187 protein-coding genes, 4 tRNA genes, 2 rRNA genes, 5 pseudogenes and 1 riboswitch (2 of these 199 cut by a window edge) are annotated in these 230,686 nt (G+C 62.4%); of the genes and pseudogenes, 87 read left to right on the top strand and 111 right to left on the bottom strand.

Features of this window, described 5'->3' with window-relative positions; translation table 11 throughout:
• The 6 genes from J4E63_RS23800 to J4E63_RS23775 all read right to left on the bottom strand — a co-directional run.
• A 23S ribosomal RNA gene (locus tag J4E63_RS23800) occupies positions 1–685 on the bottom strand; it reaches 2,207 nt to the left of the window's first position.
• A gap of 245 nt (positions 686–930) precedes the next feature.
• Positions 931–1,006: transfer RNA gene (locus J4E63_RS23795), tRNA-Ala, on the bottom strand.
• 30 nt (positions 1,007–1,036) lie between these two features.
• A tRNA-Ile gene (locus J4E63_RS23790) sits at positions 1,037–1,113 on the bottom strand.
• 81 nt (positions 1,114–1,194) lie between these two features.
• Positions 1,195–2,731: ribosomal RNA gene (locus J4E63_RS23785) — 16S ribosomal RNA — on the bottom strand.
• The 16S and 23S rRNA genes sit together here with 2 tRNA genes alongside, the layout of an rRNA operon.
• Positions 2,732–3,366: 635 nt before the next feature.
• A complete protein-coding gene (locus J4E63_RS23780) occupies positions 3,367–4,860 on the bottom strand; it encodes a CoA-acylating methylmalonate-semialdehyde dehydrogenase (RefSeq protein ID WP_103311250.1) in 1,494 nt (497 codons plus the stop codon).
• A gap of 72 nt (positions 4,861–4,932) precedes the next feature.
• On the bottom strand, positions 4,933–6,282 hold the full coding sequence (locus tag J4E63_RS23775; RefSeq protein WP_060739305.1) for an aspartate aminotransferase family protein: 1,350 nt from the start codon (positions 6,280–6,282) through the stop codon (positions 4,933–4,935).
• A gap of 123 nt (positions 6,283–6,405) precedes the next feature.
• Here J4E63_RS23775 and J4E63_RS23770 point away from each other — a divergent pair, with 123 nt between their 5' ends.
• The 6 genes from J4E63_RS23770 to J4E63_RS23745 all read left to right on the top strand — a co-directional run bounded on the left by J4E63_RS23770 (position 6,406) and on the right by J4E63_RS23745 (position 12,901).
• On the top strand, positions 6,406–7,326 hold the full coding sequence (locus J4E63_RS23770; protein WP_072410356.1) for a LysR family transcriptional regulator: 921 nt from the start codon (positions 6,406–6,408) through the stop codon (positions 7,324–7,326).
• A 202-nt stretch (positions 7,327–7,528) separates the two neighbouring features.
• On the top strand, positions 7,529–8,179 hold the full coding sequence (locus J4E63_RS23765; RefSeq protein ID WP_207283527.1) for a TetR/AcrR family transcriptional regulator: 651 nt from the start codon (positions 7,529–7,531) through the stop codon (positions 8,177–8,179).
• Positions 8,180–8,186: 7 nt separating this feature from the next.
• The gene (locus J4E63_RS23760) at positions 8,187–8,768 is read left to right on the top strand and encodes a YigZ family protein (protein WP_060739308.1); all 582 of its coding nucleotides are present in this window, start codon (positions 8,187–8,189) and stop codon (positions 8,766–8,768) included.
• A 535-nt stretch (positions 8,769–9,303) separates the two neighbouring features.
• Entirely contained in the window at positions 9,304–10,857 is a 1,554-nt protein-coding gene (locus tag J4E63_RS23755; RefSeq protein ID WP_207283526.1) for an ABC transporter ATP-binding protein, read from the top strand.
• An 11-nt stretch (positions 10,858–10,868) separates the two neighbouring features.
• Positions 10,869–11,975, top strand: a complete 1,107-nt coding sequence (locus J4E63_RS23750; protein WP_103311284.1) for an ABC transporter permease — start codon at positions 10,869–10,871, stop codon at positions 11,973–11,975.
• Complete coding sequence (locus tag J4E63_RS23745; RefSeq protein ID WP_060739311.1) at positions 11,975–12,901, top strand: ABC transporter permease; 927 nt, start codon at positions 11,975–11,977, stop codon at positions 12,899–12,901. Before J4E63_RS23750 ends, J4E63_RS23745 begins: the two co-directional genes overlap by 1 nt.
• 77 nt (positions 12,902–12,978) lie before the next feature.
• Here J4E63_RS23745 and J4E63_RS23740 read toward each other — a convergent pair whose 3' ends face one another.
• On the bottom strand, positions 12,979–13,407 hold the full coding sequence (locus J4E63_RS23740) for a hypothetical protein (RefSeq protein ID WP_207283800.1): 429 nt from the start codon (positions 13,405–13,407) through the stop codon (positions 12,979–12,981).
• Between the two features lie 80 nt (positions 13,408–13,487).
• On the opposite strand from J4E63_RS23740, the gene J4E63_RS23735 reads away from it, so the two are divergent.
• The 3 genes from J4E63_RS23735 (at position 13,488) to J4E63_RS23725 (ending at position 16,155) form a co-directional block, all read left to right on the top strand.
• Complete coding sequence (locus tag J4E63_RS23735) at positions 13,488–13,838, top strand: MerR family transcriptional regulator (RefSeq protein WP_053118143.1); 351 nt, start codon at positions 13,488–13,490, stop codon at positions 13,836–13,838.
• Positions 13,839–13,863: 25 nt separating this feature from the next.
• A complete protein-coding gene (locus J4E63_RS23730; protein ID WP_207283525.1) occupies positions 13,864–14,550 on the top strand; it encodes an SDR family oxidoreductase in 687 nt (228 codons plus the stop codon).
• Positions 14,551–14,796: 246 nt separating this feature from the next.
• The gene (locus J4E63_RS23725; protein WP_192263696.1) at positions 14,797–16,155 is read left to right on the top strand and encodes an 8-oxoguanine deaminase; all 1,359 of its coding nucleotides are present in this window, start codon (positions 14,797–14,799) and stop codon (positions 16,153–16,155) included.
• Between the two features lie 124 nt (positions 16,156–16,279).
• On the opposite strand, the gene J4E63_RS23720 is transcribed toward J4E63_RS23725, so the two are convergent.
• A complete protein-coding gene (locus tag J4E63_RS23720; protein WP_207283524.1) occupies positions 16,280–17,371 on the bottom strand; it encodes a calcium:proton antiporter in 1,092 nt (363 codons plus the stop codon).
• A gap of 292 nt (positions 17,372–17,663) precedes the next feature.
• Between J4E63_RS23720 and J4E63_RS23715 the strand changes: the two genes are divergently transcribed.
• The 3 genes from J4E63_RS23715 to J4E63_RS23705 all read left to right on the top strand — a co-directional run bounded on the left by J4E63_RS23715 (position 17,664) and on the right by J4E63_RS23705 (position 20,897).
• The gene (locus J4E63_RS23715) at positions 17,664–18,746 is read left to right on the top strand and encodes a BMP family ABC transporter substrate-binding protein (RefSeq protein WP_207283523.1); all 1,083 of its coding nucleotides are present in this window, start codon (positions 17,664–17,666) and stop codon (positions 18,744–18,746) included.
• A 147-nt stretch (positions 18,747–18,893) separates the two neighbouring features.
• Entirely contained in the window at positions 18,894–19,859 is a 966-nt protein-coding gene (locus tag J4E63_RS23710; protein ID WP_092331148.1) for a 2-oxoglutarate and iron-dependent oxygenase domain-containing protein, read from the top strand.
• Between the two features lie 84 nt (positions 19,860–19,943).
• Entirely contained in the window at positions 19,944–20,897 is a 954-nt protein-coding gene (locus tag J4E63_RS23705) for an adenosine deaminase (RefSeq protein WP_060739317.1), read from the top strand.
• A 255-nt stretch (positions 20,898–21,152) separates the two neighbouring features.
• Here J4E63_RS23705 and J4E63_RS23700 read toward each other — a convergent pair whose 3' ends face one another.
• From J4E63_RS23700 to J4E63_RS23690, 3 genes are all read right to left on the bottom strand, one after another.
• Complete coding sequence (locus J4E63_RS23700; RefSeq protein WP_207283522.1) at positions 21,153–22,535, bottom strand: MFS transporter; 1,383 nt, start codon at positions 22,533–22,535, stop codon at positions 21,153–21,155.
• 116 nt (positions 22,536–22,651) lie between these two features.
• On the bottom strand, positions 22,652–23,386 hold the full coding sequence (locus J4E63_RS23695; protein WP_207283521.1) for a helix-turn-helix transcriptional regulator: 735 nt from the start codon (positions 23,384–23,386) through the stop codon (positions 22,652–22,654).
• Between the two features lie 141 nt (positions 23,387–23,527).
• The gene (locus tag J4E63_RS23690) at positions 23,528–24,457 is read right to left on the bottom strand and encodes a LysR family transcriptional regulator (protein WP_192263689.1); all 930 of its coding nucleotides are present in this window, start codon (positions 24,455–24,457) and stop codon (positions 23,528–23,530) included.
• Between the two features lie 114 nt (positions 24,458–24,571).
• Here J4E63_RS23690 and J4E63_RS23685 point away from each other — a divergent pair, with 114 nt between their 5' ends.
• Together J4E63_RS23685 and J4E63_RS23680 are read left to right on the top strand one after the other, a co-directional pair.
• Complete coding sequence (locus J4E63_RS23685; RefSeq protein WP_207283520.1) at positions 24,572–25,585, top strand: zinc-binding alcohol dehydrogenase family protein; 1,014 nt, start codon at positions 24,572–24,574, stop codon at positions 25,583–25,585.
• A gap of 237 nt (positions 25,586–25,822) precedes the next feature.
• Positions 25,823–25,993: a hypothetical protein gene (locus J4E63_RS23680; protein ID WP_207283519.1), complete on the top strand. Its 171-nt coding sequence runs from the start codon at positions 25,823–25,825 to the stop codon at positions 25,991–25,993.
• A 1-nt stretch (position 25,994) separates the two neighbouring features.
• Here J4E63_RS23680 and J4E63_RS23675 read toward each other — a convergent pair whose 3' ends face one another.
• Positions 25,995–27,197, bottom strand: a complete 1,203-nt coding sequence (locus J4E63_RS23675; RefSeq protein WP_207283518.1) for a multidrug effflux MFS transporter — start codon at positions 27,195–27,197, stop codon at positions 25,995–25,997.
• Between the two features lie 95 nt (positions 27,198–27,292).
• Positions 27,293–27,490 (bottom strand): heavy-metal-associated domain-containing protein, encoded by a 198-nt coding sequence (locus tag J4E63_RS23670; protein WP_207283517.1) that lies wholly within the window; start codon positions 27,488–27,490, stop codon positions 27,293–27,295.
• A gap of 148 nt (positions 27,491–27,638) precedes the next feature.
• Between J4E63_RS23670 and J4E63_RS23665 the strand changes: the two genes are divergently transcribed.
• The 3 genes from J4E63_RS23665 to cueR all read left to right on the top strand — a co-directional run bounded on the left by J4E63_RS23665 (position 27,639) and on the right by cueR (position 31,007).
• On the top strand, positions 27,639–28,022 hold the full coding sequence (locus tag J4E63_RS23665) for a hypothetical protein (protein WP_207283516.1): 384 nt from the start codon (positions 27,639–27,641) through the stop codon (positions 28,020–28,022).
• A 193-nt stretch (positions 28,023–28,215) separates the two neighbouring features.
• A complete protein-coding gene (locus J4E63_RS23660; RefSeq protein ID WP_207283515.1) occupies positions 28,216–30,606 on the top strand; it encodes a heavy metal translocating P-type ATPase in 2,391 nt (796 codons plus the stop codon).
• Positions 30,606–31,007, top strand: coding sequence for a Cu(I)-responsive transcriptional regulator (cueR, locus tag J4E63_RS23655; RefSeq protein WP_207283514.1), 402 nt, complete (start codon positions 30,606–30,608; stop codon positions 31,005–31,007). The genes J4E63_RS23660 and cueR overlap by 1 nt, the downstream gene beginning before the upstream one ends.
• A gap of 618 nt (positions 31,008–31,625) precedes the next feature.
• On the opposite strand, the gene J4E63_RS23650 is transcribed toward cueR, so the two are convergent.
• A complete protein-coding gene (locus tag J4E63_RS23650; protein ID WP_072410317.1) occupies positions 31,626–32,519 on the bottom strand; it encodes a PA4780 family RIO1-like protein kinase in 894 nt (297 codons plus the stop codon).
• 240 nt (positions 32,520–32,759) lie between these two features.
• A complete protein-coding gene (locus J4E63_RS23645; protein WP_060739327.1) occupies positions 32,760–33,551 on the bottom strand; it encodes a helix-turn-helix transcriptional regulator in 792 nt (263 codons plus the stop codon).
• Between the two features lie 79 nt (positions 33,552–33,630).
• Here J4E63_RS23645 and J4E63_RS23640 point away from each other — a divergent pair, with 79 nt between their 5' ends.
• Positions 33,631–34,659, top strand: coding sequence for a bile acid:sodium symporter family protein (locus tag J4E63_RS23640; protein WP_207283513.1), 1,029 nt, complete (start codon positions 33,631–33,633; stop codon positions 34,657–34,659).
• Here the strand turns inward: J4E63_RS23640 and J4E63_RS23635 are convergent.
• Entirely contained in the window at positions 34,646–35,923 is a 1,278-nt protein-coding gene (locus J4E63_RS23635) for an acetyl-CoA C-acetyltransferase (protein ID WP_207283512.1), read from the bottom strand. The genes J4E63_RS23640 and J4E63_RS23635 overlap by 14 nt on opposite strands.
• A gap of 256 nt (positions 35,924–36,179) precedes the next feature.
• Here J4E63_RS23635 and J4E63_RS23630 point away from each other — a divergent pair, with 256 nt between their 5' ends.
• Together J4E63_RS23630 and J4E63_RS23625 are read left to right on the top strand one after the other, a co-directional pair.
• On the top strand, positions 36,180–37,532 hold the full coding sequence (locus J4E63_RS23630; RefSeq protein WP_207283511.1) for a 3-oxoacyl-ACP reductase: 1,353 nt from the start codon (positions 36,180–36,182) through the stop codon (positions 37,530–37,532).
• A gap of 2 nt (positions 37,533–37,534) precedes the next feature.
• Positions 37,535–38,389, top strand: a complete 855-nt coding sequence (locus J4E63_RS23625) for a MaoC/PaaZ C-terminal domain-containing protein (RefSeq protein ID WP_207283510.1) — start codon at positions 37,535–37,537, stop codon at positions 38,387–38,389.
• A 227-nt stretch (positions 38,390–38,616) separates the two neighbouring features.
• Here J4E63_RS23625 and J4E63_RS23620 read toward each other — a convergent pair whose 3' ends face one another.
• From J4E63_RS23620 to J4E63_RS23605, 4 genes are read right to left on the bottom strand one after another with little or no spacing between them, the layout of a single operon-like run.
• On the bottom strand, positions 38,617–39,174 hold the full coding sequence (locus J4E63_RS23620; protein ID WP_103310747.1) for a DUF4136 domain-containing protein: 558 nt from the start codon (positions 39,172–39,174) through the stop codon (positions 38,617–38,619).
• Positions 39,175–39,194: 20 nt separating this feature from the next.
• Positions 39,195–39,812, bottom strand: coding sequence for a DUF4136 domain-containing protein (locus tag J4E63_RS23615; RefSeq protein ID WP_060739335.1), 618 nt, complete (start codon positions 39,810–39,812; stop codon positions 39,195–39,197).
• Positions 39,813–39,837: 25 nt separating this feature from the next.
• Positions 39,838–40,587, bottom strand: a complete 750-nt coding sequence (locus J4E63_RS23610) for a methyltransferase (protein WP_060739336.1) — start codon at positions 40,585–40,587, stop codon at positions 39,838–39,840.
• Entirely contained in the window at positions 40,584–40,889 is a 306-nt protein-coding gene (locus J4E63_RS23605; protein WP_060739337.1) for a MazG-like family protein, read from the bottom strand. The genes J4E63_RS23610 and J4E63_RS23605 overlap by 4 nt, the downstream gene beginning before the upstream one ends.
• Before the next feature lie 164 nt (positions 40,890–41,053).
• Here J4E63_RS23605 and J4E63_RS23600 point away from each other — a divergent pair, with 164 nt between their 5' ends.
• Both J4E63_RS23600 and J4E63_RS23595 read left to right on the top strand, forming a co-directional pair.
• Positions 41,054–41,347, top strand: coding sequence for a hypothetical protein (locus tag J4E63_RS23600; protein ID WP_003197447.1), 294 nt, complete (start codon positions 41,054–41,056; stop codon positions 41,345–41,347).
• Positions 41,348–41,623: 276 nt separating this feature from the next.
• Positions 41,624–42,973, top strand: coding sequence for an MATE family efflux transporter (locus J4E63_RS23595; protein WP_207283509.1), 1,350 nt, complete (start codon positions 41,624–41,626; stop codon positions 42,971–42,973).
• Positions 42,974–42,976: 3 nt separating this feature from the next.
• Here J4E63_RS23595 and J4E63_RS23590 read toward each other — a convergent pair whose 3' ends face one another.
• From J4E63_RS23590 to J4E63_RS23565, 6 genes are all read right to left on the bottom strand, one after another.
• On the bottom strand, positions 42,977–43,771 hold the full coding sequence (locus J4E63_RS23590; protein WP_207283508.1) for a DUF4123 domain-containing protein: 795 nt from the start codon (positions 43,769–43,771) through the stop codon (positions 42,977–42,979).
• A complete protein-coding gene (locus J4E63_RS23585; protein WP_207283507.1) occupies positions 43,768–45,075 on the bottom strand; it encodes a type VI secretion system Vgr family protein in 1,308 nt (435 codons plus the stop codon). Before J4E63_RS23585 ends, J4E63_RS23590 begins: the two co-directional genes overlap by 4 nt.
• Before the next feature lie 254 nt (positions 45,076–45,329).
• On the bottom strand, positions 45,330–47,243 hold the full coding sequence (speA, locus tag J4E63_RS23580; protein ID WP_060739342.1) for an arginine decarboxylase: 1,914 nt from the start codon (positions 47,241–47,243) through the stop codon (positions 45,330–45,332).
• 211 nt (positions 47,244–47,454) lie between these two features.
• The gene (locus tag J4E63_RS23575) at positions 47,455–47,826 is read right to left on the bottom strand and encodes a translation initiation factor Sui1 (protein WP_003197435.1); all 372 of its coding nucleotides are present in this window, start codon (positions 47,824–47,826) and stop codon (positions 47,455–47,457) included.
• A 169-nt stretch (positions 47,827–47,995) separates the two neighbouring features.
• Positions 47,996–48,553 carry an NUDIX hydrolase gene (locus tag J4E63_RS23570; RefSeq protein ID WP_207283506.1) on the bottom strand — a complete coding sequence of 186 codons (558 nt, stop codon included), beginning with the start codon at positions 48,551–48,553 and terminating at the stop codon, positions 47,996–47,998.
• A gap of 3 nt (positions 48,554–48,556) precedes the next feature.
• Positions 48,557–49,624, bottom strand: coding sequence for a DUF2333 family protein (locus J4E63_RS23565; protein ID WP_060739344.1), 1,068 nt, complete (start codon positions 49,622–49,624; stop codon positions 48,557–48,559).
• Positions 49,625–49,908: 284 nt separating this feature from the next.
• Here J4E63_RS23565 and gcbA point away from each other — a divergent pair, with 284 nt between their 5' ends.
• From gcbA to accC, 5 genes are all read left to right on the top strand, one after another.
• Complete coding sequence (gene gcbA, locus J4E63_RS23560; RefSeq protein ID WP_207283505.1) at positions 49,909–51,579, top strand: diguanylate cyclase GcbA; 1,671 nt, start codon at positions 49,909–49,911, stop codon at positions 51,577–51,579.
• Between the two features lie 52 nt (positions 51,580–51,631).
• Positions 51,632–53,578 (top strand): methyl-accepting chemotaxis protein, encoded by a 1,947-nt coding sequence (locus tag J4E63_RS23555; protein WP_207283504.1) that lies wholly within the window; start codon positions 51,632–51,634, stop codon positions 53,576–53,578.
• A gap of 985 nt (positions 53,579–54,563) precedes the next feature.
• Positions 54,564–55,019, top strand: coding sequence for a type II 3-dehydroquinate dehydratase (gene aroQ / locus J4E63_RS23550; protein ID WP_072410269.1), 456 nt, complete (start codon positions 54,564–54,566; stop codon positions 55,017–55,019).
• A 24-nt stretch (positions 55,020–55,043) separates the two neighbouring features.
• Complete coding sequence (gene accB, locus J4E63_RS23545) at positions 55,044–55,508, top strand: acetyl-CoA carboxylase biotin carboxyl carrier protein (protein WP_053118072.1); 465 nt, start codon at positions 55,044–55,046, stop codon at positions 55,506–55,508.
• 17 nt (positions 55,509–55,525) lie between these two features.
• Positions 55,526–56,881, top strand: coding sequence for an acetyl-CoA carboxylase biotin carboxylase subunit (accC, locus tag J4E63_RS23540; RefSeq protein WP_092204787.1), 1,356 nt, complete (start codon positions 55,526–55,528; stop codon positions 56,879–56,881).
• Positions 56,882–56,961: 80 nt separating this feature from the next.
• Here the strand turns inward: accC and J4E63_RS23535 are convergent, their stop codons facing one another.
• On the bottom strand, positions 56,962–60,933 hold the full coding sequence (locus J4E63_RS23535) for a dermonecrotic toxin domain-containing protein (RefSeq protein WP_207283503.1): 3,972 nt from the start codon (positions 60,931–60,933) through the stop codon (positions 56,962–56,964).
• A 195-nt stretch (positions 60,934–61,128) separates the two neighbouring features.
• On the opposite strand from J4E63_RS23535, the gene prmA reads away from it, so the two are divergent.
• From prmA to J4E63_RS23500, 7 genes are all read left to right on the top strand, one after another.
• Positions 61,129–62,007, top strand: a complete 879-nt coding sequence (gene prmA / locus J4E63_RS23530) for a 50S ribosomal protein L11 methyltransferase (RefSeq protein ID WP_013692161.1) — start codon at positions 61,129–61,131, stop codon at positions 62,005–62,007.
• Between the two features lie 30 nt (positions 62,008–62,037).
• Positions 62,038–63,276: a DUF3426 domain-containing protein gene (locus J4E63_RS23525; RefSeq protein WP_207283502.1), complete on the top strand. Its 1,239-nt coding sequence runs from the start codon at positions 62,038–62,040 to the stop codon at positions 63,274–63,276.
• 185 nt (positions 63,277–63,461) lie between these two features.
• Entirely contained in the window at positions 63,462–64,469 is a 1,008-nt protein-coding gene (gene dusB / locus J4E63_RS23520) for a tRNA dihydrouridine synthase DusB (protein ID WP_207283501.1), read from the top strand.
• A complete protein-coding gene (fis, locus tag J4E63_RS23515) occupies positions 64,466–64,786 on the top strand; it encodes a DNA-binding transcriptional regulator Fis (protein ID WP_007921650.1) in 321 nt (106 codons plus the stop codon). The genes dusB and fis overlap by 4 nt, the downstream gene beginning before the upstream one ends.
• Positions 64,787–64,869: 83 nt before the next feature.
• A complete protein-coding gene (gene purH, locus J4E63_RS23510) occupies positions 64,870–66,477 on the top strand; it encodes a bifunctional phosphoribosylaminoimidazolecarboxamide formyltransferase/IMP cyclohydrolase (protein ID WP_060739352.1) in 1,608 nt (535 codons plus the stop codon).
• Between the two features lie 154 nt (positions 66,478–66,631).
• Positions 66,632–67,927: a phosphoribosylamine--glycine ligase gene (gene purD, locus J4E63_RS23505; protein WP_092204790.1), complete on the top strand. Its 1,296-nt coding sequence runs from the start codon at positions 66,632–66,634 to the stop codon at positions 67,925–67,927.
• 99 nt (positions 67,928–68,026) lie between these two features.
• Positions 68,027–70,801, top strand: coding sequence for a hybrid sensor histidine kinase/response regulator (locus tag J4E63_RS23500; protein WP_207283500.1), 2,775 nt, complete (start codon positions 68,027–68,029; stop codon positions 70,799–70,801).
• A 38-nt stretch (positions 70,802–70,839) separates the two neighbouring features.
• Here the strand turns inward: J4E63_RS23500 and J4E63_RS23495 are convergent, their stop codons facing one another.
• The 3 genes from J4E63_RS23495 to J4E63_RS23485 all read right to left on the bottom strand — a co-directional run bounded on the left by J4E63_RS23495 (position 70,840) and on the right by J4E63_RS23485 (position 73,115).
• Positions 70,840–71,520 (bottom strand): hypothetical protein, encoded by a 681-nt coding sequence (locus J4E63_RS23495; RefSeq protein ID WP_225613672.1) that lies wholly within the window; start codon positions 71,518–71,520, stop codon positions 70,840–70,842.
• A complete protein-coding gene (locus J4E63_RS23490) occupies positions 71,517–72,242 on the bottom strand; it encodes a hypothetical protein (RefSeq protein WP_207283499.1) in 726 nt (241 codons plus the stop codon). The genes J4E63_RS23495 and J4E63_RS23490 overlap by 4 nt, the downstream gene beginning before the upstream one ends.
• Before the next feature lie 63 nt (positions 72,243–72,305).
• Positions 72,306–73,115: a hypothetical protein gene (locus J4E63_RS23485; protein ID WP_207283498.1), complete on the bottom strand. Its 810-nt coding sequence runs from the start codon at positions 73,113–73,115 to the stop codon at positions 72,306–72,308.
• A 226-nt stretch (positions 73,116–73,341) separates the two neighbouring features.
• On the opposite strand from J4E63_RS23485, the gene J4E63_RS23480 reads away from it, so the two are divergent.
• Positions 73,342–73,938, top strand: coding sequence for a MarC family protein (locus J4E63_RS23480; RefSeq protein WP_060739358.1), 597 nt, complete (start codon positions 73,342–73,344; stop codon positions 73,936–73,938).
• A 12-nt stretch (positions 73,939–73,950) separates the two neighbouring features.
• On the opposite strand, the gene J4E63_RS23475 is transcribed toward J4E63_RS23480, so the two are convergent.
• The 5 genes from J4E63_RS23475 to cobG form a co-directional block, all read right to left on the bottom strand.
• Entirely contained in the window at positions 73,951–81,006 is a 7,056-nt protein-coding gene (locus J4E63_RS23475; protein WP_207283497.1) for a TcdA/TcdB pore-forming domain-containing protein, read from the bottom strand.
• A gap of 385 nt (positions 81,007–81,391) precedes the next feature.
• Positions 81,392–83,089, bottom strand: coding sequence for a precorrin-3B C(17)-methyltransferase (cobJ, locus tag J4E63_RS23470; protein WP_207283496.1), 1,698 nt, complete (start codon positions 83,087–83,089; stop codon positions 81,392–81,394).
• On the bottom strand, positions 83,089–83,820 hold the full coding sequence (locus J4E63_RS23465; RefSeq protein ID WP_060739361.1) for a precorrin-2 C(20)-methyltransferase: 732 nt from the start codon (positions 83,818–83,820) through the stop codon (positions 83,089–83,091). The genes cobJ and J4E63_RS23465 overlap by 1 nt, the downstream gene beginning before the upstream one ends.
• Positions 83,820–84,446 (bottom strand): precorrin-8X methylmutase, encoded by a 627-nt coding sequence (locus J4E63_RS23460; RefSeq protein ID WP_060739362.1) that lies wholly within the window; start codon positions 84,444–84,446, stop codon positions 83,820–83,822. Before J4E63_RS23460 ends, J4E63_RS23465 begins: the two co-directional genes overlap by 1 nt.
• On the bottom strand, positions 84,439–85,758 hold the full coding sequence (cobG, locus tag J4E63_RS23455) for a precorrin-3B synthase (RefSeq protein WP_207283495.1): 1,320 nt from the start codon (positions 85,756–85,758) through the stop codon (positions 84,439–84,441). The genes J4E63_RS23460 and cobG overlap by 8 nt, the downstream gene beginning before the upstream one ends.
• 369 nt (positions 85,759–86,127) lie before the next feature.
• Between cobG and cbiE the strand changes: the two genes are divergently transcribed.
• The 22 genes and pseudogenes from cbiE (at position 86,128) to ureC (ending at position 106,667) form a co-directional block, all read left to right on the top strand.
• The gene (cbiE, locus tag J4E63_RS23450) at positions 86,128–87,339 is read left to right on the top strand and encodes a precorrin-6y C5,15-methyltransferase (decarboxylating) subunit CbiE (protein WP_207283494.1); all 1,212 of its coding nucleotides are present in this window, start codon (positions 86,128–86,130) and stop codon (positions 87,337–87,339) included.
• On the top strand, positions 87,332–88,429 hold the full coding sequence (locus J4E63_RS23445; RefSeq protein ID WP_207283493.1) for a cobalt-precorrin-5B (C(1))-methyltransferase: 1,098 nt from the start codon (positions 87,332–87,334) through the stop codon (positions 88,427–88,429). Before cbiE ends, J4E63_RS23445 begins: the two co-directional genes overlap by 8 nt.
• On the top strand, positions 88,426–89,148 hold the full coding sequence (locus J4E63_RS23440; protein WP_207283492.1) for a cobalt-precorrin-6A reductase: 723 nt from the start codon (positions 88,426–88,428) through the stop codon (positions 89,146–89,148). The genes J4E63_RS23445 and J4E63_RS23440 overlap by 4 nt, the downstream gene beginning before the upstream one ends.
• A gap of 381 nt (positions 89,149–89,529) precedes the next feature.
• The gene (locus J4E63_RS23435; RefSeq protein WP_207283491.1) at positions 89,530–89,892 is read left to right on the top strand and encodes a DUF6124 family protein; all 363 of its coding nucleotides are present in this window, start codon (positions 89,530–89,532) and stop codon (positions 89,890–89,892) included.
• Between the two features lie 77 nt (positions 89,893–89,969).
• Positions 89,970–90,125: pseudogene (locus J4E63_RS30975) on the top strand (transcriptional regulator); the annotation flags it as partial.
• A 193-nt stretch (positions 90,126–90,318) separates the two neighbouring features.
• Positions 90,319–90,513 (top strand): annotated as a pseudogene (locus J4E63_RS23430) (DNA-binding protein); the annotation flags it as partial.
• Between the two features lie 367 nt (positions 90,514–90,880).
• A complete protein-coding gene (locus J4E63_RS23425; protein WP_207283489.1) occupies positions 90,881–91,279 on the top strand; it encodes a DUF2946 domain-containing protein in 399 nt (132 codons plus the stop codon).
• Positions 91,280–91,325: 46 nt separating this feature from the next.
• Positions 91,326–91,805: a copper chaperone PCu(A)C gene (locus tag J4E63_RS23420; RefSeq protein WP_060739370.1), complete on the top strand. Its 480-nt coding sequence runs from the start codon at positions 91,326–91,328 to the stop codon at positions 91,803–91,805.
• A gap of 39 nt (positions 91,806–91,844) precedes the next feature.
• Positions 91,845–92,267, top strand: a complete 423-nt coding sequence (locus tag J4E63_RS23415) for a DUF2946 domain-containing protein (protein ID WP_207283488.1) — start codon at positions 91,845–91,847, stop codon at positions 92,265–92,267.
• An 81-nt stretch (positions 92,268–92,348) separates the two neighbouring features.
• Positions 92,349–94,475 (top strand): TonB-dependent copper receptor, encoded by a 2,127-nt coding sequence (locus J4E63_RS23410; protein ID WP_207283487.1) that lies wholly within the window; start codon positions 92,349–92,351, stop codon positions 94,473–94,475.
• A gap of 190 nt (positions 94,476–94,665) precedes the next feature.
• The gene (locus J4E63_RS23405) at positions 94,666–96,045 is read left to right on the top strand and encodes a PepSY domain-containing protein (protein ID WP_207283486.1); all 1,380 of its coding nucleotides are present in this window, start codon (positions 94,666–94,668) and stop codon (positions 96,043–96,045) included.
• 374 nt (positions 96,046–96,419) lie between these two features.
• Positions 96,420–97,685: an urea ABC transporter substrate-binding protein gene (gene urtA / locus J4E63_RS23400; RefSeq protein WP_025211599.1), complete on the top strand. Its 1,266-nt coding sequence runs from the start codon at positions 96,420–96,422 to the stop codon at positions 97,683–97,685.
• Positions 97,686–97,843: 158 nt separating this feature from the next.
• On the top strand, positions 97,844–99,346 hold the full coding sequence (gene urtB, locus J4E63_RS23395; RefSeq protein ID WP_192263611.1) for an urea ABC transporter permease subunit UrtB: 1,503 nt from the start codon (positions 97,844–97,846) through the stop codon (positions 99,344–99,346).
• Entirely contained in the window at positions 99,346–100,422 is a 1,077-nt protein-coding gene (gene urtC, locus J4E63_RS23390) for an urea ABC transporter permease subunit UrtC (protein ID WP_092204810.1), read from the top strand. Before urtB ends, urtC begins: the two co-directional genes overlap by 1 nt.
• Positions 100,422–101,282, top strand: coding sequence for an urea ABC transporter ATP-binding protein UrtD (gene urtD / locus J4E63_RS23385; RefSeq protein ID WP_092204811.1), 861 nt, complete (start codon positions 100,422–100,424; stop codon positions 101,280–101,282). Before urtC ends, urtD begins: the two co-directional genes overlap by 1 nt.
• A 123-nt stretch (positions 101,283–101,405) precedes the next feature.
• Positions 101,406–102,104, top strand: a complete 699-nt coding sequence (gene urtE / locus J4E63_RS23380; RefSeq protein ID WP_060739377.1) for an urea ABC transporter ATP-binding subunit UrtE — start codon at positions 101,406–101,408, stop codon at positions 102,102–102,104.
• A 30-nt stretch (positions 102,105–102,134) separates the two neighbouring features.
• Positions 102,135–102,986 (top strand): urease accessory protein UreD, encoded by an 852-nt coding sequence (locus tag J4E63_RS23375; protein WP_207283485.1) that lies wholly within the window; start codon positions 102,135–102,137, stop codon positions 102,984–102,986.
• A 150-nt stretch (positions 102,987–103,136) separates the two neighbouring features.
• Positions 103,137–103,439 carry an urease subunit gamma gene (ureA, locus tag J4E63_RS23370; RefSeq protein ID WP_003197350.1) on the top strand — a complete coding sequence of 101 codons (303 nt, stop codon included), beginning with the start codon at positions 103,137–103,139 and terminating at the stop codon, positions 103,437–103,439.
• A 9-nt stretch (positions 103,440–103,448) separates the two neighbouring features.
• Positions 103,449–103,982, top strand: coding sequence for a GNAT family N-acetyltransferase (locus J4E63_RS23365; protein WP_207283484.1), 534 nt, complete (start codon positions 103,449–103,451; stop codon positions 103,980–103,982).
• Positions 103,983–103,989: 7 nt separating this feature from the next.
• The gene (locus tag J4E63_RS23360) at positions 103,990–104,523 is read left to right on the top strand and encodes an N-acetyltransferase (RefSeq protein WP_060739380.1); all 534 of its coding nucleotides are present in this window, start codon (positions 103,990–103,992) and stop codon (positions 104,521–104,523) included.
• Entirely contained in the window at positions 104,520–104,825 is a 306-nt protein-coding gene (locus J4E63_RS23355; protein WP_014336352.1) for an urease subunit beta, read from the top strand. The genes J4E63_RS23360 and J4E63_RS23355 overlap by 4 nt, the downstream gene beginning before the upstream one ends.
• 141 nt (positions 104,826–104,966) lie before the next feature.
• The gene (gene ureC, locus J4E63_RS23350; RefSeq protein ID WP_092443963.1) at positions 104,967–106,667 is read left to right on the top strand and encodes an urease subunit alpha; all 1,701 of its coding nucleotides are present in this window, start codon (positions 104,967–104,969) and stop codon (positions 106,665–106,667) included.
• 69 nt (positions 106,668–106,736) lie between these two features.
• On the opposite strand, the gene J4E63_RS23345 is transcribed toward ureC, so the two are convergent.
• From J4E63_RS23345 to J4E63_RS23335, 3 genes are all read right to left on the bottom strand, one after another.
• Positions 106,737–111,761, bottom strand: a complete 5,025-nt coding sequence (locus J4E63_RS23345; RefSeq protein WP_207283483.1) for an NEL-type E3 ubiquitin ligase domain-containing protein — start codon at positions 111,759–111,761, stop codon at positions 106,737–106,739.
• Positions 111,762–111,873: 112 nt separating this feature from the next.
• Entirely contained in the window at positions 111,874–112,173 is a 300-nt protein-coding gene (locus J4E63_RS23340; RefSeq protein ID WP_072410198.1) for a chaperone modulator CbpM, read from the bottom strand.
• Between the two features lie 90 nt (positions 112,174–112,263).
• Positions 112,264–113,205: a DnaJ C-terminal domain-containing protein gene (locus tag J4E63_RS23335; RefSeq protein WP_092204818.1), complete on the bottom strand. Its 942-nt coding sequence runs from the start codon at positions 113,203–113,205 to the stop codon at positions 112,264–112,266.
• 294 nt (positions 113,206–113,499) lie between these two features.
• Between J4E63_RS23335 and J4E63_RS23330 the strand changes: the two genes are divergently transcribed.
• Positions 113,500–114,774, top strand: a complete 1,275-nt coding sequence (locus J4E63_RS23330; RefSeq protein WP_192263600.1) for an Hsp70 family protein — start codon at positions 113,500–113,502, stop codon at positions 114,772–114,774.
• A gap of 116 nt (positions 114,775–114,890) precedes the next feature.
• Here J4E63_RS23330 and J4E63_RS23325 read toward each other — a convergent pair whose 3' ends face one another.
• The 4 genes and pseudogenes from J4E63_RS23325 to J4E63_RS30970 form a co-directional block, all read right to left on the bottom strand.
• On the bottom strand, positions 114,891–115,904 hold the full coding sequence (locus J4E63_RS23325; protein ID WP_003197331.1) for an AI-2E family transporter: 1,014 nt from the start codon (positions 115,902–115,904) through the stop codon (positions 114,891–114,893).
• Between the two features lie 231 nt (positions 115,905–116,135).
• The gene (locus J4E63_RS23320) at positions 116,136–116,417 is read right to left on the bottom strand and encodes a PsiF family protein (RefSeq protein WP_192263598.1); all 282 of its coding nucleotides are present in this window, start codon (positions 116,415–116,417) and stop codon (positions 116,136–116,138) included.
• A 199-nt stretch (positions 116,418–116,616) separates the two neighbouring features.
• Positions 116,617–117,507 carry a triacylglycerol lipase gene (locus J4E63_RS23315; RefSeq protein WP_207283482.1) on the bottom strand — a complete coding sequence of 297 codons (891 nt, stop codon included), beginning with the start codon at positions 117,505–117,507 and terminating at the stop codon, positions 116,617–116,619.
• Between the two features lie 120 nt (positions 117,508–117,627).
• Positions 117,628–117,744: pseudogene (locus tag J4E63_RS30970) on the bottom strand (FMN-dependent NADH-azoreductase); the annotation flags it as partial.
• 120 nt (positions 117,745–117,864) lie between these two features.
• Between J4E63_RS30970 and J4E63_RS23310 the strand changes: the two are divergent.
• A pseudogene (locus tag J4E63_RS23310) lies at positions 117,865–118,394 on the top strand (bacterioferritin).
• Positions 118,395–118,524: 130 nt separating this feature from the next.
• Here the strand turns inward: J4E63_RS23310 and J4E63_RS23305 are convergent.
• Complete coding sequence (locus tag J4E63_RS23305) at positions 118,525–120,600, bottom strand: AsmA family protein (protein ID WP_207283481.1); 2,076 nt, start codon at positions 120,598–120,600, stop codon at positions 118,525–118,527.
• A 377-nt stretch (positions 120,601–120,977) separates the two neighbouring features.
• Here J4E63_RS23305 and J4E63_RS23300 point away from each other — a divergent pair, with 377 nt between their 5' ends.
• The 7 genes from J4E63_RS23300 (at position 120,978) to J4E63_RS23270 (ending at position 126,324) form a co-directional block, all read left to right on the top strand.
• Positions 120,978–121,487, top strand: coding sequence for a hypothetical protein (locus J4E63_RS23300; RefSeq protein ID WP_207283480.1), 510 nt, complete (start codon positions 120,978–120,980; stop codon positions 121,485–121,487).
• Between the two features lie 157 nt (positions 121,488–121,644).
• Positions 121,645–122,277 (top strand): TetR family transcriptional regulator, encoded by a 633-nt coding sequence (locus J4E63_RS23295; protein ID WP_060739390.1) that lies wholly within the window; start codon positions 121,645–121,647, stop codon positions 122,275–122,277.
• A gap of 274 nt (positions 122,278–122,551) precedes the next feature.
• The gene (gene ureE / locus J4E63_RS23290; RefSeq protein ID WP_060739391.1) at positions 122,552–123,052 is read left to right on the top strand and encodes an urease accessory protein UreE; all 501 of its coding nucleotides are present in this window, start codon (positions 122,552–122,554) and stop codon (positions 123,050–123,052) included.
• Positions 123,049–123,723, top strand: a complete 675-nt coding sequence (locus J4E63_RS23285) for an urease accessory protein UreF (protein WP_207283479.1) — start codon at positions 123,049–123,051, stop codon at positions 123,721–123,723. Before ureE ends, J4E63_RS23285 begins: the two co-directional genes overlap by 4 nt.
• A gap of 9 nt (positions 123,724–123,732) precedes the next feature.
• Positions 123,733–124,347, top strand: a complete 615-nt coding sequence (ureG, locus tag J4E63_RS23280) for an urease accessory protein UreG (protein WP_060739393.1) — start codon at positions 123,733–123,735, stop codon at positions 124,345–124,347.
• A 30-nt stretch (positions 124,348–124,377) separates the two neighbouring features.
• Entirely contained in the window at positions 124,378–124,950 is a 573-nt protein-coding gene (locus tag J4E63_RS23275; protein ID WP_207283478.1) for a HupE/UreJ family protein, read from the top strand.
• Positions 124,951–125,190: 240 nt separating this feature from the next.
• On the top strand, positions 125,191–126,324 hold the full coding sequence (locus J4E63_RS23270) for an AGE family epimerase/isomerase (protein WP_207283477.1): 1,134 nt from the start codon (positions 125,191–125,193) through the stop codon (positions 126,322–126,324).
• Positions 126,325–126,436: 112 nt separating this feature from the next.
• On the opposite strand, the gene J4E63_RS23265 is transcribed toward J4E63_RS23270, so the two are convergent.
• The 8 genes from J4E63_RS23265 to J4E63_RS23230 all read right to left on the bottom strand — a co-directional run bounded on the left by J4E63_RS23265 (position 126,437) and on the right by J4E63_RS23230 (position 136,497).
• A complete protein-coding gene (locus tag J4E63_RS23265) occupies positions 126,437–127,201 on the bottom strand; it encodes an SDR family oxidoreductase (RefSeq protein ID WP_072340183.1) in 765 nt (254 codons plus the stop codon).
• An 850-nt stretch (positions 127,202–128,051) separates the two neighbouring features.
• A complete protein-coding gene (locus J4E63_RS23260) occupies positions 128,052–128,768 on the bottom strand; it encodes an ABC transporter ATP-binding protein (protein ID WP_018606262.1) in 717 nt (238 codons plus the stop codon).
• Positions 128,765–129,637: an ABC transporter ATP-binding protein gene (locus J4E63_RS23255; RefSeq protein ID WP_207283476.1), complete on the bottom strand. Its 873-nt coding sequence runs from the start codon at positions 129,635–129,637 to the stop codon at positions 128,765–128,767. The genes J4E63_RS23260 and J4E63_RS23255 overlap by 4 nt, the downstream gene beginning before the upstream one ends.
• Positions 129,634–130,917 carry a high-affinity branched-chain amino acid ABC transporter permease LivM gene (livM, locus tag J4E63_RS23250; RefSeq protein WP_092175883.1) on the bottom strand — a complete coding sequence of 428 codons (1,284 nt, stop codon included), beginning with the start codon at positions 130,915–130,917 and terminating at the stop codon, positions 129,634–129,636. The genes J4E63_RS23255 and livM overlap by 4 nt, the downstream gene beginning before the upstream one ends.
• 3 nt (positions 130,918–130,920) lie before the next feature.
• A complete protein-coding gene (locus J4E63_RS23245) occupies positions 130,921–131,835 on the bottom strand; it encodes an ABC transporter permease subunit (protein ID WP_123530813.1) in 915 nt (304 codons plus the stop codon).
• A gap of 223 nt (positions 131,836–132,058) precedes the next feature.
• Positions 132,059–133,192 carry a branched-chain amino acid ABC transporter substrate-binding protein gene (locus tag J4E63_RS23240; RefSeq protein WP_207283475.1) on the bottom strand — a complete coding sequence of 378 codons (1,134 nt, stop codon included), beginning with the start codon at positions 133,190–133,192 and terminating at the stop codon, positions 132,059–132,061.
• Positions 133,193–133,562: 370 nt separating this feature from the next.
• Positions 133,563–134,846 (bottom strand): FAD-binding oxidoreductase, encoded by a 1,284-nt coding sequence (locus J4E63_RS23235; RefSeq protein WP_207283474.1) that lies wholly within the window; start codon positions 134,844–134,846, stop codon positions 133,563–133,565.
• 160 nt (positions 134,847–135,006) lie between these two features.
• Positions 135,007–136,497: an aldehyde dehydrogenase family protein gene (locus tag J4E63_RS23230; protein WP_092205328.1), complete on the bottom strand. Its 1,491-nt coding sequence runs from the start codon at positions 136,495–136,497 to the stop codon at positions 135,007–135,009.
• Between the two features lie 181 nt (positions 136,498–136,678).
• Between J4E63_RS23230 and J4E63_RS23225 the strand changes: the two genes are divergently transcribed.
• From J4E63_RS23225 to nadE, 3 genes are all read left to right on the top strand, one after another.
• Positions 136,679–137,587, top strand: a complete 909-nt coding sequence (locus J4E63_RS23225) for a LysR family transcriptional regulator (RefSeq protein ID WP_207283473.1) — start codon at positions 136,679–136,681, stop codon at positions 137,585–137,587.
• A 248-nt stretch (positions 137,588–137,835) separates the two neighbouring features.
• Complete coding sequence (gene pncB / locus J4E63_RS23220) at positions 137,836–139,041, top strand: nicotinate phosphoribosyltransferase (protein ID WP_060739403.1); 1,206 nt, start codon at positions 137,836–137,838, stop codon at positions 139,039–139,041.
• A gap of 23 nt (positions 139,042–139,064) precedes the next feature.
• Entirely contained in the window at positions 139,065–139,892 is an 828-nt protein-coding gene (gene nadE / locus J4E63_RS23215; protein ID WP_207283472.1) for an ammonia-dependent NAD(+) synthetase, read from the top strand.
• Between the two features lie 182 nt (positions 139,893–140,074).
• Here the strand turns inward: nadE and azu are convergent, their stop codons facing one another.
• Entirely contained in the window at positions 140,075–140,521 is a 447-nt protein-coding gene (gene azu / locus J4E63_RS23210) for an azurin (RefSeq protein WP_060739405.1), read from the bottom strand.
• Positions 140,522–140,862: 341 nt separating this feature from the next.
• Between azu and J4E63_RS23205 the strand changes: the two genes are divergently transcribed.
• Positions 140,863–141,450, top strand: a complete 588-nt coding sequence (locus J4E63_RS23205; RefSeq protein ID WP_207283471.1) for a TIGR00730 family Rossman fold protein — start codon at positions 140,863–140,865, stop codon at positions 141,448–141,450.
• A 68-nt stretch (positions 141,451–141,518) separates the two neighbouring features.
• Entirely contained in the window at positions 141,519–141,707 is a 189-nt protein-coding gene (locus J4E63_RS23200) for a hypothetical protein (protein ID WP_060739407.1), read from the top strand.
• Between the two features lie 73 nt (positions 141,708–141,780).
• Here J4E63_RS23200 and J4E63_RS23195 read toward each other — a convergent pair whose 3' ends face one another.
• The 14 genes from J4E63_RS23195 to rnr all read right to left on the bottom strand — a co-directional run bounded on the left by J4E63_RS23195 (position 141,781) and on the right by rnr (position 160,911).
• Entirely contained in the window at positions 141,781–142,158 is a 378-nt protein-coding gene (locus tag J4E63_RS23195; RefSeq protein WP_192261973.1) for an NUDIX domain-containing protein, read from the bottom strand.
• Between the two features lie 127 nt (positions 142,159–142,285).
• Positions 142,286–143,176 (bottom strand): transglutaminase family protein, encoded by an 891-nt coding sequence (locus J4E63_RS23190; RefSeq protein ID WP_207283470.1) that lies wholly within the window; start codon positions 143,174–143,176, stop codon positions 142,286–142,288.
• Complete coding sequence (locus J4E63_RS23185) at positions 143,176–145,662, bottom strand: circularly permuted type 2 ATP-grasp protein (protein WP_207283469.1); 2,487 nt, start codon at positions 145,660–145,662, stop codon at positions 143,176–143,178. Before J4E63_RS23185 ends, J4E63_RS23190 begins: the two co-directional genes overlap by 1 nt.
• Positions 145,663–145,870: 208 nt before the next feature.
• On the bottom strand, positions 145,871–149,164 hold the full coding sequence (locus tag J4E63_RS23180) for a DUF2126 domain-containing protein (protein WP_207283468.1): 3,294 nt from the start codon (positions 149,162–149,164) through the stop codon (positions 145,871–145,873).
• Positions 149,165–149,329: 165 nt separating this feature from the next.
• A complete protein-coding gene (locus tag J4E63_RS23175; RefSeq protein WP_103308792.1) occupies positions 149,330–149,791 on the bottom strand; it encodes a hypothetical protein in 462 nt (153 codons plus the stop codon).
• Positions 149,788–150,714: a hypothetical protein gene (locus J4E63_RS23170; protein ID WP_060739413.1), complete on the bottom strand. Its 927-nt coding sequence runs from the start codon at positions 150,712–150,714 to the stop codon at positions 149,788–149,790. The genes J4E63_RS23175 and J4E63_RS23170 overlap by 4 nt, the downstream gene beginning before the upstream one ends.
• A 313-nt stretch (positions 150,715–151,027) precedes the next feature.
• Positions 151,028–153,328 carry a YgiQ family radical SAM protein gene (locus J4E63_RS23165; RefSeq protein WP_207283467.1) on the bottom strand — a complete coding sequence of 767 codons (2,301 nt, stop codon included), beginning with the start codon at positions 153,326–153,328 and terminating at the stop codon, positions 151,028–151,030.
• 291 nt (positions 153,329–153,619) lie between these two features.
• On the bottom strand, positions 153,620–155,017 hold the full coding sequence (dnaB, locus tag J4E63_RS23160) for a replicative DNA helicase (protein ID WP_027911801.1): 1,398 nt from the start codon (positions 155,015–155,017) through the stop codon (positions 153,620–153,622).
• Positions 155,018–155,134: 117 nt separating this feature from the next.
• Positions 155,135–155,581: a 50S ribosomal protein L9 gene (gene rplI / locus J4E63_RS23155; RefSeq protein WP_003186385.1), complete on the bottom strand. Its 447-nt coding sequence runs from the start codon at positions 155,579–155,581 to the stop codon at positions 155,135–155,137.
• An 18-nt stretch (positions 155,582–155,599) separates the two neighbouring features.
• The gene (locus J4E63_RS23150; RefSeq protein WP_192261969.1) at positions 155,600–156,490 is read right to left on the bottom strand and encodes a hypothetical protein; all 891 of its coding nucleotides are present in this window, start codon (positions 156,488–156,490) and stop codon (positions 155,600–155,602) included.
• A gap of 36 nt (positions 156,491–156,526) precedes the next feature.
• Positions 156,527–156,757, bottom strand: coding sequence for a 30S ribosomal protein S18 (gene rpsR, locus J4E63_RS23145; protein ID WP_002551829.1), 231 nt, complete (start codon positions 156,755–156,757; stop codon positions 156,527–156,529).
• 28 nt (positions 156,758–156,785) lie between these two features.
• The gene (gene rpsF, locus J4E63_RS23140) at positions 156,786–157,214 is read right to left on the bottom strand and encodes a 30S ribosomal protein S6 (RefSeq protein WP_003186395.1); all 429 of its coding nucleotides are present in this window, start codon (positions 157,212–157,214) and stop codon (positions 156,786–156,788) included.
• A 305-nt stretch (positions 157,215–157,519) separates the two neighbouring features.
• Positions 157,520–158,278: a 23S rRNA (guanosine(2251)-2'-O)-methyltransferase RlmB gene (rlmB, locus tag J4E63_RS23135; protein WP_060739416.1), complete on the bottom strand. Its 759-nt coding sequence runs from the start codon at positions 158,276–158,278 to the stop codon at positions 157,520–157,522.
• Complete coding sequence (gene rnr / locus J4E63_RS23130) at positions 158,275–160,911, bottom strand: ribonuclease R (RefSeq protein ID WP_207283466.1); 2,637 nt, start codon at positions 160,909–160,911, stop codon at positions 158,275–158,277. The genes rlmB and rnr overlap by 4 nt, the downstream gene beginning before the upstream one ends.
• A 227-nt stretch (positions 160,912–161,138) precedes the next feature.
• On the opposite strand from rnr, the gene J4E63_RS23125 reads away from it, so the two are divergent.
• Both J4E63_RS23125 and J4E63_RS23120 read left to right on the top strand, forming a co-directional pair.
• Positions 161,139–161,225, top strand: a tRNA-Leu gene (locus J4E63_RS23125).
• Positions 161,226–161,401: 176 nt separating this feature from the next.
• Positions 161,402–161,488, top strand: a tRNA-Leu gene (locus J4E63_RS23120).
• A gap of 196 nt (positions 161,489–161,684) precedes the next feature.
• Here the strand turns inward: J4E63_RS23120 and J4E63_RS31385 are convergent.
• The 13 genes and pseudogenes from J4E63_RS31385 to J4E63_RS23060 all read right to left on the bottom strand — a co-directional run bounded on the left by J4E63_RS31385 (position 161,685) and on the right by J4E63_RS23060 (position 176,680).
• Entirely contained in the window at positions 161,685–162,389 is a 705-nt protein-coding gene (locus J4E63_RS31385; RefSeq protein ID WP_371919216.1) for a methyl-accepting chemotaxis protein, read from the bottom strand.
• A gap of 201 nt (positions 162,390–162,590) precedes the next feature.
• Positions 162,591–162,644 (bottom strand): annotated as a pseudogene (locus tag J4E63_RS31380) (hypothetical protein); the annotation flags it as partial.
• Between the two features lie 1,125 nt (positions 162,645–163,769).
• Entirely contained in the window at positions 163,770–165,062 is a 1,293-nt protein-coding gene (locus tag J4E63_RS23110) for an adenylosuccinate synthase (protein ID WP_039592540.1), read from the bottom strand.
• Between the two features lie 54 nt (positions 165,063–165,116).
• Positions 165,117–166,304 carry an ATP phosphoribosyltransferase regulatory subunit gene (locus J4E63_RS23105; RefSeq protein ID WP_207283464.1) on the bottom strand — a complete coding sequence of 396 codons (1,188 nt, stop codon included), beginning with the start codon at positions 166,302–166,304 and terminating at the stop codon, positions 165,117–165,119.
• Between the two features lie 313 nt (positions 166,305–166,617).
• Positions 166,618–167,487, bottom strand: coding sequence for a protease modulator HflC (hflC, locus tag J4E63_RS23100; RefSeq protein WP_192261967.1), 870 nt, complete (start codon positions 167,485–167,487; stop codon positions 166,618–166,620).
• Positions 167,487–168,659: an FtsH protease activity modulator HflK gene (gene hflK / locus J4E63_RS23095; RefSeq protein ID WP_060739421.1), complete on the bottom strand. Its 1,173-nt coding sequence runs from the start codon at positions 168,657–168,659 to the stop codon at positions 167,487–167,489. Before hflK ends, hflC begins: the two co-directional genes overlap by 1 nt.
• Before the next feature lie 85 nt (positions 168,660–168,744).
• Entirely contained in the window at positions 168,745–170,046 is a 1,302-nt protein-coding gene (hflX, locus tag J4E63_RS23090) for a ribosome rescue GTPase HflX (RefSeq protein ID WP_060739422.1), read from the bottom strand.
• Positions 170,047–170,058: 12 nt separating this feature from the next.
• Positions 170,059–170,319, bottom strand: a complete 261-nt coding sequence (gene hfq / locus J4E63_RS23085; RefSeq protein WP_003186419.1) for an RNA chaperone Hfq — start codon at positions 170,317–170,319, stop codon at positions 170,059–170,061.
• 91 nt (positions 170,320–170,410) lie between these two features.
• Positions 170,411–171,382 (bottom strand): tRNA (adenosine(37)-N6)-dimethylallyltransferase MiaA, encoded by a 972-nt coding sequence (gene miaA, locus J4E63_RS23080; protein ID WP_060739423.1) that lies wholly within the window; start codon positions 171,380–171,382, stop codon positions 170,411–170,413.
• Complete coding sequence (mutL, locus tag J4E63_RS23075; RefSeq protein WP_207283463.1) at positions 171,382–173,295, bottom strand: DNA mismatch repair endonuclease MutL; 1,914 nt, start codon at positions 173,293–173,295, stop codon at positions 171,382–171,384. The genes miaA and mutL overlap by 1 nt, the downstream gene beginning before the upstream one ends.
• Positions 173,292–174,722, bottom strand: a complete 1,431-nt coding sequence (locus J4E63_RS23070) for an N-acetylmuramoyl-L-alanine amidase (RefSeq protein ID WP_060739425.1) — start codon at positions 174,720–174,722, stop codon at positions 173,292–173,294. Before J4E63_RS23070 ends, mutL begins: the two co-directional genes overlap by 4 nt.
• Before the next feature lie 3 nt (positions 174,723–174,725).
• Positions 174,726–175,193 (bottom strand): tRNA (adenosine(37)-N6)-threonylcarbamoyltransferase complex ATPase subunit type 1 TsaE, encoded by a 468-nt coding sequence (gene tsaE / locus J4E63_RS23065; protein ID WP_003197219.1) that lies wholly within the window; start codon positions 175,191–175,193, stop codon positions 174,726–174,728.
• Entirely contained in the window at positions 175,181–176,680 is a 1,500-nt protein-coding gene (locus J4E63_RS23060) for an NAD(P)H-hydrate dehydratase (RefSeq protein ID WP_207283462.1), read from the bottom strand. The genes tsaE and J4E63_RS23060 overlap by 13 nt, the downstream gene beginning before the upstream one ends.
• A gap of 63 nt (positions 176,681–176,743) precedes the next feature.
• Here J4E63_RS23060 and queG point away from each other — a divergent pair, with 63 nt between their 5' ends.
• Positions 176,744–177,823 (top strand): tRNA epoxyqueuosine(34) reductase QueG, encoded by a 1,080-nt coding sequence (gene queG, locus J4E63_RS23055; protein ID WP_060739427.1) that lies wholly within the window; start codon positions 176,744–176,746, stop codon positions 177,821–177,823.
• Here queG and J4E63_RS23050 read toward each other — a convergent pair.
• Together J4E63_RS23050 and orn are read right to left on the bottom strand one after the other, a co-directional pair.
• A complete protein-coding gene (locus tag J4E63_RS23050; protein WP_170866829.1) occupies positions 177,805–178,419 on the bottom strand; it encodes a trimeric intracellular cation channel family protein in 615 nt (204 codons plus the stop codon). The genes queG and J4E63_RS23050 overlap by 19 nt on opposite strands.
• A gap of 261 nt (positions 178,420–178,680) precedes the next feature.
• Complete coding sequence (gene orn, locus J4E63_RS23045) at positions 178,681–179,223, bottom strand: oligoribonuclease (protein ID WP_060739428.1); 543 nt, start codon at positions 179,221–179,223, stop codon at positions 178,681–178,683.
• Positions 179,224–179,332: 109 nt separating this feature from the next.
• Between orn and rsgA the strand changes: the two genes are divergently transcribed.
• A complete protein-coding gene (gene rsgA, locus J4E63_RS23040) occupies positions 179,333–180,364 on the top strand; it encodes a small ribosomal subunit biogenesis GTPase RsgA (protein WP_072407102.1) in 1,032 nt (343 codons plus the stop codon).
• A 183-nt stretch (positions 180,365–180,547) separates the two neighbouring features.
• Here the strand turns inward: rsgA and motB are convergent, their stop codons facing one another.
• Together motB and motA are read right to left on the bottom strand one after the other, a co-directional pair.
• On the bottom strand, positions 180,548–181,594 hold the full coding sequence (gene motB / locus J4E63_RS23035; protein ID WP_103308786.1) for a flagellar motor protein MotB: 1,047 nt from the start codon (positions 181,592–181,594) through the stop codon (positions 180,548–180,550).
• Between the two features lie 3 nt (positions 181,595–181,597).
• Entirely contained in the window at positions 181,598–182,449 is an 852-nt protein-coding gene (motA, locus tag J4E63_RS23030) for a flagellar motor stator protein MotA (protein ID WP_192261961.1), read from the bottom strand.
• A gap of 166 nt (positions 182,450–182,615) precedes the next feature.
• Here motA and J4E63_RS23025 point away from each other — a divergent pair, with 166 nt between their 5' ends.
• From J4E63_RS23025 to J4E63_RS23010, 4 genes are all read left to right on the top strand, one after another.
• A complete protein-coding gene (locus J4E63_RS23025) occupies positions 182,616–184,154 on the top strand; it encodes an HDOD domain-containing protein (protein ID WP_207283461.1) in 1,539 nt (512 codons plus the stop codon).
• Positions 184,155–184,196: 42 nt separating this feature from the next.
• Positions 184,197–185,012, top strand: coding sequence for a rhodanese-like domain-containing protein (locus tag J4E63_RS23020; protein ID WP_192261959.1), 816 nt, complete (start codon positions 184,197–184,199; stop codon positions 185,010–185,012).
• A gap of 19 nt (positions 185,013–185,031) precedes the next feature.
• Positions 185,032–185,892, top strand: a complete 861-nt coding sequence (asd, locus tag J4E63_RS23015; protein ID WP_092205347.1) for an archaetidylserine decarboxylase — start codon at positions 185,032–185,034, stop codon at positions 185,890–185,892.
• A 193-nt stretch (positions 185,893–186,085) separates the two neighbouring features.
• A complete protein-coding gene (locus tag J4E63_RS23010; protein WP_207283460.1) occupies positions 186,086–187,843 on the top strand; it encodes a molecular chaperone in 1,758 nt (585 codons plus the stop codon).
• A 168-nt stretch (positions 187,844–188,011) separates the two neighbouring features.
• Here the strand turns inward: J4E63_RS23010 and serB are convergent, their stop codons facing one another.
• Complete coding sequence (gene serB / locus J4E63_RS23005) at positions 188,012–189,226, bottom strand: phosphoserine phosphatase SerB (protein ID WP_092476996.1); 1,215 nt, start codon at positions 189,224–189,226, stop codon at positions 188,012–188,014.
• Positions 189,227–189,359: 133 nt separating this feature from the next.
• Here serB and J4E63_RS23000 point away from each other — a divergent pair, with 133 nt between their 5' ends.
• Positions 189,360–190,877, top strand: a complete 1,518-nt coding sequence (locus J4E63_RS23000) for an AhpA/YtjB family protein (RefSeq protein WP_207283459.1) — start codon at positions 189,360–189,362, stop codon at positions 190,875–190,877.
• Positions 190,878–191,218: 341 nt separating this feature from the next.
• On the opposite strand, the gene J4E63_RS22995 is transcribed toward J4E63_RS23000, so the two are convergent.
• The 10 genes from J4E63_RS22995 to J4E63_RS22950 all read right to left on the bottom strand — a co-directional run bounded on the left by J4E63_RS22995 (position 191,219) and on the right by J4E63_RS22950 (position 202,533).
• The gene (locus J4E63_RS22995; RefSeq protein ID WP_072407117.1) at positions 191,219–191,923 is read right to left on the bottom strand and encodes a membrane integrity-associated transporter subunit PqiC; all 705 of its coding nucleotides are present in this window, start codon (positions 191,921–191,923) and stop codon (positions 191,219–191,221) included.
• A 179-nt stretch (positions 191,924–192,102) separates the two neighbouring features.
• Entirely contained in the window at positions 192,103–194,367 is a 2,265-nt protein-coding gene (parC, locus tag J4E63_RS22990; protein WP_060739439.1) for a DNA topoisomerase IV subunit A, read from the bottom strand.
• Positions 194,368–194,377: 10 nt separating this feature from the next.
• Positions 194,378–194,899 carry a TIGR02281 family clan AA aspartic protease gene (locus J4E63_RS22985; protein ID WP_207283458.1) on the bottom strand — a complete coding sequence of 174 codons (522 nt, stop codon included), beginning with the start codon at positions 194,897–194,899 and terminating at the stop codon, positions 194,378–194,380.
• Positions 194,896–195,882 carry an esterase-like activity of phytase family protein gene (locus J4E63_RS22980; RefSeq protein WP_207283457.1) on the bottom strand — a complete coding sequence of 329 codons (987 nt, stop codon included), beginning with the start codon at positions 195,880–195,882 and terminating at the stop codon, positions 194,896–194,898. Before J4E63_RS22980 ends, J4E63_RS22985 begins: the two co-directional genes overlap by 4 nt.
• Positions 195,882–197,786, bottom strand: coding sequence for a DNA topoisomerase IV subunit B (parE, locus tag J4E63_RS22975; protein WP_122567328.1), 1,905 nt, complete (start codon positions 197,784–197,786; stop codon positions 195,882–195,884). Before parE ends, J4E63_RS22980 begins: the two co-directional genes overlap by 1 nt.
• Before the next feature lie 41 nt (positions 197,787–197,827).
• A complete protein-coding gene (locus J4E63_RS22970) occupies positions 197,828–198,436 on the bottom strand; it encodes a YqiA/YcfP family alpha/beta fold hydrolase (RefSeq protein ID WP_207283456.1) in 609 nt (202 codons plus the stop codon).
• 733 nt (positions 198,437–199,169) lie between these two features.
• Positions 199,170–199,499, bottom strand: a complete 330-nt coding sequence (locus J4E63_RS22965; RefSeq protein ID WP_207283455.1) for a DUF6124 family protein — start codon at positions 199,497–199,499, stop codon at positions 199,170–199,172.
• 1,058 nt (positions 199,500–200,557) lie between these two features.
• Positions 200,558–201,373 carry a 3',5'-cyclic-AMP phosphodiesterase gene (gene cpdA, locus J4E63_RS22960; protein WP_207283454.1) on the bottom strand — a complete coding sequence of 272 codons (816 nt, stop codon included), beginning with the start codon at positions 201,371–201,373 and terminating at the stop codon, positions 200,558–200,560.
• 99 nt (positions 201,374–201,472) lie between these two features.
• Positions 201,473–201,925: a DUF1249 domain-containing protein gene (locus J4E63_RS22955; protein ID WP_092205313.1), complete on the bottom strand. Its 453-nt coding sequence runs from the start codon at positions 201,923–201,925 to the stop codon at positions 201,473–201,475.
• On the bottom strand, positions 201,916–202,533 hold the full coding sequence (locus J4E63_RS22950) for an NUDIX domain-containing protein (protein WP_060739445.1): 618 nt from the start codon (positions 202,531–202,533) through the stop codon (positions 201,916–201,918). The genes J4E63_RS22955 and J4E63_RS22950 overlap by 10 nt, the downstream gene beginning before the upstream one ends.
• Positions 202,534–202,747: 214 nt before the next feature.
• On the opposite strand from J4E63_RS22950, the gene J4E63_RS22945 reads away from it, so the two are divergent.
• Positions 202,748–203,491, top strand: a complete 744-nt coding sequence (locus J4E63_RS22945; protein ID WP_207283453.1) for a DUF3298 domain-containing protein — start codon at positions 202,748–202,750, stop codon at positions 203,489–203,491.
• Here the strand turns inward: J4E63_RS22945 and cytX are convergent.
• Together cytX and thiC are read right to left on the bottom strand one after the other, a co-directional pair.
• Positions 203,460–204,752 carry a putative hydroxymethylpyrimidine transporter CytX gene (gene cytX / locus J4E63_RS22940; protein ID WP_207283452.1) on the bottom strand — a complete coding sequence of 431 codons (1,293 nt, stop codon included), beginning with the start codon at positions 204,750–204,752 and terminating at the stop codon, positions 203,460–203,462. The two genes, J4E63_RS22945 and cytX, sit on opposite strands and share 32 nt — an antisense overlap.
• 171 nt (positions 204,753–204,923) lie before the next feature.
• Positions 204,924–206,813 carry a phosphomethylpyrimidine synthase ThiC gene (thiC, locus tag J4E63_RS22935; protein WP_092175996.1) on the bottom strand — a complete coding sequence of 630 codons (1,890 nt, stop codon included), beginning with the start codon at positions 206,811–206,813 and terminating at the stop codon, positions 204,924–204,926.
• A 175-nt stretch (positions 206,814–206,988) separates the two neighbouring features.
• Positions 206,989–207,094, bottom strand: a riboswitch (TPP riboswitch).
• Positions 207,095–207,248: 154 nt separating this feature from the next.
• Between thiC and J4E63_RS22930 the strand changes: the two genes are divergently transcribed.
• Positions 207,249–208,688 (top strand): TolC family outer membrane protein, encoded by a 1,440-nt coding sequence (locus J4E63_RS22930; protein WP_060739449.1) that lies wholly within the window; start codon positions 207,249–207,251, stop codon positions 208,686–208,688.
• Positions 208,689–208,871: 183 nt separating this feature from the next.
• On the opposite strand, the gene waaA is transcribed toward J4E63_RS22930, so the two are convergent.
• Both waaA and J4E63_RS22920 read right to left on the bottom strand, forming a co-directional pair.
• On the bottom strand, positions 208,872–210,146 hold the full coding sequence (gene waaA / locus J4E63_RS22925) for a lipid IV(A) 3-deoxy-D-manno-octulosonic acid transferase (RefSeq protein WP_207283451.1): 1,275 nt from the start codon (positions 210,144–210,146) through the stop codon (positions 208,872–208,874).
• 22 nt (positions 210,147–210,168) lie between these two features.
• The gene (locus tag J4E63_RS22920) at positions 210,169–211,059 is read right to left on the bottom strand and encodes a LysR family transcriptional regulator (RefSeq protein WP_207283450.1); all 891 of its coding nucleotides are present in this window, start codon (positions 211,057–211,059) and stop codon (positions 210,169–210,171) included.
• A gap of 103 nt (positions 211,060–211,162) precedes the next feature.
• Here J4E63_RS22920 and J4E63_RS22915 point away from each other — a divergent pair, with 103 nt between their 5' ends.
• The 4 genes from J4E63_RS22915 to J4E63_RS22900 all read left to right on the top strand — a co-directional run bounded on the left by J4E63_RS22915 (position 211,163) and on the right by J4E63_RS22900 (position 214,695).
• Positions 211,163–211,495, top strand: coding sequence for a multidrug efflux SMR transporter (locus tag J4E63_RS22915; RefSeq protein ID WP_003197153.1), 333 nt, complete (start codon positions 211,163–211,165; stop codon positions 211,493–211,495).
• A gap of 215 nt (positions 211,496–211,710) precedes the next feature.
• Positions 211,711–212,886: an FAD-binding oxidoreductase gene (locus J4E63_RS22910; protein WP_207283449.1), complete on the top strand. Its 1,176-nt coding sequence runs from the start codon at positions 211,711–211,713 to the stop codon at positions 212,884–212,886.
• On the top strand, positions 212,883–213,695 hold the full coding sequence (locus J4E63_RS22905) for an aldo/keto reductase (RefSeq protein WP_207283448.1): 813 nt from the start codon (positions 212,883–212,885) through the stop codon (positions 213,693–213,695). The genes J4E63_RS22910 and J4E63_RS22905 overlap by 4 nt, the downstream gene beginning before the upstream one ends.
• A gap of 34 nt (positions 213,696–213,729) precedes the next feature.
• The gene (locus tag J4E63_RS22900; protein ID WP_060739454.1) at positions 213,730–214,695 is read left to right on the top strand and encodes a hypothetical protein; all 966 of its coding nucleotides are present in this window, start codon (positions 213,730–213,732) and stop codon (positions 214,693–214,695) included.
• A 147-nt stretch (positions 214,696–214,842) separates the two neighbouring features.
• Here the strand turns inward: J4E63_RS22900 and hldE are convergent, their stop codons facing one another.
• The 5 genes from hldE to J4E63_RS22875 all read right to left on the bottom strand — a co-directional run bounded on the left by hldE (position 214,843) and on the right by J4E63_RS22875 (position 220,988).
• Positions 214,843–216,264 carry a bifunctional D-glycero-beta-D-manno-heptose-7-phosphate kinase/D-glycero-beta-D-manno-heptose 1-phosphate adenylyltransferase HldE gene (hldE, locus tag J4E63_RS22895; protein WP_072407151.1) on the bottom strand — a complete coding sequence of 474 codons (1,422 nt, stop codon included), beginning with the start codon at positions 216,262–216,264 and terminating at the stop codon, positions 214,843–214,845.
• Positions 216,265–216,363: 99 nt separating this feature from the next.
• Positions 216,364–216,972, bottom strand: a complete 609-nt coding sequence (gene cysC / locus J4E63_RS22890) for an adenylyl-sulfate kinase (RefSeq protein ID WP_207283447.1) — start codon at positions 216,970–216,972, stop codon at positions 216,364–216,366.
• Positions 216,965–217,669, bottom strand: a complete 705-nt coding sequence (locus tag J4E63_RS22885) for a sulfotransferase family 2 domain-containing protein (protein WP_207283446.1) — start codon at positions 217,667–217,669, stop codon at positions 216,965–216,967. The genes cysC and J4E63_RS22885 overlap by 8 nt, the downstream gene beginning before the upstream one ends.
• A gap of 325 nt (positions 217,670–217,994) precedes the next feature.
• Complete coding sequence (msbA, locus tag J4E63_RS22880; RefSeq protein WP_092205298.1) at positions 217,995–219,800, bottom strand: lipid A export permease/ATP-binding protein MsbA; 1,806 nt, start codon at positions 219,798–219,800, stop codon at positions 217,995–217,997.
• 15 nt (positions 219,801–219,815) lie between these two features.
• Positions 219,816–220,988 (bottom strand): O-antigen ligase, encoded by a 1,173-nt coding sequence (locus tag J4E63_RS22875; protein ID WP_207283445.1) that lies wholly within the window; start codon positions 220,986–220,988, stop codon positions 219,816–219,818.
• Positions 220,989–221,095: 107 nt separating this feature from the next.
• On the opposite strand from J4E63_RS22875, the gene J4E63_RS22870 reads away from it, so the two are divergent.
• Complete coding sequence (locus J4E63_RS22870) at positions 221,096–221,701, top strand: toluene tolerance protein (RefSeq protein ID WP_092205296.1); 606 nt, start codon at positions 221,096–221,098, stop codon at positions 221,699–221,701.
• Here the strand turns inward: J4E63_RS22870 and J4E63_RS22865 are convergent.
• The 8 genes from J4E63_RS22865 to J4E63_RS22830 all read right to left on the bottom strand — a co-directional run.
• The gene (locus J4E63_RS22865; protein WP_207283444.1) at positions 221,687–222,790 is read right to left on the bottom strand and encodes a glycosyltransferase; all 1,104 of its coding nucleotides are present in this window, start codon (positions 222,788–222,790) and stop codon (positions 221,687–221,689) included. The two genes, J4E63_RS22870 and J4E63_RS22865, sit on opposite strands and share 15 nt — an antisense overlap.
• A 48-nt stretch (positions 222,791–222,838) precedes the next feature.
• Positions 222,839–223,603 carry a glycosyltransferase family 2 protein gene (locus J4E63_RS22860; RefSeq protein WP_207283443.1) on the bottom strand — a complete coding sequence of 255 codons (765 nt, stop codon included), beginning with the start codon at positions 223,601–223,603 and terminating at the stop codon, positions 222,839–222,841.
• 55 nt (positions 223,604–223,658) lie between these two features.
• Complete coding sequence (locus tag J4E63_RS22855; protein WP_192261938.1) at positions 223,659–224,615, bottom strand: glycosyltransferase; 957 nt, start codon at positions 224,613–224,615, stop codon at positions 223,659–223,661.
• A gap of 84 nt (positions 224,616–224,699) precedes the next feature.
• Positions 224,700–226,100, bottom strand: a complete 1,401-nt coding sequence (locus J4E63_RS22850) for a PIG-L deacetylase family protein (protein ID WP_207283442.1) — start codon at positions 226,098–226,100, stop codon at positions 224,700–224,702.
• Between the two features lie 8 nt (positions 226,101–226,108).
• The gene (locus J4E63_RS22845; RefSeq protein ID WP_207283441.1) at positions 226,109–227,005 is read right to left on the bottom strand and encodes an antimicrobial resistance protein Mig-14; all 897 of its coding nucleotides are present in this window, start codon (positions 227,003–227,005) and stop codon (positions 226,109–226,111) included.
• Complete coding sequence (locus J4E63_RS22840; protein WP_207283440.1) at positions 227,005–228,135, bottom strand: glycosyltransferase; 1,131 nt, start codon at positions 228,133–228,135, stop codon at positions 227,005–227,007. Before J4E63_RS22840 ends, J4E63_RS22845 begins: the two co-directional genes overlap by 1 nt.
• Positions 228,119–229,876: a carbamoyltransferase gene (locus tag J4E63_RS22835; RefSeq protein WP_003197115.1), complete on the bottom strand. Its 1,758-nt coding sequence runs from the start codon at positions 229,874–229,876 to the stop codon at positions 228,119–228,121. The genes J4E63_RS22840 and J4E63_RS22835 overlap by 17 nt, the downstream gene beginning before the upstream one ends.
• A 319-nt stretch (positions 229,877–230,195) precedes the next feature.
• Positions 230,196–230,686 carry the end of a lipopolysaccharide kinase InaA family protein gene (locus tag J4E63_RS22830; protein WP_207283439.1) on the bottom strand. The gene runs 961 nt beyond the window's last position, so only the last 491 of its 1,452 coding nucleotides appear in the window; its start codon lies beyond the right edge, outside the window; it ends in the stop codon at positions 230,196–230,198.

The raw sequence follows: 230,686 nt of genomic DNA, 5'->3' as shown, positions 1-230,686 counted from the left end.
ATGGATAGATCGCCCGGTTTCGGGTCTATTCCCAGCGACTAGACGCCCTATTAAGACTCGCTTTCGCTACGCCTCCCCTATTCGGTTAAGCTCGCCACTGAAAATAAGTCGCTGACCCATTATACAAAAGGTACGCAGTCACCCAACAAAGTGGGCTCCCACTGCTTGTACGCATACGGTTTCAGGATCTATTTCACTCCCCTCTCCGGGGTTCTTTTCGCCTTTCCCTCACGGTACTAGTTCACTATCGGTCAGTCAGTAGTATTTAGCCTTGGAGGATGGTCCCCCCATATTCAGACAAAGTTTCTCGTGCTCCGTCCTACTCGATTTCACTTCTAAGATCCTTTCGCGTACAGGGCTATCACCCACTATGGCCGCACTTTCCAGAGCGTTCCGCTAAAATCAAAGAAGCTTAAGGGCTAGTCCCCGTTCGCTCGCCACTACTAAGGGAATCTCGGTTGATTTCTTTTCCTCAGGGTACTTAGATGTTTCAGTTCCCCTGGTTCGCTTCTTGCACCTATGTATTCAGTACAAGATAACCATCTTATGATGGCTGGGTTCCCCCATTCAGACATCTCCGGATCACAGTCTGTTTGCCGACTCCCCGAAGCTTTTCGCAGGCTACCACGTCTTTCATCGCCTCTGACTGCCAAGGCATCCACCGTATGCGCTTCTTCACTTGACCATATAACCCCAAGCAATCTGGTTATACTGTGAAGACGACATTCGCCGAAAATTCGATCTTGCTCTACGAGCAACTCACAAATTTTACCTTAGCCTGATCCGTTACCAGTGAAAGTAACGTCCAGTCTATCTTTCTATCACATACCCAAATTTTTAAAGAACGAACTAGTCAAAGACTAGAAATCAACATTCACCATCGAACCGATGGAATGCTCATTTCTAAGCTTTATACAATCGAAGCAGTAGTGGTGGAGCCAAGCGGGATCGAACCGCTGACCTCCTGCGTGCAAGGCAGGCGCTCTCCCAGCTGAGCTATGGCCCCGTATTTCTACAGGCGTTTCCCACACAAAATTGGTGGGTCTGGGCAGATTCGAACTGCCGACCTCACCCTTATCAGGGGTGCGCTCTAACCAACTGAGCTACAGACCCAATTTCGGGCTGCTTCTTTCGTCTTCTTCAATGAATCAAGCAATTCGTGTGGGAGCTCATGAAGCAGCTGCGGTCGTCGATTAAGGAGGTGATCCAGCCGCAGGTTCCCCTACGGCTACCTTGTTACGACTTCACCCCAGTCATGAATCACACCGTGGTAACCGTCCCCCCGAAGGTTAGACTAGCTACTTCTGGTGCAACCCACTCCCATGGTGTGACGGGCGGTGTGTACAAGGCCCGGGAACGTATTCACCGCGACATTCTGATTCGCGATTACTAGCGATTCCGACTTCACGCAGTCGAGTTGCAGACTGCGATCCGGACTACGATCGGTTTTGTGGGATTAGCTCCACCTCGCGGCTTGGCAACCCTCTGTACCGACCATTGTAGCACGTGTGTAGCCCAGGCCGTAAGGGCCATGATGACTTGACGTCATCCCCACCTTCCTCCGGTTTGTCACCGGCAGTCTCCTTAGAGTGCCCACCATAACGTGCTGGTAACTAAGGACAAGGGTTGCGCTCGTTACGGGACTTAACCCAACATCTCACGACACGAGCTGACGACAGCCATGCAGCACCTGTCTCAATGTTCCCGAAGGCACCAATCCATCTCTGGAAAGTTCATTGGATGTCAAGGCCTGGTAAGGTTCTTCGCGTTGCTTCGAATTAAACCACATGCTCCACCGCTTGTGCGGGCCCCCGTCAATTCATTTGAGTTTTAACCTTGCGGCCGTACTCCCCAGGCGGTCAACTTAATGCGTTAGCTGCGCCACTAAGAGCTCAAGGCTCCCAACGGCTAGTTGACATCGTTTACGGCGTGGACTACCAGGGTATCTAATCCTGTTTGCTCCCCACGCTTTCGCACCTCAGTGTCAGTATCAGTCCAGGTGGTCGCCTTCGCCACTGGTGTTCCTTCCTATATCTACGCATTTCACCGCTACACAGGAAATTCCACCACCCTCTACCATACTCTAGCTCGACAGTTTTGAATGCAGTTCCCAGGTTGAGCCCGGGGATTTCACATCCAACTTAACGAACCACCTACGCGCGCTTTACGCCCAGTAATTCCGATTAACGCTTGCACCCTCTGTATTACCGCGGCTGCTGGCACAGAGTTAGCCGGTGCTTATTCTGTCGGTAACGTCAAAACACTAACGTATTAGGTTAATGCCCTTCCTCCCAACTTAAAGTGCTTTACAATCCGAAGACCTTCTTCACACACGCGGCATGGCTGGATCAGGCTTTCGCCCATTGTCCAATATTCCCCACTGCTGCCTCCCGTAGGAGTCTGGACCGTGTCTCAGTTCCAGTGTGACTGATCATCCTCTCAGACCAGTTACGGATCGTCGCCTTGGTGAGCCATTACCTCACCAACTAGCTAATCCGACCTAGGCTCATCTGATAGCGCAAGGCCCGAAGGTCCCCTGCTTTCTCCCGTAGGACGTATGCGGTATTAGCGTCCGTTTCCGAGCGTTATCCCCCACTACCAGGCAGATTCCTAGGCATTACTCACCCGTCCGCCGCTCTCAAGAGGTGCAAGCACCTCTCTACCGCTCGACTTGCATGTGTTAGGCCTGCCGCCAGCGTTCAATCTGAGCCATGATCAAACTCTTCAGTTCAAACATCTTTGGGTTTTGAGAAAACCCTAAACTTGGCTCAGCAATCGTTGGTTACATCTTTGATTTCTCGCGGAGTAACTTGTGATGCTGATAATCTGTTGACTAGCAGTCTGACTCCACAAGCACCCACACGAATTGCTTGATTCAGTTGTTAAAGAGCGGTTGGCTGAGTCTTTCGTCTCAACCGAGGCGCGCATTCTACAGCGCCCCGTGCATCTGTCAAGCGGTTATTTTCAGAAGTTTTCAAAGTTTCGCTTCCGAAACATCAACAACTTCAACCACTTGCGCTTCCGATCTCTCGTTAGCGGGAGGCGAATTCTACAGCGTTACTCGCTGCTGTCAACACCTCTTTTTCACCGCTTTCGACCGAGAAGATCGAACCGCTGATAGAGCCAAACAACACCGCTCTACCTGCTCCTTCCGGACTTCGATGAACTGAAGCCCCGCACCTTCGAAACCTACTTAACTCGTTGAATCTCAAGGAGTTTTACGTTTCGACTGCGCCGGAAGTGGGGCGAATTATAGACGTCCAGAATTTGCCGTCAACACCTATTTTCACAATTCTGTCACATCAGTCAAAAAGCCCCGGAAATACAGAGGCCGGCGCCAAGGGCGCCGGCCTCTTCACTGACTGACTACAAGCTGGGGAACGCGAACTGTGAAGCCTCATGGCTAGCACGCTGCGGCCAGCGCTGGGTAATCGCCTTGCGACGGGTATAGAAACGTACGCCGTCCGGGCCATAGGCGTGCAGGTCGCCGAACAGCGAACGCTTCCAACCGCCAAAGCTGTGATAGGCCACAGGCACGGGCAATGGAACGTTGACCCCCACCATGCCGACTTCGATCTCGTCGCAGAACAACCGCGCCGCCTCGCCATCGCGGGTGAAGATGCAGGTACCGTTGCCATACTCGTGATCATTGATCAGTTGCATCGCCTCTTCCAGGCTGTTGACCCGGACGATGCACAGCACCGGCCCAAAGATCTCTTCCTTATAGATGCGCATCTCGGGGGTCACACGATCGAACAGGCAGCCACCGAGGAAGAAGCCCTCCTCATGCCCAGCCACACTCAAGCCGCGACCATCGACAATCAGTGAGGCACCCGCCGTCACACCTTCTTCTATATAGCCACTGACCTTGTCCCGGTGCTGACCGGTCACCAACGGCCCCATGTCCAGCCCGCAAGACGTGCCGGCGCCGATCTTCAGCGCCTTGATCTGCGGCACCAGCTTGGACACCAGTGCATCCGCCACCTGGTCGCCGACACACACTGCCACCGAAATCGCCATGCAACGCTCGCCGCACGAACCGTACGCCGCGCCCATCAGCGCGCTGACGGCATTGTCCAGGTCGGCATCCGGCATCAGCACCGCATGGTTCTTCGCCCCACCCAGTGCCTGGACGCGCTTGCCACGTCGAGTGCCCTCGGCATAGATGTATTCGGCAATCGGCGTCGAACCGACAAAACTCAGCGCCTTCACTTCCGGCGCTTCGATCAGCGCATCCACCGCGGCCTTGTCGCCATGGACCACGCTCAAGACGCCTTTGGGCAAACCGGCTTCCAACAGCAACTGGGCGATCAGCAACGTCGAACTCGGGTCGCGCTCGGACGGTTTGAGAATGAAGCAGTTACCGCAGACGATCGCCAGCGGATACATCCACAGCGGAACCATCGCCGGGAAGTTGAACGGTGTGATGCCCGCCACCACGCCCAAGGGTTGAAAGTCTGACCAGGCGTCGATGTTCGGTCCTACGTTACGGCTGTATTCGCCTTTCAGGATTTCAGGTGCTGCACAGGCAAACTCGACGTTCTCGATGCCGCGCTTGAGTTCACCGGCCGCGTCTTCCAAGGTCTTGCCGTGTTCTTCGCTGATCAACTGGGCGATACGCGCCTCGTTTTGCTCCAGCAATTGCTTGAAACGGAACATGACCTGCGCACGCTTGGCCGCCGGCGTATTGCGCCAGGCCGGGAAAGCCGCCTTGGCGGCGTCGATAGCCTGCTGGATGGTCGCGCGATCAGCCAACGGCACCTTATGGATGGCCTGGCCAGTGGACGGGTTGAACACATCGGCGGTGCGAGCACTGTCGCTCAGCAGTTCGCCATTGATCAAATGCGGGATGAGGCTCATGGGGGACTCCGGAATTATCCACAGGCGCCCGTGACCGGACGCCCGTTATCGAAAGCTATAGAGAAGGACGCATCAGTCGAGCTTGTTCAGCACTTCACCGACCGCGTCGAACAGGCGATCCAGGTCCTGCGGCTTGCTGTTGAACGTAGGCCCGAATTGCAGGGTGTCGCCGCCGAAGCGCACATAGAACCCGGCTTTCCACAACGCCATGCCAGCCTCGAACGGACGCACGATGGCATCGCCATCGCGCCCGGCGATCTGGATCGCGCCGGCCAGGCCATAGTTGCGAATGTCGATGACGTTCTTCGCGCCCTTCAAACCGTGCAATGCATTCTCGAAATGCGGGGCGATCTCGGCCACGCTCTGCACCAGGTTTTCCTTTTGCAGCAGGTCCAGCGCCGCCAGACCAGCCGCGCAAGCCACCGGATGCGCCGAGTAGGTGTAGCCGTGGGGGAATTCCACCGCGTACTCAGGCGTCGGCTGGTTCATGAACGTCTGGTAGATCTCGCTGCTGGCAATCACCGCGCCCATGGGGATCGCGCCATTGGTGACTTGCTTGGCGATGCACATCAGGTCCGGGGTCACGCCAAAGCTGTCGGCACCGAACATCGAACCGGTGCGACCGAAACCGGTGATCACTTCGTCGAACACCAAGAGAATGCTGTGCTGGTCGCAGATTTCCCGCAGGCGCTTGAGGTACCCCTCAGGCGGCACCAGCACCCCGGCCGACCCCGCCATCGGTTCGACGAACACTGCGGCAATGTTGGATGCATCGTGCAGTTCGATCAGCTTCAGCAGTTCATCGGCCAAGGCGATGCCGCCTTCTTTCGGCATGCCACGGGAATAGGCGTTGCTGGCCAGCAAGGTGTGGGGCAGGTGATCGACATCCATCATCGCCTGGCCGAACAACTTGCGGTTGCCGCTGACACCGCCGAGGCTAGTGCCGGCGATGTTCACCCCGTGATAGCCACGGGCACGGCCGATCATCTTGGTCTTGGTCGCCTGACCCTTGAGACGCCAGTAGGCGCGGACCATCTTCACCGCGGTATCGGCGCACTCGGAGCCGGAATCGGTGAAGAACACGTGATTGAGATTGCCCGGGGTCAGGCTGGTGATTTTCTCCGCCAACTGGAACGACAGCGGATGACCGTACTGGAACCCCGGCGAGTAATCGAGGGTGCCCAGTTGCTTGGCGACCGCTTCCTGGATTTCCTTGCGGGTGTGCCCGGCGCCGCATGTCCACAGCCCCGACAGCGAGTCGTACACCTTGCGCCCCTTGTCATCCACCAACCAACTGCCTTCGGCGGCGACGATCAGGCGCGGATCGCGCTGGAAATTACGGTTGGCGGTGTAAGGCATCCAGTGGGCATCGAGCTTGAGCTGGCTGGCCAGGGAACCGGCAGCGTGTTCGGGCATGTTCATCGACAAAAACCTCGCAGGTCATAAGCGACAGGGAATCGAAAGCGTTCTTGCAGCTAAGTTGCCACGGCGATAAAGTCGATGAAATGCAACTTTTGTAACCTTCAGTCGGCGGATCACTAAACTATGAGCGCGCGTCGTCCCGATCCACTGGCCCAGGTCAGCGACTTTGATATTCGCCTGCTGCGCATTTTTCGCAGCGTCGTGGAATGTGGTGGGTTTTCCGCCGCGGAAACCGTGCTGGGCATCGGCCGCTCGGCCATCAGCCAGCAGATGAGCGACCTCGAACAGCGCCTCGGTTTGCGTCTGTGCCAACGCGGGCGCGCGGGGTTTTCCCTGACCGAGGAAGGCCGCGAGGTGTATCAGTCGGCGTTGCAGCTATTGAGCGCACTGGAAAGTTTTCGCACTGAGGTCAACGGCCTGCACCAGCACTTGCGCGGTGAGTTGACCATCGGCCTGACCGACAATCTGGTCACCCTGCCCCACATGCGCATCACCCACGCCCTGGCGCAATTGAAAGAGCGCGGGCCCGACGTGCAGATCCAGATTCGCATGATCGCCCCCAACGAAGTCGAGCAAGGCGTGCTCGACGGGCGCTTGCATGTCGGCGTGGTCCCCCAGGCCAGTGCCCTGTCCGGGCTGGAATATCAACCGCTGTACAGTGAGCGGTCGCTGCTGTACTGCGCGGTCGGGCATCCGCTGTTTTATGTCGATGACCAACAGCTTGAAGACGCTCGCCTCAATAGCCAGGACGCCATCGCACCGACCTTCCGCCTGCCAGCCGAGATCCAGGCCCACTACCAGGCGCTCAATTGCACCGCGAGTGCATCGGACCGTGAAGGCATGGCGTTCCTGATTCTCACCGGACGCTACATCGGTTACCTGCCTGATCACTACGCCAACCTCTGGGTCCAGCAAGGTCGGTTGCGGGCCTTGAAACCCGCGGCACGGTTCTATGACCTGAGCCTGGCGTCGGTGACGCGCAAGGGTCGCCGGCCTCATCTGGTGCTGGAGAGTTTCCTCGAGAGCCTGGCGGCAACCCGCTGATATCCTCAGCCCCCCCGTGGGAGCGAGCTTGCTCGCGATAGCGATAGATCATTCACATTACCGCTGACTGACCAACCGCTATCGCGAGCAAGCTCGCTCCCACAGATGTTTAGCCGGGTTTTAGTGTGATGGCACTTGTCGGATTGATGCCGGTGCGCTATCAACGCATTTGCTTGCCCACAGACCCAGCCCGGAAACGCCCATGACCTTTGAAGTCCCAGCCCACAGTGGCAAGCCCACCAGTCGCATTCGTCAAAAGAATGAAGAGACGATCCTCAAGGCTGCCGAAGATGAATTCGCTCGCCACGGGTACAAAGGCACCAGCATGAATGCCATCGCCCTCAAGGCTGGGCTGCCCAAGGCGAACCTGCATTATTACTTCACCAATAAACTCGGCTTGTACGTGGCGGTACTGAGCAACATCATCGAATTGTGGGACAGCACCTTCAATACCCTCACCGCCGAGGATGATCCGGCCGAAGCCTTGACCCGCTATATCCGCGCCAAAATGGAGTTCTCTCGTCGCCAGCCCCAGGCATCGCGGTTGTTTGCCATGGAAGTGATCAGCGGTGGCGAATGCCTGACCGAGTATTTCAACCAGGATTATCGCGCCTGGTTCAATGGTCGTGCGGCCGTGTTCCAGGCCTGGATCGACGCCGGCAAGATGGACCCGATCGATCCGGTGCACCTTATTTTCCTGTTGTGGGGCAGCACCCAGCATTACGCCGACTTCGCCACCCAGATCTGTCGCGTGACCGGTCGCAGCAAGTTGACCAAGCAAGACATGATCGACGCGGGTGACAACCTGATCCGCATCATTCTCAAGGGCTGCGGCCTGACACCCACTCTTTAAGATCGCCATGCCCTTTACCCTTGCCGGTTTTTGCGAGTACCGCGAAGAAATTCGCAAAAGCCGCTTCATCACCTTCGCCGCGCCCATCACAAGCCCCGCCGATGCCCAAGCGTTCATCGAACAGCACAGCGACCTGGATGCCACGCACAATTGCTGGGCCTGGAAACTCGGCGACCAATACCGCAGCAACGACGATGGCGAACCAGGTGGCACCGCCGGGCGGCCGATCCTGGCCGCGATCGAAGCCCAGGCCTGCGATCAAGTCGTGGTGCTGGTGATTCGCTGGTACGGCGGGATTCAACTGGGCACGGGTGGGCTCGCCCGGGCATACGGCGGCGGTGCGAACAAATGCCTGCAAAACGCCGAAAAAATCGAACTGATCAGCCGTGTGCCGCTGCACTGTAGCTGCGGGTTCGCCGAACTGCCCCTGGTGAAACTGCGCGTCGCCGAGTGCGGCGGGCTGGTGAATGAAGAACGCTTCACCGCCAATGGCGTAGACCTGCAATTGGCCGTGGGTGAAGCTCACATCGAAACCTTGCAAGCGCAACTGGCCGGCCTGAGCCGTGGCCGGATCCTGTTGGAGCGTTGAGTTCGCAGGCTTGCGACCTTTCAGAGCATCGCGCAATCGTTCAACTTGCCCACATCCACTGTGCACCCGACTGTGGATAACCTGAGCACATTTCTCTGTAACCCTTCTGTCATGCGGGTTTCAGAGGGTTGCTCATTTTTCGTCCAAAGTCCTGCCCAATCGACAAATCCGTCTGCAAAACAAATGCTTGCAGGGGTTTATCACCTTTAGAAGAAAGCCTCGCAGTGCTTATGCCCGACTGGCCAGATTGCACACAATAACTGTGGAGCAACCTGTGGATAACCCGTTCATGGCTCCTCCCGCCCCAAGAAGATCAGGGCTCGCGGTCGCTTGTTCAATTTTTAACCACCCATTTCAGGGCAAACCGATGCCTGCATAAAACGTGCGCGCTCCAACCCGGTGCAGAATTTTCCTGTTGCAGGTATCCAGGCCATACGCAGAGGGCCTTGGCGGCGGGGCCAAGGTATTTTCCTGACCTTATGGCCAGGAAATTGCTTTATCCACAGGCATTCCTGTCCATCGGCACGAGCCTGTCATGTCCAACCCCGACTCCATCGCGCGCCTGCAACTGCGCAAGATCAGCAAACGCTACCCCGGTTGCCTGGCCAACGACGCCATCGACCTGAGCATCCAGCCCGGCGAAATCCACGCCCTGCTCGGCGAAAACGGTGCGGGCAAAAGCACCCTGATGAAGATTATCTACGGCGTCACCCCTGCCGATTCGGGTGAAGTGATCTGGCAAGGCCAACGCGTCAACCTGCGTAATCCGGCCCAGGCTCGCAGCCTGGGCATCGGCATGGTGTTCCAGCATTTCTCGCTGTTCGAAACCCTCACCGTTGCGCAGAACATTGCCCTGGCAATGGGCGCTACGGCCGGTTCGCCAGCACAGCTGGAACCCCGGATTCGCGAAGTGTCCCGACGCTACGGCATGGCGCTGGAACCGCAGCGGCTGGTTCACAGCCTGTCGATTGGCGAGCGCCAGCGGGTAGAGATCATTCGCTGCCTGATGCAGGACATTCGTTTGTTGATTCTTGATGAGCCGACCTCGGTGCTCACGCCCGTGGAAGCCGAAGAGCTGTTCGTGACCCTGCGCCGCCTGGCGAGCGAGGGCTGCAGCATTTTGTTTATCAGCCACAAGCTCGGAGAGGTGCGAGCCTTGTGCCACAGCGCCACGGTACTGCGGGGCGGGCGCGTTTCGGGGCATTGCACCCCGGCGCACTGCTCGGACCGGGAGCTGGCACAACTGATGGTCGGCGAAGCGGCCGGACTGATCACGGACTACCCCAAGGTCAGCGCAGACAAAGCCTTCCTGCAAATCGACAAGCTGTCCTGGCACAACCCGGACCCGTTCGGCTGCTCGCTGAGGGATATTGATCTTGAAGTCTGCAGCGGCGAAATCGTCGGCATCGCCGGGGTGGCGGGCAACGGCCAGGATGAATGGCTGGCGTTGCTCAGCGGAGAAACGCAGCTTCCCCGCCAGCAAGGCGAAACGATCCGATTCGCCGGTCAACCCGTCGCGCACCTGCGCCCCGATGCCCGTCGTCGACTCGGCCTGGCATTTGTCCCCGCCGAACGCCTGGGCCACGGCGCCGTGCCGCAATTGAGCCTGGCGGATAACGCCTTGCTCAGCGCTTTCCAACAGGGCCTGGTCAGTCATGGGCTGATTCGACGCCGTCAGGTCGAACACCTGGCCGAGGAAATCATCCGTCGCTTTGGCGTGAAGACACCTGACACCCGAACCCCGGCACGCAGTCTTTCGGGGGGCAACTTGCAGAAATTCATTCTTGGCCGGGAAATCCTCCAACAGCCAAAACTGCTGGTGGCCGCGCACCCGACCTGGGGCGTGGACGTCGGGGCGGCGGCGACCATCCATCGCGCCCTGATCGCCCTGCGCGATGCGGGCGCGGCCATTCTGGTGATCTCCGAAGACCTCGACGAACTGTTCCAGATCAGCGACCGCCTCGGCGCCTTGTGCGGCGGGCGCCTGTCAGCCTTGCGCCCCACGGGCGAGACCCGGCTCAGCGACGTCGGCGGCTGGATGGCCGGCCAGTTCGACGCCCCTCAATCCCCTGCCCCCGCGCCGGTATAACGGAGTTCCACATGCTGCTTTCTCTCGAACCCCGCGGCCAGCAATCGCGCCTGATGCTCTGGTGCTCGCCGCTACTGGCCGCCGTGTTGACCCTGGGCTGCGGCTCGCTGCTGTTCATCACCCTGGGGCATGACCCGTTGCAAACGCTGTACACCCTGTTGATCGCCCCGATCAGCGACCTGTACGGCGTGTCCGAGTGGCTGGTCAAGACCTTGCCGATCCTGCTCTGCGCCCTCGGTCTGGCAGTGGCCTATCAGGCGCGGATCTGGAACATCGGCGCCGAAGGCCAACTGCTGCTGGGCGCCCTGGCCGGCAGTGCCTTGGCGGTGAACATCATCGGCGTGCAAAGCCGCTGGGCATTGGTGCTGATCCTACTGACCGGCACCCTGGCAGGGGCGGCTTGGGCCGGACTCACGGCGTGGCTGCGCACGCGTTTCAATGCCAACGAAATCCTGACCAGCATCATGCTCAATTACATCGCCCTGAACCTGCTGCTGTTTTGCGTTCACGGGCCGTTGAAAGACCCGGCGGGTTTCAACTTCCCCGAGTCGGCGATGTTCGGCGAGGCCAGTCGCCTGCCATTGCTGCTGGAGGATGGCCGGGTCCATGCCGGGCTGTATTTCGCCCTGCTGGCGTTGGTGGCGGTGTGGGTCTTGCTGCAGAAAAGCTTCGTCGGTTTTCAGATCAAGGTACTGGGCCTCGACGCCCGCGCCGCCGGTTTCGCCGGCTTTCGCCAGAAGCCGCTGGTGTGGCTGGCGCTGTTGATCAGCGGTGCGCTGGCCGGGCTGGCCGGCGTCTGCGAAGTGACCGGGCCGATCGGCCAACTGGTGCCGCAGGTGTCGCCGGGCTACGGCTATGCGGCGATTACCGTGGCATTCCTGGGACGGCTCAATCCCATCGGCATTCTGTTTGCCAGCCTGTTGATGGCGCTGCTGTACATCGGCGGCGAGAGCGCGCAGATGTCGTTGAACCTGCCCCAGGCGATCACTCAGTTGTTCCAGGGGATGATGCTGTTTTTCCTGTTGGCCTGCGACGTGCTGATCCTCTACCGGCCACGCCTGAACCTGCGCTGGACCCGGCGCGCCCGAACCACTGCGGTACAGGCAGGAGCCCTGTGATGGATATCGACCTGTTGAGCAATATTTTCTACGCCATGGTCCGCTGCGGCACACCCCTGCTGCTGGTGGCCCTGGGTGAATTGGTCTGCGAAAAAAGCGGCGTCCTCAACCTGGGCCAGGAAGGCATGATGCTGTTCGGCGCGGTGATCGGTTTTATCGTCGCGTTCAACAGCGGCAACCTCTGGCTCGGCGTGCTGCTGGCGATGGCCGCCGGGATGCTGTTGTCGGCATTGTTCGCGCTGGTGGCACTGGTGTTCAACGCCAATCAGGTGGCCACCGGGCTGGCGCTGACGATTTTCGGGGTGGGCCTGTCGAGCTTTGTCGGCGCGGCCTGGGTCGGCAAACCGCTGGCGGGATTCGAGCCGCTGGCCATTCCCTACCTGAGTGACATCCCGCTGATCGGGCGGATGCTGTTTGCCCAGGATCTCCTGGTTTACCTGTCCTTCGCACTGTTTGCGCTGGTAGCGTGGGTGCTCATGAAAAGCCGCACCGGATTGATCATCCAGGCCGTCGGCGAGAACCCCGATGCCGCCAGCGCCATGGGCCTGCCGGTGTTGCGGGTGCGGACCCTGGCGGTATTGTTTGGCGGCGCCATGGCCGGGTTGGCCGGCGCCTATCTGTCGTTGGCCTACACGCCGATGTGGGCCGAGAACATGAGCGCCGGCCGTGGCTGGATCGCCCTGGCCCTGGTGGTATTCGCCAGTTGGCGAGTGTGGCGCCTGCTGTTGGGTGCCTACCTGTTCGGTCTCGCCAGCATCCTGCACCTGGTGGCCCAGGGCTTGGGGCTGGCGATTCCATCGAGTCTGCTGGCGATGCTGCCCTACGCCGCGACCATCGTGGTGCTGGTGCTGCTGTCCCGGGATGCCGTGCGCACCCGGCTGTATGCGCCGGTGTCACTGGGGCAGCCTTGGCAGGCGGGGCATTGAGATAGACCGCGGCGCACCTATCGCGAGCAAGCTCGCTCCCACACTAGACCAGGTGAACACTGAGTTCAGTGTTTGACTCAGGCCCCCTGTGGGAGCGAACTTGCTCGCGATGAGGCCCGAACAGGCAACACCTGAACCACGCCCCACACCACCTCCAAAAACAGGAAAACCCACAACACCGCACTGGCCCCATGAAGCAGCGCATACAGCAGCCAGGCCGCAAACAGAAACCGCCCCACCGCGTCATACCGTCCGTACAGCGGTTGCGGATCACGAATGCGCAGCACCGCCCACACGCAGACAATCGAGCCCAGCAAATTCACCATCAGCATATGTGCCGGCGCAAACGGCGGCAATTCTCCTGGCAGGTCAAATAGCTGAGTCAGGCTCATCAACACACCATGCAACGCCGCAAAGCTCCACGGCGTGGCCAGCACGGCCGACACGATAAGGTCGTACCAGGCGCTGCCGCGCACCACCTGGCGATATTGCATCGAACTCCACATACACGTTGCTCCAGATAATTGGGGAGCGAAAAGGCTAAAGCCTGGGGTATGCTCCAAGGTCAAGCCCTCCGGAGTTGTCCATGCGTATCGGTGAATTAGCCCAAGCCTGCGCCGTCAGTCGAGACACGTTGCGCTTCTATGAACAGCGGGGCCTGATCGCGGCAACGCGCAGTGCCAATGGCTATCGCGACTACCCCGCCGACGTGGTCCAACTGGTGCTCTATATCAAGACCGCCCAGCGCCTGGGCTTTACCCTGGGCGAGATCGGCGCCAGCGTCGCTGCCCTGTGGAACGCCCCCGACCCCGACTGCGCGGTAACGCAATTGCTGCAAGATAAACTGAACCTGATCGAAACCCGCATGACCGAACTCGACGCGTTGCGTCACGAGCTGAAACAACGGCTCGGGCAACGTTGTCCATTAAACCCGTGACCTTTTTCTTTCCAGGATGCCCCTCATGACTTCGGCAAGAAACGCATTGATCATCGGCGCCTCCCGGGGCCTGGGCCTCGGTCTGGTGAAGACGCTGCTCAGCGATGGCTGGAACGTGACCGCCACCGTGCGCAACCCGCAGAACGCAGAAGCTTTGAAGGCGCTGGGCCCGGTGCGCATTGAAAAACTCGACATGGACGACCAGCAAGCCGTCATCGCCCTGAGCCAGCAGCTCAAGGGCGAGACCTTCGACCTGCTGTTCGTCAACGCCGGCGTCAAAGGCCCGGACAACCAGAACCCAGGCGGCGCGACGCTGGCGGAAGTCGGCCAGTTGTTCTTCACCAACGCCGTGGCGCCGATCAACCTGGCCCAGCGCTTCGTCGGCCAGATCCGCGACGGCAGCGGCGTGCTGGCGTTCATGAGTTCGGTGCTGGGCAGCGTGACCATGCCCGACGCGCCGGAACTGGCGCTGTACAAGGCCAGCAAGGCGGCGCTTAATTCCATGACCAACAGCTTCGTCAGCCAACTGGGCGAGCAGACATTGACCGTGTTGTCGCTGCACCCGGGCTGGGTCAAGACGGACATGGGCGGTGAAGGTGCGGACATCGATGTCGAGACCAGCACCCGCGGGCTGATCGACCAGGTGAATGCCTTCGCCGGCAAGGGTGGGCATCACTTCGTCAACTACAAGGGCGAAACGATTCCCTGGTAACCCCATCTTTCCTCTGTGGGAGCGAGCTTGCTCGCGATGACGGCCTCACATCCAACATGGATGTCGACTGATCTACCGCTATCGCGAGCAAGCTCGCTCCCACAGGGTTCTCGGCCTGACACTGGATCTGCGCCCGGCAACCTGAGTAAACTCCACCCTCGCCCACCCAACGGGCGCCCCTGGATCAGCAGACAGGGCATCACTGAGCTGGCTAACCTGAACCCACTTTCAGAGGAGCCGGCCATCATGCCTGCGACCCGTACCTGGTTAAAAAATCCCCTCGCCATTTTCACCGCCAACGACCTCGATGCCCGTGGCGGTCTCGTCCTGCAGGACGGTGTGATCGTCGAACTGCTGAGCGCCGGCCAACAACCCGCCCAGCCCTGCGACCACATTTTCGACGCGCGCGAGCATGTGATCCTGCCGGGGTTGATCAACACCCATCATCACTTCTACCAGACCCTGACCCGCGCCTGGGCGCCAGTGGTGAACCAGCCGTTGTTCCCGTGGCTGAAGACTCTCTATCCGGTGTGGGCGCGGCTGACCCCGGAAAAACTCGCCCTGGCGAGCAAAGTGGCCTTGGCCGAGTTGCTGCTGTCGGGCTGCACCACGGCGGCCGACCACCATTACCTGTTTCCCCAAGGCCTGGAACAGGCCATCGACGTGCAAGTGCAAAGTGTCCGTGAGCTGGGCATGCGCGCGATGCTGACCCGCGGTTCCATGAGCCTGGGCGAGGCCGACGGAGGCTTGCCGCCGCAGCAGACCGTGCAGCAGGGCGAGGTGATTCTCGCCGACAGCCAGCGCTTGATCGCCGAGTACCACGAGCGCGGTGACGGCGCCCGGATCCAGATTGCCCTGGCGCCCTGCTCACCGTTTTCGGTCACGCCCGAGATCATGCAAGCCAGCGCCGAGCTGGCGGAGCGACTCGACGTACGCCTGCACACGCACCTGGCCGAGACCCTCGATGAAGAGGACTTTTGCCTGCAACGCTTCGGCCTGCGCACCGTGGATTACCTGGACAGCGTCGGCTGGCTCGGCCCCCGTACCTGGCTGGCCCACGGCATTCATTTCAACCCGGATGAAATCGCTCGTCTCGGCGCCGCCGGCACCGGCATTTGCCATTGCCCCAGTTCCAACATGCGCCTGGCCTCGGGCATCTGCCCGACCCTGGAGCTCACCGCCGCCGGCGCTCCCGTGGGCCTGGGGGTAGACGGCTCGGCGTCCAACGATGCCTCGAACATGATCCTCGAAACCCGCCAGGCGCTGTACATCCAGCGCCTGCGCTATGGCGCTCAAGCGATCACGCCGGAACGCGTACTGGGCTGGGCGACCCGGGGCTCGGCGCAACTGCTCGGGCGCAGCGATATCGGCGAGCTGGCCGTGGGCAAGCAGGCCGACCTGGCGCTGTTCAAGCTCGATGAGCTGCGTTTCTCCGGCAGCCACGACCCGATCTCGGCCCTACTGCTGTGCGGTGCAGACCGGGCGGATCGGGTGATGATCGGTGGGCAATGGCGAGTGATCGACGGGCAGGTCGAGGGGTTGGACTTGAAGGGGCTGATTGCCGATCACAGCCAGGCGGCGCGGGAATTGATCGCCGGCGCCTGATCCAACCCAAATCCCCTGTGGGAGCGAGCCTGCTCGCGATAGCGCCAGATCAGTCAACATTGATGTTGAATGGCTGGCCGCCATCGCGAGCAAGCTCGCTCCCACAATGGATGCTGTATTGGGCCTAGAGGCCCAGCAGCGACAACATGATAAACGTCGCAAACAACACAAAGTGGGTCATGCCTTCGATGGCATTGGTTTCACCATCATTGAGGTTGATCGCGCTAACGATCAGGGTGATGAAGATCATCACCGTCTGCACCGGGGTCATGGCCATCTGGAAGGGCTGGCCGGTGTAGAGGGCCATGGCCTCCATCACCGGTACGGTGAGGATCACGGTGGACAGCGACGCTCCCAACGCGATGTTCACCACCGACTGCATGCGGTTCGCCAAGGCCGCGCGCAGGGCGGTGAGGATTTCCGGTGCGGCGGAGATCGCGGCCACCAGGATCGCCGTGACCACCGGCGGCGCACCCGAGCCTTCCAACCCCAGGTCGATGGCCTTGGACATGACTTCGGCCAGGGCGCCGATCACCACCACGCCAAACACCAGGGCACCGATGGAAAACGTCAGGCTGATGGGTTCCGGCTCGTTTTCCACTGGCTCTGTCTTGCGGCGTTTTTCCGGGTAGCTGTAGCTGAAGAAATAACTGTGGGGCCCGACCTGCATGCGCAGGAACAGGGTGTACAGCACGATCATCGCGCCGATGGTGAAGGCCGAATAGGTTTTCCAGCTCGCTTGGGGAATGAACTCCGGCACCACCATCGACACGCCCATGGCCGTGAGAATCATCACGCTGTAGGTGCGCGCCGAATCGTCGTTGTAGACCTGCTCGCCATGCTTGATCCCGCCCATCAGCGCCGCCAGCCCGAGGATGCCGTTGATGTCGAGCATCACCGCCGAGTAGATCGTGTCCCGCACCAACGTCGACGACGCTTCGTTGCTCATCATGATCGCCAGGATCACCACTTCCACCAGCACCGCCGACAAGGTCAGGATCATCGTGCCGTAGGGATCACCGACCTTTTCCGCCAACAGCTCGGCGTGATGGGCCACGCGCATGGAGGCGGCGACGATGAAACCGATCAGGACCAGGCCGCCGATCAACGCCACCCCTTGCCCGCTGCCCAGCAACCAGTGCTCTAGCGGATAGGCCATACAGGCGGCGACCAGCGCCAGCAACAGCAGTTTTTCTTGCTTGATCAGCGTGAGCATCGCGGGCCTGTCACTGTGAGCGGGGTCATGAGTTACTGACTGTAGGGGGCGGCGAACGTTTCGTTCGGTGTGATGCACCAGGGGGTGGCGAGTGGCTGGCCGGTGCACCTTTATCGATCTGGAGGGCCTCATCGCGAGCAAGCTCGCTCCCACAGGTTGTGCATTGCCTTTGTGGGAGCGAGCTTGCTCGCGATGGCTGCCCCGAAAAGATCGCAGATTTTGTTGTCTTGTTGGTCAGCATTTTGCATTGGTGCTGTACAGCCAACCTCACAACAAAATGGAGTTCGAGTTCATGCACAAACGCCCCTTGAAGAAGTTGCTTTGCGCCGTCGTCGCAGCCGTCGGCCTGGGCGCCGGCCTGAGCGCCAGTGCCGCCGACCCGCTGAAGGTCGGCTTCGTCTACATCGGCCCGATCGGCGACCACGGCTGGACCTATCAGCACGAACAAGGGCGCAAGGAGCTGGCGGCGAAATTCGGTGAGCGGATCACCACCAACTACGTGGAAAACGTACCGGAGGGAGCCGACGCCGAGCGGGTGATCCGCAACATGGCCAAGGACAAATACGACCTGATCTTCACCACCTCCTTCGGCTACATGAACCCGACGCTGAAAGTCGCCAAGCAGTTCCCCAAGGTGATCTTCGAACACGCCACCGGCTACAAGCAGGACAAGAACCTGGGCACGTACCTGGCCCGCACCTACGAAGGCCGCTACGTCGGCGGTTTCCTCGCGGCCAAGATGACCAAGACCAAGAAGATCGGCTACGTCGCCTCCTTCCCGATCCCGGAAGTCATCCGCGACATCAACGCCATCCAACTGGCCCTGAACAAATACAACCCCGGTACCGAGATCAAGGTGGTGTGGGTCAACTCCTGGTTCGACCCGGGCAAGGAAGCCGACGCCGCCAACGCGCTGATCGACCAGGGCGTGGACGTGGTGTTCCAGCACACCGACAGCCCAGCGCCGATCCAGGCCGCCGAACGACGCGGCGTCTATGCGGTGGGCTACGCTTCGGACATGGCCCACTTCGGTCCCAAGGCGGTGCTGACCTCCATCGTCAACGACTGGGGCCCGCATTACATCCAGGCGACCCAGAGCGTGCTCGACCACAACTGGAAATCCCAGGATTACTGGGGCGGCCTGAAGGAAGGCACGGTAAAACTGCCGATCAGCGACCTGGTGCCGGCAGCGGTCAAGGGCGAAGCCGAACAGATCATCGCCGACATCGAGAGCGGCGCTTTCCATCCATTCACCGGGCCGATCAAGGACCAGGCCGGCGTCGAGAAAATCCCCGCGGGCGCGAGCGCCACCAATGCGGAACTGGCGTCGATGAATTACTACGTCGAAGGCATGAAGGCCGAGATTCCCAAATAGTCCCCAAACCCAACCCAAAAACCTATTGTGGGAGCGAGCTTGCTCGCGATTGCGTACCGACATTCAATATCTGTATTGGCTGGCCCACCGCGATCGCGAGCAAGCTCGCTCCCACATGGGGCTCCTATTTCAAGTCAGGACAGTCACATGAACAGCCTGCCCATCATCGACATCAGCCCGCTCTACGGCGATGAACCCGACGCCTGGCAAGCCGTCGCCGGGCAAATCGACCGCGCCTGCCGCCAGTGGGGCTTTTTCTACATCAAGGGCCACCCCATCAGCCCGGCGCGCATCGCCGAGGTGCTGGGCAATGCTCAGCGCTTCTTCGCCCTGCCCGTCGAAGAAAAGCTCAAGATCGACATCACCCAGACCCGTCACCATCGCGGCTACGGCGCCGTCGCCACGGAACAACTGGACCCGACCAAGCCCAGCGACCTGAAGGAAACCTTCGACATGGGCCTGCATTTGCCGGCCGATCACCCCGAGGTGCTGGCGGAAAAACCCCTGCGCGGCCCCAACCGACACCCCGACCTGAGCGGTTGGGCAACCTTGATGGAGCAGCATTACCGTGACATGCAGGCGCTTGCGCAAACCCTGCTGCGGGCAATGACCCTGGCCCTGGGCATCGAACGGGACTTTTTCGATACGCGCTTCAACGAGCCGGTGAGCGTGCTGCGCCTGATCCATTACCCACCCCGCGATGCCGCCAGTTGCGCCGAACAGCAAGGTGCCGGCGCGCACACCGATTACGGTTGCATCACCCTGCTCTACCAGGACGCCGCCGGCGGCCTGCAAGTGCGCAACGTCAACGGCCAGTGGATCGACGCGCCGCCTATCGACGGTACCTTCGTGGTCAACCTCGGCGACATGATGGCGCGCTGGAGCAACGACCGTTACCTGTCCACGCCGCATCGGGTGATCAGCCCGCTGGGAGTGGACCGTTATTCGATGCCATTCTTTGCCGAGCCGCACCCCGACACGCTGATCCAATGCCTGCCCGGTTGCCAGGATGACGCCCACCCGCCAAAGTACCCGACCACCACCTGCGCCGAATTCCTGCTCTCGCGCTTCGCCGACACCTATGCTTACCGACGGGAGCCCCACGCCGTGTAGTGGATCAGCCGGTCAGGTTTTACCCGACAGGGCGGCCAGCCCCCTGTAGAATGCCCGCCATCGCTTCGCTGATGAGAAAAGACCATGTACGACTGGCTGAACGCCCTGCCCAAGGCTGAACTGCACCTGCACCTGGAAGGCTCCCTGGAACCCGAGCTGCTGTTCGCCCTGGCCGAACGCAACAAGATCGCTCTGCCATGGAACGACGTCGACACCCTGCGCAAGGCCTATGCCTTCAACAACCTCCAGGAATTCCTCGACCTGTATTACCAGGGCGCCGATGTGCTGCGCACCTCCCAGGACTTCTACGACCTGACCTGGGCCTACCTGTTGCGCTGCAAGGCGCAGAACGTGATCCACACCGAACCGTTCTTCGACCCGCAAACCCACACAGACCGTGGCATCCCGTTCGAAGTGGTGCTCAACGGCATCGCCGCCGCCCTCAAGGACGGTGAGCAGCAACTGGGCATCACCAGCGGCCTGATCCTGAGTTTCCTGCGCCACCTGAGTGAAGAACAAGCCGAGAAAACCCTCGACCAGGCGCTGCCGTTCCGCGAGGCTTTCGTGGCTGTGGGCCTGGACAGTTCGGAGATGGGCCATCCACCGAGCAAGTTCCAGCGAGTCTTCGATCGCGCGCGCAACGAAGGCTTCCTGACCGTCGCCCACGCCGGCGAAGAGGGCCCGCCCGAGTACATCTGGGAAGCCCTGGACCTGCTGAAGATCCAGCGCATCGACCATGGCGTGCGAGCCATCGAAGATGAGCGACTGATGCAGCGGATCATCGACGAGCAGATTCCATTGACCGTATGCCCACTGTCCAACACCAAGCTGTGCGTGTTCGATGACATGTCGCAGCACAACATCCTCGACATGCTCGAACGCGGTGTGAAGGTGACGGTGAACTCCGATGACCCGGCCTACTTCGGCGGCTATGTCACCGAAAACTTCCATGCCCTGCACACCCACCTGGGCATGACCCAGGACCAGGCCAAGCGCCTGGCACAGAACAGCCTGGATGCGCGGCTAGTAAAACCTTAGGCCAGACAATCAACCCTGTGGGAGCGAGCTTGCTCGCGATGACGGTACATCAGTCGACATCGATGTTGCATGCCGGACCGCTATCGCGAGCAAGCTCGCTCCCACAGTTTTTTTGATAGCCTGCAAATCCACGGTTGGACACAGATCCAATTGTGGGAGCGAGCTTGCTCGCGATGGCGGTGCATCAGTCGACATCGATGTTGCATGCCGGACCGCTATCGCGAGCAAGCTCGCTCCCACAAGGGGGGTTAGTGTTTAGTCGGCAGCGGTCGCTTCGCTCAACTCCTCCAGCGTCTTGCCCCGGGTTTCCATCCCGAACACCCAGACCACCCCCGCCGCCACGGCGAAGCACAACGCGCCCAGGGCAAATACGCCGCCCTGCCCGGTGATGGGGAATACCAGCCCGGTCACCAATGGCCCGAGCAACGAACCGACGCGGCCCACCGCCGAAGCAAAGCCCGAACCCGTGGCCCGCGCCGAGGTGGGGTACAGCTCCGGCGTGTAGGTGTAGAGCACCGCCCACATGCCAAACAGGAAAAACTGCATCAGCAACCCGGTGCCGATCAACAGGCCGACGTTGCCGCCAAACACCGCGCTCTGTCCATACAGAAACGCCATCACCCCGCCGCCCAGCAAGGTGATGATGCACACCGGCTTGCGCCCCCAACGCTCCACCAGCCAGGCCGCCATCAGGAAGCCGGGAATCCCGCCCAGGGAAATCAGCACGGTGTAATACACCGACTGGGTCACGGCGAACCCCGACTGCTGCAACAACGCGCTGAGCCAGGACGTCAGGCCATAAAAACCGAGCAAGGCAAAGAACCAGACGCTCCAGATCATCATCGTGCGCTGGCGATACAGCGGCGACCAGATCTGCGCCAGGGCCGAAAAGAAATTGCCCGGTGTGCTCTCGACCCTCGGCAGGCGGATCGGCTCCGGCAGCTCACGCCGTCCCAGTGAGGCCCGGACCTTGTCTTCGATTCGCTTGAGCACCGCGTCCGCTTCGTCCCCCCGACCGGCCTGCTCCAGCCAGCGCGGCGACTCGGGAATGAAGAAGCGAATCGCCAGGACAAACACCGCCGGCACCGCCAGCACCAGGAAGATGTCGCGCCAGCCGATCACCGGCAGCAGAAAATACGACAGCACCCCCGCCGCCACGAAACCCAGCGGCCAGAAGCCGTCCATCAAGGCGATGTAGCGCCCTCGACGCTTGGCCGGGATCAACTCCGAGAGCATCGACTGGGCAATCGGAAACTCCATGCCCATGCCAATCCCCAGGAGGATACGAAACAGCGTCAAGGTCTCGACGTCCTGGGCGGTGGAGCACAGGTAACTGGCGATGCCCCACAACACGATGCTCCACTGGAACACCGGCTTGCGCCCGAAACGATCGGCCAGCATGCCCGACAGCGACGCACCCAGCACCATGCCGAAGAAGCTGGAGCTGGCGAGCAAACCGGCCTGGGCGGTGCTCAGGCCGAACTCGGCTTTGATCGAGCCCAGCAGGAACGTCATCATCGCCAGGTCCATGGAGTCGAAGAAAAACGCCAGGGCGATGATGATGAAAATCACCCGGTGATACCCGCTGATGGGTAACCGCTCCAGGCGTTCCGCCGCGCTGTAACCGTGAGTGTCCATGCTGCTGCCTCCCCAATCCGAAAAAATTCCCCGGACCGAGTGTGCGCGAACCTTGCAGGCGACTATTGCTGAATACGACCTGTCGACAGCCCTGAGCGACGCGCCAGGCGAGTTCCCTAGAGCGCCATCTCTACGGCATCCTGCCGGGCGAACCGGTGGATTTCCTGCTGGCCGAGCGTCGTCACCTGCAAGGCCCGCGAATCGTTGGGCAAAGTCAGCCAACCCGACTGCATGAACAGTTGCAGCAACGCCGCCCCCAGCGCGCCACCCAGATGCGGACGACGCTCGCTCCAGTCCGGGCAAGGGCAGGCGACACGGGCGTTGCGATGGGCCAGGGCCTGGATGAACAGGCCACGCTCGGCCAGTTGATTGGCACCCTTGTGCGTGACGATCACCCGTTGTTCGAACTGCTCGATCCACCCCGCGTCGAGCAGGCGCTGGTAGAGATCGGCCGCCAGGGTTCCCCCCAAGTGATCGTCGCACAGCCTGGCCCGCATCAACGAAGCGGGGGCCGACGGGGCCTTGGTCGGCATGGCCCGGCGCTTGAAGACATCCGGAATCTGCCGGGGCGTACTGACCAGGGTCGCGCTGGCCAGCGCTTCGACGGCCGCGCCGATTTCAGGCGCGGCCAGGCGGAAAAACCGCTTGCGACCCCGGGCTTCGACTTTCAACAGGCCGCCGGCGGACAAGCGCCCCAGATGCGCATTGGCCGAGGACGGCGACAACCCGGCGAGCAACGCCAACTCTTCGGCCTGGCGGGCCGTGCCGTCCATCAAGGCCCACATCATTGCGCTGCGCTTGGGGTCAGCCAGCAGCGTGGCGATCTGGCTGATGCAAGGTGCATGTTCCATGTATTCACTCCCTGTTGAATCATTCGTCTACTGCTCTGGCGCAGGCGGTCGTTAGTATAAGCGCGACAATCGAGCTTTCCTGTCCTCCGGAAACCTTTGGAGGCGATTGTTCATGAGGGAAAAGTCTCTATTTGCGCGCGACTAATGGCCGGCCCCCGTTGGGAGTGGAAATCGAGTCGTCAACTCACCGCAGCGAGCCTGGAGCATGTCCCGCAGAAGTTTGATCGGTTTGCTCAATTGCGCCCGGTGGGCACACAGCAGATTGAGGGGCGCGCGTTCGCATTGCAGGTGCGGCAAGAGGATTTTCAAGCGCCCGGCCAGCACGTCGGTGGACACATCCAGCCACGATTTATAGGCGATCCCGGCCCCCGCCACCGCCCAGCGGCGCACCACGTCGGCGTCGTCACTGAAACGGTCGCCACTGACGGTGAGGCTCACCTCCCGCTTGCCGTCATGAAAAGCCCAGCGGTCATGGACCCGGCTGCCCAGCATGTACAACAGGCAATTGTGTTGGGCCAGTTGTTCCAGTTGATGAGGTTCGCCCTGGCGAGCCAGATAATCCGGTGACGCGCACAGCACTCGATGGTTGTCCGGGGCGACAGGCAAGGCCACCAGGCTCGAATCTTCCGGCTCGCCATAACGCAGGGCGATGTCCACCGGCTGCTTGAACAGGTCGGCGATGCGATCGCCCAGTAGCAGTCGCACCGTCAGCCCGGGGTGCTCGCGCTGGAACGCATCCAGCCAGGGCAACAGCAGGTTGCGTCCCAGGTCCGACGGCGCGGACAACTGCAACACCCCGCTGACCTGGTCCTGGCCGCTGGTCAACAAGCGCCGGCCTTCGTCAAGGCTGCTCAGTGCGGCCCGGGCATATTCGAGAAAACCCTCGCCTTCGGCCGTCAGGCGCAAGCTGCGGGTAGAGCGGGCCAACAGCCGGGCGCCGAGGTGCTGCTCGATCCGTTTCAACGCGGCACTGGCCACCGCCGCCGACAGGTCCATGACCCTGGCCGCGGCCGAAAGACTGCCCAGGTCCGCTGCCCGGACAAACAATTGCAAGTCATCGAAGCGAAGCATCACGCGCCCATTATCAAAAAAGTATTGAAAGAGCCTGTTGTTTTAGCCGGTTTTATCTCGGCTATAAATAGCTAAACATGGACTTCATCGAAACTCATCTCACGGAGCCGCTTCATGAAAGCCATTGCCTACTACCACTCGCTACCCATCACCGACCCACAATCGCTCCAGGACATCGAGCTGCCGGAACCGGTCGCCGGTCCCCGCGACCTGCTGGTGGAGGTCAAGGCCATTTCGGTCAACCCGGTGGACACCAAGGTCCGCCAGAACGTCCAGCCCGAAGATGGCGTCGCCAAGGTGCTGGGCTGGGACGTGGCCGGCGTGGTCAAGGCGGTGGGCAGCGAAGTCACGCTGTTCAAAACCGGGGACAAGGTGTTCTACGCCGGTTCCATCGCCCGGGCCGGTGGCAACAGCGAATTGCACGTAGTGGATGAACGCATTGTCGGCCACATGCCCAAGACCCTCGGTTTCGCCGACGCGGCGGCGCTGCCACTGACGGCCATCACCGCCTGGGAATTGTTGTTCGAGCGCCTGCACATCCAGGAAGGCCAGGACAACCAGGGCCAGAGCCTGTTGATCGTCGGTGCCGCCGGCGGCGTGGGGTCGATCCTGACGCAACTGGCCAGCCAACTCACCGGACTGAAGGTGATTGGCACCGCGTCCCGCGCGCAAACCCAGGAATGGGTGCGCAACCTGGGTGCCGACCTGGTGATCGACCACAGCCGCCCCTTGAGCGAAGCATTGAAGGAAGCAGGCCAGCCCCAGGTGACTCACGTCGCCAGCCTGACCCAGACCGACCAGCACCTGGACCAACTGGTCGAAGCCCTCGCACCCCAGGGCAAACTGGCGCTGATCGACGACCCCAAGGCGCTGGACGTGACCAAGCTCAAGCGCAAGAGCCTGTCGTTGCATTGGGAATTCATGTACACCCGCTCGCTGTTCGAAACGGCCGACATGCTTGAACAACACAAACTGCTCAACCGCGTGGCCGCGCTGATCGACGCCGGCACACTGAAGACCACGGTGGGCGAGCATTTCGGCACCATCAACGCCGAGAACCTGCGCCGGGCCCACGCCTTGCTGGAAAGCGGCCAGTCCAAGGGCAAGATTGTGCTTGAAGGCTTCTGACCGCCGCGAACGGCAGCTCGAAATGCCGAGGGAGCTTGCTCCCACTGGGCTGCGTAGCGACCCCTGTTTTTTGCGGTTGCTGCGCAACCGAGCGGGAGCAAGCTCCCTCGCCACGGGTGTTGCATTGATCTGGGACTGCACCGTCAGTCCGAGAATTGACCGTTGTCACAACTCCGATCGTATTCGGGTCTACACTCGAGGCCTTTGCAACGTAATCTTTTCGTGAGGAGGTCAGCAATGAAGATCCTGATAAAAGAAGTGGCAAAATCCCAATGGCAAGTGCGTCTTGACCGGCACGTCGTCACCTTCCGTACCGAGGCCGAAGCCCAGGCTTTCGCCACAACCTTGCAAGCGCGGATCCTCGCGCCCCATCATTTCCCCGAACAGCAGCAGCGCGCAGCCGGCTGAGTCAGCCCTCGCGACTGGCCTGGGCCAATGTCCGGGCATTTTGCAGGCGACGAGTCAGCATCGCTGCGCCCACCACCAACAGCCCGCAAAGGCTGATGACCAGCGCCATTGGCACGGCGGTGCCGTTATGCAGCGCCGCCACCAACGCGGCTGCCCCGGCGGCGACGGAAAACTGCAGGCATCCCAGCATCGCCGAAGCGCTGCCGGCCCGGGCGCCCTGCCCGTTCATGGCGCAGGCCGAGGCATTGGGCAGGATGCAACCCAGGCTGGCGATGCAGATAAACAGCGGAACCAGCAGCGGCCACAACTGCGCAGGTTGCAATGAACTGACGGCCAGCAGGCTCAGCCCCGCGCCCAGGTAGACCCATACCGCGCGGCTCAGCAGGAATGCCGGGCCGCGCTTGGACAGCAGCCGGGCGTTGACCTGGGCGACCAGGATGAAACCCGCCGCGTTGGTGCCGAACAGCCAACCGAAATGTTCAGCCGGTACACCATAGAGCTTGATGAAGACGAAAGGCGAACCGGCGATGTAGGCAAACATCCCGGCGATAGCGATGCCCCCCGTCAGCGCATGGCCGAGGTAGACGGCATCGGTCAATAACCGGCCATATTGGCGCAACGCCCCCGACAACGGTTGCCGGGGTACATTGTCCGGCAAGCTTTCCGGCAGCCACAAGGCCACCGCCGTCGACGCCAATGCGCTGAACACGGTCAGGGCAATGAAAATTGACTGCCAGCCATGCAGGTTCACCAACAACCCACCGAGCATCGGCGCGAGAATCGGCGCCAGGCCCATCACCAGCATCAACTGCGAAAACACCTTGGCCGAACCCACCGCGTCGCATTTGTCGCTGACCACCGCCCGGGAAATCACCATCCCGGCGCATCCGCCCAGGGCCTGGACGAAACGGGCACCGATCAGCCATTCGAGGTTCGGCGCATAGGCGCAAGCCAGGGACGCCAGGGTGAACAAGCCGACGCCCGTCAGCAGCGGGATGCGCCGCCCGAAGCGATCCGCCACCGGCCCATAGGCCAGTTGCCCGATGGACAAGCCGAGGAAATAGGCCGCCAGGGTCAACTGGATGTGTTTTTCGTCAGTACCGAAGGCGGTGGCCATCGCCGGAAAGGCGGGCAGGTAGAAGTCGATCGCCAAGGGACCGAAAGCGCTCAAGGCGCCAAGAATCAGAATGGTGCGAAGGTTCATCGGGCGTCCAGCTCAGGCGTCGTTCGACAGCCCGACAGTCTAGCCGTGCCGGGCGCTCTTGAACATTCCGATAGGTCGCTAACGATTAAAAAACTTCAGGCGGGGCTGACCTCATAGCCTTCTTCCTTGATGGCCGCGAGCACGGCATCGGCCGCCAATGAGCTCTGGACCCGGACGGTCTTGGCACCCAGGTCGACTTGCACGTCCGCCGCCGGATCCTTGGCCTGGACAGCCTGGGTGATGGCCTTGACGCAGTGACCGCAAGACATGCCCTGGACATTGAATGTTTGCATGAGATGACTCCTTGGGATTGAGGTTGCTGCCAGTCTCAAGCTTGCCATCATGGCAAGGTCAAGTTCTGACAAAAACTGCCGGGCTGGCAATCGGCATCGCCGTCAGCCAAGCTGCACACATCAAGGATTTCACACCGGAGGTTCAGCCATGCGCTGGTCAGCGTTCAGCCTGTTTTGCATGCTCGGTTTTTCAGCGGTGGCGCCCCAGGCCTCGGCCGTCGGCGAAGACTATGGCGTGTTGATCATTTCCCGCGAGCGCCTGGAAGTGGCGACCAATTGCGAAATCGGCATCTACATCCAGGATCAACTCTCGGCCAGGCTGTTCCAGGAGCAGAGCACCTCGTTCAACCTGCCGCCGGGCCAGTTTTCCTTGCGCCTGAAATTGCTGCCGGGACAGGCGCCGGGTTGCAACCCGGGCATGCTCGCGCCTGGGTCGCAGAACATCACCCTCAAGGCCGGGGACATCTTGAAGTTCCGCATCGCCATGAATGAACAAGGTATGTACCTCAAGCAGGCTGGGCTCGGTTACTGACACGCCACTCGAACTTGTGGTTGCGAGCCCCTGTGGGAGCGAGCTTGCTCGCGATGGCGATCTAACATCCACCATGGATGTCGACTGAACTACCGCTATCGCGAGCAAGCTCGCTCCCACAGAGGATTGGCGCTTGACCTTGCCAGCATGGCAAGGTTGATCCTGTAGTCATTCACTACAGGGAGCGTGACCGATGTCCGAATCCACCACATTCGATCTACCCATTGCCGGCATGACCTGCGCCAGCTGCGCCGGGCGGGTCGAGCGAGCCTTGAGCAAAGTCGCCGGTGCCAGCGCCGTCAGCGTCAACCTGGCGACGGAACTGGCGCGTGTCCAGGCCCCCGAAGGCAGCCTGCCGGCCTTGAAGCAGGCCGTCGAACAGGCAGGCTATAGCGTTCCGGTTCACACCCTGGAACTGAACATCGAAGGCATGACCTGCGCCTCCTGTGTCGGCCGGGTCGAACGGGCCTTGGGCAAGGTCGACGGCGTGAACAGCGTCAGTGTCAACCTGGCCAACGAGCGGGCTCACCTCGAACTGCTCGGCCAGGTGGATGCGCAAACCCTGATCGATGCGGTCAAGCGCGCCGGCTATGACGCCAAGGTCTGGCAGGCCGAGCAGGTCGCCGACACGCAGAACAACCGTCTGAACCGTGAACGCCTGGCCCTGGTGCTGGCGATTCTGCTGTCGGTGCCGTTGGTGCTGCCCATGTTGCTGCAGCCGTTCGGCGTACATTGGATGCTCCCGGCCTGGGTGCAGTTCGCCCTGGCGACGCCGGTGCAATTCATCTTCGGTGCACGTTTCTACGTCGCCGCCTTCAAGGCCGTGCGGGCCGGTGCCGGAAACATGGACCTGCTGGTGGCCCTGGGCACCAGCGCTGGCTACGGCTTGAGCCTGTATGAATGGGCAATCGCCGGTCCCGGCAGCATGCCGCACCTGTATTTCGAGGCTTCGGCCGTCGTGATCGCCCTGGTGCTGCTCGGTAAATACCTGGAAAGCCGCGCCAAGCGCCAGACCGCCAGCGCCATCCGCGCCCTCGAAGCCTTGCGCCCGGAACGGGCGATCCAGGTGATCGATGGCCAGGAGCGGGACGTTGCCATCAGCGCCCTGCGCTTGAATGACCTGGTGCTGGTCAAGCCCGGCGAACGCTTCCCGGTGGACGGCGAAGTGCTGGAAGGCCAGAGCCACGCCGACGAAGCGCTGATCAGCGGCGAAAGCCTGCCGGTGCCCAAGCAGCCCGGGGACAAGGTCACCGGCGGCGCCATCAATGGCGAAGGCCGGTTGCTGGTCCGCACGCAAGCCCTGGGCACCGAAACCGTCCTGGCGCGCATCATCCGCCTGGTGGAGGACGCCCAGGCCGCCAAGGCGCCGATCCAGAAACTGGTGGATAAAGTCAGCCAGGTCTTCGTACCGGTGGTGCTGGTGCTGGCCCTGGCGACGTTGATCGGTTGGTGGCTGTACGGTGCGCCACTGGAAACCGCGCTGATCAACGCCGTCGCCGTGCTGGTGATCGCCTGCCCCTGCGCCCTGGGCCTGGCGACGCCCACGGCGATCATGGCCGGCACCGGCGTGGCGGCGCGCCACGGGATTCTGATCAAGGATGCCGAAGCCCTGGAACGCGCCCATGAAGTCACGACCGTGGTGTTCGACAAGACCGGCACCCTGACCTCCGGCACGCCGCGCATCGCCCACTTGACCGCTCTGGACGGTGATGAAGACGCGCTGCTGAAAATGGCCGGCGCGCTGCAACGCGGCAGCGAGCACCCGCTCGCCAAAGCCGTACTGGACGCCTGCGCCGAGCGCGGCCTGGATGTACCGGATGTCAGCGACAGCCAGTCCCTGGCCGGACGCGGCATTGCCGGCAACCTCGCCGGGCAACGCCTGGCCCTGGGCAATCGCCGTCTGCTGGACGAACTGGGCCTGAACCCCGGCTCGCTGGCCGAATCCGCACAGGCTTGGGAAGCCGAGGGCCGTACGTTGTCCTGGCTGCTAGAACAAGGCGCGACGCCGCGGGTGCTGGGCCTGTTCGCCTTCGGTGACACCCTCAAACCCGGCGCTCTCGCCGCCGTACAGGCCTTGAATGAACAGCACATCGCCAGCCATCTGCTCACCGGCGACAACCAAGGCAGCGCTCGGGTGGTGGCCCAGGCGCTGGAGATTTCCAATGTCCATGCCGAGGTACTGCCAGCGGATAAATCCGCCATCGTCCAACAATTGAAGCGCCACTCGGTGGTGGCGATGGTGGGCGACGGCATCAACGACGCCCCGGCCCTGGCCGCCGCCGACATTGGCATTGCCATGGGCGGTGGCACCGACGTGGCGATGCATGCCGCGGGCATCACCCTCATGCGCGGCGATCCGCGACTGGTACCGGCGGCGCTGGACATCAGCCGCAAGACCTACGCCAAGATCCGCCAGAACCTGTTCTGGGCGTTCGTCTATAACTTGATCGGCATCCCCCTGGCGGCGTTCGGCTTGCTCAACCCGGTGCTGGCCGGCGCGGCCATGGCCCTGTCGAGCGTCAGCGTGGTGAGCAATGCGTTACTGTTGAAGTTCTGGACACCCAAGCAGTTGGAGGACAAGTGATGAACATCGGCCAAGCGGCCCGCCAGAGCGGCCTGAGCGCGAAGATGATCCGCTATTACGAATCCATCGGCCTGCTCAAGGCCGCCCATCGCACCGACAGCGGCTACCGGGTCTACGGCACCGATGACCTGCACACCCTGGCGTTCATCAAGCGCTCCCGCGACCTGGGGTTTTCCCTGGAAGAGGTCGGCAAATTGCTCACTCTCTGGCAAGACCGCCAACGCGCCAGCGCCGACGTCAAGGCCCTGGCCCGGCAACACATCGATGAGCTGAACCAGAAAATCCGCGAACTGGCCGAACTGCGCGACACCTTGCAAGACCTGGTAGAGCACTGCCACGGCGACCACCGTCCGGATTGCCCGATCCTCAAGGAGCTGGCGTCGGGGTGCTGCAAGAGTTGATGCCCACAAAGACCGGCGGTGGACATCAATGCTGTAAACAGCCGAAGCAAAACGGTGGGAGCGAGCTTGCTCGCGATGACGGCAGCATATTCAACATCGATGCAAGCGGCCCCACCGCTATCGCGAGCAAGCTCGCTCCCACAGGGATCAACGGCGACTTAAATCTCGGGACCATCCAAAAACCAATGTGGGAACGAGCCTGCTCGCGATGACGGCGGCACATTCAACATCGATGCAAGCGGCCCCACCGCTATCGCGAGCAAGCTCGCTTCCACAGGGATCAACGGCGACTTAAATCTCGGGACCATCCAAAAACCAATGTGGGAGCGAGCTTGCTCGCGATGACGGCGGCATATTCAACATCGATGCAAGCGGCCCCACCGCTATCGCGAGCAAGCTCGCTTCCACAGGGATCAACGGCGACTTAAATCTCGGGACCATCCAAAAACCAATGTGGGAGCGAGCTTGCTCGCGATGACGGCGGCATATTCAACATCGATGCAAGCGGCCCCACCGCTATCGCGAGCAAGCTCGCTTCCACAGGAGGCCTGCGGTGGATAGGAGATTTTGCAGCGCCCACAAAAAACCCGGCCATTGGCCGGGCTTCTGTTCAGCCGATCATTGCATCCACGGCGGCGGTGGTTCTTCGGTCTTGCCGGGTGGGGCATCGTCGGCGGCGCGGACGGCCTGACGGCGTTCTTCATCCAGGCGGGCGGCCTCGATTTCACGCATGATCCCGCCGACATCCGCCAGTTCTTCCGGCTCGTCGAACTCGCCGGTCAGCACGCTGGCCGGGTGCAGGGTGCCCGCTTCGTACAGCGCCCACATTTCCTTCGCGTACTTGGTGCGCTTGAGTTCCGGGGCAAACCGGCCGAAGTAGGACGCCATGTTGCCCACGTCCCGCTCCAGCATGCTGAAGGCATGGTTGTTACCCGCGGCATCCACGGCTTGCGGCAGGTCGATGATCACCGGCCCCGTCGGCGTCAGCAGCACGTTGAACTCCGACAGGTCACCGTGCACCAGACCAGTACACAGCATCAACACGATCTGGGAAATCAGAAAGGCGTGATATTCACGGGCCTGGTCCGGCTCCAGCACCACATCGTTCAGGCGCGGCGCCGCATCGCCGTACTCGTCGGCCACCAGCTCCATCAGCAGCACGCCTTCAAGGAAGTCGTACGGCTTGGGCACGCGCACACCCGCACTTGCCAGGCGGAACAATGCCGCCACTTCGGCATTCTGCCAGGCGTCCTCGGTTTCCTTGCGCCCGAACTTCGAGCCCTTGGCCATGGCCCGGGCCTGACGGCTGTTGCGCACCTTGCGGCCTTCCTGATACTCGGCCGCCTGACGAAAACTTCGCTTGTTCGCCTCCTTGTAGACCTTCGCGCAACGTAGCTCGTTGCCGCAGCGCACCACATAAACAGCTGCTTCTTTACCACTCATGAGTGGGCGCAGCACCTCGTCGACCAGACCGTCCTCGATCAGGGGTTCAATGCGTTTTGGAGTCTTCATCAGCTTTTATTGTGGGTCCTTTATTACCAAACACGCGAATGACAGTCGTTATACGGCAATCCTTCCTCCACGGGGAGGGGTTGCCGACCTATGAACCTGTGATGCACACAATGTGCCGGATCAATCGACGGCGTCGAATCATAGCCGAGACCGGCACTGGCGTTGGCAACTGAATACCCAGGTATTTGCGACAAGAGCTGACAGTCATGTCCACCGCCAGCCGTAGGCAAGTGCGCCGGCTCAATGCTTGAACAACTCCCCCGGTGTATACCCGAACATCCCCTTGAACGCGGCAATGAATGCGGACGTTGAATCATACCCACACGACAACGCGGCGCTGGTGACGCTGTCCCCTTTCTCCAAGGAGCCCAGGGACGACAACAAGCGCATGCGCTGGCGCCAGGCACGAAAACTCAGGCCGGTCTCACGCTGGAACAGACGCATCAGGGTTTTTTCCGACGTGCCCAGACGTTCAGACCAGGCTTGCAAGGTGACGTTCTGTTCAGGCTGTTCGATCAATTCGTTACACAGCGCCAGCAAGCGGGCATGTCGCGGCAGCGGCAGGGAAAATCCCACTTCCGGCAACGTCGCCAACTGGTCCAGCAACACCTGCACCAGCCGTTCTTCCTGGGTATCACCTTGGGGATAATCGACCGGCAACTGACAGAATACCTTGATCAACTCACGGGCCAGTGGCGTGACTTCCAGCACCCGACAGCGCTCATCGGCCCAGGGGCAGGCGTGACGATGGACATACAGGCTGCGCATTTCCGCCCGGGTAGAGGTCACCACCTGATGTTCCAGGTCGGCAGGGATCCAGATGCCCCGTTGTGGCGGGGCGAAGAAACTGCCGGCGGCGGTGTGTACGCCGAGAACGCCGCTGATGGCGTAGGAAAATTGCACCCAGTCATGACGATGGGCTTGCGTCCAGGAACCGGCGTTCAAGCTTTCGACACGGGCGTACAGCGGCCTCGGCAATTGCGCCAGGTCGGGGATACGTCGCTCCAGCTGTTGATGTCCGTTAGGCGGCATTGATTGGCCTTATGTCGCAAGACGACTGATGAGGGCGACGTTAGGCTAAGTCGACTTTTCTTACAACATGCGGTGCCCTATGCATATCTTCAGACACCTCAAACGCATGGTGACCGACTGGTTCCTGTGCGGCATGGTGCTCGCCACGCTGCTGGCGTACTTCTTTCCCTCCTTTGGTGCCACGGGCGGTGCCATGCATGCCGAATGGGTGGTCAACATCGGCATCTTCGTGGTGTTCTTCCTGCACGGGGTCAACCTGTCCGGCGAGCAGATCCGCCACGGCCTGAAGAACATCCGGCTGCACGTGATGGTGCAGGCTTTCACCTTTGGCGTATTTCCGTTGCTCTGGCTGCTCAGCAACTGGCTGCTGGGCAGCCATGTGCCGGCGCTGCTGATGCTGGGGTTCTTCTACCTGTGCGCCCTGCCCTCGACGATTTCTTCCTCGGTGGCCCTGACTGGCAGTGCAAAAGGTAACGTGCCGGCGGCGATTCTCAACGCGAGCCTGTCCAGCGTGCTGGGCATTTTCCTGACACCGTTGCTGGTCAGTTTCGTGGTCGGCAGCGGCGCTGGAGGCATCGACCTGGGTTCAACCTTGCTCGACCTGTGCGTGATGTTGCTGCTGCCGCTGGTGCTGGGGCAGTTCCTGCGGCGTTGGCTGGCCGGCTTTTTCGGCCGGTACAAACGCTACACCAGCGTCATCGACAAGCTGGTGATCCTGCTGCTGGTCTACGCGGCCTTCTGCAACTCCATGGTGTCCGGCATCTGGCGCCAGCAAGGCAACGGCGTGTTGCTCAGCGCAGTGGTGGGCAGTGCCGTGCTGCTGGCAATCATCCTGTGGGCGACCACCCGCACCGCCCGCGCCCTGAAATTCAACAGCGCCGACGAAGTCGCCGCGGTGTTCTGCGCCAGCAAGAAATCCCTCGCCGCCGGGGTGCCGATGGCGGCGTTGATTTTCGGCAACCATCCCGGCCTGGGGCTGATTCTGTTGCCGATCATGATCTACCACCCGCTGCAGTTGATCGTCTGCTCGATCCTGGCCGAGCGCTACGCCAGCCAGCACAAGGCACTGGTCTCCCGCCAGGAGGGCACCCTCGTCAACGCTCGATAATCGCCGTCACGCCCTGGCCGGCGGCGGCGCAGATGGAAATCAACCCGCGACCTCGCCCGGCGGCATCCAGCAACTTGGCGAGGTTGGCGACAATGCGCCCGCCCGTGGCGGCAAACGGATGCCCGGCGGCCAGGGAACTGCCCTTCACGTTCAACCGACCGCAGTCGATGGACCCCAGCGGCGCGTCGAGGCCCAGACGGGTCTTGCAATAGTCCGGGTCTTCCCAGGCCTTCAGCGTGCACAACACTTGGGCGGCGAACGCTTCGTGGATCTCGAAGTAATCGAAGTCCTGCAAGGTCAGGCCGTTGCGCGCCAGCAACCGCGGCACAGCGTAGACCGGGGCCATCAGCAACCCTTCGGCGCCATTGACGAAATCCACCGCCGCCGTTTCACCGTCGCGCAGGTATGCCAGGATCGGCAGGCCCCGGGCCTTGGCCCATTCTTCGCTGCCCAGCAGCACCACCGAGGCGCCGTCGGTCAGTGGCGTGGAGTTGCCCGCCGTCATCGTGCCCTTGGCACTTTTTTCGAAGGCCGGCTTGAGGGAGGCGAGTTTCTCCAGGGTCAGGTCCGGGCGCAGGTTGTTGTCCCGGGTCAGGCCGAGAAACGGGGTCATCAAGTCGTTCTGCCAACCTTCGGCGTAAGACGCGGCCATTTTCTGATGGCTTTCCAGGGCCAACTGGTCTTGGGCCTCCCGGGGGATCTGCCAGGTCTGGGCCATCAACTCACAGTGCTCGCCCATGCTCAGGCCGGTGCGCGGCTCGTTGATACGCGGCAAGTCCGGCATCAGGTGCTGGGGGCGCAATTGCAGGAATATTTTGATTTTCTCAGCGGTGGTCTTGGCGCGATTGGCTTGCAGCAAGATCCTGCGCAACCCTTCATTGACCGCGATTGGCGCATCCGACGTGGTGTCGACGCCGCCAGCAATGGCGCTGTCGATCTGGCCCAGGGCGATCTTGTTGGCCACCAGCAGCACCGTCTCCAGCCCGGTGCCACAGGCCTGTTGTACGTCATAGGCCGGCGTCATCGGTGACAGCCGCGAACCGAGCACGCATTCGCGGGTCAGGTTCGTATCCCGGGAGTGCTTGAGCACCGCCCCGGCAGCCACTTCGCCGATGTGCAAGCCATGCAGGTTGTAGCGTTCGATCAGCCCCTCGAGGGCGGCCGTCAACATCGCCTGGTTGCTGGCGGTGGCATAGGGCCCGTTGGAGCGGGCGAAGGGAATGCGGTTACCACCGATGATCGCGACGCGGCGTGGTTGTGTCATGAAGAACTCCCCTGTAGGTCTAATGCACTAAGAAAACTCAACCGCCCCCTGTGGGAGCCGAGCTTGCTCGCGATGAACGATGATGCGATCGCCCTGAACACCCGCGGTGCCTGCATCGCGAGCAAGCTCGCTCCCACAAGAGTACGGAGTCCTGGACAAAGCGCTCCCGCTCAAGCTTAGGCTTTATCTCGCCGATCGAACGACTGATTGCCAATCATGGTCCACACTTGGAACCTCATCAGCCGGAGTGTGTTCCATGTCTGACCGTTATATCGACTTCGCCAATTCGCCCATTGGCCGGCGCATGGTCGGGTCCCTCGGCCTGCCATCGCCGGTACGCCTGGAACGCTGGCAGGCCGGGCGGCTACGGCCGATCGAAGGCGCCCTGCTGCTGGGCGGCGGGCCGTTGACCGAACAGATCGGCACGTTCGCCAAGCGCCTGACCGACACCATTTTCATCTACGGCGGCGAACCGACCGTGGCCACCGAGTGGATCCCCGGCCACGGACCGAAAATCAAGGCAGTGGTGTACGACGCCAGCCATTTGGTGCAGACCGACCAGCTCAAGCAGTTGCGGGAATTTTTCCAGCCGCTGATGAAGAACCTCGACCACAGCGCCCATGTCGTCATCCTGGGGCGCGCGCCGCAAAGCCTTGGCGATCCGTTCGCCGCCAGTGCCCAGCGGGCGTTGGAAGGTTTCAGCCGTTCCCTGGCCAAAGAGCTGCGCCACGGTGGGACGCTGCAACTGCTGTATGTCGGCGACGGTGCCGAAACCCAGTTGGAAGGTGCGCTGCGGTTTTTCCTGTCACCCAAGAGTGCCTTCATTTCCGGGCAGGTCATTCGCCTCGACGCCTGTGACACCCAGGTCCATGACTGGACCCGACCGCTTACGGGGCTCAAGGCGCTGGTCACTGGCGCGGCCCGCGGGATCGGCGCCTCTATCGCCGAAACCCTGGCCCGCGATGGCGCCGACGTGATCCTGCTCGACGTCCCCCAGGCCAAGACCGACCTCGACGCCCTGGCGGCGCGTTTGAGCGGGCGCAGCGTCACGCTGGATATCTGCGCCGAAGATGCCGCCGCCCAGCTGATCGAGCACCTGCCCGACGGCGTCGACATCGTGGTGCACAACGCCGGCATCACCCGGGACAAGACCCTCGCCAACATGACCCCGGAATTCTGGGACGCCGTGTTGGCGGTCAACCTCAACGCCCCGCAAGTGCTGACCAAGGCCCTGCTCGACAGCGGCACCCTGCGCGACAATGGCCGGGTCGTTCTGCTGGCCTCCATCAGCGGCATTGCCGGCAACCGTGGGCAGACCAACTATGCGGCGAGCAAGGCCGGGCTGATCGGCCTGGCCCAGGCCTGGGCGCCGCGGCTGCAATCTCGGGGCATCAGCATCAACGCCGTGGCGCCGGGGTTCATTGAAACCCGCATGACCGCCGAGATCCCCTTCGCCTTGCGCGAGGCCGGGCGGCGCATGAGTTCCCTCGGCCAGGGCGGCCTGCCTCAAGATGTCGCCGAAGCCGTGGCCTGGCTCGCGCAGCCGGGCACGGGCGCCGTGACCGGGCAGGCCCTGCGGGTATGCGGGCAAAGCCTTTTGGGAGCATGACCATGACGATCCAATGGCATGAGGTCAGCAGCCCGCCATCCATGTCCGGGCTCTATTCAAAAGCGGCGACGCGGCGCAAGGTCACCGGAACGACCTTGCCCGAGGAAGGCCTGCGCCAGGTGCTTCAGGTCGACCCGCAACGGCTGGCGGCCTATCGCAAAGTGTGCGGTTTCGTCGATAACGGACTGCTGCCGCCGACTTATCCCCACGTCTTGGCGTTTGCCCTGCAGATGCAATTGCTCACGGGGCGGGACTTTCCCTTTCCGCTATTGGGGTTGATCCACTTGAGCAACCGCATTCGCGTATTGCGGCCCATGGGCGGGGTCGACCAGGTGCGGGCCAGCGTCCATGTCGAGAACCTGCAAGCCCACCCCAAAGGCGCGGTATTCGACCTGGTGACCTGCCTCGATGATCAGTTGGGGCCCTTGTGGGAGGCCCGGAGCCAGATGCTGTGCAAAGGCGTCCAGCTTGACGGCGCGCTCGTGGACGAATCCCCTCAGGCCAGCCTGCCATTGATTGAAGTCGCGCGCTGGACCGCACCGGCTGACATCGGCCGGCAATACGCCAAGGTTTCCGGCGACTACAATCCGATTCACCTGAGCGGTATCAGCGCCAGGCTGTTCGGCTTCCCCACCGCCATCGCCCATGGCTTGTGGAACAAGGCCAGGACCCTGGCGGCGCTGGATGACCACCTGCCCGAGGCCAACATCGAGATCGAGGTGACCTTCAGGAAACCGGTGCGTCTGCCCAGCGAAGTGACCCTGCTGTCCAGCGCGGCGGGCTCCAGTGGGCAACTGCAACTGGTGGGGACCGGGGCGCTGGAACATATGGTGGGAGAGTGGCGGCCGGCAACCTGAGCAGGTCGATGGTATTCACCGCCATCCCTGTGGGAGCGAGCTTGCTCGCGATGGCGCTGCATCAGCTTGCATCAAGGTTGAATGTGCCGCTGTCTTCGCGAGCAAGCTCGCTCCCACAGTTTGTTTCGGGGTGTTCATAGATACGATGTCCACCGCCACCCCCTGTGGGAGCGAGCTTGCTCGCGATGGCGGTGGCTCAGCCTCCATCCATCTTGAATTCGCCGTGTTCAGCGCGGCGGGTAGTTGGACAGAATCCGCCCCACCGTCTCGCGCACAGCCGTGTTGCGGTCGGCCGGGTTGGGGGAGTTGCTGAGCAGTTGTTCATCACTGCCACGCCACACCAACTTGCCGTCCTTGCCGTCGAGCAGGTCGATCTGCACAGTGGCGACTTTGTAGCTGATGTTGCGGGTTTCGTTGTACATCGGCCCACCCCAGTAGCCATTCCACGGGCCACCCCAACCGCCGCCGTAGTGAGTGGTGACCTGCTGCTGGCGGTCCTCGACGATCAAATAGGCCTGGACCAGCACATCGCCGCGCCCGCCCGCCGCAGCCGGGCGCAAGCCGCGCTGGTCGAGTTGATCGGCCACCGCCTGGCGGATCCGCTGTTCGGTCAGGTCGCTCTTGATGCGTGGGTCATCGGGGCGATACTGCAGCGCCGGGTCTTTCCAGCTCCAACTGCGATACGCCGCAAAGTCACGGCTGGTGTCGAAGTCATGGTTGACCTGGTTAGAAGCACAAGCCCCCAGCAACAGGGTGAAGGCCAATAGAGCAAGACGGCGAAACATGGTTTTTCTCCGTTGCGTAATCAACTTGGGGGATACGCCGACATGGCTTTTTCCACCGCCTCGCGAATGGCATCGCTGCGTTCGCTCTGGCTGCCCCGCTGGCCGGTCTCGGCGCTGGCGCTCCACACCGGCTGACCGGTGCGAGCATCGAACAGGTCCACCCGAACCACCACGACTTGCTCCTGATACGTGCGCACCATCGGCATCGGATGGTATACGCCATAACCCGGACCGTAGCGGTCATAACGGTTATAGCCGCCGTAATAGCCAGCATCATAATCATCCCGGACCTGGCGCACGCGGGTCTCCAGGCGCAAGTCGGCGCTGACGAACAGGTCGGCGGGCCGGTTGTCATGCAGCGGCCGCAGGCCACGCTGGTCGAGGGCATTGCTCACCGCTTCGGCCACCTGGGCCGAATCCGCCCAGGCAGTGCCCGGCGGCAGGCGCCCGTCGCGCCAGGCCCAGCTGCGATAGCGCCCGTAATCACGGGGCGGCGCCGGGTAGGCGCTGCGGTCGAACACCGTGGCGGCCTCCGGTGGCGCCGGCGGCAACGGATTGGAGGTGGCGACATAGGGGTTGCTGCCCTGGCAGGCCACCAGCCCCAGGCACAGCACCAACAACCCTGAACGACCTTTCATTTCGCGCTCCAATTGCACTTGCAGATCAGAGGGGACGGCAGATCCAGTGCAGATAACGTCCCAACCCGGCAAACGCCGGATGGCGACGGTGGGCCAGTTCCATTTCCAGCAACTGCGCAAGTTCCACGCGGCCCTGGAACTCCACCGGCATGTAGTCATGGAAAACCCGCACACCACTCTGGCTTTCGACCTGCCACAGGCCTTCAAGTTGCGCCGCCAAATCTCGCGGATCAAGGGGTTGTTGCGGCGTCAGGCTCTGTTTTTCGCCGGCCATGTCATTTTTGCGTAACTTGCGGAAATGCCCCTTGAGCAGATTGCGATAGACCAGCGCGTCGCGGTTGTAGAACGCCAGGGACAGCCAACCGCCAGGCGCCGTCAGTTGATGCAGCACCGGCAGGATCGCGTGGGGCTCGGCCAGCCACTCCAGCACCGCGTGACACAGTACCAGGTCGTAAGGCTCGGTCAGTTGGCCGAGCAGGTCCTGCCACGGTGCCTGGATGAACGTGGCCTGCTGGCCGGCCTCGGCAAAACGCTGGCGAGCGCCTTCGAGCATGGGCTCGGCCGGCTCGGCCAGGGTCACCTGGTGACCGCGCTCGGCCAACCACAACGACATGTGGCCCAGGCCAGCGCCGATGTCCAGCACACGCAATGGACGCTGCGGCAAGGTTTCCAGCAGATCGGCCTGAAGCACCGCCAGGCGGATCGCCCCCTTGGCCCCGCCGTAGATTTTTTCCGCGAAGCGCGTGGCGAGCTGATCGAAATGACGGTCGCTCATTGGCCGAACCGCCGTTCGCTATCGGCCAGCTTGCTGCGCACCACGGCGTCCATGTCCAAGCCCAGCTCGCTGCAAAGCAGCAACAGGTACAACACGATGTCACCGACTTCCTGCCCGGCGTGGGCCAGTTTGTCCGCCGGCAACTGGCGCGACTGGTCCTCGGTCAGCCACTGGAAAATCTCCACCAGTTCGGCCATTTCCACACTGGCGGCCATGGCGAGGTTTTTCGGGCTGTGGAATTGCCGCCAATCGTTATGGTCACGAATGGCATGCAGGCGTGCGGTCAGTTCAACAAGGTTCATCGGGTTCTCCTGAATGCGCATAGCTTCAGGGGGATGACCGGGGAAGGCAAGAGTCTCGGTACGAAGCGACGGTTTGCCCCATAATCGAACCAACTCGGCCGCCACAGCTCCTACAATCAGGAGCCAACGGCTCAGTTCGGATTCCCTCCCATCAGGATGCACATATGCAGGTAGAAAGCTTTTTCGAATGGCTCGGCCAGGCGCTCGGTTCGGTAATCCGTTTCATCGTCGACCTGCTCAGCGGCCTCTTCAACACCCTGGCCAACGCCGGCGGCAACTTCGTCGATGGGCTGTCACGCACCTTGGGCATGGACACTTCGATCATCAGCATCATCGCGCTGATCCTCGGGCTGATGCTGCTGTACTCGGCCATCCGCGCCTTCATGCGGGCCTCGATCGTCATGGGCATCATCTGGCTGGTGCTGGGGTTGTGGTTGTTGAGTTGGATCATTCACTGACACTGGGATCGCTCCCCACCCCAGCGTTCGCACCGGACACCACCCGTGGCGAGGGAGCTTGCTCCCGCTGGGTGGCGAAGCCGCCCCAAATGAGCTGAAGCAATGTTCCAGACAGACCACATCGGCTGGTCTTGCGACTGCTTCGCAGCCGAGCGGGAGCAAGCTCCCTCGCCACGATGAGCCCGAGGTCACTTTAGAGGTCTGCGTGCTCCCTCTCTGCACCGGGCACGATCAATCCAAGAACCCGCTACAATCGCGCTCCACCAAGGAGCCCGCATGTCCAACCTGATCACCGACTGGCGCGACCGCCTGACCCATCGCCGGGTCTGGGCACTGGCTGCGCCAATGATTCTCTCGAACATCTCCGTGCCGCTGGTGGCGTTGGTGGACAGCACCGTCATCGGCCATTTGCCCCATGCCCATCAGTTGGGCGCCGTGGCGGTCGGGGCGAGTTTGTATACGGTGTTGGCGTGGGCCATGGGTTTCCTGCGCATGGGCACCACCGGGTTCGCCGCCCAGGCTGCCGGGCGGGGTGACGGGGCGGCGTTGCGACAAGTGTTGTTGCAAGGACTGCTGTTGGCGATGGGGCTGGCACTGCTGCTCGGTGCCGTCGGCGTGCCGTTGAGCGACGTGGCGTTGCATTTCATGCAGCCGTCCGCCGAGCTCAACCAGTTGACCCGCGACTTCTTCCACACCCGGCTCTTCGGCTTGCCGGCGGCGCTGGCCAGCTATGCGCTGGTGGGCTGGTTCCTCGGCGCCCAGAATGCCCGGGCGCCGTTGGCGATCCTGTTGGTGACCAACCTGGTCAACATCGCCCTGAATCTTTGGTTCGTGATCGGCCTGGACTGGGGCGTGACCGGTTCGGCCCGAGCGTCGGTGATTGCCGAGTGGACCGGAGCGCTGGTCGGCCTGGCCCTGGCTCGCAAGACTCTGCGAGCCTGGCCCGGGCAGATTGCCTGGGCGGCCCTGGGCGTGTGGCAGAACTGGCGTCCGCTACTGGCGGTGAACCGGGACATCTTCATTCGCAGCCTGGCACTGCAAGCGGTGTTTTTCCTGATCACGGTGCAAGGCGCGCGCCTGGGGGACGCAACCGTGGCGGCCAATGCCTTGCTGCTCAACGGCCTGCTGCTGACCGCCCATGCCCTGGACGGCCTGGCCCACGCCGTGGAAGCGCTGTGCGGCCATGCCATTGGCGCCCGCGACCGCCTGGCCCTGCGCCGCTCGCTGGTGGTGGCCGGCGGTTGGTCACTGATTGCAAGCCTCGGCTTTGCCCTGCTGTTCCTGCTCGCCGGCCACTTGTTCATCGATATGCAGACCGACATTCCCGACGTGCGCGCCACCGCTTACGACTACCTGCCCTACCTGGCGACCTTGCCGCTGATCGCGGTCTGGAGCTACTTGCTCGACGGCCTGTTCATCGGTGCCACCCGCGCCCGGGAAATGCGCAACGGCATGCTCTTGACCCTACTGCTCGTGTCGCCGATCGCCTGGATGCTGCTGGGCTTGGGCAACCATGGGCTGTGGATCACCTTCCTGCTGTTCATGGCCCTGCGCAGCCTGACCCTCGGTGCGTTTGCCTGGCACTTGCAGCGGCGTGACCGTTGGCTCGGCGCGCCGGCCCCATAACCTTCAATCCTGGCGACCCTGCCAGCGCCGCCGCAGGTGTTCGAGACGCTCACGCTGCGAACCACCCGCCGGCCCCGGGATGGGCCGGGCATCGGGGTATTGCAGGCGCAACCACAGCCAGTCATCGAGCACCGTCCGCTCGGTGAATCCCAACGCCAGCCCCTGCTGCAAATCCTCCCAGAGCCGACGGTAATCACGCCCGGTGGAACGGCACCATTGCCACGCGTGGCGCTCCAACAGGCATCGTTGCAACTGGCCCTGCTGTCGGTCGCTGAGGCCGTGTTCTTTCTCCAACGCCGCCACCGGCAGTCCCGGGTTGGACAGTTGTTGCCAGCCCTGGCTGCCGATCGCCCGGTCGGCCCACGTGCCGCCGAACCAGCGCGCCAGGCTGATCGGCCCCAACCAGCAACTGAGCTCATGGGAATCGCAACCGTCGAAGAAATAGCTGGCGGTGTGCGGGTTGTAGTAATTCAACAGGGCTTTGTGATGCAGGCCCAATGTCACCGTCAGCATCCGCCGCAGATGCGTGAGCAATTGCCCGACGGGCTTTGGGCTGGCCAACAACAACCCTGGCCAGGCGCGCGGATCCAGGTGACAAAGACTGACCAGCGCGGGTGATTGGCGCAGCTCCACCAACAGCGGGCCGTGCTCGCGAAGCCCATGCAACTCGGTGCCTTCGAACAGGGCAAAACGCCGGGCCTCGGCGAACTGCGCGTGCACCAGCCGCACCGCCTCAGGCGCACTCGGTACGTCCAGCAGCAACCACTGCGGCGTTGATCCAGGCACGGCCGCACTCATCGAGCAACGCCCGCGCCGCGCCCCATGAGCATGCGGCAGGTGCACAGCGGTTGGCCGCAGGGGTTGAAAGGCCCGCCTTCGGGCAACAGGCACAACAAGACCAGCGGCTCGGCCTCCCGCATCGCCGACAACAGCACCGGATCGACAACCGACCGCCCAAGTGTTTCGCCTGAAGATGACTCATCGGCAACCGCTGCCGAGGCAGGCTCGCCCAGAAATGCACTGATCAGCGGCCGATCCGGATCACCTTCGATAAAGCTCACCAGCACCTCGGTGCCGTCATACAGCGCAGCCGCCCCGCCGGCAGCCAGCTCCGGCGCCAAGGGCAGCCAGCAATGACTGGGGCTGGAGCCTTCGCCCTGATAGACCCAGTCGAATTCCACCGCCACGCGCCCCGCCCCCAGTTCCGGCGGCTCGTCCACCGCCACGACCCAGCCGCGTTGACGGCTCACCATGCGTGGTTTGGCCGGGACGCTGTCCGGCACGAACAGCACGCCCCGGGGAATGGCCTTGAAATGGTTGCCATACACACCCGCCTGGACGCGATGCTCGACCTTCGTCAACAGCCAGCGCCGGTTCCAACCGGCAAACGGATGGTCCGTCAATGTCAGCACCTGGCCACTGCGCAGGTTCGTCAGTTCGCTGCGCCCCTGGGCGACCTGCTGCCCCGACACATCGGTGTGCACGCTGAAGGTCCGCACCGCGGCAACCGGCCCGTCGTCCACGTAGACCGCCTTACCGGCGGGGGGAAAACTGTGCGGGTTATCGGCGAACACCAAGCAATGCCCGTCCCGCGTGTGTTCGAAATGAAAGTGGATACCCGCTCGGGCGCACACGCGCTGGAGGAACTGCAGGTCCGACTCGCGATACTGGGTACAGAAATCCTGCGGTGGATAATCGCCGCTCAGGTCCAGGCACAGGCGGCGGCCGCTGATGCCATGGGCCTTGAGCACCTGGCGAATGATCTGCGGCACCGAGCGAGCACTGAACACCCGCTGGCTGAAGCGCTGCGCCAGACAGGCCAGCTTCGGCCCGATACGCACCCGGCAACCGGCGCCGTGACGGTGTTGGACCAACTCATGGAGCTGCCCATGAATGCCCCGGCCCGGGGTCCCGAAACTCAACCAGGCGCTGCGGTACAGCAGGCTCGCCAAGTCCAGGTTCGCATCGTGCAACAGGAGCTCCACTTCATAGACAAAGGGTTCGCTGATGGCTTCGCTACCCGTGAAGGCCACCACGTCAACAGGCTCGGGCAGACCGGCTATTTCCAGACGAAATGCTGGCTCGCAGGCTGGATCGGACATCGGCGTTTCTCTACAGGAGGGGCGGTCGGGGATTCTCGCCGACCGCCATGGCCGAGTAGAGGGGCCAAGTACAGGTTAGGAAAGGGACTACACGAAATAAGGACATCACCGATTAAATGCACCGGTGGGAAGAAATAGCCGTGACGTAAACAAAAATGCCCTCCGGGACTATCCGAAAAAACCCGCGATGTGCGGTGTGTTTTCTGACAGCCCCGGTGGGCATTGAGGGAACGGCTATTGGCGCTGTCTCGCCATCAGGAAGACAGATACGACGAACGCGTCAGCCCCAGGCGCAGCGCATCGAGGAACTGGGTGCGCTCGGCGGCGCTGATGCGGGCGCTGGCGCACTTGTCGCGGTAGTGAGTCATCAACTCCTCCGGCGACAAGTGCACGTAGCGCAGCATGTCTTCGATGGTGTCGTGGGTTTCGATACCGGCGTGGTACACGCTGCCATCGGCGTTCTGGTAGATGTTCACCGAGTCGGTGTCGCCGAACAGGTTGTGCATGTCACCGAGGATTTCCTGGTAGGCGCCCACCAGGAAGATCCCCAGCAGGTAGTCTTCACCCGGATTGAGGGCGTGAACCGGCAGGCTGGTCTCGATGCTCTGCTCGTCGACGTATTGCTTGATCTTGCCGTCGGAGTCGCAGGTCAGGTCTTGCAGCACGGCGCGGCGCAGCGGCTCTTCGTCCAGGCGATGCAGCGGCAGGATCGGCAATACCTGGCCGATGGCCCAGGTGTCCGGCAGGCTCTGGAACACCGAGAAGTTGCAGATGTATTTGTCGGCCAGCTTGTCATTGAGCTCATCCAGCACCTGGCGGTGCGAGCGCTGGCGGGCCTTCAACGAGTTGTGCAGGCGACGGCACACGGCGAAGTAGCACTGCTCGGCCAAGGCTTTTTCCGCCAGGGTCAGCTTGCCGTCGGCATATTGGGTCGCCACGTCGCTCATGTAGTGCGTGGCGCGCCAGTAGGTCTCGGTGACCATCTCGATATCGGTCGGGCCCAGCAGGTCAACCAGCCATTGCACGGTTTCCGGCAGTTCCTGCTTGTTGTCGATCACCGGCACGTCGTCGTTGTGTTTCTCGACGTCGGTCACCTGCACCACCAGCATCGCGTGGTGGGCGGTCAGCGAGCGGCCGCTTTCCGAGAAGATGTGCGGGTGCGGCAGGCTCTGGGCATCGCAGAACTCCTTGAGCATGCCGACCACGACACCGGCGTAATCGTCCATGTCGTAGTTGATCGAACTGGCGTTGCGCGAGTGCGTGCCGTCGTAGTCCACGCCGAGGCCACCGCCGACGTCGATGTGATCCACCGGCAGGCCGAGATTGCGCAGCTCGCCGTAGTAACGGATCGCTTCCTTGAAGCCGTGCTGGTAGTCCGCCAGGTTGGCGATCTGCGAGCCCATGTGGAAGTGCAGCAGACGAATGCCCTGGTCCAGGCCAGCGGCGCGGAAGCGCTCGACCACCGACAGCAGTTGTGCGGCCGACAAGCCGAACTTGGACTTCTCGCCACCGGTATCGGCCCACTTGCTCGACGCCAGGGACGACAGACGCACGCGCAGGCCGACCTGTGGCTTGACCTTGAGCACCGCGGCCTCTTCGATCACCAGGCCGACTTCGGACTCTTTCTCGATGACGATGAAGACGTTGTGGCCCAGCTTCTGGCCCATCAGCGCCAGGCGGATGAATTCGCGGTCCTTGTAGCCGTTGCAGACGATGGTGCCGCCCTTCGGCGCGAGGGCCAGCACCGCCAGCAGCTCCGGCTTGGAACCGGCTTCCAGGCCGATGGAGACGTTCTGGGTGGCGATGATGTTCTCGATCACCGCTTCCTGCTGGTTGACCTTGATCGGGTAGAGCGCGGTGTACTTGCTCTGGTATTCCAGGCGCGCGATGTTGCTGTCGAACGCACCGGTCAGCTGGCGCACGCGGTCTTGCAGGATGTCGGGAAAGCGCACCAGCAAAGGCAGCGAGAGGCCGCTCTGGCGCAACTGGTCGACTTGCTCGAACAGGTCGATGGGCGAACTGCCGGGACCGTTCGGACGGACTTCGACGCGACCGGCTTCATTGATCGCGAAATACCCGGCCCCCCAATGGCGAATCCCGTAAACGCTGCGGCTGTCCGCAACTGTCCATTGGCTGCCATCGTCTTTGCGTGTGCGTCGTACGGACATCGAAGTCCCCTATAAAGAAGTCAAAATGCACCATCCGGTCGGAGGCTGGGGCAGTCTAGAGAGTGAAAATGACGAATTGCCTGTTAGCAAGGTAGACCCTGCTCCCAGCGATGAGTTTAGAAACCCGTTCAGAACAGGCTCTGTGAAAACCATGCGGGCGACCTCGAACGTCGGGTCCGGGTCAAGCCGAGGGTGGTTTTCACAGAAGCTGCTAGCCGCCGGATTTCTTTGCCTTGAAGCCGTGCTTGACCAGTTCCGCCAGCAGCAGCTCGACGTGATCGCCCTGGATCTCGATGATGCCGTCTTTCAACGCACCACCGGTACCACAACGCTTCTTCAATGTGGTGGCCAGTTCCTTGAGCGCATCTTCGGCCAACGGCACGCCGGTGATCGTGGTCACCGTCTTGCCGCCGCGACCTTTGCTTTCACGGCGCACACGGGCAATGCCGTCACCGGCAGGGATGGCGGTCTGTTTGCAGATGCAGGCATCCACCGGTTGACGGCAATCAGGGCAATGACGACCGGCGTCGGTAGAAAATACCAGGCCGCCCAGGGCGGCGAAGGATGCGGCTTTTTTGGCCACCGGCAATCCTCTTGGGAGGACAAAGACTGGTCGGGGGGAGAACGTGCCTCGACCGCGAAACCCCACTCAGGCAGGGGCAGCGCTACTGGACCGCAGACGCGGTTCAGCTTGAAAAGTCGCGCAGTGTAACGGCAAAAAGCCGACTTGCTAAGGGCCAATCAGCGCCAATTTATAGCTTCTTTGCGACGTCGCCACCCTGGGCACGCAAATAGCGTTCAAGCGCCGCCAGGGAGTCCGGGCAGTAAGGCATGCGCTGGATTTCATCGAGCACCTGTTCAAGCGGCAGGAAACACGCTTCGAGGACTTCTTCAGGCTGCAGGACCAGCGGGCCGTCCCACACCGCCGAGAACGCCGAACACCACAGGCGACTGCCGGGGTCTTCGAAATAAAAATGATCGTGGGCGGTCAGTTCCACGCCGCTCACGCCCAGTTCTTCCGCCAGCTCACGGGCGGCCGACTCGGCGTAGGTCTCGTCGGCCTGGACCATGCCGCCCGCCGCCACGTCCCAGAAACCTGGATAGATGGCCTTGCTCAGGGTGCGCCGGTGAACACACAGTTCACCGGCCGAATTGAACAGCATGATGTAGGTGCCACGCCCGATCAGGCCGCGCTCGCGCAGCTGCGAACGCACCAGGCTGCCGAGCAGGTTGTCGTGCTCGTCGACCCACGCGATCAGCTCGGCATCCGAGGCCGCTCGGTGAGCGACCTCCCGGGGGCTTTCGCTCATGGATCAGCCCTGGTTCAGCAGTTGCCGCAAGTCGATGACCGCTGCGTTGGCCCGGGAAATGTAGTTGGCCATGACCAGCGAGTGGTTCGCCAGAACACCGAAGCCGCTGCCGTTGAGGATCATCGGGCTCCAGACCGGTTCCTGGGACGCTTCCAGTTCACGAATGATCTGCCGTACGCTGACCGTGGCGTTCTTTTTCGCCAGCACATCGGCGAAGTCCACTTCGATGGCGCGCAGCAGGTGCGACAGTGCCCAAGCCTGGCCGCGGGCTTCATAGAACACGTTGTCGATCTGCAGCCATGGGGTCTCGACCACCTCTTCGTCCACCTGCGGCACTTGGCCCGGGGCCGTGACTTCGGTTTTCAGCGAGGTGTTGAGCTTGACCCGGCCAACGCTGGCCGACAGGCGCTGGGACAACGAGCCCAGGCGCGTACCGACGTCCCCCAGCCAGTTGTTCAGGTTGTCGGCGCGGGCGTAGAACAGCGCGCTTTTCTGGTTCGGATCGGACAGCCGGGCCTGGTAGCGGCTCAGGGAATTGATGCCTTCCTGGTATTCGGATTCGCTGGAAGGCAGCACCCAACTGCGGTTGTCGAAGTTGAAGCGCGGCTCGGCCTTGGCCAGGTCGGCGTCCTCGGCGGACTGGGACTGGGAACGGGCGAAGTCCTTGCGCAGGGCGCGGCTCAGGTCGCGAACCTGCACCAGCACGCCGTATTCCCAGCTCGGCATGTTGTCCATCCACAGGCCTGGCGGGAAGCGGTCGTTGGAAATGTAGCCGCCTTGCTTGGTCAGCAGGGTCCCGGCCACGGTCTTGAGCGTCTCGACCGTGGTGTAGCCCACCACCATTTGGCGGCCATCCTTCTCGGCTGCGGCCTGGGCGTTCTGCTGCACGGGGAACAACGCGGGCTCCTGGCTCCAGTACCAGCCCAGGGCAATGGTCACCAGCAGGTAAAGGCCGATCAGCGTGGCCAGTGCGCGGCTGAAAAAAAGCCCACCCAGGTAGCTGCGGGTGTCCGATTTCGGCTCGGCGGCACGTTCAGGCGCGCTGCCCGCGCGGTTTTTCCAGTCCAGCATGGCGATGTTCCTTCAATCACTTGAGTTCTCGATTCGACCACAACCCTACGCCATCGTGCCTGATTTGAAACGCGATAATGCGGCGCCAACCATGCCGGGCGCGACAGGGCAATCGAACACCACTATAAAGGAAGCGTTGCCATCGGCCTACGAGACTGTCCGGTCACAAACTGAATTAGGCGACTGGACAGAATATTGACGTATGACACTCATAAGGAGGAAAAGAGGTGCTAGCATAGAGCCACCAGTCGACCTCAGCATGCACCCTAACTAGTAGTCAGGATATGACCGAGCCAGAAGACCCCAGCCGTGAGCGCCTCAAGCACCACTTTGCCCAGCGGGTAATTCATCAGGCTCGCCAGATGCTGGAGATTTGGCAGCGCCTGCAACGCAGTGAGTGGTCAAGCACCGATCTGTCGGAGCTCAGCGAAGCCAATCTGCGCTTGCTGCGCTTTGCCGAGCGCTTCGAACAGCCCGAGCATTCCCAACTGGCCCAAGGCATCAGCCAGTCGCTGCAAGCGGTGGACGCCAATCGCGGACGCCTGAGCAGCCAACTGATCACCGAAATCAACCGACTGATGCAGCGCTTGTCTCGCACCGGCCTGCGCCACGGCGACCAGCTCGAACAGACCTTCCTGCCGCCGCTGCGCAAACCCATCTACGTGATGCTGCAGGACCATGACCGCGCCGAACGCCTGGCCAAGCAATTGGAGTTCTTCGGCCTCAGCGCCCAGGCGCTGGACAGTGTCGCGGCATTTCGGGCCTCGATGGTCGAGCGCCTGCCGGCGGCGATTGTCATGGACGTGGACTTCAGCGGCCCGGGCACCGGCCTGAAACTGGCCGCCGAAGCTCAGGAAGGCCTGGAACAACCGTTGCCGCTGTTGTTCTTCAGCTTGCTGGAAACCGACACCCCGACACGCCTGGCCGCGGTACGCGCTGGCGGGCAGGAATTCCTCACCGGCACCCTCGAAGCCTCGAGCCTGCTGGAAAAGATCGAAGTGCTGACCTGCGTTGCCCAGTACGACCCCTACAAAGTGCTGATCATCGATGACTCCCGCGCCCAGGCCTTGCACACCGAGCGGCTGCTCAACAGCGCCGGCATCATCACCCGCACGCTGATCGAGCCGATCCAGGCCATGGCCGAGCTGGCGGATTTCCAGCCCGACCTGATCATCCTCGATATGTACATGCCGGCCTGCACCGGCACGGAACTGGCCAAGGTCATCCGTCACAATGACCGCTATGTCAGCGTGCCGATCATCTACCTGTCCGCCGAAGACGACCTGGACAAGCAACTCGACGCCATGAGCGAAGGTGGCGACGACTTCCTGACCAAACCGATCAAGCCCCGGCACTTGATCACCACCGTGCGCAACCGTGCCGCCCGGGCGCGCAACCTCAAGGCGCGGATGGTGCGCGACAGCCTCACCGGCCTGTACAACCACACCCATATCCTGCAACTGCTCGAGGATTGCAGCTTCCGCGCTCGTCGCGAAGGCAAGCCCCTGAGCTTCGCCATGCTCGACATCGATCACTTCAAACGGGTCAATGACAGCCACGGCCACCCCATGGGCGACCGGGTGATCAAGAGCCTGGCGCTGTTTCTCAAGCAGCGCCTGCGCAAGACCGACTTCATCGGCCGTTACGGCGGCGAAGAGTTCGCCATCGTCATGCCCGACACCGACATCGACGCTGCCTGCAAAGTGCTGGATGAGATTCGCCAGCGCTTTGCCGAAATCCACTATCCGGCCCAGCCCCAGGACTTGTGGTGCACCTTCAGCGCTGGCGTGGTGGAGATGAGCGATGATTCCGACAGCCTGATGATGGCCAGCCAGGCGGACGAAGCGCTGTACCGTGCCAAGCACGCCGGACGCAACCGGGTACAGAGCGCCCGGCAATCAAAGCAAAGTGCCACCTTTTCATCGGAATCGACTGACTCGGTCATAAACCTGTAACGCAAACGCAATAACTTCAGGCACTTACGATTCTGCCCTCGGTAGACCCTTGATGCGCCTGAAGCTGCTGACCAATCTCAACACCGTTCTTTTAGTTGCCGTATGCCTGGGCCTCGGGGTCACCTTGTGGTGGTCGCAGATCGCCCTGGAACGGCCCTACTTGCTGATGGAGCGCTACCTGGGCCTGTCGCGGCAATTCCAGGGCGAAGTGGCGCGCAACATCGAGGACTACCTGGCCAGCGGCGACGCCTTGCGCCTGAGCGCGGCCACCCAGGCCTTGGAGACGCTGCAGAAAGACCTCGACCAGTTTCCCCCGGAGCTGGCCAAGACCCTGCGTCCGAGCCTGTCGAACCTCGACGGCTTCAGCAAGACCGATCTGCTGGCCGCCGGCAAACTGGCTGGCGATCCGCAGGCCTTGTTGTTGCAAGCCGAGCGTGAACTGAGCGCCAGCCTCGATCAACTGGCCCAATACGCCAACGGCGTCCCGGCCTACCTGCCCCCGTTGTTTTCCGCTGCGCAGCACCTGGGCCGGTTGTCCCTCACGCGGGACAAACTGGTCAGCAGCGGCCGTAGTGAATTGGCCGCCGATGTCGAACGGGAACTGGCGAGCATCCGTGTCGAGGCCGAACGCCTCGACAGCCTGCCCCTGCTGGGTGTCACCGCCAGCAGTGAATCGGGCAGCGATGATTTCGCCGCGCTGATGGGCCTGGAGACCCAGGAAAAAACCGCCGCCGAAGATGCGGGCATCGCCCTCAAGCGCGAACTCAACAGCCTGCTCGGCCGTTACCCGGCGGAATTGACCCGCACCCGCGAACAGATCCAGAAACGCACCGAGCTGAGCAATGCCACGCACCTGAAGATCGCCGACGTGCAAACGGCGATCGATACCCTGGAACCGGCGGTACGGGCGCAGCATGGGCAGATCCAGGGGGAGGTTCGCATGATCCAGGGGGTGATGATCGGCCTGATCCTGCTGATCGCGCTGCTCATCGACACCTTGCAGCGGCGCCTGGCCCGCACCTTGACGCACCTGGCTCCAGCCCTGTCGACCTGGGCCGAGGGGGACTTCAGCCGAGACATCCACGTAGGCGCCAGCAACCGCGAAATGCAGGACATCGAGGCTTCGCTCAATCGCCTGCGCGCTTACCTGGTGGACCTGGTGGGCACTATTCGAGTGAACGCCGAACAGGTCGCCGGCAGCAGCCGGACCCTGGCCGAGCTGAGCGGCGAACTGCACAGTGGTGCGGAGGATCAGGCCGACGATACGGCGCTGATCCGTGATTCCCTCAGCGAGCTGGAAGCGACCATCCAGCAAGTGGCCGGCGATGCCAGCCAGGCCGCAGACGCCAGCCGCAGCGCCGGGCAAGCGGTGGAGCAAGGGCAGAAAGTCATCGGCCTGAGCCTCACGGGCCTGCATGCGTTGGTGGGGGAAGTGCAAGGCAACGCGCAGATGATCGAGCAACTGGCCGAGGAATCGGCCACCATCGGCGGCGTGCTGACGGTGATTCGCTCGATTGCCGACCAGACCAACCTGCTGGCGCTCAACGCGGCCATCGAAGCGGCTCGCGCCGGGGAAATGGGCAGGGGCTTTGCGGTGGTGGCCGAGGAAGTTCGCTCCCTGGCCCAGCGCACGGCCGGCGCCACTGCCGAAATCCAGACACTGATCGCCCGCCTGCAACTGGCCGCGCGCCAATCGGTGGACGGCATGCGCGCCCAGGTCGAACACGCCGAAGCCACCGCCAACCAGGCGCAAGCGGCCGACGGTGCGCTGGATGAGATCGTCGGTGCCATCCAGACCATCTCCGACACGGCGGTACGCATCGCCGACGTCACCGCCCAGCAAAGCGGCGCCGTCAGCGAAATCCGCGATCACAGCGAGCGGATTCACCAACTGGGCGCAGACAACCTGCTGCGCATCGGCGAGGGCCGGGAACAGGGTGACAATCTCCTGGTGCTGGGCGGACGTTTGCACACCGCCGTGCAGGCATTTCGGGTTTAGCGCCACAGACTGCATGAATCACTGTGGGAGCGAGCCTGCTCGCGATAGCGGTGGGTCAGCTTGCATCGATGCTGGATGTGCCGCCGTCATCGCGAGCAAGCTCGCTCCCACATTGATTCGGGAGGCCCGGGAATTGATGCTCACCGCAAATCCCCTGTGGGAGCGAGCTTGCTCGCGATAGCAGTGGGTCAGCTTGCATCGATGCTGGATATGCCACCGTCATCGCGAGCAAGCTCGCTCCCACACTGGATCTCGGCCGCCCACAAGTCCGGCGGTCACCACAACTTCCCTGTGGGAGCGAGCTTGCTCGCGATAGCAGTGGGTCAGCTTGCATCGAGGTTGGATGTGCCACCGTCATCGCGAGCAAGCTCGCTCCCACACTGGATCTCGGCCGCCCACAAGTCCGGCGGTCACCACAACTTCCCTGTGGGAGCGAGCTTGCTCGCGATAGCAGTGGGTCAGCTTGCATCGATGCTGGATGTGCCACCGTCATCGCGAGCAAGCTCGCTCCCACACTGGATCTCGGCCGCCCACAAGTCCGGCGGTCACCACAACTTCCCTGTGGGAGCGAGCTTGCTCGCGATAGCGGTGGGTCAGCTTGCATCGATGCTGGATGTGCCACCGTCATCGCGAGCAAGCTCGCTCCCACACTGGATCTCGGGCGCCCACAAGTCCGGCGGTCACCACAACTTCCCTGTGGGAGCGAGCTTGCTCGCGATAGCGGTGGGTCAGCTTGCATCGAGGTTGGATGTGCCGCCGTCATCGCGAGCAAGCTCGCTCCCACATTGATTCGCGGAGCCCTGGAATCGATGCTGCCACGGGGGTGCGGTTTGTGACCGCATGACCGGATCAGAGACCTGGGTCACAAATTTCGCGCAAACATCGCTCATCGTGCTGGCTATTGCCGAGAACTGGACAGTCATTAAGGCTTTGCGGCATAGTCGCCGGGTTCTGATAACTGCTCACAGATAACAAGGAACAGCAGATGGCGACCCTATTGGTCCTGCACGGACCCAACCTGAACCTGCTGGGCACCCGTGAACCGGGCGTCTACGGCGCCGTGACACTGGCCCAGATCAACCAGGACCTGGAGCAGCGGGCCCGCAACGCCGGCCATCATTTGCTCTATCTGCAAAGCAACGCCGAATATGAACTGATCGACCGCATCCATGCCGCGCGTGGCGAAGGCGTGGATTTCATTTTGATCAATCCAGCAGCTTTTACACATACAAGTGTCGCATTACGTGACGCGCTGCTGGCGGTGAGCATCCCATTCATCGAAGTGCACTTGTCCAACGTGCACAAACGCGAACCTTTCCGCCATCACTCCTACTTCTCCGATGTAGCAGTGGGAGTGATCTGCGGCCTTGGCGCCAGCGGTTACCGACTGGCCCTGGAGGCCGCCCTAGAGCAGCTTGAACAACAAGCTATACGCCCCTGACCGACCCTTGGGAGTTGATGATTCATGGATATCCGTAAAGTTAAGAAATTGATCGAATTGCTGGAAGAGTCCGGCATCGACGAGCTTGAGATCAAGGAAGGCGAAGAGTCCGTACGCATCAGCCGCCACAGCAAGACCCCGGCCCAACAGTTCTATGCACCGGCCCCGATGCAGGCTCCGGCCGCCGCGCCTGCTCCAGCAGCAGCCCCGGTTGCCGCCGCAGCACCAGCCGCACCGGCGGCACCGACGCTGAACGGCACTGTCGCTCGTTCGCCAATGGTGGGCACGTTCTATCGCAAGTCTTCGCCATCCTCGCCGTCCTTCGTTGAAGTCGGCCAGACCGTGAAGAAAGGCGACACCCTGTGCATCGTCGAAGCCATGAAGATGATGAACCACATCGAAGCTGAAACCAGCGGTGTGATCGAATCCATCCTCGTCGAAGACGGCCAGCCGGTTGAGTACGACCAACCGCTGTTCACCATCGTTTGAACCGCGGAGAGCCTTTGATGACTGCGAAGTTGGAAAAAGTTCTGATCGCTAACCGCGGTGAGATCGCCCTGCGGATTCTGCGTGCCTGCAAAGAGATGGGCATCAAGACCGTCGCCGTTTACTCCAAGGCCGACAAAGAACTGATGCACCTGGGCCTGGCGGACGAATCCGTCTGCATCGGTCCGGCGTCGGCTGCGCACTCCTACCTGCACATCCCGGCGATCATCGCCGCTGCCGAAGTGACCGGCGCCACCGCCATTCACCCGGGCTACGGTTTCCTGGCGGAAAACGCCGACTTCGCCGAACAGGTGGAAAACTCCGGTTTTGCCTTCATTGGTCCGAAAGCCGACACCATCCGCCTGATGGGCGACAAGGTTTCGGCCAAGCACGCCATGATCGCTGCTGGTGTACCGACCGTTCCGGGTTCCGACGGCCCGCTGCCTGAAGACGAAGAAACCGCTTTGCGCATCGGTCGCGAAGTCGGTTATCCGGTGATCATCAAGGCCGCTGGCGGCGGCGGTGGTCGCGGCATGCGCGTGGTACACAAGGAAGAAGACCTGATTTCCTCGGCGAAACTGACCCGCTCCGAAGCTGGCGCGGCGTTCGGCAACCCGATGGTCTACCTGGAAAAATTCCTGACCAACCCGCGTCACGTCGAAGTCCAGGTGCTGTCCGACGGTCAGGGCCAGGCCATCCATCTGGGCGACCGCGACTGCTCGTTGCAACGTCGTCACCAGAAGGTCCTCGAAGAAGCGCCGGCACCGGGCATCGACGAGAAAGCGCGCGAGGAAGTCCTGGCACGTTGCGTCAAGGCGTGTATCGACATCGGCTATCGCGGCGCCGGTACCTTCGAGTTCCTCTACGAGAACGGTCGTTTCTACTTCATCGAAATGAACACCCGTGTTCAGGTGGAGCACCCGGTTTCGGAAATGGTCACCGGTATCGATATCGTCAAGGAGATGCTCAGCATCGCCGCCGGCAACAAGCTGTCGTTCACCCAGGATGACGTGGTCATCCGCGGTCACGCGCTGGAATGCCGGATCAACGCCGAAGACCCGAAAACCTTCATGCCAAGCCCAGGCACGGTCAAGCATTTCCATGCCCCGGGCGGCAATGGCGTTCGCGTCGATTCGCACCTGTACAGCGGTTATGCCGTTCCGCCGAACTACGATTCGCTGATCGGCAAGCTGATCACCTACGGGGCGACCCGTGACGAAGCCATGGCGCGCATGCGCAATGCGCTGGACGAAATCGTGGTAGACGGGATCAAGACCAACATCCCGCTGCACCGCGATCTCGTACGTGACGAAGGCTTCTGCAAAGGCGGCGTCAACATCCATTACCTGGAGCACAAGCTGGGCAACCAGCACTGATGCTTCACGTGATGTAAAAAGACCCCGGTCCATTGGCCGGGGTCTTTTTTTGCGCGAGCCTCAAAAGGGCAAGTGACGGATCACTTCAACTCCACCATGGAATACGCGTGTGATTCGACCTTCGCAGCATTCGCCCGCCTCCCCTGCTGGGTGAGCACGACGCCGTTGGCATTTTCGACCAGGATGTCGCTGCGCATGCGCGCCATGAATCCGCGAGCTCGCATGGACACCGGGTCAGTGTTGTTCTTCGCTCGCGCCAGGACGGGTATGTAAAAGCGTTCGACCTGGCTGCCGGACGTCTTGAATACCGACGTGACACCCGTGCGCAGATCCAGTGACACGCCATAGTTATTGCCCAGGCAGGAAGAATACGACCAGTGATCCCAGGTCGGTCGCAGCCCGTGCTTCCTCATCACCTGCCTGACCGGCTCGCCGATGTCAGCCCCCGTCAACCAGTCCCCGCCGACCAGGGTGGCACGAACATCCTTGGCCGATCCCCCCAGGCGCCGCATCACATCCCGGACACTTCGCTCGATCAGCGCGCGGATGTTGTGATCGAAATGAATGACCGCCCCGACCCGGGTGGTCGGGTTGTACAACGAAGCGATCACGCACGTCTGTGCATTGAGCGAGAACAGGTAGTTGTCCGCCGCCTCGCTGAACCTCGTCACCACGGCCTCGCCCTGCAACGCGCCCCTGGTCACGTCAGGGAAGACATGCCCGGGGAACGCCTCGCGCAAATCGCCTATGCGCCCCAGGTTTCGCACCTCATCATTGCCCCCGCTCAACCCGACTTTGTTATGGGTCCACTTGCCATTCGCCATCCTGCGGATGGGCAATTTGTAAATAGCGCCGGGACGCCGGGCATCCACCAGGCACAGGCCGCCAAAGTAAGGGTCCCTCTTCACCTGGTAGTACCTGCCCCCGCTCGCGATGTAGTAAGTGCTCCGCGGTTGCGAAGCACTGGGCGGGCTGCGATAGGTGCCGAAAAAAATCCCCTCCTCCGTCACCAACTGCAGATTCCCTGGTGTTTTGCCGACCGCCTGCTGCGGCTTGAGGCGAATGGCCGGAACCAGCGGCCCGGACTCTTTGGCGACCACCGATGACGCATGTCTCAAGCGTTGCGCAGACAATGACAAGGGCTTCACTGCGTGCTGCAAGTGCCTGGCCACGTGCCCCAGTGCCGTGGCCATGCTGGCGGCGCCGAGAGTGGCGAACAGCCCCCCCCAAGTCGCGATCAGCCAGTGACCGAGCGCGCCCTCCGTGTCGCCTTCCACGTGTCTCTGGACGGCCTGCCTGGCGCTGACGGCAATCAAGCCAACGTCCAGCAACAAGGCAAAGGGCGGATAAACCATGCACACCGGAACGGCGGCGAAGACCAGGCCCTGGAATACCTGGTTGCGGATCATTTCGGCACGACTGGTGGTGATGTCCTCCACATCGGTGACAGCGCGCTCGATGCCGGCATCGAACTCGGCACGGATATCAATCAACCGATTGAGTTCACGCAATGTGTCGACACGAGTGGTCCCGGCCGCCAGCCCCACCAGTGTCCGCCCCACGGCGGCACGCGCCACGAGTGCGACCCGCTCCAGTACGTAATCGTGCAATTGCGCGGCGATGCTCCCGGAAAACGCCAGGTACGGGCGAAACAGGATGCCGTCCGGCGCGTCGGGTGTGTACAACCAGTAAGAGGCCTTCGGATCGAAGTAGGTGAACACGTAGACGCCCAACACCACATGGCCGGCGACGGTCAGCTTGATCACGCCTTCACGCGTCACGGCGACACCGGGGTACGTGGCGCTGTTTGCAGGTCGCCCATCGCTCAATAGCGTCACTTGCCGGGTGAGCCACTGGAACGCTTCGGCGCTCAACAGCGACTTGCCGTAGGCCACACGCAGGTCGCGGTCCATCCTGGCCAACAGCATGTAGCAGTAAGCCTCGCGGCGATTTGCATACTCGGGCGCCGTGGCGTCGAGGAATCCAGCACGGATGTGCCTGGCATATCGCTCACCCAAGTAGGCCACGCGAATATAGGACGCCAGATCGGCACTGCGAACCTGCGCCAAATCCTGCCCGACAGAAGAACGCACGCCCTTGGCGGGGTCGTCGATGTCCGCGTTGCGCTCGTATCCGTAGATGGCCAGGTCCAACAGGCTGGTGGTTTTTTTCTCGGCGGCCAGCCCCGGACTGTAGTCGATGAAGACCGTGGCCGGATCGACTGCCTCAAGCACCCCCTTGCTGCGCATGTAGGGCGCGATCATGTCGGCGAAGGTACGCTTGGCGAAGTCCATGAACACTTCATAGCCTACGAACTGCTCATCGAATACTTGCTGCTGAACCAAAAACTCCTGGCTCAAACCGCTGATGTTGCGCCGGGACTCGAGCGGCAATGCCGAGTACCAGCGAGGCGACTCATTCAGCTCCACGTGTGCCAGGTTATTGGCCAGGCCGGTCGAGACAGCATTTTGCAGACAGGTCCTGAAACTTGCCTGCATGCCCCTGAGGTCTTGTTCCAGATCCCAGGAAACCGGTTTTTCCATCACGCGGGCAAAGTACGCCCGGGCCTGTCCACGATCAGTCGGCGAGAGTTGCTGCAACAGGTATTCGCGACCGGCCTCGTGTTGGGTCCAGGCCCCGACTTCGCCGCTCAGGGCCCGCAGCGAGGGCAATTCGATCCATTCCTGGCCATCGGGTTTGCCGGGGGCAAACAGCAGCAGGCCACTGACAGCACCGCCCACGTCTTCACGATAAAACACCAGGAGATCGGCACACTTCAGGCCATGGGGAAGCATCAGGCTGGCGACACGCAACCCGCCGGCGACTGGCGTTGCAATGTCGCTTTCCCAGAGGGCTGCAAGGTGGTCATGGCTGGTCACCGACAACTGGCCTGCACAACGGGCGACAAACGCACTGTGCTGCAACCGCGCCACAAACCAATCGAGCATGGCGTCCTTCAGGTCCCCCCTCTCATACCGCTCGGCCAAGGCTGGCAAGTACCCGGCAGGCGCGTCGACGCTGGCCAACAACTGCGCAATGAAGGCCAGTGAAAGAGGCTGGTTACGGAGCATGCCGCCGTTCTCCACCAGGAACACCGACACCGCGTCCGGCCGGACCGAGCCTGCCGCCACCAGCTCACTCAGGCTGTAGGTGCGTATGGGCTGACCAACGACCGTTCGCCACTGCACCTGCACACGAATGCTGTCCGGCTCGACCTCCATGTCCAACTCGTGCCTGACATAGTCCCTGGCCAATTGCCGAGCGAAGGCCCGCAGCGAGCCCAGGCCATCGACCCGCTCATCCACCGCCGCCTGCGCCAGCGCGGCCTGGCTCTCGAAAGCCCGCAACAATTCACGATCTGGAGGGCTCAGCACCCGCAGCCAATGCGGCAATTGCAATCGCGCCAACGCGCCAAGGTCCCGGCGCTCGGCCGTGGTTGCCAAGGCGGTCAAGCGACTCGTCCCGCGCCAGGCGTCCTGGAGTGCTTCGATCTGCTCTCGCAACTCATCGACACCCAGGCCAACCAGACGGTCAGGCCGAAACAGCTCGTCGACCGCGACCCTGTGCCCATCCAGTTTTTGCCTGACCACGTCTTCAAGGGAGGCATCGTGCGCCGGCATTCGCCAATGCCGCCGCAGATAGTCCTTGTAGTGATCGACGAACCTTGAGGCCACGCCCTCCACCGCCTGGACAACGAATGCCCGGCGCTCGGCCGCAAAACCCAAGTCTGGCCCGTCGGGCCAACGGTAGGGCGCGTCCTGCTCCTGGTCATACACCAAAGGTGCCTGGTCGATCATGCGCAGCAGCACGGCATCGAGCAGCGTGCCCAGGAAGTGTGGATCGATGTTGCCTTGGTAATGGTAGGTGCGCAGCTCGACGAGCAAGTATTCTTCCAGCACCTCCAGCAGGCTCATCTGGGTGTGCAGTCGCGCCTCGATCGCCTCCTGCCAACGTGTCAGTTTCTCCAGGGTCGCCTGTGCGGTCGCCACCGGCGGGGAATCGACCGACCCCGTGCGCTCCATGTTGCCTTGCCGTCCGGCAATGATGTCCATACACAATCCTCCCTGCTGTGTGGACCGGCACCTTATCCGCCCTGCGACATGCCCATGGCATACATATATATATATATCGAAACACCGCCCCGACGACGCGAGACTCGCTTATCCACTTTGGCGGCGACCTGGCGTACACTGCGCGCCTTTGCAGCCCTGCGCTGCCCCCTGTGGATTTTTTCAAAGGTGCCCGCCATGCCTTGGCTGCAAGTACGCCTGGCCATCAGCCCGGAACAAGCCGAAACCTACGAAGACGCGTTTCTTGAAGTAGGCGCTGTATCGGTAACCTTCATGGACGCCGAAGACCAGCCGATCTTCGAGCCGGAGCTCAATACCACCCCGCTGTGGTCCCACACCCACCTGCTGGCCCTGTTCGAAGGCGGCACCGAGGCGGCCAGCGTGCTGGCCCACCTCGAACTGCTGACCGGCAGCCCGCTGCCCGAGCATCACAGTGAAGTGATCGAGGATCAGGATTGGGAACGCAGCTGGATGGACAACTTCCAGCCGATGCGTTTCGGCCAGCGCCTGTGGATCGTCCCTAGCTGGCATGCCGCGCCAGAGCCGGACGCGGTCAACCTGCTGCTGGACCCGGGCCTGGCGTTCGGCACCGGCACCCACCCGACCACCGCGCTGTGCCTGGAATGGCTCGACGGCCAGGACCTGAAGGGCTGCAACGTACTGGACTTTGGCTGCGGCTCGGGGATCCTGGCGATTGCCGCGCTCCTGCTGGGCGCCCGGGAAGCGGTCGGCACCGACATCGACGTCCAGGCCCTGGAAGCCTCCCGCGACAACGCCGGGCGCAACAACATCGCCGAAGCCCTGTTCCCGCTGTATTTGCCCCAGGACTTGCCACAAGTCCAGGCCGATGTGCTGGTGGCCAACATCCTGGCCGGCCCGCTGGTATCCCTGGCGCCGCAACTGTCGAGCCTGGTCAAGCCGGGCGGACGCCTGGCGCTGTCGGGCATCCTCGCCGAACAAGGTGAAGAAGTCGCCGCCGCTTATGCCGCGGACTTTGACCTGGACCCGATCGCCAATCGCGATGGCTGGGTGCGCATCACCGGACGTCGGCGCTAGAATGAGCGCCTGTATCCACCGGATTGCCGCATGACTGACAGCTTCGTCACCCAGTGCCCGCATTGCCAAACCCGTTTTCGCGTCAGCCATGCTCAATTGAGCGTGGCCCGCGGGGTGGTTCGTTGCGGCTCGTGCCTGCAGGTGTTCAATGCCGCACAACAGTTGCTGGAACAACGCACAGCCAAGCAAGCGGTACCTGCCGTCGCGCCACCCGCCAAGCCGGCCGCCGAAGCCCCGCCCCGGGCTATCAGCCAGAAACAGTGGAGCGCCGCCGAGCTGGATCTGGATGACCTGGACAAGGAACTGGCGCGCCTGGAGCGCCGCGACAATCGCGCCCCGGGCAATGCCGGCCGGCGCCGGGAAGACAACCTGAGCGCGCAACGCGATTCGCTCTCCAGCGAACAGCAAACCTGGCCCGATAGCCTGTACAGCGAAACCTCGAACGAGCGCGTCGAAACCGTCCTCGATACCCCCTTCGAACCGTTCGAACCCCACGAACCGGCGCGACCGCCGCGTACCGAGCCGTCCCTGTCCCTGGCCCTCGAACCGCTGGAACCGGACGACGAGCCGGCCGCCCCGCTCCACCTCGCGCCGGAAGACGAGCCCGACGAACACCTCGAGCGCCTGTCCGCCACCGATGACCACGACCACGACCACGACGATGAGCCCGAGCGACCGCTGCCACTGCGCAAGTCACGGGAACGCCAGGAGCCGGGGATACGCGCCGAGGCCCTCCACGACCTCGACGACGACCCGCTGCAACTGGACTGGCGCAAACGCCGCTCGCCCTGGGGCCGACGCCTGTTGTGGGCCCTGCTGATCCTGCTCGCCGCCGCAGCCCTGGGTGGCCAGTACATCGCCTACCATTTCGAAGAACTGGCCCGCCAGGACCAGTACCGGCCGTGGTTCCTGCAAATCTGCCCGACCATCGGTTGCGACGTACCGTCCAAGGTCGACATCGCCAAGATCAAAAGCAGCAACCTGGTGGTGCGCAGCCATCCGGAGTTCAGCGGCGCCCTGGTGGTGGACGCGATCATCTACAACCGTGCGCCCTTCTCCCAACCTTTTCCGTTGCTGGAGCTGCGCTTTGCCGACCTCAACGGGCACCTGATCGCCAGCCGTCGCTTCAAGCCCGGGGAGTACCTGGGCGGCGATCTCGAGGGCCGCGGCGAAATGCCGCCGCAAACGCCCATCCACATCGCGCTGGATATCCTGGATCCGGGTCCCAAGGCGGTGAACTACAGCTTGAGCTTTCATTCCCCCGAATGAAACCGGCCAGGGTCGGCCAATTGACGGCAGCTTTCTGACTGACCCCACCCAGACCAAACCGCTGGCGATAACAAAATAGCTGTTCAGATTTTATCCAATTCGATCTTTATCCAGTCATCGAGAGCGGGTATCATGCCAACCCTTTTTCGAAGTCTCATGATCCGGCCCCACTTCAGGGAAGTCCTATGTCGGCGGTACGCATCGGCCCATATACATTGCAGAACGGCCTGGTTCTCGCCCCTATGGCGGGCGTCACCGACCAGCCCTTTCGTCAGTTGTGCAAACGCTTGGGCGCAGGACTGGTGGTGTCGGAAATGGTCACCAGCGACATGAGTTTGTGGAACACCCGCAAATCGCGTCTGCGCATGATCCACGAAGGCGATCCCGAGCCCCGCTCGGTACAGATCGCCGGTGGCGACGCCCAGATGCTGGCGGAGGCGGCCCGGGCGAATGTCGAGCTGGGGGCGCAGATCATCGACATCAACATGGGTTGCCCGGCGAAAAAGGTCTGCAACAAGGCCGCAGGCTCGGCACTGTTGAAAGATGAAGCGCTGGTCACCGAGATCCTGCAGGCCGTAGTGGCCGCGGTCGATGTGCCGGTGACCCTGAAGATCCGCACCGGGTGGGACCGGGAGAACAAGAATGGCCTGGTGGTGGCGAAGATCGCCGAACAGGCGGGCATCACGGCGTTGGCGGTCCATGGCCGCACCCGTGCCGACCTGTACACCGGCGAAGCCGAGTACGACACCATCGCCGCGATCAAGCAGGCGGTGTCGATTCCGGTCTTTGCCAACGGCGACATCGACTCGCCCGAGAAGGCCCGGTATGTGCTGGACGCGACCGGTGCCGATGGCCTGTTGATCGGCCGGGCCGCCCAGGGGCGGCCATGGATTTTTCGTGAGATCGAACACTACCTGCGCACTGGCGAAAAGCTGGCGGCGCTGCAGTTGTCCGAGGTGGAACGTATTCTGCTAGAGCATCTGGCCGCGCTACATGCCTTCTACGGAGAAGTCATGGGCGTACGCATCGCTCGCAAGCATGTGGGCTGGTATCTCGCAACCCTGCCGGGCGCCAGGGAGTTTCGCGCCCGTTTCAATCGTTTGGATGGTACGCAAGCACAATGCGCCGACGTTCAGGCGTTCTTCGCTGAGCGTTACAAGAGCCTGACAGGGGACGAAGGGGTGGCCGCATGACGATGATGACCGAGACTTTAGTGAGTGGAACAGCACCCGTGAGCGACAACGTGAATTTGAAACAGCACCTCAATACGCCCAGCGAAGAAGGTCAGACCCTTCGCGGGAGTGTCGAGAAGGCGCTGCACAATTATTTCGCCCACCTTGAGGGCGCTGCCGTCACGGATGTGTACAACCTGGTGCTTTCCGAAGTCGAGGCACCGCTGCTCGAAAGCGTGATGAACTACGTCAAGGGCAACCAGACCAAGGCCAGTGAGCTGCTGGGCCTGAACCGCGGCACCCTGCGCAAGAAACTCAAGCAGTACGATCTGCTGTAAGCATTCAATCAAACCAGAAAGGCGCCCGCATAAAAAACGGTCGCCTTTTTTGCTGACTTCCCTTGCTTTTGATGGAAATTGAAATGACCGACCAGACCACCCGCCTGCCGATCCGCCGCGCCTTGATCAGCGTCTCCGACAAGACCGGGATCCTCGAATTCGCCCGCGAGCTGCAACAGCTGGGCGTCGAGATTCTCTCCACCGGCGGGACCTTCAAGCTGCTGCAGGACAACGGCGTCGCCGCAGTGGAAGTCGCGGACTACACCGGTTTTGCGGAAATGATGGACGGTCGGGTCAAGACCCTGCACCCGAAAATCCACGGCGGCATCCTGGGCCGTCGCGGCATCGACGACGCCATCATGAACGAACACGGCATCAAGCCGATCGACCTGGTGGCGGTCAACCTCTACCCGTTCGAAGCCACCATCAACAAGCCTGGCTGCGACCTGCCGACCGCCATCGAGAACATCGACATCGGCGGCCCGACCATGGTCCGCTCGGCGGCCAAGAACCATAAGGACGTGGCCATAGTGGTCAACGCCAGCGACTACGCCAGCGTGCTGGAGAACCTCAAGGCCGGTGGCCTGACCTACGCCCAGCGTTTCGACCTGATGCTCAAGGCCTTCGAACACACTGCCGCCTACGACGGCATGATCGCCAACTACATGGGCACCGTGAACCAGGCCGCCGAAACCCTGTCGACCGAAGGCCGCAGCGAATTCCCGCGCACCTTCAACACCCAGTTCGTCAAGGCACAGGAAATGCGCTACGGCGAGAACCCGCACCAGAGCGCGGCGTTCTACGTGGAAGCCAAGCCGGCCGAAGTCGGCATTGCCACCGCCACCCAACTGCAAGGCAAGGAACTGTCGTTCAACAACGTGGCCGACACCGACGCCGCGCTGGAATGCGTGAAGAGCTTCGTCAAGCCAGCCTGCGTGATCGTCAAGCATGCCAACCCGTGCGGCGTGGCCGTGAGCCCGGACGCCGAGGGCGGCATCCGCCAGGCCTACGAACTGGCCTACGCCACCGACACCGAGTCGGCCTTCGGCGGCATCATCGCCTTCAACCGTGAACTGGACGCCGAGACCGCCAAGGCCATCGTCGAGCGCCAGTTCGTCGAAGTGATCATCGCCCCTTCCGTCAGTGAAGAAGCCCGCGCCATTGTTGCCGCCAAGGCCAACGTGCGCCTGCTGGCCTGCGGCCAATGGTCGGCCGATCGTGCGCCGGCCTGGGACTACAAGCGCGTCAATGGCGGCCTGCTGGTCCAGAGCCGTGACATCGGCATGATCGGCAGCGAAGACCTGAAAGTGGTGACCCGCCGCGCCCCGAGCGAGCAGGAAATCAACGACCTGATCTTCGCCTGGAAAGTCGCCAAGTACGTCAAGTCCAACGCCATCGTCTACGCCAAGAACCGCCAGACCATCGGTGTCGGCGCCGGCCAGATGAGCCGCGTGAACTCGGCCCGCATCGCCGCCATCAAAGCTGAACACGCCGGCTTGCAGGTACAGGGCGCGGTCATGGCCTCCGATGCGTTCTTCCCGTTCCGCGACGGCATCGACAACGCGGCCAAGGTCGGCATCACCGCCGTGATCCAGCCGGGTGGCTCGATGCGTGACGCTGAAGTGATCGCCGCTGCCGACGAAGCCGGCATCGCCATGGTGTTCACCGGCATGCGCCACTTCCGTCACTGATACACCGCCCCCCTGTGGGAGCGAGCTTGCTCGCGATAGCGTCGGCTCAGCCAGCATTGAAGTCCGCTGACACACCGCCATCGCGAGCAAGCTCGCTCCCACAGAAAAGCATCTGCGATGCTCAACAGAATCAGCGTCATCCGAGGTTTTTGAAATGAATGTTTTGATCATTGGCAGCGGTGGCCGCGAACACGCCCTGGCCTGGAAAGTGGCCCAGGATCCCCGTGTGCAGAAGGTTTTCGTGGCCCCGGGCAATGCCGGCACCGCCATCGAAGCCAAGTGCGAAAACGTCGCCATCGACGTGCTGGCCCTGGAGCAACTGGCCGACTTCGCCGAGAAGAACGTCTCGCTGACCATCGTCGGCCCGGAAGTGCCGCTGGTCGCCGGCGTGGTCGACCTGTTCCGCTCCCGTGGCCTGGACTGCTTCGGCCCGACCGCTGGCGCCGCGCAGCTGGAAGGCTCGAAAGCGTTCACCAAGGATTTCCTGGCGCGCCACAAAATCCCGACCGCCGACTACCAGAACTTCACCGAAATAGAGCCGGCCCTGGCGTACCTGCGCGAGAAAGGCGCACCGATCGTGATCAAGGCCGACGGCCTGGCCGCCGGTAAAGGCGTGATCGTTGCCATGACCCTGGCCGAAGCCGAAGACGCCGTGCGCGACATGCTCGCTGGCAATGCCTTCGGTGACGCCGGTTCCCGCGTGGTGATCGAAGAGTTCCTCGACGGCGAGGAAGCCAGCTTCATCGTCATGGTCGATGGCAAGAACGTGCTGCCGATGGCCACCAGCCAGGACCACAAGCGTGTCGGCGATGGCGACAGCGGCCCGAATACCGGCGGCATGGGCGCCTACTCCCCAGCCCCGGTGGTGACCGCCCAGGTGCACCAGCGCGTCATGGACCAGGTGATCTGGCCGACCGTGCGCGGCATGGCCGAGGAAGGCAACGTCTACACCGGCTTCCTCTACGCGGGCCTGATGATCGACAAGGCTGGTAACCCAAAAGTCATCGAATTCAACTGCCGTTTCGGCGATCCTGAGACCCAGCCGGTCATGCTGCGCCTGCAATCGAGCCTGGTCCTGCTGGTCGAGGCCGCGCTGGCCCAGGCCCTGGACAAGGTCGAAGCCCAATGGGACCCGCGCCCAAGCGTCGGTGTCGTATTGGCGGCCGGCGGTTACCCGGGCGACTACGCCAAAGGTAGCGCAATCCAGGGCCTGGACGCCGCGGCCCGGCTGGAAGGCAAAGTCTTCCATGCGGGTACTGCGTTGAAGGATGGGCAAGTGGTCACCGCCGGCGGTCGTGTGCTTTGCGCCACCGCCCTGGGCGCCAGTGTCGACGACGCTCAGCAACAGGCCTACAAGCTTGCCGCCGAGATCGACTGGGAAGGTTGTTTCTACCGCAAGGACATTGGCTACCGCGCCATTGCCCGTGAGCGTGGCGAAAATCTGGAATAACCCGGCCATTCAGCCAGGCAGGGGCCTGCGGCCCTTGCCTGACTGTTCCGGCGCCGCGCATAGTTATAATCTGGCATCAACCTACGAAGGGATTTCGCCGTGCGCTGGCTCAGGATTGCCATAGGCTTTACCGTTACCCTGCTGACGCTGCTCTGCATGCTCCCGGCCCAGGCCGCGCCAGGCAGTGGCTGGGCGGTATTGCTCGATGAACAGGGCGACCTGACGCTGAGCGACATCCGCTCCGCTCGCTACACCAATCAATTCAGCCCCATCGACCTGGACCGCCTCAGGGCCGCCGAGCCCGGCGGTGCATTGTGGCTGCGCTTTCGCCTGGCCCCGGACAGGCACGAACAAATCCTGCGCATCTTCGCCCCCGACCTGTCACGCCTGAACCTCTATGTGCTGGACGGCGACGCCCTGGTCGAGCAACAGGTCAGCGGCAATGCCACGCCGCATACGGAACCGGCGGTGCCCAGCAGCGACTTCATGTTGCCGCTGCCGCGCAGCGACAAATCATTGGACGTCTACCTGCGACTGGCCTCGCGTCACGAACTGCGCCCCTACGTCACGTTGCAATCGGCCGTCGTGGCGGCCGCCGATCAGAACCAGACGCTGATCTATGGGCTGCTGTTCGGCTGCATCGCCATGCTGATCCTGCACAACCTCACTCGCTACGCCTACACCCGTTCCCGCAGTTGCCTGTGGCTGGCCGCCTGTGAAGGGCTGCTGATGCTCAGCCTGGTGCTGTTGCTGAACCTGGCCGGGCCCTGGCTGCCCGATTGGCCGGCGGTGCAGACGCCCGGCGCTTACCTGGCGTTGCTGCTGACGGCGCCCTGCGGCCTGATGTTCGCCTACCGCTTCTTCGCGCCCCTGGGGCCGCACCCGTTGAACCGGTTGCTGCTGGGGGACATTGTGTTCGTCATGCTGTGCAGCCTGCTGCTGTTGTTCGTCAACACGCTGCCACTCAATATCATGACCTACGCCCTGGTGGCCCTGGCCGGCCTGAGCATGCTGTTCGTCAGCGCCTGGCACTGGCAAAAAGGCTACCGCCCGGCCCGGCTGTTCGTCGCGGCCATGGTGGTCTTCAACCTGGGCACGCTGATCATTCTTCCGGCGCTGCAAGGGCTCACGGAAGTCCCTCCCCAGGGCTTGATCATCACCCTGCTGATCTTCATCTGCATCAGCGGCCTGTTGATGAGTGTCGCCCTGGGCGAGCGCCAGCGCTCGATCAACGAAAGCCGCTTCAGCATCAGCCGCGACCTGGCGGCGAGCAATGCCGAGATCAATGCCAAGGCCGAGTTCCTGGCCAAGATCAGCCATGAGATCCGCACCCCGATGAACGGCGTGCTGGGCATGACCGAGCTGCTGCTGGGCACACCACTGTCGGTCAAGCAACGCGACTACGTGCAGACGATCCACAGCGCCGGCAACGAACTGCTGACCCTGATCAACGAGATCCTCGACATTTCCCGGCTCGAATCCGGGCAGATCGAACTGGACGACGTGCAGTTCGACCTCAATGCGCTGATCGAGGATTGCCTGAGCATCTTCCGCGCCAAGGCCGAACAGCAGAATGTCGAGCTGATCAGCTTCATCCAGCCCCAGGTGCCGCGGGTGATCAGCGGCGACCCGACGCGGCTTCGCCAGGCGTTGCTGAGCCTGCTGGAAAACGCCCTGAAGAAGACCGACGAGGGCGAAGTGCTGATCGTCGTCGCCCTCGACGAGCGCAGCCATCAACCGCGCCTGCGCATCGCCGTGCAGGACAGCGGGACGCCGATGGACGCTGAAGAGCGCGACACGCTGATGCACGCCGAGCTGCACAGCAAGAACTTCCTCTCGGCCACGCGCCTGGGCGGCAACCTGGGGCTGGTCATCGCCCGCCAGCTGATCATCCTGATGCACGGGGAATTCGGCATCAAAAGCGGCAGCAACCAGGGCAGCACCTTGTGGCTGACCTTGCCCCTGGACCCGGATCGCCTCGAACACCCGACTTCCGACCTCGATGGCCCGCTGCAAGGGGCACGGGTATTGATCGTCGACGACAACGACACTTGCCGCAAGGTGCTGGTGCAGCAGTGCAGCGCCTGGGGCCTGAACGTCAGTGCGGTGCCCTCGGGCAAGGAAGCCCTGGCGCTGCTGCGCACCAAGGCGCACCTGCGGGATTATTTCGACGTGGTGCTGCTGGACCAGAACATGCCGGGCATGACCGGCATGCAACTGGCGGCCAAGATCAAGGAAGACCCGAGCCTGAACCACGACATCCTGTTGATCATGCTCACCGGTATCAGCAATGCGCCGAGCAAGATCGTGGCGCGCAACAGCGGGGTCAAGCGCATCCTCGCCAAACCGGTGGCCGGCTATACCCTCAAGACCACCCTGGCGGACGAGCTGAACCAGCGCAACCGGGGCCAGGCTACGAACGTGCAGGTGAACGCCGGTCCTCCCATTCCGGTGAAGGTGCCGAGCGATTTCCGCATCCTGGTGGCCGAGGACAACAGCATTTCCACCAAGGTCATCCGCGGCATGCTCGGCAAGCTCAACCTGCAACCCGACACCGCCAGCAACGGCGAGGAAGCCCTCAAGGCCATGAAGGAGCAGCGCTACGACCTGGTCCTGATGGACTGCGAAATGCCGATCCTCGACGGGTTTTCCGCCACCCAGCAGCTACGAGCCTGGGAAATGGGTAACCAGCGCACCCGCACGCCGGTGGTGGCGCTCACCGCGCACATCCTGGCCGAACACAAGGAGCGCGCCCGCCAGGCCGGGATGGACGGGCACATGGCCAAGCCGGTGGAACTGTCGCAACTGCGCGAGTTGATCGAGCACTGGGTGGCCCAGCGCGACCAGCAGAACAAGGCCGTGCACACGCCCTGAACCCGCGAAGAGCATTCGGCGACTACCCGTAGCGTCGTTCAGATTTCCAGCTCATGCAGGTGACGAGTCGTTTCGGCGATCACCGCGGCCGCGACTTTTTGCCTGAACGTTGCGTAATGCAGCGTGCTGAATGTCACGACGGCCATTTCCTCCACGCTGCTTTCCACCACTTGCTCCATTGGCCAGAACAGAAATCCCGAGACCGTCCTGCGGGTGCGGAACTGCTTGTGATACAACGCGATTTCCACTTTCCCGCGAGATTTGGCCGCGCAGGGGATCACCTGGAAGAATCCCGTATTGCGCTGTAGGCTCGTTCGTTCAAACAGCTCGAGCGCAGCAGGGCTTCGTCCAAGCGTTGCTATCGCCTGGCTGGCCTGCCGCGAATAGCCTGCGCCAAAGGAACGGGCGATCTGCTGCGAAACGCTATCGGCCATCAATCCTTGCCCGGCCTGCCCCGCACTGACAGGACGCGCCGAGTCCCACCCCAGGTACCTGAGCTTGTTCTTGTAATAGTCGAACCAGTTACCGACCAGACCGTCCTTGTACGCCGAACGGGTTGCCAACTGCGCGTACAAGTTGCTCAGGTAGATATCCTCGCGATCTTGGAGGGACAAACCCTCGTCGAAGGACACGATACTCCCGCCCACCACCGCTGCCCTCGATGCCTCATCCAGGCGCAACCGCTGCCCGTCGGCCGATCGAAACCCTTGATCCGTCATAACGCCCCCGCTTCCGGTTGCGCTTGCTCGACCGCATCGGAAATATCGATGATGTTCCTGGCGGCCTTATCCCCCAGCTTGTGGACAATCGCATCACGGAAGGGCGCATAGAGCGCCTGGGACAAATTCGCCTTGAAGCAACGCAATTGAATATTGCCCACCACAGGATCGGTGGAGAAGAGTTGTCCAAGAGGGTTGGACGTCACGTGCTCGGGCTCAAACTCCAGGCAGACGCTACTCAATACAGGCCCCTGTTGGGCCAGGATGACTTGCAGCCTGATTCTGTCGGGTGCTTTATGGGGCGCCTCGGACGAATCCGGGCTTTTCGGCCGATGGGCATGTTCACGCAGCAATTCAATAGCGGGCAACGTGCTGGACAACTGGGCGACGCGCTTCAATACATCAGTTACCTGCGTAATCAAAGTTCGCTCAACATATTCTCCCAGCCGCTCTTCGACACATCCCATCAGGTTGGTTTTCGATGAGGCAGCGAGTGTAAAGCTGTCCCAACTCACGGCCTTTTGCATCCAGCCATTATTCAGTACTTCCCGGTACGCTGAGTACCAGTCACTGGACCGGGCAAGAGCGGGGTATCTTTTACTGGCTACCAGCTGGGCAAACAATATCGAATTCAATATATCGAGCCGGTCCTGCCCAATCAGCTCAGTGGGCAGCAGGACAACAGCACCGGCATCAATAAAAACCGAACAATGATCTTTCATGACAATTACCTTATTCCATTAACGGATGGCGACTACCTCGGTAGTCGCCAGGAGATCAATCAATCAGATCTCGTACTCGTCGATTTTTTGTTTCGCGCGTTCACCCAGCTTTGCAACAATCATCTCTCGAGTTGCACTGATAATTGTCGGCACCATGGTCATATGACATTCACCGCGATACAGGTCTACCGAACTGCTATCCCAATCCACGAACAGGACCTTGGTCTGGTTCGTCCGCTTGATGAAGCGCACGGCGCCTAATGCCATGAGGATTTCACCGTGCGCGGTTTCGTGACAGGACGCCACACCAAAGCCCCCGGTGCCGGACTCCTGGATATTCTGGTCAAAGAGCCGCAGCGACTTGTCATTGGTTTGCAATGCGGCGATCGCATCACCGGCCACTTTAAGCATCAGCAATGAGGTTGGGCCAGGAACGGCAGCCGCCGCCACCGCCGAACCGAGGATTTTCAACACCAGTTGATCCATCTTGAAACTCTTGCCGGACGCGGCAACCTTATCGTGGTAATGCCGCAGAATGGTCCAGCCACAACTCTGCATGACATCAAGGAAGGTTTTATACCATTCATCGCCTTCGTCATCCCGCGGATACTTCTTATTGGCAACCAGCGATGCAAACAGATAGGAATGCTGGATATCCGCTTGATTTTGCGCCGTCATACCTGAAACGAACGACATGATAGCGTCTCCGACAATCGAAGCGCGGTCCGGCTTTTCGATTTCGTTGTCAAACCCTGCCGTTTTATATCTGGCAATCCGAGGGGAAACAATTACATAGTCCGGCGATATATCGTAGGCATTCAGGCGTTCCAGTCGGTCCGCCAAGGTGATAACCGAATCAAATTTAGTATTCATTGAATATGTCCCTTATTTAATTAAAGCCCTCCATGGGCCCGAGCGCCATACTTACCTATCCACCTTAAGGGTAACAAGCACAGAACTGTAACCGCACTTAATTCCAGGACAACAACCAACAACTAACAGAAAAAACAAACCAGGGTTTCACTACATTAAAACCCTCAAAGACACCCCGGCGCCTGATAGACTCCACGTCAATTGTCATTCGTTGCGAGTTCCGACCATGCTCCACGTGCTGTTCAGCGTTTACCTGAAGATGCTGGTGCTCTACAGCCCTTTCTTCGTCCTGTCCTGCTTCATCGGCCTGACGCGCGGCTATTCCCGCAAGGAACAACGCCGCCTGGCCTGGAAAGTCGCGACGGCGACGCTGATCTCCAGCGTGTTGCTGTATTTGTTCGGGCGAGTGATTTTCAGCGTGTTCGGCATCACCGTGGATGCGTTCCGGATCGGCGCCGGCAGCGTGCTGTTCATTTCGGCCCTGGGCATGGCCCAGGGCAAGTCGGCCGTGCAGACCGACAATGTGCAGCAGGACGTGACCATCGTCCCGCTGACCATTCCGTTGACCGTCGGCCCCGGCACCATCGGCGCCCTGCTGGTGATGGGCGTGAGCCAGCCGCACTGGGACGACAAACTCATGGCCATCATCAGCATCGCCCTGGCGAGCTTCACCGTCGGCGTCGTGCTCTACCTGTCCAGCCGCATCGAACGGATCCTCGGCGACCAGGGCCTGCAGATCGTCAGCCGCTTGATGGGGCTGTTTGTCTGCGCCTTGGCGGCGCAGATCATTTTTACCGGGGTGAAGGGCTACCTGGTGCCGTAAAAGGAGGACGGTTCATTCTGCGACCGGCGCTGTCGCCAGCAGCGCCTTCAGGGTTGCACTGCCAGTCGCCCCCAGGTCCCTTAACCGCGCCACGAATGTCGACACCGGGCGAGATTGTGCGGCGTTGAAGCCCAGGCATATTTCACCGCGCAAGGCCGGATCGGCGGAACACACGTCACGCAAGATCAGGCAGCGTTCACTGTCCGGATCGACAATGACCAGGTGCGCCTGGACAATCTCGAACACGAGTTTTCCAGGCTCATCGAATGCCCAGATCAAGGTGCTGGCCGTGACAGGTGTTTCACCCAAGGCATGGCGACAGTCGACAATGACCGACTCCAGCTTCAGCCACACCGTCTTCGTCAAATGGCAAGTCACCGCGCCCTGGCCCATACGCAGGATCAACCGGTTGACCTCATCGGGAATCAGCGGCAACAGATCACGACCGACCTTCTCCCCTTCGACCACCAGCACCTGGGCGTTACGCTGGACGTAATCGAACGGCCCGATGCTGCGCTTGTCCGGATAGATCAGCACCCGCCCATCCTGGTGCGCGTGCAGCAGCACGTTCACCGGTGCTTGAGTGCCCAGCAGGGTGAAGTCCCTGGGCAGGTTCTTGCCAGTGACCCGCAACAGCCGGGCACTTTGCACGTCATACCATTGCAGGCTTCCAGGCTCGGACTCCACCGAGACGAACTCGGCATGTTGCGCCGCCTCCAGCAATCGCTGCAGGGCTGCGACCAGGTGCTCGTCCTGGGCCCTCACCCAGGCGTGGTTGACCCCGGTGATGGTCGCCGCCTCCTGATGACGCAGCGCCAGCGACACACCTTCCACGCTGGTCCCGCGCAATCCGCTGCCTTCGGGCGTGACGTCGGCGAACCGCCAGCCGGTCCACTCGCGTCGATAAGCCGGCAGGCTGGTGCCCGGCAGCAGTTGCGAGCCGGCGCCGAATGCTTGATCGAGCTGCTGCGGGTCGAAGAATGCCTGGCTCACGACTTCACCGCTCGACCGATCGAACAGCCAGGCCGACTGATTGTCCGGCGTCACGCCGAGCAAGCGCACTTCTTTGTCGAGTCCCGGATCGCACAACACCAATCGGTGCTTCACGTACCAGGCACACAGGTTGCCGTCGCCGGCGGCATTGCGCAGGCCGGCAATGGCGAAATCCCTGTCCGGATAGCGCTTGGCCAATGGCTCCAGCGCCTGCCACCAGCGGGCACGGCCCTTGAGCCAGTGCTCGCTCACACCAGCAAACGACAACGCGCCTTGCGCGGCGAGGTTGAAAAACAGCCCATTGTCATCGAGCGCCACGTAGCCCCCTTCGACAGCCAGGACCTGCTTGAGTCCGTCGGGCTGCACCCAGCGGTGCGTCCATTGCGCCTTGCCGTCCTTCACACTGCGTTGCAGCCGGCAGAGCGTTTGGTTGGGGGTGACTCGCTGGTAGACGAAGAACACATCGCTGTCATCGGCCATCGGCAAGAGCATCAGGCCGTCCAGGTGCTTGATCGAATCGTCCCAGCCACGGGCATGATGCTTGGCCGGCTGTGCAAGGATCAGCTGTCGATCACTGCCGCGTACCCACACCATGTCTCGAACGTCGGGGGCAATCGCCCAGCAGATCGAAACATACGGCGCTGGCTGCCAATCGACGGTGACAAGCCCATTGCTCGAAGGCCCGGAGGCCAGCCGCAGGAAATTGCCGAGCAAGGACGACCATTCGGCCAGGGTATCGTTGGCCAACAGCAGCGCTTGCAGCTGCGGCGCCGTGTCGTAGGTGACGGAACTCAACAGCAGTTGCCCGTCATGAATCAGGTAGCGGTATTGCCGGACGGTTTTCTTATCAACGACGTATTCCTGCACCACATGAATCACCCCCTGGGCATCCGCCGCAACGCTGCGAATGGTGCTTTGACCGTCCTGGATAAGTAGCAGGTAACAGCGCTTGAGCAGGCCCGTGGCGCAGTCCGTTTGCCAGATCTGCAACTGCTCCGGGTCATGGAAATACGCGGAGCCCTCCAGGACCACCGACAACTGCGGTTCACCGAGCACTTCCAGATCGTCGCGGATGTAGAGGAAACGGTCTTCGTGGGCGTCATACCAGGCCGTGGTGTAGCGCGGTTGCCGGGGATCCTCGAACGGGATCAGGAAACGCTGGACCGGCGTATACGGCAGTGCCAATCGGTGCTCCCGCGCCAGGCCCTTGTAGTGGTCAAGCAGCGCCTGCTCGTCGAGCCCCTCGGGCGCCGTCTGCTCGACCAGGTCCAGCTGCTGTTTACCCTGGGTGACGCTGAACAACTGATCGGCCGTGCGGATCAGCACTTCCTGGCGACCGACCCGGGTCACATGGACGGTGCCGATGTACAGGTCGCCGGAAGGCTCGACCCGGATGTCACTGTCCTTGGCCCAGTTCGCCTGTAATACCCAGCGGCAATACGTCTGGTTCGGTGCGACCAGCCTGATGTCGGCCCCGGGGTTGAGCATCACCGTACAGCGCCCGCCCGCGCCCCGGAGCCAATAGGCCAACTTTCCTTGCCAGGCTTCCGGCAGGAGGGGAACCACCAGTGTCCGCTCCAGCGCATCCAGGTTCACCCGGATAACCGTTTCGCCATACACCGGGTTCAGGCGATTGAGGATATAGTCGGAAGGAAACGAATAGAACGAGAACAGAAACAGCCAGGTACCGTCCGCTTGCTTTTTTTCCAGGCGCCGGGCCGTGTCGAAGCCGCGGTCATGACGCCAACGGGCAAAGGGCAGCGCCTTGTATTCATAACCGTACGTGGTGTGTGGCGTGCAGGGCAGCACGATGGGTTGGCCGGCGGGCGGCGCGAACCCGACTTGCCCGGGCAGCCCCAGCTCCCGGCGAATGTCGATGGCTCGCGCGTTATCGGGATCGAAGCCCGGCACACCAAAATGATCACGCAGCGGATACAGCTTCGGGCTGTCGAGCAGCACCGTTCCCTCGTTCAGATCGATGCTTTTGACCAGCAGTGACGGCCGTGCCACCCACGCGGCCAGCGTGTGATCGTAGTGGTAGCCGTCGCCCCAGTAGGCCCGCTCCAGGTCGTCGAAAAACTGACCGACTTGCCGTGCCTCGCGGGCGATGGTGGCAAACCCCTGGGCCAGGGCGGCGACGCCGACGGCCAATCCACCGAGAATCACCCCCGCACCGCCGAGTACCGCCGCCGCGGTCGATGCTCCGGCCAACCCCGCCCCGACACCGCCCGCCGTCAAGGCCAGGCTGGCAGAGTCGAAGGTCAGTTGGGTGCCGAATTGCGCGGTCTCGACGCCGTTTCGCGCGGTCTTCAACTGATAGATATCGAAGCCTACATTGGCCAGCCCCAACACCGCGCCGACGCCCTCGTTGGCCGCGTGCCCCAGTGCCTGGCCGACAATCGGCGCGCACGTGCGGGCGATGAGCCGTTCTTCCGCCAGCGCGGTGCGAGCCAACTGCACCAGGCCCGCCACGTCCACGACATTGCCGTGCACCAGCTGCGCATAATTGACGTACGCGTGCAGGCGCACGGCGGTGGTCAACGTCCGGTCATCCCCTTCCCGACCGCGCAAGGCATTCATCAAGGCCTGGATGGTGAAACCGGCGTTGAGGGTATGGACACTGGCGGCCTCGGTCGGGTCCAGGACGTTCCCCGTCTGCGCGGGTTTGCGCGCCAGGGTCGAAAACTGTTCCGACAGCCAGTTCTTGATCCGCAACAGGCGCTGATCGTCGCTGAGCACCTGAACCGACTGTTGCGGTTGTGCGGGATCGATCAGGCTCACCCGGTATTTGCCTTCGGGAGTGATCTCCAGCGTTTCGAACAAGGGCACCAGCGGCGTCGCCGAGTCATGCAAATCCTGCAAATCGACCGTTGCCTGGGCGATCTGCTGGCCCCACCAGTGGCTGTCCAGTTCCAGCAAACTGCTGCCCAGGTGCGAGTTGTCCACCAGGGATCTGCCGTGGGCATTGTTCAGGCGCTGGCGAATCGCAAGCGCCGGTTTTCCAGGCAACTGATCGGGCTTGAGCAGGTGTTCCACGGTGAAGCCGTCAGCCAGTTCCAGGGCGGCGATTTTTTTGCTGTGCAGGTCGATCAGATCGAATTCCGGCCGCGCGTCAGGACCATAAGCGGCGTAATAGCGGGCCATGCCCTCTGTTCGGAAAAACGTTTCCAGCGCCCGTTGCAGTGCATCCGGCTGGTCGAACTTGCACAGGCCGAAGTTGGGGTCGAAAAAATGGTAGGTGGCACGTTCTTCACTGACGGTCTTGGCCACCAGCATCGAATGGTTGTCAGAGTTGAGCATCAGCGTACGGGGGCCGATGTGCTTCTCGAGCCGGGCCCTGACCTGATCCAGGTTCGCCTGCCCCAGACGCGTCCCGACCTCCGTCATCGGTACGTCCCGCAGCGCCTCCAATGTTTGCACAAAGGCCTGGGAATCGGCTTGCCCGGGTTCGAGCACCGCCAGGAAGAAACGCTCGCGCAAGTGCCCGGAGGACGCATCGCCCTGGGCAAGCGCTGCACTCATCACCAACGCCAAGGGATAGCAGCGCCCGCCAATCGCCTCGCCATCGCCGTTGAGCAGCAAATCCTGAGGGACCATTTGCACGCCGTTGCGGCCAAATCCGTCCAGCACCTGCGCGGAGCGTTCGACGACCTGGAGACGGTGCTCCAGGGTCGCCACTTTCTGGATCTGCGCGACATGACGGCCCCACTGGAACAGCGTCCGCGCCTGTTTCAAGGCGGTTTTCTTCAGCTCCAGCGCGCTGTCGGACGGCAGCGGCGTATCCGCCGGATCGTTCACCAGGCCGTTCATGAACCCTGCCGCCCTGCGCTTGAACAATTGCCGCTCGATGACCGCGTAACGGCCGGCCACCGCCTGCTCGGCGACGCTGTTGGCCAGGTTCTCAAGTTCACTGGTGGCGGCGTTGAAGCGCTGGTTATCCAAGCTATCCAAACCGAGCAACACGCCCAGTGACAGCCTTTGCAAAGGGCTGACCTCAATGACCCGCCGGGCACCGCTGGCGATCTCACCCAGCACGTCGTCGATCCCCAGGCTTTGCATCTTTGCATCGCTCAGGAACACCGGAACCAGCGTATCGGGCGCCTGGCGCCGGATACGCTGGCGATCATCGAAACTCAGCGGCAGCGGCTTCCCGAAACGGATTTCACCGTCATGCCCTTGGCTCATCGCCTCGATGAACGGCTCGCCGAGTCCCTCGACCAAGCGCTCCAGGACATCGGTCAGCAGCACGGCCCGGCCTTCGATCAGCGGCCAGCCCTGTTGGAATTCAACGATCGAATGCTTGAGCAACTGGGCGATGTCGCCGCTGTAGCGCGTGCGGTACTGACCTTCACGCCAGCGTGCCTGCTCGTCGGCCAGCCATTTTTCCGGTTGGTTGCCATGTTCTTTCCAGGAGTGATCCTGCTCCTCTTCGGTGGCGCCGTTAACCGTCAGGTGGGGGGCAACGCCCGCCTCCTCGCGCAAGGTCTTGGCAACCGCTGCGCTCAAGTGCGCGTTCGCATAGTCGGCCATGCCGTCGCGCATGGCGCCGGGGCCCGTCAGATGGATGGTGCCTTCACTCTCGAAGCGGATGCCGTCGCCAAAGTGGGTGGCTACGCCCGATATCCGCGCGATCGCCCTGAGCACCTCGCCCATCGGCAGGCGGCTCAGCGATCCATGTCTTTTTTCGAAGACTTCTTCCACCAGCACCAACATGCCGGCAACGTCGCTCAATGCAACACCGCGCTGGGCGGCCAGTTGGACCGATGCGTCAATCAACTCGTAGTTGGAACGCAGACGGTCGATCACACTCTTGAGAATCTCGGCGCCCGGATGAGCTATCAGAAAGGCATTGGTCAACGACAGCTCCGCGCTCAAGGCCCGCAGCGCGAAAGGTCGGGCCAGCCGCTCCGCCGGCAGTTCGAAGACCTCGCTCAAGCTTGGCCGGCTCCGCGCGAACGCTTCCAGTGCCGGCAGATGCTCGGCAGGAATATGCCCACGATAACGGGAGGAGGCCTGGCGACCCGGCAGCCATTCGGGGTTCTCGTTCAGCAGCAATTGCAGGGTGCCCAGACGGGCATCATGGTCAAAACCGCTGATGTCGACGCCGCCCAGGGTGGCCGATAACGGCGGAAGGTGGTCGATATCGGTATACCTGCCACCTTCGGCGAACAGGACTTCCATGCGCACCACATCCGAGGCCGCCGCCATATTGCCGAGCAAGCGCATCTCCCGGTCATAGACCTCCTGCAACTGCAACGAAACCGCGCCGGCGGCAAGATCGCGCAACTTGAAGCCGTCCATGTCCAGGACACTGCGCCGATTGCGTTCCAACTGTTGGCGCAGCACTTGCGCATCCTGACCGTAGGCGCGGGCCAGTAAATCGATCCGGGCTTCATCGGCTGATCCGCCATTCACCACAGCGGCATTGATATGGGCCTGCATCTGTTGTTTCAGAACAAGGGCATGTTCGTTGTACAGGGCCCCCAACTCGACTTCAGTAATACGCTCATCTACGCCGTGTAAAAAAACATTGGCCTTGGCCGCCTCGACAATAAACTTATTGGTTTGCCAGGCCAGTAGTGCATCGCTGTCATACCAGAGATTCAGGGTATAACCCTGCCGGGCCAACACCTGCCGCCATACATTGAGATAATCGCGCTGAATGTCGCCAAGACCGCCGCCGAGCCAGACGAAGTGCAACATCCTTGGCACTTCCTTGGGCAACTTTTTCATCTGCTCGGCACTGAACTGGAGGCGCGCTTCGTGCTGTTCGACTTTGTCGTATATCTGCGGCAGGTCAATCCCGGCGCCGGCAGGGCTGGAGATATGCGTATCCTGGCTGCGCTTGACCCTGCGCTTGCCCACCAGCTTGGCGAGCGTCTGTTTCAAGAGCCCCAAGGGCTCGAGCAACCGGTGGGAATCCGGCATGCCGATACAGGCAAAGTAATAACGGATGACCGCGTCGTAGTGCTCAGTGTTCTTGTAAGGCAACAGTGCCCGTTCGAGATCGGCCAGTTTGAAAAGGCTGATGAAGCCGAGCGCACTGTCGCCCGTCTTGATGTTCGCTTCCTGCATATAAAAACACTCCTTGGCCTGTTCCGTAAAAAACAGGCCTATAACAACGCCGCCGCCAGCACGAGTTCTGGCGACCTATTGATTCAATTTAATATCTTGCAACTTGGCGACACCTGAAACGTCTGCCAAACACTGACAAGCGCACACCGACAACTTATCAGGCAGGCAAACTAACGCTTAGAAACCAACAACTCAAACGGGAAGGCTTTCAATGCATTTCAAAGAAGGGTCAAGACTGTAACTTGCGCTTTTATTTATATGAGAAACAAATACAGCGAAAGAATCGAATGCACGGTCCTGAAGGCGATGTTTCTCTTCTGTGGCGAGGGAGCAAGCTCCCTCGCCACAGTCTCAAGTGCCATCCATGAATGAACGGTGTCGCAGTTCAGGCAGGTTTGGCCCCATACCAGCGAGGCGTGTACACCCAGTTTCCGCCGGACGCCCGCGGGAACACGCAGGTGGTGGAGGAACCGATCAGGACCATGGTGCGCATGTCCACCTGCTCGGCCGTGAGCTGCCCCAACGTGATGACACGCAGGGTCTGGCCCGGACGGCCGATGTCACGCCCCAACACCACCGGCGTCTCCGGCGTGCGGTGCCGGGCGACGATTTCCAGCGCACGCCCCAATTGCCACGGTCGCGCACGGGAAATCGGATTGTAGAAGGCCAGCGCCAGATCGGCTTCGGCAGCCAGGTCCAGACGCTTTTCGATGATCGACCAGGGCTTGAGATTGTCCGACAGCGACATCACGCAGAAGTCATGCCCCAACGGCGCACCGGCCTGGGCGGCGGTCGCGAGGGAGGCGGACACGCCGGGCAGGATCTCCAGGTCCACCTGATGCCAGGCCGGGTCGCTGGATTCGTGCAACGCTTCGAGCACCGCCGCCGCCATGGCGAAGACACCCGGGTCGCCGGACGACACCACGATCACCGAACGACCCAGGGCAGCCAGTTCAAAGGCGTGACGAGCGCGCTGCATTTCTTCGCGGTTGTCGGTGCAGTGCAGCACTTGATCGTCGCGAAACGGGCCGGCCATGCGCACATAGGTTTCGTAACCGAGCACATCGGTGGCGCGCGCCAGTTCGGCTTTCACCGCCGGCACCATCAACTCGGCAGCGCCCGGCCCCAGGCCGATCACCGCCAGGCGGCCGCGCGGACGCCCGATTCGGGCCACATCCAAGGGCTGCGCGGCGACGACGATGGCCAGGTTGCCCGTTGCCGAAACGAGGGTCGCCGCCGGCATCGAGTTGCGGGCCAAGGTGGCGGCATCGCCTGTCGCCGCCACAAAGCGCAGCGCCACCCCGAGTTCCAGCGCGGCTTCACGCAAGGCCGTGCTGGCCATCAGCGTATCCGCCGTCACCAGGCACGCCAGGCTCGCAATCGCCACGTTGGCTTGCTGCAAAGCTGCACGAACGGCGCTTGGCAGATCAGCCACCTCGGCACTCACCACCAGCGCGACACTGCGGGGATAAATCAACAGCTCATGGGCACTGGCCTCACGCTCGGCATGGCTAACATGGATCGTGCGCCGGGCTTGCGGGTCTTGGGGCAACTGCGCTTGATCCAGCCATGGTGCTGCACCTTCGATGCGCACCGGTTCGCCGGCCAACAGGTCGGAGACGAAGCGCTTGCCTTGCTCCAGGTCGCCGAGGCTGTAGCCGCTGGGTGGATTGAGCAGGCACGTGCCGAAACGCAATTCACCGCTGGTGGTGATCGCCGGCGCGACCTGCAGCATTGCCGCGATGTCCCGGGCCATGCCATTCACCCCGCCCAGGCCGCCCAGCAGCGGCACCACGGCGCTGCCATCCTCGGCCACTGCCAGCACCGGCGGTTCGGCGCCTTTTTCCAGCAACAGCGGCGCCAGGGTACGGATGACAATGCCCGCTGCGCACAGGGCAATGATCGGCGTGTCCTGTTGATAAAGTTCGCGCAACGTCGCGCCGAACTCGAGGTATTGCCGATCACCCTCGACCCGTCCGGCCAGGCCGTGGATCAGGGCGTCGGGGTAACACTGCTGGATCCGTCGGGCTGTTGCCAGGCTGCCGGGGCCGAGGATGACGATGGCCGGCGTCTTGGCGGCCATCAACCCTGCCACCGTTCGCCCGGCACGATGATCAGCGAGAAGTACGGCGAAGACATCGGCTCGACTTCATCCAACGGCACGATTTTCTGGTTGGCCATGGTCGCTCGCTCGACGTACAGCGCCCGCCCGTCCATGCCCAGTTCCTGGAGCACCTGGCGAACCTTGGGGAAATTGCGTCCCAGCTTCATGATCACCGCCGCATCGGCATCGGCCAGGCGACGTTTGAGATCGTCGTGGGGCAAGACACCGGAGAGCACCGACAGGCTCTGGTTGCGATAAACCAGCGGCGCGCCGAGCACCGAGGCGCCGCCCAGCATCGAGCAGACGCCGGGAATGACTTGGGCCTCATAACGCTCGGCCAGGCGATCGTGCAGGTACATGTAGGAGCCGTAGAAGAACGGGTCGCCCTCACAGATCACCGCCACGTCGCGACCGGCATCCAGGTGCACGGCCAACTGCTCGGCGGCGGTGTCGTAGAAATCGGCGATCACCTGTTCATAGGACAGCGGCGCAGGCAGCACCTCGGTGGTGACCGGGTAGACCAATGGCAGCAACGTCTGCGCGTCCTGCAAATGGGCCTCGATGATGCCGAAGGCGTTGCCCTTCTTGCCCTTGGCGACGAAATACGCCACCACGGGCGATTCGCGCAGCAGGCGCAGGGCCTTGACCGTGATCAGTTCCGGGTCACCGGGGCCCACGCCGAGGCCGATCAGACGTCCAGGCTGCTGCATCATTCAATCTCCGTGGCGAGGGCGTTGACGGCGGCGGCGGCCATGGCGCTGCCGCCCAGGCGGCCTTGCATGATCACGAATGGCACGCCACGGCTGTTGGCCGCCAGCATCGCCTTGGACTCGGCGGCGCCGACGAAACCCACCGGGAAACCGAGGATCAATGCCGGTTTCGGCGCGCCGGCATCGAGCATTTCCAGCAGGTAGAACAGCGCGGTCGGTGCGTTGCCGATGACGACGACACTGCCTTCCAGATGCGGGCGCCACAACTCCAGCGCTGCCGCCGAACGGGTGTTGCCCAGTTCCTGGGCCAATGCCGGTACGCGCTCGTCGCGCAAGGTGCAGATCACCGGATTGTTGGCTGGCAGGCGAGCCCGGGTCACGCCTTCGGAGACCATCCGCGCATCGCACAGAATCGGCGCACCGGCGGCCAGCGCCTGGCGCCCGGCCGTGCCCGCGCCCTCGGAGAACTGCAGGCCATCGATGGCCTCGACCATGCCGCAGGCGTGGATCACCCGCACGGCGAGTTTCTCCAGGTCGGCCGGAATGCGCGCCAGGTTGGCTTCGGCGCGGATGATCGCGAAGGAGTTGCGATAGATCTCCTGACCGTCGCGGATGTAATCAAGCATCAAGGGGGCTCCGGGGGCGAGCGTCGAGCCAGTGGCCGAGCGCTTCAATAGTCAGATTGTGTGCCTGCAACGCGCCGAAACCCGGCAACGTGGCATCGCGAAAATACAGGTCGTAACGACCGGGGGCGACCGCCAGCAAGGTGGCAGGCGCGACATGGGCCGCCGCGCAGGAACGCGGGCAGCCCGACAGATGAACCTTCAGGATTTGGCCCTGGCGTTGCAGCAGCTCGGCCAGTTGGCGAGCATCGGCCTTGGTGTCGGCCAAGGCTTTACCGCAGCCACTGGAACCGGTGCAGGCGATGAGTTGCGCCAGGGGTTGCTCGTTCGAACCTGACAGCCCCAACCCCTCAAGCCGCGCCAGCACTTCGTCGGCATCCGCGCGGCGCACGTTGGGCAGCAGCAGGCTTTGCCAAGGGCTGAAACGCAGGCTCGCATCGCCCTTCTCCCGCGCCAGTTGCGCGGCCCCCCGCAGCATGACCGCATCGAGCCGGCCCAGGGGCGCCGCCGCGCCGACGTAGACACGGTCGTCGTGCTGGGGATGAACACCGAGGTGCAGTCCATCGATGGACCCATCCCGCTGCCAATCCAGGCACGCTTGCACGGGCACGCGGCGGGCCAGCCGGGTCATGAATTCATCCACAGAGACGTCAGCCAGCAAGTGGCGCATGCGGATCTGGTCCGGGCGGGCCAAGTCGAGGAACAACTCCAGCACCGCCACCACCAAGGCATGCCCCTGGGTCAGGGGCACCTTGCCCGCTGGTGTATCCAGCGGGGTGCCGGCCAAGCCGAAGGCCAGCCAGGGCTCGCCGTTACGGACAAGGGCCGAAAGCCACAAGTCGTGGTGATGTTCGAGCATCGCCAACGCTTCTCCGCCGTCCAGTTGCACGGCGAACTTGGCGGACAGTTCATGGAAGCGTTCATGGGTTTGCAGGGTGACGAGGATCTGCTCGGCCAACGGGCGGGTGTCGAACAGCATCTGCCGGTCGATCCCGGCCGCGGGGCTGAGCATCAGGTTGCGCACGTCATCACCCGCCGGCTTGCGCGGGCCAAGCCCGGCGGCCAGCAACGGCTCGATCAGCGCGTCATGCCCGGGGCCGATCCCGCGGATTTGCAGGTTGGCCCGGTTGGTCGCCTCGATCACACCCCCGGCGAACCGCTCGGCCGCCGACGCCACGGCCTCGGCCTGATCCGCCTGGATGGAACCGCCATCGAGCTTGATCCGGCAGATCCCCCCGTCCAGCGCCTGGACGACACGCAGCAACCCCGGGCAACCCGAGGGGCGGATGACGTTGGCGGATGGACGTTCGTTCAAGGGCAAACCGGCAGATAAGACACGCCATGACGGCGAAGGACCGCCATTATGCCTGCTTTGCCGGGGGTCATGAAAAGCTTGCTGGTCGGATTGAAGCCAGAGAGCTCAAGAACACGGGCTGCCTGATCCTATGCTGTTGTCTGTACCGCCGCCTTCGCGGGCAAGCCCGCTCCCACAGGGATTGCGGCGGGCACAAAATTTGTGCTCCCCCCAATCAACACTGTGGGAGCGAGCTTGCTCGCGAAAGCGGTCTGGCAGCCACAATGATGTTGCGCCAGGCGCCTGATCCGCCGGGGCGCGGTATGATGGCGGCCCGGTTCGCGGCGGCAACACGCCTGTCGATCAACCCCATTCATTCGAGGAACAGAGATGACCCCCTGGCTGACCGTAGTGGGCATCGGTGAAGAAGGCTTCAAGGGCCTGGGCCGAACGGCTCGCCATGCCTTGCTGCGGGCATCACACATTGTTGGCAGCGCTCGCCAGTTGGCGCTGTTGCCGGTGTGCATCCGCGGCGAACGGGAATTGTGGCCCAGCCCGTTTTCCCTGGAAGCGCTGCTGGCGCGACGGGGCGAGTCGGTGTGTGTACTGGCCAGCGGCGACCCGATGTTCTACGGCGTGGGCGCGAGCCTGGCGAAACAGCTGCCGAGTGATCAGATGCTGGTCATCCCCGCGCCCTCCTCTTGTTCGCTGGCCGCGGCGCGCATGGGCTGGCCGTTGCAGGACGTGGTCACGCTGTCGCTGGTGGCGCGGCCCCTGGCGGCGCTCAATGGGCATTTATCCACAGGCGTCAGGCTGTTGCTGCTGAGCAATGACCGCCACAGCCCTGCCGCCGTGGCGACGTTGCTGCGCGAGCGGGGGTTCGGCCCAAGCGCCATGACCGTGCTGGAGCATCTGGGAGGTGCGGCGGAACGACGGATCGACGGTAGCGCCGCGCAATGGTCCGCTGACACCGTCGCCGACCTGAACCTGATCGCCGTCGAATGCCGGGCCGAACCGTCGACACCGCGACTGTCACGCTTGGCCGGTTTGCCGGACACCGCGTTCGAGCATGACGGCCAGTTGACCAAGCGTGACGTGCGCGCCATCACCCTCGCCCGCCTCGCCCCGACCCCCGGTGAGTTGCTCTGGGATGTCGGCGCCGGCAGCGGCTCCATCGGCATCGAATGGATGCGCACCCACCCCAGTTGCCGAGCCCTGGCTATCGAAGCCGACGAAGGCCGGCAAGGCTTGATCGAACGCAACCGCGACACCCTCGGCGTGCCCGGCCTGCAACTGATTCGCGGCAGCGCCCCGCAGGCGCTGGACAACCTGGAGCGTCCGGACGCAGTGTTCATCGGTGGCGGCGTCACCCGCGAAGGCGTGCTCGACGCCTGCTGGGCCCAACTCAAGCCCGGCGGTCGGCTGGTCGCCAACGCCGTAACCCTGCAAAGCGAAATGACCCTGATGCACTGGCGCGAACGTCATGGCGGTGAACTGACCCGCATCCACATCGCCCAGGCCCAGCCGTTGGGCGAATTCGACACCTGGCGCCAGGCCTTGCCGATTACCTTGCTGGACCTGACGAAACCTCTCGATGCGTGACGAAACCGCCGAACAACCCGCCCCCCTGCGCAGCGGCCTGACTACCGGCAGTTGCGCCACGGCCACCAGCCTGGCGGCGGCCCGTTTGCTGCTGCGCGGCACCGAAGCCGACGCCGTGGAAATCGTACTGCCCAAGGGCAAGCAGGTGCAGATGCGTCTGGAGTTCTGTCGCCTGACCGAACAAGGCGCCGAAGCCGGGACGATCAAGGACGCGGGCGATGACCCGGACGTGACCCACGGTGCCCTGCTGTTTTCCCAGGTGCGCCTGATCGCCGAACCCGGCGTGCGTTTCGTCGCCGGTCGCGGCGTAGGCACAGTGACCCGACCGGGGTTGGTGCTGGGTGTCGGTGAGCCGGCGATCAACCCGGTGCCACGCAAAATGATCAACGATCACCTGGGCCGCCTGGCCGAGGAAAGCGGTTATACCGGTGGTTTCGAAGTCACGGTCAATGTCGAGGACGGCGAAGCCCTGGCGCTGAAAACCATGAACCCGCGACTGGGCATCCTCGGCGGCCTGTCGATCCTCGGCACCAGCGGCATCGTCCGGCCATTCTCCTGCGCGGCCTACATCGCCTCGATCCACCAGGGCATCGACGTGGCGAAGACCAACGGTTACCTGCACATCGCCGCGTGCACCGGCAATGCCAGCGAAGACACCATGCGCCGGGTCTACGACCTGCCGGAAATCGCCCTGATCGAAATGGGCGACTTCGTCGGCGCCGTACTCAAACATGTGCGCAAGGTGCCGGTGGAAAAACTCAGCCTCTGCGGCGGCTTCGGCAAGATCAGCAAACTCGCCGCCGGCCACATGGACCTGCACAGCCGTCACTCGAGCATCGACCTGCCGCAACTGGCCGAATGGGCGGCCGCCATCGGTGCCGATGAGGTTTTGCAGCAGGGCATCCGAGACGCCAACACCAGCCAACAGGCCCTGGCGATGGCCAGCGCCGCCGGCGTCGCCCTCGGCGATGCGGTGTGCGAGCACGCGCTGGCCTTCGCTCGCAGTGTGGTGCCGGCCCAGATCCAGGTCGAAGTCTTCGCCATCGACCGCCAGGGTGGGATCGTCGGTCACGCCGGAGGCTTTCAATGAAACGCATCCTGCTGCTCGGTGGCGTCACCGAAGCCCTGGCCATCGCCCGCACCCTGGGCCCCAATCACATCTACAGCCTGGCTGGCATCGGTCGCGTCCCCACCGACCTCACCTGCCAGGTCCGCGTCGGCGGCTACGGCGGCGCCGAAGGCCTGGCGCAATTCATTCGCGACCAAGGCATCGACCTGCTGCTGGACGCCACCCACCCCTACGCCGCGCAAATCAGCCACAACGCCGCCCACGCCGCCCGCGCCTGCGGCATTCCCTGCTGGGCCCTGCGCCGTCCGGCCTGGCAGCCCCAGGCCGGGGATGACTGGCGCGAAGTGGCCGACTGGGCCGAACTGATCCAGGCCCTGCAACCCTTCCGCCGCCCGCTGTTCACCCTCGGCCGCGAACCGCTGCAACACCTGCACGAAATCCCACCGGAGCAATTCTGGACCCTGCGCGCCCTGGACGTTTACCCCGGCAATGAACGCTGCGAAGTCATCGGCGCCCGCGGGCCGTTCCACCTCGAAGGCGAGCGCGAGCTATTCGAACGCCGGAAGATCGATGTGCTGATCAGCAAGAACAGCGGGAGCACGGCCACTGAGCCGAAGCTGGAAGTAGCCAGGGAGCTTGGGGTGCCGGTGCTGGTGTTGAAGCGGCCGGTGTTGCCGGTTGTTGATCGGGAGTTTGGGACAGTGGGTGAGGTTTTGTTGGCGTTGCGGGACCCGATCTAAGGCCGTTTTTGTCGCGATGTTTAGAAACTCCGAACAGCCCTACAATTTCGTCCGTCAGAACTTCGGCACCTGGCTACATTGTCTTGCGCCGCTACCTACAACTACGCCAGAATCCGCTGGCTTGTGCGCTTTGGGATCCCTCGGTAACTTGGTCCCCGTCACTGCCCATCAGTGATCGGGTTTAGTCGCCCGTGGTCTTCAGCTGGTTCATAAGCTCCGTCCAGTCAGGTAGTCATTCCTGCACTCGATGGTGGTTGTGCGCAGGGCGCCCTCGGGCGCGCCGGTATTGCTGGACTCCCCGGTCGACTAACCTGCGCACAGCCGCCACCCATTCGTTTAGTCGCGAAACCGTTGCGGCTCCATAACATGGAGTTTCCAGCAATGTTCAAGATCACACCGAATCCACCAACCAAAGAAGACCAAACTTCCCGCCCCCAGTCGGACAACGCTCAAAAGCTCGACGAAGCAGCAGCCACACGCGCCTTGGATTACTACCTCAAGCCGCCAGCCGACAAAGAAGCTCGCGACACGCCCGACACCCTTTTCATCATCGCACCTGACGTCGATGCCGAATGCCTGCTCGCCAACCTCAGCGAAACCCTGGCTTCAGCCAATGCAATAGTCAGTGATCTGTTGTTCGACCTGAATGGCTCCCGACGCCATATTGCGCTGGCAGTCCAGCAGATGATCGAGCTGGGTCAATTGTTGGCGAATCGGGCGTTGGATGTCGTGGAAAAACGATAAAAAACACCGGGCTTGATCAGCATCGACTGATCAAGCCCGGCCCCTTTGTGGTTCTGTCATTTATTAAAAGGTAACGCGTGGCCCTCACACGAAGCTACAAACATACGATTGCCGAACGCGCCGGGCATGATCCTGAGTTCGCGCAGATTCTGATGGATGAAGCCGTAGTCCTGTTTTTGAACGGGGAGCAGGAGATGGCGAGGATGATCCTTCGCTTTCTCTTCAATCCCACCTGAACACCCTGTGGCGAGGGAGCTTGCTCCCGCTGGACTGCGTAGCAGTCCCAAGAAGATGAGCACCCTACTGCTGACACACCACAGTTGCAGTTTTTGGGGCCGCTTCGCGCCCCAGCGGGAGCAAGCTCCCTCGCCACAGGGTTTCAGGTGCCAGGCAGATGGCGGATAAAGTCCGCAACGAGAGTCAAGCATGATCAAAAAATTCTCACGCTTCGATGCAGCCACTTATCTCAAAACGCCGGAGGAAATGAAGGCATATCTGGACGCTTGCTTCGAAGAGGACAACGGCGACGGTGTGTTGATTCGAGCGGCCCTTAACGACATCGCCCAGGCGGAACGCATGACACGAATGGTCTACGATTCCAACCTCGAACAACCGAATATCGACTGATCGAGAATCCCTGTGGCGAGGGAGCTTGCTCCCGCTGAACTGCGTAGCAGTCCCAAGAGGATGAGTACCCTATTGCTGACACACCACAGTCGCAGTTTTGGGACCGCTTCGCGCCCCAGCGGGAGCAAGCTCCCTCGCCACGGAGGTTTCATGTGCCGTTCGCAAAACGCTGTATCAGGTTCCAAGGCCTCTTCACGCCATAGCAGGAGTAAGCTTGCGCGCCGCACCAGTACGCACCCGACAATCTATTGCTACTGTTAACCCAAGCCCTGCGACCCTACACCGCACGTGGCCTTTTTACTTCTACCCCACGATCAGGCTAAATACCGCCACCTGATCGCCCAACCGAGCGGATTGCCCCATGTCCCGACAACGGCTTGCATTTGCCTGGATCGCCTGCTTCGCAGTGCTGTTCAACATGCTTGCCATGCCGCTTTCCAACAGCGGTGGCGCGACTGCCAATTCGCCAGCCGAGCAACTGCTGTGGGGCAGTTTCTGCTCGTCCAGCGGCACGAAAATGATCGCGATTTCCCTGGGCAAGCTCGAACAGGGCACACCACAGAAAGACAATCACTCGACGATGCAGCATTGCTGGTGCTGCGCCGGCACCGCGTCGCTGGTGGCACTCACCGGCCATACCCCGCAACTGTACCTGGATGCCCGGCTCGATCATCGCGGCATCGCCCAATCGATACTCGATAACCCCACGCCCCGCCAACAATGGCCAAGCCTCAATCCCCGCGCCTCGCCCCTGGTCTGATTCTTTCCGCACACACCTGCGCCCTGAATCGTTCCGGAGAATCGCCATGTTGAACAGACTTATCCTGCTGGCTGCCCTATTGCTTCCCATCGGCTTTGCCCAAGCTCACCAGTACAAGGCAGGCGATCTTGAAATCGCCCACCCGTGGTCTCAAGAGTTGCCGCCCAATGCGCCTACCGTGGCCGCGTATTTCGTCATCCACAACGGCGGCACCAGCGACGACAAGCTGCTCAGCGTCGACTCACCCATCGCCGGCAAGGCCGAGCTCCATGAGCATGTGATGCAAAACGACCTGATGAAAATGCAACCGGTATCCGACGTCGATATCGCCCCGGGTGCGACTGTCACCTTCGCGCCAATGGCGTATCACGTGATGCTGCTGGATTTGAAGGACCGCAGCCTGCTCAGCGATGGCAAGCGCTTCCCCATGACCCTGCATTTCGAAAAAGCCGGGGATGTCACGGTCGAGGTTGCGGTGCAGAAAAAAGCGCCCGACGGCACCAAGACACACATGCACGCCCAGTAGACGTAGCCGCCCGTGCACACCCTTCGCGCCAGGCCATCCATGCCCCGCCGTCAGCCCATGCGCCTGACACGCGGCAGCTGGATCAGCCTGTTCGCCATGCTGATGATCTTTATCGGTCCGCTGATTTCCCAGTCGATGCCGATGGATCAGCGCATGCCTGCGAGCATGAACATGAGCATGTCGATGGACATGAGCATGGACATGCCGGCGGGAGTCCACGCCGAACATGAGGCCTCAACCGACGAACACTGCCCGCCCCAGCGCGAGCACCACGCACTGTGGGAAAAGTGTGGCTATTGCAGCCTGCTGTTCAACTGTCCGGCGCTGACTGGCGGCCAGGGCTTCGCCACCTTTGAAACACCACTGGCCAACACCTACACCGCCCCCTCCCCGCGCCTGGGCCATGCCCGCACCGCATTCTTCCCGGGTGCCCGCACCCGCGCACCGCCCCTCGACGCGTAAGCCGACACTCCACTCACCGGTCGTACAAGACAGCCCCAGGCTGCCCGACCGTGTCGTCTACGTTTGTTCGATGGAATCATCATGTCCAGGTTTTCTGCTGGCATCGCGTTGGGCTCTGCCCAGGTTCGCTGCCCCCTGAACGAGCCACCGGTTCGTTTGCGCCAAACCATCGCCGCCCTGTGCGGCCTGCTGCTCACGCCTCTCGCGCTGGCCGACGAGCACGAGCATCACGACCATCAGGTCGAAGAACTGAGCCCGACGGTCATCACCGCCATCGCTCCCAGCTCGCCGCTGACCGTCGTCACCAACCCCAAGGACCCGCGCCAACCGGTGCCGGCCAGTGATGGCGGCGACTACCTCAAGACCATTCCGGGCTTTGCCCTGGTGCGCAACGGCGGCACCAATGGCGACCCGGTGCTGCGTGGCATGTTCGGCTCACGGCTGAACATCCTCACCAACGGCAGCATGCTGTTGGGTGCTTGCCCAGGCCGGATGGACGCACCGACCTCCTATATCTCGCCAGAAACCTACGACAAGCTCACCGTCATCAAAGGCCCGCAAACCGTGCTCTGGGGCCCCGGCGCCTCGGCCGGGACCGTGCTGTTCGAGCGCGAGCCGGAACAGTTCGGCGAGCTGGGCACCCGGGTCAACGCCAGTGTGCTGGCCGGCTCCAATGGCCGTTTCGACAAAGTGGTGGATGCCGCCGCCGGTGGCCCGCTGGGCTATGTACGGGTGATCGGCAACACCGCCCATTCGGACGACTACCGCGACGGCAATAACGACACCGTGCCGTCGCGCTATGACAAGTGGAATGGCGACGTCACCCTTGGCTGGACGCCGGACGCCGACACCTTGCTGGAATTGACGGCCGGCAAGGGCGACGGTGAAGCGCGCTACGCCGGACGCGGCATGGACGGCTCACAGTTCAAGCGCGAAAGCCTCGGGCTGCGTTTCGAGCGCTCGAACATCGGCGAGGTGCTGGACAAGGTCGAGGCCCAGGTCTACTACAACTACGCCGACCACGTGATGGACAACTACACGCTGCGCACGCCGTCCGGCACCGGGATGATGGCCGGGCCCATGGCTTCCAACGTCGACCGCCGCACCCTCGGCGCGCGCATCAAGGCCACCTGGCGCTGGGCCGATGTGCAATTGATCAGCGGCCTGGACGCCCAGACCAACGAGCACCGCCAACGCAGCAGCATGGGCGTGGATACCTACAAGGACCTGCCGTACACCAAGGACGCCGACTTCCACAACTACGGGGTGTTCGGCGAACTGACCTGGTACGCCGCCGACCGCGACAGGCTGATCACCGGCGCCCGGCTCGACCGCGCCTCGGCCAAGGATTACCGCCAGAGCATCGGTTCCGGCATGTCGGCCCGCCCCAACCCCACCGCCGACGACACTCGCGCCGACACACTGCCCAGCGGTTTTGTCCGCTACGAGCACGACCTGGACGACAGCCCCACCACCCTCTACGCAGGCGTCGGTCACGCGCAACGCTTCCCGGACTACTGGGAGCTGTTCTCGCCGAACGTCGGCCCCAGCGGTTCGTTGAATGCCTTCGACGCGATCAAGCCGGAGAAAACCACCCAGCTCGACTTCGGCCTGCAGTACAAGACCGAAACCCTCGAAGCCTGGGCGTCGGGTTATGTCGGCCAGGTGCGCGACTACATCCTGTTCGACTACACCCCCGGGATGATGGGCACCACCTCCCGGGCCGAGAACATCGATGCGCGGATCATGGGCGGTGAATTGGGTGCGGCCTACAAGCTGAGCGAGCGCTGGAAAGCCGACGCCACCCTGGCCTATGCCTGGGGCAAGAACAGCAGCGACGGCAGCGCCCTGGCGCAAATGCCGCCGCTGGACGCACGCCTGGGCCTGACCTACAGCGAAGACCGCTGGAGCGCCGGGGCCCTGTGGCGGGTGGTGGCGGCGCAACACCGTGTCGATGAAAACAAGGGCAACGTGGTGGGCAAGGACTACGGCAAAAGCTCGGGCTTCGGCGTGTTCTCGCTCAACGGTGCCTATCGCATCAATCAACACTGGAAGGTCAGCAGCGGCGTCGACAACCTGTTCGGCAAAGCCTACGCCGAACACTTGAACCTGGCCGGCAACGCCGGGTTCGGCTACCCGGCGAGCGACCCGCAGGCCATCAACGAACCGGGGCGCACGCTCTGGACCAAGGTGGACATGAGTTTCTAACCGGCACCGGAGATCTGTCAGCAAGGACACAAACTGTGGGAGCGAGCTTGCTCGCGATGGCGAAGGCACATTCAACATCGATGCAAGCTGAACCATTGCTATCGCGAGCAAGCTCGCTCCCACAGGGTTCGATTCCACCTTGACTGACGGCACAACATAACAACCCATTTGCCCTGCGGAGCGCTTTCTGATGAGCCAACCGAAACCGAATTTCTACAACCTGGCCTGGCGCTGGCATTTTTATGCCGGGCTGTTCGTGGCGCCGTTCATGGTGATGCTGGCCCTGACCGGGATCATCTACCTGTTCAAGCCGCAACTCGATCCACTGATGTACGGCAGCCTGTTGAACGTGCCGGCCGGGCATCACACCCTGGCGGCGGACGACCTGCTCAATAAGGTCCGCCAGGCCTACCCCGAAGGCCAGGTCAAACAGTACCTGCCACCAGTCAATGCCGAACGCAGCGCGCAGTTCGTGGTGATCGACCAGGGCCGGGAACTGAATGTGTTCATCGACCCGTACCACGGCGACGTCCTCGGCGAACAGGATGCGAAGAGCAACCTGCAAGCCATGGCCCGGGCGATTCACGGCGAGTTGCTGATCGGCACCGTCGGTGACCGATTGGTGGAAATGGCCGCCGGCTGGGGCGTGGTGCTGGTGGTCTCCGGCCTGTACCTGTGGTGGCCGCGCGGGCAATCATCGGCCGGTGTGCTGTGGCCGCGCTGGAGCGCCCGCGGGCGGTTGTTCTGGCGTGACTTGCATGTCGTCGTCGGTTTCTGGGGCGCGGCATTCCTGCTGGTGATGCTGCTCAGCGGCATGACCTGGACCGGCTTCTGGGGCAAGCAATACGCAGACCTCTGGAACCGCTTCCCGGCGGCGATGTGGAATGACGTGCCCAAGTCCGACGTCGAGGCCGGCAGCCTCAACAACGCCCACCGCCAGACCGTGCCCTGGGCCGTGGAAAATACGCCGATGCCGATGTCCGGCGACCATGCCGAGCACATGGGTCACGGTGGCATGCACGAAGGCCCCGCCGCCCCGACCGTCAGCCTGCAAGCGGTGCAGGATATCGCCACCGCGCGCCAGGTCACGCCCGGCTACAGCATCACGTTGCCCACCACGGCCAGTGGCGTGTTCACCGTCGCCGTGTTCGCCGATGACCCGCGCAACGACGCCACCCTGCACGTGGACCAGTACACCGGCGAGGTCCTGGCCGATGTGCGCTGGGAGCACTACAGCATCGTCGCCCGCGCCACCGAAACCGGGGTGATGCTGCACGAAGGCAAGATGTTCGGCCCGGTGAACCAGATCCTCGTGCTGCTGGTTTGCCTGATGATCCTGCTCAGCGCCGTGAGTGGCCTGGTGATCTGGTGGAAGCGCCGGCCCCAGGGCAAGTTCGGCGTGCCGCCCCTGCGCCACGACCTGCCGACCTGGAAGACCGGAGTGTTCATCATGCTGGCCCTGGCGCTGGTGTTCCCGTTGGTGGGGGCTTCGCTGGTGGTGGTGTGGCTGTTGGACCGGCTGGTTACCCGGTTCAATCGCCAGCCTGAGGCGGCTTCATCTTCAAGCTGAAGGGCATGCGTTAACGAAAGGCGGCGCGAAACCTCTACAGTCGCGCCCGCGTTCCAAACGATGAACACAGTCCGAAATGTGTGAGCGAGCTTGCTCGCGATAGCGGTAGATCAGTCAGATCGGAGATGACTGACCCATCGCTATCGCGAGCAAGCTCGCTCCCACAAGGAGACTTGCATCCTTGCGCACTAATGTGGCGCACCTCCTCGCACCAGCCCCCACAATGCGTTCACTCATGGTGCACCCACTCCCTCGCACCCCACGCCAACCCCGCGTTTCAAAGCCTTTCTCCGACCGGGCACACCCCTTGCAAAAGCGCTTTCAGCGTTTGCATCTGCCCTTAAAAAAACTCATAAGTCCATGGAGATCGCACAATGAAGCGTCGTAGCTTGATCAAGGCTTTTACACTCTCGGCAAGCATTGCCGCGATGGGCATGGCCTGGACCGTCCAGGCCGCCGAGACCATCAAGGTAGGCATCCTGCATTCGTTGTCCGGCACCATGGCGATCTCCGAGACGTCCCTCAAGGACATGGCGCTGATGACCATTGACGAGATCAACGCCAAGGGTGGTGTGAACGGCAAGAAGCTTGAAGCGGTGGTCGTGGACCCGGCGTCGAACTGGCCGCTGTTCGCCGAAAAGGGCCGGCAGCTGCTGACCCAGGACAAGGTCGCCGTGGTGTTCGGCTGCTGGACATCGGTGTCGCGTAAATCCGTGTTGCCGGTGTTCGAAGAACTCAACGGCCTGCTGTTCTACCCGGTGCAGTACGAAGGCGAAGAGATGTCGCCGAACGTGTTCTACACCGGTGCCGCGCCGAACCAACAGGCGATTCCGGCGGTGGAATACCTGATGAGCGAAGAAGGCGGCAGCGCCAAGCGCTACTTCCTGCTGGGCACCGACTACGTCTACCCGCGCACCACCAACAAGATCCTGCGCTCGTTCCTGCACTCCAAAGGGGTGGCGGACAAAGACATCGAAGAGGTCTACACCCCGTTCGGCCACAGCGATTACCAGACCATCGTGGCCAACATCAAGAAGTTCTCGGCTGGTGGAAAGACCGCGGTCATCTCCACGGTCAATGGCGACTCCAACGTGCCGTTCTATAAAGAACTGGCCAACCAGGGCCTGAAGGCCACCGACGTACCGGTGGTGGCGTTCTCGGTGGGCGAAGAGGAACTGCGCGGCATCGACACCAAGCCGCTGGTGGGCAACCTGGCGGCGTGGAACTACTTCGAATCCGTGGATAACCCGGCGAACAAGAAATTCGTCGATTCCTGGAAAGCCTACGCCAAGGCCAAGAACCTGCCAGGCGCCGACAAAGCGGTGACCAACGACCCGATGGAAGCCACCTACGTCGGCATCCACATGTGGGCGCAAGCGGTCGAGAAAGCCAAGTCCACCGACGTCGACAAAGTTCGCGAAGCCCTGGCCGGCCAGACCTTCGCCGCACCGTCGGGCTACACCCTGACCATGGACAAGACCAACCACCACCTGCACAAGCCGGTGATGATCGGCGAGATCCAGGCCGACGGTCAGTTCAACGTGGTCTGGCAGACCGAAGGCCCGATCCGCGCGCAACCGTGGAGCCCGTTCATCGCCGGCAACGACAAGAAGCCTGACTATGCGGTGAAGAGCAACTGAGCCCATGGGTGTCGGCCCCAATCCCCGGGCCGACACACACCCCCTGTGGGAGCGAGCTTGCTCGCGATAGCGATGGATCAGCCAGAAGAACAGTGACTGACACACCGCTATCGCGAGCAAGCTCGCTCCCACAAAAAGCACTGCGCAAGGCCTAGCATATGCCCACCGCCCTTTACCGCCTTATCCTCGCCCTGGTGCTGCTGTTGCCACTGGAGGCCCACGCCGGTGACGCCGAAGACTTCGTCGCCGCCAACCCGACCCAGCAGGCCAAACTCCTGGAAACCTGGGCCGCGCAGCCGGAGCCTGCACGTGTCGAACTGATCAACGCCCTGCAACAAGGCCAGTTGATCGTCGACGGCCAGCCAAAAACCCTGCGCCTGAACAACCGCTTGCGCGGGCTGATCGAAACCGCCCTCGCCAGCCATCAACTGCTCGCCGTCGATGCCCGCGTACGCCTGGCCGCCGCGCAGCAACTGCAAAAAACTGCCCGCCCGGCGCAACTGGCGTTTCTCGACCGGCAATTGGCTGGTGAGCAAGACGAAAACGTACACGCCGCCCTGAGCCTGGCCCTGGCGAACCTGCAACTGGTGGACACCAACCCGAACGTGCGCCTGGCCGCCGTCCGTCTGTTGGGGGAAACCGGCGACCCACTGGCCCGCACCCGCCTGGAAGGCCTGCTCGAACCCGGCGTCGAAACCGATGCCGCCGTGCGCACCGCCGCTGAAACCAGCCTGGGCCAGGTCAAGCGCAAACTCCTGGTGGGCGAGTTGCTGGGCCAGGCCTTCAGCGGTATGTCCCTGGGCTCGATCCTGCTGCTCGCCGCCCTCGGCCTGGCGATTACCTTCGGACTGCTGGGGGTGATCAACATGGCCCACGGCGAGATGCTCATGCTGGGCGCCTATTCCACTTATGTGGTGCAGTTGCTGTTCCAGCGCTTCGCCCCGAACGCCATCGAGTTCTATCCGCTGATCGCCTTGCCGGTGGCATTTTTCATCACCGCGGCCATCGGCATGGCCCTGGAGCGTACGGTGATTCGCCACCTCTACGGGCGGCCGCTGGAAACCCTGCTCGCCACCTGGGGTATCAGCCTGATGCTGATCCAACTGGTGCGCCTGGTGTTCGGTGCGCAGAACGTCGAAGTCGCCAACCCGGCCTGGCTCTCGGGCGGGATCCAGGTGTTGCCGAACCTGGTGCTGCCGTACAACCGCATCGTGATCATCGCCTTCGCCTTGTTCGTGGTGGTGCTGACCTGGCTGCTGCTGAACAAGACCCGCCTGGGCCTGAACGTGCGCGCGGTGACCCAGAACCGCAACATGGCCGCCTGCTGCGGCGTGCCCACCGGCCGGGTCGACATGCTCGCCTTCGGCCTCGGCTCGGGCATCGCCGGGCTCGGAGGCGTGGCCCTGAGCCAGATCGGCAACGTCGGCCCGGACCTGGGCCAGAGCTACATCATCGACTCGTTCCTGGTGGTGGTGCTCGGGGGTGTCGGCCAGTTGGCCGGCAGTGTGTTCGCCGCCTTCGGCCTGGGTATCGCCAACAAGATCCTCGAACCGCAGATCGGCGCCGTTCTGGGCAAGATCCTGATCCTCGCGCTGATCATTCTGTTCATCCAGAAGCGTCCGCAAGGCCTCTTCGCGCTCAAAGGACGGGTAATCGACTGATGAACCAGCCCCTGATGCTCACGGCCACGCAAAAGGCCGGTCCCAAAGTCACCCTCGCCGTCGGCGCGCTGATCCTCGCCGTGCTGCTGAGCCTGCCGTTGCTGTCGCTGCTGGCTGCGGACAATCCGCTGCACGTGTCGGCCTACACCCTGACCCTGGTGGGCAAGATTCTCTGCTACGCCATCGTCGCCCTGGCACTGGACCTGGTCTGGGGCTACGCCGGCTTGCTCTCCCTGGGCCACGGCCTGTTCTTCGCCCTGGGCGGCTACGCCATGGGCATGTACTTGATGCGCCAGGCCGCCGGGGATGGCTTGCCGGCGTTCATGACCTTCCTGTCGTGGACCGAGTTGCCCTGGTACTGGGCCGGCACCGACAGTTTCCTCTGGGCGATGTGCCTGGTGGTGCTGGCGCCGGGGTTGCTGGCCCTGGTGTTCGGCTTCTTCGCCTTCCGCTCGCGGATCAAGGGCGTGTATTTCTCGATCATGACCCAGGCCCTGACCTTCGCCGGGATGCTCCTGTTTTTCCGCAACGAAACCGGGTTTGGCGGCAACAACGGCTTCACCAATTTCCGTTCGATCCTGGGCTTCGGCATCACCGAGCCAGGCACCCGGGCGGTGTTGTTTTTCGCCACGGTATTGCTGCTGGTGGCGAGCCTGTTCATCGGTTGGCGCCTGGCCCGCAGCAAGTTCGGCCGGGTACTGACCGCCCTGCGGGACGCGGAAAACCGCCTGATGTTCTGCGGCTACGATCCCCGTGGTTTCAAGCTGTTCGTCTGGGTATTGAGCGCGGTGCTGTGCGGCCTGGCCGGAGCGTTGTACGTGCCGCAGGTGGGCATCATCAACCCCAGCGAAATGTCGCCGACCAACTCCATCGAGGCCGCGGTGTGGGTCGCCCTTGGCGGGCGCGGCACGTTGATCGGGCCGTTGCTGGGCGCCGGGGTCGTGAATGGCATGAAGAGCTGGTTCACCGTGGCGTTTCCTGAATACTGGCTGTTCTTCCTCGGCGCCCTGTTCATCGTCGTGACCCTGTATCTGCCCAAGGGTGTGATCGGGTTGCTGAAGAAAAGGAGCGAATGATGCGAATCACACCTACGGCGGATTTCATGCTCGAACCCATCCTGGAGCCCAACAAGGACCAAGGCAGCAGTCGCGACGCCATCGGCCTCGGCCAGGCAGCCGGCGTGGGCCTGAACACCCGCCACGGCACCATCCTGACCCTGGAAGACATCAGCGTCAGCTTCGATGGCTTCAAGGCCTTGAACGATTTGAACCTGTACATCGGCGTCGGCGAGTTGCGCTGCATCATCGGCCCCAACGGCGCCGGCAAGACCACCCTGATGGACGTGATCACCGGCAAGACCCGCCCCAGCCACGGCAAGGCCTGGTTCGGCGAGACCCTGGACCTGACGAGCATGAGCGAGGTGCAGATCGCCCAGGCCGGCATCGGGCGCAAGTTCCAGAAGCCCACGGTGTTCGAAGCCCTGAGCGTGTTCGAGAACCTGGAGCTGGCGCTCAAGACCGACAAATCGGTGTGGGCCAGCCTGCGGGCAAGACTCACCGGCGAGCAGCACGACCGTATCGACGAAGTGCTCGAGACCATCCGCCTTGCCACGTCGGTCAACCGCGCCGCCGGGTTGCTGTCCCACGGGCAGAAGCAGTTCCTGGAGATCGGCATGCTGCTGGTGCAAGACCCGCAGTTGCTGTTGCTCGACGAACCGGTGGCGGGCATGACCGACGCCGAGACCGAGTTCACTGCCGAGCTGTTCAAGTCCCTGGCGGGCAAGCATTCGCTGATGGTGGTGGAACATGACATGGGCTTCGTCGGCGCGATCGCCGACCACGTCACCGTGCTGCACCAGGGCAGCGTGCTGGCCGAAGGGTCGCTGGAACAGGTGCAGGACAATGAGCGGGTGATCGAGGTGTATCTCGGTCGCTGATCGCTTTTATGTGGGAGCGAGCTTGCTCGCGATAGCCATTGAACATTCACCTTCAAGGTTGGCTGAGCCACCGCTATCGCGAGCAAGCTCGCTCCCACAGGGAACTTGAGGAGAATCTGGAACATGCTGCAAGTCGACAAGCTGCACCAGTACTACGGCGGTAGCCACATCCTGCGCGGCCTGTCGTTCGACGTGAAGGTCGGCGAGGTGACGTGCCTGCTGGGGCGCAACGGCGTGGGCAAGACCACCCTGCTCAAATGCCTGATGGGCCTGTTGCCGGCCAAGGAAGGCGCGGTGAGTTGGGAAGGCAAGGCCATCACCGCGTTCAAGCCGCACCAACGGGTGCATGCCGGCATTGCCTACGTGCCCCAGGGTCGGGAAATTTTCGGACGGCTGACGGTGGAAGAAAACCTGCTGATGGGCCTGTCGCGCTTTCCCGGCGCCGAAGCCAAGGAAGTGCCGGCATTCATCTACGAATTGTTCCCGGTGCTGCTGCAGATGAAACAACGCCGTGGCGGTGACCTGTCCGGCGGCCAGCAACAGCAGCTCGCCATTGGCCGGGCCCTGGCCAGTCGGCCGCGCCTGCTGATTCTCGACGAGCCCACCGAAGGCATCCAGCCCTCGGTGATCAAGGAGATCGGCGTGGTGATCAAGAAGCTGGCGGCCCGGGGCGACATGGCGATTTTGCTGGTGGAGCAGTTCTACGACTTCGCCGCCGAGCTGGCCGATCAGTACCTGGTGATGTCCCGGGGCGAGATCGTGCAGCAGGGGCGCGGAGAAAATATGGAAGCCGAGGGTGTGCGCGGACTGGTTACGATCTAGTCTGTAGCGTCCTGACGATAATCAGAAATCATGAATCTACCTGTCTGTTCATTGGCGCCTTCGGCCCTGTTCACCCCCAGCTGGCACGCCGAGCTGGAATTGGGCTACGCCCGCTTCGGCGAGAGCACACGCCCGGTACAGCGCTGCCACAAAGGCCCGCTGCGGGTGCAGAAGCACTTGTACGCCGAAGGTCCCGAGGTGTGCCAGCACATCATCGTCCACCCGCCCGGCGGGATTGCCGGCGGTGACCGGCTGGACATCTCGGCCCACGTCGGCCCTGGCGCCTGGGCGCAACTGACCAGCCCCGGCGCGGCCAAGTGGTACCGCGCAGCCGGCCCGGCGTACCAACAGTTGAGCCTGAGCGTGGCCCCCGGCGCGACCCTGGAATGGCTGCCCCAGGAAACCATCGTCTTCAGCGCGGCCCAGGCCGAACTCGGCACGAGTATCGACCTGCAGGGCGACGCACGCCTGTTCTACTGGGACATGGTCGCCCTCGGCCGACCGGCCAGCGGCGAACGGTTCGACCTGGGGCACTTTCAATCGCGACTGGACATTCGCCGCGACGGCCAGTTGCTGTGGCATGAGCGCCAGCGCATTGTGGGCGGTGATGGGCTGCTGGAATCGCCCATCGGGCTGGGCGGCGATCCGGTGTTTGCCACGTTGCTGGTGACCGGCGAGATCGACAGCGAGTTGCTGGAACACTGCCGCTCCCTGGGCCATGCCGTGCGCGGCGACCTGACCCAATTGCCCGGCCTGGTCGTGGCGCGGTGCCTGGCGAGCGAGGCGTTGCTGGCGCGGGGGTGGTTGATTGAATTGTGGCGCTTGCTCAGGCCTGCATTGCTTGGAAGAGAGGCCGTACCACCGAGAATCTGGAGCACCTGAATTGGCTTTCCTGTGGGAGCGAGCTTGCTCGCGATAGCGGTGTACCAGCCAACGGTTATGTTGAATGTTCGATAGCTATCGCGAGCAAGCTCGCTCCCACAGTGGAATGGGTTTACAGCGAATTTTTTTATCTGCCCTTATGGATTGCACATGGACCTGACCCCACGCGAAAAAGACAAGCTGCTGATCTTCACCGCCGGCCTCGTCGCCGAACGACGGTTGGCCCGGGGCCTGAAGCTCAACTACCCGGAGGCCATGGCCTACATTTCCGCCGCGCTGCTGGAAGGCGCCCGTGACGGCCAGACCGTCGCCGAGCTGATGCACTACGGCACCACGCTGTTGAGCCGCGAGCAGGTGATGGAAGGCATCCCGGAAATGATCCCGGAGATCCAGGTCGAAGCGACGTTTCCCGACGGCACCAAACTGGTCACCGTCCACCAACCCATCGCCTGAGGCCACGCCATGACTGCCCATGTTCGTGACGCCCATGCCGCAGACCTGCCGGCGATCCGCGAGATCTACAACGACGCCGTCCTCAACACCACGGCGATCTGGAACGAACAAGCCGTGGACCTGGGCAACCGCCAGGCCTGGTTCAGCGCCCGGCAGACCCAGGGCTACCCGGTGCTGGTGGCCGTCGACGCCGAAGACAACGTGCTCGGCTACGCTTCGTTCGGCGACTGGCGGCCGTTCGACGGTTTCCGCCACACCGTGGAGCATTCAGTGTACGTGCGCAGCGATCAACGCGGCAATGGCCTTGGTCCGCTGCTGATGGGCGCGCTGATCGAACGTGCCAGGGCCTGCGATAAACACGTCATGGTCGCGGCCATCGAAAGTGGCAACGCGGCCTCGATTCGCCTGCACGAGCGGGCCGGTTTCGTGATCACCGGGCAGATGCCCGAGGTGGGGACCAAGTTCGGCCGCTGGCTGGACCTGACCTTCATGCAGTTGAACCTCAACCCCGGGGCGCTACCGCCTGCCATCAACAAGGAGTGAAAAGCCAATGAACGCCGCCCAGTTGCGTCGAGTCCACGCCGAGAGCTTTGCGCATTATCGCCAGGGCCTGATCGATCTGTTGCTCGACGCCGTCGGCTACGGGGCCAGCGTGGGGTTCATGGCCGATCTCGATGCCGTCCAGGCCCGCGCCTACTTCGACGAGGTCCAGGCCAGCCTCAACCAGGGCCACCTGCTGCTGTGGGTGGTGGTCAAGGATGAACAGGTACAGGCCAGCGTCCAGCTTGCCCTGTGCCAGAAGCCCAACGGCCTCAACCGTGCCGAAGTGCAAAAGCTGCTGGTCCGCGGTGAGGCTCGCCGCCGCGGGCTGGGCCAGCAATTGATGAGCGCCCTGGAACTTGGCGCCCGCCAGCACAAGCGTGGCCTGTTGTACCTCGACACCGAGGCCGGTTCCGAGGCCGAGGCGTTCTACCGCGCCATGGGCTACACCCGCGTAGGTGAACTGCCCGACTACTGCCAGAGCCCGGACGGGACCTACACCCCGACCGCCATTTACTACAAGATTTTGGGGCAACCGCAATGATTCCAGGGCAATACCAGGTCCAGCCCGGCGACATCGAACTCAACGTCGGTCGCCGCACGCTCACGCTGAACGTCGCCAACAGCGGCGACCGACCGATCCAGGTCGGCTCGCACTATCACTTTTTCGAGACCAACGACGCCTTGACCTTCGACCGCGCCGCCAGCCGTGGCATGCGCCTGAACATCCCGGCCGGCACCGCTGTGCGTTTCGAACCGGGCCAGAGCCGCGAGGTGGAACTGGTGGACCTGGCCGGGCATCGCCGGGTGTTCGGGTTTGCCGGGCGGGTCATGGGCGACCTGTAAGTCATAGGGTGCCTGCACTGGCCTCATCGCGAGCAAGCTCGCTCCCACAGGGGAACGCGATCAAATGTGGGAGCGAGCTTGCTCGCGATGAGTGAGCGCAGCGAACGGTTTCAACATTCAATTGAATTCCAAGGCAAGCACATGAAGATTTCGAGACAAGCCTACGCCGACATGTTCGGCCCCACCGTCGGTGACAAGGTCCGCCTGGCCGACACCGAGTTGTGGATCGAAGTGGAAAAAGACTTCACCACCTACGGCGAAGAAGTAAAATTCGGCGGCGGCAAGGTGATTCGCGACGGCATGGGCCAGAGCCAACTGTTGGCCGCCGAGGTCGTCGACACCTTGATCACCAACGCGCTGATCATCGACCACTGGGGCATCGTCAAGGCCGATGTCGGCCTCAAGGACGGGCGCATCGCGGCCATCGGCAAGGCCGGTAACCCGGACATCCAGCCCGACGTGACCATCGCCATCGGCGCCAGCACCGAAGTGATCGCCGGCGAAGGCATGATCCTTACCGCTGGCGGTATCGACACCCACATCCACTTCATCTGCCCGCAGCAGATCGAAGAAGCGCTGATGAGCGGCGTCACCACCATGATCGGCGGCGGCACGGGCCCGGCCACCGGGACCAACGCCACCACGTGCACCTCCGGGCCGTGGCACCTGGCGCGCATGCTCCAGGCCGCCGATGCCTTCCCGATGAACATCGGCTTCACCGGCAAGGGCAACGCCAGCCTGCCGGAACCGTTGATCGAGCAGGTCAAGGCCGGGGCCATCGGCCTGAAGCTGCACGAAGACTGGGGCACCACGCCCGCGGCCATCGACAACTGCCTGAGCGTGGCCGACCAGTACGATGTGCAGGTGGCGATCCACACCGACACCCTCAACGAATCGGGCTTCGTCGAGACCACCCTCGCCGCCTTCAAGGGCCGCACCATCCACACCTACCACACCGAAGGTGCCGGTGGCGGGCATGCGCCGGACATCATCAAGGCCTGCGGCTTTCCCAACGTATTGCCCAGTTCCACCAACCCGACCCGGCCGTTCACCCGCAACACCATCGATGAGCACCTGGACATGTTGATGGTCTGCCATCACCTGGACCCGAGCATCGCCGAAGACGTGGCCTTCGCCGAAAGCCGCATCCGCCGCGAGACCATCGCCGCCGAAGACATTCTCCACGACCTCGGCGCCTTCTCGATGATCAGCTCCGACAGCCAGGCCATGGGCCGCGTCGGCGAAGTCATCACGCGCACCTGGCAGACCGCCGACAAGATGAAAAAGCAACGCGGCGCCCTGCCCGGCGACGGCGAAGGCAACGACAATTTCCGCATCAAGCGCTACATCGCCAAGTACACCATCAACCCGGCGATCACCCACGGCATCAGCCATGAAGTGGGTTCCATCGAAGTGGGCAAGTGGGCCGACCTGGTGCTGTGGCGCCCGGCGTTCTTCGGCGTCAAGCCGACGCTGATCCTCAAGGGCGGAGCGATTGCCGCCAGCCTGATGGGCGACGCCAACGCCTCGATCCCGACACCACAACCGGTGCACTACCGACCGATGTTCGCCAGCTACGGCGGCTCACGGCATGCCACCAGCCTGACCTTCATCAGCCAGGCCGCCGCCGAGGCCGGGTTGCCGGAACAACTGGGGCTGAAGAAAAGAATCGCCGTGGTCAAAGGCTGCCGCGACGTGCAGAAGACCGACCTGATCCACAACGACTACCTGCCGAGCATCGACGTCGATCCGCAGACTTACCAGGTCAAGGCCGACGGCGTGTTGCTGTGGTGCGAACCGGCCGACGTGCTGCCGATGGCGCAGCGTTATTTCCTGTTTTGAACCTGCGGCGAGGGAGCAAGCTCCTTCGCCACAGGTTTTCATTGCCTGAAATGACCGGGCCGGGTCAGCCTACAGGTCGGTACTGCCCGGCAACTGCTCCAGCTCGGTTCGCGTCAACGACTGGACCAGCTCCGCTTCCTTGATCTTGTGTTGCAGGCCCAACGCCTCGGACTGGCTGATGTAGTCGGCTTCCTCCAGGGTCCCGGCGGCCTTCGCTTCATCCAGCTCGATCTGGTTGGCGATAAGGGTGTCGTTCAGCGCCTGGAAGGAGGCCCCATGCGCCTGCTTCAAATAATCGATCCAGAAATCCCGGCCCACCAGCGACTGAAACTGCTGGGGGGAATCGTCCAGCGCCAGCACCTCATTGGCAGCGGCATCGAGCATTCCAGGGGTGACATCTCCCAGCCTGAGAAAAACTCCGCCCGCGGGTTGCCCCGGTAGCCCCAGTCGATCCTTGAGCCCCGCACGGTAAGCCAGACGGACCTCGACTTCTTCTATCAGCGCCAGGTTTTCGCGCTTTTCATCGTTGGTCAGGTCGGTGCGGGCATTGATCGCATCGCGGCGCCGCTGGATATCCTGCAGGGCAATACGCTCTACCTCATCGAGGCGAAACAGCCCCTTGGCCAGCTGGACCAGTGTTGCCGCCTCATCCTTTGCAACCGCCAAGGCCCTGGCGTTGTGGATCATCAAGCGGATTTCCAGGTAGCTGAAGGACAAGGCGGCGCGATCTTCACAGGCCGGTCGGCCGGCCAGGTCGAACAGTTCATGACGCAAGTCGGTGGCGTTGCCCATCGCCTCAAGCATCTGCCAGACGCGGGCCTGGAGGTCCGGATAATCCTCCAGACCCTGATAGGAGGCGGCCAACCGATGCAACAACTCAAAAAACTCTCCCGAGTGCTGCTCATCCGCCAGGCTTTGCCACAAGGCTCTTTTTTCCGCCAGTTGGCCCGCAGGCAGGTCGCGCAGCCATTGCTGCATATTCGCCGGCCCGACCGGCGCTGAAAACCCAAACGCCTCGGGCAAACGCAGGACCGCCCATTCAGGACGCGTCTGCAAGACCGTCGCCCAATAATCACGCATGCGCTGCTGGACCCCCTCGCTCAACGGGTTGCCCTGCAGCAACGTCACGCGATTGAGGCGTGCGGTAGCATGGGCACGATCGGCGGGCGGGTCGAGCAGGTGATCCGGCACCTGGGTCAAGCCGTTGTCGCGCAAGTCGATCAGCTCCAGCGGTTGGTCGCGCAGGCCGGTGGGCCAGGCCGTGATCCCGGTGTTCTTCAGGTGCAATCGTTCCAGGTCAGGTAGCCTGCTGAAGTCCGGCAGGCGCTCCAGCAAGTTATTATCCAGGTCGAGATTTTTCAGCCGGGTAAGGCCTTGCAGGATTTCAACGCTATGAGGTATCAGGCCGATCTGGTTATTCCCCAGGTGAAGCGTCTCCAGACTCCTCATCCCCTCCAGGGCTTCGGGAATATCCCTAAGCCTGTTCCTCGGTATTTCCAAGCGCTTGAGGGAGGAGAACCCGCCGAGGAAGCTGTCGCAGTAGTGCAGCGTCAGGCCCATGTCAGACATCTTGAGCACACCCACATGGCTGAAGTCGGCGGTCAGCTCCGGCAACGCGCCGATGTTCAATCCGCTCAAATCAAGCTCATACCCGAGCCGGCGGCCATCGGCCCCTGCAACGACCCGGGTCTGGCGCCTCCAGCAGCGCTCGATTTGTTCGGCCACCGCCTGCCTGATCCCTGCCGGTACTTGCTGATAGCTATTACCCACGTGACGCCATCCGAGGGTAGCGACCCAGCGGTCCAGATCCCGACGCAGCATTTTCAACTCGACTTTACGTCGTTTGAGTTCCCTCACCGCGCCATTGCCCAGTGATCGCAACAGCGCCTCGGTCTGCTCCGCCGTGTAGCTCGGGTACAACTCCTGCACCCGACTCTCCGGCGACCGGCCCAGGCGCAACCAATCCCGCAGTCCACCCAGGGGGTAGCCGACTTTGCCCGAAGCCAGGCGCATCGGTGATTGGAAGGCGGGCTTGAGCGCGGGCATCTTCAAGCGGCTCGCCAGCACATCCCGGTCCACTGGCGAAGCGCCGATGGCCTCTCTCAACTGATCGCCGTGATGGATCGAGGGCCGAGCCATGGCCCGGCGTTCGGCATCCGGCAGGGCATGCTGCAAGGCATCGAAGACACTGCCCCAATGGCTCAACTCATTGCCGCTGTCGTCAAAGGCCTGGTAGAGATCATCGTCCTTGACCACGACCTTGGTCTGCGGCGCATTTTGCGGCCCGATGCTGTCGATCAAGGCGCCGGACACATCGGCCTCGCGCAATTCGATGCGCACCGTGTCGCTCCAGCCAGGCAAGGTTTCCAGGGTCGCCAACACCAATCGAGGCGTGTCCGCCGTGGCCAAGGCGTCCTGATACAGGCCCTCGTAGGCTCGGTTCAAACGCACCACGCGCTGATAATGGCGCAGCTCTTCGGCGATGCGCAGCGGGATGGGTTTGGTCTGGCTGGCCGCGTCGAAATCCCAGGCGGCCATTTGCTGCAACTCTTCGGTACCGGCCAGGGTGATGATCTGCTCGATCGCCTTTGCCGGAACCGAGGGGAACCGGGACTTGATCAGCGTGACATGGGGATCACCTCTCGTCTCGCCCATGGCGTAGTAGTCGTTGAGCAACTGCACCTTTTCATTTACCGCCGCTTCGGCGAGTGCCTGTCGCAGGTGCCGGACGCGAGCATCCATGTTGGTTTTCGCAATCGGCGGGCTCGCCGTGGCCAACAGGTCGGCGCCTGCGGCATCCACCGCTTCGATCAGGTTTTTCAACAGCGAAGGCGTGCGGACCTTGGCCTCGGTCAGGCTGGCTTCATGAAACGGGGTCTCACCTTCCGAGGGCCGGACGTACTCCCAGCGTGTCCGGCCGGCGCCGTCGACGACCTTCAGCTTCAGCCCTCTTGGCCACGGGCCGTACTGGGTCAGCAGGTGCAACATCGGCTCGGCCAGGTCATGGCGCAGCGGCTCCTCGCTTTGCAGTTGCCCAATGAACGTGTCGATTTGTCGGCAGAGGTCGAAGCGATCCAGGGTGTCGGCCAGCAACGCCGGCACCGGCTCGCCCTCGACATGCAGCCGGCGCAGCACGTCGTGCGAGGTCGCGCTGGCGAGGCGGATCTGCTCCAGTTCGGCATCGCTGAAGCCCTTGACGCCATGGCCCAGGCGTCTCATCAGTGTCGGGCCTTCCCAGGTACGCGGTTGTTCCAGTTCGTGGTGCCAGGCACCGTTGCCGTTGTCCGTCAGCTCGGGCTGGTAGGCCTGCGGACGGGAAGGATGACGGATGCGATAGCGAAGGGTCTGCGGGTCCCGTTGCACTTCATAATGTTGGTCACCCAGCGGCAGAACCTGCCGGTCGCCGACCCGATACAGGCCTTGGGTATCCGGACTCGACGCCGCGGGAGGCGCCAGCTCACTCTGGTAAACCCTCAGGTCGGGGCGCCACAGACGCGATTCGCCGTTGGCCAATTGAACCGGCTCCAACTGATCCACCGCGCCCGACCATCGAATGTGCGGCAGCACCGCCGCACCGGTGGCGACGAAGGCCGTGTTGAGGGCCACGCTGGAAAAATGCGCCCACATTTCCCGGGTCTCCCCCCGCTCGAACGCTTCGATGCCTTCAAAGGCCTCGTTGAACATCTGCACGGCCCCGACCGTCAACATCAGCGGCCCCAATCCTGGCACGACGAACGCCGCCAGGTTGAACACGTCGACCACCGCGTCCAGGTAACTGTCCAGGCGCGCCAGGCGGGTTTTCTGGTCTTCATCACCGGTAGGCACCGCCACCGCGCGTGCGTCAGCCTGGATCTTCTCGATCTGCCGCAGGCGTAGCGAGCCCCACAGGTCGCCGGGAATCGGCGTCGTGCCCATGGGCAGGTTGCGCAACGACGATTTGAGTGGGTAATCGGCCTGGTCATCGGCCGTCGGAGAGGTTTGATAGAAGTGCTTGAACTGCCGGAAAAACACCCCTTGCTGACGCAGCGGCACGAAACGGCTGAAGAAGCGGCGGTAGGCGCTACCGTGCAAGCGTCGCCGCAGTTCGGCCATGAAGTCGGCGCTGGAGGCATAGGCTTTCAGGGGATGCTCGGGATCACCCGGAAGGTAGGCCACGACCGGCACCACCCGGCGACTGCTTTCAAGGTCGGGGCCGATCAACAGCGGGCCGACCAGTTCGATGTCGAACACTTTCAGGGAGGTGAAGGTCACGGCCAGGCCATCGAGGGTGACGTCGCTGGCACCGTCGATCACCTGCTGCAACATCGCGTAGACCGCCGGGCTGACGTCGGCCTTGGCCCGGGCGATCTCGATGTTCAGCGCCAGGCCCTGCCGGTGATGCTCCTCCAGTGAATGATCCAGCGGGTTGTATGTCTTGCTGTCGTCGGGCCGCAGGACAGCGTTGATGTGTTCCTGATACTGGCGCCCCAGGTCCAGGGTGCGACACAACTGGGCGAAAGCTTCTGGGGCAATCGGCAACGCCCCTGCGCGAACGGCGTCGATGGAAGGCACCACTGCGCCGCCCTGGAACGGACGCACCGTAGTCACGAGGCTGCAATCGGCACAGGCGGGCTTGCGCGCTTCCTCTGGCGCGAAATTGGCCAGCGCCGCCTCCAGCAATGACGTGCCACGATATTCGTAGCGATCGAAGTAGCCGCCCTCGTTGTCCAGGACCAGCGCCCCAAAAAGATCATCGCGGGTCTTGCGCCCGTACTTGCGGACGAAATACACCTCGTTGACGTTCAGCGTGAGGTTGAACTCATCCAGGAGCGCCTGCTCGAGCAAGGGTTCGGCAAAGGCACGGATGTCCTGGATATTGCCCAGCCGGTTGTCGACCTGGTTCAGGCGCTCGCGGTAGCGGGAATGACTGTCCTTGAGGCTGTTCCAGAGGTCGGGGGAGGCTTTCGCATACCAGTCCGGAAGCGTCAGTTCATGGTCGCTCAGTTCCTGCTGGCGTTGCACGATAGCCCCGCTGTACCAGCCGGGAATACGAGCTTTGAGCAGGTCGAAATGCTCGCCCTGGGGAGTGGCGAGACGAGGGGTGAAGCCTGGCATATCGGGTCATCCTTGACGATGGAAAACCCGAGCCTAACCAGTGTGCCACCGAAGCGTGCGGTAACTATTTATCGCTTTTTCGACGAGACATGACGGATACGAACCGCTACGGTCAGTCCACCCAACGGCCCAATTGCTGGCGCAGCCGACGATTCTCGGCCCGCAGCTGCTGGACTTCCTCCAGCAGGTCCAGCGCCAGGGCGACGCCTTCCCACTCCAGGTCCAGGTCGTGCCGCAGCTTCGCGGCACGCTTGGCCAGGGCCAGCTCGTAATCGGTAAAACGCCAATCCGTCGGGGCCGCGCCGTGGGGTTCGAGGATGCCGTGGGCGACGATCTCGATCACATGGACATCCGCCAACGCGGCAGCCTCGCAGAATTCCGTCAGGGTCAGTTCAATGATCGGGTTGTTCATGGTCTGCTTCTCCCAATGCTTTAACTGTCGAGTCTAGCCATGACTGCAGGAAGGGAACTGTTCCCTCCCCACAGGTGTTGTATCCACAGGTCAGAAATTCTCCCGCGGATCGAACGCCGCTTTCTTCGCCAGTTCCGCCCACAACGCCTTGACCGCTTCGTCGCTGGCCTTGGGCATCACCGCCTTGAGCTGCACGAACAGGTAGCCGCGCTCGCCGGCCTTGTTGCGCAGGCCGTGGCCCTTGGCGCGCATGCGCTGACCGTTCTGGCTGCCGGCCGGGACCTTGAGGTTGATCTTGCCGGTAAGGGTCGGCACCGCCACTTCGGTGCCCAGCGCCAATTCCCACGGGGCCAGTGGCAAGGTGATGATCAGGTCCTGGCCTTCGACGTCGAACTTGGGGTGCGGGGCGAAACGAATGGTCAGGTACAAGTCGCCATTGGCGCCGCCACCGACACCCGGCGCGCCCTGGCCCTTGAGGCGGATGCGTTCGCCGTCGGTCACGCCCAGCGGGATCTTCACGTTCAGGCTCTTGCTGGTGTTGCTCACGTGTTGGCCAGCCGCGTTGTATTGCGGCACCTGGAACGTGACCTTCTTCGACTCGTTCGACAGGGTTTCTTCCAGGAAAATCGGTAATTCCATTTCCACGTCTTGCCCTCGACGGCCGGCGCTGCGACCTGACTGTCCGCCACCGAAACCCGACCCACGGTTACCGAAGATCGAACTGAAGAAATCCGAGAAGTCGCCGGCGTCCTGGCCACCGCCAAAACCGCCACGGCTCTGCCAACCCGGCGGGCCCTGGAACGGCTGGCCGTGCTGGCCATAGCGGCGCAGGTCGTCGTATTCGGCGCGCTTGTCGGCACTTTTCAGCGCTTCATAGGCTTCGGAGACGTCCTTGAACTTGGTCTCGGCGTCCTTTTCCTTGCTCACATCCGGGTGATACTTGCGCGCCAGCTTGCGGTAGGCAGCCTTGATCGTGCTGTCGTCCGCCGTGGGCTCAACACCCAGGATCTTGTAATAGTCTTTGAAGTCCATCTAGGCATCACCATCCGTTATCGATGTCGCACCGCCACGCACAGCATGCCCGGATGACCGGACAGCGGGTTGACCGACCTCAAGATTGGGACCGGGCGGCACGTCAGAAGTTTATCGGCAGCTGGCGGCGGTTCTTGCACCCGCCTTGCGCTACCAGGCTCATGCCAGCAAGTTTGGGGGTATAAGAGAGTCTTTCAAGGCCCGCGGTCGAGAATTAGCAGATAACCGGCCTTCGAATCCGCGCCGCACTGACATACACTGCGCGGCCGTTTTTTCAACTGGAACCCGAAAGACATGAAAAACGCATCCCCGGCCCGTGCCTGCGGCATCGACTTTGGCACGTCCAACTCCACCGTCGGCTGGCTGCGCCCCGGCATGGAAACGTTGATCGCGCTGGAGGACGACAAGATCACCCTGCCTTCGGTGGTCTTTTTCAATCTCGAGGAACGCCGCCCGGTGTATGGCCGCCTGGCCCTGCACGAATACCTGGAAGGCTACGAAGGCCGGCTGATGCGCTCGCTCAAGAGCCTGCTGGGCTCCAAGCTGATCAAGCACGACACCAGCGTGTTGGGCACGGCCATGCCTTTCAAGGATCTGCTGGGGTTGTTCATCGGCCAGCTGAAGAAGCGCGCCGAAGCCACCGCCGGTCGGGAATTCGAAGAAGTGGTACTGGGGCGCCCGGTGTTTTTCGTCGACGACGATGAAATGGCCGACCAGGAAGCGGAAAACACCCTGGTGGACGTCGCCCGCGCCATCGGTTTCAAGGAAGTTTCGTTCCAGTACGAGCCCATCGCGGCGGCCTTCGATTATGAATCGACCATCGAGAAAGAAGAGCTGGTGCTGATCGTCGACATCGGCGGCGGTACTTCGGACTTCTCCCTGGTGCGCCTCTCCCCCGAGCGCCGTACCCACGACAACCGCCACGCCGACATCCTCGCCACCGGTGGCGTGCACATCGGCGGGACCGATTTCGACAAGCAACTCTCCCTGGCCGGCCTGATGCCGCTGTTCGGTTACGGCAGCCGCATGAAAAGCGGCGCCTACATGCCCACCAGCCACCACATGAACCTGGCGACCTGGCACACCATCAACGCGGTGTACTCGCAAAAGTCCACCCTGGCCCTGGGCAGCATGCGCTACGACATCGAAGACACCGGCGGCATCGACCGGCTGTTCAAGCTGATCGAACAGCGCGCCGGGCATTGGCTGGCGATGGAAGTGGAAGAAACCAAGATCGAGCTGACCCACACCGACCAGCGGCATTTGCTCCTGGACCGGATCGAGCCGGGCCTGAGCGTGGAACTGAGTCGGGCGCTGTTCGAGTCAGCCATCGACGGCTTGCTGGAGCGGGTGCGCGGCAGCGTCACGCAGTTGCTGGGCGATGCCGACGTGCGGGTCGACCAGGTCGACACGGTGTTCTTCACCGGCGGTTCCAGCGGCATCCCGGCGCTGCGCAACAGCGTCTCGGCGATGCTGCCCCAGGCGCGGCATGTGGAAGGCAATATCTTCGGCAGTATTGGCAGCGGGTTGGCGATCGAGGCGATGAAGCGCTACGGAACGCAGGTCTGATCCCAGACCGAGGCGCCTGAATCGCGAGCAAGCTCGCTCCCACAGGGATCGCATAGATCTTCTGTGGGAGCGAGCTTGCTCGCGATGGCGCCAGATCAGGCGCCATCCCTACCGGATCAAACCATCCCCACCTGCTTCAACTCACTCTTGAGATACGCATAATAAATCGGCCCCGCCACCACCCCCGGCAGGCCGAATGCGGCTTCGAACACCAGCATCGCCATGAGCAACTCCCAGGACTTGGCGCTGATCTGCCCGCCGACGATGCGGGCGTTGAGGAAGTATTCGAGCTTGTGGATCACGATCAGGTAACCCAGCGCCGCCACGGCGACCCAGATCGACAGCGACAGGCCGACAATGGTGATCAGCGTGTTGGACATCAGGTTGCCGATGACCGGCAGCAGCCCCAGCAGGAACGTCATCACGATCAGGGTCTTGGTCAGCGGCAGTTTTATCCCGAACAGCGGCAGCACCACCGCCAGGAAAATCCCGGTGAAGAAGGTGTTGAGCAGGGAAATCTTGATCTGGGCGAAGACGATGTTGCGAAACGCCTTGACCAGCAGGTTCAGGCGATCGAACAGCGCCGCGGCCAGGGGCTTGCGCTTGGTCAGGTCGGGAATGCGCTGCAGGGCAACGATAGCCCCCAGCACCATGCCGATCAGCAACGTCACGAACATGTGGGCCGCATCCTTGCCCACCAGTTGCAGGTCGCTCAGGTGCTTGCTCACCCAGTCACCGATCGCCACCCGGAACTCGGCGGCGCTGGCCGGCAGGTAGGCGTCGATGAACGGCGGCAATTGCCCACGGGCGCGGTCGACCACCGTCATGAACTTGTCCAGGGAGGCCCCGGGGTTTTCCGCCTCATGGAGCAGGAAACTGAAGGCTCCGGCGAAGATCAGCGTCAGCACACTGACCACCAGCGTGCCCAGCAACGCCACCGCCAGCCAGCGGGCACGGCGACCTTCGATCAGGCGCTGCAACTGCGGGGTGAGCATGTTGACCAGCTCGAACACCAACAACCCGGCCAGCAGGCTCGGCAACAGGCGCAGTGGCAGCACCAGCAACAACCCACCAAAAATGATCACCCAACTGATCACCAACAATACATGACGCTGAGAAAACGTTGGCATACAGCCTCAGGACAAAACGGCGTGAAAGGATCGGCAGTCTGCCAGCGATCCACCAACAGCACTAGACATTGTATCGGCCGATCCTGGACAGGGTTCAGGTGTTTTTTTGCAGTGTTGTGCCGCCCCCATCGCGAGCAAGCTCGCTCCCACCACGAACCGGGCAACACAAATCCACTGTGGGAGCGAGCTTGCTCGCGATAGGGCCATCAAAGGTTGAAGAAAAACCGGCCGTTATTTTTTCTTCAGGCACTCACTCATGAACGTCTTGCGGGCATCACCCTTCAGGGCCTGGGTGGTGGCCGTGGCGTTGCAGGTCTTCATGCGTTCCTGCGGGGTGCTCGGTGTAGCCTTGAGGCAGGTGCTCATGAACGCCTTGCGCTCGTCGCCCTTGAGCGCCTTGGCGGTGGCGTCGGCGTTGCAGGTGGTCATCTTGGTCTGCTGCGCCGTCGCGGCGAAGCCCTGGGAACACAGCAGCAAACCGATCATCAACAAAGGCACACGAAGCATCTTCATGGTGTTTCTCCTGGCTGCCGCACGAGGGTACGGCGATGAGGTGCAGTGTAGACAAAGCCTGTTACACCTTCATCTGTTGGATCTCCTGTGCCGGGTCTATCGCCATCGCGAGCAAGCTCGCTCCCACAATGGGCCAAGCGCCGCAAATCCATTGTGGGAGCGAGCTTGCTCGCGATGGCGGACAACTCGATCCGAAACCCTACACCCCGGCCGCCTTCAACCGCTGCGCATGTTCGACAAACAACCGGACCGGCTCGGCCCCCTTGCCCACCAGCCCCAGCGACTGGTTGACGATGTCGAAGTGGTCCAGCGGATAGTCATCGCCGATGACCGTGCCCAGGTGTGAGCTGTAGCGTCCGACCAAACCGTCACACTGTCCCGCTTCCCTGACAAAGGTGCGGGCAAATAAACGGCAAGTGCGGTTGGTGCCGTCGAACAGATTGCGCCCTTTATCGGTCTTGCCCGGCTGCAAGGTGCCGGACCATGAGTAATAGCGCACGCCATTGACCTCTTCCGGCCCATGCCCGCCCCAGGTAACCGGCAGGCCCTGTGGATAACATTGATTGAACAGCGCCACCCCGGCGGTGGTCAGGGAGGCGTGGGAAGCGTGGATGTCCACTGGCAGCTTCGGCCCGCGATAGCCGGTGTCCAGCAGGCTCATCAGGGCGTTGATCAGGCTCAGCACGGCACTGAGCACACGCCCCTTGGCACTGTCGGCCGGGTAGTGGGCCTGCAGGTAATCGGCCAGTTCGGAGCCATGGTTGGGGCCGGCCACCGACGTGACCGACGCCACCAGGTCCGGGCGTTTGGCGGCGGCATAACGGGCGGTGAGACTGCCCTGGCTGTGGCCGATCAGGTTGACCTTCTGCGCACCGGTTTGCCGCAGGATGTCGTCGATCAATGCCAGCAACTGCTCGCCGCGCACCTCGGACGAGTGCAACGGCGAAACCTTCACCGCCGCCACCACGGCCCCACCGCGACGCAACGCCGAGACGATCCCATACCAGTACGGGTACAGCACCAGGCGTATGAACCCGAACATGCCCGGGACCAGTACCAGCGGATAACGAGTGGCGCAGCGTTGCGACATGGCGACATCCTTGTGATCAAGAAGGGATCAGCATCAGTACCGATGATGACCAGTCTATGACACCCAGATGAATCCGTGGCGAGGGAGCTTGCTCCCGCTGGGCTGCACCGCAGCCCCCTCTCAGAAAGATCGCGCCAAGGCCAGCAAGCGCTCCTCGGCCTCGGCACAAGACAACGCGAAGCTGCGCTCGGCCGACTCTTCGCCTTCGGCGGCCACCACCGTCACATCGGTGATGCCGAATGGGAATTGCACTGACACATTTCATTAAACTTTTTGCCTCGTTCCCCACTCCACCTAAGAAGTGATCGCGCCAACAGAGCGTGACGCTCCAACCGGATCAGCCTCCAGGAGAACGAGATGAGCGACATGCACTTATCCGATGTAACCACCCTGCGCGAACGTGCGCGGCAGAACGTGCAGAACGGCGCAGTGACCGAAGGCTATGGCGCCGACCGGCAGGAAGTCATCCGCCTGCTCAACGAAGCGCTGGCCACCGAACTGGTCTGCGTGCTGCGCTACAAGCGTCACTACTTATGGCCTCCGGCCTCAAGGCCAGCGTGGCGGCCAGTGAGTTCCTCGAACACGCGAACCAGGAAGCCGAACACGCCGACAAACTCGCCGAGCGCATCGTGCAGTTGGGCGGCGAACCGGAGTTCAACCCCGACCTGTTGACCCGCAATTCCCACGCCCAGTACGTTGCGGGCAACACCCTCAAGGAAATGGTGTACGAGGATCTGGTGGCCGAACGGATCGCCATCGACAGCTACCGGGAAATCATCCAGTACATCGGCGAAAAAGACCCGACCACCCGGCGCATCTTCGAAGACATCCTGGCCCAGGAAGAAGAACATGCCGATGACATGGCCGACATCCTGGCCGATCTGTAATAGCCTTCAGGGCCCCAATCGCGAGCAAGCTCGCTCCCACATTTTGACCGCATTCTTTCAGACGGAATGCGGTCCCCTGTGGGAGCGAGCTTGCTCGCGATGAGGCCAGCCACCTCACCGCACAACCGGGCTACCGGGTAGGCTTGACCGTCACCGGCGCCTTGCCCGCCTTCATCTGCTCCAGCAGCGGCGCACACTGGTTCGGCTCACCCCCACTGGGCGCCACCAGCGCCAGCAACCCGGCCGCCGGCGCGGCGATCACGCCCAACGCCACCATCCCGGCACCGCGCAGCATCAGGGGCACGGCCTTGACGCCAGCGGCAGGCTTGGCGAACGGGCCGCGCACGTACAACGGCGAGCGCAGGGAAATCAGACGCCAGCCCTTGGACTCGGGGGTGATGGTCAGGTCCAGTTGTTCACTCGCCATGTTCGCCGTGCCGTCGATGTAGATGATCGCGTTCTCCGTGTCGAACACGAACAGCCGCGTGGTCGCCAGGCCCGTCTTGATATCGAAGTCCGCCGCCGCACAATTGATCTTCACTTCTTTGTCGCCAAAGATTTTTCCCACCACGTAGTTGCCGACGTTCAGTCCCGCCAACTCCATCAATTCCCGACTGATGGCGCCATCGTTGATGAGCATTTTCAGCGTGCCATTGGCCGTGCCCAGCAGTGCCGCCACCGAATTTCCGCGCCCGGCGATATCAGCATCGCCGTTCAATTCGCCGAAACTGGTTTTCATCGGTTCGAAACCCGGGAACAGTTGCTTGAGCTTGAACCCCCGCGCCGTCAGCTTCGCCTGGCCTTCAAGGGGCTGGGTGTGCCCGTTGAGGCGGATCTGCGCATCGAGGCGGCCACCGGCCACGCCGAAGCGCAGGGGTTCCAGGCTCAACTGCCCATCATTGAGCACCAGGTGAGTATAAAGATCGCTGAACGGCAACTGCTCGCTGTGAACGATGCGCTTGCCGGTGAACTCCACATCGGCGTCCATCACGCTCCAGCGCTCGGTGCGAAACTCTTCCACGGGCAAGACCTTGTCGGTCGGCTGTTTGCTGGCGCCGCCCCGGGCCTTTTGCTCGGCATTGGAGTCCGCACCGATCAGCGGCGCCAGGTCGCTGAACAGCAGTTGATTGGAGACCAGCGCACCACTGAGTTTCGGCCGCGGCTGGCTGGCGACATAGGCCAGGTCGCCATGGATATCGCTGTCGCCGATCTTGCCGTTGAACGCCTCGTAGCGGAACAGCGCCCCACCCGGCTCATGCAGCTTGGCAATCAAGCGGCCATCGGTGGCGTAAGGCGGCGAATCCGGCAAGGTCACGCCGGTCAGCGGGTAAAGATGAGCGAGGCTTTTGCCGGCCAGCTTCAGGCGCAAGTCCAGGGCCCCGAGGTTCAGCGGGTCGGTGAGGGTGCCAGCCAGTTCGATGCGAGTGTCGCCGATCTTGGCCTGGGCCTGGAGCGGAAAGGGTTGTGACGCATCCTGCAACGCCAGCAAGCCACCGACCTTGCCGGAGCCGGTCAGGTTTTGCCCGTGATACTGCCCGTTGACCTTGAAGGCGAACGCATAGTCCTGCGGCGTCGCGCCTTGGTCCTGGGCTTTTTTGGCGGCCTTGTCGCCAACAATGTCGCTGAACGGAATGGGTTTGCCCAACGGATCGATCAACAGGTCGAGCCGGGTCTTGAGCGTCTGGTCGTCGAGGGTGACGTGGCCCTTGTCGAAGCCGATGGCGCCAATGTCCACCACCCAACTGGACGGCTCGGCGTCCGGGTCCTTCGGATCGAACTGGAAGGTCCAGTTGGCGCGACCATCCGCCAGGCGTTGCAGGTTGGCGTTGGGCTCCGTCAGGTCGATGCGCGGAATCGCCACTCGCCGGGCCAGCAAGGCCAAGGGCGAAACGCGTAGCTCGACACGCTTGAGCGTGACCATTTGCGGGTTTTTCGACCAGTCCGGGTTACCCAGGCTCAAGTCTTCGGCCACCACATGGGGCCACGGCAACCAGGCGTGCCAGCCACCTTCCCCCGGTTCGCGCTGCCAGACCACCGCCAGGTTACCGTTGATGGCGAAGGGGCGATGCAACTCCTCGGAAACCTTGGCATTGAGCGGGGGCTTGATGCGATTCCAGTCGAAGAACGCGATGACCAGAACCAGCACCGCCAGCAGGACAACAAGGCTGGCAAAGCTCCAGGCGAGGATTTTCGAGGTGCGCGTCATGCACAAGGCTCCTGATGACAAGTCAGCGTCCGCAACCACGGCGCTGTTGGAAATACGAACCCGCAGTCGGTTCGTCATGAAAGGTTGGACTGATGAAACGACCAACAGGTGCCGATGAACGGCACAAAAAAATGCCTGGATCCTGACCAATCAGCCAACAAACCGTTACCGCACCCGCACATTTACGAGGCGCCAATGGGTACAAAATACCCACCGCAGTGCAAAACCGCACCCCGGAAACGCCCGATCTAGAGCCTTCCCCCAGAACAATCAATTCCGTTGATTATTACCATTGTCTTTATGAACTTTTATATCGACTTATCGAGAGTAGCATTGCCCTCGTACCCACTTTATCGCCCTCCCAAGGAGCAACGATCATGAAACGCCAATTACTGATGAGTCTTTCACTTTCTCTGCTGGCCTCTACCGCCTTCGCACTGCCAGCTTCCGAACAAGCCACGCCACAGGTCAAGGACAGCCATTCTGTCTACAGCCAGACCGTCGCTGAAGGTGGACGTGACAGGCTGGAAGAAAAAGGTCTGGTTGAAGGTGGTTCCGACCGCACCCCACAAGGCCAGACCCTCGCAGCTGACGGTTCCGACCGCACTCCACAAGGCCAGACCCTGGCAGCTGACGGTTCCGACCGCACTCCACAAGGCCAGACCTTGGCAGCTGACGGATCCGACCGCACTCCACAAGGCCAGACCTTGGCAGCCGACGGTTCCGACCGCACTCCACAAGGCCAGACCCTGGCAGCTGACGGTTCCGACCGCACTCCACAAGGCCAGACCCTGGCAGCTGACGGTTCCGACCGCACTCCACAAGGCCAGACCTTGGCAGCTGACGGTGGTGACCGCGTGATCGAACGCAACAGTGCAGTGAGCTGAGCCCATGGTGGCCCAGAAAAAAGCCCGATTCCTGCAATCGGGCTTTTGACTTTTCAAACCCCTCGTTTTCCCCGCCCGATCCCTCTCTACCGTTCGACGTCGGCAAAGCCGATTTGCTAGAGTGCGTCGCTCCCGTGAATCAGAAGTCAGCCTTGCGATGCTGCCCCGCGCCGAACAGAAACAACAGACCCGAATTGCCCTGATGGACGCAGCCCGCCATTTGATGGAGTGCGGCCGGGGCTTCGGCAGCCTGAGCCTGCGGGAGGTCGCCAGGACGGCAGGCATCGTGCCCACCGGGTTCTACCGGCACTTCGAAGACATGGACCAACTGGGCCTGGCATTGGTCAGCGAAGTCGGCCAGACCTTCCGCGAGACCATCCGCCTGGTACGCCACAACGAGTTCGTCATGGGCGGCATTATCGATGCGTCGGTGCGGATCTTTCTCGATGTGGTGCAAGCCAACCGATCCCAATTCCTGTTCCTGGCCCGCGAGCAATACGGCGGCTCCCTGCCGGTGCGCCAGGCCATCGCCCAATTGCGCGAAGGCATCAGCTCGGACCTGGCCGCCGACCTGGCCTTGATGCCCAAGCTGCAGCACCTGGACCTGGCCGCCCTGGGCGTGATGGCCGACCTCATCGTCAAGAGCGTGTTCGCCACCCTGCCGGACATCATCGACCCACCGGCCCAAGCCCTCCCCGAACACCTCACCCCCCAGGCGAAGATTACCCAGCAACTGCGGTTCATCTTCATTGGCCTCAAACATTGGCAAGGGTTGGGCAGTACCGAATAACCCCGAATGTATCCACTGTGGGAGCGAGCTTGCTCGCGATTGCGGTCTGTCAGCGGCATCAATGCTGACTGACCCACCGCTATCGCGAGCAAGCTCGCTCCCACAGATTCTTTTTTGCGCAAGCCGCAAAATGGTGCGCAACACCCCGCAGCGCACCAATATGGCACGCAATCCGCCCCATCCTGAAACGCCATCCCAGCTATTTCCTACACCTTCTTCGATTGGCAAGCCCCTTGCTCTAAACACAGCACCGTTCATTGCTGGAAGCACTCCGATGCTGGTGATCCACCGCAGAATCGACACTCAACCGCGCTGGGACGCCGAGCTGCACCTGACCTTCGACGCCCGTAGCAAAAGCCGCCTGCGCTGTTTCAGTGCCGAAGGTGAAGACGTGGGATTGTTCCTGGAACGAGGCCAGCCGCCGCTGTACGACGGTGAATGCCTGCAGGCCGAAGACGGGCGCATCGTGCGCGTCTGCGCCCGCGCCGAACAATTGCTGCACGTCACCTGCGCCAACGCCTTCGAACTGACCCGCGCCGCCTATCATCTGGGCAATCGCCACGTGGCCCTGCAAGTGGGCGATGGCTGGCTGCGCCTGCTGGACGACTACGTGCTCAAGGCAATGCTCGAGCAACTGGGCGCCAGCGTCGAATCCATCGAAGCCCCGTTCCAGCCAGAACACGGTGCCTATGGCGGCGGCCATCATCATTCCCGGCACGGCGACGAAGACTTCAACTACGCGCCGCGCCTGCATCAGTTTGGCGTGCGCACATGAACCCGGCCTGGGCGCTGCTGCGTCTGGCCAGCCCGCAGCTGCCGATTGGCGGCTACAGCTATTCCCAGGGGCTGGAGATGGCGGTGGACAATGGCCAGGTGAAAAAACCCGACGACGCGCGGCGCTGGATCAGCGATCAATTGCTGTTGAACCTGGCACGCTTCGAAGCGCCCTTGCTGCTGGCGCACTGCACCGCAGCCGCCGCTGACGATTGGGACGCGCTGCTGCAACATTGCGAAGAGCACCGCGCCAGCCGGGAAACCCGCGAGCTGTATCAGGAGAGCCGGCAGATGGGCTACTCGCTGCAGCAATTGCTCGCAGGCCTGCCGGAACTCGACCACGCCGCGCGAGGCTTTCTCGAACAGCGCAGCGAGCCGCATCTGGCGCTGGGCTGGGCCCTGGCCGCCCGCGCCTGGCAGATCGCCCCCCAGGACGCTCTCGCCGCCTGGCTGTGGAGTTGGCTGGAAAACCAACTGGCGGTGCTGATGAAAACCCTGCCCCTGGGCCAGCAAGCGGCCCAGCGCCTGACCAGCGAACTGCTGCCGCTGTTGCAACAGGCCCAGCACGACGCCTCGAACATCGACCCCGATCATTACGGCAGCGCCGCGTTTGGCCTGTCCCTGGCGTGCATGGCCCATGAGCGCCAGTACAGCCGTCTGTTCCGTTCCTAGGAGACACACATGAATACACAACCTCTGCGCGTCGGTATCGGCGGCCCGGTAGGCTCCGGCAAGACCGCCCTGACCCTGGCCCTGTGCCTGGCTCTACGTGAACGCTACAACCTGGCGGTGGTCACCAATGACATCTACACCCGCGAAGACGCCGACTTCCTGGTGCGCAACGAGGCCCTGGCGCCGGAGCGGATCATCGGCGTGGAAACCGGCGGCTGCCCGCACACGGCGATTCGCGAAGATGCCTCGATCAACCTTGAAGCGGTGGACCAGTTGAACCGGCGCTTCCCGGGCCTGGACCTGATCCTGGTGGAGTCGGGCGGCGACAACCTGTCGGCGACCTTCAGCCCCGAGCTGTCGGACCTGACGATCTATGTGATCGACGTCTCGGCCGGCGACAAGCTGCCGCGCAAGGGCGGGCCGGGCATTTGCAAATCCGACCTGCTGGTCATCAACAAAATCGACCTGGCACCCCTGGTGGGCGCGTCCCTGGAGATGATGGACAGCGACACCCGGCGGATGCGCAACGGCAAGCCTTTCGTGTTCAGCAACCAGAAGACCGGCCAAGGCCTGGACGACATCATCGCCTTCATCGAGCGCCAGGGCCTGCTGAGCGCCGCCTGATTTTTCGACTGACAACAAGGAAGCTTATCCATGACGTTCAAACGCATTCTCGGCGCCCTCGCCCTGCTGCTGACCCCGGCCCTGGCCTTCGCTCACCCCGGCCACGGCGACAACGGGCTGATCGCCGGCCTCGGCCACCCGATCGGCGGGCTCGACCATTTGCTGGCGATGCTGGCGGTCGGTTTGTGGGCTGCGCAACAACAAGGCGCCGCGCGCTGGGCACTGCCATGCACCTTCGTCGGTACGATGCTGCTTGGCGGCCTGCTGGGCTTTGAAGGTCTGGACCTGCCAGCGCTGGAAAGCGGCATCGCCGCCTCGGTGCTCGCCCTGGGCCTGGCGGTGGCACTGGCGGCGCGTCCGCCGTTGAGCCTGGCGGTCGGTGCAACCGCCCTGTTTGCGCTGTTCCATGGCGTGGCCCATGGCTTGGAACTGCCGGACATGTCGAGCCCATGGGCCTATGCGGCAGGCTTCGTCGCGGCCACGGCGGCGCTGCATGGCGCAGGTTTTGTGCTGGTGCGGGTGTTGCCGCAAGCGGCGGCGCCATTGGTCAGGTTGGCCGGGGCGGCTTCGGCGGGGGCTGGGGTTTGGTTGTTGGCGAGCTGATTCTTTAGCGCCTGCCTGGCCGCCATCGCGAGCAAGCTCGCTCCCACAGTTTGTTCGGGCTTCCACACTTTGATCGGTGTGCACCGGCCCCTGTGGGAGCCAGCCTGCCTCCACACTTTGCAGTCCCTGTGGGAGCGAGCTTGCTCGCGATGACGGACTTACAAGCGCCATCTCTCTGGAGTCGGTCACTCTGCTACCATGTCGCGCAATCGCCTCCCCCAGCCGTGACGACTTCCGCCGATGCCTGATGCTTCCCGCCCCGCCCCCCAGCCTGAATTGATCGCCCTGTTCGCAACAGTGCGTCAGCATTTTCACGACGTGATCGTGCCGATGTGGCAAGGCCCGGGTTGGAATGCCGAACTGGCGCTGCCCTATGAATCCCTGGATGCCGGACATGCGCCGCTGCCGCCCCAGCGCTACCGTGCCATGGCCTGTGCACGGCAGTTGTATGTGTTCGCCAGCCTGATTGGCGAAGTCCCCCAGGCCGAGGAGCGGGCCAGTGCCCTGTTCCGCTCGCTGCAACGGCATTTCCACGATGCCGAACACGGCGGCTGGTTCTACAGCATCGACCCCCAAGGCGCGCCGCTGGACACCGGCAAAGACCTCTATACCCACGCCTTCATCCTGTTCGCCTGCGCCCATTACTGGGACAAGGTCCGCGAACCGCTGGTGGAATCGGTGCTCAACGCCAGCCTGGAGGTCATCGCCCAACGCTTTGCCAGCGCAGACGGGCTTTACGAAGCCAGCCTCAAGCGCGATTGGTCAACGACCGGCTCCGGCCCGCTGCAAAACCCCTTGATGCACCTGGCCGAAGCTTTCCTCGCCACGCTCTCGGTCCGCGAAGACGCCAACGTCCGTCAAGCATTGCTGAGCTTGTGCGACGGGATGGCCAAGCATTTCATCGAGCCGCAGCAACGGGTCATGATGGAAAAACCGCTCAAGGCTGTGGATAACTGGTTCGAGCCGGGGCACCAGTTCGAATGGTATTACTTGCTGGCCTCATCGCCGCTGTTGCGCAACGGCAAGCTGCACACCGCCCTGGAGCGCAGCTTCGACCATACCGAACAACGCGGCGTCGATCCGGAATCCGGCGCGGTGTGCGCGATGCTGGACCAGGAACCACAAGCAAGCCCGCGCGATGCCACCCAACGCATCTGGGCTCAGGCCGAGTACCTGCGGGCACTGACATTACGCCCTGGCAAGCAGGGAGTGTTACTGCGTCAATTGCAGGCCTTGCAGCAACACTTCCTGCATGCCAAGGGCTGGAACGAATGCCTGGACGCCGACGGCATCGTCAGCCGCCGGGACATGCCGTCCACCACGCCGTATCACCTGCTGACCTGCTATCGCGGGCTGGCCGATTACTTGGCGTAACGCTCCTGTGGCGAGGGAGCTTGCTCCCGTTCGGCTGCGAAGCAGTCGTCAGCTTTTGGGGCCGCTACGCAGCCCAGCGGGAGCAAGCTCCCTCGCCACAGATGTCCACCCATCAAGCCTTGTTGCGCTCGATGGCAAACCCGGCCCAGGTCTGGCTCACCGGCATCAGCTCCAGGCTGTTGATGTTGATGTGTGCCGGGGCGTTGAGCACCCAGAAAATCGTATCGGCGATGTCCTGTGGCTGGATCGGCTCGGCGCCGGCATAAGTCGCGTTGTAGCGCTCCTGGTCGCCACCGAAGCGCACCAGGGAGAACTCGCTCTCGCACAGGCCCGGCTCGATGTTGCTCACCCGCACGCCCGTGCCTTGCAGGTCGCAACGCAGGTTCAGGGAGAACTGTTTGACGAACGCCTTGCTCGCGCCATACACGTGGCTGCCCGGATACGGGTAGTTGCCGGCGATGGAACCCAGGTTGACGATCCCGGCCCCACGGCCGTGGGCGATCAGGCGTGGCAACAGCAGGCGCGTGCTGTAGATCAGCCCTTTGACATTGGTGTCGACCATGGTGTCCCAATCATCGAGGTCGCACTTGGGGGCCGGATCGACGCCCAGGGCCAGGCCGGCATTGTTGATCAGCCCGCGCAGCTTGGCGAAGGATGGCGGCAGGTTGGCGATGGCCTCTTCCATGGCCTTGCGATCACGCACATCCAGGACCAGGCCATGGACTTCGGTCTGCTTCGACAATTCGGCACACAGGGCATTGAGGCGCTCTTCACGACGACCGGTCAGCACCAGTTTCCAACCGGCCTCGGCAAACCGACGGGCACAGGCTTCACCAAAACCGGACGTCGCGCCGGTGATAAACAGGGTGTCAGACATCGTGTTCTCCTTGTTTGAACTGCAAAAGCCATTGAATGGAAATCGGCCCACAGCATGCCCGGCCTGGCACGCCAGGGGCAAGGCTTGCGCATGAGCTTTTGGCCCACGGCTGCTCATAAAACAACCAATCCACGCCAAGCCTCGCCCAACAAGGCCCGCAGCCGGTTGCTCGCACCTTATCCACAGGCACGTCCACAGTAATCGGGGGCAAGTGCAAATCCCGCAGGCCGCTGTGCATAAGGCTTTTCGGGGTATTTGGAATTTTTTTTCGCTTGACCCTGCAAGTGAGGTTGTGCAGCGCAAGTTATCTGCTATAAGCCACTGCGAAATGAGCGATGGCTCCAAGCCAGTAACGACGGCGCTCAGCGCGGTCTTTCCAGAGTTTAGTCACAGACTTATCCACAGGCTTGCCCACTGTCTTTGGCGTCCATTCCGGCGCTCATAAAAGTGTTGACAACAGCCGCTCCCGCTTGACTAAAAACGCCTGATCAAAAAACGATCATAGCCCTGCAAGCCACGGATTCAAAGGCTTGCAGCCAGCTACTCCCACGTTACCCACAGCCAGCTCCACAGCAAACGGGGACAAGTCAAAACCGTGACAAAACAACTGTTTGCGGCGACTTTATGTCGCGGTTTCGCAGGGGCTCAGGATTGTTGTCCACAATTGTGAAAAACATACAAAGCCCCCTGTGGGAGCGAGCTTGCTCGCGATAGCTTTGGTTCAATCAACATCGATGTCGGCTGACCTGCCGCCATCGCGAGCAAGCTCGCTCCCACAAGGGCGGGTGGTGGTTTGAAGAGATAAAAAAACCGGCGATCTCTCGCCGGTTTTTCCATTACAGCAGCCGCCTCAATGCCCGCCCAGGTACGCGTTGCGCACCTCCTCGTTGGCGAGCAGTTCCTTGCCAGTGCCGGTCAGGCGGATTTCACCGTTGACCATCACATAGGCCCGGTCCGACAACCTGAGGGCGTGGTTGGCGTTCTGTTCCACCAGGAAGATGGTCATCCCGGTGGACGCCAGTTCACGCAGGGTGGCGAAGATCTGTTTCACCACGATCGGCGCCAGCCCCAGGCTCGGCTCATCGAGCAGCAACAACTTGGGCCGGCTCATCAATGCCCGGGCGATGGCGAGCATTTGCTGCTCGCCACCGGACATGGTCATGGCCCGCTGGTTGCGACGCTCCTTGAGCCGTGGAAACAGCTCGAACATGCGCTGCATGTCTTCGCTGGCGTATTTGTCACCGATGGGAATGGTGCCCATCAGCAGGTTTTCCTCGACGGTCATGTCCGGGAATACCCGTCGCCCTTCCGGCGACTGCGCGATGCCGTTGGAGGCAATGTAGTGCGACGACTTGTGGGTGATGTCCACGCCCTGGTAGATGATCTGCCCGCCCGCCGCACGGGGCTGGCCGAAGATGGACATCAGCAACGTGGACTTGCCGGCACCGTTGGAGCCGATCAGGCTCACGGTTTCACCTTCGCCAATGTGCATCGAGACCTTTTTCAGGGCCTGGATCGGCCCGTAGAACACGTCCAACTCCTTGAGTTCGAGGATAGGTCCACTCATACCAGTTCCTCTTCGTCGGCACCCAGGTAGGCCGCGATCACCTTCGGATCGTTGCGAATCGCCTCGGGACCGCCCTCGGCGATCACGTTGCCGTGGTCCAGCACCACGATGTGATCGGAAATGCTCATTACCATGCCCATGTCGTGTTCGATCAGCACCACGGTCAGATCATGCTCGTCGCGCAGCAGCCGGATCATCGCGCTCAGCGCTTCGGTTTCCTGAGGGTTGAGGCCCGCGGCCGGTTCGTCGAGGCAGATGATCTGCGGGCGGGTGCACATGGCCCGGGCGATTTCCAGGCGCCGTTGCTGGCCGTAGGAAAGCTCCCCGGCCAGGCGGTTGGCGCAATCCACCAGGTCCACCACTTCCAGCCAGTAGAAGGCGTGGTCCAGCGCATCGCTTTCGGCCTTGCGGTAGCCCTTGGTGTTGAGGATACCCGCCAGCAGGCTGCGGTTGACCCACATGTGTTGGGCCACCAAGAGGTTTTCCAGTACCGACATTTCCTTGAACAGGCGGATGTTCTGGAAGGTCCGCGCCAGGCCGGCACGGTTCACCAGGTGAGTACCGCCGAACATCTTGTAGTACATCCGGCTGGCGAAGGATGTCGGTGACACGAAGTCAGTGGGGCGAAACGCTTCGCCCAGCAGCTTGATGACGTTGGTCCGCTCGCCGCGCACGTTGAGCTCGATCTTGCCGCCCGTGGCCTTGTAGAAACCGGTCAGGCAGTTGAACACCGTGGTCTTGCCCGCACCGTTGGGGCCGATCAGGGCGAAGATCGAATTGCGCTTGACCTGCAGGCTGACGTCGCTGAGGGCCTTGATCCCACCGAACTGCATCATCAGGTTTTCGACTGAGAGTACGACTTCGCTCATGGGGCTACTCCTTTACGCGGCGTCACACCGGTACGGCTGATGCGAATCAGGCCACGCGGGCGCCAGATCATCATCAACACCATCAGTATGCCGAACAGCAGCACCCGGTATTCCGCAAACCCCCGCAGCAGCTCCGGCGCCACGGTCAGCACGAAGGCTGCGATCACCACGCCGATGGTCGAGCCCATGCCGCCCAGCACCACGATGGCAAGGATCAGGGCCGATTCGAAGAAGGTGAACGATGTCGGGTTGACGAAGCCTTGGTACGTAGCGAAGAACACACCGGCCAGGCCGGCCGTCGAGGCTCCGATAGTGAACGCCGAGAGCTTGACCAGTACGTGGTTCAGGCCCATCGAGCGGCAGGCGATTTCATCTTCGCGCAAGGCTTCCCAGGCGCGACCGACCGGCATGCGAGTCAGGCGATGCTTGATGTACAGCACGGCCAACACGACGAGGAACAACACCGCGTAGATGAAGTAGTACTTCACGTCCGGGTTGTAGGCGATGCCGAAAAACTCATGGAACGGTACGCCGCCATCCTTCGCCCTTTTACCGAGTTCGAGGCCGAAGAAGGTGGGCAACGGCGCCGCCATGCCATTGGGACCGCCAGTCAGGGACAGCCAGTTATTGAGGACCAACCGGATGATTTCACCGAAGCCCAGGGTCACGATCGCTAGGTAGTCACCGTGCAGGCGCAGCACCGGAAAACCCAGGATACAGCCGGCCAGCCCCGCCGTGATCGCCGCCAGGGGCAGCACCGTCCAGAACCCCAGCCCCAGGTATTGATAACCGAGGGCCAGTCCATAGGCACCGATGGCATAGAACGCTACGTAACCCAGGTCGAGCAGTCCGGCCAGGCCGACGACGATGTTCAAGCCCAGGCCCAGCAGCACGTAGATCAGCCCGAGGATGACCACGCCCAGCAGGTACGAGTTGGAAAAAAACGGAAACACCACGGCAATGACGATCACCAGCGGGATGATCCAGCGCAGCCGGGTTTTGTAGTCAGGCGGCAGTACGTGCACCCCGGAGCCGGTGCTTTCGAAACCCTCGAGGATTTTCACGCCCTTGGGCGTTTGCAGGAACAGGCCCAGGGCAAAGCGGCCAGCCATGACGATGGCGACAATCCATGCCACACGGGTCGGTTGCAGGTTGAAACCGTAGCCGTCCAGGACCACGCCAACAATCGGGCCGAACACAATCAAGGCGACAAGGCCGGCAAGAATCGCGTCAACCAGGCTTCTTTTGAGATCAATGGTTTTTTTAGTGGTTGATGACATCGCTTACACCTTCGACACAAGAGGACGGCCGAGCAGGCCTTGAGGCCGAAAGACCAGAACGAGAACGAGCAGCGAGAAACTGAAGACGTCCTTGTAGTCCGAATTGACCAGGCCGGAGAACAGCGACTCGGAGATCCCGAGAATGATCCCGCCGAGCATCGCGCCAGGCAGTGAGCCGATCCCGCCGAGTACCGCGGCAGTGAATGCCTTGATGCCGATGATGAAACCGGCATAGAAGTCGAACGTGCCGTAGTTCATGGTGATCAGCACGCCAGCCAGGGCCGCCATCGCGGCACCGATGATGAACACGTAGGAAATCACGCGGTCGGTGTTGATCCCCAGGATCGAGGCCATCTTGCGGTCTTGCTGGGTCGCGCGGCACATGCGGCCGAGCTTGGTGTACTTGATGACGTAGGTCAGCAGGCCCATCCCGACAAACGCAGCGACCAGGATGAAGACCTTGGTGTAGGTCAGTTGCACGAATCCGGTGCCGACTTCAACGCGCCAGGCTCCCGTCAGCAAGGTGGGAACCCCTTGTTGCTTGGCGCCCTGGGCGATCTGTGCATAGTTTTGCAGAATCAGTGAAATACCGATGGCGCTGATCAGCGGTGCCAGTCGGGTGGAGTTACGCAGGGGTTTGTAGGCGACACGTTCGATGACCCAGCCATACACCGCCGTAACGACGATGGTGAAGATCAGCGTGCCAAGCATCAGCAGGGGAAAGGATTCAATACCGAAGTATGCCAGCAGAGCCAGACTGATCGCCGCGAGGTACGCAGAGATCATATAAACCTCGCCATGGGCGAAGTTGATCATGCCAATGATGCCATAGACCATTGTGTAGCCGATGGCGATCAGGCCATAGACCGACCCGAGGGTCAGGCCGTTGACCAGTTGCTGCAGGAAAATACCATCCATAACGCAATCTCACGCAGTGAGAACCTGCACACCCTTGAGTGTGCGGTTCTTCTAAGGAAAATACAGATTTACGTCGGAGCAATGTCAGTCAGAACACTACATCCCTTGTGGACGCTGGCCTGCCAGCGATAGCGGACAGACATTCAACAAAGATGTCGCCTGTCAGTCCGCCATCGCGAGCAAGCTCGCTCCCACAGGAATCGGGGGATCTAGCCGATCGCGTTTACTTCTGTTTTTCCAACTGGTGGTATTTGCCGTCCTTGTCCCACTGGTAAACCACGTAGTCGGAGACTTTCAGGTCGCCCTTGGCGTCCCAGGTCTTCTCGCCCATCACGGTTTTGACTGGATTTTTCTTCAACCACTCAGCCGCTTTTTCGCCACTGTTGGACTTGGCGCCGTTGAAGGCAGCCGCGAGGGTCTGGACCGAAGCGTAGGCATACAAGGTGTAGCCTTCCGGCTCAGTACCCTTGGCGCGGAACGCGTCCACTACGGCCTTGCTGTCTGGCAGCAGGCGCGGGTCGGCGCCGAAGGTCATCAGCACGCCATCGACAAATTGCGGACCGCCAGCGGTGGTGACCAGTTCGTCGGTCACGATGCCATCGTCGGACATGAACTTGACGTCTTTGAGGCCTTGCTCACGCAGTTGACGCACCAGGGGACCGGCTTCCGGGTGCAGGCCACCGAAGTAGACGACATCGGCGCCAGCGCCACGGATCTTGGTGACAATGGTGCTGAAGTCTTTTTCACCACGGGTCAGGCCTTCGTACAGCACCGGCTTCACGCCACGCTTCTCGAGCTGGGCCTTGGTTGCATCCGCCAGGCCCTGGCCGTAAGTATCCTTGTCGTGCAGCACGACGACTTTATTACCCTTGAGCACGTCGACGATGTAGTCGCCGGCAACGATGCCCTGCTGGTCGTCACGACCGCACATACGGAACATGGCACTCAAGCCGCGCTCGGTCACAGCAGGGTTGGTAGAGCCCGGGGTGATCGCAATGATGCCTGCTTCGTCGTAGATCTCGGACGCCGGGATGGTCGACGAGGAGCAGAAGTGACCGACAACGCCCGCCACTTTCTGGTTAGTCAGGTCCTTGGCCACCGTGACAGCCTGTTTGGGCTCGCAGGCGTCATCACCCTTGACCAGCAGGATTTTTTCCCCGTTCACGCCGCCCTTGGCATTGATCTCGTCTGCCGCGGCCTGTGCCCCCTTCATGTACTGCTCGCCAAATGCCGCGTTGGCGCCTGTCATGGGACCCGCTACGCCGATCTTGATGTCGGCCTGAGCAAACGCAGAAACACCCAGCGCAGCTGCCACTGCGAGGGCCAGGAAACCTTTCTTGTAAAACGTCTGGGACATGAGGTGGTGCTCCAAGGTTTTTTTTAGTTGGCACTGCGACTTCATTTCACTGAAAAGCTCACAGCAAGGGCCGTGCCATCGGTTTTTTATTCTGAAAAAAGTCGCTGCTTTATTGTTATTTCGACTGTTTCGGGCCCTTTTTCATGGGGCGTGCAACCGTCTAAACCGCACAAGGTGCAACCTTTTATCCAAACGGGTAAAACCTTCCATGAGCCATCATTGCAACCATCGCGCGAAACGGCGTGCAACCACTGTGTAACAACCCACGTCACCGAACTGCACACTGTCGGTGCGCGACTGCTACAACCCGCACCATAACAGGCTAGACGCTACGCCGGAAAACGCGGCGTCCAGCAACAATTTTCAACACTCAAATGACGATCCGCAGGCACTGGCCCGCGTGATACAGCGAAAAGCCCGCCTCATACAGGCAACTGCGCAACCCCACCCCGGCCAGTGGCTGCATGGGGGCGAACGGGATCGGCAGGGCCTGGGCATTACCGTGACACAGGTAATCGGCGAACGCCTTGCCGACCACCGTTCCGGTGGTCACGCCTCGGCCGTTGTAGCCGGTCACGGCCACCAGCCCGGGAGCGGGTTCGAACAGGCGCATCAAGTGATCGGGAGTGAAGGCGATGCAACCGGTCCAGGTGCACTCCCACTCCACCGGCTTGAGATAAGGAAAGTAGTGTTGCTGCACCCGGTCGGCCCAGGCCTTGAGGAACCAGGTCGGCTTGCGGTTGCCGTTGCCCAGGCTGCCCAGCAGCAAACGACCATCCTTGTCCCGGCGGATGCTGCTCAGCACCTGGCGGGTATCCCACGAGCCCTGCCCGCCCGGCAGAATGCGTTGGGCGGCCTCGTCGGCCAGCGGGACGGACGCGACCTGATAGTAATAACCCGGGAAGAAATTGCGCCGCAGTTCGGTCCAGTCACCCTCGGTATAGGCATTGGAGGCAATCACCACCTGCTCGGCCAGTACCGAACCCTGGGCGGTCTGCACCGACCAGCGCTGGCCTTGACGTTCCAGGCGCGTCACCGGCGAATGGTCGAACAACTGGCCACCCAGGTCCGTGGCGGCCTTGGCCAGCCCGCTGGTGTAGGCCATCGGATTGAGCGTGCCGGCGCGGCGGTCGAGCAATGCCGCGGCGATTTTCGAGGTGCCGGTGGCCTCGGCACAGGCCTGGCCGGTGAGCAATTCCACCGGGGCGCCACGACGCTTCCATTGAGCTTCGCGACTGCGCAGGTCGGCTTCGCCCCGGGCGTTGTGGGCCATGTGCAAGGTGCCTTCGCGGCGCAACTGGCAATCGATGTTGTATTTATCGATGAGGCTGAACACCAGGGCCGGCGCGGCTCCCAACATACGGTTGAGCTGGCTGCCCACCGCCTCGCCGAATCCGGCCTCGATGTCATCCGGCGGGATCCATAGCCCGGCGTTCACCAGGCCGACGTTGCGCCCCGATCCGCCATGCCCAGCCCGATGGGCTTCCAGCACGGCCACGCGCTTGCCTTGTTCGAGCAAGTGCACCGCCGCCGACAGCCCGGTGAACCCTGCGCCGATCACACAGACATCCACCGTGATTTCGCCGGTGAGGGCAGTGTTTTCAGGCCTTTGCGGCGTCAGTTTTTCCCACAGACATTCTTCGCGTAACGGCATTGCCAGACTCCGAAAAAGAAACCCAACCATCACACTGTTCAGTGTGGGAGCGAGCTTGCTCGCGATAGCGGCGGCACATTCAATGACTATGTGACTGACAGACCGCTATCGCGAGCAAGCTCGCTCCCACAAAGGATCTCCACGAATTGAAGATCCGGCCTCAGTCGAAGGTAATCCCCTGGGCCAACGGCAACTCCAGCGAGTAGTTCACGGTATTGGTCTGGCGACGCATGTAGCCGCGCCACGCATCGGAGCCGGACTCGCGACCGCCGCCGGTTTCTTTTTCGCCACCGAATGCACCGCCGATTTCCGCGCCGCTCGGGCCGATGTTGACGTTGGCGATGCCGCAGTCGCTGCCCACGGCCGACATGAACTGCTCGGCTTCACGCACGTCGGTGGTGAAGATGCAGGACGACAGGCCCTGGGGCACGGCATTGTTCAGGTGCAGGGCCTCGGCGAAGTCCTTGTAGCCGACCACGTACAGGATCGGTGCGAAGGTTTCGTGGCGCACCACATCACTCTGCTCGGGCATCTCGACGATGGCCGGCGAGACGTAATAGGCATTCGGGAACTGGTCTTCGAGCTGGCGCTTGCCACCAAACACGCGCCCACCTTCGCTCAGGGCCTGCTCCAGCGCGTCCTGCATGCCGTCGAAGCTGTGCTTGTCGATCAGTGGCCCGACCAGGTTGCCTTCCAGCGGATGGCCGATGCGCACTTTCGAGTAGGCGGCCTTGAGGCGGGTGACGATTTCTTCCTTCACCGACTCGTGGGCGATCAGCCGGCGCAGGGTGGTGCAACGCTGGCCGGCGGTGCCGACCGCGCTGAACAGGATGGCGCGCACGGCCATGTCGAGGTCGGCACTCGGCGCCAGGATCATGGCGTTGTTACCGCCCAGTTCGAGGATGCTACGGGCGAAACGCGCGGCGACTTTCGGCGCCACCTCACGACCCATGCGGGTGCTGCCGGTGGCGCTGATCAAGGCCACGCGCGGATCATCCACCAGGGCTTCACCGGCATCGCGACCGCCGATGATCACCTGGCTCAGGTACGGTGGTGCGTCGCTGAAGTTCTTCAGCACGCGTTCGAACAGCGCCTGGCACGCCAGGGCGGTGAGCGGGGTCTTTTCCGAGGGTTTCCAGATCACCGAGTTGCCACAGACCAGGGCCAGCGTGGTGTTCCAGGCCCAGACCGCGACGGGGAAGTTGAAGGCGCTGATCACCCCGACCACGCCCAGCGGATGCCAGGATTCACGCATATGGTGGCCCGGACGCTCGGAGGCGATGGTCAGGCCGTACAACTGGCGGGACAGGCCGACGGCGAAGTCGCAGATGTCGATCATCTCTTGCACTTCACCCAGGCCTTCCTGGGTGATCTTGCCAGCTTCCCACGACACCAGCTCGCCGAGGTCGGCCTTGTATTCACGCAACAGGTCGCCGAATTGACGCACCAGCTCGCCGCGACGCGGGGCCGGCACCTGGCGCCACAGGTCGAAGGCGTGTTCGGCACGGCTGACCTGCTGCTCGACTTCAGCGGCGCCTTCCCAGTTCACGGCGCCGATGCGGCTGCCATCGATAGGCGAATGCACCGGCTGTGCGCCGCCCTGGTACAAGGCCGGATTGACGCCCAGACGATCAAGCAATGCAGCAACCATGGGGTAACTCCTCTAAACGAGCGATAAAAGATTGGCGGACGGACCATCACCGTACGCTCAGGCCTCTAGTTTTAGCTGGCCCGAGTCTTGCCAACAAACGACCATTAAGCGAGATATCATTCCGTTTATTCATGCTGCCCCTGACTCGATTTATAGAGCAACAAGAAAAAAGGCCCTCGTCATGCTCAATAAGCGCTATTTACCGTCGATTACCGCACTCCAGTGCTTCGAAGCCGTGACTCGCCACCTGAGCTTTACCCGTGCCGCCGAAGAACTCCATCTGACCCAGAGCGCCGTCAGCAAACAGGTCGCCCAGCTCGAGGAACTGTTGCAGCACCTGCTGTTTCGGCGTGTGCGCCGCCGCTTGCAACTGACACCGGCCGGGGAGTTGTACTTGGGGGAAGTGCGAAAAATCCTTACCCAGGTGGAGATGTCCACCCACTACCTGCGCTCCTACGGTGGCGATACCGAAGTGCTGCGTGTTTCCACGCCTCCGACCTTCGGTGCCCGCTGGCTGGTGCCCCGCCTGAAGGGCTGGCGGTTGCGTCATCCGAAAATTCATCTGGACCTGCGCAGCGAGCAGGAAGCCGACGACTTGCAGCAGGGGCGCAGCGACCTGGCGTTCTACTTCGGCCAGGGCTCACGCCCTGGCACCGAATCCCGGAGACTGTTCGACGAAGAGCTGGTGCCGGTCTGCGCGCCCGGCAGCCTGCCTGACCAGGCCTTCAGCGACCCGACCCAACTGGCCGAGCTGGTGCTGCTGCAAAACGCCTCGCGGCCCCAGGCCTGGCATGACTGGTTCGACAGCCAGGGCTACCACACCGAACACAGCTACCACGGGCCGCGCTTCGAAACCTTCTACATGTGCATCCGGGCCGCCCAGGTCGGCTGCGGCGTCGCCCTGCTGCCGCGGTTTCTGGTGGAAGAAGAACTGGCCGACGGCAAACTGGTCATCCCCTGGCAGCATGCGATGCCGAGCACCGATGCTTACTACTTGGCCTACCCGGAACATTCGGCGGAAGTGCCCAAGGTGCGGCTTTTCGTGGAGTGGATGCTGGAACAGCTCGATAGCCCTGATATGCCGCAATAGCAGCAGCCAGCACCAAACCCTGTGGCGAGGGAGCTTGCTCCCGCTGGGGCGCGAAGCGGCCCTTTTCCATGCGGGCGCTGCGCACCCGAGCGGGAGCAAGCTCCCTCGCCACAGAAAGATACCTTGCCAGAGAAGAACCGGTGACCAAAAATCACTGGCAATCCCCACCCAGGTTATGCGCCACTAACCCCCTCATCCCAAACCGCCGCACCCCGCTGCCCGCCGCAGCGGCCTGTCAGGAGAACCCTATGAGCGAGAGCGTATTTGCCGATCGTATCGTGCAGAACCTGCTCGACACCGACTTCTACAAACTGACGATGATGCAGGCGGTGCTGCACAACTACCCCAACGTCGAAGTCGAGTGGGAGTTTCGTTGCCGCAACAGCGAAGACCTGCGTCCGTATCTGGCGGAGATCCGCTTCCAGATCGAGCGCCTGGCGGAGCTGAGCCTGAGCGCCGACCAGTTGGGCTTCCTGGAACGTATCAGTTTTCTCAAACCGGACTTCCTGCGGTTCCTGGGCCTGTTTCGCTTCAACCTGCGCTACGTCCACACCGGCATCGACAACGGCGAGCTGTTCATCCGCCTGCGCGGGCCCTGGTTGCACGTGATTCTGTTCGAAGTGCCGCTGCTGGCCATTGTCAGCGAAGTGCGCAATCGCTATCGCTACCGTGAAATCGTCCTGGAGCAGGCCCGCGAGCAGCTGTATCGCAAGTTCGACTGGCTGAGCGCCAACGCCAGCGCCGAGGAGCTGTCCGAACTGCAAGTCGCGGATTTCGGCACCCGTCGGCGGTTTTCCTTCCGCGTCCAGGAAGAAGTGGTCAACGTGCTCAAGCATGATTTCCCCGGGCGTTTCGTCGGTACCAGTAACGTGCACCTGTCCCGGGAGCTGGACATGAAACCCCTGGGCACCATGGCCCATGAGTGGATCATGGCCCACCAGCAATTGGGCCCGCGACTGATCGACAGCCAGATCGCCGCCCTCGATTGCTGGGTGCGCGAGTACCGGGGCCTGCTGGGGATCGCCCTGACCGACTGCATCACCATGGACGCCTTCCTCAAGGATTTCGATCTGTTCTTCGCCAAGCTGTTCGACGGTTTGCGCCATGACTCCGGCGACCCGGTGATCTGGGCCGAAAAAGCCATTGCCCACTACCACAAGCTCGGCATCGACCCGATGAGCAAGACCCTGGTGTTCTCCGATAGCCTGACACTGCCCAAATGCCTGGAGATTTTTCGGGCATTGCGTGGTCGCATCAATGTCAGCTTCGGTATTGGCACCAACCTGACCTGCGACATTCCGGGTGTCGAGCCCATGAGCATCGTGCTTAAAATGATCAGCTGTGACGGGCAACCCGTGGCCAAGATTTCAGACGAGCCCGGCAAGACCCACTGCAAGGACCCGAATTTCGTCGCCTACATGCGACACGTTTTCCAAGTACCTGCCGCCCTTTGATACATCAAGCAAGGAGTGAATTCATGCAAGCCGTACAGCGTGAGATTGCTGAACAGCTCAAGGTCCAGCCACCGTTCGCCCATGACGCCGACCTCAAGGCCGAAATCGCCCGGCGAGTGAGCTTTATCCAGGATTGCCTGGTCAATTCCGGGCTCAAGTCCCTCGTGCTGGGCATCAGCGGTGGCGTCGACTCGCTGACCGCCGGGCTGCTGGCCCAACGTGCCATGCGCGAACTGCGGGAGAAAACCGGCAACGCGGCCTATAAGTTCATCGCCGTGCGCCTGCCGTACGACACCCAGTTCGACGAGCACGAAGCACAGGCCTGTGTGGACTTCATCGATCCCGACGAGCGCCATACCGTCAATATTGGCCCGGCGGTCAAGGCCTTGGCCGAGCAAGTCGCCGCGTTCGAAGGCAAGGCGGCGGTCTCGCGGGACTTCGTGCTGGGCAATACCAAGGCGCGGATGCGCATGGTGGCGCAATACACCATCGCCGGGGCCGAGCAGGGCCTGGTGATCGGCACTGACCATGCGGCCGAAGCGGTCATGGGGTTCTTCACCAAGTTCGGTGACGGCGCCTGCGACCTGGCGCCGTTGAGCGGCCTGGTGAAAAACCAGGTCCGGGCCATCGCCCGTGACTTTGGCGCGCCGGAATCGCTGGTGGAAAAAGTCCCCACCGCCGATCTTGAAGACCTGTCGCCAGGCAAGCCGGATGAAGCCTCCCACGGGGTGACCTACGCCGAGATCGATGCGTTCCTGCATGGCCAACCGATTCGCGAAGAGGCGGCCAGGATCATTTGCGAGACCTACCGCAAGACCGAGCACAAGCGGGTGATGCCTTACGCCCCGTGACCGGCAATCTCTGTGGGCTCTGTGGGCTCTGTGGGAGCGAGCTTGCTCGCGATAGCGGTGGGTCAGTTTGCATTGATGTTGGATGTGCTGCCGCCATCGCGAGCGAGCTCGCTCCCACAAGGAGCGGTTGCCTGGCACAAAAAAGCGCCCTGCATGGGGCGCTTTTTTGTACCTGAAATTGATCACTTCAGCGTAACGGTGCCCTTCATCATCGAGATATGGCCCGGGAACGAGCAGAAGAAGCCGTATTTTTCAGCGGCATCGAGTTTCGACACGTCGAAGGTCACCGAGTCGGTTTCCTTGGCCCCGATGAGCTTGGTGTGGGCGATGATGCGCGCATCACCTTCCTTGAGGTAGTTCTTGTCGATACCGGCAGCGAGGCCATCGGTGGCGATCGGCTGCATATCGGCCTCTTTGCTCAGCACCCAGTTATGGCCCATGACGTTTTTCGGCAAGCTGCCCGAGTGCGTCAGCTCAACGGTGAACGTCTTGCAGCTCTTGTCGATCTCGATGGCCTTGGTGTTGAAGGACATCTGGTCAGTCGAGTCGATGGTGGTCTTGCACTCCGCTGCCATCAGTTGGCTGCTGGCCAGCGTCAACAGGGATACTGCAACAAGTTTGGCAAACATCGTGAATCTCCAAGGCATGGTTAACAAAAATCCGTCAAAGGGAAAGACTGCCTGATTTTCCGGCAAGTTCCTATGACCTGAGTCAAAGATTGTATACAACTTAAGGCTATCAGCCTGATGGACATAATCAACCAGCAATAAGTATGACGCGCCCCTATGATCAGCCCCATCAACCTCTGGAGCGATCGCCATGAACTTCAATAGCCTGTTATGCAGCTTGCTCGCCGCCTACGCCTGTGGCGCCAGTGGCACCTATGAAAAACCCCTGCGCGAGGTTTAAGTCCTTTGCGCAGCATAGGCCAGGCTTTACTCTGGTGCGGTGACTGACCACGGAGTAAAGCATGTCCATCGCGTCTGTTTGTGTATTTTGCGGCGCCAGCACTGGCACCGACCCAGCGTATCGTGAAGCGGCGCAGGCCCTCGGTCGGGCGTTGGCGGAACGAAAATTGACCCTGGTCTACGGCGGCGGGGCCGTCGGCCTGATGGGTGTCGTCGCCGACGCGGCCCTGGCGGCTGGCGGCGAAGTCATCGGCATCATCCCGCAAAGCCTGAAGGACAAGGAAATCGGCCACGGCGGCCTGACCCGCCTGGAAGTGGTGGACGGCATGCATGCTCGCAAGGCGCGCATGGCTGAACTCAGCGATGCCTTCATCGCCCTGCCCGGCGGCCTCGGCACGCTGGAGGAGTTGTTCGAAGTCTGGACCTGGGGCCAGCTCGGCTATCACGGCAAACCGCTGGGGCTGTTGGAAGTGAACGGTTTCTACAGCAAGCTCACCGCTTTTCTCGATCATATCGTCGCCGAAGGCTTCGTCCGCGCGCCCCATCGTGACATGCTGCAAGTGAGCGAATCCGCGCAGAACCTGCTCGATGCCCTGGACGAATGGCAACCGTCCGTACAGCCAAAATGGGCCGAACAAAAACCCAGCTAACGGCTCGGCCCCGATACAGGGCAGAATATGCGCCGCTCAACCTCACCTTCGACCCCAGAGGATCGCCCATGGCCAAACCCAATTATTCCTTCGCCAAACGTCAGAGAGACTTGGCCAAGGAGCAGAAGAAAGAGGAAAAGCTGCAGCGCAAGAAAGCCACAGCTGAAGAAGAAGCCGCACTGAGCCCGGATACCGAAGGCGAAGTAGCAGCAGAAGATGATGTCGATGCACCGAAAGATCAGGCTCCCGACGCCTGATTCCCCCAGGGCCCGATGATTCGATCCGGCCCCCCGGTTCTGTATCCAGGGCCGGCAGCCCCGCTGCCGACCCTTACAATCCCAGTGCCTTGATAATCGACTGGCGATACCCCGCAGGCAGGTTCACCGGCAGTTGGTCCGGCGCGAACAGCCCGATCTCCTTGTGCTCATGACTGATGGTCGGCACGAAACCGCCCAGCAACTGGCAGCGGTACGTGGAGATGAAGACGTGCTTGCCGGGAATGACCTCGAACAGGTACGAATCCAGCGGCGCCCCCACGCTCACCTCAACCGCCAGCTCTTCGGCGATTTCCCGCGCCAGGCATTGCGGCGCCGTTTCGCCCAGCTCGATCCGTCCACCAGGCAGCTCCCATTCATCGCGCTCGTTGAGCATCAGCACAACCAGGCCTTCGGGGGATTGCAGCACACCTTTGATGGACACCGGGAACATGGGCAAACCTCATCATCCGTAGGACACACAACCTGTGGGAGCGAGCTTGCTCGCGATAGCGAATCAACAGTCAACCTCCTCATTGACTGACACGACGCTATCGCGAGCAAGCTCGCTCCCACAGTGTTCATTCCAACGGCATCACCGTCACCCGCACTTCAGGATCATGGGCACCGCCCCCCAGGATCACCCCCCGCAACGGTGACACATCGGAAAAATCCCGGCCCCAGGCCAGGGTGATGTGTTCCAGGGCCGGTTGGACGTTGTTGGTCGGGTCGAAATCCACCCATCCCAACACCGGGCAATACACCGAGACCCAGGCATGGGACGCATCCGCGCCAATCAGCCGGGGCTGGCCGGGCGGCGGCTGGGTCAGCAGGTAGCCGCTGACGTAACGCGCCGCCAGGCCGCGAGAGCGCACGCAAGCCAGCATCAGGTGGGCGAAGTCCTGGCATACGCCCCGCCGCCGTTCCAGCACCTCCACCAGCGGCGTCGCCACTTGGGTCGCCTCGGCATCGAAGGTGAATTCCTCGAAAATCTTCTCCATCAGCGCTCGAACGCCGACCATCAACGGTCGTCCCGGCGGGAAGCAGCTTTCGGAAAACTCGACGAAGCTGCGCTTGAGGTGCACATACGGTGACTCGAAACGATAGCGGCACGCTTCCAGCAACGGCGCCGCCAGTGGCCGGCCACTGTAGGTCAGCGCGTTGCGGGTCGACTCCCAGGCCGGGGACAGGTTGAAATCCAGCTTGGGACGGGCCAACACCTCGACGCTCAGGCGGGCATTGACCAGCAGCTCGTCATGGGGCCGTTCAAAGGCCAGCCGGGTCAGCGGGTTGCCGAACACATCCTGTTCATCGCGCCGGGTCGTCGGTTCCGGGCTGATCGACAGTTGCTGTTCGGTGCAACGCTGCCAGTCGCAGGCCCGTGGCCACAGATGAGCGAGCTGTTGGGCCAGGGACACCGGGCTGTCGTAGTGGTAATGGGTATCGTGGAGTATCTGGTAACGAGCGCTCATCAGACGGACACCGTACGTTGGCTGACGTCATCGACATGGGCGAAATGACGCAGGGCCAGGCGATCGGACACCTGGCCGCTGGCATCGGCCACTTCCTGCAACAGGTCGGCCAGCCCATCGAGTGCGGCGCGCAGGCTGGCTTCACCGAACAATGGGTTTTCCAGGCAACGCAGGTCAAAGCGTGACAGGCGTGCGACCAGGTCCGGCAAGGCGGTTTCCCTGGGGGCGGCAAAATCATCGTTCAAGCGTTTGAGCGTGCGGGTCACCAGCTTCAACTGGAAGAGCACCGCATGGGGGTTCTGTTCGTCCAGCAGCAGCAAGTCCAACACCGGGATCAACTGGGCCACCGCCAAATAACGCGAGCGGTAGGTGATGCTGCTGTTGCCCAGTTCCAGCAACCACTCAAGCCCGGCCTGATCGAATACCGCATCGCTGCGCAGGAACGCCGCCAGGCTGCTGCTGAGAAATTGCAGGCGCTCCAGGCGCCGGCCGATCATCAGGAAGCGCCAGCCTTCGTCCCGGGTCATGTCGTCCAGGGCGAATCCGGACAACGCCGCGAGGGACATCACCAGCCGATTGAGGAAATCCAGCAACTCGCCGAAATCCGCTTCCTCGGTTTCCAGTTCCATGGCTTCGCGCTGCAGCTCCACCAGCGCCTGCCAGTTCTCCCGGGACAGCTTGCCGCGCACCTGCGAGGCGGCCCATTGCAAGCGCTGCAGGTTGGAGCGCAGGCTGAACGACCAGTCGTCCCCCAGCAGTGCCGCCAGCAAACGCTCGGGCAGCTCGCCCTCTTCGGGCAGCAGCATCAGGCTCTCGCCCAGCGCCACCGCCGATTGCAGGGCTTGCGGGTCGTCGCCATCGACATAACGCGCCAGCATGATCCGCAACAACCGCGCGCTGTCATCGCAACGCTCGCAGTAGCGGCCGAACCAGAACAGGTTTTCCACCACCCGCGAAGGCAGGTACGGATCACGTCGAACCAGGTCATGGACCCCCACGGTTCGCTGGGCCTTCCATTGTTCACCGCCGGGCGCCTGCTCTCCCAACACCCAGGTGTCCTTGCTGGCGCCACCGCGCTGCATCGACACCACTTCGGCATCGGCCTGGGCGGCCACCCGGGTCAGGCCACCCGGCAGCACCCGATAATCATCCCTGCCGGACACGGCATACATGCGCATGCCGATCGCCCGGGGCTGGATTTGCCCATCCTCGGCCTGCCAGACCGGTGCCTGGGACAGTTGCGCCAGTTCCTGGGCGACATAGGCATAAGGCCGTGCCTGCATGCGCGCCGCCAGTTGGCCGCGCTGCGCCTCGCTCAGGTCGCGACCGAACACCGGGCTGAAACTCTGGGAAGGAAACGCCGGCTTGATCAACAGTTGCGGCAATTTTTCCAGGGCCTGGGCCAACACCGGCGGCTCACCGCACCACCAGGTGGCGATGGACGGCAGCAGCAGTTCTTCGCCGAACAGGTACTGGTTGATCTTCGGCAGAAAGCCCAGGAGGCCCGGCGACTCCAGCACGCCACTGCCCAAGGCATTGGCCACCAGCACCCGGCCCTGGCGCACGGCTTCCAGCAACCCCGGCACGCCGAGGGCCGAATCGGTGCGCAGCTCCAGGGGGTCGCAGAAATCGTCGTCGAGCCGGCGCATGATGGCGTGGACCCGGCGCAGGCCGCTGAGAGTCTTGAGGTAGACCGTAGCATCGCGAACCGTCAGGTCGCCGCCCTCCACCAGCGGATAGCCCAGCTGGCGCGCCAGGTAAAGGTGTTCGAAATAGCTTTCGTTGAACCGCCCCGGCGTCAACAGCACCACCAGCGGCGACTCGCCGTCGCTGGGTGCCTGTCGCGCCAGGGTTTCCTGCAAGGTGCGGAAAAATCCGGACAGGTGCCGCACCTTCAAGTCGCGATACAAGTCGGGAAAGGCGCGGGAAACGATCATGCGATTTTCCAGCGCGTACCCGGCCCCCGAAGGCGCCTGGGTCCGGTCTGCCGTGACCCACCAGCGGCCGTCGGGCGTGCGCGCCAGATCCACTGCATACAGGTGCAGGAAACTGCCGTCCGGCGGCGCGATGCCCTGGCAGGGCCAGAGGAAATTGTTGTGCCCGAACACCAGCTCCGCCGGCAACAGCCCTTCGCTGATCAGCCGCTGCGGCCCGTACAGGTCGGCCAGCACCGCATTGAGCAATCGCGCACGCTGGGCGATCCCGGCTGACAGATGCTGCCATTCCTGCGGGTCGATCACATGGGGCAGCAGGTCCAGTTCCCACGGCCGGTCGGCGCCTTTCGGATCGGCGTAGACGTTGTAGGTCACGCCGTTTTCCTGGATCTGCCGGGCCAGCAGGGCCTGGCGCTGGAGCAACTGGGCCGGCGTGCTGCGCTGCAACTGGTCGAACAGCCGCCGCCAGTGCGTACGTACCGCACCGCTGTCGTCCATTAATTCGTGATAGGTGCCCGTCGTCAGCGGGTAACGGTCAAGCAGGTCAGGCATGGAAAGCTCGGTAGACGGCAATGAAAGGTGAGACTAGCGCAAGCGCATGACGCCCGGATAGGTGTGTTTTATGTTGGATCCGGCCTGGCTTTCGGACTGCAATCATCGTGGCGAGGGAGCTCGCTCCCGCTGGGCTGCGCAGCAGCCCGAGAATTTTACGGTCGCTGCGCAACCGAGCGGGAGCAAGCGCCCTCGCCACGGGGTTCACTTAGACCTTGGGTGCCCCTTGAAAACGTCGCAGATCGAGCGTGAGTGGAAACTCGTCATCCACTGCCAGGCTGGGTATCGGCAGTTTCCCCGGCGTGTGTCCGAGACGGAAGAAGCGCGCCATGCGCCGGCTCTCGGCCTCGTTGGCATTCACCGGCAGGCTGTCATAGTTGCGCCCGCCCGGATGGGCCACGTGATACTGGCAACCACCCACGGAACGTTGCATCCAGGTATCGAGCAAGTCGAAAACCAGCGGCGCATGCACCGGGATGGTCGGTTGCAGGCAGTTGGCCGGTTGCCACGCTCGGAAACGCACCCCAGCGACAAATTCACCGACCCGACCAGTCGGTTGCAACGGCACCGGCACGCCATTGCAGGTCAGCAGGTAGCGTTGCGGCGCCAGGCCGCTGAGCTTGACCTGCAAGCGCTCCAGGGAGGAATCCACATAACGCACGGTGCCACCCACCGCGCCCTCCTCCCCCAGCACATGCCAAGGCTCGAGGGCTTGGCGCAATTGCAGCTCGATACCGCTGACCGCGTAGTCGCCCACCTTGGGGAAGCGGAACTCCAGGTGCGCGGCGAACCACTCGGCCCGCAGCGGGTAGCCGGCGGCGTTCAGCTCATGGATGACGTCGGCAAAATCCTGCTCGATAAAGTGCGGCAGCAGGAAACGGTCATGCAGCTCGGTGCCCCAGCGCGCCAGTTTCGCAGGCGCATAAGGCTCGCGCCAGAACCGCGCCACCAACGCCCGCAGCAGTAATTGCTGGGCCAGGCTCATGCGGGCGTGGGGCGGCATCTCGAACGCACGCAACTCCAACAGGCCGAGACGCCCAGTGGCGCCGTCCGGTGAATAGAGCTTGTCGACGCAGAATTCGGCGCGGTGCGTATTGCCGGTCACGTCGATCAACAGGTTGCGCAGCAAGCGATCGACCAACCACGGCGGACACTCTTCACCGGGCTGTGGCATTTGCGCGAAAGCGATTTCCAGCTCGTACAAGGCGTCGTTGCGCGCCTCGTCCACGCGGGGCGCCTGGGAGGTCGGGCCGATGAACAACCCGGAAAACAGGTAGGACAACGACGGGTGGTTATGCCAGTAACTGATCAGGCTGCGCAGCAGGTCGGGACGTCGCAGGAAAGGCGAGTCGGCCGGTGTCGCGCCACCCAGTACGAAATGGTTGCCGCCGCCCGTGCCGGTGTGCCGGCCATCGATCATGAATTTCTCGGTGGTCAGCCGGGTCTGTCGCGCTTCTTCGTACAAAAACTCAGTGCGCTCGACCAACTCATCCCAGGTCGCCGAGGGTTGTACGTTGACCTCGATCACACCGGGGTCCGGGGTAATGCGGAAATTGCTCAGGCGCGGGTCGCTCGGCGGCTCGTAGCCTTCCAACAGCACCGGGCACCGCAGCTCCTCAGCCGTCGCCTCGATGGCGCTGACCAGTTCCAGGTAATCCTCGACCCGCTCCAGGGGCGGCATGAACAGATAGAGCCGGCCTTCGCGGGCCTCGGCACAGAAGGCGGTGCGGGTCAGCCAGTCAGCGGACTTGTCGATCTCCGGGACACGCTCCTGCTCGGTCGCCGCCTCGCCGTGACGCGCCAGTTGCTCGGTGCCGGGCAGTTCGGGCAAGTCCTGGTTCGGGTCGGTGGGGTGGATGAACGGGTACTCGGCCGCCGTCACCCAAGGCTGGGACGCCAACGGCAAGCGATACCCCAGGGGCGAATCCCCCGGCACCAGGCGGCAGTGGTTGTCCCGCAGGTACCAGCGACCGCTTTGCCATTGATCCCCCTTGGCGGTGCGAGCCAACGGCAGGACCTGGCCGATGACCTTGTCCAGCCCCTGGCTGAAGACCTTGCGCAACCGTGCACGCTCCAGGGCGTCCTCCAGGCGTGGGTCCTCGGCCGTGACGTTCGAAGGCAGTGCGCCTTCGCGCCAGAGGTAATAGAAGTTGTCTTCGTAGGCCGGGAAGACGAACCGCGCAGGAATCTTCAAACGCTCGGCGACGCTCGCCAGGAAGCGTCCGGCCAGTTCGCCATCGGCGCCGTAATCCTCCTGCTCGTCGGCGATCAACGCGCTGTTGTGCCAGATCGGCACCCCGTCGCGCCGCCAATAGCAATTGAGCGACCAGCGCGGCAGTTGCTCGCCGGGGTACCACTTGCCCTGGCCGAAATGCACCAGCCCCTTGGGCGCATAGTGATTGCGCATGCGCTGGAACAGCTCGGCGGAGAGCCGGCGCTTGTCCGGCCCGAGTGCCGCGGTGTTCCACTCGGCGCCGTCCGGGTCATCGATGGAGACAAAGGTCGGTTCGCCGCCCATGGTCAGGCGCACATCGCCCTCCAGCAGATCGGCATCGATCTGCCGCCCCAGGGCCTGGATCGCCAGCCATTGCGCGTCGGTGTAAGGCTTGGTCACCCGCGGCGCTTCCCAGACCCGCTCGACGGACATTTCGTGGCTGAACTCACACTCGCAGGGCTCCACCAGGCCACTGATCGGTGCCGCCGAGGACGGATCGGGACTGCAGGCCAGCGGGATGTGGCCTTCACCGGCGAACAGCCCGGACGTCGCATCCAGGCCGATCCAGCCGGCACCGGGCAGGTAGACCTCGCACCAGGCATGCAAGTCGGTGAAGTCGACGTCGGTGCCGGACGGGCCATCGAGGCTCTTCACGTCGGCGGTCAACTGGATCAGGTAACCGGAAACAAACCGCGCGGCCAGGCCAAGGTTGCGCAACAGCTGCACCAACAACCAGGCCGAGTCGCGGCACGAGCCGGATGCGTGTTCAAGGGTATGCTCCGGGGTCTGGACGCCGGGTTCCATGCGGATCAGGTAGTTGATGTCTTCGCTCAGGCGCTGGTTGAGCGCCACCAGGAAATCCACCGCCGGCAGCGGCGTGCGGTCGATGCCGTCCAGATAGGCCTGGAACCTCGGCGTCAGCGGCAGGGTTTCCAGGTAAGGCGCCAGCTCCTTGCGTTCGTCAGCCGCGTAGGCAAACGGAATTTTCTCGGCGTAGGGCTCGAGAAAGAAGTCGAACGGATTGAACACCGCCATTTCCGCCAGCAGATCGACTTCGATCCGCAACTCCCGGGTTTTCTCGGGAAATACCAGCCGCGCCAGGTAATTGCCCTGGGGGTCTTGCTGCCAGTTGATGAAATGCTGCTCGGGCGAAACCTTCAGCGCATAGGACAGAATCCGCGTGCGGCTGTGGGCTGCCGGACGCAGGCGAACGATCTGCGGGCCGAGTTCGACGGCGCGGTCGTAGCGGTAATGCGTGACGTGATGCAATGCGACATGGATCGACACGACGTGCCTCCTGCGAGCCTGGGCGGTATCGAAAGCGGCGCAAGACTTATGCCATGCAGGCAGGCCCGACACTTTCTTTGTCTACTCAAGGCAGTAGAGCACTAAAAACGCGCGATGCCCGTATTCATCTGTAAAGGAATGCACATAAATGCGGCGCGAATCGACTCAGCGACGCGGGCGTGAGGCCTTGGCGGCCTGAATGATCAGCGCGCGTTGGCGGCGGATATCGACGAGTTTGCTGCGCATTTCCCGATGACGCTTGCTGTTGAGCAGTAACAGCCCCAGCAGTGGCAACAGCACAGCGAACAGGTATACGCCCTGATGCGCTCCATAAGCGAACGTCGGCAGCACCGCCGCCAGACAGGCCAGGAAATACCCCGCCACCCACCAGACCGCCCAGGCGCGCCCGCGAGCGATCAAGAGGTTGCCCAGGACCAGGACGAGCACCAGGGCCAAGGTGCCGAGCCCGACATAGTCGGTCCTGGCTGACGGCTCCAGGGCACGCCAATACGTGGCCCCGGCCAACACAAGCAGCGTGGACCCGGAAAAGCAGCCCAGCAGGATCGTCCCCATGAACACCGGAAAATAACGGGCGAGGAATGACTTCAGCGATCCGCCCCCGATCATTCCGTGAACTCCTCGTACAGGCCGACGGCAACCGTCTTCACGGCGCCATCACCGGTATAACTGCCAATGACCCCAAGCGCGCCTCCGAGGGAGTCCTTTATCTGCGTCAGTGTCGCGTGCCTGATCTCGGCAGACGAATAACGTTTGGGCAGGGCGCCCGCGCGCTGCTGCAGCTTGAGCAGCTTCGCGGTCAGGCTCGGGTCCCTCAGCGTCAACAGCTCCTTGGTCAGTTTGCTGCGCTCTTGCCGATTCAGCCCTTTGAGCAACTGATACCAACTTTTTCCGGTGGCGGCCGCCTTGTTGGCCTTGAGCAGGCGGACAGTCGTCAGGGCCGAGCCACCGACCCCCACCAGGGAAACCCCGTCAAGGATCGGCGACACGATGTTGTACCAGTCGGCGTCGTTCATCTCATCGTTGCCGGTCGGATTGCTCAGCTCATTGGCCACACGCATCCCGCCAATGACGCATTGCGCAGTACTGGCCGTCGCGGCAGCGGCGCCCAGGGCAACGACAAAGGCACTTGCCCCCGCCGTAAAGGGCACCGCGACGCTGCCACTGAACACCACCACCCAGCCGATCACCGCGGCGACACAGGACAAGCCGGCATTGGTCGCTTCAAGCCCGAGCTTGGACTCGCGGGGGCTGCTTTTGACCTGATCGATGAACTGCTGCGGCGCGATGTATTTTTTCGCCTCGCGCAAAATGATGCGCTTGGGCGCGATGCTGCAAATCGGCTTGAACTCGCGCAGGGTCACGACGTTGTATTCGGAATCGACATACACCACACCCGCCCCGGCGATACCAGGATCGGCGTCAATGGCAGCAAACAGGCGCGGCAGGTTGATCTGGCTTTCGATGCGTTTGCGGGCCATGAACTGGGAGAAGCTCAGGTCCATGCCGATGCCCGTTGTAGCGCTGCTCATATGAATCGTCCTTGAGAATCGGAAGTGAGTCTTTATCCACACACAATACTGTGGCGAGGGAGCTTGCTCCCGCGGGGCTGCGAAGCGGCCCCAAACAATCCCATGCCATGCTCCCAGGCAGACCGTGCCGGCCGGTTTACGACGGCTTCGCCGCCGAGCGGGAGCAAGCTCCCTCGCCACAAGAGCTGCGCTCGGCTTTATTGCACGGGGTAGGCTGGCACCGGCGGCGGCCAAGATAGCAAATGGGCAGCACCGTCGCTAGAAAGCAAAACGCCAGCACTGAGGCTGGCGTTTTTCATCGTAGATTGACCCGTTAGCGCGGCACGACAGGTTTGCGTGCCGGCTTCGGCCCCTTGCCCTTGGCCGCATCCTTGCGCTCCTTGGCGGCCTGCTGGTTGCGGGCGAAAGCCGCGGCCTTGGCCTGCTCACGCTTGTCCCACGGGTTGCCACCATCGCTGGCCCGCGGCGGCAGGCCGGTGTGCTGGGTCAGGATCTTGGTGGTTTCCTTGGCCACCTTGTGGCTGCCGGCTGGCGTCGAGTTCTTGCGACGGGCGCTCTGGTAGCTGTCGGTGGCCGGCTGGTGCAGCGGGATCAATTGGTTCTTGCCCGGCCCGATCAAATCGGCGCGGCCCATGCGGGTCAACGCTTCACGCAGCATCGGCCAGCCCTTGGGGTCGTGATACCGCAGGAAGGCCTTGTGCAGGCGGCGCTGTTCCTCGCTCTTGACGATGGTCACCGCATCGCTCTTGTAGGTGACCTTGCGCAGCGGGTTCTTGCCCGAGTGGTACATGGCGGTGGCCGTGGCCATCGGCGACGGATAGAACGCCTGCACCTGGTCGGCCCGGAAGCCGTTGCCCTTGAGCCACAGCGCCAGGTTCATCATGTCTTCGTCGGTGGTGCCCGGGTGGGCAGCGATGAAGTAGGGAATCAGGTACTGCTCTTTCCCGGCTTCCTTGGTGTACTTCTCGAACATCCGCTTGAATTTGTCATAGCTGCCGATGCCCGGCTTCATCATCTGGTTGAGCGGGCCTTCCTCGGTGTGCTCCGGAGCGATCTTCAGGTAACCGCCAACGTGGTGGGTCACCAGCTCCTTGACGTATTCCGGCGACTCGACCGCCAGGTCGTAACGCAGGCCGGAGGCAATCAAAATCTTCTTCACCCCAGGCAAGGCCCGGGCGCTGCGGTACAGCTGGATCAGCGAAGAATGGTCGGTGTTCAGGTTCGGGCAGATGCCCGGGAACACGCAGGACGGCTTGCGGCACGCGGACTCGATTTCCGGGCTCTTGCAGGCAATGCGATACATGTTCGCGGTCGGGCCGCCGAGGTCGGAAATCACCCCGGTGAAACCTGGAACCTTGTCGCGGATCTCTTCGATCTCGCGGATGATCGACTCTTCGGAGCGGTTCTGGATGATCCGGCCTTCATGCTCGGTGATCGAGCAGAAGGTGCAGCCACCAAAGCAGCCACGCATGATGTTCACCGAGAAACGGATCATCTCGTAGGCCGGGATCTTCTCCTTGCCGTACGCCGGATGGGGAACACGCGCGTAAGGCATGCCAAACACGTAGTCCATTTCTTCGGTGGTCATCGGAATGGGCGGCGGGTTGAACCAGACGTCGACTTCGCCGTGCTTCTGCACCAAGGCACGAGCGTTACCCGGGTTGGTTTCCAGGTGAAGCACGCGGTTGGCGTGGGCGTAGAGCACCGCGTCGCCACGGACCTTTTCCACCGACGGCAGGCGAATCACGGTCTTGTCGCGGGTCATTTTCGGGCTCGCCAGGATCTGCACGACCTTGGCTTCGCTCGGGTCTTCAACCGGCCCCTTCTCCTGCTCGATGGCGCAGGCTTGAGTGTCCTGGGTGTTCACGTACGGATTGATGATCTTGTCGATCTTGCCCGGACGATCGATGCGCGTGGAATCGACTTCGTACCAGCCTTGCGGCGTATCACGACGGATGAATGCGGTGCCGCGCACGTCGGTGATGTCTTCGATCTTGTGGCCATAGGACAGGCGCTGGGCGACTTCGACAATCGCCCGCTCGGCGTTGCCGTAGAGCAGGATGTCGGCGCAGGCGTCGATCAGGATCGAGTTGCGCACCCGGTCCTGCCAGTAGTCGTAATGGGCGATGCGGCGCAGCGACGCTTCGATACCACCCAACACGATCGGCACGTTTTTGTAGGCTTCCTTGCAGCGCTGGCTGTAGACCAGGCTCGCGCGATCCGGCCGTTTGCCCGCCAGGCCACCTGGGGTGTACGCGTCATCGGAGCGGATTTTCTTGTCGGCGGTGTAGCGGTTGATCATCGAGTCCATGTTGCCGGCCGCGACACCGAAAAACAGGTTGGGCTCGCCAAGCTTCATGAAGTCGTCTTTGGACTGCCAGTTCGGCTGGGCAATGATCCCCACGCGAAAGCCCTGGGCTTCCAGCAAACGGCCAATGATCGCCATGCCGAACGACGGGTGATCGACATAGGCATCACCGGTCACGATGATGATGTCGCACGAATCCCAGCCGAGCTGATCCATCTCCGCCCTGCTCATGGGCAGGAACGGCGCCGGGCCGAAACATTCGGCCCAGTACTTGGGATAGTCAAATAACGGCTTGGCTGCTTGCATGTCGATGACCGGTATAAAGGATGAAAAATCGCGGGCGCGGAATATAGCACAAATTTTGACCAATTCCGACGGCTATGGTCGGAAATCGATTTTGTGGCTCGCCCCCAGAATTCAAGCCAGACAGACATCAATTGTGGCGAGGGAGCTTGCTCCCGCTGGGCTGCGCAGCAGCCCCACAGCTATATCCACTTTTACCCTGGCAGACCGCATTCGCTGGCTTTGCGACTGCTGCGCAGTCGAGCGGGAGCAAGCTCCCTCGCCACAAAGGCAATATCCGATTGAGCGAACGGCTTACTCATCGTCATCGAAATTGTAGCTACCCGGCGCCAGGTTTTCGAAGCGCGTGTATTTGCCGATAAACGCCAGGCGGATGAAGCCGATCGGGCCGTTCCGCTGCTTGCCGATGATGATTTCGGCGATGCCCTTGTGCTCCGTCTCGGGGTGATACACCTCGTCGCGGTACACGAACATGATGACGTCGGCGTCCTGCTCGATCGCTCCGGATTCCCGCAAGTCGGAGTTCACCGGGCGCTTGTTGGGGCGCTGCTCCAGGGAACGGTTCAGCTGGGAGAGCGCCACCACCGGGCAGTTGAACTCCTTGGCCAGAGCCTTGAGGGAACGGGAGATTTCGGAAATCTCGTTGGTCCGGTTGTCGCCGCTGGAACCGGGGATCTGCATCAGTTGCAGGTAGTCGATCATGATCAGCGCGATATCGCCGTGCTCACGCACCAGGCGCCGGGTCCGGGCGCGCATTTCCGACGGGCTGATACCGGCCGTATCGTCGATGAACAACTTGCGGTCGTTGAGCAGGTTGACCGCCGAGGTCAGGCGCGGCCAGTCGTCGTCTTCCAGTTGGCCGGAACGGACCTTGGTCTGGTCGATGCGCCCCAGGGACGAGAGCATACGCATGATCAGCGATTCGCCTGGCATCTCGAGGGAATACACCAGCACCGCCTTGTCGCTGCGCAGCACGGCGTTTTCCACCAGGTTCATCGCAAAGGTGGTCTTACCCATGGACGGACGGCCGGCGACGATGATCAGGTCGGACGGTTGCAGGCCGCTGGTCTTCTCGTCGAGGTCGGTGTAACCGGTGGACAGGCCGGTGATGGCGTTGTCGGTATTGAACAAGGTGTCGATGCGGTCGATGGCCTTGGTCAACAGGTCGTTGACGCTCACCGGGCCGCCGGTTTTCGGCCGAGCCTCGGCAATCTGGAAGATCTGCCGTTCGGCTTCGTCGAGGATCTCGGCGGCGGTGCGACCTTCCGGGTTGAAAGCGCTGTCGGCGATCTCGGTGCTGATGCCGATCAACTGACGCAAGGTCGCCCGCTCGCGGACGATCTGCGCATAGGCCTTGATGTTGGCGACCGACGGCGTGTTTTTCGCCAGTTCGCCCAGGTAACCGAGGCCGCCAACCTGGGACGTCTGCCCTTCCTTGTCCAATTGCTCGGCCAGGGTGACGACGTCGATCGGCATGTTCTGATCGGCCAGACGGGCGATCGCACGGAAAATCAGGCGGTGGTCATGCCGGTAGAAATCGCCGTCGGAGACTTGATCGAGCACGCGTTCCCAGGCGTTGTTGTCCAGCATCAGGCCACCGAGCACGGCCTGTTCGGCCTCGATGGAATGCGGAGGCACCTTCAGGGCAGCGGTTTGCAGATCATATTGCTCGGGAGCGGTGATTTCGTTCATGGCCACGTCTGGTTATGAAATTCAGCAATTGCAGAAAGACAAAGGGCACGACCTGTAAACAGGATCGTGCCCGATGTTACCGGCTAGCACCCGAGGGTGCCAACCGACAGGTGTTGCTTAGGCTGCTACCACGACAACGCGTACGGTGGCTTCAACTTCGGCGTGCAGGTGCACGGCTACGTCGAATTCGCCTACGTTGCGGATGGTGCCGTTCGGCAGACGAACTTCGCTTTTCGCCACTTCAACGCCGGAGGCGGTCAGTGCGTCAGCGATGTCGTGAGTACCGATAGAACCGAACAGCTTGCCTTCGTCGCCAGCGGTGGCAGTGATGGTCACTTCCAGCTCGGCCAGTTGGGCAGCACGGCTTTCAGCCGATGCTTTACGGTCTGCGGCGGCTTTTTCCAGCTCGGCACGACGCTCTTCGAACGCAGCCAGGTTGGCAGCGGTCGCAGCGGTGGCTTTGCCGAAAGGCAGCAGGTAGTTACGACCGTAGCCGGCCTTAACGTTTACTTTGTCGCCCAGGTTGCCCAGGTTGGCGATTTTTTCCAGAAGGATCAGTTGCATGTGAAAATCCTCTAACTTTTAACCTTCACCGTTCGCGTTGTCGGCGTCTTTCGGCGCCATACGACCGCGAAAATCAATCAGGCTGTCAACGATGGCCAAGACCACGAGCAACGGACCGAGCAAGTGCATGAAAGGCAACAACGTCACGTATATCCCCACCAGCCAGAACGTGGCCAGTCGCTTCTGCGCCACCAGCCCGTGAATCAGGGCCAGGCCGGCGAAGACCAGCGCAACACTGCACAACGGCAACAGGATCAGTGCATGCAGCCCGAAGAACGGAGCGACACACATGACGGCCAGCAGTGACAGCGCCACGCTCTTGGGGAATCGGATGGCGCGAAACTCGCGACCGAAACCACCGGGGTTATACAACGACGCCTGCCAATAGCGCCCAAGAATCAGGCACAGCACGCTAAAGATCTGCAGCGAAGACGCTATCGAAATGATCATCAGCGGAGCGCTCAGGGCGGTGAGAAACGCCTTCTGGTCTGCCGAGAATGTCTCGTAGACCTCACCCATCGCCAGCGGCAGGACGTGTTCGAACGTCTGCGCCAGTGACTCGATGAAGGAACTGAATACAGTTCCCAGGCTCACCGCACACAACAACCCCACGGCCACGCTGCACAGCAGCACGCGGTTCCAGGTATGGCCGGCGCGCAAAACCAACGCCAGGCCACCAGCCCCGAGCAACACCAAAAGTGTTGTCGGGTCCTTCAGGAAGTACCAGCTCACCAACGCTGACAACAACCCGACACCCAGGACGCTCAAGGCGTCCGAACCGCGCCGCAGGAGCACAAGGCACCCAGCGGCGGCACTCAACCAGAACAACAGCGGCAATGCCGCGGATCCGGCCACAACCAACGTGGCCTGCACACGTCCCCGCATGATGAAGTCAGCTAAGGCGCGCATGCATTCAATCCCTTACTACTCGTCGACTGCCCGGTCTCAGCGGCCGTGGCTGTCGGTGTAGGCCAGCAGGGCCAGGAAGCGGGCGCGCTTGATAGCGGTGGCCAGCTGACGCTGATAACGAGCTTTGGTACCGGTGATACGGCTTGGAACGATTTTGCCGGTCTCGGATACGTAGGCTTTCAGAGTGTTGAGATCTTTGTAATCGATCTCTTTCACGTCTTCAGCGGTGAAGCGGCAGAATTTACGACGACGGAAGAAACGTGCCATGTGATTGGCTCCTTAAAAGGTCCGTGGATTACTCGTCAGCGTTATCGCTGTTGTCGCTGTCGCTATCGCTGTCATCGCCATCGGCGCTGTCAGAGTGCTCAGGACGGTCGCGACGCTCACGGCGCTCACTGCGGTTTTCTTCAGCCTTGAGCATCTCGGATTGGCCGGTGACGGCTTCTTCGCGACGGATGACCAGGTTACGGATCACTGCATCGTTGTAGCGGAAGTTGTCTTCCAGCTCGGCCAGGGCCTTGCCAGTGCACTCAACGTTCAGCATCACGTAGTGAGCCTTGTGAACATTGTTGATTGCGTAGGCCAGTTGACGACGGCCCCAATCTTCCAGACGGTGGATTTTGCCGCCGTCTTCTTCGATCAGCTTGGTGTAACGCTCAACCATGCCGCCGACTTGCTCGCTTTGATCCGGGTGGACCAAAAAGATGATTTCGTAATGACGCATGAATGCTCCTTACGGGTTGTAGCCTGCCGCTCAAAAACGGTCAGACAAGGAGTGAATGACACTTATGGACTTGTGGACGCTAGACACATAAGTGCCTGCCATCACAGCAAGGGGCGCAATTGTAGAGAAGGGCCGAGGGCGGCGCAAGGCAATTGGCGATTATTTGAACAGCCGCCGATCCTCACCTTGCACAAAACACTGTGGGAGCGAGCTTGCTCGCGATAGCGGCGTGCCAGTCGACTTTTGCGTCACGGCGGCACCGTCATCGCGAGCAAGCTCGCTCCCACATTTGATACGCGTCTGGATCAGGGCTTTTTGGCGACAGCCTTGACGCTCCGCTGGCGTAGCGCCTCGAACAGGCACACGCCGGTGGCCACCGAGACGTTGAGGCTGCTGACGCTGCCAGCCATCGGCAGCTTGACCAGGTAGTCGCAATGCTCGCGGGTCAGGCGACGCATGCCCTTGCCTTCGGCACCCATGATCAGGATCGTCGGGCCCGTCAGGTCCTGGTCATAGATGCTGACCTCGGCCTCGCCCGCCGTGCCGACCACCCAGAGGCCGCGCTGCTGGAGTTTTTCCAGGGTGCGCGCCAGGTTGGTCACCGCCACCAACGGGATCACTTCCGCCGCGCCGCAGGCCACCTTGCGCACCACTGGCGTCAGGGTTGCCGATTTGTCCTTGGGCACGATCACCGCCAACGCACCGGCGGCATCCGCCGAACGCAGGCAGGCGCCGAGGTTATGCGGATCGGTCACGCCATCCAGCACCAGCAGCAGGGGGGCGCCTTCGGTGCGATCGAGCAGTTCGTCGAGCATCGCCTCGCCCCAGACCTGGCTCGGGCTTACGTCCGCCACCACACCCTGGTGAACGCCTTCGACCCACGCGTCCATTTCACGACGCTCGGCCTGGCCGATGGCAACCTTGTTCTGGGTAGCCAGTTCGACCAGCGCTTGCACGCGCGGCTCGCTGCGACCTTCCGCCAACCACACTTGCTTGACACGTTTGGGGTGGTGACGCAGCAGTGCTTCTACGGCGTGAACGCCGTAGATTTTTTCCAGACTCATGACTTGGCCTTAGGTTTGCGCGACCCGCCGCTTTTCGCGGGGGCCGACCCCGCTTTTGGCGGGCCTTTACGGTGTTTACTCGGCTTGCTCGACGGCTTTTCCGCCCCGTGGGACTTTCCCCCAGACGCCGCTTTACCACCGCTTTTGGCTTCGTTGAGCAACTGCTGCTTCAACTCGCGGCTCTTGCGCAGTTCGGCGTTTTTCGCCGCTGCGTCGCTGGGGCGGTAGGCTTCGGGAGCCTTGTCCTTGACAGACGAACGGCGACCGGCCTTGGCTGGCTCAGGCTCCGCGGCTTTTGCAGGAGCCCCCTTACCTTTACCTTTGGGCGCAGGCGCTGCGGTCTCGCCGCCACGTTTTTTACGGCCAGTCGGTGCTTCGGCGGGTTTGTCAGACATGCCGAAGTCGATCTTGCGCTCATCGAGGTCGACGCGCATGACCTGCACTTCCACGGTGTCGCCCAGGCGGAAGCTGCGACCGGTGCGCTCGCCCGCCAGGCGGTGGTGCACAGGATCGAAATGGTAGTAATCACCCGGCAAGGCGGTGACGTGCACCAAGCCTTCGACGTAGATGTCGGTCAGTTCGACAAACAAACCAAAGCCGGTCACGGCAGTGATCACGCCTGGGAACGACTCGCCCACGCGGTCTTTCATGAACTCGCACTTGAGCCAGTTCACCACGTCGCGAGTGGCTTCGTCGGCGCGGCGTTCGCTCATGGAGCACTGCTCGCCCAACTGTTCCAGGGCCGCTTCGTCGTACGGATAGATCCGCGCCTTCGGAATGGTCATGGCACCGGCGCGCTTGACGTGCGGGGTGTTCTGCTTGGAATGGATCACGCTGCGGATCGCGCGGTGCGTGAGCAGGTCAGGGTAACGGCGGATCGGCGAGGTGAAGTGGGTGTACGCCTCGTAATTCAGACCAAAGTGGCCCTGATTGTCAGCGCTGTACACCGCCTGGCTCAGGGAGCGCAGCATCACTGTCTGGATCACATGGTAATCCGGACGGTCCTTGATACTCGCCAGCAGTGCCTGGTAGTCCTTCGGCGTCGGGCCGTCCTTGCCTTTGTGCAGGGACAGGCCGAGCTCGCCGAGGAAGGCGCGCAGTTTTTCCAGACGCTCCGGCGGCGGGCCATCGTGCACGCGGTACAACGCAGGAATCTCGTGCTTCTTGAGGAATTCGGCGGTGGCCACGTTGGCCGCCAGCATGCACTCTTCGATCAGCTTGTGCGCATCGTTACGGGTCGTCGGGGTGATCGCGGCGATCTTGCGCTCGGAACCGAAGACAATCCGGGTTTCCTGGGTCTCGAAATCGATCGCGCCACGCACGTGACGGGCACCCAGCAACACCTTGTACAGCGAGTACAGCTGCTTGAGGTGCGGCACCACGCCAGCGTATTCGGTACGCAACGCCTTGGCTTCACTGGTCTTCGGCGTTTCCAGGATGGTGCTGACCTTGTTGTAGGTCAGGCGCGCCTGGGAGTGGATCACCGCTTCGTAGAACTGGTAGTCGGTCATTTCGCCGGTCTTGGAGATGGTCATCTCGCACACCATGGCCAAACGGTCGACTTTCGGGTTCAGCGAGCACAGGCCGTTGGACAGCTGCTCAGGCAGCATCGGAATCACGCGCTCAGGGAAATACACGGAGTTGCCGCGCACCTGGGCTTCGTTATCCAGGGCCGAACCGATCTTCACGTAGCTGGACACGTCGGCAATCGCGACGAACAACTTCCAGCCGCCGGAGAACAGGCGCAACTTGCCGGGTTTGGCTTCGCAATAGACCGCATCGTCGAAGTCGCGGGCATCTTCGCCGTCGATGGTGACGAACGGCAGATGGCGCAGGTCGATGCGTTTTTCTTTATCTTTCTCTTCGACTTCCGGCTTGAGCTTGGCGGCTTCCTTGAGCACAGCCTCGGGCCAGACGTGAGGAATGTCGTAGGTGCGCAGCGCAACGTCGATTTCCATGCCCGGCGCCATGTAGTTGCCGACCACTTCAACGATATCGCCCTGTGGCTGGAAGCGCGCAGTTGGCCAATGGGTGATTTTCACCTCGACGAACTGACCTACCTTGGCGGCGCCATTACGGCCCGGGGTAATCAGCACTTCCTGCTGAACCTTCGGGTTATCCGGCACGACAAAACCGATACCGCCCTCTTCGAAGTAACGGCCAACGATGCTTTCATGGGCACGGGACACCACTTCGACGATCACGCCTTCACGGCGACCGCGACGATCCAGGCCGGACACGCGGGCCAGGGCCCGGTCACCGTCGAACACCAGGCGCATTTGCGCCGGGCTCATGAACAGGTCGTCGCTGCCGTCGTCCGGGATCAGGAAACCGAAGCCGTCACGGTGACCGGCGATGCGGCCCAGGATCAGGTCGAGCTTGTCCACCGGTGCATAGGTGCCGCGCCGGGTGTAGATCAGTTGAGCGTCGCGCTCCATGGCGCGCAGACGGCGGCGCAGGGCTTCGAGTTGGTCCTCGGTGGTCAGACCGAACTCTTCGACCAACTGCTCGCGGCTAGCAGGCGAACCCCGATCGGCGAGATGCGCCAGGATCAGTTCACGGCTAGGAATAGGGTTTTCATATTTTTCCGCTTCACGAGCGGCCTCGGGATCGAGGGACTGCCAATCGGCCATTAGAGAGTTTTCACCTTGTCTATATGCGGGTTAGTTTGGCATAGGCTTAATGAAACGGGAAATTTCAAGCATCCGATAGCGTTTCCAGGATCATTTGACCTGCCTTCGAAGCCCCCGGAACGCACCGCTCGTGAAATTTAGCGGTTTTTTTCTCCGCAGGGGTTTACAGTTAAAAACACGCTCCGTATAGTGCGCGCCATCGACGACGTACACACGTAGCCGATACTGCCCAGATGGTGAAATTGGTAGACACGCCAGCTTCAGGTGCTGGTGACCGCAAGGTCGTGGAAGTTCGAGTCTTCTTCTGGGCACCAATTTCGAGCAGCAGGTCAATGACCTGGCAGCTTAACAAAAACCCGCGAAAGCGGGTTTTTGCATTTCCGCCCCCTGGAATTGCACCGGGCAATTACTAAAACAAAAACAGGGGTTTACAGATCAAAACGCGCTCCGTATAGTGCGCCACATCAACAGCGGCAACGCTGAAGATGCTGCCCAGATGGTGAAATTGGTAGACACGCCAGCTTCAGGTGCTGGTGACCGCAAGGTCGTGGAAGTTCGAGTCTTCTTCTGGGCACCAATTCAAGCTTCAAGGTCACGGCCTTGAACCTCACAGAAACCCGCGAAAGCGGGTTTTTGCGTTTCTGGGTATTTGAAATGTATCTGAGCCTCTGAAATCGCTATCGCGAGCAAGCTCGCTCCCACAAGGATCGCAGTAAACAGAGATCCACTGTGGGAGCGAGCTTGCTCGCGATGGGCCCAGCCCGGCCACCCGATCAGGCCCTGAACTGCCCCAGACTTGCCTTCAGTTGCGCCGCCAGGTTGTCCAGCACCTTGCCGCTGGCGGTGGTCTCGACCACGGCCTGGGCCGCTTTCTCAGCCTGGGCATGGATGGTTTCCACCCGCCCACGCACCGCTTGCGCGCCCTGGGCCTGATGAGCCGCCGCCTGGGTCGCCAGGCCGATGGCCGCATGCACCTGCTCGACGGACGCCTGCACCGACTGCTGCAACCGCGCGCTGTCACGCAGCACCAACAAGCCTTCGCTGGCCTGGCGCCCGGCCTGGCCGATGGCGGCCACCGCCTCGCGAGCCCCCTGCTGCAAGGCCACGATATGCGCCTGGATATCGCCCGTGGAGCTCTGGGTCTTGCTCGCCAACGCCCGCACCTCATCCGCCACCACCGCAAAGCCGCGCCCGGTTTCCCCGGCCCGCGCCGCCTCGATGGCCGCGTTCAAGGCCAGTAAGTTGGTCTGCTCGGCGATGCCGTGAATCACCGTCAGCACCACTTCAATCTGTTCGCTCTGCTGCGCCAACCGCTCGATCACTGCCGCCCCGGTATCAACCTGGCCGGCCAGGGCCTCGATCAAGCCGCTGACCTTGGCCGAAGTGCGCGTGTTTTCATCGGTGGCCTGGCGGATCTCCACCACTTGCTGCAGGGCCGCCTGCATTGCCTGGCTTTCCGATTGAGCCTCGTCCGCCATTTGCGACAGCGCACGCAGGCTCTCGGCCACTTCATCACGCTGCATCCCGGCCGCCGCATCGGCGCCGGAGTTGCGCAAGGTCATCGCACCGATTTCCACACCGGTGCGCTGGGCCACATCGCCCGCCTCGCGAACGATGGGCTGCAACTTATCCACAAAGCGATTGACCGCCGCGGCCATGTCGCCGATTTCGTCCTTGCTGTTGATCTGCACTCGCTTGGTCAGGTCACCCTCGCCCGCCGCCAGGTCGTTCATGGCCGCGATCAGCAGTTTCAAGCGATTGACCACCCGACGCCCCAGCACCACGGCCAGCAACACCAGCACGCCGAAGCCCACCAGCGCCAGGCCCAGGCCGATGCGCCAGCGCAAGGTGCCCGCAGCGTCCTGCACGGTGCTGGCGGTGTTGGTCTGCATCTGCGTGGCCGTGGCTTGGGCCGACTCCAGGCGACCGCGCATAGCGGTGGCACTGTCAGCCGCCGCGCCCTTGAGGCTGTCGCCGACCAATTGATCGCTGCTGGCGATCAAGGCCGAGAAGCGTTGGTCCAGCGCCTTCAGGTCGGTTTCAACGGCCGCCGTGGAAACCCCCATCAAGACTTTGCCAATCTCGACGCCGTTGGGGTTGATCGAGGCTTCGAGGTAATACACCGACGGATCGTTCTTCGCCGCGTCCAGCACCTTGTCCAACGCCCGCTCGCCCTTGCCTTTTTCCAGCAGCGCCTTGTTGATCGGGTTTTCCCGGTTCAGGTAGCGCGTCAGGTGCTCACCTGCGGCGTCGTCATAGATGACGAACAGCACGTTGGGATTGCGCTGGGCCCGACGGGCGAATTCAGAGAGGGTGGGCACGTCGTTATCCCACATGGCACGCGGCGCAACGGAAGCCAGGAGTTGCGCCATATCATTGGCGGAATCCCTCAAGTCCTTCTCCAAGGTCCCACGCAACTGCGCCTGCTCGTCCTTCAGGCGAGCAGACAAGCCGGCATTGAGCCGCTGGCGGGTATTGGCGGACAGGCTGTCCAGGCTCGACGTAACCTCTCGCCCGGCCTGCTCCAGCTCGGCGGAAAGCTTCTGGCTGTCCGCCCCCAACCGCGCGCCCAGATCGGCTTCCAGCGCCGTGACGGTGCTTCGGGTCAGCGCAACGGCTACCAGCACCTGCACCAAAAGGGCGACCCCCAGGGTAACGAACACAGGCCGCAGCAAACGGCTTTGTAACAGTGAGAGAACGGCCGACACGTGAAATCCCTCTACCAAACGCCATTAATTTGATGGCACTCGGGAAAGCGGTGCCTTAATGGAGTTGCATAGCAAGTGTCGTGCCGCCCGGCAGGCAGAAACGACAAAGGGCCCCAACGAGGGCCCTTTGTTTTTTACATCAAAGACTTATCAGCCGAACGGATGACGCAGAACGATGGTTTCGTTGCGGTCCGGCCCCGTCGAAATAATGTCAATCGGCGCACCGACCAACTCTTCGACGCGCTTGATGTAGTTGCGCGCTGCCACAGGCAGTTCTTCCAGGGTCTTGGCGCCGACGGTCGATTCGGTCCAGCCTGGCATCTGCTCGTACACGGGCTCCAGGCCGATGTAGCTGTCGGCGTCGGTCGGTGCGTCGATGACAGCGCCGTCCTGGTTCTTGTAGCCCACGCAGATGTTGATGGTTTCCAGGCCGTCCAGCACGTCCAGCTTGGTCAGGCACAGGCCCGAGATGCTGTTGACGTCGATGGCGCGACGCAGGATGACGGCATCGAACCAGCCGCAACGACGGGCACGGCCGGTGGTGGCACCGAATTCGTGGCCACGCTTGGCCAGGAAGGCGCCGACGTCGTCGAACAGCTCAGTCGGGAATGGACCCGAACCGACGCGAGTGGTGTAGGCCTTGGTGATACCCAGGATGTAGTCCAGGTACATCGGGCCGAACCCCGAACCGGTGGCGATGCCGCCGGCAGTGGTGTTGGAGCTGGTGACGTACGGGTAGGTACCGTGGTCGATGTCCAGCAGCGAACCCTGGGCACCTTCGAACATGATGTCCTTGCCGGCGCGACGCAGCTCGTGCAGCTCGGCGGTGACGTCGAGCATCATCGGCTTGAGCAGCTCGGCGTATTCCATGCACTCGTCCAGGGTCTTCTGGAAGTCGATGGCCGGCTCTTTGTAGTAATTGACCAGGACGAAGTTGTGGTAGTCCAGCAACTCGCCCAGCTTGGCGGCGAAACGCTCACGGTGGAACAGGTCACCGATGCGCAGGCCACGACGGGCCACCTTGTCTTCGTAGGCCGGGCCGATGCCACGACCGGTGGTGCCGATCTTCAGCTCGCCACGGGCCTTTTCACGGGCCTGGTCCAGCGCCACGTGATAGGACAGGATCAGCGGGCAGGACGGGCTGATACGCAGGCGCTCGCGCACCGGTACGCCTTTTTCTTCCAGCTTGATGATTTCCCGCAGCAAGGCATCGGGCGCAACCACCACACCGTTGCCGATCAGGCACTGGACGCCTTCGCGCAGCACGCCCGACGGAATCAGGTGCAGGACGGTTTTTTCACCGTCGATCACCAAGGTGTGGCCTGCGTTGTGGCCACCCTGGTAGCGCACTACGGCGGCAGCATGTTCGGTCAGCAGATCAACGATCTTGCCTTTGCCCTCATCACCCCACTGGGTGCCCAGGACTACGACATTCTTACCCATAACACTTGTCCTCATTCGCGCAAACTTGGTGCCGGCCGCAGCCGGCGGGAAAACTCAAGAAGCCAGCGGCAATACTTGCCAAAGCCCGTTCTGCTGAATCAATTGCCGGTCGCAGTCCGCTTCACGGGCGGCGGCCAAAGGCTGCCCAGGCAAGGCCTGGACGACACGCTGACCCTCACTGCGCAACTGACAGACTGCCTGCCAGAGTGCTGCATCCGTACTGTCAGGCATCCAGATACCGCCAGACGGTAGCTCGACTTCAGCACGCCCCAGGGTCACCAGGGTTTTCAAATCGGTAGAGAAACCGGTCGCCGGACGGGCGCGACCGAAGTCGGCACCGATGTCGTCATAACGGCCGCCCTGGGCGATGGACTGGCCCACGCCCGGTACAAACACGGCGAACACGACGCCGGTGTGATAGTGATAACCGCGCAACTCGCCCAGGTCGAAATACAGCGGCAACTCGGGGAAACGCACCGACAGACGCTCGGCAATCGCCAGCAAATCGTCCAGCGCGGCCAACACCGGCGCCGGCGCATGGGCCAGGCGCTCAAGGGCAGCGGCCAATACTTCACGCCCGCCGCACAGGTCCACCAGCGCCCGCAGCATGCCCGACAGATCGGCCGGCAGGCCCTCGGTCAGGCTGATGACTTCGTCGATGGCCTTGCGCTGCAGGGCATCGAACAGCTGTTGCTCCACTTCGCCGGACAAACCGGCCGCACGGGCCAGGCCGCGATAGATACCGACATGCCCCAGGTCCATGTGGACATCAGGCACGTCAGCCAGTTGCAGCATGGCCAACATCAGGCTGATGACTTCCACGTCGCTGCTCGGGCTGGCATCGCCATACAACTCGGCGCCCAGCTGGATCGGGCTGCGCGAAGATGACAAGGCACGCGGCTGGGCATGCAGCACGCTGCCGGCGTAGCACAGGCGGCTCGGGCCTTCACGGCGCAGGGTATGGGCATCGATGCGCGCCACTTGCGGCGTGATGTCTGCACGAAAGCCCATCTGCCGGCCCGACTGCGGGTCGATCACCTTGAAGGTGCGCAGATCCAGGTCCTGGCCCGCGCCGGTGAGCAGGGATTCCAGGTACTCGATATGCGGGGTGACGACGAACTCGTAACCCCAGCTCTGGAACAGATCCAACACCTGCCGACGCGCTACTTCGATACGCGCAGCTTCCGGTGGCAGTACTTCTTCGATGCCATCTGGCAGCAGCCAGCGGTCTACCGTTGCCATTACGCCATTCCCCTATGGTCCGGGCGGCCAGCCCTCGGGCAAGCCTTGAGTGAAGCAGAAAATACTTGGCCCACGCGCAAAACACGCGCATGAGCGACGTGACGAATGGCCAGCAATCGGCCTCGCCCAGCACTTTCCTCGAAAAACCTGTCGAGTCGTTCAACCCGATGCCTGCAACCAAAACCACAATCAAACGTGCAGACGCAAAAAAGCCGGGAATTTCCCGGCTGCCGCATCATACACACGTTTTCCCAAAGGATCACCCCGCCCGATGCTTTAGCCGCCGGGCGGAGTGTTTCAGGTCAACGCCGCATCAAGGCTTGGACTTTTCCAGGTAGTGGAAGAAGTCGCTGCTTGGGTCCAGGACCATGACGTCGGATTTGTTCGCGAAGCTTTCACGGTAGGCACGCAGGCTACGGTAGAACGCGTAGAACTCCTGATCCTGACCATAAGCCTTGGAGTAGATCGAAGCGGCCTGGGCATCACCATCACCCCGGACCTCTTCCGATTCACGATAGGCTTCGGCCAGCAGCACGCGGCGTTGGCGATCGGCGTCGGCACGGATGCCTTCGGCCAGCTCGTTACCCTTGGCGCGGTGCTCGCGGGCTTCACGCTCACGCTCGGTGCTCATCCGCTCGAACACGCTGCGGTTCACTTCCTTCGGCAGGTCGATGGCCTTGACCCGGACATCGACCACTTCGATACCCAGCTCTTTTTCCGCCATCGTGTTCAGCGAACGGGTGATGTCGGCCATGAGCGCATCACGCTCACCGGACACCACTTCATGCAACGTGCGCTTACCGAACTGGTCACGCAGGCCCGATTCGAGACGACGGGACAGACGCTCGTCGGCGATCTGCTTCAGGCCCGAGGTCGCGGTGTAGAAGCGCTCGGCATCCTTCACGCGCCACTTGGCATAGGCGTCCACCATCACGGCTTTCTTTTCCAGCGTCAGGAAGCGTTGCGTCGGCGCATCCAGCGTCATCAGGCGAGCGTCGAACTTGCGCACCTTGTTGACGTAGGGCACTTTCACATGCAGCCCCGGCTGGACATCAGCCTGGACCACGCGACCGAATTGCAGCAACACCGCGCGCTCGGTCTGAGCCACGATGTAGAAGCAGTTCCAGGCAGCGATCGCCACGACGACACCGACAATAAGGGCGATCAGCGATTTATTGCTCATCAGCGACTCTCCCTGGTACGTGCTTGCTGTTGTTGCAGGTCCGCCGCTGCGCGGGTGCCGGCCTCATTACTGGCCGCCGCCGAACTGGCCGGTGGCGTGCTGGTGTTGCGACCGCTCTCGACCATCTTGTCCAGCGGCAGGTACAGCAGATTGCTCTGGCCGTTCTTGTTGCCGGTCACGAGGACCTTGCTGGTGTTACTGAAGACTTCCTGCATGGTGTCCAGGTACAGACGCTGGCGGGTCACTTCAGGGGCCTTGCGATACTCGGCCACCAGCTTGGTGAAGCGATCGGCCTCACCCTTGGCACGGGAGACCACTTCATCGCGGTAACCGTTGGCATCCTCGATGATGCGCTGGGCCTGGCCACGAGCTTCCGGCACGACGCCGTTGGCATAGGTTTCAGCCTGGTTGCGCGAACGCTGCTCGTCTTCACGGGCACGGATCACGTCGTCGAAGGCTTCCTGGACCTCACGCGGTGCCGCTGCGCTCTGGACGTTGACCTGGGTGACGGTGATACCGGTGCGATAGGTATCGAGGAACCGTTGCAGGCGTTCCTTGATTTCGCTGGCCATCAGTTCACGACCTTCGGTCAGCACCTGGTCCATGGCGGTGGAACCCACCACATGGCGCAGGGCACTTTCGGTCGCGTGCTGCAGGCTGGTTTCCGGCTGATCGACGTTCAGCACGAAGTCCTGCAGGTTGGTGATCTTGTATTGCACGGTCAGCGGCACCTCGACGATGTTCTCGTCTTCGGTCAGCATCTGGCCCTGCTTGGTGTACGCCCGCTCACGCGTGACGTTCTCCATGAACTTCTGGTCGATCGGCGGGAAATAGATGTTCAGGCCCGGACCAACCGTCTCGTAGTACTTGCCGAAGCGCAGCACCACGGCTTGCTCCTGCTCGTCCACGACATAGACCGCGCTGTACAGCCAGACAGCCGCCAGCACGACGAGACCGATGCCGAGCAGGCCGAAACCGCCGCCCTTGCCGGAACGACCGCCGCCCTCGTCACCGCGTTTCTTACCACCACCGAACAAACCGTTCAGGCTTTCCTGCAGCTTTCGGAAGGCCTCGTCGAGATCCGGCGGCCCCTTGCGGTCGCCGTTGTTACGACGCTTGCCACCCCAAGGATCCTGATTATTCGAGTTGCCACCCGGCTCATTCCAAGCCATAGCGCTCTCCATCTGATAAAGCAAAGACGCACCCACGGCGCGCCGACCAATGCTACAGAATGCCTGACACCGCTTTCTCAGGCTTTTATTGCAAAGTGTGTTGCTCGATGAATTCCATCGGTTGCAGCCCTTCGCGACTGACCAGTCGGTTGAGCTCCGCCCGAGGCAGGCGAACAGCCAGCAGGCAGACACCTTCTTCGTCGTGTTCTTCTTTTTGCACAGCCCCCAGCTCGAAAAACTGCGCACGCAGCCGGGCAAAACGTTGTGGCAATTTCAGGGTGCCGACAAACAGATCGCTGCCCAACAGCTCGGCCACGGCCTGCTTGAGCAGGTCCAGGCCGGTGCCATCGCGGGCCGACAGCCAGACCCGTTGCGGCTTGCCATCGGCATCGCGCTGGATCTGCGGCTCCACGCCTTCGAGCAAATCGAGTTTGTTGTATACCTCGAGGATCGGCAAGTCCTGGGCTCCGATCTCGCCCAGCACCACCATCACCTGCTCGATCTGCAGCATCCGGTCCGGCTCGGCGGCATCGATCACGTGCAGCAGCAGGTCGGAGTTGCTCGACTCTTCGAGCGTAGCCCGGAAAGCCTCGACCAGTTTATGCGGCAGGTGACGGATAAAGCCCACGGTGTCGGCCAGCACGATCGGCCCGAGGTCGTCCAGGTCGAGCCGGCGCAGGGTCGGGTCGAGTGTGGCGAACAACTGGTCGGCGGCGTAGACGTCGGATTGGGTGACATTGTTGAACAGGGTCGATTTGCCGGCGTTGGTATAGCCCACCAGTGAAACCGTCGGGATATCCGCGCGCTTGCGACCACGTCGCGACTGCTCGCGCTGGCTGCGGACCTTTTCCAGCCGCCCCTTGATCTGGCGCAGGCGAACCCGCAACAGGCGTCGGTCGGTTTCCAGCTGGGTTTCCCCCGGGCCGCGCAGGCCGATACCGCCTTTCTGCCGCTCAAGGTGAGTCCAGCCGCGGACCAGCCGCGTACTCATGTGCTCAAGCTGGGCCAGTTCGACCTGGAGCTTGCCTTCATGGGTGCGGGCGCGCTGGGCGAAGATATCGAGGATCAGCCCCGTGCGGTCGATCACGCGACACTCAAAGACACGTTCGAGGTTACGTTCCTGACTGGGCGTGAGGATGTGATTGAAAATCACCAGATCGACCTGCTCGGCATGGACCAGGTCGCGCAACTCCTCGACCTTGCCACTGCCGATCAGGAACTTGGCGGTTGGCCGATGACGCGGCACGTTGAAAAACGCGACGGTCTCGGCGCCGGCCGAAAGTGCCAATTCCTGAAACTCCTGCGGATCTTCGCGCGCCTCAGGGTCCTGTCCATCCAAGTGAACGAGAATGGCCCGTTCACCACCACCGTGGCGCTCAAAGAACAAAGGAGGCTCCTATCAGGCGTTACCCGGTTCAGCGTCACCGCCTTCGGATTCGGTTGCGCTAGGCAGACGAATTGGACGAACTGGCACCACTGTCGAGATCGCGTGCTTGTAGACCATCTGGCTGACGGTGTTTTTCAGAAGGATGACGAACTGGTCGAAAGACTCGATCGTGCCTTGCAGTTTGATCCCGTTGACCAGATAGATGGACACCCCAACTTTCTCTTTACGTAAAGTGTTCAAGTAAGGGTCTTGTAGCGAATGCCCTTTTGACATGTGCCGCACTCCTTTAAGGATCAATAATAAAAATCGGAATCAGATGGCTTGGGCCGTCACACCCCCAAGGATAGACGGCAATTGCAAGGACTCAGCTCAATATGGAGATGGTCCCGAGGTATTTCAAGGCGCGTGGCAGATTGTCGCAATCGAGACTGTCGAGCCAATGCAAGTCAGTCCAGCTGCGCAGCCAGGTGAACTGGCGTTTCGCCAATTGGCGCGTGGCAATGATCCCACGCTCCTGCATCTCGGCTGACGTCAGCTTGCCGTCCAGGTAATCCCAGACTTGCCGATAACCTACCGCACGTATAGACGGCAACCCGGCATGCAGGTCACTTCGCTCACGCAGGGCTACGACCTCGTCTATGAACCCCTGTTCCAACATTAATGTGAATCTTTGTTCAATTCGCCGATGCAGCACTTGCCGGTTCGCCGGAGCGATGGCCAGATTCGCGACAGTATAGGGCAATTGTTGCAGTCCCGAAGCGGCTGCTTCAGTACTTTGCGCAGATTGTCGCTGGCGCAGGGCAGTCATGCTCTGGCCGCTGACCCGATAAACCTCCAGCGCCCGACTGAGCCGCTGCGGGTCATTGGGGTGAATACGCGCCGCCGACTCCGGATCGATGACCGCCAATTGCTCGTGCAGGGCCTGCCAGCCCAGGCGCGCGGCCTCTTCTTCGATCTGCGCGCGCACCTCGGGATCGGCCGCCGGCATGTCCGCCAGCCCGTCGACCAAGGCCTTGTAGTACAGCATCGTACCGCCCACCAGCAGCGGGATCTTGCCCCGCGCGGTGATTTCGGCCATGGCCTGGAGCGCGTCACGCCGGAAATCGGCCGCCGAATAAGCCTCGGCCGGGTCCAGGATGTCGATCAGGCGGTGGGGAAATTCGGCCAGCAGTTCTTTTGACGGCTTGGCGGTACCGATGTCCATGCCCCGATAGACCAGGGCCGAATCGACACTGATCAACTCGCAGGGCAGGACTTTGGTCAATTCGATGGCCAGGTCGGTCTTGCCGGCGGCGGTCGGCCCCATCAGGAAAATCGCGGGTGGCAACGGGCTCATCAACGACCGCGCAGGAACAGTTTGTCCAGGTCGTCCAGGCCCAGTTGGGTCCAGGTCGGCCGGCCATGGTTGCATTGACCGCTGCGCTCGGTGTTTTCCATGTCCCGCAGCAGACCGTTCATTTCCGGCAGGGCCAGGCGCCGGTTGGCACGGATCGCGCCGTGGCAGGCCATGGTGCCGAGCAGTTCGTTCAGGTGCGCCTGGATCCGGTCGCTGGTGCCGTACTCCATCAGGTCCGCCAGCACGTCGCTGACCAGGCGATTGGCCTCGGCCTGCTTCAACAAGGCCGGGATCTGGCGGATCGCCAGGGTTTCCGGGCCCAGGCGCTGCAATTCGAAGCCCAGGCGCTGGAACCAGGCCACATGTTCTTCGGCGCAATCGGCTTCGCGCTGGCTGACGGCCAGGGACTCGGGCACCAACAGCGGCTGGCCGCTCAGGCCTTCGCTGGCCATGGCGATTTTCAGCCGCTCGTACATGATCCGCTCATGGGCGGCGTGCATGTCCACCAGCACCAGGCCTTGGGCATTTTCCGAGAGGATATAGATGCCTTTGAGTTGCGCCAGGGCATAGCCCAGCGGCGGAATGTCACCCTGGCCCTCGGGCATCGCCGCCGCGCCGGCTTCCGGCAGGGGCTTGAAGAATTCACGATAGGCCGCCTGGGCCTCGGCTGCCGGCACGTTGGATTGCGGGCGCGGGGTGTATTGATACTGATAGCCGCTGCCAGCACCGCTGCCGGCGGTGTTGTAGCTGGGCTGAGGCTGGGGCTGCTCCAGCAGGGCATTGGCCGCCAGGCGCATCTCGCCCTGTGGCCCGAATTCGCCGGCTTCCAGGCCCGTGGGCCGGACCATGCCAGCCATAGCCGCCGGAGCCGCCAGTTGGTCTTCCGGCCGCACATCGCCCAGGGCACGGTGCAGGGTGCCATAGAGGAAATCGTGGACCATGCGCCCGTCACGGAAGCGTACTTCGTGCTTGGTCGGGTGCACGTTGACGTCCACCACCGCCGGATCGACCTCGAAAAACAGCACGAAAGTCGGATGCCGGCCATTGAACAGCACATCGCGATAGGCCTGGCGCACCGCGTGGGCCACCAACTTGTCGCGCACCGCCCGGCCGTTCACGTAGAAATATTGCAAGTCCGCCTGGCTGCGGGAGAACGTTGGCAAGCCGACCCACCCCCACAGGTGCAGGCCGTTGCGCTCCACCTCGATGGGCAAGGCCTGTTCCAGGAACCCCGCACCGCACACCGCGCCCACGCGCCGGGCGCGGGCGGCATCGTCGTGGGCCTCGTGCAGGCTGAGGATGGTCTTGCCGTTGTGGCGCAAATGGAACGCCACGTCAAAACGCGCCAGGGCCAGGCGCTTGATGACTTCTTGCAGGTGATCGAATTCAGTCTTCTCGGCCTTGAGAAACTTGCGTCGGGCCGGGGTGTTGAAGAACAAGTCGCGCACTTCCACCGAGGTGCCCACCGGATGCGCCGCGGGCTGGACGCGAGACGCCATGTCGCGGCCTTCGGTCTCGACCTGCCAGGCCTGCTCGGCATCACGGGTGCGGGAGGTGAGGGTCAGGCGCGACACCGAACTGATGGACGCCAGCGCCTCGCCCCGGAAGCCCAAGCTCATGACCCGCTCGAGGTCTTCCAGGTCGCGGATCTTGCTGGTGGCATGACGCGCCAGGGCCAGCGGCAGGTCGTCAGAGGAAATACCGCCACCGTCATCGCGCACCCGCAGCAGCTTGACGCCGCCCTGCTCGACATCCACATCGATGCGCCGAGCCCCGGAATCGAGGCTGTTTTCCAGCAGCTCCTTGATGACCGACGCCGGACGCTCGACCACTTCACCGGCGGCGATCTGGTTCGCCAGCCGAGGGCTGAGCAGTTCGATACGGGCGGTGTTGCCGATCACTTCGTCACTCATTGCTTGGCCGCCACTTCATTGCTCGGAATGGTCAGGGTCTGGCCAATCTTGAGCTCATCGCTCTTGAGATTGTTGGCGCTGCGCAAGGTGGCGGGCGACACCTGGTAGCGCACGGCAATCATCGCCAGGGTTTCGCCCGGGTTGACGCGGTGATCCCGTGGCCCCTGGGCGATCTTGCCGGAGTCCCGCAGCCAGGCGATGTAGGTGCCCGGCGGTGGGTTCTGCTGGAAGAACTGCCGTACGCCGCTGCTGATGGAGCGGGCCAGGGCCTGCTGATGGCTCGACGTCGACAGTTTCGAAGCTTCGTTGGCGTTGGAAATGAACCCGGTTTCCACCAGGATCGACGGGATGTCCGGCGACTTGAGCACCATGAACCCGGCCTGTTCGACGCGCTGCTTGTGCAGCGGCGTGACGCGACCGATGTTGCTCAAGACCTTCTGGCCGACGTTCAGGCTGGAGGTCAACGAGGCGGTCATCGACAAGTCGAGCAGGACACCGGCGAGCATCCGGTCCTTGTCGTCGAGGCTGACGTTGCCGGCACCGCCGATCAGGTCGGAACGGTTTTCAGTGTCGGCCAGCCAACGGGCGGTCTCGGAAGTCGCGCCACGGTCGGACAGGGCAAACACCGAGGCCCCGAACGCTGCCGCCGAAGGTGCGGCGTCGGCGTGAATGGAGACGAACAGGTCAGCGCCTTTCTTGCGGGCGATTTCGGTGCGGCCGCGCAAGGGAATGAAATAGTCGCCGGTGCGGGTCAGTTCGGCGCGGAAGCCTTTCATGCCGTTGACCTGGCGCTGCAATTCACGGGCGATGGACAGCACCACGTCTTTTTCACGTTGCCCGCGCGAGCCCGAGGCGCCCGGGTCTTCGCCACCGTGACCGGCGTCGATCACGACGATGATGTCGCGCTTGCCGGCCGGGGCCGGTGGCAGTTTGAGCGCAGGCTCGGTCGGGGTCACCGGCACCGCTGGCACCGTGGCCACATTGGTCGGCGGCGGTGGCGGTGGCTCGGCATCGGCCGGGTTGTCGAACAGGTCCACCACCAGCCGGTTGCCGTACTGGGCGTTGGGGGCCAGGGTGAAGCTCTTCGGGGTCACGGCTTTTTTCAGGTCGATGACCACCCGCAGGTCGGTCGGCGTACGCTGGGCCGAGCGCATCGCGGTGATCGGCGTGTTGGCGGTAGCGACATTCAGCGGCGCCCCCAGAGTGGCGCCGTTGATGTCGATCACCAGGCGATCCGGGGCGGTCAGGGTGAATACGCTGTGCTGCACCGGCCCCGTCAGGTCAAACACCAGCCGTGTGTTGTCCGGCGCCCGCCAGAGGCGAACGCTGTTGACCTTTGTCTCGGCCACAGCATCGACGGCCAGTGCCGTAAGCAACAGTCCTACGACAGCAACCACCGCGCGAAAGCGCATACCAAACCCCATCATCAATTAGTTTTCCAATGCCAAAGCGGCACACCACGACTCACCACGGGAGCCTTGCGGCGTCAGTTTCAGCGAACGCCCGCCGTTCTGCGCGCCAATGGTAATGGTCAGGTCGGGCTTTGGCAAAAAGCCTGCACCCTTCTGGGGCCATTCGATCAGGCACAAGGCGTCATCTTCGAAATAATCGCGGATACCGAGGAATTCCAGCTCCTCGGGATCCACCAGTCGATACAGGTCGAAATGGAAGGCGCGAATATCGCCGATCTCATAGGGCTCGACCAGGGTGAACGTCGGGCTCTTGACTGAACCGACGTGCCCGAGGCCGCGAATGATGCCACGGGACAAGGTGGTTTTCCCCGCGCCAAGGTCGCCTTCGAGAAAAATCAGGCCGTGGCCGGCGGTGATCTGCGCGATGCGGGCGCCAAATTGTGTCATGGCTTGTTCGTCCGCCACGTACAGGGTTACTTCAGACACGGTGAATGCTCCTCCAACAACTGACGAATGGCCGGGATCAGATCGGTCGCCGCCAATCCCCGGCCCGACCGACCGACCTGGGCACCGGCACTGGCATGCAGCCAGACTGCCAGGCACGCGGCCTCGAAGCCGTCCATGCCCTGGGCCAGCAAGGCCCCGACCACACCGGCCAGCACATCCCCCAGACCGGCGGTGGCCATGGCAGGATGGCCTTGGCTGCAAACCGCCAGGCGACCGTCCGGGCTGGCGATCAGGCTGCCGGCGCCCTTGAGGATCACCGTGGCGCTGTATTTCTGGCTCAAGGCATGAGCCGCCGCCGGGCGGTCGGCCTGCACCTGGGCGACGGACATCTCCAACAGCCGCGCCGCCTCCCCCGGGTGCGGGGTGATGACGCACTGCTCAGGCAAACGGACATCGCCCCTGCTCAGCAGGTTCAGTGCATCGGCATCCCACACTTGCGGCAGTGGCGCATTGGCCGCCGCCGACAACAGGCTGCGTCCCCAGGCAGCCTGGCCCAGGCCCGGCCCGACCACCAGCACGCTGGCCTGCTGGAGCAAGCCCATCAATTGGTTCGCCGAATGGGTGCCCTGCACCATTACTTCCGGTAAACGCATCAGCGCGGCGGATACATGCTCACTGCGGGTCGCCAGCGAAACCATGCCAGCACCGCAGCGCAGGGCGCTTTCGGCGCTCATCTGGATGGCGCCGCCGAAGCCCCGGTCGCCACCGATCAACAGCACATGACCGAACTTGCCTTTGTGGGAAGTGGCGGCACGAGTTGTCAGACGAGGCAGATTGTGGGGCAGGAGCAGTCTGGCACTGGCCGGTGCCGTTTCAACAATATCCGGATCGGCGTGCAGGTCATTGAACACCAGCTCACCGACCCGGTCCGCCGCCTCGCCGGTGAACAACCCCAGTTTCAAGCCAATGAAAGTCACGGTCAGGTCGGCCGCCACCGCCGTGCCCAGCACCCGGCCGGTGTCGGCGCACAACCCCGAAGGGATATCCACCGCCGCGACCGGCAGGCCGCTGACGTTGATCGTATCGATGGCCTGCACATAAGGTTCGCGCACATCGCCATTCAGGCCGGTGCCGAGCAGCGCGTCCAATAGCACGCCGCGCAACTCCGCCTCGTCCGACCATGGCTCCATCGGCACGCCCACCGCCACGGCCTCGGCGTGGGCATTGGCGGCGTCCCCCTGCAATCGCCGGGGCTCGCCCACCGTCAGTACCCGCACCGACCAGCCGGCGCGCCGGGCCAGGGTCGCGACCAGGTAGCCATCGCCTGCATTGTTGCCATGGCCGGCCAGCACGGTCAGCTCGCGGGCGTCAGGCCAGCGTCGGACAATCGCTCGCCAGGTGGCGCGGGCAGCGCGCTGCATCAATTCGAAACCGGCGGTGCCTGCCGCGATCAGTTGAGCATCGAGGGCCCGGACCTGCGCGGCGCTGTACAGCGCGTCGGGAAAATCATCTTTAGTGTGCGGCATGCGTCTTCGGGCTCCGATGTCTGGCAGAATTATACGCATCTCAGCTCCGGTTTCTCTCGCCTCATGCCTGCCATTCCCACAGACCTCCCCGCCCTCGCCCAATCCATCAAGGAATGGGGCCGCGAGCTGGGTTTCCAGCAGGTCGGCATCAGCGGCCTGGACCTGGCCGAGCATGAACAACACCTGCAACGCTGGCTCGAGGCCGGCTACCACGGCGAAATGGACTATATGGGCGCCCATGGCAGCAAACGCTCGCACCCCGAGGAACTGGTGCCGGGCACGCTGCGGGTGGTTTCCCTGCGCATGGATTACTTGCCGGGCGATACGCAAATGGCGCAATTGCTCGGCCAACCGGAAAAAGCCTACGTCTCGCGTTATGCATTGGGCCGCGATTACCACAAATTGATCCGTAAACGCGTGCAGCAATTGGCGGAAAAAATTCAGGCGGTCATCGGCCCCTTTGGCTACCGTGCCTTTGTCGACAGCGCACCGGTGCTGGAAAAAGCCATCGCCGAACAGGCCGGCCTGGGCTGGATCGGTAAAAACACCCTGGTGTTGAACCGCAAGGCCGGCAGCTATTTTTTCCTGAGCGAGCTGTTTGTCGACCTGCCGCTGCCCATCGATCCACCCCACGGCACCGAGCATTGCGGAAAATGCACCGCATGCCTGGACATCTGTCCTACGAATGCCTTCGTCGGCCCCTACGTGCTCGATGCTCGCCGTTGTATTTCCTACCTGACCATCGAGCTGAAAAGCGCCATTCCTGAAGAGCTGCGGCCACTGATCGGCAACCGGGTGTTCGGCTGTGACGACTGCCAGATCGTCTGCCCGTGGAACCGCTTTGCCCGACCGTCCGGGGAAAGCGACTTCAAGCCGCGGCACAACCTGGACAATGCCGGGTTGGCCGAGCTGTTCATGTGGGACGAAGAGAAATTCCTCAGCAGCACCGAGGGTTCACCGTTGCGCCGTGCCGGTTACGAACGCTGGCTGCGCAACCTGGCGGTGGGCCTGGGTAATGCGCCGTCAACCATTCCCGTGCTGCAAGCGCTGGAGGCGCGGCGCGACTATCCGTCGGAACTGGTGCGTGAGCACGTGGCGTGGGCGTTGCGCCAACATGCCGAGCGTCAAACCTCGTCGTTGTAGACGAACTTCGGCATTTCCCAGTGAAAGCGAATCGCCAGGAGCCGCAGCAGGAAACCGCCGAACAAGGTAATGAGGATTGCCTGCTCGTTCGGCAGTTGCAGGAAGACACACAGCAGATAACACCACGCCGCGGCAAACGAGACGCTGGCGTAGAGTTCGCGACGGAAGATCAGCGGAATATCGTTGCAGAAGATGTCCCGCAGGATGCCACCGAACACCCCGGTGATCACCCCACTGACCGACGCCACCAGCATGCCATGGCCCATTTCCAGGGCCGTCATGCAGCCGATCAGGGTGAACGCCACCAGGCCCACGGCGTCGAGCACCAGGAACAGCGAGCGCAAATGGCGCATCCAGCGCGCCAGGAACACCGTCAGCATCGCCGCCGCGGTGGTCAGCACCAGGTACTCCGGGTGCTTGACCCAGGTGAGCGGGTAATGACCGAGCAGCACGTCGCGCACCGAGCCGCCACCCAGCGCCGTGACACAGGCGATCAGCACCACGCCGAACCAGTCCATGCCCCGCCGCCCGGCAGACAAGGCGCCGGTCATGGCTTCGGCGGTGATGGCGATCAGATAAAGCATCAGTAACATGATGGCGGTCCTTGCAGGAAGGCGCGCAGTCTAGCCAGTTTGGGCAGGCACCAAAAGAGGGCAAGGCAACGATCCCTGCCTAAACAGCCAGCCCACAGTCCAACCAGACTCCTGTGGCGAGAGAGCTTGCTCCCGCTCGGCTGCACAGCAGTCGCAGACCGGACAATGCGGCCTACCTGAAGGACTGTTGGGGCCTGCTTCGCAGGCCAGCGGGAGCAAGCTCCCTCGCCACACAAGCAATCTCACCAGTCGCCGGGGTGCCGGTTAGAACTTGATGAAATGCTTGCGGTAATGCTGCAACTCGGCGATGGACTCGCGGATGTCGTCCAGAGCCAGGTGGGTGCTGCCCTTCTGGAAACTGTCGCGCACTTCTGGCGCCCAGCGGGCGGCCAGCTCCTTGAGGGTGGAGACGTCCAGGTTGCGGTAGTGGAAGTAGCTTTCCAGGGATTTCATGTGGGTATAAAGGAAGCGACGATCCTGGCAGATGCTGTTGCCACAGATCGGCGACTTGCCCTTGGGCACCCACTGCTCCAGGAAAGCTAGGGTCTGGGCCTCGGCCTCGGCCATGCTGATCTTGCTCTCGCGCACCCGCTGGGTCAGGCCCGAGCCGCCGTGCTGGCGCGTGTTCCACTCGTCCATGCCGGCCAGGACTTCGTCGCTGTGGTGGATCGCGATCACCGGACCTTCGGCCAGGGTGTTGAGGTCGCTGTCGGTGACGATCGTGGCCATTTCGATGATGACGTCGGTGTCAGGGTTCAGACCGGTCATTTCCAGGTCGATCCAGATCAGGTTCTGCGGGTTTTGCATAGGGAAGCTCCTCGGCGTAGCCACGCAGTTTAGCTTAGGCAGGCCCTTGGGCGTGCTAAACTCGCCGCCGTTTTACCCTATTCGCTGCATTTCTTCATACGGAACACCCATGGCCAAACGCCAACTCAATCGTCGTCAGAACTGGCGCATCGAAAAGATCCAGGGCGAGCGCGCCGCCCGCGCCGCCAAACGCGAATCCAGTGCTGTCGAAGCCCTGGAGGGTGGCGACCTGGGCCCTGAACAGACCGGCCTGGTGATCGCCCACTTCGGCGTGCAGGTCGAGGTCGAGGCCCAGGAAGGCGAACTGGCCGGCCAGGTGTTCCGCTGTCACTTGCGCGCCAACCTGCCGGCGCTGGTGACGGGCGACCAGGTGGTCTGGCGGGCCGGCAACCAGGGCATCGGCGTGATCGTCGCGCAGTTGCCGCGCCACACCGAGCTGTGCCGGCCGGACAGCCGAGGCCAGCTCAAGCCCGTGGCCGCCAACGTCGACATGATCGTCATCGTGTTCGCCCCGTTGCCCGAGCCCCACGCCAACCTGATCGACCGTTACCTGGTGGCCGCCGAACACGCGGGTATCCGTCCGTTGCTGCTGCTCAACAAGTTCGACCTGATCGACGAACACAACGCCCCGGCGCTGAACGCCCTGCTGTCGGTCTATCGGGATTTGGGTTACCCGGTGCTGGAGGTCTCGGCCCATCACGGCAATGGCATGGAGCAGTTGCAACAGCAACTGGACGGGCGCATCAGTGTGTTCGTCGGCCAGTCTGGCGTCGGCAAGTCTTCCCTGGTCAACAGCCTGCTGCCGGAAGTCGAGACGCGCGTCGGGCCGTTGTCCGAGCTGTCCGGCCAGGGCACCCACACCACCACCACCGCGCGGCTGTTCCATTTCCCTGGCGGCGGTGAATTGATCGACTCGCCGGGTATCCGCGAATTCGGCCTGGGCCACGTCAGCCGGGCCGATGTTGAAGCCGGGTTCATCGAGTTCAACGAGTTGATCGGCACCTGCCGCTTCCGCGACTGCAAGCACGACCGCGAACCCGGTTGCGCCCTGCTCAAGGCCCTGGAAGAAGGTCGCGTGCATCAGCAACGGATGAACAGCTACCGCTCGATCATCGCCAGCCTGCCGGAAAGCAGTTACTGAGCTGAAAGGAAGGGAAGCCGGACACCATCGTGGCGAGGGAGCTTGCTCCCGCTGGGCTGCGAAGCGGCCCCAAAACCTGCCAAATGCGGAGCATCAGACACACCGCACCCGCCGGTTTACGACTGCTTCGCAGTCGAGCGGGAGCAAGCTCCCTCGCCACAGATCCATCGACAAACCTTCAGGTCACTGCGCCGGCGCTCCGGGAGGCTTGGGCGCGGCGTCGTCGAACAGATTCAGCCGCTCGCGCAGTTCATGGGCCGGCACGGGTTGCTGGTCTGCCGGCAACGCGTTCGGATCGACCGCCGCACCTGGTGTGGCGGACGGAGCAGGCGCTTCACCCGGCGCACCCTCGCCCGGGACCGGATCGGGCGCCGGATCATCGGTTTGCGAGCCCTCGATGGCTTTCTGCGCCTTCTTGGTCAACACCACGATATCGATACGCCGGTTGACCGGGTTGAACGGGTCCTTGCGGTCGAACAGCGCCGAAGACGCATAACCGACCACCCGCGCCACCTGTTCGTCCGGATAGCTGCCGGCAACCAGGGCGCGACGGGCCGCGTTGGCACGGTTGGCGGACAGCTCCCAGTTACCGTAGTCACCCTTGCCGATGTAGGGTTTGGCATCGGTATGACCACTGATGCTGATCTTGTTCGGCACCGCCTTGATGGTGTCGGCCATGGCCAACAGGATGTCCTCGAAATACGGCTTCAGGCGCGCGCTGCCGGAATCGAACATCGGCCGGTTCTCGGCGTCCATGATCTGGATGCGCAAGCCGTTCGGGGTGATTTCGAACAGGATCTGGTCCTTGAATTTCTGCAGTTGCGGATTCTCTTCGACCTTGTTCTGCAATTCCTGCAACAGCAGTTCCAGGCGCTCGCGCTCGACCTGTTCGGCCATGCCTTCGACCTGCTCGGAATCCACCGTCACCTTGTCGGGCTGGGGCTGGGACTTGACCTCGGGGTTGAGGGTGTTTTCCGGCGCCAGGGTCGGCGAGCCGCCCAGGTCGATGATGTAGGGCGTGCCGCTTTCGGAAAAGCCGACCGGGTCCTTGAAGTAGCCGGCGATGGCGATCTTCTGCTCTGGCGTCGCCGTGGACAACAGCCACAGCACCAGGAAGAACGCCATCATCGCCGTGGCGAAGTCGGCGAAGGCGATTTTCCAGGCGCCCCCATGATGCCCAGCGGCTATGCGCTTGACGCGCTTGATGATGATCGGCTGGTTATTTTCCATAAATTAGCGACCGCGAACCGCTTGTTCCAGCTCGGCGAAGCTTGGACGGTGCGCCGGGTACAGGACCTTGCGCCCGAACTCCACCGCCAACGATGGCGGCATGCCCGAGGCCGAGGCCACCAGGGAAGCCTTGATGGCTTCGTAGATATTGAGCTCTTCCTTGGCGTCATGGGCCAGGGAGGTGGCCAGCGGCCCGAAGAAACCATACGCCGCCAAGATACCGAAGAACGTACCCACCAGGGCCGCACCCACGTGCAGGCCGATGGACTTCTGGTCACCGTCGCCCAGGGAGGCCATGGTCACCACGATCCCCAGTACCGCCGCGACGATACCGAAGCCAGGCATCGCGTCGGCGATCCCGGTGACCGCGTGGGAGGGATGCTCCAGGTCTTCCTTGAGGCTGTACAGCTCCATGTCGAACAGGCCTTCGAGCTCGTGGGGAGCCATGTTGCCGGACGACATGATGCGCAGGTAATCACAGATGAACGCCGTCATGCGAGCGTCCTTGAGCACGGCCGGGTACTTGGCGAAAATCGGGCTGGCGGCGGCATCTTCGATGTCGCCTTCGATCGCCATCATGCCTTCGCGGCGGCTCTTGTTGAGGATCTCGTAGATCAGCCCCAGCACCTCGAGGTAGAAGGTGTGGCTAAAGCGCGAACTGAACATGCCCAGGGATTTCTTGAGCACGTGCATCGTCATATAGCCAGGGTTGGCCTGCAGGAATGCACCAAGGGCCGCGCCACCGATGATCAACACCTCGAAGGGCTGGATCAGGGCGGCAATCTTGCCATGGGAGAGCACGTATCCGCCGAGCACGCTCGCGAACACGACAATGATGCCGATAATTTTAGCCATAGATAGAAAGTACTTATTTAAGTCGGGTTCAAGGTCATATTCGGAAGCTGAAAAATCTCTTCTTCTACTTATCGGCAAAACTGCGCCAGACTATAGGCTGTTCTGGCGAAAAGCCAATTTGCCCCGTTCCGGGCGTAGAGAATTCATACGATGATCACGTCCAGCCATGACTAACGAAACCAAGGTTCCAACGCCCCGACCGACCACCCTCGAAGGTTGGGTGACGCTGCTCAAAGGCGTGCATCTGCCGGTACCCCAGGCCAGCCACGACCTGGTCTGCAAGGCCCTCGCCGACAGCCGCCGCTCCTTGCGCGACATCGCCGACCTGATCCAGGACAGCCCCGCCCTGGCCCTGAGCGTCATCCGCGAGGCCAACCATCACACCCATGGCAGCCTTGCAGAACCTGCGGAAAACCTCGAAGTGGCCATCAACCGCCTCGGTCTCAAGCGTACCGAGGAACTGCTCGCCCGCCTGCCGTCGTTGCCGGAGCATGAAATACCCATCGCCTTGCGCCAGTTGCAATTGATCAGCCAGCACGCCACGCAACAGGCCAATGGTTTTTTTGCCAGCCGCCTGGCGCGGCTGTGGCAAGACATACACTGGGGCAGCCTGTTGTTCCTGTCACCGCTCTGGCCCCTGGCCCTGACCCATCCACGACTGCTCGGGGAATGGGAGCTGCGGGTCGTCCATAAAGGCGAGCCCGCGCCCAAGGTAGAGCGCGAACTGTTCGGTGTCAGCCTGCTGGAAATCTGCCTGGCGCTGGTGGAAACCTGGCGCTTGCCCATCTGGGTGGCGCAAGGTTATCGCCTGCTGCTCAATGAACGCCGCGAGCTGGTGAAAGTCCTGCGCATCGCCCGGGACAGCGAACACCCCCTGCGCCAGCAGAATCGCCTGGACGACGACCCGATCCTGCGACGCTGGCTCAACCAGCCGGCCAACACCGTATTGCTGGCCAACGGCCTGGCACTGGCCGCACAACAGGCCTGGGACAGCCCCGCGCTCACCCGCTGGCAGTACCTCACCAGTTTGTATCTGCAGATGTCGATGGATGAGGTCCAGCAACAGCTGCACCAGCAAGCGGCCAACAGCGCCCATCATCACGCCATGCCGGACCTCTGGCACCCGGCCGTGGCGCTGATCTGGCCCTCGGGCAGCCGTCGCATCCACCCCGGCTTGCTGCCCGCCGCCCCGCCCAGCGCCCAAGACCTGAGCCAGTGGCGCACGCAATGCTCCGCCATGCTGGTGGAGCCGAGCCCCTTCCGCAATGCCATGCACCTGACCACCTCGGCACGGGACGTCCTGGTGGCCTGTGGCATGCGCCGAGTGATGATCCTGATGGCCGACCGCAGCCAGACCAGCGTGCGCGTACACCAGACCGCCGGCCTGCCCAAGGAAGCCGCGGCCATGAGCTTTACCATCAGCCAGAGCAAAATATTGCAGCGGTTGCTGGCCCAGCAGGCCCAGGTTCGCCTGAACCCGGACAACAATGCGCAATTTTCGGCACTACTGCCGCCGGGCCTGCGCAGCCTGTTCCGGGGTGAGCACCTGCTGTTGCGCTCACTGACCTGCAATGGCCGGGTGATCATGCTGGTGGCGGTGGACCAGGGCGGCGGGCCGTTCTCGGATATCACCGTGCAAGCCTTCGGCAAAACCGTGCAATGCATCGAAAGGGCGCTGCATACCTTTACCAACCGCGGTCGCTGAACTTGCTACAATCCTTTCCCTTTGCGCCCCTGGAGACCTCACATGCCTGACTTCTCTGGCTTGCCGCTGGTGATCGAGCCGAGCGAACTGCTGCCGCGCCTCGACGCCCGCGAACTGATTCTGGTGGACCTGACCAGCGCCGCGCGCTACAGCACCGGGCACATCCCCGGCGCACGTTTCGTCGACCCCAAGCGCACCCAGCTCGGCCAACCGCCGGCACCGGGCCTGCTGCCGGCCAAAACCGACCTGGAAACCCTGTTCGGCGAGCTTGGGCATAACCCGGACGCGGTCTACGTGGTCTACGACGACGAAGGCGGCGGCTGGGCCGGGCGCTTTATCTGGCTGCTGGACGTGATCGGCCACTCGAACTATCACTACCTCGACGGCGGCCTGCTGTCCTGGCTGGACGAAGGCCTGCCGGTGTCCGTCGATGTTCCGGCACCGGTTGCCGGCCCGGTGCCCCTGACGTTGCACGATGCCCCCACCGCCACCCGCGAATACCTGCAAAGCCGCCTCGGTGCCGCCGACCTGGCCATCTGGGATGCGCGTGGCCCGCTGGAATACTCCGGCGAGAAAGTCGTCGCAGCCAGGGGCGGACATATTCCAGGGGCGGTCAATTTCGAATGGACCGCCGGCATGGACCCGGCGCGCAACCTGCGCATTCGCAAGGATATGCCGCAGATCCTCGAACGATTGGGCATCACGCCCGACAAAGAAATCATCACCCACTGCCAGACTCACCACCGCTCTGGCTTCACCTACCTGGTGGCCAAGGCGCTCGGTTATCCACGAGTCAAAGGCTATGCCGGTTCCTGGGGCGAATGGGGCAACCATCCCGACACGCCCATCGAGCTTTGAAGGTTCTTAAGGACAGTTAATGAAAAACCGTTTGTTCATCCTCACTCAATACCTGCTGCCCCACCACCTGTTGTCGCGGTTGGCCGGTTGCATTGCCGAATGCCGCGTGCGTTGGTTCAAGAATGCCTTCACCGCGTGGTTCGCCAAGCGCTATCAAGTGGACATGTCCCAGGCCCTGGTGGAAGACCTGACCGCGTATGAGCACTTCAACGCCTTCTTCACCCGCGCCCTGAAAGACGGCGCGCGGCCGCTGGACGAAACCCCGGGCGCGATCCTCAGCCCCGCCGACGGCGCCGTCAGCCAGCTCGGCCCGATCGAGCACGGCCGGGTGTTCCAGGCCAAGGGCCACAGCTTCAGCGTGCTGGAGCTGCTGGGTGGTGACGCGGCCAACGCAGCGCCGTTCATGGGCGGCGATTTCGCCACCATCTACCTGTCCCCCAAGGACTACCACCGCGTGCACATGCCATTGGCCGGCACCCTGCGGGAGATGGTCTACATTCCCGGGCGGATTTTCTCGGTCAACCAGACCACCGCCGAAAACGTTCCGGAGCTGTTCGCCCGCAACGAGCGCGTGGCCTGCATTTTCGACACCGAGCGTGGGCCGATGGCCGTGGTGCTGGTGGGCGCGATGATCGTGGCCTCCATCGAAACCGTCTGGGCCGGGCTGGTGACGCCACCCAAGCGCGAGCTGAAAACCTTCCGTTACGACGAAGCCGCCCGTGGGCCGATCCATCTGGAAAAAGGCGCCGAACTGGGACGCTTCAAGCTGGGTTCGACCGCCATCGTGCTGTTCGGTCCAGGCCAGGTGAAATGGGCCGAAGACCTGGTGGCCGGGTCGCCAGTACAGATGGGCCAGGGCCTGGCGCTGCCCAAGGGCTGAGTAAAAGATCAAATGTGGGAGCGAGCTTGCTCGCGATGGCGATGTAACAGTCACCTCAATAGAGACTGTCCTGGCGTCATCGCGAGCAAGCTCGCTCCCACAGGGCATCCAGCATAGATAGCGTACCTCCTTCGGCTACAACTGCTAGAGTTGGAAACATCACGTTTATTTCCCGCCGGAGCCCGTACACGGCATGAATGAGACCAGCCCTCTCCAGCTATTGCGCGTCCTGACCCCGACACAATCACGCCTGTCGTTCTGCGATGCTACGCCACGGGACCTCAAGCGCTGGATCGCCAACCTGCCCAAGGCCAACATCGGCGAAACGGCCCGCCTGTTGTACCAGGCCCTTGGTGAACTCAACCAACTGCTCACGCCCAGTGACAATCGCCTGCAACTGCTCGAACTGCTGCGGCCCGAGGTGTATTACGTCTGCAAGCACCTGGAGCGGCACTTCCTGCAACAGGCCATCGTGCTGGATGATCGCTCACGCAAGATCGTCAACCTGTGCCAGGCCCTGCAAACCCAACTGGCGATGGGCTACAAACAGATCGTGGCGCGTATCGCGTCGAAATACACCAAGGATCGGGCCCGCCTGCTGAGCACCGCGCTGCAACGGGCGATGCATGCCCTCAACGGCCCGCTGCTGCGTGCCAGCCAGCTGTACAGCCCAGTGCCAGAGGGATTGTGGCTCGACTTGCATCAGTTGTACCGGATTGCCTGCCTGCACCGCTTGCAACACCTGAGCGTGAGTGACGAGCTGGCCAGCCAGGTTCATCAATTGAACGCCGAGCAGACCTATGTCGTCGCCCTGCTGCTGGGCGCGTCACGCAGCAATCAATTGCGCCAGAGCCAGATCGGGCGACTGACCGAAGTGCTCGAATCCTGGAGCCAGTGGGTCAAGCTGGACCCTGCCACCGCTGCCAGGAGCCTGTTCGCCGTCGCTCCAGAGCTGGATGTCGGGCCACGCTACCGCTCCAAGTTCCGGGCCGAACAGCAGCCAACCTTGCAGGGCTTCGATCCCCAGCCACTGGTGCGTGCAATCGCCACTCACCTGGAACAACCTGCCGATAATACGTTGCCAGTCCCTGGTGGCATGAGCGTCGACACTTTGCATCACCTGCAAGCCGCCTGGGGCGAAGCGGCTGAGCGCAGCTTCCAGCGCACCGAGGGCAACGGCACGCTGACCCTGTGCGTGGGCATGAGTGCGCTGCACTACTACCTTGGCGGCGAGCGCTCGTTCAACGAAATCCTGAAAAGCCCCGCCACCCGCAAGGCCCGCTTCGAAGCCTCGCCGAGCAAGACAAACGACACCTGGAAGCAAGCGTTCGACGCCGCTCCCAACGGCGACAGCGACCTGCTGCCCTATGAAGAAATCGAGTACCCGGTCAACCCGGCCGATGACGATGGCACCAGCTCCGACAACCAGCATCACTTCCCCACCTACGACCTGCCGATCATCAACCACAGCCCTGGCGGCTATTGCCTCGGTTGGCCCAAGGAGGTGCCGGAACAACTGCAAGCCGGGGAAATGATCGGCATCCGCGACAGCAGCGACCAAGCCTGGAGCGTCGCCGTGGTGCGCTGGATCCGCCAAGTGCGCAACGGCGCCATGCAAATGGGCATCGAACTGGTCGCACCCCATGCCCAGCCTTGCGGGCTGCAGCTGGTCCGGGAAAACGAGCACGGTCACTACCTGCGCGGCCTGTTACTCCCCGAGATCAGCGCCATTGACCTGCCCCCGACCATGATCGCCCCACGCCTGCCCTTCCAGGAAGGCCAGCGGGTGTTGATCAACACCAACGGCCAGGAACGCCGCGCCGGCCTGGACCGCCGGGTGACCAGCACCCACAGTTTCAACCAGTTTTCCTATCACCCGGAAGACTCAACCGAAACCGGGGATGGCGGCGACCAGGAAGGGAATTTTGATTCGTTGTGGAAATCGCTTTGAACAGCACACAACCCGTTGTGGCGAGGGAGCTTGCTCCCGCTGGCCTGCGCAGCAGGCCCCTGCGGCCGATCCGACACACTCAGGCCCCAGGTTTCAGGGCCGCTCCGCGCCCCAGCGGGAGCAAGCTCCCTCGCCACAAGCGCGCTTACTCCAAAGTCAGTGTGTCAGTCAGAGCTGCCCGTCACGATCCCTGAAGCCCAGCAGGTACAACACCCCATCCAGCCCCAGGGTGGAAATCGCTTGCCTGGCCGACTGCTTGACCAGCGGCTTGGCGCGGAATGCCACGCCCAGGCCCGCGATCGCCAGCATCGGCAGGTCGTTGGCGCCGTCGCCCACGGCGATGGTCTGCTCCAGGCGCAGGCCCTCTTTTTCAGCCAGTTCACGCAACAGGTCCGCCTTGCGCTGGGCATCGACGATCGGCTCGACGGCCACGCCGGTCACCTTGCCGTCCACCACTTCCAGCTCGTTGGCGAATACATAGTCGATACCGAGCTTGGCCTGCAACTGCTTGGCGAAGTAGGTGAAGCCGCCGGACAGGATGGCGGTCTTGTAGCCCAGGCGCTTGAGTTCGGCGAACAGGGTTTCGGCGCCTTCGGTCAGGCGCAGGGAAGCGCCGATGGAATCCAGCACGCTGACGTCCAGACCTTTAAGCAACGCCAGGCGTTCCTTGAAGCTGGCACGGAAATCCAGCTCGCCGGCCATGGCTCGCTCGGTGATGGCCGAGACCTTGTCGCCCACGCCGGCCGCCTTGGCCAATTCGTCGATGACCTCGGCCTCGATCAGTGTCGAGTCCATGTCGAACACCGCCAGGCGGCGGTTGCGGCGGAACAGCGAATCTTCCTGGAAGGCGATGTCGACGTTCAGTTCCTGGGCCACGCTGAGGAACTCGGCACGCAACGCCTGGGGATCGGCCGGCTCGCCGCGCACCGAAAACTCGATGCAGCCCTTGCCCTTGTCGGCCGGGGTGTCCAGCGGCATGCGCCCGGACAGGCGGTCGATGTGGTCGATGTTCAGGCCATATTGGGCGGTGATCGAACTGACGCGCTGCAATTGCTCGGCGGTGACCTTGCGGGTCAACAGGGTCACGATATGGCGCTTCTTGCCCTGTCCGGCCACCCAATGCTGGTAATCCTCCTCCGACACCGGGGTGAAACGCACCTGCTGGTCGAGCTTGTAGGCGGTGAACAGGATGTCCTTGAGCACGGACTTGCTTTGTTCGGCGTCCGGGATTTCAACCAGGATGCCGAACGACAGCGTGTCATGGATCACCGCCTGACCGATGTCGAGAATGTTCACACCACCCTGGGCCAGAACGCCGGTAATGGCCGCAGTCAGACCCGGACGGTCGCTGCCAGTGATGTTTATCAGGACGATTTCGCGCAAGGCGCACCCCCGCAGGTGGAAAAAAACCGCATTCTACCCACATTCAGTGACCATCGGGCACCGCCAGTGCTTTGCCGGTCATGGGGCTGTCGCTATACTGCGCGTCAATTTCACGGACAAAGAGCCGAGCTCAGTGAACCGGCCCACGCCAGTCAAAACCGACAACTTCTTCCTGCTGATCTTCCGTGCGCTGCGTCACCGTCGTGTGCCGATCGCATTGCGCATTGCCAGCCATAACGTCATCCTGGTCGCCCTGGCCCTGGTCATCTATGCCTGTGTGATGGGTTTGCAGTTCAAGCAGGCGATGCACGAGCAGGCCGATGCCCTGGGTGAAAGCCTGACCACCCAGACCGCCACGTCCGCCACCGAGCTGCTGGTGTCCAACGACATCCTCAGCCTCAACGTGCTGCTCAACAACCTGACCAAGAACAAGCTGGTGGCCCACGCCGCCATCTACAGCGTGGACAACCGCATCCTCGCCGAGGCCGGCCAGCGGCCCAAGCCTGGCCTGCTGGGCGAATCCGGCGGCATGTACCAGAGCAAGATCACCTTCCAGGACGTGACCGCCGGGCAACTGCGCATCAGCCTGGACATGGACCAGTTCCAGCAACCGATGACCATCAGCCTGCAAAGCATGGGCATCCTCAGCGCGATCCTGCTGGCGCTGGCACTGGCCTTGAGCCTGCGCCTGGGGCGGCACATCTCCACGCCGCTGCTGCAATTGCGCGTCTGGCTGCGGGACATCGACGAACACACGCCGGCCACCCAGCGCCAGGACGAGATCGGCGACCTGGCCCGGCAACTGCACGCCAGCTTCGCCCCGGAACCCGAGCCCCAGCCGGAACCTGAAGACCTCGACTACGCGGACGACGACGATGCCGAGCCAGGCTTCGAAGTGCGTAACCTGCGGGACCCGGGCTTCGACGAAAGCCAGCCGATGCCGGCCTCAAAACCGGCCCCACGCCACGTGGTGCGCGCGGTAGAGGACGAGGAAGACGACGACGCCTTCGCCGACCTGCGTGACGAGTCGGTCAATGGGGCACCTCAGCCGGTCGCCAAGCCTATGGCCTCGAACCTGCCCCAGCACAGCGCCGTACTGGCCGTGCAACTGGGCGCCCAGGATCAACTGCGTCGCCTGCCCCAGGCGCGCCTGAAGGAGTTGCTCGAGCGTTACCGCGACTGCCTCGACCAGGCCGCATCGCTCTATCAGGGCGAATTGCACACCTTGAACGACGGCAGCACGCTGATGCTGTTCCACACCGAAGACAGCGGCGACGACTACCTGACCAATGCCATTTGCTGCGGTGAGTTGCTGCGCGCCTTGGGTCACCAATTGCAGATCGAAGTCGCCGACAGCGGCATCACCCTGCAACTGCAATTGGGCCTGACCTTGGGCGATGGCTTGTTCGGCTTGAGCCAGATCGACCTGCTGCTGACCGAAACCGCCCAGGACGCCCTGGCGCTGTCGCAACACAGCCGCAACCTGCTGCTGGTGGAGCGCAAGATCAACGACGACGCCCTGATCCGCCAGCGCGCGCGCATCCGCCCCATCGCCAGCCCCGAAGGCGCGTGTTGCGTGGAGCGCTTGATGGAGCCTTATCCATCGATGCTGGAGCGGCAATTGGCGCGGATGCATGAGCGCCAGGCCTGAGTCCCGGGACATGAAATAACGAAGCCCGCAGATGAGCGATTGTCTGCGGGCTTTTTATTGCCTGGGCCGGCCTCATCGCGAGCAAGCTCGCTCCCACAGGGATCTCTGCAAGACTCAGACTCGCTGTGGGAGATAAGTGATTATCTGCGGGCTTTTTTGTTGCCTTCAGCGCCGCCATCGCGAGCAGGCTCGCTCCCACAGGGAGATGTCTGCAGGCCTCAGACCCAGTGTGGGAGCGAGCTTGCTCGCGAAAGGGCCGGCCCAGGCACCAGAGAATCCAACCGGCAGAAACAACAAAGCCCGCATCAACGCGGGCTTTGTGGTGTATCCGGGTCCAACCGTCAGAACCTGAACACTTCCATGTCCGTACGAATCGGCAAGGCCATGGGAATCTTGTCCTTTTCCTTCCCTACCGGCTTGGCCGGGGCTGGCGCGGCCTTGCGGGGCACTTCGGCGACAGGCGGCTGGTTGGCCAGGGGCTTGAGCGACACCGACAGCTGTTCGGCCAGGCGTTGCAGGAGCACGCCCTGAGCCTGGACCTGCGCCGCCGTGGTACCGGCATGTTGCTCTTGCAGATGAACGATACGGTTCTCGCGCACCTTGCCACGACGGTCGATCAACCGCCATTGGGCATCGAGCACTGCCGGCTGGGCTTTACCCGAGTCCAGGCGGGTAATCGACAGCAGTACCTGCACATCCGGGGTGAACCCCTGGGTCGCCGGTGCCAGCACCACGCGCTGGCTGTCCAGGTGCCCGGCGACCTGGCGCAACAGCAACTGATCGATGTCGGAGGACAGGCTGCCGGCCCAACGGCCGTCAGTGGCGGCTTGCAGGCTGCCGTCCGGTTGGCGTTGCAACAAGGTTTCACGCTGCAGGTAGTCAGCGATCAGAACCGGGCCGAGCAATACGGCCATGCCTGTGCTTTGCGCAGGCTGGGCCGGGGTTCCGCTGTCCAGTTGGTACAGCGACACCGGCTGGTTCATGCTGCAGCCCGCCAGGCCAAGCAGGCCGGCGAGCCACAAAATAGGGAGGCGCAGAGCAGTCATCGTTCCGTCCAGGTGGCAGCCACAAGGCTTGCCACAGTGAAAAAATACTCGGTCAATGTGAAGAACGCTCGGCTACGCCGGCGCTTGAAAGGGCCTATCATCCGTGAATATGCGCGCCGACTCCAGCGCGAAAGCATCGATCTGCGGCATTTAATCGCAGACCGAGCCCTCTACTACGCCTAATTGAGGTTTTCGACGAGCAGCGCATCGACCCGCTGAAAGCCCCTCGGAAGCTTGTTGCCCCGCCGACCACGTTCACCCTTGTAGTGCTCAAGATCGTCCGCCTTCAACGAAAGCGTACGCTTTCCTGCCTGTAGCACAAGCGTGGCGCCTTCCGGCAACACTGCAATATCCGTGACATATTCCTCACGGCTGGCGACCCGTTCGCCGGAAATACCGATAATCTTGTTGCCCTTGCCTTTACCCAACTGTGGCAGGTCGCTGATCTTGAACACCAGCAACCGGCCTTCGGTGGTCACCGATGCCAGCCAGTTGCTCTCCCGATCGGCCACCGGGCGCGGCGCAATCACCTTGGCGTTGTTCGGCAGGCTCAACAGCGCCTTGCCCGCCTTGTTCTTGGCTTGCAGGTCCTCGCCCTTGACCACGAACCCGTAACCCGCGTCCGATGCAATGACGTACAGCCCATCATCATCAGGCATCAGCACGCATTCAAAAGTTGCACCCGGCGGTGGCGTTAAACGACCGGTCAGCGGTTCACCCTGGCCGCGAGCCGATGGCAAGGTATGCGCCGGCACGGAGTAACTGCGCCCAGTGGAGTCGACGAACACCGCGAACTGGTTGGAACGCCCGGCCGCCAAGGCCTTGAAGCCATCCCCGGCCTTGTAGGAAAGCCCCGTCGCGTCAATATCATGACCCTTGGCGGAACGTACCCAACCTTTTTCCGACAGCACGACGGTGACTTTCTCGTTCGGCAGCAGATCGTGCTCAGTCAGGGCCTTGGCTTCGGCACGTTCGACGATCGGCGAGCGACGGTCGTCGCCATAGGTTTCGGCGTCCTTGAGCAGTTCGGTGCGTACCAGCTTCTTGAGCTTGGCTTCGCTGCCCAGCAGGGCTTGCAGCTTGGCCTGTTCCTTGAGCAATTCATCCTGCTCGGCGCGCAACTTCATCTCTTCCAAGCGCGCCAACTGCCGCAGGCGGGTGTCGAGGATGTAGTCGGCCTGGATTTCGCTCAGGTCAAAGCGGGCGATCAGGCTGGCCTTGGGGTGCTCCTCGGTGCGGATGATGTGGATCACTTCATCCAGGTTGAGGTAGGCAATCAGCAAACCGTCCAACAGGTGCAGGCGGCGCTCGACCTTGTCCAGGCGGAATTGCAGGCGCCGGCGCACGGTCTTGACCCGGAACTCCAGCCATTCCACCAGCAATGCCCGCAGGTTTTTCAGTTGCGGCTTGCCGTCCAGGCCGATGATGTTGATGTTGACCCGGTAGCTGGACTCCAGATCGGTGCTGGCGAACAGGTGCTGCATCAGCGCGTCGTGATCGACCCGGCTGTTGACCGGGATGATCACGATGCGGCATGGGTTTTCATGGTCGGATTCGTCGCGCAAGTCAGCCACTTGCGGCGCTTTCGACGGTTTTGCCTGCATCATCGCGGCAATCTGTTCCAGGACCTTGGCCCCGGAGACCTGATGCGGCAGCGCCGTGACAATGATGTCGCCGTCTTCGATGTGGTACACGGCGCGCATGCGCACCGAACCGCGACCGGTCTCGTAGATTTTCAGCAGGTCGGCGCGCGGGGTGATGATTTCGGCTTCGGTCGGATAGTCCGGGCCCTGGATGTGCTCGCAGAGCTGTTCCACCGTGGCTTTCGGCTCGTCCAGCAGACGCACGCACGCCGTGGCCACTTCCCGCAGGTTGTGGGGCGGCACGTCGGTGGCCATGCCCACGGCGATACCGGTGGTGCCATTGAGAAGGATATTCGGCAAACGTGCTGGCAGAACCAGGGGTTCGTCGAGGGTGCCGTCGAAGTTCGGCCCCCAGTCCGCGGTGCCCTGGCCCAGTTCGCTGAGCAGCACCTCGGAATAGCGCGACAGCCGCGCCTCGGTGTAACGCATGGCCGCGAAGGACTTGGGATCGTCCGGCGCACCCCAGTTACCCTGGCCGTCCACCAACGTGTAGCGATAGCTGAACGGCTGGGCCATCAGCACCATGGCTTCATAGCAGGCCGAGTCGCCGTGGGGGTGGAACTTGCCGAGCACGTCACCGACGGTACGCGCCGATTTCTTGTGCTTGGAATCCGCATCCAGCCCCAGCTCACTCATGGCATAGATGATCCGCCGTTGAACCGGCTTCAAACCGTCGCCGATGTGCGGCAAGGCACGGTCCATGATCACGTACATGGAGTAATTGAGGTAGGCATTTTCGGTGAAGTCAGCCAGCGATCGGCGTTCTACGCCGTCTAAGCTGTCTGCAAGAATGTCGCTCATGCGGGCCTCATCAGTTCGTTGTCTGGCGCAGCAGCATGGTGCCGTCGCGCTGGGTAAATTCAAGTTTGTTCAGGGCGCTCATGCCCAGCAGCACTTGCGTGCCACCCAGGCCGGGCGCCACCAGGGCACGGACATCGCGCAAGACGATGTCACCCAATTGCAGCCGGTCGACGCGGGTACGGTAGCCCTCGCCCACACCGTTGGCGGTACTCAAGGTCACGCCGAATCCTTTTTCCAGCTTGAGGCGCTCGGCCAGCTCCATCGGAATCGCCACGTCAGTGGCACCGGTGTCGAGCATGAAGTCCACCGGCTGGCCGTTGATCTGGCCGCTGGCGACAAAATGCCCCTGTTGATTGCCGACCAGCTTCACCTCGATAAAACCTTCACCTTTTTGCGAGTACACCTGGGTATTGGGATTTTGCTGACGCTGCTCCCATTGAGCAAAAAACCGCGTCGCCAGAAACAGCGCGGCGCACCAGGCCAGGATCATCAGCACCCGGCCGGCGCGCTTGCCCGGCAACTGCTGGCTCACGGCGAGGCACTCCAGCCACCCTCGGGCGCGGCGAAGCGCCAGACGATTGGCCGCTGTTCACCATCGGCCCGCTTGCCATCGTTGTTGTCCAGGCCGATCCAAGCGCCCTCGGCATCCACCACCAGCGCTTCGGCCAGCCCGTAGGGCTGGGGATAACGGCGGTTATCCTGCAGCGCCTCGGCGGCGAACGACCAGCAACGCTCGACCTGGGCGGTCTGCGGGTCACGCCGGCAGATCTGATAAGCGTTGCGCTCCAGGGTAAACAGCTTGCCATTGAACAATGACAGGTCCGCGAAATCCCGCGAAACCGCCTTGGCCTTGGGGAACTGCGCCGGCTGCATCTCCCGCCCGGCTTCGCTCAGCAACACGCAATTGCCATCGCAGTCCCACACCGTCTGCTGACGCTTGATCAGCAGCAGGCCGCGACGTTCGCGCTCGGCGGCCAACCACAGCTGGTCACCGGCCGGGTTGATCGCCAAGCCTTCGAACAACGCATTGAAATGCAGCAACATGCCGCTGGCGCGGGCCTGGCGAATCAGAGTGGGGGCGATTTTCAACCAGGACGCGGGGCCCGACGGCGGTACCTGCAACACCGCGGCATAGGACTCACTGACCACATAACGGTTGCCGGCGCCGTCACAGCTGATGCCTTCGAAATCCAGCTCGCCACCGCGCAGGAACGACGCCGCCCAGGTCCGCGAGCTCAAGCCCCAGGGCAAACCGCTGTCCGGCACCTTCGGCATCTGGATTTCAACCACCTCGGCCTGCCAGACCGGCGCCTCGGAGGGTACGAGGCGATAGATCCGGTCATCGTCGCGATCGGACACCGTCCACATCTCGCCGCCGCACAGCGCCAACCCGGACAGGTTGCCGCCGCGCATGCCATCGACGGCGTGCTCGGACAGCAGCTTCAGTTCCGGCGCAGGTCCTGCGACTACCAACCCCGCCCACAGCCACAACGCCAGGGCGAACCCGTTGCGCATCAGGCCAGCACCTCGGCCAGGTCCCCTTTGGATTCGAGCCAGGACTTGCGGTCGCCGGCGCGCTTCTTCGCCAGCAACATGTCCATCATTTCCGAGGTCGCTTCGAAATCATCCAGGGTCAACTGCACCAGGCGGCGAGTGTTCGGATCCATGGTGGTTTCGCGCAACTGCGGCGGGTTCATCTCGCCCAGACCTTTGAATCGGGTGACCTGCGGCTTGCCACGTTTCTTCTCGGCCACCAGGCGATCCAGGATGCCATCGCGCTCGGCTTCGTCCAGGGCGTAGTAGATTTCCTTGCCCAGGTCGATGCGGTACAGCGGCGGCATCGCCACGTAGACGTGACCGGCATCCACCAACGGGCGGAAATGCTGGACGAACAAGGCGCAGAGCAACGTGGCGATGTGCAGGCCGTCGGAGTCGGCGTCGGCCAGGATGCAGATCTTGCCGTAGCGCAGTTGGCTCATGTCGGCGGCACCCGGGTCGACGCCGATGGCGACAGCGATGTTATGCACTTCCTGGCTGGCCAGCACTTCGCTGCCGTCCACTTCCCAGGTGTTGAGGATCTTGCCCCGCAACGGCAGGATGGCCTGGAACTCTTTATCCCGCGCCTGCTTGGCCGAGCCGCCGGCGGAGTCACCTTCCACCAGGAACAGCTCGGAACGCATCGGGTCCTGCCCGGCGCAATCGGCGAGCTTGCCCGGCAAGGCCGGCCCCTGGGTGATGCGCTTGCGCTCGACCTTCTTGCTGGCCTTGAGACGACGGCCGGCGTTGTTGATCGCCAGCTCCGCCAAGGCCAGGCCGGTTTCCGGGTTGGCGTTGAGCCACAGGCTGAACGCATCCTTGACCACACCGGAAACAAACGCCGCCGCCTCACGGGACGACAGGCGTTCCTTGGTCTGGCCGGAGAATTGCGGCTCCTGCATCTTCATCGACAGGACAAAGGCGATGCGTTCCCAAACGTCTTCCGGCGCCAGCTTCACACCACGGGGCAGCAGGTTGCGGAACTCGCAGAACTCGCGCATGGCATCGAGCAGGCCCTGGCGCAAGCCGTTGACGTGGGTGCCGCCCTGGGCCGTAGGGATCAGGTTGACGTAGCTTTCCTGGACGCTTTCGCCACCTTCGGGCAGCCACAACAGCGCCCAGTCCACCGCTTCCTTGTTACCGGCCAGGCTGCCGCAGAACGGCTCGTCGGGCAGGCGTTCGAAACCGCTGACCGCGTCCACCAGGTAAGAGCGCAGACCGTCTTCGTAATGCCATTCGACTTTCTCGCCGGTGGCCTTGTCCTCGAAACTGACCAGCAGCCCCGGGCACAACACGGCCTTGGCCTTGAGCACGTGCTTGAGGCGGCTGACGGAAAACTTCGGTGAATCGAAATATTTCGGGTCCGGGGCGAAATACACGCTGGTCCCGGTGTTGCGCTTGCCGACCGTGCCCACCACTTCCAGCTCGGTGGCCTTGTAGCCATCGGCGAAAGTCATCTGGTATTCGTTGCCGTCACGCTTGACCCGCACCCGCACCTGGGTCGACAAGGCGTTGACCACGGAAATACCCACCCCGTGCAAACCGCCGGAGAACTGGTAGTTCTTGTTGGAAAACTTGCCGCCGGCGTGGAGCTTGGTGAGGATCAGCTCGACGCCCGACACACCCTCTTCAGGGTGTATGTCCACCGGCATGCCGCGACCGTCATCGCTGACTTCCAGCGAGTGATCGGCGTGCAGGATGACCTGCACCGACTTCGCATGCCCGGCCAAGGCTTCGTCGACACTGTTGTCGATGACTTCCTGGGCGAGGTGGTTCGGCCGACTGGTGTCGGTGTACATGCCGGGGCGCTTGCGCACCGGGTCGAGGCCCGAGAGGACTTCGATGGCGTCTGCGTTATAAGAGCTAGCGCTGGGAGTGGCCATGGGGTCTCGTCGTCAGTGTTCAATGAAAAAGGGGCGATGGCTCACAGCGAGGTGAAGTCGATCGCCTGGTACAAATCGGCGCCAATGCCGGCAAAACTCAACAGCGCCGGCAACTGCTGGGCAAACCCTTGGAAACTGTGGTCGCCGCCGGCCTGGATGCGCAAGGCACAGGCGCGGTAATACTGCTGGGCGTGGCGATAATCCAGCGTTTCGTCACCGGTTTGCAACCATACCTGATACCGCTGCGGATCCCAGGGCGCCGGCACTTCCAGCTCGGCCAGGGCCGTCACGTGGTCGTGGGTCAATTCCCAGGTTTCGTCGGTGTACAAATTCTTCTGTGTGCCCAGGTAACCGTCGAACATCCGATGCGGGCTGACGGCCGGGTTGACCAACAGGGCCTTGAGGCCGTGGCGCTCGGCCAAGTGAGTCGCATAGTAGCCGCCGAGCGAGCTGCCGACCAGCAGCGGCCGCCCCAGTTGCGCAATCGCCTGTTCCAGCTGACCGATGGCTTGGCGGGGGTGGTGGTGCAGGGCTGGGACTTGTAGGCGGTCGCTCAGGCCCAATTGCGCCATTACGTCGATCAACTGAGTGGCCTTGGTCGACGCTGGGGCGCTGTTGAAGCCGTGGATATAAAGGATAGAACCCGACATTGCCGACTCCCTGGGTGTTGGGCAAAGGCCGGAGTTTACAGGGAGTTTGTGGGGGTTTGGGGTGTTTTAACACCTTCTCCAAGTCGCCCATTAGCCTTTGTGGCGAGGGAGCTTGCTCCCGCTGGGCTACGCAGTAGCCCCTAAACCTATGGACGGGGGTACATATCCATTGCTGCGGTAACGGCCACTTAGGGTTCCGCCCTGACGGCGGGTCACTTTCGAAAAGCCGGAATGCCGGCCCAGGCGAAAGTAACCAAAGCGCTTCTGCCCCACCACTCGGCACCTCGCCTAGGCTCGGTGTGCCCTCACTCCGGCATTGCTCCGTGGGCCCGCTGCGAAGGGCCATCCATGGCCCAGCGCAGCTATCCCGGCATCCATGCCGGGATGCCCACTCCACAATGCCTGCGTTCGGCCAGCGTGGTTAACGGGGCGCCGAGATCAACGTCCGACGCGAGGCGGCCTGATAGCCGACCTGATTCAGGGTGATCGCGTTTCCCCTGTGGGAGCGAGCTTGCTCGCGATGGCGGTGGACCAGCTTGCATCAGCGTTGGATGTGCCGCCGCCTTCGCGAGCAAGCTCGCTCCCACAGTTGGATTGAAGTACAGCCGCCAGAGACAGGTCGGCTATAAGCTTGCCTTTTCGTTCCAACATTAGGTTTGTGGCAACCAGCAGTTTTTGGGGGTGCTTCGCAACCCAAGGAGATGAGTGCCCCACACATTGCTTCCGCTCGGTGTTAGCGCGGATCGACGATGTCCAACGCCCGGTTCGCCAATAGCTCACTGAGCTCGATCATCTGCTGGATCCCCAGGGCGAAATGCCGACGCGAGCCTTCCAGGTCAAAGGTTAGGTCGCCAAGCATGGCGCTGGCGGAGGCCAGGGTTTCGCTGAGGTTGGCTAGGAGGGTTTCGGTGTCTGCGTTTTCCGCGACAGAGAACAGCTGGCTTGAGGGTTGTGTCTTTTTGGCTTGAGGCTTGGGGTCGAGATAATAATCGAGGGCGCGCTTGGCGGCTTCATCGTGCTTTTGGGAATCGGTTTCGGGGGGATTGGGTGTGGCTTTGAACATAGGGTGACACTCCGTTTACTGGTTGGAGCTGCCACGTTCGTTTCCAAGCGAGGGGGTGGCAGCCGTACGCAGGTTGGAAAACCGGGGTAAACGAGCCCGACAGACCCGAAGGTCTCCCGCGCACAGCCGCCATAACGAAAGCATGGTCAAAAAACGACCGCAAGCATACGTTATGAAGGGCGCTTTCGCGCCGTCTACTTATCGGATTTCCAAGCCCGGTCGCTGAATTTGCAGCGACGGAAAAAGGTTAACGACAGCCCTTCCCACCCGGCAACCGCCAGAACTCGTCGGAAAAATCTACTTGAATCAGAAAGTGTGTCCGACCATTCCCACAAATTTTGGTCGGCTGTCAGACCGCTATCGCGAGCAAGCTCGCTCCCACACAGGTTTTTGGTCGTTTATAAGATCAGTGTCCACCGCCGATCCCGGTGGGAGCCGAGCTTGCTCGCGATGGCGGTAGGTCTGCTTGCATCAATGCTGAATGTACCGCCGCCTTCGCGAGCAGGCTCGCTCCCACAATTGGACTGAGTACACCTGCAAGAGCAGGTCGGCTATCAGGCCGCCTCGCGAGCAAGCTTTGCTCCCACAGGTCCAGCTCAAACAAGTCTGATAGGTGTACACCCCCGCAAGAGCCAGGCCGGCTATAAGGCCGCCTCGCGGTGGACGTTGATTTCGGCGCCCCGTTAACCACGCTGGCCGAACGCAGGTATTGCGGAGTGGGCATCCCGGCATGAATGCCGGGATAGCCGCGCTGGGCCATGGATGGCCCTTCGCGGCGGGCCCACGGAGCAATGCCGGAGTGAGGGCACACCGAGCCTAGGCGAGGTGCCGAGTGGTGGGGCATAAAGCGTTTTGCTTACTTTTGCGCTTCTCAAAAGTGAGCCGCTGTAAGAGCGGAACCGTCAGCAGCCGTTACCGCAGCAATGGATATGTACTCAATCAGACCGCCATCGCGAGCAAGCTCGCTCCCACACAGGTTTTTGGTCGTTTATAAGATCAGTGTCCACCGCCGATCCCGGTGGGAGCCGAGCTTGCTCGCTCCCACAGTTGGGCCGAACTCAGTACCCGTTGGAGTCATAGTCAGGGGTAAACGCAAACCCAACCACCCGCTCAACCCCCGTCTCCAACCGCCCATCCGGCCAAAGCCGCAACCACCGATACCCCGGCGCCTGCGCGCCCACCGCAAAATCCTCACTCCCCGGCTCAAACTGAATACAGGTCGAAGGCGAAGCCAACAAACGAACCCCCTCGCGCACCCGATCAACCTCCTGGTGCACATGCCCCCACAATACCGCCCGCACCTGTGGAAACCGATCCAACACCGCAAACAAAGCCTCCGGATTACGCAACCCAATCGGCTCCATCCACGCACACCCAATCGAAACAGGATGATGGTGCAGACACACCAGGTGATGCCGCTCCGGCGCCTCGCTCAACGCATTGGCCAATAGAATCAACTGCTCCTCGGCCAAAAACCCCGGCACCGAACCCGGCACGGCCGAGTCCAGCATCGTTACCCGCCAATTGCCGATGTCCACCACCGGATCGAGCAACGTGCTCTTGACCGCCGCCTCGAGCATCACCCGCGGCTCGTCATGGTTACCGGGAATCCACCGCGCCGGCGCATCGATTCGTGCAGTCAACTGGCGAAACGCCGCGTAGGACTCCAACGTGCCGTCCTGGGACAGATCCCCCGTGGCGAGCATCAGGTCAATGTCCGGCTGCTGCTTGAGCACCAAGTCGATGACCGCCCGCAAACTGTCACGGGTATTCATGCCCAGCAGCGAGGCATCGGCCTCGGCGAACAAATGGCTATCGGACAGTTGGACCAACAACGCCGCATCGGCAGTGGTCAAGCTGGATACGCTCGGCAAATCGCTCTCTCCCAGGCGCAATCACGCCGTTGCATGAAGCCGCAATTATGCTGGGGGACGATCGAAAGGGGAAACCCGCGAACCGGAACCGGTTCACAACTACCGAACGACTTCGAACTCGTGGCCCAGCGCCAGGCAATGACTCAGCCACTCGCCCAGGAACAGGTTCAACTGGGCCTTTTCATCCGGCTGGTGCATCGAGGCATTGGGATAAGGATAGATGCCACGAAAGCGTCGTGCATGCTCGGCGCTGACGACTTCGGCCATGCGCGCATCGTGATAGACCTGCACTTCCAGCTGTGGCACCGGCAACCAGGGCAAGCTGTGTTCCTGGCGCACCTGCAAGGTGGTGGTGTAGGGACAGGCCTGCAGCACTTCCAGGGCCAGCACGCCGAGCATCTGGTCGCCGTGGGTCACGGCGATGCGGCGCGGCAACGGGTCGTTGCGCATGTCCGGCAACAAGCGCATCAGGCGGGCGTAGTTGGCCTCGCAGGCGGCCTGCAACCCCACCAGATCGACGCGATAGCGGTCGCGCAGCTTGTTCAGGACCATAGCCCCCTCACTTCATCGCGATTCAAGGCCAGCCATTGCAAGGCAATGATGCTGGCCGCGTTGCAGATACGCCCGTCGCGCACGGCTTGCAAGGCATCTTCGTAGGCCCAGACCTTCACCCGAATGTCCTCGGCTTCTTCCAGAAGGCCATGCAGGCCGCCTGCCCCCGTGCTGTCGCAACGCCCCAAGAACAAATGTACGAATTCATTGCTGCCGCCTGGCGATGGAAAATACTGAGTCATCGGCCAAAGCGCAGCGAAGACAAGCCCAGCTTCCTCCTGCGCTTCGCGATGAGCAACTTCTTCCGGTTGCTCATCCTTGTCGATGAGGCCGGCCACCAGTTCCACCAGCCAGGGGTTGGTGGTCTTGCCAATGGCCCCCACGCGAAACTGCTCGATCAACACCACTTCATCGCGCTGCGGATCGTAGGGCAGCACGCACACCGCGTCATGACGCACGAACAGTTCACGGCTGATCTCACGGCTCATGCCACCGGCGAACAACTCGTGGCGCAAGACGAGGCGGTCGAGCTTATAGAAACCCTTGAAGCAGGTTTCACGCTTGACGATGTCCACGGTGTTCGGTGCGGCGTTGGCGAAGTCGGTCATGACAATCCTCGTGTGCAATGGATCAATACGAGGTTCCAACCTCGGCTTCGCGCCATCCTAACGCGCCCGTACCCTTTGATGCAGCCCCTTTCCGGTGATCGGGATGGACGGCTGCGCTGAAAATCACTCTAATGAGCTTAGTGGCGAACTGATTGCCTTGCCGACAGTCGAAGCGGGTAACTTTTTGCCTTTCCGTGTTTCATGAAGGACGCCCATGTCGCTTTTCAAAACCGCCTCCGTGGCTGCCATTGCCCTGACCCTGGGCGCTTGCCAAAGCCTGTTCCAACCCAACTATCGCGCACCGCTGGAGACCACCCGCGACGCTTCGGAACAATTGCAGCCCGGCTGCGCCAGCGCCGACTGCCCATTGGTGAACATCGATACCCTGCACTTTCCCACCGAGCCTGCCTTGGACGGCATCGTCGAAAAACGCCTGCTGCAAATGACCCGCACTCCGGACGCCCCGGTGGCACCGACGCTGGCGGCCTATCGCGAACAGTTCTTGCGCAACGCCGCGCCGCGCAACAGCAGCTATTTGCAGGCCAAGGTACGCGAGCAACATGACGGCCTGGTGATCATCGAATTGTCCAGCTACCTGGACACCGGCGGTGCCCATGGCACGCCAGGGCGCGGCTTCATCAACTATTCGCGCCAGCAGCACAAGGTGCTGACCCTGTTGGACATGCTGCTGCCAGGCCAGGAAGAAGCCTTCTGGAAAGCCGCGCAAGTCGCCCACAACAGTTGGCTGATCAGCACCAAGCTGGATCAGGAGCCCGAGTTCCTGAAACAGTGGTCCTTCCAGAAAACCCCGCACGTGGCGCTGACCTACGGCGGGGTGATCCTCAAGTACGAAGTGAGCACCATCGCGCCGTACGCCCTGGGTCACATCGAACTGAAGATCGCCTATCCCCGCCTCAATGGCATCCTCAAGCCCGAGCTGTTCCCCGGCCGTAGCTGAAAGCCCGACCCAACAGCAGTTGCAGCAACCCTGCCAGAATCAGCGACGGCAGGGTTGCACCGACATCCGGATAGAGGTTGGCCAGCAAGTGATAAGTGCTCACCCCACCCAGCCAAGCCAACAGGGCCGGCCAGCGCAACGCGGCTGACACCACTTGGCTGCTGCGTTTGCGCAGGATGAAGTGGTCCACCAGCACCACGCCGAACAGCGGCGCGAACACCGAGCCGATCAGCAACAGGAAGTTCTGGTATTGCGCCAACGGTGCGAAGCAGGCGATCAAGGTGCAGATGACGCCAATCGCCAAGGCCAGGTGCTCGACCTTCAACCCCGACAGCATGCCGCTGGACACTGCCGCCGAGTGGATGTCGGCGAAGGCGTTTTCCGACTCGTCCAGCAGAATCAGCAGTAACGGAATGCCCAGCCCGGCACCGGCCAGGGCCAGCAGCAACGCGTTGACTTCACCGCTCGGCGCGAAGGCCAGGGTGTAGGCCACGCCCAGGCTCATCAGCCAGAAGTTACCGATGAAGAAACCCACGGCCGTGCCGCCGAAGACGTTCTTGGCGCGTTGGCCGAAGCGTGAGTAGTCGGCGATCAGCGGCAACCACGACAGCGGCATGGCAATGGCGATGTCGAACCCCACCGCCAGCGGCATTGAACCATCGCCCGCCTGGGCCCACAGAGCCGCCAGGTCAGCCTTGGCGAACAGGTTCCAGGTCAACCAGATACAGGCCGCCAGCAGTAACCAGATGCCCCACTTGCGCAGGACCTTGCGCACGAAGGTCAACGGCCCACTCACCGCGAGCAGGGTCGCCAGGGCGCCGAAGAACAGCGTCCACAGCAGCGGGTTCGACCCCAGGCTGCCTTCGCTGAAGGCCCGCGCGCCGAGCAAACTGGCGGCGTCACGCATGACGATGATTTCGAACGAGCCCCAGCCGATCAATTGCAGCAAGTTCAACACCGCCGGCACGCTCGCGCCCTTGCCGCCCAGGCTGAGCTTGAGGGCGGCCATGGCCGACAGGCCAGTGTCACTGCCGATCACCCCGACCGCCGCCAGCAGCAGGACGCCCACCAGCGTGCCGAGGAAAATCGCCAGCAACGAAACGCTCAGGCCCAGGCCCGGTGCGAGCAAGGCGCCGACTTGCAGGACCATCAGGCCGATGCCGAGGGAGAACCACAGGGAAAACAGATCGCGGGCGCCGAACACGCGCTTGTCCAGGGGGACCGCGGCGTCAGGGGAGTAGGTGCTGGGTTGGATGTTCAAGGGTGGTTATCTCAGAAGGATATCTGTTGTTTTTTTGGCCGCTATCGCGAGCAAGCTCGCTCCCACAAGGGATCACAGGTGCACACAGTTTTTTGTGTCCACAGTAGATCCCCTGTGGGAGCGAGCTTGCTCGCGATGAGGGCAGTGAAAACACCGCCCCCTCAGCTCACATCACACTTTCTTGTAAAGCTGACTACCTTCCTGCTTGAACCGCTCCGCCTGCTCCGCCAAGCCTTGGGCAACATCGACATCCACCGCTTCAATGCGCTGGTTGGCGGCGTACTCGCGCACTTCCTGGGTGATTTTCATCGAGCAGAATTTCGGCCCGCACATCGAGCAGAAATGCGCCACCTTGGCCGAGTCCTTCGGCAGGGTTTCGTCGTGGTACGAACGGGCAGTGTCCGGGTCCAGGCCGAGGTTGAACTGGTCTTCCCAGCGGAACTCGAAACGCGCCTTGCTCAAGGCGTTGTCACGGATCTGCGCGCCCGGGTGGCCCTTGGCAAGGTCGGCCGCGTGGGCGGCGATCTTGTAGGTGATGATCCCGGTCTTCACGTCATCCTTGTTCGGCAAGCCGAGGTGCTCCTTCGGCGTGACGTAGCAGAGCATGGCGCAACCGAACCAGCCGATCATCGCCGCACCGATGCCGGAAGTGATGTGGTCGTAACCCGGCGCGATGTCGGTGGTCAGTGGGCCGAGGGTGTAGAACGGCGCCTCGTCGCAGCACTCGAGTTGCTTGTCCATGTTCTCCTTGATCAACTGCATCGGCACGTGGCCAGGGCCTTCGATCATGCATTGCACATCGTGCTTCCAGGCGATCTTGGTCAACTCGCCGAGGGTTTCCAGCTCGCCGAACTGCGCTTCGTCGTTGGCGTCGGCAATCGAGCCCGGACGCAGGCCATCGCCCAGCGAGAAGCTGACGTCGTAGGCCTTCATGATTTCGCAGATGTCTTCGAAGTGGGTGTAGAGGAAGTTCTCTTTGTGGTGCGCCAGGCACCACTTGGCCATGATCGAACCGCCACGGCTGACGATCCCGGTGACGCGCTTGGCGGTCATCGGCACATAGCGCAGCAACACGCCGGCGTGGATGGTGAAGTAGTCGACGCCCTGCTCGGCCTGCTCGATCAGCGTGTCGCGGAACAGCTCCCAGGTCAGGTCTTCGGCCACGCCGCCGACTTTTTCCAGGGCCTGGTAGATCGGCACGGTGCCGATCGGCACCGGCGAGTTGCGGATGATCCACTCGCGGGTTTCATGGATGTGCTTGCCGGTGGACAGGTCCATGACCGTGTCCGAACCCCAGCGGATGCCCCAGGTCAGCTTCGCCACTTCTTCTTCGATGGACGAACCCAGGGCACTGTTGCCGATGTTGCCGTTGATCTTCACCAGGAAGTTACGGCCGATGATCATCGGTTCCAGTTCGGTGTGGTTGATGTTGGCCGGGATGATCGCGCGGCCACGGGCGATTTCATCGCGCACGAATTCCGGGGTGATGACTTTCGGCACGCTGGCGCCGAAGCTGTGGCCGGCGTGTTGCTGGTCCAGCAGGCCGGCGGCGCGGGCCACTTCCAGTTTCATGTTTTCGCGGATGGCGACGTATTCCATCTCGGCGGTGATGATGCCTTTGCGCGCATAGTGCATCTGGCTGACGTTGGCGCCTGGCTTGGCCCGACGCGGGTTGTTCACGTGGGCGAAGCGCAGCTTGGTCAGTTCAGGGTCGGCCAGGCGTTCCTGGCCGAAGTTGGAACTCAGGCCCGCCAGGCGCTCGGTGTCGCCACGGGCTTCGATCCACGAAGAACGCACGTCGGCCAGGCCTTTGCGCACGTCGATGATCACGTTCGGGTCGGTGTACGGGCCCGACGTGTCGTACACCACCACTGGCGCGTTGATCTCGCCGCCGAAGTCGGTGGGGGTCACGTCGAGGCTGATTTCGCGCATGGGCACACGAATATCCGGGCGGCTGCCCTGGACATAGATTTTTTGCGAGCGGGTAAAGGGCTGGACCGATTGCTCATCGACCTTGGCCGAATCGCTGAGGTTGGTCGCGTTTTTTGCTTTTGTCGTCATCACGGGCTCTCCAGACACACATCCAGGCAGTGGATTTTTGTCGGAGCGAACCTGTAACGAATGGACACGTCCCTGCACGAAAGTGCGGACGCTGTGCTTGCTGTTCGAGGATGCTCGAAGATCGAAAGTCGATGGTCGAACAACATCCCGGACGAAGCACAAGAGGACTCGCCGGGTGACGAGAAATCTTGTTCCCTACGCAGGCGTTAACCTGATCAGGTTCAACGGGATCCGAAATTATTCGATCTCAGCCTCATAGCAAGGCACCCCGACAAGAACCCGGCCAGTCTAGACACAACCACCACAGAACGCCATCACTCGGGTAAAAGCCGTGATGAATGGCGCATATACAGGATTGTTGCCGTGCCTGCGCGCAACTACACTCGCTACGCCGCGCCTCTTGTGCGCAAACATTCGAGAAGTAGGGATCGCCTCATGCTGCGCAAACTTTCACTGGCCCTCGCCGTGTCTTGTGCGTCCAACGGAATGGCCTGGGCTGCCGAAGCGCCCCTGACCACCAAAACCGATCTGGTGAGTGTCTATCAGGAAGCGGTGGACAATAACGCCGACCTGGCCGCCGCCCGTGCCCAATACGGCGTCCAGAAGGAAGTGGTGCCCCAGGCGCGTGCCGGGTTGTTGCCCAACCTTTCGGCCGGCGCCGACCTGAACAACACCCGTACCGAGCTCGACCAGCCGGCAATGACCGCTACCCGCAGCTCCACGGTCTACCAGGCCACGCTGTCCCAACCGATTTTCCGTGCCGACCGCTGGTTCCAACTCCAGGCGGCCAAGTCCGTCAACGAACAAGCCTCGCTGCAACTGTCGGCCACCGAACAGAACATGATCCTGCAAAGCGCCGAGAGCTACTTCAATGTACTGCGCAGCCAGGACAACCTGGCCTCGACCAAGGCTGAGGAAGCGGCGTTCAAGCGCCAGCTCGACCAGTCCAACGAGCGCTTCGACGTGGGCCTGTCGGACAAGACCGACGTGCTGCAATCCCAGGCCAGCTACGATACGGCGCGGGCCAACCGGATCCTTGCCCAGCGTCAGGTCGACGACGCCTTCGAAGCCTTGATCACCCTGACCAACCGCCAGTACAACTCGCTCCAGGGCATCGTCCACACCCTGCCGATCCTGCCGCCGGCACCGAACGATGCCAAGGCCTGGGTCGACACGGCGGCCAAGCAGAACCTGAACCTGCTGGCCAGCAACTACGCCGTTGATGCCGCCGAAGACACCCTGCGCCAACGCAAGGCCGGTCATGCGCCGACCCTCGATGCGATCGCCCAGTACAAGAAAGGCGACAACGACGGCCTCGGCTTCACCAACCCGAGCCCGACCGGACAGCGCTATGGCGGTGATGCCGAGCAACGCACCATCGGTTTGCAATTGAGTATCCCGATCTACAGCGGCGGCCTGACCAGTTCCCAAGTGCGCGAGTCGTACTCGCAGCTCACCCAGACCGAACAGCAACGCGAAGGCCTGCGCCGGCAGGTGGTGGAAAACACCCGTAACCTGCACCGTGCGGTCAACACGGATGTGGAGCAGGTCCAGGCCCGGCGCCAGTCGATCATCTCCAACCAGAGCGCGGTGGAAGCCACGGAAATCGGCTACCAGGTGGGCACCCGCAACATCGTCGATGTACTCGATGCCCAGCGGCAGCTGTACACCTCGGTGCGCAACTACAACAACGCCCGCTACGACTACATCCTCGACAACCTGCGTCTGAAGCAAGCGGCCGGGACGTTGAGCCCGGCGGACCTGCAGGACCTGTCGCGCTACCTCAAGCCCGACTACAACCCCGACCGCGACTTCCTGCCGCCGGACCTGGCCCAGGCAGCGGCACAACAGTTGCGCTCGCGGCCGGCGCAGTGAAAAACCTGTAGGAGCATGGCTGTAGGGTCAGGCCTTTTGAAGTAGAACTGTGGGAAGCAAGGCCTGTGGGAGCAAAGCTTGCTCGCGATGCAGGCACTGCGGTTTAAGCAAAGACCGGGTTGCATCCATCGCGGGCAAGCCTTGCTCCCACAGACTTTGCACCCACAGGCCTTGCCCCACCACTCAGCCGAGCAACCGCCCCAACCCCTCCAGCAACCGCTGCAACGCGCCCTGGTTGGTGCGCATCACCTTCAGCCCTGCCTCAGCCATGCGCTGGGCATCGCGGGGCAGTTCGAACAGACGCTGCACCGCAAGGGCCAGGCTCTCGGCATCTTCCACTTCCGCCAGCGCTCCGGCAGCACGCAGTTGCGCGGCGATTTCGAGAAAGTTGAACAGGTGCGGCCCACTGAGCACCGGTTTCGCCAGGGCCGCCGGTTCGAGCAGGTTGTGCCCACCGTTGGGTACCAGGCTGCCACCGACAAACGCGCTGTCGGCCAACGCGTAGAGAAACAGCAGTTCGCCCATGGTGTCGCCGAGCAGCACCGAAGCCTGGGCGGTAACCGGCTGGCCGCTGGAGCGCCGCACCGTGACCAGACCTTCGTTTTCACACAACTGGTGCACTGAGTCGAAGCGCTCGGGATGACGCGGCACCAGGATCAGCAACGCATCGGGATAACTGTCGAGCAGCCGACGGTGAGCAGCGAGTACCACTTCGTCTTCACCTTCATGGGTGCTGGCGGCGATCCACACCGGGCGCTCGGTTGCCTGCCACTGGCGGCGCAAGGCGCTGGCGTCTTCGAGCAGCTGCGGGTCGATGGTCAGGTCGAACTTGATGGAGCCGGTGACCTCGACGGTTTCCGCCCGGGCGCCCAACTGGCGAAAACGCTCGGCTTCGGCTTCGGTCTGCACGGCGAACAGGCTCATCTCGGCAAGCATGGGCCGGGTGAGCTTGGGAAAGCGTGCATAACCCCGGGCCGAGCGCTCCGACAACCGCGCGTTGGCCAGGGCCACCGGAATGCCGCGCCTGGCGCACTGGTGAATATGATTGGGCCACAGCTCGGTTTCCATGATCACCGCCAGGACCGGGCGGGCCCGGTCGAGAAAACGTTTGGCGGCACAGGGCAAGTCGTAAGGCAGATAACAGTGCTGGATGCGCGGCTCGTTGGCGAACATCGCCTGGATCCGTTCCGACCCGGTGGGCGTCATGCAGGTGACGGTGATGGGCAACTGTGGATAACGTTGCAGCAAGGCGCGGATCATCGGCGCGGCGGCAATGCTCTCGCCCACCGACACCGAGTGGACCCAGATCCCCCCCGGCACCAGGGTCGGCAGGCCCCAGGAAAAGCGCTCGCCGATGCGCCGGGCATAAGCCGGCGCCTTGCGTGCCCGCAGCCACAGCCGAATCGCTACCAGTGGCAGCCCCAGATAAAACAACGCGCTATAGAGAGTTCTGTTCATGGCGGCGGAGTTTATCGGTTTTTCAGCCGATCGCCTGCAACTGCACGGCAAAACGTTCCGCCAGCCAACGGGCCGCCGGCCCCAGGGGTTCGTCGCGGCGCCAGACCAGTTCCACCACCAGGGCCGGCGGGGTCCATTCGCTGCTGAGTTCGACCATGTCCCCCAGGTACGCCGGGTACTGCACCACGTGCCGTGGCAGCCAGGCCCAGCCCAGGCCACTCCTCAGCCACTCGGCCAACACATAGAAACTGTCGGCCCGCCAGACCTGCGGGCTGGCCTGCTCGCTGCCGGGATAGACGCTGGACTGGGTCGCCATCAACAACTGGCGGTGCCGGGCCATTTCCCGGCAGGTCACATAGCCATGGTTCGCCAGGGGATGCTCCCGGCCGCACACCGTGACCATTTCGACGCTGCCCAATACCCGGCGCTCCAACGCCTCAGGGATCTGGTCGTGATAGAACAGCAAGCCGAGGTCGGCGCGCCGCTCCACCAGTTTGCGCGCCACGTCGCCCTGGGCGGCGCTGGCCAGTTGCACTTCGAGGGTGGGAAATTGCTCGGCCAGGGCCGCCAGACTGTCGATGACCGGTTGATAGGGCATGGCTTCATCCTGGGCCAGGCGCAGCGACGCTTCCTGTCCGCGCATCAAGGCCAGGGCCCGACCGTTGAGGCGCTCGCACTGGCGCAGCACTTCCCTGGCTTCTTCGAGCAGGGCTTCCCCCGCATCGGTGAGCCTGGGCTGACGGCCGCTGCTGCGTTCGAACAGGCTCACCCCCAAGTCGTCTTCCAGCATGGCGATCGCACTGCTGATGGCCGATTGCGCCTTGCGCTGGTCCCGGGCCACGGCGGAAAACGAACGTTTCTCGGCGACCCCGACAAACAGCCGCAATTGCTCCAGGTTCCACTGTACGTTCATGGCTCAACCTATCTCCATTGCAGATAGGTAATGACTTTACCGCATCTGGGCGATCTCTAGAATGACCCCATCGAAAGACGCAACCGTCAAAGAGGAACTGCCCATGAACGCCTACTACTACCTGGCCATCGCCATCTGCGCCGAAGTGATCGCCACTGTTTCGATGAAAGCGATCAAGGGCCTGAGCACACCCCTGCCCTTGCTGCTGGTCATCGTCGGCTACGGCACCGCTTTCTGGATGCTGACGCTGGTGGTGCGCACCGTACCGGTGGGCGTGGCCTATGCGGTCTGGGCCGGGCTGGGGATCGTCATGGTCAGCGTGGCGGCACTGTTCATCTACGGGCAAAAACTGGACGTGCCAGCGATGCTGGGAATGGCGCTGATTGTGTTGGGGGTGGTGGTGATCCAGCTGTTTTCCAAGACCGCCGGGCACTGAAAACACACTGATTATTAAACTGGAATACTTTTGGGGCGAGGGAGCTTGCTCCCGCTGGATCGCGAAGCGGTCCCATTTCTAGTGGGCGCTTCGCACCCAAGCGGGAGCAAGCTCCCTCGCCACAGGTTTATCGCCATCGCGATTGATCACCAACAAAATCCCATCCCTATCGAGTCTGTATACTGCGCCCTCGTCTTGAACACTGAGGTCGCTGCATGCCATCCGTTATTTCCACCGACATCCTGATTGTCGGCGCCGGAGTCGCCGGCCTCTGGCTGAACGCGCGCTTGCGCCGCCTGGGGTTTTCAACCGTGCTGGTGGAAAGCGCCAGCCTCGGTGGCGGGCAGAGTGTCAAATCCCAGGGCATCATTCATGGCGGCGCCAAATATGCCTTGCATGGCGCCCTGACCGGGGCCTCGGAAGCCATCGCCGACATGCCGCGCCGCTGGCGCGAAGCCCTGAAGGGTGACGGTGAGCTGGACCTGTCCGGCGTGCGCATGCTGTCCGATGCCCATTACCTCTGGTCCCCCGGCACCCTGGCCGGCAACCTCACCAGTTTCTTTGCCAGCAAGGCCGTGCGCGGACGGGTCGACCAGGTCAAGGGTGAGCAATTGCCGCCGGCCCTGCAAGACAAGCGCTTCAAGGGCAAGGTCTATCGCCTGGCCGAGCTGGTGGTGGATGTTCCCAGCCTGATCGAGCGCCTGGCGGAACTGGCCGGCGACAGCCTGCTGGCCGGGCAGCGCATCGAGCCACTGCGCGAAGCAGGTGAGTGGGTCGGACTGAAGGTCGACGACCGTGAAATTCGGGCCCAGCGCATTGTCTTCAGCGCCGGCGCTGGCACCGCTGACCTGCTCAAGGCCCTGGGCCTGGACAAACCGGCCATGCAGACCCGGCCGTTGCACATGGTCCTGGCCAAGGGGCCGAGCCTCAAGCCGCTTTACGCCCATTGCCTGGGCGGCGGGCCGAAGCCACGCGTCACCGTCACCACCCACCCAGCCGCCAATGGCCAATGGGTCTGGTACCTGGGGGGCGACCTCGCCGAAGGCGATGCCATCGCCCGAGAGCCTGCCGAGCAGATCGCCGCCGCGCAGAAAGAACTTGGCCAATTGCTGCCGTGGATCGACCTCAGCACCGCGCAATGGGCCACGTTGCGGGTTGACCGCGCCGAGCCACTGCAGTCGGGCCTGACCCGCCCGGACAACGCCTTCCTCGCCGAGCAGGATCGCCTGCTGGTGGGCTGGCCGACCAAACTGGCCCTGGCGCCGGACTTCGCCGATCGGGTGGTCAACGCGCTGCAACGCGATGGCATCCAGCCCAGTCACCCGGCTCCGCTGCCGGACCTGCCGAAGCCGCCCATGGGCGTGCCTGCCTGGGAGCAACTGCTGCCATGAGCCAAGCGACCCTGCATGACCTCTATCGCCCTCTGGGCCATGACGGCCCGCGGGTTTCCCCTCTGGGCCTGGGCACCGTCAAGCTGGGCCGCGACCAGGGCGTCAAATACCCCAACGGCTTTCAGATTCCCGATGACGACGAAGCGCGCATGTTGCTCAAGCTCGCGCGCGACCTGGGGATCAACCTGATCGACACTGCGCCGGCCTATGGTCGCAGCGAAGAACGCCTCGGCCCGCTGCTGCGCGGCCAACGTCACGACTGGGTGATTGTCAGCAAGGTCGGCGAAGAATTCAGTGACGGCCAGTCACGCCACGACTTCAGTGCCGCCCATACCCGATTCTCGGTGGAACGCAGCCTCAAGCGCCTGGAAACCGACTACATCGACCTGGTCCTGGTGCATTCCGACGGCAACGACCTGGCGATCCTCAACGACAGCGAGGTCTACCCGACCCTGGCGGCGCTCAAGCGCGAAGGCAAGATCGGCGGCTTCGGTTTTTCCGGCAAGACCGTCGACGGCGGCTTGAAGGCCCTGGTGCAAGGCGATTGCGCGATGGTCACCTACAATCTGAACGAACGAGGCGAAAAGACGGTCATTGACTACGCCAACGAGCACGGCAAAGCGATCCTGGTGAAAAAGGCCCTGGCCAGCGGCCACGCCTGCCTGAGCCCTGGGGTAGACCCGGTTCGTGCCAGTTTCGAACTGTTGTTTGAGCATCCTGGGGTCGCCAGTGCTATTGTCGGCACCATCAATCCGCTGCACCTCGCCCATAACGTCGCGACCGTAGCCACGGTCCTGCGTAAACACTGACGCCGCCCTACGCGGCCTGAAGGAAGGAGCCGACATGCCGCGTACGCTCATCAGAAAGAATCCGAGTAACTTCAAGACCCTGCCCCTGTTCGTCGAAGCGACCCCCGAAGGCCTGACTTACCAGAGCGTCGGGATGCCGCTGAATTTTGCCCAGACCTTGCAGCGCCGCCGCCCTGTCGCAGTGGCCGATGCCGAGCGTTTTTCCCTGGAGCTGGCGAACCTGGGCGTCTCGGTGCGCCTGACCCTGCATTGGCAGAACCGCGACTATTGGGTGCTGGTACGCCAGCGTCGGCAGGATCGCGGCGACGTGGTACTCAAGCTGATTTCCGGCTATGTCCCGGCCCACGAACTGAACCTGCCGCTGCTCACCGCCATCAGCGAGATCGCCGAAGAATGCCTGCTGGAAACCCCTGAAGGCTGGCTGGGCGGGCGCTTCAACGACACCTGGCTGCCAGCCCCCTACGCCACGGCCTTGCACTACCGCGAGGCCTTGCCGTTTCGCCTGACGCCTCTGTCGGGCTCGGCCCGCCCGGTGCGCAGCGCCAACCTGCAACTGATCGAACGGCCACGGGCCTACGTGCACCTGCCGACGGCATCCCTGCAATTGATCTATGACTTGCGCCTGGACGTGCCCAAGGAAGCCAAGTCCCTGAGCCTGTTTCACGTCGATGAGCGCCTGGAGGGCGACCAGTTGGTGGCACGCCTGGACCGCAAGCGACCGGACCTGTACCTGATGCCGCTGCAGGATGGGCAGCCCTTGCCCGAGCTGTACACCTTGAAAAAGGATCAACTGTACCCGGCCAGCACCCGGGGGCTGTACCTGGCGGAAAGTTTCGCCCGGCAGGACGGCTGGCTGGTGCGTGACGAGCGGATTCGCTGGAAGGACTGGCTGCGCCAGCAAGGGCTGACGCCACCGGGCAAGGAGTCGAGCCTGACCCGGCTCAAGGGCAAGGCCCGGCAGTTGCTCAAGAAGATCGTGCCGCGCAAGGTGGCTCGTTAGGCCTGATGTCCATTTTCTGGCTGGACAATGGGCCCTGTGGGAGCGAGCTAGCTCGCGATGGCGTTGGATCATTCAGCCTCGATTTGGCTGACACACCGCTATCGCGAGCAAGCTCGCTCCCACAGGTTCTGCGCTTTGCCTGACGCATCAGTTGTTGCGGATCTTCTCCACAATCGCCGTCGTCGAGCTGTTTTCCACCAACCCCAACACCTTCACGGTACCGCCGTAGGCCGCGACGATGTCCGCGCCGACGACCTGGTCGATCCCGTAGTCACCGCCCTTGACCAGCACATCCGGCTTGACCTGGCGCAGCAGGTTTTCCGGCGTGCCCTCGCTGAAGCTGATCACCCAGTCCACCGCGCCCAGGCCGGCCAGGACCGCCATGCGCCGGTCGACGCTATTGATCGGACGCCCCGGCCCTTTGAGACGGCTCACGGAGGCATCGTCATTGACCGCGACGATCAGGCGATCACCCTGGGCCCTGGCCTGCTCGAGGTAGGTCACATGGCCGGCGTGCAGGATGTCGAAGCAACCGTTGGTGAAGACGATGCTTTCGTTGTGGGCACGGGCGTCGTCAACGGCCAGCAGCAGTTGCTCCAGGCCCAGCACGCCGCGCTCGGAGCCTTCCTCGCGCTGGATGGCGCGGCGCAGCTCCGGGGCGCTGATGGCTGCCGTACCGAGCTTGCCGACGACAATGCCCGCCGCCAGGTTAGCCAGGGCGACCGCATGGGGCAGTTCCTCACCGGCTGCGATCGCCGCGGCCAGCGTGGAAATCACGGTGTCGCCGGCACCCGTCACGTCGAACACTTCACGGGCACGGGCCGGCAGGTGCAACGCAGGGTGACCGGGGCGCAGCAAGGTCATGCCGTGCTCGCCACGGGTCACCAGCAAGGCGCCGAGGTCGAGGTCTTGCATCAGTTGCGCACCTTTGCTCACCAGTTCGTGCTCATCGACGCAACCGCCGACGATGGTTTCGAATTCGCTGAGGTTCGGCGTGATCAGGCTGGCGCCACGGTAGATGGAAAAATCCTTGCCCTTGGGATCGGCCAGGACCGGAATGCCACGGGCACGGGCGGCCTGGATCAGCGCCTGGTGATTCTTCAACGCGCCTTTGCCGTAGTCCGACAACACCAGGACCTTGACGCCTTCGAGCAAGTTGTCGACCTCGGCACCGAGGGCCAGGGGGTCGGTGGCGAAAGGTTCTTCGAAATCGATGCGCAGCAGTTGCTGGTGACGGCTCATGACCCGCAGCTTGACGATGGTCGGCTGGTGCGCAACGCGCTGGAATATCGCACGTACGCCTGCGCCCTTGAGGCTGTTGGTCAGGCTGTCGGCGGCCTCGTCGTCGCCGGTCACGCCCACCAGGGAGGCCGGTGCGCCGAGGGCAGCGATGTTCAAGGCAACGTTGGCGGCACCGCCTGGGCGATCCTCGATGTGCTCGACCTTGACCACCGGTACCGGCGCCTCAGGGGAAATCCGTGAGGTACCGCCATGCCAGTAGCGGTCGAGCATGACATCGCCGACCACCAATACAGGGGCTTGATCGAATCGCGGCATGGACAACTTCATGGAGCATCCCACATACAAAATGAACAGGGCCGCGATATTAGCACAGGGTTGGCGAAGGCTTGTCCATGGCTGCAATGCGAAGCCAGGACGTTCGCTTCATCAGATTTGCAGCAACGCCAATAGCCGCGCACAGGCCTGGGCCAGCTCCACCTCGCTGGTATCGATCGCGCAGTCTGGCGCAAGGGGCGCCTCGTAGGGGCTGTCGAGCCCAGTGAAGTTCTTGATCCGCCCGGCACAGGCCTCGCGGTACAACCCCTTGGGGTCACGCCGGGCGCAGACGTCAAAGGGTGTACTCACATAAACCTCCACGAAGGTGCCCTCGGAAAACAACTGCCTGGCAGCTTCCCGGTCGGCACGAAACGGGGAGATGGCCGCAACGATGACGATCAGGCCGGCATCGACCATCAGGCGCGCGACCTCGGCAATGCGGCGGATATTTTCCTTGCGGGACTCGGCATCCATGCCCAGGCCCCGGCACAACCCCTGGCGCAGGTTGTCGCCATCGAGCAGGGAGGTGTGCAAGCCCTGCTGGTTGAGCTGCACTTCCAAGGCATTGGCCAGGGTCGACTTGCCCGCCCCCGATAGTCCCGTCAGCCAGATGCAGCGCGGCCGCTGGGCCTTGATGGCCGCTCGATCCGCCGGCGTGAGCGCCTGTGCATAAGGACTGATCTGCGCCTGCTGCATCGATACGTTTGACGTTTCATTCATAACCAAGCATCTCGTAATCACGTTGGTACACCCGCCGCACCAGTCGACGGGTCCGCACTGAGCAAATGTCCCTGACCGGCACCGTGGCGCGCTGCCAGCTGTGGTTCACATGGGGCAACCTCGCGACCACCCCCAGGTGTTCGCACACTCGCTGATAGTCCCGGTCCAGGTATTCCTGGTAACCGATGAAGTCCATCGCCAGGTGGCCGAGGGAATCGATGAGGAAATCCGTCTGGGCGGCGAAATGCAATTGCCGGGTGATGTTCTCCGGGTGCAGCCATCGCGCGACGAAATCATCGAAGTCGCGATATTGGCCCACCATTTTCTGCGCCGCCTGGTCGCGCGCGCCCAACGTATTGCCCCGCAGGAAAGCATAGGCTGAATACGCACGCTCCAGCGGATCGCGAACAAAGGCAAATTTGAAACTGGCGGCGTACTGCTGCGCAAACTGCTCTTCGTACCAATACAGCGGCAAGTGGCCCGGGCTGTAGCCATCGAAAAGCCCCACGCAAACACTGCTGCCGGCGCATTTTGGCACATGGATGAACAGGCAGGCGCGTCGGGCAAACGCATCGGGAAAACGGCAATTGGCCGACATCGACTTGTTCACGACTTGTCGATCGACAACCGACAGGCGCCCCAACAGAAAGGAGCGCTGCGACTTGGGCAGAAGCTTCCAGAGATAACGTTGCAGCATTCAAACACCCGCGCGGGAGGGATGCCCCCCTCGATGACTGGAGTTGGTCAGGAAAGTCCTGGAGCCAAACCTTAGCAGTCAGGGATCGCGGATTTATTGTGGATTGGTCAACGCAGGTAAAGTTTTCGATACAAACTCAGTGGGAGCGAGCTTGCTGGCGATGGCACCGGCACATTCAACATCACTGGCCCGGACACACCGCTATCGCGAGCAAGCTCGCTCCCACATTGGTTCTGAGGTGCATGCACATGTGTGTCCAACACCGAACCTGTGGAAGCGAAGCCGGCCGAGAGAAACCGGCCGGCTCACAGCCTGGGGTCCGAACTCAGGCGATATTCTGGGCCGGAGCGTCCAGCCCCATGGCATGAAGACGCGCGTAGTAGCCGTTCTGCGCCAAGAGCTCGCCATGGGTCCCTCGTTCGACGATCCGGCCCTGGTCCATCACCAGGATCAGGTCGGCCTTTTCGATGGTCGACAAACGGTGGGCGATGACCAGGGTCGTACGGCCTTTCATCACCTGGTCCAGCGCAGCCTGGATATGCCGCTCGGACTCGGTGTCCAGCGCCGAGGTGGCTTCGTCGAGGATCAGCAGCGGCGCGTTCTTCAACAATGCCCTGGCAATGGCCAGGCGCTGGCGTTGGCCGCCGGACAACAGCACGCCGTTTTCGCCCACCTCGGTGTCCAGGCCATGGGGCAACTGCTCGATGAAGTCCATCGCATAGGCATCCCGGGCCGCCTTTTCAATGTCGGCCCGTGGCGCACCGGCCAGGTCGCCGTAGGCGATATTGTTGGCCACCGTGTCGTTGAACAGGGTGACATGCTGGGTCACCTGGGCGACATGACGACGCAGGTTACGCAGGCGGTAGTCTTCGATTTCCACGTCATCGAGCAGGATCTGGCCGACCTCATGGTGATAGAAGCGCGGGATAAGGCTCGCCAGGGTCGACTTGCCGCTGCCCGAACGCCCCACCAGCGCAATCATCTGCCCGGGTGCCGCGGTGAAGCTGATGTCCTTGAGCACTTCGCGCTCAGCGCCGGGGTAGGTGAAACTCAGGTTGCGCACGTCGAGACGACCGCTGACCCGTTCCTGCTCGACCGTCCCCCCGTCGACCTCCGGCTCGACGTCCAGTTGCTCGAAGATGCTCTCGGCACCGGCCACGCCTTTCTGGATGGTGGAGCTGACTTCCGAGAGTTGGCGAATCGGCTTGGGCAGCAGGCCGGCAGCCGTGATGTAGGCCACCAGGTCACCGGCCGTCGCGTCACCGCGCAGGAACAGCACCAGGAACATCAGGGCCGCCATGGCGGTGTAGATCACCAGTTGCAGCATCGGCGTATAGACCGCGCCGGTACGCGTCATGCGCAATTGCTTGTCGGTGTTGCCCTGGCTGGCGTTGGTAAAGCGCTGCTCTTCATAGGCTTCACCGCCGAAGCTGCGCACCACGCGGTAGCCCTGGATCGTCTCGGAGGCAACGTGAGTCACGTCGCCCATGGCCACCTGGATCTTTTTGCTCTGCTTGCGGAATTTCTTGCTGGTACTGCTGACCATGACCGCGATCAGCGGCAGGATCGCCAACATCACCAGGGTCAGCTTCCAGTTCATCCACACCAGGTAGGCGAAGAGGAACACCACGGTGAGGCCTTCGCGGATCACCACCTTGATGGCATCGGTAGCCGCACCGGTGACCATGGTCACGTTGAAGGTGATTCGGGAGATCAGGTGGCCGGAGTTGTGGGTGTCGAAGTAGCGATTGGGCAACACCAGCAACTTCTTGAACAGCTCGACCCGCAGGTCATGTACCAGCCCCAGGGAAACCCTGGCCAGGTAATAGTTGCCCAGGAACGACCCCAGGCCCTGCCAGGCAGCGATCAGAATGATCAGCAGCGGCACCGCCATCAGCAGTTTCAAGTCCTGCAGGTACGGCACGCTGGGAAAGAGCACCGCATCGGGGTTGCTCAAGCCGTCGACGAAATATTTGAGAATCCCGGCCAGCATGGGCTGGGTCGAAGCAAATATCACGAAACCCAGGATGCTCAGCAGAAAGATGCCCGCGTAGGGTTTGACGTATCCCAACAACCGAAAATAGATTTTCAGGCTGGAATCCTGTTCCGCTTTGGGCGGTGCATCACTCATCGTCGGGCTCACTGGTTAGGAAGAACGCGGAATTTTATCACAGCCACCGACATTGGCCTGCGCCCAGGTCAAAACGCTGGCCAGGCCAATCGGCAACCAACTGATGAACCATTCGGCACGGGGGGTTCCGGTCAGGCTAGCGGCATCGAATTGCATCGCCAGGAACGAAAACACCCACATGCCGAGCACGCCCCGGCCCAACAGGCTGTCCCGGGCCCGCCAGGCTTCGCGCAACACCGCGAACCAGACGATGCACCACAGCAGCAACCCCGGCAGCCCGAGTTGAATGGCGACATGGCTGAACAGGTTGTGGGCGTGATCGAACGTGAGGCCGTGGCTGATAACCCGATAGTCAGCCGCCACGCCAAGCCCCCCCCATGGGCGCTCGGCAATCATGTGCAGGCTCGACATGAAAATCTCGGGCCGATAGGAAGCACCGCGCGCCATGACCAACGGCTCGAGCAGCCAGAAGGTCAGCATCGCCAGCACCAGCGCCGTGGCGGCGATCACGCGGGCACGCTGGTCCCGGCAGTAGATCGGCATGGCCAATACGCTGAGCAGCAAGGCCAGCGCCGCACCACGACTCTGGCTCGCCACCACGAAGCACCCCAACAGCGCCAGGGCCAGCGCCCAAAGCACTTGCAGGCCGCGGTGACGCGGTACCCAATGCAGCATCCAGACCGCCGCCAGGCCAATCACGTAGCCGCCGAGGATCGGATGGGACAACTCCCCCAACCCTTCCAGGCGCGCATTCCACGGGTTGTTTGCCATGCCGTAGAAACGGACGATAGCCATCAGCGCCGTCAGTGCCAGCCCGAGCCCCCCCCATTTCATGATGCGAATCACCCGTTCGGGGTGGCCGTCGGCGAAAATCGGGAAAAACATCAGGAACGCCAGAATGTACAGCAGTCGCTTGGCCTCGCGGGCCGGCTCCGCCGCTTCGGCCCAGAACAGCGTGATCAGCGCCCAGCCCATCAGCGCCAGCAACGCCGTGTAGATCACGCGCTGGGCACGCCATAACTCTGCCAGCCGATGACGGGCCGGCCAGGCGAAGACGATCACCGGCAGCCAGGCGAATGCAACCAACCCCTGTTGATAAATCTTGTTGGTCGGTGCCAGAGCTATCGCCAGCAAAAACCATAATAAGCCAAAGGCCATCCAGCCCTGCGCCCAACGTGTTGCCTGCATCTAACGCTCCTAAACGGTCTACCAGCCAAGCCGGCATGGTGAAAACAAAAACTTTTGGGCATCATGGCCCGCCACGGCACCGGTTCTTTCAACAAGGTTTCCCTACGATGCAATCCTCACGGCTTCCCCAAGCCGCTTTGAATCAATTGATTGAAGGCGCCAGCATTCTGGAGGCCGACAGCTACGGCCCAAAAGTCTATCTGCTGCAGGATGGGAATATCCTCAAGCTGTTTCGCCGCAAGCGGCTTTTTTCTTCGGCCCTGCTAAGGCCTTATTCAACGCGATTCATCGATAATGCGGCCCGCCTGCAGAAACTCGGCGTACCGACTCTCCAGGTGCTGGCCTTCTACAAACTGCAAAAACCCGGCATGACCGCCGTACTGTATCGACCGCTCCCCGGTAAAACCCTGCGTCAATTATCGAATCAGGAAAATTTCAGCTGGCAGCAGACCCTTCCGGCGCTGGTCGAACTGATCCGCAGCCTGCACGCCAGGGGTATTTATTTTCGCTCGCTGCACCTGGGCAACATCGTCGTCACACCCGAAAACACACTGGGACTGATCGATGTGGCCGATATGCGCTTCCTGCGCTCGCCACTGCCGCGCTACCTGGCACGCCGCAACCTGCAACATTTCGCTCGTTATATTGCCCGGGAGAACCTGAACGGGAGCTTTCCGATGCAGGCATTGGAAAACGCCTTACTGATGGTCTGAAATCAACTGCCGGGCGGCCTGGCTGAAACTCAGCCAGGCCTCGTCTGGTGCCAGGGCCCGGTACTGGGCCAAAGCGACGGCCTCGGCCGGCGCCTCGGCAGTCCGCAGGATCGCCTCGCTCCAGCCCCCGTCGTCATTTACCGGCGCGTACCAGCCGGTGTCGCCCAACTGCTCGCGAAAGACCGCAATATCACTCGCCAGCACCGGGATGCCAGCCAGCACCGCCTCTTGAAGAATCAACCCGAGGCCCTCGTCCCTGGATGGGATCAGCACCCAGTCAAACGCCCTGTAGAGTGTTGCCGCCTCCTCCCGATGCCCCGTCAGCCAGACCTTGCCGAGCAGGTCTGGCTGCTCGATCCGCGCCTGCAGCGCCTCACGCGTGGGGCCCTCACCGATAATCACCAGGCGCCAGTCGGGATGGTCCGCCGCTGCGCGGCCAAACGCCTCCAGCAGACTGGCGAAGCCCTTTTTATCCACCAGCCGCCCCACCGCTCCAAATACCCGCACGCCTGAGCGCGGCAAGCCCAGCCGGTCACGTGCATCTTCGCGGGGGAGAAGGTCCGCCTGGAACGCCACCGGATCGAACGCACTACGCAGTGCAATGACCTGGATGCCCAACTCATCGCGCAGCGACATCGCCAGGGTTTCGGAAACCGCTGCCAGGGCCAGGCGCGAAGCCGGGAACCCACGCAGCAACTTTCGGCCGGCCGGATTGATTCGTGTCGCACCATGGAAAACCACCACCACACGAATCTGCGGCAAATGCTTGAGCACTGGCAGCAAGGTGCGGGCTACGCCGACGCCATCGAGCAACACCACGCGGGCCTGGCTGTCGAGCAACGCCTGACGGAAACGGCTGTGCATCAATGGCTTGAGCAGGCGCCAGATGTGCCGGCCCTTGAGCCGGGCCGAGGTCATATTCCACTCGAGCGCCGTCCCCACATCAACCTGGCAGGCAGCTGCCGAACCCTGCAAGAGCCATGTCTTGACAGGCATCGCTGGTTCCATCCGCGAGAGAATCTGATTATGGACCTTGTGTACCGAAGCGAACGGTGCACCGCCCGCCCACATGACATTGATAATGCTCATCGAGCAGCAAACCTTTTATCGCGGACCGGGACTCATGCTTCGCGGCATTCAGTAGTTGATAAGCCAGCCAATACAGACTCCGAGCAAGAGGACCAGGGACAGCTTGACTTGCTCGCGGCGCCTGCGACGTGCCTTGCGTTGACGCTCCACGGGGACTTCCACATGAACCCCGAATCCGGTGTGCAAAACAGCATCCCCTTCCAGAGTGACCGCCGTCAAGTTCAGTTGCGCATAGCGAAGAGACAGGGCTTTTTCGCCGCCGAAACCGGCAAAGGGGGCGCAAAGCTGGTACTCCTTCAGCCGTCGCAGACCCGGATTGAGAGAAAAGCTTTGCCATTCGGGTTTATCTGAAATCAACGGATAACACGGCACTCCACCGACGACTTCCCGTTCGCCCAGGCGGATATAGGGGCTGTGTACGCACAAGTCATAGACATAGTTGCGCAGCCACACCTGGAGGATCCCGGGCCGCTGCTCCAGGATCGTGCGCGAATCTTCCACGAAGGCCGGGCGATAGAACTCCCAGTCATCCTCGCAATGGAAAATGTAAGTCGTCTTCACCTGCCCGTATGCCAGGTCGATCGAAGCCAACTGCCCAAGCTTCGGCCGATTGACGAAGACCGTGGTGCGGTCTTTCCAATGCGCGGGAACCACACCATGCACGTCTTCGTCGCCGGCATCTTCGGTAATGAAGACTTCACGAATGGGCGCGGTATTGAAGCGGTCGAAACTCTCCAAGGTCCGCTTGAGCAGATCGAGCCGGCCGCAACTGGTTACCACCAGGGTAATGTCACTATCGTCGGAAAACTGCACTGAAATACCATTTAGTCAAACGCCATCTGAACACCGGATGGCTCAACGGTTCGTATCAAACGCCCAGCTTCAGGCGCAATGTCTCCAGCAGACTCAACGGGGCACGAGGCCGCAGCGGCGGCTCCAGTGCTTCAACGATTTTCTGCCCGATGCGCGCGAAACTGAACTGTTCCAGCGCCAGCTTCTGGCCGTTGTGCGCCACATTGCGCGCCAGCTCGGGGTCGGCACGCAGCCGGGAAAGCTTTTCCTGGAGTTGCGGGATGTCACGGTACAACACCACGTTATGCATGTCCTGCAAACCCAGCGCCCGCGCCTCGTCGATGCCCTGATCGAACGCCAGCAGCACACAGCCGCAGGCCATGGCTTCGAAATTCTTGATCATGAATTCGCCCATGCCCACGTCGGCACTGACGAAAAAGCGGATACGGTTGAGGGTCTCGCAATACTCTTCGCCGGACTTGGTCCGGGTCACGACCAGTGGCTCAACCTGGCCAAGCTCATCCAGCAGCGCCTTGCGACCACTATAGGCAACACTGTTGGTGCTGCCGACGAAGGCCAACTCGATATCCCGTTCACGCCCCTGATCCTGCAACAACGACTGATCGTAGCCCTTGGGCACGAATACCGCATCGAAACCTTCGCCGCGCAGACGCTCGGTCACCATGAAGCCGGAACTGATCACCCGCACCCACGGCAGGCGACGGTAATGCGCACTGAATTTTCCGGTGTATTTGCACGGAATGTAATTCTGATAGGCATCGTGCTCGAGGATCACCAGGTTGGGGATCGTGCGGATGAAGCCGGCCTGACGAATTTCCTGCTTGAAACGCAGGAAAAATATGATCCGGTCATAACGCGATACGTCCACATGCTGGCGGAAATACCCCCGCAGGTTGCGTTGTTCCTTGCTGTCGAGCCAGCGCAGGTCGCACTCGCAATGAGCGGCCACGCCTTCGTAGAGTCGGTCCAGGATGGCCCGCTGTTCTTTCTGCACCAGAAACAGAACTTTCATCGTTTTCCTTGCGGCACCGAACGACTTGATAAATAACCGGAGGCCGGTTTGCGCCGTAGCGCAAAGATGCCCCGCCTTGGGCCTCTACAGCCGCCAGAACAGTTCATGGCGACGCACAGCCTTGCGAAAAAATTCGTTCTCGCCATACACCGAGCCCGTGCGCCCCGCCAGTAGACGCTGGATGCCACGACGCAGGCGACGCTTGAACGGCGCGCGCGGTTGCAGGTCATGCATCATGCCCAGCGCCATGGCCTTGTCGCGTTGCCCAGGCAAGGCCAGCGGCAGGCTGAAGGGCTGCATCGGCAGGGCCGGCTCGAAACACGGCGGCAACGCAATACCCGCACCCGCATCACCCATGGGCCAGCGGTCATTGTCGTGCAGGTGATTGGCATAGCCCAACAGCGTGGTCGGTTGCCACTCCAGGCCTTCGAGGGCTTGCAGGACGGCATGATGGGCGCAGAGATGATCGGGGTGCGGATCAAGGGTCGGGTGTGGCAATACAATGACTTCGGGGCGCGCCTTGAGCAGCAGCACGCGCAGGTCCGCCAGCAGGTTGTTCCAGGTTGGCGCGCCGTCGTCATCGCCGGGCAGGGCGAACGGGTTCAACTGGCGGAACAGCCGGGTATCGCTCAAGCCCGCCTCGCGAGAGCCCTGGGGCTGGCTCGGCGCGGCTTGCATGGCCGCCAGTTGCAGGCAGAAATAACCCAACTGCACACAGTGCGCTTGAGGCACTCCGGCCCAGCGGGGTACGGCAATGCTGTCCCAGGCTCGCAAACGGCCCTTGAGTCGCGCGGCTTCGACGCTGTCCAGGCCCATCTTCCGATAATGCCCGGCCTCGATTTCACCCGCTGTCAGCGTCACGATCCAGGCCTCGTCAGCCTGGCTGTACAAACCGTAGGCAGCCAGTTCCGCGTCATCGGCATGGGGAGCGATGACCATCACCCGCTGATGCTGCACTGGCGGCGACGTGAAGGACCACAGCGTCGGCTCGCCCAGCAGACGGCAATGACGCCCGCGCAGGCGCAGCTCGCCCCGGGACAACGCCGAGCCCTGCTCGCTGAGGTTGAGATAGCGCAGGCCATTGACCCCGCGCTCGAAGGTTTGCAGGTCCCTTTCCCCCCCCGACAACTCGACGAGCGGGTCGATGAAACGTCCCAGCCAGGTGCTCTTGATCCGCAGTGCGAGGATCAGCGTCGCGCCATCATCCAGAATCACGCCTTCGTCCAACCGAAGCCGCCCGGCATTCAAATGCACCTTGGGTTGCTGGGTGAACGGCGGGAAGCTGTATTGGTAATCGTCCCGGGGCGAATAGAACAGGTGATCGGCGAACCACGCCTCGTGGGCGATCCAGCCCAGCACCGCCAGTACCAGGGGCAGCCACCAGGCCACCCCGACGCCCAGCGACACCAACACCACAAGGGCGAGTAACAACCCCACGCGCTTGTTGCGACGGTGGCGCCTGAGTAACTGCTGCTTGCGACTCATGGGTGGGTTCATACGGTAAACACCGGCACGGGGTTGCACCAACGGTCCTTGTATTCCCGGTCCGCCCGGCCGAATGAGAAACGCAACGGCTTGCCGGCGGCCCGGGCATGTTCCCAGGCGCTTTGGGTGTTGAGGAAACTCAACACGCTGCCGGGGCTGAATTCGCGGGTCTGCGGGTCGACGCCACCGTTGATGTACTCGACGCTGATCCACTCGGGCGCTTCGACGCGATACACCAGTTGGATCGCAATCGGCGCATCGTTGAGAAAGATCACCGAGCCGATCAGCCATTCGCGCAGTAGCTCGATCACCTCGCCCATGCGCTCGGCACCGGTGGCCGCAAAGCCCCAGCGACGCAGGAACAGGTCGCAGTAGATCGAGGCCAGCTCGGCGCTGGAAAACTCGCCGACCGGCCGCACCACCCCGCCCGCCTCCTCCAGCAAACGCAGTTCACGGCGCTGGTTGTAGCGAAACTTCTTGGACAGTTCTTCCGGCGTGCGGGCCATGGCCAGTTGTTCCTGCTGCAACTTCAAGCCGCTGAAGCGCCCCTCGTTGAGGGCCGACAGGTAACGTCCACGATGACGCAACGGCGCTTGTGCATCGGGCGCCGCCGGCAGGATCAGCTCGGCATTGCCCAGGTCGAACAAGCCCTTCTTGCCGCTGCGCTTGAGCACGTCTTTGGACAACGCCAGGTCGCGGCCCCAGGTCGGTATGGCCGCCCTGAGCTCACCGTCCTGCTCGAACGCCAGGTAACGCACGGGAATCCCGGCCAGGGCCGCCAGGCGCTCGACCACCAGGGGATGAGTGGCCACGCTGCCGCCAAAACGCTGCCAGGCCTGGGCATAAATCGACGCATCGACGGCGGTCCAGCCACGCTCGCGCCAGCCTTGGAATCGGTTGAGCATCAGGCCCTCGGCGCCAGTTCGGTGACTTGGGGCAAACGCCAGAATGCCTCGCGTACGGCGCGATCCGAAAAACGTTCGCGCAAGCGATCGAGCATCAGCTCGGCGCATTGGCGACGCTGCAGATCGTCCATGGCCGCCAGGTGCTGCAGCCCCTGGGCCATGTGCTCGGCGTCGCCCAGCGGAAACAGGATGCCAACGCCTTCGACCACTTCCTTGGCCCCACCGCAGGCCGTAGCCAGCAACGGTACGCCGGCAGCCATGGCCTCGAGCAGCACCATGCCGAACGGTTCATGGTCGGAGCTCAGGGCGAACACATCAAAAGCACGGAAATAACGGCGCGCTTCGGGCACCTGGCCGAGGAACAGCACACGATCAGCAATGCCCAGCTCTCGGGCCAGTGCCTTGAGGTCCTGCTCCAGGCGGCCCTTGCCGAGAATTGCCAACTGGCTGTTGACCGGCAGATGCCCCAGCGCTGCGGCAAAGCCGCGCAACAGTGTGGCCTGGTCCTTGTCCGGGTGCAGACGGCCGACATTGCCGACAATCCAGGCGTCCGTATCCAGCCCCAGCGTATGCCGCGCCTCCTCCCGGGAGACCAGGCTGGCCTGGACGGCATCAAGGTCGATGCGGTTGTAGAGGGTCTGGATCCGGGCAGCCGGCCATTTCGGCAGGCAGCGGCGCATGTCGTCACGTACCGCATCGGAAACCCCGAGCAGGCTCAGGCGCTTGCGGTAAACGTGGGCGAACAACCGGCGAGTGCGCCGCTGGTAGTCCCCGAAGGCATGGTGCACGCCAATCACCGGCAAGCGAGTACCCAGCAGAGCGATGTAGATCGGCTTGAAGCGATGGGCAATGCAGAAACTGAAATTGCGCGAGGCGGCGATCTTGCGCAGATCGCCGATGGCGCCCAGCTTCAGGCCACGAATGGCGCTGGAGCTGTATTCCATGAACAGCACTTCGTCCGAGGCACAGGCGGCAGCGACTTCGGCATCGGCCGCCCCGGTGAGGAACACCGTGGTCACGCGATAGCCAGTACCCGCGAACAAGCTGGCGTACTGACGGGCGCAGTCCAGGAACGGCCCGTCATAACCGTGGCAGAACTGCAGCACATGTCGCTCAGCCGAGCGTGTCATAAGCGTCCACGCCGTCTTTGACCACCAGGATGTCTTCCATGATCAGGTACTGCAGGTCGGAACCGAAGAACATGTTCAGCGCGTCGGTCGGCGAGCAGATCATCGGTTCGCCACGACGGTTGAGCGAGGTGTTCAGCGACACGCCGTTGCCGGTCAGCACTTCCAGGGCCTTCATCATGTCGTAGTAGCGCGGGTTGTATTCGCGCTTGAGCACCTGGGCCCGGGAGGTGCCGTCTTCATGGACGACTTCCGGCACGCGGGTTTTCCATTCTTCGGCCACTTCGAAGGTGAAGGTCATGAACGGTGCTGGGTGATCGACCTTGATCATCTGCGGCGCAACGGTGTCGAGCATCGACGGGCAGAAAGGCCTCCAGCGCTCGCGGAACTTGATCTGTTCGTTGATCCGATCGGCCACGCCGCTGGCGCTTGGGCACCCGATGATCGAGCGGCCGCCCAAGGCACGCGGGCCAAACTCCATGCGGCCCTGGAACCAGGCCACCGGGTTGCCGTCGACCATGATCTTGGCAATGCGCTCGGGGGTGTTGTCGATCTTGCGCCAGGCAGGCTTGCTCGGATGACGGGCGCACGCGGCGATCACGTCTTCGTTGCTGTAGGCCGGGCCGAGGTAGACGTGTTCCATCTTCTCCACCGGCACGCCACGGGCGTGGGACACATACGCCGCCGCACCCACCGCCGTACCGGCGTCACCGGAAGCCGGTTGCACGAACAGCTCCTTGACGTCGTCACGGGCGATGATCTTCTGGTTCAGCTTGACGTTCAACGCACAGCCACCGGCGAAGGCCAGCTTGCCGGTTTCCTTGAGCACGTCGCCCAGGTAGTGGTCGATCATTTGCAGCGCGAGCTTCTCGAACAGCGCCTGCATGCTCGCCGCGTAGTGGATGTACGGCTCGTCGGCGATGTCGCCTTCGCGTTTCGGGCCGAGCCATTCGATCAGCTTCGGCGAGAAGTAGAAGCCCTTGCCCTTCTCTTTATAGCGGCGCAGGCCGATCACGTTGGCGTAGTCGGTATTGATCACCAGCTCGCCGTTTTCGAACGAGGCCAGGCGGGAGAAATCGTACTTGGTGGCATCGCCGTAGGGCGCCATGCCCATGACCTTGAATTCGCCGTCGAGCATTTCAAAACCGAGGAACTCGGTGATTGCGCCGTACAGGCCGCCCAGGGAGTCCGGGTCGAAGAATTCCTTGATCTTGTGGATCTTGCCGTTTTCGCCATAGCCGAAGAAGGTCGTGGCGTATTCGCCCTTGCCGTCAATGCCCAGGATCGCGGTTTTTTCCTGGAAGCCCGAGCAGTGGTAGGCACTGGAGGCGTGGGCCAGGTGGTGCTCGACCGGCTCGATCTTGATTTTCTTCGGATCGAAGCCCAGTTGCTCCAGGCACCAGACGATCTTGCGGCGATAACGCTTGTAGCGACGGTTGCCCATCAGGATCGCGTCGAGAGCCCGATCCGGGGCGTACCAGTAACGCTTGGCGTAGTGCCAGCGCGCCTCGCCGAACAGGCTGATCGGGGCGAACGGAATCGCCACCACATCGACGTCGGAAGGCTTGATGCCGGCTTGTTCCAGGCAGAACTTTGCCGACTCGTAGGGCATGCGGTTCTTTGCATGTTTATCGCGTACGAAGCGCTCTTCCTCGGCCGCCGCGATCAGCTTGCCGTCTATGTACAGCGCTGCGGAAGGATCATGGCTAAGGGCGCCGGACAGGCCAAGAATCGTCAATGCCACAGGGTCTAGCCTCTTATGTCTGCATACGGGCGACAAGCGCCTCGAAAAAAGGATGTGCCGCGCGCCAGGGGCGCGGGGCAGCTAAAGGGCGGGATTATAGCTTAAAAGCGATCTTAAGCCTCTAGCGGTGAGTGGCGGGTCGCTGTCCGGTGTTAATTGGGAAGGCAAAGCACCGCACCCGTGGCGAGGAAGCTTGCTCCCGCTCGGCTGCGCAGCAGTCGTAAAACCTGCCCGCCGTTTTCTTCCTGGCGCACCGCGCTGGATGGCTTTTGGGGCTGCTGCGCAGCCCAGCGGGAGCAAGCTCCCTCGCCACAGGACGCTACGAGGCGCCATCGACTGTTTTGGGCAGCCGCTGATCGATCACTCGATACAACGCACTGCCCTCAGGCCAATTACGCATGAACCGTGCCCGATCCCGCGCATACGCCGGGGCGAAGCTGGCCTGGGTGCGGTGTTGGCACATCGAGTCGAGGTCGATCAGTGCCCAGCGGTCGTGCTGCCAGAACAGGTTGTGGCCCTTGAAGTCGCCATGGCTGATGCGCTCGCGGATCAGGTCGGCGAACAAGCGATCCAGCGCCAGCAACTCAGCTTCGGGGGCTTCACCGCTCTGCACGTAAGGGCCGAAGCGCTCGATGATGTCCGGCCCCGCCAGGTGTTCGGTGACCAGATAGGCGCCGCGGCGCAGCCACAGGAAACGTTTTTCCAGCAAGGCCAGTGGCTTGGGCGTGGCAATGCCGAGGAAGGCCAGGCGATGGCCTTCGCGCCACGAATGCCAGGCGCGGCTCGGACGCCAGAAGCGCTTGAGCCAGT

The organism is Pseudomonas sp. FW300-N2F2, from assembly GCF_017351655.1.
Lineage (GTDB): Bacteria > Pseudomonadota > Gammaproteobacteria > Pseudomonadales > Pseudomonadaceae > Aquipseudomonas > Aquipseudomonas fluorescens_AA.
The sequence above is the reverse complement of the archived record's forward strand: the minus strand, read 5'-3'. Positions and strand labels throughout refer to the sequence as shown.

Coding starts and splice junctions, on each gene's coding strand:
- J4E63_RS23780 (WP_103311250.1), bottom strand. CDS start 4,860: ATGAGCCTCATCCCGCATTTGATCAATGGCGAACTGCTGAGCGACAGT.
- J4E63_RS23775 (WP_060739305.1), bottom strand. CDS start 6,282: ATGAACATGCCCGAACACGCTGCCGGTTCCCTGGCCAGCCAGCTCAAG.
- J4E63_RS23770 (WP_072410356.1), top strand. CDS start 6,406: ATGAGCGCGCGTCGTCCCGATCCACTGGCCCAGGTCAGCGACTTTGAT.
- J4E63_RS23765 (WP_207283527.1), top strand. CDS start 7,529: ATGACCTTTGAAGTCCCAGCCCACAGTGGCAAGCCCACCAGTCGCATT.
- J4E63_RS23760 (WP_060739308.1), top strand. CDS start 8,187: ATGCCCTTTACCCTTGCCGGTTTTTGCGAGTACCGCGAAGAAATTCGC.
- J4E63_RS23755 (WP_207283526.1), top strand. CDS start 9,304: ATGTCCAACCCCGACTCCATCGCGCGCCTGCAACTGCGCAAGATCAGC.
- J4E63_RS23750 (WP_103311284.1), top strand. CDS start 10,869: ATGCTGCTTTCTCTCGAACCCCGCGGCCAGCAATCGCGCCTGATGCTC.
- J4E63_RS23745 (WP_060739311.1), top strand. CDS start 11,975: ATGGATATCGACCTGTTGAGCAATATTTTCTACGCCATGGTCCGCTGC.
- J4E63_RS23740 (WP_207283800.1), bottom strand. CDS start 13,407: ATGTGGAGTTCGATGCAATATCGCCAGGTGGTGCGCGGCAGCGCCTGG.
- J4E63_RS23735 (WP_053118143.1), top strand. CDS start 13,488: ATGCGTATCGGTGAATTAGCCCAAGCCTGCGCCGTCAGTCGAGACACG.
- J4E63_RS23730 (WP_207283525.1), top strand. CDS start 13,864: ATGACTTCGGCAAGAAACGCATTGATCATCGGCGCCTCCCGGGGCCTG.
- J4E63_RS23725 (WP_192263696.1), top strand. CDS start 14,797: ATGCCTGCGACCCGTACCTGGTTAAAAAATCCCCTCGCCATTTTCACC.
- J4E63_RS23720 (WP_207283524.1), bottom strand. CDS start 17,371: ATGCTCACGCTGATCAAGCAAGAAAAACTGCTGTTGCTGGCGCTGGTC.
- J4E63_RS23715 (WP_207283523.1), top strand. CDS start 17,664: ATGCACAAACGCCCCTTGAAGAAGTTGCTTTGCGCCGTCGTCGCAGCC.
- J4E63_RS23710 (WP_092331148.1), top strand. CDS start 18,894: ATGAACAGCCTGCCCATCATCGACATCAGCCCGCTCTACGGCGATGAA.
- J4E63_RS23705 (WP_060739317.1), top strand. CDS start 19,944: ATGTACGACTGGCTGAACGCCCTGCCCAAGGCTGAACTGCACCTGCAC.
- J4E63_RS23700 (WP_207283522.1), bottom strand. CDS start 22,535: ATGGACACTCACGGTTACAGCGCGGCGGAACGCCTGGAGCGGTTACCC.
- J4E63_RS23695 (WP_207283521.1), bottom strand. CDS start 23,386: ATGGAACATGCACCTTGCATCAGCCAGATCGCCACGCTGCTGGCTGAC.
- J4E63_RS23690 (WP_192263689.1), bottom strand. CDS start 24,457: ATGCTTCGCTTCGATGACTTGCAATTGTTTGTCCGGGCAGCGGACCTG.
- J4E63_RS23685 (WP_207283520.1), top strand. CDS start 24,572: ATGAAAGCCATTGCCTACTACCACTCGCTACCCATCACCGACCCACAA.
- J4E63_RS23680 (WP_207283519.1), top strand. CDS start 25,823: ATGAAGATCCTGATAAAAGAAGTGGCAAAATCCCAATGGCAAGTGCGT.
- J4E63_RS23675 (WP_207283518.1), bottom strand. CDS start 27,197: ATGAACCTTCGCACCATTCTGATTCTTGGCGCCTTGAGCGCTTTCGGT.
- J4E63_RS23670 (WP_207283517.1), bottom strand. CDS start 27,490: ATGCAAACATTCAATGTCCAGGGCATGTCTTGCGGTCACTGCGTCAAG.
- J4E63_RS23665 (WP_207283516.1), top strand. CDS start 27,639: ATGCGCTGGTCAGCGTTCAGCCTGTTTTGCATGCTCGGTTTTTCAGCG.
- J4E63_RS23660 (WP_207283515.1), top strand. CDS start 28,216: ATGTCCGAATCCACCACATTCGATCTACCCATTGCCGGCATGACCTGC.
- cueR (WP_207283514.1), top strand. CDS start 30,606: ATGAACATCGGCCAAGCGGCCCGCCAGAGCGGCCTGAGCGCGAAGATG.
- J4E63_RS23650 (WP_072410317.1), bottom strand. CDS start 32,519: ATGAAGACTCCAAAACGCATTGAACCCCTGATCGAGGACGGTCTGGTC.
- J4E63_RS23645 (WP_060739327.1), bottom strand. CDS start 33,551: ATGCCGCCTAACGGACATCAACAGCTGGAGCGACGTATCCCCGACCTG.
- J4E63_RS23640 (WP_207283513.1), top strand. CDS start 33,631: ATGCATATCTTCAGACACCTCAAACGCATGGTGACCGACTGGTTCCTG.
- J4E63_RS23635 (WP_207283512.1), bottom strand. CDS start 35,923: ATGACACAACCACGCCGCGTCGCGATCATCGGTGGTAACCGCATTCCC.
- J4E63_RS23630 (WP_207283511.1), top strand. CDS start 36,180: ATGTCTGACCGTTATATCGACTTCGCCAATTCGCCCATTGGCCGGCGC.
- J4E63_RS23625 (WP_207283510.1), top strand. CDS start 37,535: ATGACGATCCAATGGCATGAGGTCAGCAGCCCGCCATCCATGTCCGGG.
- J4E63_RS23620 (WP_103310747.1), bottom strand. CDS start 39,174: ATGTTTCGCCGTCTTGCTCTATTGGCCTTCACCCTGTTGCTGGGGGCT.
- J4E63_RS23615 (WP_060739335.1), bottom strand. CDS start 39,812: ATGAAAGGTCGTTCAGGGTTGTTGGTGCTGTGCCTGGGGCTGGTGGCC.
- J4E63_RS23610 (WP_060739336.1), bottom strand. CDS start 40,587: ATGAGCGACCGTCATTTCGATCAGCTCGCCACGCGCTTCGCGGAAAAA.
- J4E63_RS23605 (WP_060739337.1), bottom strand. CDS start 40,889: ATGAACCTTGTTGAACTGACCGCACGCCTGCATGCCATTCGTGACCAT.
- J4E63_RS23600 (WP_003197447.1), top strand. CDS start 41,054: ATGCAGGTAGAAAGCTTTTTCGAATGGCTCGGCCAGGCGCTCGGTTCG.
- J4E63_RS23595 (WP_207283509.1), top strand. CDS start 41,624: ATGTCCAACCTGATCACCGACTGGCGCGACCGCCTGACCCATCGCCGG.
- J4E63_RS23590 (WP_207283508.1), bottom strand. CDS start 43,771: ATGAGTGCGGCCGTGCCTGGATCAACGCCGCAGTGGTTGCTGCTGGAC.
- J4E63_RS23585 (WP_207283507.1), bottom strand. CDS start 45,075: ATGTCCGATCCAGCCTGCGAGCCAGCATTTCGTCTGGAAATAGCCGGT.
- speA (WP_060739342.1), bottom strand. CDS start 47,243: ATGTCCGTACGACGCACACGCAAAGACGATGGCAGCCAATGGACAGTT.
- J4E63_RS23570 (WP_207283506.1), bottom strand. CDS start 48,553: ATGAGCGAAAGCCCCCGGGAGGTCGCTCACCGAGCGGCCTCGGATGCC.
- J4E63_RS23565 (WP_060739344.1), bottom strand. CDS start 49,624: ATGCTGGACTGGAAAAACCGCGCGGGCAGCGCGCCTGAACGTGCCGCC.
- gcbA (WP_207283505.1), top strand. CDS start 49,909: ATGACCGAGCCAGAAGACCCCAGCCGTGAGCGCCTCAAGCACCACTTT.
- J4E63_RS23555 (WP_207283504.1), top strand. CDS start 51,632: ATGCGCCTGAAGCTGCTGACCAATCTCAACACCGTTCTTTTAGTTGCC.
- aroQ (WP_072410269.1), top strand. CDS start 54,564: ATGGCGACCCTATTGGTCCTGCACGGACCCAACCTGAACCTGCTGGGC.
- accB (WP_053118072.1), top strand. CDS start 55,044: ATGGATATCCGTAAAGTTAAGAAATTGATCGAATTGCTGGAAGAGTCC.
- accC (WP_092204787.1), top strand. CDS start 55,526: ATGACTGCGAAGTTGGAAAAAGTTCTGATCGCTAACCGCGGTGAGATC.
- J4E63_RS23535 (WP_207283503.1), bottom strand. CDS start 60,933: ATGGACATCATTGCCGGACGGCAAGGCAACATGGAGCGCACGGGGTCG.
- prmA (WP_013692161.1), top strand. CDS start 61,129: ATGCCTTGGCTGCAAGTACGCCTGGCCATCAGCCCGGAACAAGCCGAA.
- J4E63_RS23525 (WP_207283502.1), top strand. CDS start 62,038: ATGACTGACAGCTTCGTCACCCAGTGCCCGCATTGCCAAACCCGTTTT.
- dusB (WP_207283501.1), top strand. CDS start 63,462: ATGTCGGCGGTACGCATCGGCCCATATACATTGCAGAACGGCCTGGTT.
- fis (WP_007921650.1), top strand. CDS start 64,466: ATGACGATGATGACCGAGACTTTAGTGAGTGGAACAGCACCCGTGAGC.
- purH (WP_060739352.1), top strand. CDS start 64,870: ATGACCGACCAGACCACCCGCCTGCCGATCCGCCGCGCCTTGATCAGC.
- purD (WP_092204790.1), top strand. CDS start 66,632: ATGAATGTTTTGATCATTGGCAGCGGTGGCCGCGAACACGCCCTGGCC.
- J4E63_RS23495 (WP_225613672.1), bottom strand. CDS start 71,520: ATGACGGATCAAGGGTTTCGATCGGCCGACGGGCAGCGGTTGCGCCTG.
- J4E63_RS23490 (WP_207283499.1), bottom strand. CDS start 72,242: ATGAAAGATCATTGTTCGGTTTTTATTGATGCCGGTGCTGTTGTCCTG.
- J4E63_RS23485 (WP_207283498.1), bottom strand. CDS start 73,115: ATGAATACTAAATTTGATTCGGTTATCACCTTGGCGGACCGACTGGAA.
- J4E63_RS23480 (WP_060739358.1), top strand. CDS start 73,342: ATGCTCCACGTGCTGTTCAGCGTTTACCTGAAGATGCTGGTGCTCTAC.
- J4E63_RS23475 (WP_207283497.1), bottom strand. CDS start 81,006: ATGCAGGAAGCGAACATCAAGACGGGCGACAGTGCGCTCGGCTTCATC.
- cobJ (WP_207283496.1), bottom strand. CDS start 83,089: ATGGCCGCCAAGACGCCGGCCATCGTCATCCTCGGCCCCGGCAGCCTG.
- J4E63_RS23465 (WP_060739361.1), bottom strand. CDS start 83,820: ATGCAGCAGCCTGGACGTCTGATCGGCCTCGGCGTGGGCCCCGGTGAC.
- J4E63_RS23460 (WP_060739362.1), bottom strand. CDS start 84,446: ATGCTTGATTACATCCGCGACGGTCAGGAGATCTATCGCAACTCCTTC.
- cbiE (WP_207283494.1), top strand. CDS start 86,128: ATGACCCCCTGGCTGACCGTAGTGGGCATCGGTGAAGAAGGCTTCAAG.
- J4E63_RS23445 (WP_207283493.1), top strand. CDS start 87,332: ATGCGTGACGAAACCGCCGAACAACCCGCCCCCCTGCGCAGCGGCCTG.
- J4E63_RS23440 (WP_207283492.1), top strand. CDS start 88,426: ATGAAACGCATCCTGCTGCTCGGTGGCGTCACCGAAGCCCTGGCCATC.
- J4E63_RS23435 (WP_207283491.1), top strand. CDS start 89,530: ATGTTCAAGATCACACCGAATCCACCAACCAAAGAAGACCAAACTTCC.
- J4E63_RS23425 (WP_207283489.1), top strand. CDS start 90,881: ATGTCCCGACAACGGCTTGCATTTGCCTGGATCGCCTGCTTCGCAGTG.
- J4E63_RS23420 (WP_060739370.1), top strand. CDS start 91,326: ATGTTGAACAGACTTATCCTGCTGGCTGCCCTATTGCTTCCCATCGGC.
- J4E63_RS23415 (WP_207283488.1), top strand. CDS start 91,845: ATGCCCCGCCGTCAGCCCATGCGCCTGACACGCGGCAGCTGGATCAGC.
- J4E63_RS23410 (WP_207283487.1), top strand. CDS start 92,349: ATGTCCAGGTTTTCTGCTGGCATCGCGTTGGGCTCTGCCCAGGTTCGC.
- J4E63_RS23405 (WP_207283486.1), top strand. CDS start 94,666: ATGAGCCAACCGAAACCGAATTTCTACAACCTGGCCTGGCGCTGGCAT.
- urtA (WP_025211599.1), top strand. CDS start 96,420: ATGAAGCGTCGTAGCTTGATCAAGGCTTTTACACTCTCGGCAAGCATT.
- urtB (WP_192263611.1), top strand. CDS start 97,844: ATGCCCACCGCCCTTTACCGCCTTATCCTCGCCCTGGTGCTGCTGTTG.
- urtC (WP_092204810.1), top strand. CDS start 99,346: ATGAACCAGCCCCTGATGCTCACGGCCACGCAAAAGGCCGGTCCCAAA.
- urtD (WP_092204811.1), top strand. CDS start 100,422: ATGCGAATCACACCTACGGCGGATTTCATGCTCGAACCCATCCTGGAG.
- urtE (WP_060739377.1), top strand. CDS start 101,406: ATGCTGCAAGTCGACAAGCTGCACCAGTACTACGGCGGTAGCCACATC.
- J4E63_RS23375 (WP_207283485.1), top strand. CDS start 102,135: ATGAATCTACCTGTCTGTTCATTGGCGCCTTCGGCCCTGTTCACCCCC.
- ureA (WP_003197350.1), top strand. CDS start 103,137: ATGGACCTGACCCCACGCGAAAAAGACAAGCTGCTGATCTTCACCGCC.
- J4E63_RS23365 (WP_207283484.1), top strand. CDS start 103,449: ATGACTGCCCATGTTCGTGACGCCCATGCCGCAGACCTGCCGGCGATC.
- J4E63_RS23360 (WP_060739380.1), top strand. CDS start 103,990: ATGAACGCCGCCCAGTTGCGTCGAGTCCACGCCGAGAGCTTTGCGCAT.
- J4E63_RS23355 (WP_014336352.1), top strand. CDS start 104,520: ATGATTCCAGGGCAATACCAGGTCCAGCCCGGCGACATCGAACTCAAC.
- ureC (WP_092443963.1), top strand. CDS start 104,967: ATGAAGATTTCGAGACAAGCCTACGCCGACATGTTCGGCCCCACCGTC.
- J4E63_RS23345 (WP_207283483.1), bottom strand. CDS start 111,761: ATGCCAGGCTTCACCCCTCGTCTCGCCACTCCCCAGGGCGAGCATTTC.
- J4E63_RS23340 (WP_072410198.1), bottom strand. CDS start 112,173: ATGAACAACCCGATCATTGAACTGACCCTGACGGAATTCTGCGAGGCT.
- J4E63_RS23335 (WP_092204818.1), bottom strand. CDS start 113,205: ATGGACTTCAAAGACTATTACAAGATCCTGGGTGTTGAGCCCACGGCG.
- J4E63_RS23330 (WP_192263600.1), top strand. CDS start 113,500: ATGAAAAACGCATCCCCGGCCCGTGCCTGCGGCATCGACTTTGGCACG.
- J4E63_RS23325 (WP_003197331.1), bottom strand. CDS start 115,904: ATGCCAACGTTTTCTCAGCGTCATGTATTGTTGGTGATCAGTTGGGTG.
- J4E63_RS23320 (WP_192263598.1), bottom strand. CDS start 116,417: ATGAAGATGCTTCGTGTGCCTTTGTTGATGATCGGTTTGCTGCTGTGT.
- J4E63_RS23315 (WP_207283482.1), bottom strand. CDS start 117,507: ATGTCGCAACGCTGCGCCACTCGTTATCCGCTGGTACTGGTCCCGGGC.
- J4E63_RS23305 (WP_207283481.1), bottom strand. CDS start 120,600: ATGACGCGCACCTCGAAAATCCTCGCCTGGAGCTTTGCCAGCCTTGTT.
- J4E63_RS23300 (WP_207283480.1), top strand. CDS start 120,978: ATGAAACGCCAATTACTGATGAGTCTTTCACTTTCTCTGCTGGCCTCT.
- J4E63_RS23295 (WP_060739390.1), top strand. CDS start 121,645: ATGCTGCCCCGCGCCGAACAGAAACAACAGACCCGAATTGCCCTGATG.
- ureE (WP_060739391.1), top strand. CDS start 122,552: ATGCTGGTGATCCACCGCAGAATCGACACTCAACCGCGCTGGGACGCC.
- J4E63_RS23285 (WP_207283479.1), top strand. CDS start 123,049: ATGAACCCGGCCTGGGCGCTGCTGCGTCTGGCCAGCCCGCAGCTGCCG.
- ureG (WP_060739393.1), top strand. CDS start 123,733: ATGAATACACAACCTCTGCGCGTCGGTATCGGCGGCCCGGTAGGCTCC.
- J4E63_RS23275 (WP_207283478.1), top strand. CDS start 124,378: ATGACGTTCAAACGCATTCTCGGCGCCCTCGCCCTGCTGCTGACCCCG.
- J4E63_RS23270 (WP_207283477.1), top strand. CDS start 125,191: ATGCCTGATGCTTCCCGCCCCGCCCCCCAGCCTGAATTGATCGCCCTG.
- J4E63_RS23265 (WP_072340183.1), bottom strand. CDS start 127,201: ATGTCTGACACCCTGTTTATCACCGGCGCGACGTCCGGTTTTGGTGAA.
- J4E63_RS23260 (WP_018606262.1), bottom strand. CDS start 128,768: ATGAGTGGACCTATCCTCGAACTCAAGGAGTTGGACGTGTTCTACGGG.
- J4E63_RS23255 (WP_207283476.1), bottom strand. CDS start 129,637: ATGAGCGAAGTCGTACTCTCAGTCGAAAACCTGATGATGCAGTTCGGT.
- livM (WP_092175883.1), bottom strand. CDS start 130,917: ATGTCATCAACCACTAAAAAAACCATTGATCTCAAAAGAAGCCTGGTT.
- J4E63_RS23245 (WP_123530813.1), bottom strand. CDS start 131,835: ATGGATGGTATTTTCCTGCAGCAACTGGTCAACGGCCTGACCCTCGGG.
- J4E63_RS23240 (WP_207283475.1), bottom strand. CDS start 133,192: ATGTCCCAGACGTTTTACAAGAAAGGTTTCCTGGCCCTCGCAGTGGCA.
- J4E63_RS23235 (WP_207283474.1), bottom strand. CDS start 134,846: ATGCCGTTACGCGAAGAATGTCTGTGGGAAAAACTGACGCCGCAAAGG.
- J4E63_RS23230 (WP_092205328.1), bottom strand. CDS start 136,497: ATGGTTGCTGCATTGCTTGATCGTCTGGGCGTCAATCCGGCCTTGTAC.
- J4E63_RS23225 (WP_207283473.1), top strand. CDS start 136,679: ATGCTCAATAAGCGCTATTTACCGTCGATTACCGCACTCCAGTGCTTC.
- pncB (WP_060739403.1), top strand. CDS start 137,836: ATGAGCGAGAGCGTATTTGCCGATCGTATCGTGCAGAACCTGCTCGAC.
- nadE (WP_207283472.1), top strand. CDS start 139,065: ATGCAAGCCGTACAGCGTGAGATTGCTGAACAGCTCAAGGTCCAGCCA.
- azu (WP_060739405.1), bottom strand. CDS start 140,521: ATGTTTGCCAAACTTGTTGCAGTATCCCTGTTGACGCTGGCCAGCAGC.
- J4E63_RS23205 (WP_207283471.1), top strand. CDS start 140,863: ATGTCCATCGCGTCTGTTTGTGTATTTTGCGGCGCCAGCACTGGCACC.
- J4E63_RS23200 (WP_060739407.1), top strand. CDS start 141,519: ATGGCCAAACCCAATTATTCCTTCGCCAAACGTCAGAGAGACTTGGCC.
- J4E63_RS23195 (WP_192261973.1), bottom strand. CDS start 142,158: ATGTTCCCGGTGTCCATCAAAGGTGTGCTGCAATCCCCCGAAGGCCTG.
- J4E63_RS23190 (WP_207283470.1), bottom strand. CDS start 143,176: ATGAGCGCTCGTTACCAGATACTCCACGATACCCATTACCACTACGAC.
- J4E63_RS23185 (WP_207283469.1), bottom strand. CDS start 145,662: ATGCCTGACCTGCTTGACCGTTACCCGCTGACGACGGGCACCTATCAC.
- J4E63_RS23175 (WP_103308792.1), bottom strand. CDS start 149,791: ATGATCGGGGGCGGATCGCTGAAGTCATTCCTCGCCCGTTATTTTCCG.
- J4E63_RS23170 (WP_060739413.1), bottom strand. CDS start 150,714: ATGAGCAGCGCTACAACGGGCATCGGCATGGACCTGAGCTTCTCCCAG.
- J4E63_RS23165 (WP_207283467.1), bottom strand. CDS start 153,328: ATGCAAGCAGCCAAGCCGTTATTTGACTATCCCAAGTACTGGGCCGAA.
- dnaB (WP_027911801.1), bottom strand. CDS start 155,017: ATGAACGAAATCACCGCTCCCGAGCAATATGATCTGCAAACCGCTGCC.
- rplI (WP_003186385.1), bottom strand. CDS start 155,581: ATGCAACTGATCCTTCTGGAAAAAATCGCCAACCTGGGCAACCTGGGC.
- J4E63_RS23150 (WP_192261969.1), bottom strand. CDS start 156,490: ATGCGCGCCTTAGCTGACTTCATCATGCGGGGACGTGTGCAGGCCACG.
- rpsR (WP_002551829.1), bottom strand. CDS start 156,757: ATGGCACGTTTCTTCCGTCGTCGTAAATTCTGCCGCTTCACCGCTGAA.
- rpsF (WP_003186395.1), bottom strand. CDS start 157,214: ATGCGTCATTACGAAATCATCTTTTTGGTCCACCCGGATCAAAGCGAG.
- rlmB (WP_060739416.1), bottom strand. CDS start 158,278: ATGAGTCTGGAAAAAATCTACGGCGTTCACGCCGTAGAAGCACTGCTG.
- rnr (WP_207283466.1), bottom strand. CDS start 160,911: ATGGCCGATTGGCAGTCCCTCGATCCCGAGGCCGCTCGTGAAGCGGAA.
- J4E63_RS31385 (WP_371919216.1), bottom strand. CDS start 162,389: ATGGCGGACGAGGCTCAATCGGAAAGCCAGGCAATGCAGGCGGCCCTG.
- J4E63_RS23110 (WP_039592540.1), bottom strand. CDS start 165,062: ATGGGTAAGAATGTCGTAGTCCTGGGCACCCAGTGGGGTGATGAGGGC.
- J4E63_RS23105 (WP_207283464.1), bottom strand. CDS start 166,304: ATGGCAACGGTAGACCGCTGGCTGCTGCCAGATGGCATCGAAGAAGTA.
- hflC (WP_192261967.1), bottom strand. CDS start 167,487: ATGAGCAATAAATCGCTGATCGCCCTTATTGTCGGTGTCGTCGTGGCG.
- hflK (WP_060739421.1), bottom strand. CDS start 168,659: ATGGCTTGGAATGAGCCGGGTGGCAACTCGAATAATCAGGATCCTTGG.
- hfq (WP_003186419.1), bottom strand. CDS start 170,319: ATGTCAAAAGGGCATTCGCTACAAGACCCTTACTTGAACACTTTACGT.
- miaA (WP_060739423.1), bottom strand. CDS start 171,382: ATGAGCCCGTTGCCACCCGCGATTTTCCTGATGGGGCCGACCGCCGCC.
- mutL (WP_207283463.1), bottom strand. CDS start 173,295: ATGAGTGACGAAGTGATCGGCAACACCGCCCGTATCGAACTGCTCAGC.
- J4E63_RS23070 (WP_060739425.1), bottom strand. CDS start 174,722: ATGATGGGGTTTGGTATGCGCTTTCGCGCGGTGGTTGCTGTCGTAGGA.
- J4E63_RS23060 (WP_207283462.1), bottom strand. CDS start 176,680: ATGCCGCACACTAAAGATGATTTTCCCGACGCGCTGTACAGCGCCGCG.
- queG (WP_060739427.1), top strand. CDS start 176,744: ATGCCTGCCATTCCCACAGACCTCCCCGCCCTCGCCCAATCCATCAAG.
- orn (WP_060739428.1), bottom strand. CDS start 179,223: ATGCAAAACCCGCAGAACCTGATCTGGATCGACCTGGAAATGACCGGT.
- rsgA (WP_072407102.1), top strand. CDS start 179,333: ATGGCCAAACGCCAACTCAATCGTCGTCAGAACTGGCGCATCGAAAAG.
- motB (WP_103308786.1), bottom strand. CDS start 181,594: ATGGAAAATAACCAGCCGATCATCATCAAGCGCGTCAAGCGCATAGCC.
- motA (WP_192261961.1), bottom strand. CDS start 182,449: ATGGCTAAAATTATCGGCATCATTGTCGTGTTCGCGAGCGTGCTCGGC.
- J4E63_RS23025 (WP_207283461.1), top strand. CDS start 182,616: ATGACTAACGAAACCAAGGTTCCAACGCCCCGACCGACCACCCTCGAA.
- J4E63_RS23020 (WP_192261959.1), top strand. CDS start 184,197: ATGCCTGACTTCTCTGGCTTGCCGCTGGTGATCGAGCCGAGCGAACTG.
- asd (WP_092205347.1), top strand. CDS start 185,032: ATGAAAAACCGTTTGTTCATCCTCACTCAATACCTGCTGCCCCACCAC.
- J4E63_RS23010 (WP_207283460.1), top strand. CDS start 186,086: ATGAATGAGACCAGCCCTCTCCAGCTATTGCGCGTCCTGACCCCGACA.
- J4E63_RS22995 (WP_072407117.1), bottom strand. CDS start 191,923: ATGACTGCTCTGCGCCTCCCTATTTTGTGGCTCGCCGGCCTGCTTGGC.
- parC (WP_060739439.1), bottom strand. CDS start 194,367: ATGAGCGACATTCTTGCAGACAGCTTAGACGGCGTAGAACGCCGATCG.
- J4E63_RS22980 (WP_207283457.1), bottom strand. CDS start 195,882: ATGCGCAACGGGTTCGCCCTGGCGTTGTGGCTGTGGGCGGGGTTGGTA.
- parE (WP_122567328.1), bottom strand. CDS start 197,786: ATGGCCACTCCCAGCGCTAGCTCTTATAACGCAGACGCCATCGAAGTC.
- J4E63_RS22970 (WP_207283456.1), bottom strand. CDS start 198,436: ATGTCGGGTTCTATCCTTTATATCCACGGCTTCAACAGCGCCCCAGCG.
- J4E63_RS22965 (WP_207283455.1), bottom strand. CDS start 199,499: ATGTTCAAAGCCACACCCAATCCCCCCGAAACCGATTCCCAAAAGCAC.
- J4E63_RS22955 (WP_092205313.1), bottom strand. CDS start 201,925: ATGGTCCTGAACAAGCTGCGCGACCGCTATCGCGTCGATCTGGTGGGG.
- J4E63_RS22950 (WP_060739445.1), bottom strand. CDS start 202,533: ATGACCGACTTCGCCAACGCCGCACCGAACACCGTGGACATCGTCAAG.
- J4E63_RS22945 (WP_207283453.1), top strand. CDS start 202,748: ATGTCGCTTTTCAAAACCGCCTCCGTGGCTGCCATTGCCCTGACCCTG.
- thiC (WP_092175996.1), bottom strand. CDS start 206,813: ATGACGACAAAAGCAAAAAACGCGACCAACCTCAGCGATTCGGCCAAG.
- J4E63_RS22930 (WP_060739449.1), top strand. CDS start 207,249: ATGCTGCGCAAACTTTCACTGGCCCTCGCCGTGTCTTGTGCGTCCAAC.
- waaA (WP_207283451.1), bottom strand. CDS start 210,146: ATGAACAGAACTCTCTATAGCGCGTTGTTTTATCTGGGGCTGCCACTG.
- J4E63_RS22920 (WP_207283450.1), bottom strand. CDS start 211,059: ATGAACGTACAGTGGAACCTGGAGCAATTGCGGCTGTTTGTCGGGGTC.
- J4E63_RS22915 (WP_003197153.1), top strand. CDS start 211,163: ATGAACGCCTACTACTACCTGGCCATCGCCATCTGCGCCGAAGTGATC.
- J4E63_RS22910 (WP_207283449.1), top strand. CDS start 211,711: ATGCCATCCGTTATTTCCACCGACATCCTGATTGTCGGCGCCGGAGTC.
- J4E63_RS22905 (WP_207283448.1), top strand. CDS start 212,883: ATGAGCCAAGCGACCCTGCATGACCTCTATCGCCCTCTGGGCCATGAC.
- J4E63_RS22900 (WP_060739454.1), top strand. CDS start 213,730: ATGCCGCGTACGCTCATCAGAAAGAATCCGAGTAACTTCAAGACCCTG.
- hldE (WP_072407151.1), bottom strand. CDS start 216,264: ATGAAGTTGTCCATGCCGCGATTCGATCAAGCCCCTGTATTGGTGGTC.
- cysC (WP_207283447.1), bottom strand. CDS start 216,972: ATGAATGAAACGTCAAACGTATCGATGCAGCAGGCGCAGATCAGTCCT.
- J4E63_RS22885 (WP_207283446.1), bottom strand. CDS start 217,669: ATGCTGCAACGTTATCTCTGGAAGCTTCTGCCCAAGTCGCAGCGCTCC.
- msbA (WP_092205298.1), bottom strand. CDS start 219,800: ATGAGTGATGCACCGCCCAAAGCGGAACAGGATTCCAGCCTGAAAATC.
- J4E63_RS22875 (WP_207283445.1), bottom strand. CDS start 220,988: ATGCAGGCAACACGTTGGGCGCAGGGCTGGATGGCCTTTGGCTTATTA.
- J4E63_RS22870 (WP_092205296.1), top strand. CDS start 221,096: ATGCAATCCTCACGGCTTCCCCAAGCCGCTTTGAATCAATTGATTGAA.
- J4E63_RS22865 (WP_207283444.1), bottom strand. CDS start 222,790: ATGAGCATTATCAATGTCATGTGGGCGGGCGGTGCACCGTTCGCTTCG.
- J4E63_RS22855 (WP_192261938.1), bottom strand. CDS start 224,615: ATGAAAGTTCTGTTTCTGGTGCAGAAAGAACAGCGGGCCATCCTGGAC.
- J4E63_RS22850 (WP_207283442.1), bottom strand. CDS start 226,100: ATGAGTCGCAAGCAGCAGTTACTCAGGCGCCACCGTCGCAACAAGCGC.
- J4E63_RS22845 (WP_207283441.1), bottom strand. CDS start 227,005: ATGCTCAACCGATTCCAAGGCTGGCGCGAGCGTGGCTGGACCGCCGTC.
- J4E63_RS22840 (WP_207283440.1), bottom strand. CDS start 228,135: ATGACACGCTCGGCTGAGCGACATGTGCTGCAGTTCTGCCACGGTTAT.